The sequence below is a fragment of the Bradyrhizobium genosp. A genome, from assembly GCF_049949275.1.
In the GTDB taxonomy this organism is placed as follows: Bacteria; Pseudomonadota; Alphaproteobacteria; order Rhizobiales; family Xanthobacteraceae; genus Bradyrhizobium.
This window is the reverse complement of record NZ_CP188196.1, coordinates 2182362-2407014: the sequence shown is the minus strand read 5'-3', so window position 1 is coordinate 2407014 and position 224653 is coordinate 2182362. Positions and strand designations below refer to the sequence as shown.

General features: G+C 61.7%; 216 protein-coding genes, 3 tRNA genes, 6 pseudogenes and 1 riboswitch (2 of these 226 only partly in view). Of the genes and pseudogenes, 104 read left to right on the top strand and 121 right to left on the bottom strand.

Annotation, left to right across the window (positions count from 1 at the left end):
• On the top strand, positions 1 to 2957 hold the 3' portion of the coding sequence (locus ACP2YP_RS11305; protein ID WP_426424197.1) for a SpvB/TcaC N-terminal domain-containing protein. It extends 3160 nt beyond the left edge of the window; the window shows 2957 of its 6117 coding nt (coding positions 3161-6117); the start codon falls outside the window, past its left edge; it ends in the stop codon at positions 2955 to 2957.
• A 100-nt stretch (positions 2958 to 3057) separates the two neighbouring features.
• On the opposite strand, the gene ACP2YP_RS11300 is transcribed toward ACP2YP_RS11305, so the two are convergent.
• The 3 genes from ACP2YP_RS11300 to ACP2YP_RS11290 form a co-directional block, all read right to left on the bottom strand.
• Positions 3058 to 5019, bottom strand: a complete 1962-nt coding sequence (locus ACP2YP_RS11300) for a DUF6538 domain-containing protein (protein ID WP_426424196.1) — start codon at positions 5017 to 5019, stop codon at positions 3058 to 3060.
• A gap of 129 nt (positions 5020 to 5148) precedes the next feature.
• Positions 5149 to 5223 (bottom strand) — tRNA-Gln (locus tag ACP2YP_RS11295).
• A gap of 127 nt (positions 5224 to 5350) precedes the next feature.
• Positions 5351 to 6562 (bottom strand): tyrosine-type recombinase/integrase, encoded by a 1212-nt coding sequence (locus ACP2YP_RS11290; protein WP_426424195.1) that lies wholly within the window; start codon positions 6560 to 6562, stop codon positions 5351 to 5353.
• 381 nt (positions 6563 to 6943) lie between these two features.
• Between ACP2YP_RS11290 and ACP2YP_RS11285 the strand changes: the two genes are divergently transcribed.
• A complete protein-coding gene (locus tag ACP2YP_RS11285; RefSeq protein WP_426424194.1) occupies positions 6944 to 7360 on the top strand; it encodes a hypothetical protein in 417 nt (138 codons plus the stop codon).
• A gap of 19 nt (positions 7361 to 7379) precedes the next feature.
• Here ACP2YP_RS11285 and ACP2YP_RS11280 read toward each other — a convergent pair whose 3' ends face one another.
• From ACP2YP_RS11280 to ACP2YP_RS11255, 6 genes and pseudogenes are all read right to left on the bottom strand, one after another.
• The gene (locus tag ACP2YP_RS11280) at positions 7380 to 7616 is read right to left on the bottom strand and encodes a hypothetical protein (protein WP_426424193.1); all 237 of its coding nucleotides are present in this window, start codon (positions 7614 to 7616) and stop codon (positions 7380 to 7382) included.
• A 127-nt stretch (positions 7617 to 7743) separates the two neighbouring features.
• Complete coding sequence (locus ACP2YP_RS11275; protein ID WP_426424192.1) at positions 7744 to 9165, bottom strand: relaxase/mobilization nuclease domain-containing protein; 1422 nt, start codon at positions 9163 to 9165, stop codon at positions 7744 to 7746.
• Positions 9162 to 9503 carry a plasmid mobilization protein gene (locus ACP2YP_RS11270; protein ID WP_426424191.1) on the bottom strand — a complete coding sequence of 114 codons (342 nt, stop codon included), beginning with the start codon at positions 9501 to 9503 and terminating at the stop codon, positions 9162 to 9164. The genes ACP2YP_RS11275 and ACP2YP_RS11270 overlap by 4 nt, the downstream gene beginning before the upstream one ends.
• 694 nt (positions 9504 to 10197) lie before the next feature.
• The gene (locus ACP2YP_RS11265; RefSeq protein WP_426424190.1) at positions 10198 to 10401 is read right to left on the bottom strand and encodes a hypothetical protein; all 204 of its coding nucleotides are present in this window, start codon (positions 10399 to 10401) and stop codon (positions 10198 to 10200) included.
• 470 nt (positions 10402 to 10871) lie between these two features.
• Positions 10872 to 12392 (bottom strand): ParB/RepB/Spo0J family partition protein, encoded by a 1521-nt coding sequence (locus ACP2YP_RS11260; protein ID WP_426426487.1) that lies wholly within the window; start codon positions 12390 to 12392, stop codon positions 10872 to 10874.
• Between the two features lie 175 nt (positions 12393 to 12567).
• Positions 12568 to 12663, bottom strand: a pseudogene (locus tag ACP2YP_RS11255) (hypothetical protein); the annotation flags it as partial.
• A 465-nt stretch (positions 12664 to 13128) separates the two neighbouring features.
• Between ACP2YP_RS11255 and ACP2YP_RS11250 the strand changes: the two are divergent.
• The 10 genes from ACP2YP_RS11250 to ACP2YP_RS11205 all read left to right on the top strand — a co-directional run bounded on the left by ACP2YP_RS11250 (position 13129) and on the right by ACP2YP_RS11205 (position 23087).
• Entirely contained in the window at positions 13129 to 13416 is a 288-nt protein-coding gene (locus tag ACP2YP_RS11250) for a DNA -binding domain-containing protein (RefSeq protein ID WP_426424189.1), read from the top strand.
• 476 nt (positions 13417 to 13892) lie between these two features.
• Positions 13893 to 14591, top strand: coding sequence for a hypothetical protein (locus tag ACP2YP_RS11245; RefSeq protein ID WP_426424188.1), 699 nt, complete (start codon positions 13893 to 13895; stop codon positions 14589 to 14591).
• 29 nt (positions 14592 to 14620) lie between these two features.
• Entirely contained in the window at positions 14621 to 16018 is a 1398-nt protein-coding gene (locus ACP2YP_RS11240) for a sodium:solute symporter family transporter (RefSeq protein ID WP_426424187.1), read from the top strand.
• A gap of 13 nt (positions 16019 to 16031) precedes the next feature.
• Positions 16032 to 16799 (top strand): hypothetical protein, encoded by a 768-nt coding sequence (locus ACP2YP_RS11235; protein WP_426424186.1) that lies wholly within the window; start codon positions 16032 to 16034, stop codon positions 16797 to 16799.
• A gap of 417 nt (positions 16800 to 17216) precedes the next feature.
• Positions 17217 to 18896: an iron-containing redox enzyme family protein gene (locus ACP2YP_RS11230; protein ID WP_426424185.1), complete on the top strand. Its 1680-nt coding sequence runs from the start codon at positions 17217 to 17219 to the stop codon at positions 18894 to 18896.
• Between the two features lie 382 nt (positions 18897 to 19278).
• Positions 19279 to 19419 (top strand): hypothetical protein, encoded by a 141-nt coding sequence (locus ACP2YP_RS11225; RefSeq protein ID WP_426424184.1) that lies wholly within the window; start codon positions 19279 to 19281, stop codon positions 19417 to 19419.
• Between the two features lie 483 nt (positions 19420 to 19902).
• On the top strand, positions 19903 to 20349 hold the full coding sequence (gene rplQ / locus ACP2YP_RS11220) for a 50S ribosomal protein L17 (RefSeq protein WP_426424183.1): 447 nt from the start codon (positions 19903 to 19905) through the stop codon (positions 20347 to 20349).
• 4 nt (positions 20350 to 20353) lie between these two features.
• Positions 20354 to 20644, top strand: a complete 291-nt coding sequence (locus ACP2YP_RS11215; RefSeq protein WP_426424182.1) for a hypothetical protein — start codon at positions 20354 to 20356, stop codon at positions 20642 to 20644.
• Positions 20641 to 21471, top strand: a complete 831-nt coding sequence (locus tag ACP2YP_RS11210; protein WP_426424181.1) for a hypothetical protein — start codon at positions 20641 to 20643, stop codon at positions 21469 to 21471. The genes ACP2YP_RS11215 and ACP2YP_RS11210 overlap by 4 nt, the downstream gene beginning before the upstream one ends.
• Positions 21468 to 23087 carry a hypothetical protein gene (locus ACP2YP_RS11205; RefSeq protein ID WP_426424180.1) on the top strand — a complete coding sequence of 540 codons (1620 nt, stop codon included), beginning with the start codon at positions 21468 to 21470 and terminating at the stop codon, positions 23085 to 23087. Before ACP2YP_RS11210 ends, ACP2YP_RS11205 begins: the two co-directional genes overlap by 4 nt.
• Here the strand turns inward: ACP2YP_RS11205 and ACP2YP_RS11200 are convergent.
• The 6 genes from ACP2YP_RS11200 to ACP2YP_RS11175 all read right to left on the bottom strand — a co-directional run bounded on the left by ACP2YP_RS11200 (position 23080) and on the right by ACP2YP_RS11175 (position 28740).
• Positions 23080 to 23280: a hypothetical protein gene (locus tag ACP2YP_RS11200; RefSeq protein ID WP_426424179.1), complete on the bottom strand. Its 201-nt coding sequence runs from the start codon at positions 23278 to 23280 to the stop codon at positions 23080 to 23082. The genes ACP2YP_RS11205 and ACP2YP_RS11200 overlap by 8 nt on opposite strands.
• Before the next feature lie 881 nt (positions 23281 to 24161).
• Complete coding sequence (locus ACP2YP_RS11195) at positions 24162 to 24479, bottom strand: hypothetical protein (RefSeq protein WP_426424178.1); 318 nt, start codon at positions 24477 to 24479, stop codon at positions 24162 to 24164.
• 45 nt (positions 24480 to 24524) lie between these two features.
• Positions 24525 to 25256, bottom strand: coding sequence for a hypothetical protein (locus tag ACP2YP_RS11190; protein WP_426424177.1), 732 nt, complete (start codon positions 25254 to 25256; stop codon positions 24525 to 24527).
• 44 nt (positions 25257 to 25300) lie between these two features.
• Positions 25301 to 26269 carry a S1/P1 nuclease gene (locus tag ACP2YP_RS11185; protein WP_426424176.1) on the bottom strand — a complete coding sequence of 323 codons (969 nt, stop codon included), beginning with the start codon at positions 26267 to 26269 and terminating at the stop codon, positions 25301 to 25303.
• Between the two features lie 58 nt (positions 26270 to 26327).
• On the bottom strand, positions 26328 to 28187 hold the full coding sequence (locus tag ACP2YP_RS11180; protein ID WP_426424175.1) for a phospholipase D-like domain-containing protein: 1860 nt from the start codon (positions 28185 to 28187) through the stop codon (positions 26328 to 26330).
• An 82-nt stretch (positions 28188 to 28269) separates the two neighbouring features.
• Positions 28270 to 28740: a hypothetical protein gene (locus tag ACP2YP_RS11175; protein WP_426424174.1), complete on the bottom strand. Its 471-nt coding sequence runs from the start codon at positions 28738 to 28740 to the stop codon at positions 28270 to 28272.
• A 441-nt stretch (positions 28741 to 29181) separates the two neighbouring features.
• Here ACP2YP_RS11175 and ACP2YP_RS11170 point away from each other — a divergent pair, with 441 nt between their 5' ends.
• Together ACP2YP_RS11170 and ACP2YP_RS11165 are read left to right on the top strand one after the other, a co-directional pair.
• Entirely contained in the window at positions 29182 to 29610 is a 429-nt protein-coding gene (locus tag ACP2YP_RS11170; RefSeq protein ID WP_426424173.1) for a hypothetical protein, read from the top strand.
• A 21-nt stretch (positions 29611 to 29631) separates the two neighbouring features.
• The gene (locus ACP2YP_RS11165) at positions 29632 to 30612 is read left to right on the top strand and encodes a hypothetical protein (protein ID WP_426424172.1); all 981 of its coding nucleotides are present in this window, start codon (positions 29632 to 29634) and stop codon (positions 30610 to 30612) included.
• 252 nt (positions 30613 to 30864) lie between these two features.
• On the opposite strand, the gene ACP2YP_RS11160 is transcribed toward ACP2YP_RS11165, so the two are convergent.
• Positions 30865 to 31314, bottom strand: coding sequence for a hypothetical protein (locus ACP2YP_RS11160; protein WP_426424171.1), 450 nt, complete (start codon positions 31312 to 31314; stop codon positions 30865 to 30867).
• Positions 31315 to 31399: 85 nt separating this feature from the next.
• Between ACP2YP_RS11160 and ACP2YP_RS11155 the strand changes: the two genes are divergently transcribed.
• Positions 31400 to 31624, top strand: coding sequence for a DUF6894 family protein (locus ACP2YP_RS11155; protein ID WP_426424170.1), 225 nt, complete (start codon positions 31400 to 31402; stop codon positions 31622 to 31624).
• Positions 31625 to 32035: 411 nt separating this feature from the next.
• On the opposite strand, the gene ACP2YP_RS11150 is transcribed toward ACP2YP_RS11155, so the two are convergent.
• Both ACP2YP_RS11150 and ACP2YP_RS11145 read right to left on the bottom strand, forming a co-directional pair.
• Positions 32036 to 32890, bottom strand: coding sequence for an SPASM domain-containing protein (locus ACP2YP_RS11150; protein WP_426424169.1), 855 nt, complete (start codon positions 32888 to 32890; stop codon positions 32036 to 32038).
• An 82-nt stretch (positions 32891 to 32972) separates the two neighbouring features.
• Complete coding sequence (locus ACP2YP_RS11145; RefSeq protein ID WP_426424168.1) at positions 32973 to 34445, bottom strand: hypothetical protein; 1473 nt, start codon at positions 34443 to 34445, stop codon at positions 32973 to 32975.
• Positions 34446 to 35003: 558 nt separating this feature from the next.
• On the opposite strand from ACP2YP_RS11145, the gene ACP2YP_RS11140 reads away from it, so the two are divergent.
• The 4 genes from ACP2YP_RS11140 (at position 35004) to ACP2YP_RS11125 (ending at position 41076) form a co-directional block, all read left to right on the top strand.
• The gene (locus ACP2YP_RS11140) at positions 35004 to 35927 is read left to right on the top strand and encodes a glycosyltransferase family 2 protein (RefSeq protein WP_426424167.1); all 924 of its coding nucleotides are present in this window, start codon (positions 35004 to 35006) and stop codon (positions 35925 to 35927) included.
• Positions 35928 to 36123: 196 nt separating this feature from the next.
• Complete coding sequence (locus ACP2YP_RS11135; RefSeq protein ID WP_426424166.1) at positions 36124 to 37320, top strand: MFS transporter; 1197 nt, start codon at positions 36124 to 36126, stop codon at positions 37318 to 37320.
• 397 nt (positions 37321 to 37717) lie between these two features.
• Positions 37718 to 40387, top strand: a complete 2670-nt coding sequence (locus tag ACP2YP_RS11130; RefSeq protein WP_426424165.1) for a valine--tRNA ligase — start codon at positions 37718 to 37720, stop codon at positions 40385 to 40387.
• A 506-nt stretch (positions 40388 to 40893) separates the two neighbouring features.
• Positions 40894 to 41076 carry a hypothetical protein gene (locus ACP2YP_RS11125; protein ID WP_426424164.1) on the top strand — a complete coding sequence of 61 codons (183 nt, stop codon included), beginning with the start codon at positions 40894 to 40896 and terminating at the stop codon, positions 41074 to 41076.
• A 31-nt stretch (positions 41077 to 41107) separates the two neighbouring features.
• Here the strand turns inward: ACP2YP_RS11125 and ACP2YP_RS11120 are convergent, their stop codons facing one another.
• The gene (locus tag ACP2YP_RS11120) at positions 41108 to 42010 is read right to left on the bottom strand and encodes an ArdC family protein (protein ID WP_426424163.1); all 903 of its coding nucleotides are present in this window, start codon (positions 42008 to 42010) and stop codon (positions 41108 to 41110) included.
• Positions 42011 to 42359: 349 nt separating this feature from the next.
• Between ACP2YP_RS11120 and ACP2YP_RS11115 the strand changes: the two genes are divergently transcribed.
• From ACP2YP_RS11115 to ACP2YP_RS11100, 4 genes are all read left to right on the top strand, one after another.
• The gene (locus tag ACP2YP_RS11115; protein WP_426424162.1) at positions 42360 to 42638 is read left to right on the top strand and encodes a DUF2285 domain-containing protein; all 279 of its coding nucleotides are present in this window, start codon (positions 42360 to 42362) and stop codon (positions 42636 to 42638) included.
• A gap of 276 nt (positions 42639 to 42914) precedes the next feature.
• Complete coding sequence (locus tag ACP2YP_RS11110) at positions 42915 to 43208, top strand: transposase (protein ID WP_426424161.1); 294 nt, start codon at positions 42915 to 42917, stop codon at positions 43206 to 43208.
• Between the two features lie 502 nt (positions 43209 to 43710).
• Positions 43711 to 44631, top strand: coding sequence for a hypothetical protein (locus ACP2YP_RS11105; RefSeq protein ID WP_426424160.1), 921 nt, complete (start codon positions 43711 to 43713; stop codon positions 44629 to 44631).
• Between the two features lie 464 nt (positions 44632 to 45095).
• Positions 45096 to 45809, top strand: coding sequence for a hypothetical protein (locus ACP2YP_RS11100; RefSeq protein ID WP_426424159.1), 714 nt, complete (start codon positions 45096 to 45098; stop codon positions 45807 to 45809).
• A gap of 731 nt (positions 45810 to 46540) precedes the next feature.
• On the opposite strand, the gene ACP2YP_RS11095 is transcribed toward ACP2YP_RS11100, so the two are convergent.
• Together ACP2YP_RS11095 and ACP2YP_RS11090 are read right to left on the bottom strand one after the other, a co-directional pair.
• Positions 46541 to 47686 (bottom strand): DUF2235 domain-containing protein, encoded by a 1146-nt coding sequence (locus tag ACP2YP_RS11095; RefSeq protein WP_426424158.1) that lies wholly within the window; start codon positions 47684 to 47686, stop codon positions 46541 to 46543.
• A gap of 281 nt (positions 47687 to 47967) precedes the next feature.
• On the bottom strand, positions 47968 to 48579 hold the full coding sequence (locus tag ACP2YP_RS11090) for a hypothetical protein (RefSeq protein WP_426424157.1): 612 nt from the start codon (positions 48577 to 48579) through the stop codon (positions 47968 to 47970).
• Between the two features lie 402 nt (positions 48580 to 48981).
• Between ACP2YP_RS11090 and ACP2YP_RS11085 the strand changes: the two genes are divergently transcribed.
• Together ACP2YP_RS11085 and ACP2YP_RS11080 are read left to right on the top strand one after the other, a co-directional pair.
• A complete protein-coding gene (locus ACP2YP_RS11085) occupies positions 48982 to 49914 on the top strand; it encodes a hypothetical protein (protein WP_426424156.1) in 933 nt (310 codons plus the stop codon).
• A 98-nt stretch (positions 49915 to 50012) separates the two neighbouring features.
• The gene (locus tag ACP2YP_RS11080; RefSeq protein WP_426424155.1) at positions 50013 to 51560 is read left to right on the top strand and encodes a type IV secretory system conjugative DNA transfer family protein; all 1548 of its coding nucleotides are present in this window, start codon (positions 50013 to 50015) and stop codon (positions 51558 to 51560) included.
• Positions 51561 to 51562: 2 nt separating this feature from the next.
• On the opposite strand, the gene ACP2YP_RS11075 is transcribed toward ACP2YP_RS11080, so the two are convergent.
• Entirely contained in the window at positions 51563 to 52207 is a 645-nt protein-coding gene (locus ACP2YP_RS11075; RefSeq protein ID WP_426424154.1) for a hypothetical protein, read from the bottom strand.
• 165 nt (positions 52208 to 52372) lie between these two features.
• Positions 52373 to 52603 carry a hypothetical protein gene (locus ACP2YP_RS11070; RefSeq protein WP_426424153.1) on the bottom strand — a complete coding sequence of 77 codons (231 nt, stop codon included), beginning with the start codon at positions 52601 to 52603 and terminating at the stop codon, positions 52373 to 52375.
• 629 nt (positions 52604 to 53232) lie between these two features.
• Between ACP2YP_RS11070 and ACP2YP_RS11065 the strand changes: the two genes are divergently transcribed.
• The 7 genes from ACP2YP_RS11065 to ACP2YP_RS11035 all read left to right on the top strand — a co-directional run bounded on the left by ACP2YP_RS11065 (position 53233) and on the right by ACP2YP_RS11035 (position 57646).
• Positions 53233 to 53997 (top strand): hypothetical protein, encoded by a 765-nt coding sequence (locus ACP2YP_RS11065; RefSeq protein WP_426424152.1) that lies wholly within the window; start codon positions 53233 to 53235, stop codon positions 53995 to 53997.
• A gap of 164 nt (positions 53998 to 54161) precedes the next feature.
• Positions 54162 to 54395, top strand: coding sequence for a hypothetical protein (locus ACP2YP_RS11060; protein ID WP_426424151.1), 234 nt, complete (start codon positions 54162 to 54164; stop codon positions 54393 to 54395).
• A gap of 140 nt (positions 54396 to 54535) precedes the next feature.
• Complete coding sequence (locus ACP2YP_RS11055) at positions 54536 to 55939, top strand: DUF4407 domain-containing protein (RefSeq protein ID WP_426424150.1); 1404 nt, start codon at positions 54536 to 54538, stop codon at positions 55937 to 55939.
• Positions 55932 to 56384 (top strand): hypothetical protein, encoded by a 453-nt coding sequence (locus ACP2YP_RS11050; protein WP_426424149.1) that lies wholly within the window; start codon positions 55932 to 55934, stop codon positions 56382 to 56384. Before ACP2YP_RS11055 ends, ACP2YP_RS11050 begins: the two co-directional genes overlap by 8 nt.
• A 66-nt stretch (positions 56385 to 56450) precedes the next feature.
• The gene (locus tag ACP2YP_RS11045; RefSeq protein ID WP_426424148.1) at positions 56451 to 56735 is read left to right on the top strand and encodes a hypothetical protein; all 285 of its coding nucleotides are present in this window, start codon (positions 56451 to 56453) and stop codon (positions 56733 to 56735) included.
• A 465-nt stretch (positions 56736 to 57200) separates the two neighbouring features.
• Complete coding sequence (locus ACP2YP_RS11040; RefSeq protein WP_426424147.1) at positions 57201 to 57383, top strand: hypothetical protein; 183 nt, start codon at positions 57201 to 57203, stop codon at positions 57381 to 57383.
• A 14-nt stretch (positions 57384 to 57397) separates the two neighbouring features.
• On the top strand, positions 57398 to 57646 hold the full coding sequence (locus ACP2YP_RS11035; protein ID WP_426424146.1) for a hypothetical protein: 249 nt from the start codon (positions 57398 to 57400) through the stop codon (positions 57644 to 57646).
• 145 nt (positions 57647 to 57791) lie between these two features.
• Here ACP2YP_RS11035 and ACP2YP_RS11030 read toward each other — a convergent pair whose 3' ends face one another.
• Together ACP2YP_RS11030 and ACP2YP_RS11025 are read right to left on the bottom strand one after the other, a co-directional pair.
• Positions 57792 to 58259, bottom strand: a complete 468-nt coding sequence (locus ACP2YP_RS11030; protein WP_426424145.1) for a hypothetical protein — start codon at positions 58257 to 58259, stop codon at positions 57792 to 57794.
• Positions 58260 to 58297: 38 nt separating this feature from the next.
• On the bottom strand, positions 58298 to 59377 hold the full coding sequence (locus ACP2YP_RS11025; RefSeq protein ID WP_426424144.1) for a tetratricopeptide repeat protein: 1080 nt from the start codon (positions 59375 to 59377) through the stop codon (positions 58298 to 58300).
• A 408-nt stretch (positions 59378 to 59785) separates the two neighbouring features.
• Here ACP2YP_RS11025 and ACP2YP_RS11020 point away from each other — a divergent pair, with 408 nt between their 5' ends.
• Entirely contained in the window at positions 59786 to 60412 is a 627-nt protein-coding gene (locus tag ACP2YP_RS11020) for a tyrosine-type recombinase/integrase (protein WP_426424143.1), read from the top strand.
• Positions 60413 to 60525: 113 nt separating this feature from the next.
• Here the strand turns inward: ACP2YP_RS11020 and ACP2YP_RS11015 are convergent, their stop codons facing one another.
• The gene (locus tag ACP2YP_RS11015) at positions 60526 to 61002 is read right to left on the bottom strand and encodes a hypothetical protein (RefSeq protein WP_426424142.1); all 477 of its coding nucleotides are present in this window, start codon (positions 61000 to 61002) and stop codon (positions 60526 to 60528) included.
• A gap of 471 nt (positions 61003 to 61473) precedes the next feature.
• On the opposite strand from ACP2YP_RS11015, the gene ACP2YP_RS11010 reads away from it, so the two are divergent.
• Entirely contained in the window at positions 61474 to 61734 is a 261-nt protein-coding gene (locus tag ACP2YP_RS11010) for a DNA-binding protein (RefSeq protein ID WP_426424141.1), read from the top strand.
• 544 nt (positions 61735 to 62278) lie between these two features.
• Here the strand turns inward: ACP2YP_RS11010 and ACP2YP_RS11005 are convergent.
• Complete coding sequence (locus tag ACP2YP_RS11005; protein WP_426424140.1) at positions 62279 to 63298, bottom strand: hypothetical protein; 1020 nt, start codon at positions 63296 to 63298, stop codon at positions 62279 to 62281.
• A gap of 163 nt (positions 63299 to 63461) precedes the next feature.
• Here ACP2YP_RS11005 and ACP2YP_RS11000 point away from each other — a divergent pair.
• A pseudogene (locus tag ACP2YP_RS11000) lies at positions 63462 to 63758 on the top strand (MFS transporter); the annotation flags it as partial.
• Positions 63759 to 63850: 92 nt separating this feature from the next.
• On the opposite strand, the gene ACP2YP_RS10995 reads toward ACP2YP_RS11000, so the two are convergent.
• Positions 63851 to 64447, bottom strand: coding sequence for a hypothetical protein (locus ACP2YP_RS10995; RefSeq protein WP_426424139.1), 597 nt, complete (start codon positions 64445 to 64447; stop codon positions 63851 to 63853).
• A gap of 14 nt (positions 64448 to 64461) precedes the next feature.
• The gene (locus tag ACP2YP_RS10990; RefSeq protein ID WP_426424138.1) at positions 64462 to 66864 is read right to left on the bottom strand and encodes a DUF2235 domain-containing protein; all 2403 of its coding nucleotides are present in this window, start codon (positions 66862 to 66864) and stop codon (positions 64462 to 64464) included.
• A gap of 635 nt (positions 66865 to 67499) precedes the next feature.
• Between ACP2YP_RS10990 and ACP2YP_RS10985 the strand changes: the two genes are divergently transcribed.
• On the top strand, positions 67500 to 67679 hold the full coding sequence (locus tag ACP2YP_RS10985) for a hypothetical protein (RefSeq protein ID WP_426424137.1): 180 nt from the start codon (positions 67500 to 67502) through the stop codon (positions 67677 to 67679).
• Between the two features lie 369 nt (positions 67680 to 68048).
• Here the strand turns inward: ACP2YP_RS10985 and ACP2YP_RS10980 are convergent, their stop codons facing one another.
• Positions 68049 to 68957, bottom strand: a complete 909-nt coding sequence (locus ACP2YP_RS10980; RefSeq protein WP_426424136.1) for a nucleotidyl transferase AbiEii/AbiGii toxin family protein — start codon at positions 68955 to 68957, stop codon at positions 68049 to 68051.
• The gene (locus tag ACP2YP_RS10975) at positions 68944 to 69777 is read right to left on the bottom strand and encodes a type IV toxin-antitoxin system AbiEi family antitoxin domain-containing protein (RefSeq protein WP_426426107.1); all 834 of its coding nucleotides are present in this window, start codon (positions 69775 to 69777) and stop codon (positions 68944 to 68946) included. Before ACP2YP_RS10975 ends, ACP2YP_RS10980 begins: the two co-directional genes overlap by 14 nt.
• A gap of 298 nt (positions 69778 to 70075) precedes the next feature.
• On the opposite strand from ACP2YP_RS10975, the gene ACP2YP_RS10970 reads away from it, so the two are divergent.
• Genes ACP2YP_RS10970 through ACP2YP_RS10935 form a run of 8 tightly spaced genes read left to right on the top strand, consistent with a single transcriptional unit; the run spans position 70076 to position 76090 of the window.
• The gene (locus ACP2YP_RS10970) at positions 70076 to 70249 is read left to right on the top strand and encodes a hypothetical protein (protein ID WP_426424135.1); all 174 of its coding nucleotides are present in this window, start codon (positions 70076 to 70078) and stop codon (positions 70247 to 70249) included.
• A gap of 8 nt (positions 70250 to 70257) precedes the next feature.
• The gene (locus tag ACP2YP_RS10965) at positions 70258 to 70638 is read left to right on the top strand and encodes a ubiquitin-conjugating enzyme E2 variant (protein WP_426424134.1); all 381 of its coding nucleotides are present in this window, start codon (positions 70258 to 70260) and stop codon (positions 70636 to 70638) included.
• Between the two features lie 9 nt (positions 70639 to 70647).
• Positions 70648 to 71178 (top strand): type II toxin-antitoxin system Phd/YefM family antitoxin, encoded by a 531-nt coding sequence (locus tag ACP2YP_RS10960; protein WP_426424133.1) that lies wholly within the window; start codon positions 70648 to 70650, stop codon positions 71176 to 71178.
• A complete protein-coding gene (locus ACP2YP_RS10955; protein WP_426424132.1) occupies positions 71175 to 72029 on the top strand; it encodes a HesA/MoeB/ThiF family protein in 855 nt (284 codons plus the stop codon). Before ACP2YP_RS10960 ends, ACP2YP_RS10955 begins: the two co-directional genes overlap by 4 nt.
• The gene (locus tag ACP2YP_RS10950) at positions 72019 to 72936 is read left to right on the top strand and encodes a hypothetical protein (RefSeq protein ID WP_426424131.1); all 918 of its coding nucleotides are present in this window, start codon (positions 72019 to 72021) and stop codon (positions 72934 to 72936) included. Before ACP2YP_RS10955 ends, ACP2YP_RS10950 begins: the two co-directional genes overlap by 11 nt.
• Positions 72937 to 72942: 6 nt before the next feature.
• Complete coding sequence (locus ACP2YP_RS10945; RefSeq protein ID WP_426424130.1) at positions 72943 to 73797, top strand: ComEC/Rec2 family competence protein; 855 nt, start codon at positions 72943 to 72945, stop codon at positions 73795 to 73797.
• A gap of 18 nt (positions 73798 to 73815) precedes the next feature.
• Positions 73816 to 75030 (top strand): patatin-like phospholipase family protein, encoded by a 1215-nt coding sequence (locus ACP2YP_RS10940; protein ID WP_426424129.1) that lies wholly within the window; start codon positions 73816 to 73818, stop codon positions 75028 to 75030.
• Entirely contained in the window at positions 75002 to 76090 is a 1089-nt protein-coding gene (locus ACP2YP_RS10935) for a ComEC/Rec2 family competence protein (protein WP_426424128.1), read from the top strand. The genes ACP2YP_RS10940 and ACP2YP_RS10935 overlap by 29 nt, the downstream gene beginning before the upstream one ends.
• A 123-nt stretch (positions 76091 to 76213) precedes the next feature.
• On the opposite strand, the gene ACP2YP_RS10930 is transcribed toward ACP2YP_RS10935, so the two are convergent.
• The 6 genes from ACP2YP_RS10930 to ACP2YP_RS10905 all read right to left on the bottom strand — a co-directional run bounded on the left by ACP2YP_RS10930 (position 76214) and on the right by ACP2YP_RS10905 (position 82299).
• Positions 76214 to 77542, bottom strand: coding sequence for a hypothetical protein (locus tag ACP2YP_RS10930; protein ID WP_426424127.1), 1329 nt, complete (start codon positions 77540 to 77542; stop codon positions 76214 to 76216).
• A 477-nt stretch (positions 77543 to 78019) separates the two neighbouring features.
• Entirely contained in the window at positions 78020 to 79510 is a 1491-nt protein-coding gene (locus ACP2YP_RS10925) for a hypothetical protein (RefSeq protein ID WP_426424126.1), read from the bottom strand.
• A gap of 842 nt (positions 79511 to 80352) precedes the next feature.
• On the bottom strand, positions 80353 to 80637 hold the full coding sequence (locus ACP2YP_RS10920) for a helix-turn-helix domain-containing protein (RefSeq protein WP_426424125.1): 285 nt from the start codon (positions 80635 to 80637) through the stop codon (positions 80353 to 80355).
• Positions 80634 to 80969, bottom strand: a complete 336-nt coding sequence (locus ACP2YP_RS10915) for a type II toxin-antitoxin system RelE/ParE family toxin (protein ID WP_426424124.1) — start codon at positions 80967 to 80969, stop codon at positions 80634 to 80636. Before ACP2YP_RS10915 ends, ACP2YP_RS10920 begins: the two co-directional genes overlap by 4 nt.
• A gap of 557 nt (positions 80970 to 81526) precedes the next feature.
• Positions 81527 to 81985: a hypothetical protein gene (locus ACP2YP_RS10910; RefSeq protein WP_426424123.1), complete on the bottom strand. Its 459-nt coding sequence runs from the start codon at positions 81983 to 81985 to the stop codon at positions 81527 to 81529.
• 239 nt (positions 81986 to 82224) lie between these two features.
• Positions 82225 to 82299: transfer RNA gene (locus tag ACP2YP_RS10905), tRNA-Gln, on the bottom strand.
• 237 nt (positions 82300 to 82536) lie between these two features.
• Here ACP2YP_RS10905 and ACP2YP_RS10900 point away from each other — a divergent pair.
• Entirely contained in the window at positions 82537 to 84315 is a 1779-nt protein-coding gene (locus ACP2YP_RS10900) for an acyl-CoA dehydrogenase (RefSeq protein WP_426424122.1), read from the top strand.
• Positions 84316 to 84439: 124 nt separating this feature from the next.
• Here ACP2YP_RS10900 and ACP2YP_RS10895 read toward each other — a convergent pair whose 3' ends face one another.
• Complete coding sequence (locus ACP2YP_RS10895) at positions 84440 to 85669, bottom strand: MFS transporter (protein WP_426424121.1); 1230 nt, start codon at positions 85667 to 85669, stop codon at positions 84440 to 84442.
• Positions 85670 to 86003: 334 nt separating this feature from the next.
• Here ACP2YP_RS10895 and ACP2YP_RS10890 point away from each other — a divergent pair, with 334 nt between their 5' ends.
• The 7 genes from ACP2YP_RS10890 to ACP2YP_RS10860 all read left to right on the top strand — a co-directional run bounded on the left by ACP2YP_RS10890 (position 86004) and on the right by ACP2YP_RS10860 (position 94297).
• On the top strand, positions 86004 to 87662 hold the full coding sequence (locus ACP2YP_RS10890; RefSeq protein WP_426424120.1) for a bifunctional metallophosphatase/5'-nucleotidase: 1659 nt from the start codon (positions 86004 to 86006) through the stop codon (positions 87660 to 87662).
• Between the two features lie 135 nt (positions 87663 to 87797).
• Positions 87798 to 88727: a histone deacetylase family protein gene (locus ACP2YP_RS10885; protein WP_426424119.1), complete on the top strand. Its 930-nt coding sequence runs from the start codon at positions 87798 to 87800 to the stop codon at positions 88725 to 88727.
• A gap of 73 nt (positions 88728 to 88800) precedes the next feature.
• Positions 88801 to 89052, top strand: coding sequence for an exodeoxyribonuclease VII small subunit (locus ACP2YP_RS10880; protein ID WP_008132970.1), 252 nt, complete (start codon positions 88801 to 88803; stop codon positions 89050 to 89052).
• 583 nt (positions 89053 to 89635) lie between these two features.
• Complete coding sequence (gene dxs / locus ACP2YP_RS10875) at positions 89636 to 91564, top strand: 1-deoxy-D-xylulose-5-phosphate synthase (RefSeq protein ID WP_426424118.1); 1929 nt, start codon at positions 89636 to 89638, stop codon at positions 91562 to 91564.
• Positions 91565 to 91744: 180 nt separating this feature from the next.
• Positions 91745 to 92299 (top strand): nucleoside 2-deoxyribosyltransferase, encoded by a 555-nt coding sequence (locus tag ACP2YP_RS10870; RefSeq protein ID WP_426424117.1) that lies wholly within the window; start codon positions 91745 to 91747, stop codon positions 92297 to 92299.
• A 26-nt stretch (positions 92300 to 92325) separates the two neighbouring features.
• Entirely contained in the window at positions 92326 to 93060 is a 735-nt protein-coding gene (locus ACP2YP_RS10865) for a TlyA family RNA methyltransferase (protein WP_426424116.1), read from the top strand.
• Positions 93053 to 94297 (top strand): class I SAM-dependent RNA methyltransferase, encoded by a 1245-nt coding sequence (locus tag ACP2YP_RS10860; RefSeq protein WP_426424115.1) that lies wholly within the window; start codon positions 93053 to 93055, stop codon positions 94295 to 94297. Before ACP2YP_RS10865 ends, ACP2YP_RS10860 begins: the two co-directional genes overlap by 8 nt.
• On the opposite strand, the gene ACP2YP_RS10855 is transcribed toward ACP2YP_RS10860, so the two are convergent.
• The 3 genes from ACP2YP_RS10855 to ACP2YP_RS10845 form a co-directional block, all read right to left on the bottom strand.
• Entirely contained in the window at positions 94298 to 94876 is a 579-nt protein-coding gene (locus tag ACP2YP_RS10855; protein WP_426424114.1) for a hypothetical protein, read from the bottom strand.
• 122 nt (positions 94877 to 94998) lie between these two features.
• Positions 94999 to 95634, bottom strand: coding sequence for a hypothetical protein (locus ACP2YP_RS10850; protein ID WP_426424113.1), 636 nt, complete (start codon positions 95632 to 95634; stop codon positions 94999 to 95001).
• Between the two features lie 126 nt (positions 95635 to 95760).
• Positions 95761 to 96612: a DUF1194 domain-containing protein gene (locus ACP2YP_RS10845; RefSeq protein WP_426424112.1), complete on the bottom strand. Its 852-nt coding sequence runs from the start codon at positions 96610 to 96612 to the stop codon at positions 95761 to 95763.
• A 284-nt stretch (positions 96613 to 96896) separates the two neighbouring features.
• A riboswitch (Fluoride riboswitch) is annotated at positions 96897 to 96975 on the top strand.
• Between the two features lie 32 nt (positions 96976 to 97007).
• Here ACP2YP_RS10845 and ACP2YP_RS10840 point away from each other — a divergent pair.
• The 5 genes from ACP2YP_RS10840 to clpS are packed head-to-tail and all read left to right on the top strand — an operon-like array spanning position 97008 to position 99822.
• Positions 97008 to 98273, top strand: a complete 1266-nt coding sequence (locus ACP2YP_RS10840; protein WP_426424111.1) for an MFS transporter — start codon at positions 97008 to 97010, stop codon at positions 98271 to 98273.
• Positions 98274 to 98280: 7 nt separating this feature from the next.
• On the top strand, positions 98281 to 98679 hold the full coding sequence (gene crcB, locus ACP2YP_RS10835; RefSeq protein ID WP_426426106.1) for a fluoride efflux transporter CrcB: 399 nt from the start codon (positions 98281 to 98283) through the stop codon (positions 98677 to 98679).
• A gap of 6 nt (positions 98680 to 98685) precedes the next feature.
• Positions 98686 to 99111, top strand: a complete 426-nt coding sequence (gene crcB / locus ACP2YP_RS10830) for a fluoride efflux transporter CrcB (RefSeq protein WP_426424110.1) — start codon at positions 98686 to 98688, stop codon at positions 99109 to 99111.
• Between the two features lie 2 nt (positions 99112 to 99113).
• Entirely contained in the window at positions 99114 to 99455 is a 342-nt protein-coding gene (locus tag ACP2YP_RS10825) for a DUF190 domain-containing protein (RefSeq protein WP_426424109.1), read from the top strand.
• Between the two features lie 43 nt (positions 99456 to 99498).
• A complete protein-coding gene (clpS, locus tag ACP2YP_RS10820; RefSeq protein ID WP_426424108.1) occupies positions 99499 to 99822 on the top strand; it encodes an ATP-dependent Clp protease adapter ClpS in 324 nt (107 codons plus the stop codon).
• A 17-nt stretch (positions 99823 to 99839) separates the two neighbouring features.
• Here clpS and ACP2YP_RS10815 read toward each other — a convergent pair whose 3' ends face one another.
• The 5 genes from ACP2YP_RS10815 to fabI form a co-directional block, all read right to left on the bottom strand.
• The gene (locus tag ACP2YP_RS10815) at positions 99840 to 100334 is read right to left on the bottom strand and encodes an N-acetyltransferase family protein (RefSeq protein ID WP_426424107.1); all 495 of its coding nucleotides are present in this window, start codon (positions 100332 to 100334) and stop codon (positions 99840 to 99842) included.
• A 16-nt stretch (positions 100335 to 100350) separates the two neighbouring features.
• On the bottom strand, positions 100351 to 101541 hold the full coding sequence (locus ACP2YP_RS10810) for an adenylate/guanylate cyclase domain-containing protein (RefSeq protein WP_426424106.1): 1191 nt from the start codon (positions 101539 to 101541) through the stop codon (positions 100351 to 100353).
• A gap of 232 nt (positions 101542 to 101773) precedes the next feature.
• Positions 101774 to 102862 (bottom strand): chorismate synthase, encoded by a 1089-nt coding sequence (gene aroC, locus ACP2YP_RS10805; RefSeq protein WP_426424105.1) that lies wholly within the window; start codon positions 102860 to 102862, stop codon positions 101774 to 101776.
• 85 nt (positions 102863 to 102947) lie between these two features.
• Positions 102948 to 103547, bottom strand: coding sequence for a histidine phosphatase family protein (locus ACP2YP_RS10800; RefSeq protein WP_426424104.1), 600 nt, complete (start codon positions 103545 to 103547; stop codon positions 102948 to 102950).
• A 12-nt stretch (positions 103548 to 103559) separates the two neighbouring features.
• On the bottom strand, positions 103560 to 104393 hold the full coding sequence (gene fabI, locus ACP2YP_RS10795; protein ID WP_426424103.1) for an enoyl-ACP reductase FabI: 834 nt from the start codon (positions 104391 to 104393) through the stop codon (positions 103560 to 103562).
• Between the two features lie 170 nt (positions 104394 to 104563).
• Between fabI and ACP2YP_RS10790 the strand changes: the two genes are divergently transcribed.
• Both ACP2YP_RS10790 and ACP2YP_RS10785 read left to right on the top strand, forming a co-directional pair.
• Complete coding sequence (locus ACP2YP_RS10790) at positions 104564 to 105052, top strand: sigma-70 family RNA polymerase sigma factor (RefSeq protein ID WP_426424102.1); 489 nt, start codon at positions 104564 to 104566, stop codon at positions 105050 to 105052.
• A gap of 76 nt (positions 105053 to 105128) precedes the next feature.
• Positions 105129 to 105902, top strand: a complete 774-nt coding sequence (locus tag ACP2YP_RS10785; RefSeq protein ID WP_426424101.1) for an anti-sigma factor family protein — start codon at positions 105129 to 105131, stop codon at positions 105900 to 105902.
• Positions 105903 to 106227: 325 nt separating this feature from the next.
• On the opposite strand, the gene ACP2YP_RS10780 is transcribed toward ACP2YP_RS10785, so the two are convergent.
• Positions 106228 to 107199, bottom strand: coding sequence for a DnaJ C-terminal domain-containing protein (locus tag ACP2YP_RS10780; protein ID WP_426424100.1), 972 nt, complete (start codon positions 107197 to 107199; stop codon positions 106228 to 106230).
• 125 nt (positions 107200 to 107324) lie between these two features.
• Positions 107325 to 107732, bottom strand: a complete 408-nt coding sequence (locus tag ACP2YP_RS10775) for an RT0821/Lpp0805 family surface protein (RefSeq protein WP_309144843.1) — start codon at positions 107730 to 107732, stop codon at positions 107325 to 107327.
• Between the two features lie 113 nt (positions 107733 to 107845).
• On the opposite strand from ACP2YP_RS10775, the gene pdxH reads away from it, so the two are divergent.
• From pdxH to ACP2YP_RS10760, 3 genes are read left to right on the top strand one after another with little or no spacing between them, the layout of a single operon-like run.
• Positions 107846 to 108487: a pyridoxamine 5'-phosphate oxidase gene (gene pdxH / locus ACP2YP_RS10770; protein ID WP_426424099.1), complete on the top strand. Its 642-nt coding sequence runs from the start codon at positions 107846 to 107848 to the stop codon at positions 108485 to 108487.
• 38 nt (positions 108488 to 108525) lie between these two features.
• Positions 108526 to 109278, top strand: coding sequence for an SDR family NAD(P)-dependent oxidoreductase (locus tag ACP2YP_RS10765; RefSeq protein ID WP_426424098.1), 753 nt, complete (start codon positions 108526 to 108528; stop codon positions 109276 to 109278).
• A gap of 16 nt (positions 109279 to 109294) precedes the next feature.
• On the top strand, positions 109295 to 110065 hold the full coding sequence (locus tag ACP2YP_RS10760; RefSeq protein WP_426424097.1) for a class I SAM-dependent methyltransferase: 771 nt from the start codon (positions 109295 to 109297) through the stop codon (positions 110063 to 110065).
• Between the two features lie 83 nt (positions 110066 to 110148).
• On the opposite strand, the gene ACP2YP_RS10755 is transcribed toward ACP2YP_RS10760, so the two are convergent.
• Entirely contained in the window at positions 110149 to 110379 is a 231-nt protein-coding gene (locus tag ACP2YP_RS10755; RefSeq protein ID WP_426424096.1) for a hypothetical protein, read from the bottom strand.
• A 186-nt stretch (positions 110380 to 110565) separates the two neighbouring features.
• Positions 110566 to 111543 (bottom strand): magnesium transporter CorA family protein, encoded by a 978-nt coding sequence (locus tag ACP2YP_RS10750; protein WP_426424095.1) that lies wholly within the window; start codon positions 111541 to 111543, stop codon positions 110566 to 110568.
• 338 nt (positions 111544 to 111881) lie between these two features.
• On the opposite strand from ACP2YP_RS10750, the gene ACP2YP_RS10745 reads away from it, so the two are divergent.
• Positions 111882 to 112565: a L,D-transpeptidase gene (locus ACP2YP_RS10745; protein ID WP_426424094.1), complete on the top strand. Its 684-nt coding sequence runs from the start codon at positions 111882 to 111884 to the stop codon at positions 112563 to 112565.
• A gap of 55 nt (positions 112566 to 112620) precedes the next feature.
• Here the strand turns inward: ACP2YP_RS10745 and ACP2YP_RS10740 are convergent, their stop codons facing one another.
• Entirely contained in the window at positions 112621 to 113706 is a 1086-nt protein-coding gene (locus ACP2YP_RS10740; RefSeq protein ID WP_426424093.1) for an extensin family protein, read from the bottom strand.
• A 65-nt stretch (positions 113707 to 113771) separates the two neighbouring features.
• Here ACP2YP_RS10740 and ACP2YP_RS10735 point away from each other — a divergent pair, with 65 nt between their 5' ends.
• Both ACP2YP_RS10735 and ACP2YP_RS10730 read left to right on the top strand, forming a co-directional pair.
• Entirely contained in the window at positions 113772 to 115400 is a 1629-nt protein-coding gene (locus tag ACP2YP_RS10735) for a fatty-acid--CoA ligase (RefSeq protein ID WP_426424092.1), read from the top strand.
• Between the two features lie 165 nt (positions 115401 to 115565).
• A complete protein-coding gene (locus ACP2YP_RS10730; protein WP_426424091.1) occupies positions 115566 to 116420 on the top strand; it encodes a DUF1499 domain-containing protein in 855 nt (284 codons plus the stop codon).
• A 113-nt stretch (positions 116421 to 116533) separates the two neighbouring features.
• Here the strand turns inward: ACP2YP_RS10730 and ACP2YP_RS10725 are convergent, their stop codons facing one another.
• The 3 genes from ACP2YP_RS10725 to ribB all read right to left on the bottom strand — a co-directional run bounded on the left by ACP2YP_RS10725 (position 116534) and on the right by ribB (position 120041).
• A complete protein-coding gene (locus ACP2YP_RS10725; protein ID WP_426424090.1) occupies positions 116534 to 117451 on the bottom strand; it encodes an MBL fold metallo-hydrolase in 918 nt (305 codons plus the stop codon).
• A 136-nt stretch (positions 117452 to 117587) separates the two neighbouring features.
• A complete protein-coding gene (locus ACP2YP_RS10720; RefSeq protein ID WP_028148218.1) occupies positions 117588 to 118802 on the bottom strand; it encodes an acyl-CoA dehydrogenase in 1215 nt (404 codons plus the stop codon).
• Between the two features lie 162 nt (positions 118803 to 118964).
• Positions 118965 to 120041 (bottom strand): 3,4-dihydroxy-2-butanone-4-phosphate synthase, encoded by a 1077-nt coding sequence (gene ribB, locus ACP2YP_RS10715; RefSeq protein WP_426424089.1) that lies wholly within the window; start codon positions 120039 to 120041, stop codon positions 118965 to 118967.
• 484 nt (positions 120042 to 120525) lie between these two features.
• Here ribB and ACP2YP_RS10710 point away from each other — a divergent pair, with 484 nt between their 5' ends.
• Together ACP2YP_RS10710 and ACP2YP_RS10705 are read left to right on the top strand one after the other, a co-directional pair.
• Entirely contained in the window at positions 120526 to 121032 is a 507-nt protein-coding gene (locus ACP2YP_RS10710) for a DUF3124 domain-containing protein (RefSeq protein WP_426424088.1), read from the top strand.
• A gap of 273 nt (positions 121033 to 121305) precedes the next feature.
• The gene (locus tag ACP2YP_RS10705; protein ID WP_426424087.1) at positions 121306 to 122538 is read left to right on the top strand and encodes a PLP-dependent aminotransferase family protein; all 1233 of its coding nucleotides are present in this window, start codon (positions 121306 to 121308) and stop codon (positions 122536 to 122538) included.
• A 54-nt stretch (positions 122539 to 122592) separates the two neighbouring features.
• Here ACP2YP_RS10705 and ACP2YP_RS10700 read toward each other — a convergent pair whose 3' ends face one another.
• On the bottom strand, positions 122593 to 122871 hold the full coding sequence (locus tag ACP2YP_RS10700; RefSeq protein WP_426424086.1) for a helix-turn-helix domain-containing protein: 279 nt from the start codon (positions 122869 to 122871) through the stop codon (positions 122593 to 122595).
• A 183-nt stretch (positions 122872 to 123054) separates the two neighbouring features.
• Between ACP2YP_RS10700 and ACP2YP_RS10695 the strand changes: the two genes are divergently transcribed.
• Both ACP2YP_RS10695 and ACP2YP_RS10690 read left to right on the top strand, forming a co-directional pair.
• Positions 123055 to 123483 carry a hypothetical protein gene (locus ACP2YP_RS10695; protein WP_426424085.1) on the top strand — a complete coding sequence of 143 codons (429 nt, stop codon included), beginning with the start codon at positions 123055 to 123057 and terminating at the stop codon, positions 123481 to 123483.
• A gap of 105 nt (positions 123484 to 123588) precedes the next feature.
• On the top strand, positions 123589 to 123807 hold the full coding sequence (locus ACP2YP_RS10690) for a hypothetical protein (RefSeq protein ID WP_426424084.1): 219 nt from the start codon (positions 123589 to 123591) through the stop codon (positions 123805 to 123807).
• A 70-nt stretch (positions 123808 to 123877) separates the two neighbouring features.
• Here ACP2YP_RS10690 and ACP2YP_RS10685 read toward each other — a convergent pair whose 3' ends face one another.
• Entirely contained in the window at positions 123878 to 124696 is an 819-nt protein-coding gene (locus ACP2YP_RS10685; protein WP_426424083.1) for an aldo/keto reductase, read from the bottom strand.
• A 186-nt stretch (positions 124697 to 124882) separates the two neighbouring features.
• Here ACP2YP_RS10685 and ACP2YP_RS10680 point away from each other — a divergent pair, with 186 nt between their 5' ends.
• The gene (locus ACP2YP_RS10680; protein ID WP_426424082.1) at positions 124883 to 125173 is read left to right on the top strand and encodes a hypothetical protein; all 291 of its coding nucleotides are present in this window, start codon (positions 124883 to 124885) and stop codon (positions 125171 to 125173) included.
• On the opposite strand, the gene ACP2YP_RS10675 is transcribed toward ACP2YP_RS10680, so the two are convergent.
• From ACP2YP_RS10675 to ACP2YP_RS10660, 4 genes are all read right to left on the bottom strand, one after another.
• The gene (locus ACP2YP_RS10675; protein ID WP_426424081.1) at positions 125170 to 126735 is read right to left on the bottom strand and encodes an alkaline phosphatase D family protein; all 1566 of its coding nucleotides are present in this window, start codon (positions 126733 to 126735) and stop codon (positions 125170 to 125172) included. The two genes, ACP2YP_RS10680 and ACP2YP_RS10675, sit on opposite strands and share 4 nt — an antisense overlap.
• Positions 126736 to 127031: 296 nt before the next feature.
• Positions 127032 to 127451, bottom strand: coding sequence for a hypothetical protein (locus tag ACP2YP_RS10670; protein ID WP_426424080.1), 420 nt, complete (start codon positions 127449 to 127451; stop codon positions 127032 to 127034).
• A gap of 108 nt (positions 127452 to 127559) precedes the next feature.
• A complete protein-coding gene (locus ACP2YP_RS10665; protein ID WP_426424079.1) occupies positions 127560 to 128561 on the bottom strand; it encodes an NAD(P)H-dependent flavin oxidoreductase in 1002 nt (333 codons plus the stop codon).
• A gap of 64 nt (positions 128562 to 128625) precedes the next feature.
• Positions 128626 to 129363, bottom strand: a complete 738-nt coding sequence (locus ACP2YP_RS10660) for an SDR family oxidoreductase (RefSeq protein WP_426424078.1) — start codon at positions 129361 to 129363, stop codon at positions 128626 to 128628.
• Positions 129364 to 129518: 155 nt separating this feature from the next.
• Here ACP2YP_RS10660 and ACP2YP_RS10655 point away from each other — a divergent pair.
• Positions 129519 to 129988, top strand: a pseudogene (locus ACP2YP_RS10655) (winged helix-turn-helix transcriptional regulator).
• Positions 129989 to 130006: 18 nt separating this feature from the next.
• Here the strand turns inward: ACP2YP_RS10655 and ACP2YP_RS10650 are convergent.
• Positions 130007 to 130138, bottom strand: a pseudogene (locus ACP2YP_RS10650) (hypothetical protein); the annotation flags it as partial.
• On the opposite strand from ACP2YP_RS10650, the pseudogene ACP2YP_RS10645 reads away from it, so the two are divergent.
• Both ACP2YP_RS10645 and ACP2YP_RS10640 read left to right on the top strand, forming a co-directional pair.
• Positions 130137 to 130453: pseudogene (locus ACP2YP_RS10645) on the top strand (SDR family oxidoreductase); the annotation flags it as partial. The pseudogenes ACP2YP_RS10650 and ACP2YP_RS10645 overlap by 2 nt on opposite strands.
• A gap of 69 nt (positions 130454 to 130522) precedes the next feature.
• Positions 130523 to 131086, top strand: coding sequence for a phosphatase PAP2 family protein (locus ACP2YP_RS10640; protein WP_426424077.1), 564 nt, complete (start codon positions 130523 to 130525; stop codon positions 131084 to 131086).
• Between the two features lie 188 nt (positions 131087 to 131274).
• Here ACP2YP_RS10640 and ACP2YP_RS10635 read toward each other — a convergent pair whose 3' ends face one another.
• Complete coding sequence (locus tag ACP2YP_RS10635) at positions 131275 to 131433, bottom strand: hypothetical protein (RefSeq protein ID WP_426424076.1); 159 nt, start codon at positions 131431 to 131433, stop codon at positions 131275 to 131277.
• Positions 131434 to 131607: 174 nt separating this feature from the next.
• Between ACP2YP_RS10635 and ACP2YP_RS10630 the strand changes: the two genes are divergently transcribed.
• A complete protein-coding gene (locus ACP2YP_RS10630) occupies positions 131608 to 131856 on the top strand; it encodes a hypothetical protein (protein WP_426424075.1) in 249 nt (82 codons plus the stop codon).
• A 159-nt stretch (positions 131857 to 132015) separates the two neighbouring features.
• Here the strand turns inward: ACP2YP_RS10630 and ACP2YP_RS10625 are convergent, their stop codons facing one another.
• The 3 genes from ACP2YP_RS10625 to ACP2YP_RS10615 all read right to left on the bottom strand — a co-directional run bounded on the left by ACP2YP_RS10625 (position 132016) and on the right by ACP2YP_RS10615 (position 132750).
• A complete protein-coding gene (locus ACP2YP_RS10625) occupies positions 132016 to 132222 on the bottom strand; it encodes a hypothetical protein (protein WP_426424074.1) in 207 nt (68 codons plus the stop codon).
• Between the two features lie 84 nt (positions 132223 to 132306).
• A complete protein-coding gene (locus ACP2YP_RS10620) occupies positions 132307 to 132438 on the bottom strand; it encodes a hypothetical protein (protein ID WP_426424073.1) in 132 nt (43 codons plus the stop codon).
• A 117-nt stretch (positions 132439 to 132555) separates the two neighbouring features.
• Positions 132556 to 132750 (bottom strand): hypothetical protein, encoded by a 195-nt coding sequence (locus ACP2YP_RS10615; protein WP_426424072.1) that lies wholly within the window; start codon positions 132748 to 132750, stop codon positions 132556 to 132558.
• A 95-nt stretch (positions 132751 to 132845) separates the two neighbouring features.
• On the opposite strand from ACP2YP_RS10615, the gene ACP2YP_RS10610 reads away from it, so the two are divergent.
• Positions 132846 to 133358 carry a DUF4142 domain-containing protein gene (locus tag ACP2YP_RS10610; protein ID WP_426424071.1) on the top strand — a complete coding sequence of 171 codons (513 nt, stop codon included), beginning with the start codon at positions 132846 to 132848 and terminating at the stop codon, positions 133356 to 133358.
• A gap of 5 nt (positions 133359 to 133363) precedes the next feature.
• On the opposite strand, the gene ACP2YP_RS10605 is transcribed toward ACP2YP_RS10610, so the two are convergent.
• The gene (locus ACP2YP_RS10605; RefSeq protein WP_426424070.1) at positions 133364 to 133660 is read right to left on the bottom strand and encodes a hypothetical protein; all 297 of its coding nucleotides are present in this window, start codon (positions 133658 to 133660) and stop codon (positions 133364 to 133366) included.
• Positions 133661 to 133973: 313 nt separating this feature from the next.
• On the opposite strand from ACP2YP_RS10605, the gene ACP2YP_RS10600 reads away from it, so the two are divergent.
• A complete protein-coding gene (locus ACP2YP_RS10600) occupies positions 133974 to 140267 on the top strand; it encodes a HAMP domain-containing protein (RefSeq protein ID WP_426424069.1) in 6294 nt (2097 codons plus the stop codon).
• 14 nt (positions 140268 to 140281) lie between these two features.
• Positions 140282 to 141775, top strand: coding sequence for an HWE histidine kinase domain-containing protein (locus ACP2YP_RS10595; RefSeq protein ID WP_426424068.1), 1494 nt, complete (start codon positions 140282 to 140284; stop codon positions 141773 to 141775).
• Here the strand turns inward: ACP2YP_RS10595 and ACP2YP_RS10590 are convergent.
• The gene (locus tag ACP2YP_RS10590) at positions 141772 to 141993 is read right to left on the bottom strand and encodes a hypothetical protein (protein WP_234681724.1); all 222 of its coding nucleotides are present in this window, start codon (positions 141991 to 141993) and stop codon (positions 141772 to 141774) included. The two genes, ACP2YP_RS10595 and ACP2YP_RS10590, sit on opposite strands and share 4 nt — an antisense overlap.
• Positions 141994 to 142136: 143 nt before the next feature.
• On the opposite strand from ACP2YP_RS10590, the gene ACP2YP_RS10585 reads away from it, so the two are divergent.
• Entirely contained in the window at positions 142137 to 142406 is a 270-nt protein-coding gene (locus ACP2YP_RS10585) for a hypothetical protein (protein WP_426424067.1), read from the top strand.
• 96 nt (positions 142407 to 142502) lie between these two features.
• On the top strand, positions 142503 to 142745 hold the full coding sequence (locus tag ACP2YP_RS10580; RefSeq protein WP_426424066.1) for a hypothetical protein: 243 nt from the start codon (positions 142503 to 142505) through the stop codon (positions 142743 to 142745).
• Positions 142746 to 143041: 296 nt separating this feature from the next.
• On the opposite strand, the gene ACP2YP_RS10575 is transcribed toward ACP2YP_RS10580, so the two are convergent.
• On the bottom strand, positions 143042 to 143251 hold the full coding sequence (locus ACP2YP_RS10575; protein WP_426424065.1) for a hypothetical protein: 210 nt from the start codon (positions 143249 to 143251) through the stop codon (positions 143042 to 143044).
• Between the two features lie 34 nt (positions 143252 to 143285).
• Entirely contained in the window at positions 143286 to 143495 is a 210-nt protein-coding gene (locus ACP2YP_RS10570; protein WP_426426105.1) for a hypothetical protein, read from the bottom strand.
• Between the two features lie 115 nt (positions 143496 to 143610).
• On the opposite strand from ACP2YP_RS10570, the gene ACP2YP_RS10565 reads away from it, so the two are divergent.
• Together ACP2YP_RS10565 and ACP2YP_RS10560 are read left to right on the top strand one after the other, a co-directional pair.
• On the top strand, positions 143611 to 143805 hold the full coding sequence (locus ACP2YP_RS10565) for a DUF3072 domain-containing protein (RefSeq protein ID WP_426424064.1): 195 nt from the start codon (positions 143611 to 143613) through the stop codon (positions 143803 to 143805).
• Positions 143806 to 143877: 72 nt separating this feature from the next.
• On the top strand, positions 143878 to 144135 hold the full coding sequence (locus ACP2YP_RS10560) for a DUF6496 domain-containing protein (RefSeq protein ID WP_426424063.1): 258 nt from the start codon (positions 143878 to 143880) through the stop codon (positions 144133 to 144135).
• A gap of 12 nt (positions 144136 to 144147) precedes the next feature.
• On the opposite strand, the gene ACP2YP_RS10555 is transcribed toward ACP2YP_RS10560, so the two are convergent.
• The 11 genes from ACP2YP_RS10555 to ACP2YP_RS10505 all read right to left on the bottom strand — a co-directional run bounded on the left by ACP2YP_RS10555 (position 144148) and on the right by ACP2YP_RS10505 (position 155778).
• Positions 144148 to 144510, bottom strand: a complete 363-nt coding sequence (locus tag ACP2YP_RS10555) for a hypothetical protein (RefSeq protein ID WP_426424062.1) — start codon at positions 144508 to 144510, stop codon at positions 144148 to 144150.
• A 295-nt stretch (positions 144511 to 144805) separates the two neighbouring features.
• On the bottom strand, positions 144806 to 146353 hold the full coding sequence (locus ACP2YP_RS10550; RefSeq protein WP_426424061.1) for a Do family serine endopeptidase: 1548 nt from the start codon (positions 146351 to 146353) through the stop codon (positions 144806 to 144808).
• Positions 146354 to 146536: 183 nt separating this feature from the next.
• On the bottom strand, positions 146537 to 146749 hold the full coding sequence (locus ACP2YP_RS10545) for a hypothetical protein (RefSeq protein ID WP_254129531.1): 213 nt from the start codon (positions 146747 to 146749) through the stop codon (positions 146537 to 146539).
• A gap of 274 nt (positions 146750 to 147023) precedes the next feature.
• Positions 147024 to 147761, bottom strand: a complete 738-nt coding sequence (gene rpe, locus ACP2YP_RS10540) for a ribulose-phosphate 3-epimerase (RefSeq protein WP_426424060.1) — start codon at positions 147759 to 147761, stop codon at positions 147024 to 147026.
• Positions 147758 to 148690: a CbbX protein gene (gene cbbX, locus ACP2YP_RS10535; protein ID WP_426424059.1), complete on the bottom strand. Its 933-nt coding sequence runs from the start codon at positions 148688 to 148690 to the stop codon at positions 147758 to 147760. The genes rpe and cbbX overlap by 4 nt, the downstream gene beginning before the upstream one ends.
• A gap of 100 nt (positions 148691 to 148790) precedes the next feature.
• Positions 148791 to 149198 (bottom strand): ribulose bisphosphate carboxylase small subunit, encoded by a 408-nt coding sequence (locus tag ACP2YP_RS10530; protein WP_426424058.1) that lies wholly within the window; start codon positions 149196 to 149198, stop codon positions 148791 to 148793.
• Positions 149199 to 149209: 11 nt separating this feature from the next.
• Positions 149210 to 150670: a form I ribulose bisphosphate carboxylase large subunit gene (locus tag ACP2YP_RS10525; RefSeq protein ID WP_426424057.1), complete on the bottom strand. Its 1461-nt coding sequence runs from the start codon at positions 150668 to 150670 to the stop codon at positions 149210 to 149212.
• 29 nt (positions 150671 to 150699) lie between these two features.
• Complete coding sequence (gene fba, locus ACP2YP_RS10520; protein WP_426424056.1) at positions 150700 to 151785, bottom strand: class II fructose-bisphosphate aldolase; 1086 nt, start codon at positions 151783 to 151785, stop codon at positions 150700 to 150702.
• A 14-nt stretch (positions 151786 to 151799) separates the two neighbouring features.
• On the bottom strand, positions 151800 to 153821 hold the full coding sequence (gene tkt / locus ACP2YP_RS10515; protein ID WP_426424055.1) for a transketolase: 2022 nt from the start codon (positions 153819 to 153821) through the stop codon (positions 151800 to 151802).
• A gap of 31 nt (positions 153822 to 153852) precedes the next feature.
• Positions 153853 to 154728, bottom strand: coding sequence for a phosphoribulokinase (locus ACP2YP_RS10510; protein ID WP_426424054.1), 876 nt, complete (start codon positions 154726 to 154728; stop codon positions 153853 to 153855).
• A 12-nt stretch (positions 154729 to 154740) separates the two neighbouring features.
• The gene (locus tag ACP2YP_RS10505; protein WP_426424053.1) at positions 154741 to 155778 is read right to left on the bottom strand and encodes a class 1 fructose-bisphosphatase; all 1038 of its coding nucleotides are present in this window, start codon (positions 155776 to 155778) and stop codon (positions 154741 to 154743) included.
• Positions 155779 to 155896: 118 nt separating this feature from the next.
• On the opposite strand from ACP2YP_RS10505, the gene ACP2YP_RS10500 reads away from it, so the two are divergent.
• Positions 155897 to 156874 carry a LysR family transcriptional regulator gene (locus ACP2YP_RS10500; protein WP_426424052.1) on the top strand — a complete coding sequence of 326 codons (978 nt, stop codon included), beginning with the start codon at positions 155897 to 155899 and terminating at the stop codon, positions 156872 to 156874.
• 218 nt (positions 156875 to 157092) lie between these two features.
• On the opposite strand, the gene ACP2YP_RS10495 is transcribed toward ACP2YP_RS10500, so the two are convergent.
• From ACP2YP_RS10495 to ACP2YP_RS10465, 7 genes are all read right to left on the bottom strand, one after another.
• Complete coding sequence (locus ACP2YP_RS10495; RefSeq protein ID WP_426424051.1) at positions 157093 to 157290, bottom strand: hypothetical protein; 198 nt, start codon at positions 157288 to 157290, stop codon at positions 157093 to 157095.
• 137 nt (positions 157291 to 157427) lie between these two features.
• Positions 157428 to 157847 carry a DUF4118 domain-containing protein gene (locus ACP2YP_RS10490; RefSeq protein WP_426424050.1) on the bottom strand — a complete coding sequence of 140 codons (420 nt, stop codon included), beginning with the start codon at positions 157845 to 157847 and terminating at the stop codon, positions 157428 to 157430.
• A gap of 139 nt (positions 157848 to 157986) precedes the next feature.
• Positions 157987 to 159180 (bottom strand): MFS transporter, encoded by a 1194-nt coding sequence (locus ACP2YP_RS10485; protein WP_426424049.1) that lies wholly within the window; start codon positions 159178 to 159180, stop codon positions 157987 to 157989.
• A 67-nt stretch (positions 159181 to 159247) separates the two neighbouring features.
• Positions 159248 to 159868: a TetR/AcrR family transcriptional regulator gene (locus ACP2YP_RS10480; protein WP_426424048.1), complete on the bottom strand. Its 621-nt coding sequence runs from the start codon at positions 159866 to 159868 to the stop codon at positions 159248 to 159250.
• Positions 159869 to 161001: 1133 nt separating this feature from the next.
• Positions 161002 to 161619: a YfbR-like 5'-deoxynucleotidase gene (locus tag ACP2YP_RS10475; RefSeq protein ID WP_426424047.1), complete on the bottom strand. Its 618-nt coding sequence runs from the start codon at positions 161617 to 161619 to the stop codon at positions 161002 to 161004.
• Positions 161616 to 162242 (bottom strand): DNA-3-methyladenine glycosylase I, encoded by a 627-nt coding sequence (locus ACP2YP_RS10470; RefSeq protein WP_426424046.1) that lies wholly within the window; start codon positions 162240 to 162242, stop codon positions 161616 to 161618. Before ACP2YP_RS10470 ends, ACP2YP_RS10475 begins: the two co-directional genes overlap by 4 nt.
• On the bottom strand, positions 162239 to 163120 hold the full coding sequence (locus ACP2YP_RS10465; protein WP_426424045.1) for a YgfZ/GcvT domain-containing protein: 882 nt from the start codon (positions 163118 to 163120) through the stop codon (positions 162239 to 162241). Before ACP2YP_RS10465 ends, ACP2YP_RS10470 begins: the two co-directional genes overlap by 4 nt.
• A gap of 101 nt (positions 163121 to 163221) precedes the next feature.
• On the opposite strand from ACP2YP_RS10465, the gene ACP2YP_RS10460 reads away from it, so the two are divergent.
• Entirely contained in the window at positions 163222 to 164556 is a 1335-nt protein-coding gene (locus ACP2YP_RS10460; protein WP_426424044.1) for a dihydroorotase, read from the top strand.
• Positions 164557 to 164695: 139 nt separating this feature from the next.
• Positions 164696 to 165565, top strand: a complete 870-nt coding sequence (locus tag ACP2YP_RS10455; RefSeq protein ID WP_426424043.1) for a sulfurtransferase — start codon at positions 164696 to 164698, stop codon at positions 165563 to 165565.
• Positions 165566 to 165577: 12 nt separating this feature from the next.
• On the opposite strand, the gene ACP2YP_RS10450 is transcribed toward ACP2YP_RS10455, so the two are convergent.
• From ACP2YP_RS10450 to ACP2YP_RS10435, 4 genes are all read right to left on the bottom strand, one after another.
• Positions 165578 to 165844, bottom strand: a complete 267-nt coding sequence (locus tag ACP2YP_RS10450; protein ID WP_426424042.1) for a hypothetical protein — start codon at positions 165842 to 165844, stop codon at positions 165578 to 165580.
• Positions 165845 to 165985: 141 nt separating this feature from the next.
• On the bottom strand, positions 165986 to 166363 hold the full coding sequence (locus ACP2YP_RS10445) for a TIGR02301 family protein (RefSeq protein WP_426424041.1): 378 nt from the start codon (positions 166361 to 166363) through the stop codon (positions 165986 to 165988).
• A 58-nt stretch (positions 166364 to 166421) separates the two neighbouring features.
• Positions 166422 to 166853: an NUDIX hydrolase gene (locus ACP2YP_RS10440; protein ID WP_426424040.1), complete on the bottom strand. Its 432-nt coding sequence runs from the start codon at positions 166851 to 166853 to the stop codon at positions 166422 to 166424.
• Between the two features lie 19 nt (positions 166854 to 166872).
• The gene (locus ACP2YP_RS10435) at positions 166873 to 167370 is read right to left on the bottom strand and encodes a hypothetical protein (RefSeq protein WP_426424039.1); all 498 of its coding nucleotides are present in this window, start codon (positions 167368 to 167370) and stop codon (positions 166873 to 166875) included.
• Positions 167371 to 167431: 61 nt separating this feature from the next.
• Between ACP2YP_RS10435 and ACP2YP_RS10430 the strand changes: the two genes are divergently transcribed.
• A complete protein-coding gene (locus ACP2YP_RS10430; RefSeq protein WP_426424038.1) occupies positions 167432 to 168190 on the top strand; it encodes an SOS response-associated peptidase in 759 nt (252 codons plus the stop codon).
• A 115-nt stretch (positions 168191 to 168305) separates the two neighbouring features.
• Here the strand turns inward: ACP2YP_RS10430 and ACP2YP_RS10425 are convergent, their stop codons facing one another.
• The 6 genes from ACP2YP_RS10425 to ACP2YP_RS10400 form a co-directional block, all read right to left on the bottom strand.
• The gene (locus tag ACP2YP_RS10425) at positions 168306 to 169499 is read right to left on the bottom strand and encodes a CaiB/BaiF CoA transferase family protein (RefSeq protein WP_426424037.1); all 1194 of its coding nucleotides are present in this window, start codon (positions 169497 to 169499) and stop codon (positions 168306 to 168308) included.
• 36 nt (positions 169500 to 169535) lie between these two features.
• A complete protein-coding gene (locus tag ACP2YP_RS10420; protein WP_426424036.1) occupies positions 169536 to 170465 on the bottom strand; it encodes a glycine reductase in 930 nt (309 codons plus the stop codon).
• A gap of 298 nt (positions 170466 to 170763) precedes the next feature.
• On the bottom strand, positions 170764 to 171345 hold the full coding sequence (locus tag ACP2YP_RS10415; protein WP_426424035.1) for an NUDIX domain-containing protein: 582 nt from the start codon (positions 171343 to 171345) through the stop codon (positions 170764 to 170766).
• Between the two features lie 9 nt (positions 171346 to 171354).
• Complete coding sequence (locus ACP2YP_RS10410; protein ID WP_426424034.1) at positions 171355 to 171798, bottom strand: GNAT family acetyltransferase; 444 nt, start codon at positions 171796 to 171798, stop codon at positions 171355 to 171357.
• Positions 171795 to 173222, bottom strand: coding sequence for an FAD-binding oxidoreductase (locus tag ACP2YP_RS10405; protein WP_426424033.1), 1428 nt, complete (start codon positions 173220 to 173222; stop codon positions 171795 to 171797). The genes ACP2YP_RS10410 and ACP2YP_RS10405 overlap by 4 nt, the downstream gene beginning before the upstream one ends.
• Before the next feature lie 21 nt (positions 173223 to 173243).
• Positions 173244 to 174233 (bottom strand): L-threonylcarbamoyladenylate synthase, encoded by a 990-nt coding sequence (locus ACP2YP_RS10400; protein WP_426424032.1) that lies wholly within the window; start codon positions 174231 to 174233, stop codon positions 173244 to 173246.
• 68 nt (positions 174234 to 174301) lie between these two features.
• On the opposite strand from ACP2YP_RS10400, the gene ACP2YP_RS10395 reads away from it, so the two are divergent.
• Positions 174302 to 174378, top strand: a tRNA-Pro gene (locus ACP2YP_RS10395).
• Between the two features lie 190 nt (positions 174379 to 174568).
• Here ACP2YP_RS10395 and ACP2YP_RS10390 read toward each other — a convergent pair.
• Complete coding sequence (locus ACP2YP_RS10390) at positions 174569 to 174895, bottom strand: hypothetical protein (protein WP_426424031.1); 327 nt, start codon at positions 174893 to 174895, stop codon at positions 174569 to 174571.
• A gap of 201 nt (positions 174896 to 175096) precedes the next feature.
• Positions 175097 to 175321 (bottom strand): hypothetical protein, encoded by a 225-nt coding sequence (locus tag ACP2YP_RS10385; RefSeq protein WP_128953248.1) that lies wholly within the window; start codon positions 175319 to 175321, stop codon positions 175097 to 175099.
• Between the two features lie 251 nt (positions 175322 to 175572).
• On the opposite strand from ACP2YP_RS10385, the gene ACP2YP_RS10380 reads away from it, so the two are divergent.
• From ACP2YP_RS10380 to ACP2YP_RS10365, 4 genes are all read left to right on the top strand, one after another.
• A complete protein-coding gene (locus ACP2YP_RS10380; protein WP_426424030.1) occupies positions 175573 to 176532 on the top strand; it encodes an N-carbamoyl-D-amino-acid hydrolase in 960 nt (319 codons plus the stop codon).
• Between the two features lie 148 nt (positions 176533 to 176680).
• On the top strand, positions 176681 to 177187 hold the full coding sequence (locus ACP2YP_RS10375; RefSeq protein ID WP_426424029.1) for a tyrosine phosphatase family protein: 507 nt from the start codon (positions 176681 to 176683) through the stop codon (positions 177185 to 177187).
• Between the two features lie 229 nt (positions 177188 to 177416).
• The gene (locus tag ACP2YP_RS10370) at positions 177417 to 178379 is read left to right on the top strand and encodes an NUDIX hydrolase (protein WP_426424028.1); all 963 of its coding nucleotides are present in this window, start codon (positions 177417 to 177419) and stop codon (positions 178377 to 178379) included.
• A 47-nt stretch (positions 178380 to 178426) separates the two neighbouring features.
• Complete coding sequence (locus ACP2YP_RS10365; protein ID WP_426424027.1) at positions 178427 to 181117, top strand: DUF2339 domain-containing protein; 2691 nt, start codon at positions 178427 to 178429, stop codon at positions 181115 to 181117.
• A 3-nt stretch (positions 181118 to 181120) separates the two neighbouring features.
• Here ACP2YP_RS10365 and ACP2YP_RS10360 read toward each other — a convergent pair whose 3' ends face one another.
• The 5 genes from ACP2YP_RS10360 to ACP2YP_RS10340 form a co-directional block, all read right to left on the bottom strand.
• Complete coding sequence (locus ACP2YP_RS10360; protein WP_426424026.1) at positions 181121 to 182809, bottom strand: methyl-accepting chemotaxis protein; 1689 nt, start codon at positions 182807 to 182809, stop codon at positions 181121 to 181123.
• A 231-nt stretch (positions 182810 to 183040) separates the two neighbouring features.
• Positions 183041 to 183307 carry a DUF6894 family protein gene (locus ACP2YP_RS10355; protein ID WP_426426104.1) on the bottom strand — a complete coding sequence of 89 codons (267 nt, stop codon included), beginning with the start codon at positions 183305 to 183307 and terminating at the stop codon, positions 183041 to 183043.
• Between the two features lie 164 nt (positions 183308 to 183471).
• A complete protein-coding gene (locus ACP2YP_RS10350) occupies positions 183472 to 184074 on the bottom strand; it encodes a hypothetical protein (protein WP_426424025.1) in 603 nt (200 codons plus the stop codon).
• Between the two features lie 113 nt (positions 184075 to 184187).
• The gene (locus ACP2YP_RS10345; protein WP_426424024.1) at positions 184188 to 185174 is read right to left on the bottom strand and encodes an MDR family oxidoreductase; all 987 of its coding nucleotides are present in this window, start codon (positions 185172 to 185174) and stop codon (positions 184188 to 184190) included.
• A gap of 41 nt (positions 185175 to 185215) precedes the next feature.
• Complete coding sequence (locus ACP2YP_RS10340) at positions 185216 to 186466, bottom strand: MFS transporter (protein ID WP_426424023.1); 1251 nt, start codon at positions 186464 to 186466, stop codon at positions 185216 to 185218.
• Between the two features lie 341 nt (positions 186467 to 186807).
• Between ACP2YP_RS10340 and nadA the strand changes: the two genes are divergently transcribed.
• The 3 genes from nadA to nadC are packed head-to-tail and all read left to right on the top strand — an operon-like array spanning position 186808 to position 190418.
• The gene (gene nadA, locus ACP2YP_RS10335) at positions 186808 to 187911 is read left to right on the top strand and encodes a quinolinate synthase NadA (protein ID WP_426424022.1); all 1104 of its coding nucleotides are present in this window, start codon (positions 186808 to 186810) and stop codon (positions 187909 to 187911) included.
• Between the two features lie 9 nt (positions 187912 to 187920).
• The gene (locus ACP2YP_RS10330; RefSeq protein ID WP_426424021.1) at positions 187921 to 189528 is read left to right on the top strand and encodes an L-aspartate oxidase; all 1608 of its coding nucleotides are present in this window, start codon (positions 187921 to 187923) and stop codon (positions 189526 to 189528) included.
• Positions 189529 to 189539: 11 nt separating this feature from the next.
• Positions 189540 to 190418 (top strand): carboxylating nicotinate-nucleotide diphosphorylase, encoded by an 879-nt coding sequence (nadC, locus tag ACP2YP_RS10325; protein WP_426424020.1) that lies wholly within the window; start codon positions 189540 to 189542, stop codon positions 190416 to 190418.
• A 155-nt stretch (positions 190419 to 190573) separates the two neighbouring features.
• Here the strand turns inward: nadC and ACP2YP_RS10320 are convergent, their stop codons facing one another.
• From ACP2YP_RS10320 to ACP2YP_RS10310, 3 genes are all read right to left on the bottom strand, one after another.
• The gene (locus tag ACP2YP_RS10320; protein ID WP_426424019.1) at positions 190574 to 192055 is read right to left on the bottom strand and encodes a cell wall hydrolase; all 1482 of its coding nucleotides are present in this window, start codon (positions 192053 to 192055) and stop codon (positions 190574 to 190576) included.
• 441 nt (positions 192056 to 192496) lie between these two features.
• Positions 192497 to 195457 (bottom strand): pyruvate, phosphate dikinase, encoded by a 2961-nt coding sequence (ppdK, locus tag ACP2YP_RS10315; RefSeq protein ID WP_426424018.1) that lies wholly within the window; start codon positions 195455 to 195457, stop codon positions 192497 to 192499.
• Positions 195458 to 195553: 96 nt separating this feature from the next.
• Positions 195554 to 195709 (bottom strand): DUF3096 domain-containing protein, encoded by a 156-nt coding sequence (locus ACP2YP_RS10310; RefSeq protein WP_084291949.1) that lies wholly within the window; start codon positions 195707 to 195709, stop codon positions 195554 to 195556.
• A 230-nt stretch (positions 195710 to 195939) separates the two neighbouring features.
• Here ACP2YP_RS10310 and ACP2YP_RS10305 point away from each other — a divergent pair, with 230 nt between their 5' ends.
• Positions 195940 to 196293, top strand: coding sequence for a DUF1236 domain-containing protein (locus ACP2YP_RS10305; protein WP_426424017.1), 354 nt, complete (start codon positions 195940 to 195942; stop codon positions 196291 to 196293).
• Positions 196294 to 196413: 120 nt separating this feature from the next.
• Here the strand turns inward: ACP2YP_RS10305 and glyS are convergent, their stop codons facing one another.
• The 6 genes from glyS to ACP2YP_RS10275 all read right to left on the bottom strand — a co-directional run bounded on the left by glyS (position 196414) and on the right by ACP2YP_RS10275 (position 202092).
• Positions 196414 to 198513, bottom strand: coding sequence for a glycine--tRNA ligase subunit beta (glyS, locus tag ACP2YP_RS10300; protein ID WP_426424016.1), 2100 nt, complete (start codon positions 198511 to 198513; stop codon positions 196414 to 196416).
• The gene (locus tag ACP2YP_RS10295) at positions 198513 to 199448 is read right to left on the bottom strand and encodes a glycine--tRNA ligase subunit alpha (RefSeq protein ID WP_426424015.1); all 936 of its coding nucleotides are present in this window, start codon (positions 199446 to 199448) and stop codon (positions 198513 to 198515) included. Before ACP2YP_RS10295 ends, glyS begins: the two co-directional genes overlap by 1 nt.
• Before the next feature lie 235 nt (positions 199449 to 199683).
• A complete protein-coding gene (locus ACP2YP_RS10290) occupies positions 199684 to 199875 on the bottom strand; it encodes a hypothetical protein (RefSeq protein WP_426424014.1) in 192 nt (63 codons plus the stop codon).
• A 104-nt stretch (positions 199876 to 199979) separates the two neighbouring features.
• Positions 199980 to 200888, bottom strand: coding sequence for a S49 family peptidase (locus tag ACP2YP_RS10285; protein WP_426424013.1), 909 nt, complete (start codon positions 200886 to 200888; stop codon positions 199980 to 199982).
• A gap of 216 nt (positions 200889 to 201104) precedes the next feature.
• Complete coding sequence (locus tag ACP2YP_RS10280; RefSeq protein ID WP_426424012.1) at positions 201105 to 201872, bottom strand: tRNA1(Val) (adenine(37)-N6)-methyltransferase; 768 nt, start codon at positions 201870 to 201872, stop codon at positions 201105 to 201107.
• On the bottom strand, positions 201865 to 202092 hold the full coding sequence (locus ACP2YP_RS10275) for a DUF2007 domain-containing protein (protein WP_027529147.1): 228 nt from the start codon (positions 202090 to 202092) through the stop codon (positions 201865 to 201867). The genes ACP2YP_RS10280 and ACP2YP_RS10275 overlap by 8 nt, the downstream gene beginning before the upstream one ends.
• A 128-nt stretch (positions 202093 to 202220) precedes the next feature.
• On the opposite strand from ACP2YP_RS10275, the gene ACP2YP_RS10270 reads away from it, so the two are divergent.
• From ACP2YP_RS10270 to ACP2YP_RS10250, 5 genes are all read left to right on the top strand, one after another.
• Positions 202221 to 203228 (top strand): polyprenyl synthetase family protein, encoded by a 1008-nt coding sequence (locus ACP2YP_RS10270; protein ID WP_426424011.1) that lies wholly within the window; start codon positions 202221 to 202223, stop codon positions 203226 to 203228.
• A gap of 254 nt (positions 203229 to 203482) precedes the next feature.
• Positions 203483 to 203998: a winged helix-turn-helix transcriptional regulator gene (locus ACP2YP_RS10265; protein WP_426424010.1), complete on the top strand. Its 516-nt coding sequence runs from the start codon at positions 203483 to 203485 to the stop codon at positions 203996 to 203998.
• 1 nt (position 203999) lies between these two features.
• The gene (fabF, locus tag ACP2YP_RS10260; protein WP_426424009.1) at positions 204000 to 205262 is read left to right on the top strand and encodes a beta-ketoacyl-ACP synthase II; all 1263 of its coding nucleotides are present in this window, start codon (positions 204000 to 204002) and stop codon (positions 205260 to 205262) included.
• Positions 205263 to 205306: 44 nt separating this feature from the next.
• Positions 205307 to 205939, top strand: coding sequence for a LysE family translocator (locus ACP2YP_RS10255; RefSeq protein WP_426424008.1), 633 nt, complete (start codon positions 205307 to 205309; stop codon positions 205937 to 205939).
• A 6-nt stretch (positions 205940 to 205945) separates the two neighbouring features.
• Positions 205946 to 206821, top strand: coding sequence for an alpha/beta fold hydrolase (locus ACP2YP_RS10250; protein WP_426424007.1), 876 nt, complete (start codon positions 205946 to 205948; stop codon positions 206819 to 206821).
• A 114-nt stretch (positions 206822 to 206935) separates the two neighbouring features.
• Here ACP2YP_RS10250 and ACP2YP_RS10245 read toward each other — a convergent pair whose 3' ends face one another.
• The 3 genes from ACP2YP_RS10245 to ACP2YP_RS10235 all read right to left on the bottom strand — a co-directional run bounded on the left by ACP2YP_RS10245 (position 206936) and on the right by ACP2YP_RS10235 (position 211634).
• Complete coding sequence (locus tag ACP2YP_RS10245) at positions 206936 to 207820, bottom strand: 4-(cytidine 5'-diphospho)-2-C-methyl-D-erythritol kinase (protein ID WP_426424006.1); 885 nt, start codon at positions 207818 to 207820, stop codon at positions 206936 to 206938.
• Positions 207821 to 207846: 26 nt separating this feature from the next.
• Positions 207847 to 209652: a tetratricopeptide repeat protein gene (locus ACP2YP_RS10240; protein WP_426424005.1), complete on the bottom strand. Its 1806-nt coding sequence runs from the start codon at positions 209650 to 209652 to the stop codon at positions 207847 to 207849.
• 320 nt (positions 209653 to 209972) lie between these two features.
• A complete protein-coding gene (locus ACP2YP_RS10235; protein WP_426424004.1) occupies positions 209973 to 211634 on the bottom strand; it encodes an electron transfer flavoprotein-ubiquinone oxidoreductase in 1662 nt (553 codons plus the stop codon).
• A 136-nt stretch (positions 211635 to 211770) separates the two neighbouring features.
• On the opposite strand from ACP2YP_RS10235, the gene ACP2YP_RS10230 reads away from it, so the two are divergent.
• Entirely contained in the window at positions 211771 to 212574 is an 804-nt protein-coding gene (locus ACP2YP_RS10230; protein ID WP_426424003.1) for a uracil-DNA glycosylase, read from the top strand.
• 116 nt (positions 212575 to 212690) lie between these two features.
• Here ACP2YP_RS10230 and ACP2YP_RS10225 read toward each other — a convergent pair whose 3' ends face one another.
• The 4 genes from ACP2YP_RS10225 to ACP2YP_RS10210 all read right to left on the bottom strand — a co-directional run bounded on the left by ACP2YP_RS10225 (position 212691) and on the right by ACP2YP_RS10210 (position 216804).
• Positions 212691 to 214199: a glycosyltransferase family 39 protein gene (locus tag ACP2YP_RS10225; protein WP_426424002.1), complete on the bottom strand. Its 1509-nt coding sequence runs from the start codon at positions 214197 to 214199 to the stop codon at positions 212691 to 212693.
• A gap of 99 nt (positions 214200 to 214298) precedes the next feature.
• Entirely contained in the window at positions 214299 to 215087 is a 789-nt protein-coding gene (locus ACP2YP_RS10220) for a ribonuclease HII (RefSeq protein WP_426424001.1), read from the bottom strand.
• Between the two features lie 73 nt (positions 215088 to 215160).
• Positions 215161 to 215616 (bottom strand): VOC family protein, encoded by a 456-nt coding sequence (locus ACP2YP_RS10215; RefSeq protein ID WP_426424000.1) that lies wholly within the window; start codon positions 215614 to 215616, stop codon positions 215161 to 215163.
• A 24-nt stretch (positions 215617 to 215640) separates the two neighbouring features.
• Positions 215641 to 216804: a PA0069 family radical SAM protein gene (locus ACP2YP_RS10210; protein ID WP_426423999.1), complete on the bottom strand. Its 1164-nt coding sequence runs from the start codon at positions 216802 to 216804 to the stop codon at positions 215641 to 215643.
• A gap of 210 nt (positions 216805 to 217014) precedes the next feature.
• Here ACP2YP_RS10210 and ACP2YP_RS10205 point away from each other — a divergent pair, with 210 nt between their 5' ends.
• From ACP2YP_RS10205 to ACP2YP_RS10190, 4 genes and pseudogenes are all read left to right on the top strand, one after another.
• Positions 217015 to 219402 carry a phosphoketolase family protein gene (locus ACP2YP_RS10205; RefSeq protein ID WP_426423998.1) on the top strand — a complete coding sequence of 796 codons (2388 nt, stop codon included), beginning with the start codon at positions 217015 to 217017 and terminating at the stop codon, positions 219400 to 219402.
• Positions 219403 to 219406: 4 nt separating this feature from the next.
• Positions 219407 to 220597 carry an acetate/propionate family kinase gene (locus ACP2YP_RS10200; protein WP_426423997.1) on the top strand — a complete coding sequence of 397 codons (1191 nt, stop codon included), beginning with the start codon at positions 219407 to 219409 and terminating at the stop codon, positions 220595 to 220597.
• Positions 220598 to 220677: 80 nt separating this feature from the next.
• Positions 220678 to 222605 (top strand): annotated as a pseudogene (locus ACP2YP_RS10195) (hypothetical protein).
• A 10-nt stretch (positions 222606 to 222615) separates the two neighbouring features.
• Complete coding sequence (locus tag ACP2YP_RS10190; RefSeq protein ID WP_426423996.1) at positions 222616 to 224256, top strand: PEP/pyruvate-binding domain-containing protein; 1641 nt, start codon at positions 222616 to 222618, stop codon at positions 224254 to 224256.
• On the opposite strand, the gene ACP2YP_RS10185 is transcribed toward ACP2YP_RS10190, so the two are convergent.
• Positions 224238 to 224653, bottom strand: the end of a protein-coding gene (locus tag ACP2YP_RS10185; protein WP_426423995.1) for an RMD1 family protein. Its footprint extends 421 nt past the window's final position; the window shows 416 of its 837 coding nt (coding positions 422-837); its start codon lies beyond the right edge, outside the window; it ends in the stop codon at positions 224238 to 224240. The two genes, ACP2YP_RS10190 and ACP2YP_RS10185, sit on opposite strands and share 19 nt — an antisense overlap.

Genomic DNA, 224653 nt, shown 5'->3' with positions numbered 1-224653 from the left:
CGGATGTTAACGGAAATACGATTCTGAATGAATACGATAACATTGGTCGGAAAATTCGCGAGACATTGCCTACTGGAGGCTGGACGAACTGGGACTATGCCCAAGAAGGTAACATCCAACTGGTGCACAGCTTGGATGCAACAGGTGAGGAAACCTATGAGCGACGCGATGGCATGGATCGCATTGTATCCATATTGTCTCGTGGGCCAGGCCAGCGCTGGTTCGAGATGCGACAGACTTACAACGAAGCGGGCCGACCGGCCACACGCTCCGGTCCAGTTGCCGCCGGCAAGGCGCTAAATCCAACAATATTCAAATACGATGTTTGGGGCCGACTCTTCGAAATTATTGACCCTGATGAAAATTCGCAAAAATTTTGTTATTGGGAGGGTGAGACAGTGGGAATCTCACCTGTAGGGGAGATTTCGGGAAAACGAATTGGAGTTCATGGATCTACTTCGGAAGTTTATGTTCTGGCCCGCGACTCAAGATATAAGACGTCTAACTGCAAAGGTCTGAGAGGCGCAAGTAAGCTTGCGAAAGCTACCTTCGAATATGACGCCGCAGGACGTCTGATTTCTCTAGCGCGCAACGATCGCATCGATACTGAAATATTGTATAATGATCTTGGTCTGCCCGGCACAATCAAAGATACAAACAATGGCACTACGACGATGGAATATGACGGCAACGGCCGCATCGTCTCATCGCGGACTGTTGGAGGGGTAGCCAAATTCACGGCATATGATTTGTTGGGAAGACCGGTACAAGTCGATTACGGCAACCCGAAGCCAGTGGGGCAAGGGGACGTCAGATACGAATATGACGAGGGAATATCTAATGGGCGCGGACAGCTGACGCGCGTCGTTTCAGCGCAGTTTGCTCGCGCAGCTGAGTATGACTCCCTGGGTAATATAACCAGTGATGAATACGTAGTTGGTGCCGAGCGGATCAAGCTTCGTCGCTCGTTTGACATGAAAGGGCGCCTCGTCAGCCTCAATGGCTTTGGCCTCAACTATACTTTTGAATACGAGGGCGGTCTCTTGCGAAGTGTGCGAGAGGGCGACGAACAAGTTCTGGCGGTCGGGGGCGTTAGCACCGGAGGGCAGCCGACATCGTATAAAGTTAAGGACTTTGGATCTGTTAGTTTGAAGTACCACGATCCCGTCGACTCTGAGTGCGGACATCAACTTTCGCGTCTGTGTAAAGTAGCGGTTCAAAACGAGCAAGGCCAGCCGCTGTTCCTCGAGTCATATGGCTACGACGCTGATGGAAGAATTAGTGAGATTCAGCAACTTCAGCAGATAACGAAAGTTGTACGAGACGACTTTGGACGAGTCTCGGCGATTGAGAATTCGTCAACAGGCAGCGACGCATCTTTTGAGATGACCCCGTCGCGAGAAGATGAATCGTTTTCCTATGACTCATTCGGACGAATCGTGCGCTCGAGTAGCGGCGGTACCTATCAGTATGACGCCGGCGCCTCTCCCGCCGACGGCCCAACAAAAGTCGGAGAAAACGAGATCAATTACCGCGCCGACGGCAAAGTTTTGAAGATAGGGCAAAGAACCTTCACCTATAGCGAACGCGGACTCCTTGAAAAAATAGCTACGAATGGGAAGACTACGGAATTCAAATATGACTCGGAAGGAAAAGTCGTCTCCATCTTGTCCGAAGGAAAGGACGAGATGCAATTCCTCGGCAACGAGGTAATCTGCACTCACGGGAAATGTCGACTTCGTCTCAAGATCGGGCCGATATTCATTGACAAAGGGGATCGTGAGAACAAGAAAATTTCTGTTTCAGATGCCTTGGGAACTATGCGCTTGATAGGGAGACCCGGACAGCTCAAGGCAGACTCATTGGAGACGTTCGCGACATTCGGACGTCCGATCTCTCGGTCAGGCGTCACCAAAGAAACGCGTGTTGGAATGTCAGGCGCCGACTACAGTCCCGAAGAATCAATTTACCTGCTTCGGGAGCGCGCCTTCGATCCCGTGACAAGTATGTTTCTTGCCCCAGATCCTATTCAGTCGTTCAAGGCCGGAAGCGCCTTATCCGGTAAGTATGTTTATGCGAACGGGGATCCATTCACCTACCACGACCCCAATGGACAATTTGCTTGGTTTGTTCCGATAATTATAGGTGTAATTCTTGGTGCCGGAACGGCTGCCGCAAATGGAGGAACGATCGAAGATGTTCTTCGGGGCGCGGCAATGGGTGCCATAGGAGGGGCATTTTATTGGGTAGGCGTAGGCCTGGGCGGTAACGCGCTTGCCTTTGCATTCTCTGGAGCCGCAGCTGGTTCAACGAACGCCGCGCTGTTCGGCGGCGACATCGGACAAGCTGCTACAGCAGGGTTTTTGATGGGAGGCTTGTCGTCGTTGATGTTTTCGAGCTCGGTTGAAATCTTCGGCAAGGATACTGGCCTAGGGGGGAGCCTCGATTACACCGTCAACTCCAGTCTAAGAGGAGCGGCGACTGGAGGCGCCTACGCTGCCTTTACTGGGCGAGATCTGGGAGAAGGAATCCGGAGAGGGGCAAGTTCAGGAGCATTCGGTGCCTTGTTCAATATGGCTTTTGGGCACGTTGCCGGATTCGCGATCACAGGATCAATTCCGAAGTGGGACCAGGGTGCGTGGATCTACAAAGGCAATCAAGAAAGTGTCTTTACTATCGGCAACGTTGTCACCGGCAATAAAGGCATCTACACAGAACTCTCTCCAGATGGAGGTGGTTACAATCCATCTAGAGGTACAGAGTTAATGCATGAGCTAGGTCATATTTCGCAGAGCGCCACGCTTGGGGTTTGGTTTGTCCCGACGGCGCTCATCACATATGGCGTAGGAGGTGCTTGGGCGAGTTACAAGCACCAAGACTTCATGGGAGGCACACACAAGTATGGTTTTATTGACAACGACTCGGGCTATATCGATGTTCCTTCCTATCGGAACTAGGCCAGGAGCAGTTGGCAAGTGAAAGCCGCCATAGGCATCAAGTTTGAAATGTTTCACGCGCGCGATGAAGACGCGCATAGTCCGCACCGTCCGACAAAATTTACGAAAACATTGTTCTCTTTGCCCGACTGGGATGTGAAAATGGCGCCGTTTTCTTTTCGCTTATCCAATGAAACAAATTGATCGGGTGAGCGATCAAATGGCCGGTCACTATCGGCATCGTGCACACCAATTTGTACATAGCCTCGATCTCGGTCGCTTCGCAGTACCGTTCGGAAGTTTCCGACTTTCCACTATGACCCAAAAGGTCAGCCCGATGCTCTTCTCTCACGTCACGCTTCTTCAAAATGGCTCCGAACGCATGCCGAAGGGCGTGAGAGCCTAAACCCTCTTCAGTAATTCCTGCTGCAACCAGAACCGGTTTAAACAGCTTGTAGTAACGATTTCCCAATGGCGATTTAGTTGTTGGTGAAAACAGATCAGGGAAAACGAGTTCATATCCCAAGGAACGTATGAGCGAGACATACTTCAGGAATCCCAGCCTAATAAGCTCCGGATGGATGACGATGTTTCGCTTGGACTGCGCATTCTTGATGCGACGAAACTTGTTTTTGGCGATGTGCAGGTAGGGGTGTTCGCCGTTAGTCTCGATAACGTCGTCCGTCATCAGCCCGCAGTACTCTTCGCGCCGTCCGCCGCCATAGAACATCAGCATTGGGATGAAATAAAGCGCACCGTGAAAAACCAGGGATTCGTTAGGGACGCCTTCTTCCGAAAGCCGATTCCAGCCGGCGCAGTTTACGAACGGCGGCTGATTGAACAGATTCTTGATCTTCGGAAGCGGCAACTTCAGACGTTCGTCGCGCTCGCGTTCGTCTGTATTGTTGATAACACGCAGCTTTGTGATCTTGAGCTTGGAGTCGAGCTCAACACCCTCGGCTTCGGCGAGATCAAATAACTGATCGATGAAGGTCAGATGGCGGTTGAGCGTGCCCGGCTCCAGGCCGCGAAGCTCTTCCGGTTTCGACAGCGCGATGATGCGCATTTCCGCAATCGATCGATCTTTGTCGTTCTTACCCTTGCCGTGGTGCTTGTAGATTTCAGTTTCCAGAAAATTAGCCAGAGCGGCCAGATCTTTCTGCCTCACCGCGCTCATATTCTCGATGCCGCGCTCTTCCTTCATAAACCTCGCCAGCAAGTCGAAGATCTGCGTCGCCTGCTGTTTACTCTTCGCACTCCAACGCTCTGCCTTGCTTCGCTTCCTAGCCAGCAGGTCCGCCATTGGCTTGAACCGGTCGTCAACAGCAGCAGCATCCTGCTCCTGAACATGGTCGGCACTGTCATTCGGCTCTGGTACGTATGCCGGTTGAACTAAATCGAGGGGCCTCGCAGCTACCTGATTTGCTGGCTGCACCCTGTCCTTGAGGATCCGGTCGACAAAGTCCTCGGCCTCGACGATCTTGCCACCGTAGCGCCGCTCAGATTGCGCAAGCGCCATCCACATCCCGCGAAAATAGACGTCCTGCGCCATCGCCAAATTGCTTGCGTTGGCAGGCGCACCGTTGGCGGCGAGTAAATTTTGCAGAATTCCGTGCCGGGTGGGCACGAGGTCATTGACGCGTAGCATCGCCAAATGGTCTTGGACGGCAGCAATGTCAGCCGCGGTCAGACCTTCCGCAGACATCTGTGTTTCGTCGGTCGGGCGAACGACAGCGTTGGATCCTTGCGTATGAAGCAAGCGATACGCCCAAGCGGCGCGGCGATCGTCGCGCTCGGCCTGAGCTGCGTCGAACCCGGCGAACGATTTCGCGGCAGCGGACAAGCGCTCGAGCTTATTCAAATGCTTTGTCACGACATCGCGCAGGAGGCCGTCTACTTGGGGCGGTGTCAGATGCATTTCCGAATGCTCGAAGGCCGTCACGACCTCCTCCAGTTTGGCATCGAGCAGCACTACCAAACGTCTTGCGAAATTTGGATCGGGTGTCTGCAAGCTTAAGAACAGATGCCGTCTATGAAACCAGTTGGCGAGCGCATTCGGAAGACGCCGTCGCCAGTAGTACATGGCTTTTCTTCGATAGAGATGAGTTGCGGCTGACACGATCGCTCCGTGAAGCAGTCATGTGTTGCACGCTGTGGTTCAGCGCCCCACCTAGGTCGAATAATTGAGCGTTTTCAGTGATTTACGATTTTCTGGCTGGGGCGGGAGGGATCGAACCTCCGAATGGCGGAATCAAAATCCACTGCCTTACCGCTTGGCTACGCCCCATCATTCAAAGTTCAAATGAAAAACATCAGTCTTTTTCGCTAGTTACACTATAGTATCGGAAATTCAACTTTGCAATTCAGATCGAAAATCGTCGCCATGTCGCGTCTATGTTGCGTCCAGCTCGCGCTCAGCCGAGCAACGTACGCTCGGCGGCCGCCAATTCCGCACCGTCGTCGTCGCGGGGGAACAGGTGTCCGTAAACGTCTAACGTCATCGCAATCGTCGAATGACCGAGGCGTTCCTGCACGACCTTTGGTGGAAGCTCGAGCCCGCCATCAACCCTCCGATTGATGCACCAACTCGCATAGAAATGCCGGAGGGCATGAAGACCCGGATATTTTGCCTGTTCGACGGGCCCACCTGGGGTTTTAGACACTTGCCGCGACACACCGGCCGCAATCTGGGCGGGCATCAGACCACGCTTGGCGATGTAATCTCGCGTGACGATCCCGCCGCCCCGGGGACTGGGAAACACGAGATCAAGATCACTCTTGGGACATATGAGCTTCCATTCCCGAAGCGTGTTCACGACAATCGGCGGTAACGGGACGGAGCGCTCGCCTGCGCCTGACTTCGGGCGACCGAGAACGCTATATTCGTCTGCGCGCTCGCGGACGTGTATCTCGCGCTTCAGGATATCGACGTTCGGCCAGCGCAGCCCCCTCAGTTCCGACGCCCGCAGCCCCGCAAAAATAGCGGTAAGCAGGACAGGCCTCCATTCATCCTTCAGCGCTCCGACGATGGCTCTGATTTCCTGCGGCGTCGGGATATCTACCCCAACCTGCAACTTGGGCTTCGCGCGGCGCTCGGCCTGGCGCTCCTTCCCTCGCCTGCGGTTCGCGCGCATTTCGCGCACAACGTTGCGGGCGACAAGCCCATCTTCCTGCGCGTTCGCGAGGAGCGCGCCAAGATCGCTGCGCACGCGCTTCACCATGGCCGGCGACCGCGGCTCTTGGGTGTCGGTACCGTTTCTGAGGTTCCGTTCGAAATCGCTGACCATGGGAATGGTCAATTGCGACAGCTTAGTTCTGCCGAGGAACGGTTTAATATGCAGATCTACATGCGAGCGATAACTATCGATTGTCGTCCGCTCTAGTCCCTCACTCGTACATTTTGCAATCCACCGATCTCCGGCCTCGCCAACGGTGATGCTGTCACTGTCCGCGGTATGGATGCCTGCCCTGATCTCATTCTTGGCTATGGTCTCGAAAGCGTCAGCGCGCTTTTTTAGAGCAAACGTCTTGAGGCGGCGCTTTCCCTTTTGATCGACATAGTCGACGACCCAGCCTTCCTTTTGGATGCCAGCGGCATTAGTCCAAGTACGTTTGCGGATCGACATGACGCTTCATCCCTTCCGCAAGCGTAACATTCGATTCTGCGGTACCGAATCGAAAAAGGTCGTAGAACTGTTCCGTTACGAGACGTTCCCATCTATTCCCTATTGGATTCTATCCGAAAGGACCTAGAGTCTCAATCAGATTTTTTCCGAAAGAGAGTTCCTCGCAAAATGCCAACTCCACCCGACCTTGTGAAAGCTGTAACCAGCGCGACGGGGCTTCCGCTGGCCACTGTCACTGACCTGGATCGGCGGCTGGCGATAGAAGGGTTGCGTTCGAAAGGAGGACGAGGGCTGCACGCCGCAATAATTAACGAGCTCGATGCGGCGCGGCTCCTTACGGCAGTGCTTTCGAGCCCACAGTCTGTGAAGGCGGCCGAAGCCGTGAAGCGCTATGGCAAAACCCGACCGGACAAGGCGCTATCGAGCGATGGGCTGTTCAAGGGGATTGGAATCGAGAATCTAGCCGCGCTTGCGCCGAAGCACAGCTTTATCGAAGCGCTGGCCGCACTTATCACGTCCGCCGCCAGTGGATTATTGGCGAATCCTGCAGCGAAAGCGCGGGATGGCTCCCCACAGCTCGAAGTGCTCGCCTTCACGCGCGCAACGCATGGACGCATACGGATTTCCGGTCTGCCGCGAGGCGTCACAACCGTTGTGGAATACACTCCACCCAGCGGGGAACGCTCCAGTGAGACGAATGGCGATCTTGAGCAGTCGCGCCGCATTACCGAGCACACCATACTGGCCGTTGCAAAGCTGCTTGAAGGCCAGAGACAACATGGTCCGCAACGGACATGATTGCGGCGGTCCTTCTTTATCAGCCTGGTGTCGGACGCTGAAGACGCCGCTGCTGACGCAACATACGAAGCCCATGTCGTCTGTAAGCGCGCTTTTCCCGCAGACCGGCCATCTCCGACGACAGCCAGTCACAGGCAATACGGAACGCCAGCGCCCTCTCATGGCGCGACAGGTTGCGTAGCCCAGCGATCTTTCGTTTGAATATCTTCAAAATGCTCGCAATCGCTTCGCTGTCGTCCTCGTTGGACGACGGCATTGTAGCGCTATCGGCCGCCCCACTATCGTCACCCTCACCTTTCGCTGGGGCTCGCAATTCGGTGGTCGGGCCATTTTCTTTTGCCGAGGTAGATGGGGACGCGGACGTGGCTGGCCCGATCCCTGTATCAGTCTCGACCATACAGGGACTTCTCTCGGGCCCTCCATTCGTCGTCGTGGGAACGATATTCGACCGGCGTTTTTTGCTTTGCAGCTTCCTCGGCCGCCGCGCGGAACCCATCTGGGTCTGGTTCCGACGGTCGCGGGTCTGCGCCGACCAGGTCGATAAAGAGAGCGTCAAAAAATGCCCCCACACTCCTGGTCACGCTGCGCTCGCCGCGGCTCAACTCATCGCCAAACTCCACCGTCTCAATCACAAATTCACGTGGTACGGCACGTTGGAGCATGACCGGTTTTTCCGGTCGTAAATCCTGCGTCAGCTCAAGCGTAGCCTCACGGAAACCATGCTTTGTCTCGGCCCGTGACTCGTTCCGGGTTTCGACAGCCGTTACCAATTCGTGGAAGAATTCGGCATTGTCGAGACCCAGTTTCACGCGCTCCGTGAATTCAGCACGCGTAATCGCCTGCTTATCAAGGAGCTCGCGGTATTCGAGATTCCGCGTCTCTTTCAGCTCCGCGCAAGCGGCATCGCGCCTTGGATCAAGGACAGCCCTCTGATCGGCTATGATCTGCGATTTTATTGCCGCCAGGAGTTCGCGATTTTCATCTCTGACATTTTTCGCGAGCTTGTAATAATCAGACCAGATTTCGCGAAATTCTTCCTTTACCTCTCGATAAATCGAGGCGCGCAACTCCTGGAATTGCGCTCTGCCGTCAACATAGAATGCATCTCGTTCAGCGGCCTGAATATCTTTGAATATTTCCCATTCTGCGCCGATCCGTTTTTCCGGCGAATATTCCAGAACTTCGGCATTTTGCCGGAACTGCTCTTCTGACCTGAGAAATTCCCGCTCATTTTGCTGAAAAGCGATCCACATATTTCGTGGCATCGACTTTTCACGGTCTTCGGGATTTAGAGTACGCTGCTCGCAACGAATAACCCCTTGCTCGCGCTCGTACGCAGCCGCCCATTTCTGGACGCGCCGCTTTTCAAAGTCATCGTTGAGCCGCAGGCCGGTTTCTGGATGCACTTCGTTGATGACGAGGTGGACATGTTTATAAGTTTTGTCGCTATGCGCGATGAAAATAGTCTGATGCTCACTCCATCCCATGCTGCGCAAAAAATGCTCACCGATGGCGATCATGTGCTGCTGTGATGGGTTATCTCGCGGGTCCCAATTCAGGCTAATATGCCGGGCCGGATTTTCTGTCTGACGTCCCCCACCCCGAACGCCGGCTTCCTGTTTGAGCAGCTCGGCATTTTCGGCCGTCAGATACATCTCATTGACGGCTGAGGACACGTCATCGCTGGCGAGGCCGTGTGTGTGCGTCCAGGCCACGCGCTCTACTGTTCTCGCTTTCGGGTCATGCGTCAAATATTCGGAAAGTCCCTTGAAAGATTTTCCAGAGCCGGAGATTTTGACGATCATTTTCCCGCTCCACGCGCGATGACGCTGCGAATATCATTGAGCAGGGGTTCGAGATCGGCAGGCACCGGGTCACCGGTCTGATGCAGATGGCGCATCATCTGGTTCAATAGATTCCCGAGGCGTGAAAGCTGATGAATATAGAGCCGCACGACATTATTGCCGTGGTGCTCGGTCTTTGGATCGACAGTGCGCGTCTTATCAATCAGCAGAGATCGGCCGAAATGGACAGGGCGCATACCGACGGCCTGGGCGCGCCTTACGAGGCTTTCGTATTCCGTCGCTGTAAGGCTCACGTTAAGCTGCCTATCGCGAAGTTCAGTTTGCTTGGGGCGACCCATGTTTCTTTCTTCCTTGGCAGAGCGCATGCGTCCTAGGGTTTGGGGGCCATATAGGGCCGGCCCCCAACGAGACCTTTTGCCCTAGGCAAAAGGACATCTCGCTACCTCTCCGCCAACTTAAAACTTCAAATTCATCACCTCCATTGCAACGTTTGGTAATTCGCAAACATTCCTACGCCTACCGAGTAATTCGTAAGTTACTCGGTGCCAGCAACTCACGAACTATTCAGTGCAGCTAAATTGTCTTAGTCGCTTCCTCTGAGATAATCGTCGAGTAACGAGCAGAACATCACGCATCCAATCAAAAACACGACGATGAGATTTGCGACCACTAATAATGCGACAGCGGTTGGCGAGAGATCGGCTAGAGCGATATTGAGATTTGATGCGAACGTTTCCATGACGGTGTCCTCCTGTATGAGTTGAGTGGATCGTAGGGGTGTTGGACGGACGCGGGCGGCCAGCGTCAAGGCCGCTTGGCAGGGACCCGGAACGCAGGAAAATTGACGCGCCCTTCGCGGACATTTTCTTGCGTTATGGGTGTCAAGCGCGCCTTGATGCACTAAGGCCGCGCGTGGCCGCACAATGCCCCTACGATCATTCATCATTCTGGGCCGGCGGATCTCGACGATTCCCGATCCCTGCAAAACAAAGACGGCCCCGCCTCGAAGAGGCGGAGCCGTTCCCGTGAACGTTAGGCTTGAGCGGAATTCGCGCTCTTGGCCGCGCGGATCACGAGCTTGCCCGAGACCATGATGCCGGGCGGGACGATGAAGTTCATCCCGTCGCCGCTCCTGTGTTCCCACGCCGCTGCGATCTGCGTCCAGTTGGCGTCGTCGCCGTCGCCCGTGACGACATAGACGAAGTGCGTGGGGCGGTTGGTGTTGGTCTTGGTCATGTTACTCTCCTTCGGTTTTTGTTTTGCCGTCCGCAACCTTGCGGCCGGTCGGGAGTGAAGAGCCGAGGGGGGTCTAAGGCGACCGTCAAACGCCTTTAGCCGCGCTTGCGCGGGCCGCAGCTGCACAAGCCGGATTCTTCATCCGGCGCGGAAGCGAGGCGCGTTGATGGGCGCCGCCCCGTCGGCATGGTCTCCCGATCCTTCCGGCTGCAAGTTGCTGACGCGGCGAACGCGAAGGAGAGTCTGAGCAAGAACCATCGTCCCGTCGCCTTTGTAAAATTCGGGAGGGCAGATGGAATGCGCCAGCGAAAGTAGGCTGCGGCGGCTGGCAACGCGCCAGGGCTGAACGTCATTCCTGCAAGGTGTGAGTTCGGGCGGCGATCCGGCGGCAGGCGCAAGCTCCGACACCGGTAAGCGCACGGAAAAGGGCCGCGCGAGGCGCGGCCCCCCTTCACCTGCTTTTGCCAATCTCAAGCCGCGAGTTGGACGTCTCCCTTGGCAGACACCATGAGCACCGCCGGTAGCCAGCCCTTGCCGACCAAGAGTTCCTCGGCCCGAAGGGCCATGGCCTGCTTCTTCAAGCTGGATATCTGCCGGGCGGCGTCCTCGCCTGCGCCTTCCCGCACGGCCTCCATGATCAGCTCCTTGCTCACGCGGCCCAGATAGTTGGCGGCGGTCGGCTGCCAGTAGCGGCTCATGGCGTGCGGCATGGCATGCGCCAATTGGTCGGCATGAGATAGTGCGCGTCCGTCTGACCCCGGACGTTTGACGGCGTCGAGCGACAGCGAGGCGCAATGGGCCAAGAGATCAAGAAGAGCCTCCATCGGAAGCGAAGCGACAAACAGCCAGAGGTCGGCACCCTCGTTTGGCAATCGCGCGGCCCAAGCCTGATGTCGTTCTGCGATGGCTTTCCCGGCTGTACTCTCTTCTATATGCGAGGCGCATGACACGAGGGAGTTGTGTTTGGCGATGATCTCCAGACAGGAAAGCGCCTCCCCCCGGTAGAAAGTTGCGGCTACAAGCGCGTGGGTCACCGCGATCAGGGCCAGTTCTGGCGACTGGGCGAGGTCGTTGCGCAGCGCCATGGTGCGGTGGGCGGTAAGCTCGGCGACCAAGGCTGCCGACAGACTGGCCTTGCCATCGCCCGCCGTCTTGTCTGCCGGGCGTCCCCCGTCGCCCGCCTCTCCCTTATCTTCGGGCCGGAGATAGCCACGCATGATACGGACGTCTCCGTCTGGGCCGAGCGACACAAACGCTCCGGCGCGGGCGATATCCGCGGTGGCGAACACTTCTTCGGTGAGCGGGGCTGCCTCGGCCTCAAGGCGTTCGATCTCGGCGTAGGTCTCCGCTGACGGTTCGTCCTGTTCGGCCTCGTCGTAAAGCGCCTGCAATTGCTCTTGCAGGCTGTCGAGCGTTTTCTGATCATCATCGCTCAGCTCTCTCGGAGCGGTGTTGAGGGCGCTCAGCGAGGCGACGCGTTGGTAGTCGAATTCCGGGTCGACCACGCCCCATTTCCAGCCCTCGGCCATCACGGCCTCGGCGGCCTTCTGAAGCTTCTCGCGGACGAGGCGATTGAGCAGGGCCGTATCGGCAAGATAGCCGCCATCCTCTTCGAACAGGTCATGGATGACCTTCCCGCCTGCCGCCTCATAGACATCAACGCCGACGAAAGTAACCCTGCGGTCATCGGCGGATATTTGACCTTCGGTAAGGGCTCTGAGGATCGCACGACGGCTAGGATCGTAACCGAGACCGGCCCAAACCTGTTCCTGCCGTGCGTGATCGTCGGTGATGGTGAAGGCGGTCAGTTGCTCGAGATTCATCTCGCCTTCCCGGTAGAGTTTGAGAAGCGCCGGGCTGACGGCCCCGAGCTTGAGACGTTGCCGCACGACGGAGGCGGTGACGCCGAACCGCGCCCCGATGTCCTCGGCGCTCATGCCTTGCTCGTTGTGCAGCTCGGCAAAGGCCTCGTACTCGTCGGCGGGATGCATATTCGTGCGTATCGCGTTCTCGGCGAGGCTGATTTCGGTCGCGTTGTGCTCGACGTCCAGAATGCAGGGGATCGGATCGTCCTTTTTTGATCTCCTTGCGCTTAACCCGCAGCAACTGCGCAAGCCGGCGTCCCTCACCTGCATTTACGAGATAATTGCCCGTCGGCTCGCCCTTCGCGCCGGTTTCGGGTTCGACAATCGGATATTGCAGCATGCCGAGTGCGGTGATGCTGGCGGCGAACGCCTCGATCTCCGCTTTCGAATGCGGCATCTTGCGTACATTCTTCGGCGACTTCTTCAGTTTGCCGACCGGCACCATTACGATGTTGCGGGCATCAGCGGTTTTCTTGGTCCTATTGCTCATGGGTTTCCTCCTTTTGCAGGGTTTCTGCACGGCAAACGCCGCGCATAAACCCCTGCCTCGCGGCGAGCAGCGGGTGTGCAAGCGGAGCGAGTGCCTTCGCGGGGACCCGGCTGCAGGGAGCTTTCGCGACCGAAGCTGGGCGGAAGGCCACTTCGAAGCGCGCCGAGGGCGGAGCCCTAAGCGGCTGCCGCAGCAGCGGCAAGACACGCCTACGAGAAGAAAAGGCGCGCGCAGCGCACGATAGGAGCAATATTTTCCACGGCCGCGGCGAGCGTGATGCGCATCGCGCACCACGCGGTACGTATAAGGGCACTATGCGTCACCGCCTCAGCGCGACAGAATGCGGGAAACCCATCAGCCCCTGGACCATGAATGCGCAAGATTCCCCTCGATCCCGATAATGCGGATACGGCACCGTCAGATCCGGCTGCCCTCACCCCTTACGACCATGTGCACGCCGTCACCTATTTGCGCATGCTGGATGCGGACACCGAAGGCGCCGACTGGCGGGAGGTGACGCAGATCGTGTTGCATATCGATCCCGAGCGTGAGCCAGCCCGCGCCCGGCAGGCTTATCAAAGCCATCTCGCCCGCGCCCGATGGATGACCGACTTTGGTTACAAGCTGCTGCTAAGGCACGGCTGGCCAGCATCGAACTGAGCAACAGCGGTTCTGAACCGGCGTGCGCGAAGCGCATCGCCCCGCTGACATGGCACCCGGGAAGCGTGAGCATAGAGCCCCCTTCGCGAAAGCGGGGGACACGCGAGACGAGTGTAGCGACGAGACCGGTCTTTTAGTGGCACTCGGGAACGGGGGAGTGATAGCGGTCGCGAAGCGAGCCCCTTTCCTGCGTGGCCCCGGCGAGGAGCGCATAATTCCTGCGCGACGGGACCGTCACCGAAGGCCGAGACAGCATGGCTCGGTGACACCCGCGAACGCGGGTGGAATAGAGCCTGGTCCGCGTAGCGGACGCGCCATTTCGCGCACCGCGCACCGTCCGCTCGCTGACTGCTACGCCGGACCGCCCATCAGCGTACTCCCTCGAGTAAACATCCCTCGGCATGGTGGGGCAAGGATATAGACTTGGGAACAGGTAGATTGTATCGTACTCGGGGATGCAACCTTGGGGAGGGGCAATGACGACGAATTCGAGTGCCAGGAGAACGCTGCACGACAAAGCGAGGGCAACACGCTACACCGCCCGCCTCTCGGGCAGGATAAACAGGGCCGATCTTGAAGTAGTCGGAAACGGCTCTCTTGACGCAAGATCCGGACGCGTCAATGGAAATTACCAGCTAACTCGATTTCCTGCACGGCTTCACTCACGGATACTCAATAGCGTAATGGTGACGGGCTATCCTTCAGTATGCGAAGAAGGGCCTTGTGCAGAGAATCCATTTGCCTCCGGGTCCTACAGTTACATCCGCAAGCTGAATTTCGGCGCGCGCGGCGAGCTGACATACAGCGCCGACTGCAAGGAGGTGCAGGAGCGCGACGGCGGCCTACGGCTCGACAGCTATTTCGAGATTGAAGGGGCGATAGACATTCCAACGCTGAGCGGAACGGCGCCAATCGTTGAGACCTGGACCTCCCTTGGCGACGAGCGGGTTAGCGGATGCTTCCAGATTACATGGTTGAGCGATGCCGGCCCAGTCACCGCAATCGCAACGACGAACTACGCGTTGCCGAAGGATGCAAAATTTCCTGACGTAGTCCTTTATCGTTTTATCGAGCTGCAGAACAACTGTGACCTTCCTGGCCTTCTGGAGATACGCCAGCGGTCGCGGCTTCTCTCAGATCAGGAAATCAGAGATTTGATCCAGCAGCATCATTGACATAACTTTTACATTTTAAAGGCGCTGCGATGAACGTCTCCGTAGTGACTATTGTTGTGGTGGTCTTTTATCTTGCGGCCACGTTCTTTGTCGGTTGGCGCGGAAAGCGTCTCGCTTCTTCCGACGATATGTTCAACGTGTTCGGCCGCCGCGCCGGCACCATCCGCGCCGCAAGCGGCTATTTGAGCCTCATTGGCGGCGGCGAGCTCATCACGATTTGCCAGATGGGCTACGATAACGGGTTGGAGGTCTATTTTTTCCTTGGTGGTATTGCCGCTGGCTTTCTTTTTCTCGCGCTTTTCTCGGAACGTCTGCGAAGGATCGCCAGTGAGCGAGGCGTCACAACTTTCTCCGGACTATTCGGGGACCTCTTTGGCCCTTCGGCAAGCACGGCACTAACCGGCGTCTTCGTCCTCTCGCTTGGTTCGCTTCTCTCGATCCAATTCATCGTGGGAGCTCAACTGATAGATAGTATAACCGGAGTTCCTGCCACCGTTGCTGCGCTTGTCATGGCTGCGATTATAGTGGCGTACCTGCTTGCAGCCGGCTACGTCGCAGTTCTGAGTACGGACATATTACGTGCCGTCTTCATGTCGCTCGTGCTGATCATCGTGGTCGGCTTTCTATTCGTGTATTCGCGCCACATACCGCCGTCAAATTCGTTCGCGCCGCTTGGCAATCTGGATCGCTCGACATTCTTTGCCTTGGGCATGTTTGCCGTCATTTGCGCGGGTGACGTTTGGCAAACCGTCTTCGCATCAAAAGATCGGTCCACGGCATCGCGATCATTGGTGATTGGCGCCGTCTGCTTTCTTGTGTTCGGCGGACTGATCGCTCTCATTGGCGTATCGACAAAGGCCGTCGTTCCAGAAATTGCCGCCGGATCGTCCGCGTTGATTGAGGCGATTAGGCAGGTCATCCCCGGCGCCCTGTCACCGCTGATGGGACTATTGATCGTCGGTTCGGTAATGGCCACCGCCGATACCGAGATTTGGGTCCTTTCTACAAGCTTGCTTAGCTCAAAACTCCCTTCGGAGGCGAGATATGCCTCGAAGTCCAGTCCACATGCGGCTTTCCATGCGGAGCTAGCGCGAAAGACGCGGCTCATGCTTCCGGTGGTGACCCTGGTGGCATTAGTTCTGGCATATCTGACGCAGAACGCCCAAGCCCTCTACCAAGGAATGTTGGTCTTGCTCACGTCCATCGCTCCCGTCGTTTTCATCACCATGTTTGTCGTTTTGCGAAAAGCGGCCGTCGTTCTCAGCTTGTGGGGAGGCTTGATCTCATTTCTCGTGCTGTTCGGCTTCTTCCGGGCGGAGGTTCCTCTTGAGTATACGTTTCTCCCCGCACTGATTTCACTGCTTTTGCTTGGGGTCGGCATGCTTGTACCGACTTCTCGCAGTGACGAAGATTTCGCTTCTAAATGAATTGGAACGTACGATGCACAATCGGCTCTTCGTAACCATTCTGCGTGGAAAGGCCTGGTTTTGGCTCGCATCAGGCATAGTGCTGCTTATCGTCTACTGTCTTGTCTGGAGCCATACCCACAGTTTGTTTCCTGAGGGACAATTCGAAATAAAGAACGGTACTATCCCGGTACTTATATTGTTATGGGCCATTGTATCGACAACAATTTATAGTTGGTTTTTCCTGCTACCGCCTGTGATGGAAAATCGTAAGGAGATTTTTCCACGATCCGCAACAAGGGCGGGAACGTGGTTCTATTTGATTTACTGGACAGCCGTGGCGGTATCGATCGCGATAGCCGGCGGATATTTCATCGAACTTTTCTCGCTGACCAGAGCCATACCAGATAAGAATCATACCTTGGCCAGCCAATCCAATTTCCTCTTTTTCTTATACGAGACGGTCAAGGAGAGCCATCTGCTTGTGTTTGTCTTTCTGTGGTCCTCGCTCGATCTCTTGATCTACGTGAAGGGTAAATTGAAGCGCGAAAAGGAGTTCTACGGCGAGATACTCTTGGTCGTAGATTTCCCGGTTTTGATCTCGATGGTCTTCATCGAGGCCTTGGTACACTTCTTACGTCAGGACCTCGGGGATGCTGGCACGGTGCTCCTCGAGTTCTTGCAGGCGGGTGTCGTCTCGTTTCAGCTATTGGCTGGCGGACTGGCCATCTGTGTTATGGAAGCCATTCGTGACGCGAAATCCGGCGGTATCGACGCCTCACACGTAATTGAGCAAACTTGAGCTTTCCTTGTCATGACTGGGCCACACTAGCCCCGGCAACGATGAAGTACCTGCTTGTCCTTGCCTCGGACGATGGGACTTAACGAGACGGCTCGGCTCATGCAAACGAGGAAGAATGATCTAGTCCTGAGACTAAACTATCATCGCGTAATGCTGAGTTCGCCCGACACGTTCACTTTGGGGGAACCATCCGCGATGTGCCGAAATCTCGTCGAGATCCTCCGCTCTTCAGACAGTGCCACGTGCGATGCGCCCCTCTTAAGTGGCCGGCTTCGGCGGCTTCGCGATGCCGGGAAACTCCACGAGACTGATATCGTGAGAGCGACCGCGCCACTACGCTTCTATGAGCATGTACTGCTTTGCGAGACGTTCAGGCCACGGTGCTATCTTCGGAAAGAGTTCTATTCGCATTACCGTATGTTTGTCGATCATGGACCGTTCGGGCACGTGCAGGCCGAATTTCGACGACACTGTGCTCACATCGACATGAATATTGAGGCCGTGGACTGTCCGATCCTCGACTGCGACAGCTCGTTTCCCGGCGCCTCGATTGGAATGGTCCTTGGGCTGCTTTTCCGAGCGATTTCCCCAGCAGGCGCGCGCGTGCCGCGACTTCTGTACAGGATCTTCGTGAACTACCTGGCGCATCGGGAGCGCCTGTTCGCCTCACCTGATGGTCTCGAAAATCCATCGATCAGAGCTGACGCAAGGCTCTACCCGCCCTACGACGATCTTATCCGGCAGCTTCTAAATCTACTGTGCGCGTGCCTGTGCGACGCTCGCGAATACCCACGGCCCGCGAAATACGCGGTGATGGAGCTGCTCGAGAAGAAAGCCGCCTACGCGATTATCCATCATCGACATGTGACCATCGGAGGTCTGAATTTAGCCGAAGAATTTGCGCGGGAACGAATGGATTCGGAGAGGCTGCTCGCCAGATTGCGCAGTTCTCAATGGTTCGATTTGCAAAACCCATCCCAGAGTCTTTTCTTTACCCAGCTGACCGCACCCGGCAAGGCGATGGACAGTGTCTTTAACGATAACGAGCTTGCGCAGATCACTGCGTGGCTCCAGGAGCCCGATCAATCCGACACAGGCTCGTTGAGTTCAAGCCTTCATACTTGTGCCGAGCTCGAACAACTCCTCGAAAATCTGCTTTTGCGGGCCAGCTTCAATCGGCCAGGTTCTGCAGCGAAGCCGGCGCGAACCAAGAAGGAACTGTATTTCCGCCTTCTCGATGGCCGCGACTACTCTGCGGGCCTTGATGCCAAGTCGATGTTAGAAGAGAAGCTTGCCCTTTCCAGGACAGAAGTGCCGGCTCTCCAAGAGAGCCAATATTCTTACTTTCGATACACCTCGTCCGCCTTCGCACTGCGGATTGACGATATTTACACCACGCAGCATCAAGCTTGGGAAGAGCGGCTCAGGAACGCTGAACAGTTGTCATTGGAAACACTAAAAAAGTACCTCACCTTGTTTAGTCCAGTAGCACTTATCGATGGTGCGTGGCTGGAAGGGATTCCCAAGTACTTTCCCCTCGAAGGAGGTTTGACGGATTTCCTATTCAAGATTTATCATGAGGAGATGGGATATGGCGAGTTCGTCACCAATCACGCGCGGATTTATGGCGACCTACTGAGGTCAGTGTGGCCTGACTTCGCGAAACTCGACGATCTGCGGTCATTAAACAATCATGAGCTTCCCGCTTCCGCCTACGAATTGGCTAATATCAGTCTTTGCTTTAGTCGTTTCGCTCCTGAATTTTTTCCCGAGCTTTTAGGTTGGACCTTGGCAAGCGAATTGGTCGGCCTTGCCGGCGGCTTCCAGCACTTGGCAAATACATTAAAGCGGCACGGGCTTAATCCGGGCTTCTACCACGTGCACATCTCAGCGGATAACCTCTCTTCCGGCCACACCCGCTTCGCCCAGGACGCGATCATTCGATTTGTGGAGAAGAGCCGGTTGTCGGAACGCTGGCCAGATCATCCCCAAGGCGTCTGGCATCGCATCTGGACAGGTTTTCGCATGTACAGATGGTTGGATATGTCTGGACCGTGGACTCAATTCGAGGTGGGCGCGCCGGTGAGCGCGGAGTAAGCAAGCGGCAAGTGATAAGGCTGACCTTCGGGAATGGATCGTCACCAACGAAAAAACGAGGCCGCGCAGCGGACGCGCCGGTCTTTGACGGTCTATTCATCGCCATCCTGATCCGGTATGTCCTTCGAAACCTGCCACCAACTGCCTCACTTCCGATGCACCGACGCGGCAGATAGCATTTCCATGTCGTCGAAATCTGTCACCTGATCGGGCGGAGGCGCTTGCTGCTTGCTAAACTCCTTCAGACGCTTGACGCAAGATGCGCGAAGCGGGTCGCGTAGACCCTATGTTCGCGGTCATTCCAGCCTAACGCTAGCCTGATCTAGAGTGAAGACAGCTCAGTCCGGCGTGGGCGGGGCAATCCTCAGGCGGGAGATATCTCATGACTGCATGCGATTTGTATATTGGTTTGGATGTTCACAAAGACACCATTGCGATGGCTGTTGCCGAGCGCAAGCGCGACGCTCGGACAGCGCAAGCAGCCGTAGTTCAGTTCGAGACCGCGCGCGATGCACTAGACTAATTGCAGAAGGGCCACCTTCTGCAGGCGCCTTCGAAGCACTAAGAAGGATCGCTCGATCCGTCGCCGAGCAGCTGAAAAGGCGGTGATGCGGCCAGTCAATGGGGTCGCTTCTTGCCGGCAAGCCTTCCGACCCAGATGATTTTCTCTATGCGCGAACAAGCGATTTCTTGGTCGATTTGCCCAACTCACGTCGTCCGGAATTGGCCATCACGGCCGCCGACTGCTCACCGAGGAAGGTCCGCTTCTGAGGTAGTATCCGGCCTAGGCGGCCCCGCCGTCCCGCGGGTCACGCTCTACTCGCGGGCATACGCGACGCACCGGCGGCCCAATCCGAGTTACTGACATTATATCTTACAAATTCAACGATCTAAGACGACTGTGAAGCCCGCTGCTACTTGACATTGAATTCGCCCTGCTTCATCAAATTTATCAGATTCCATTAGAGAATTCATTGCTCTGCCGCAGACGGCACTGGTCGCCTTTATGAGACACGGAAAAGGACATCGAAAATTAGGCCGCACCGCGGCCCATCGGCGTGCACTTTTTCGGAACATGGCCACCGACCTACTTCTTCACGAGCAGATCACTACAACGGTGCCAAAAGCCAAGGAGCTACGTCCTTACGTCGAAAAGCTGATTACGAAGGCCAAGGACAATACCTTGCATAACAAGCGACAAGCCGCCGCAATTTTGCGGCGATTGGACGTGCTTAGGAAGCTTTTTGAGGATATCGGACCTCGCTACGCCAAGCGTCCCGGGGGCTATCTGCGCATCGTACGTGCTGGGTTTCGGTACGGCGACAACGCGCCGATGGCCGTGATCGAACTGGTCGAGCGGGATGAGCGCGCAAAAGGCGCCTCAGTCTACGAAGGTCCGGGCAAATATCGTTACGGAACCAAGGAAGATGATCCTGACGACATAGGGGGCTGACATCATGGAAGCGCTTATAGCCAAACTATCGGATTCAACAATCCTCATCGCAATACTTGTAATTTTTGCCATCGTTGCTGTCGTTGTACTGAGGAAGACACTTAAGAAGATTGGTATCGGTCCAAGCGGCGCGACCGTTGAAACGCATTCTGCATCTGATCTTGCGAGCGTACGCAAGATCGATGCAGCCGGTACCGACATCAAAGTCTCCGCCAGAGGAAGGGGTTCGAGCGTCGAAGATGTCAAGATCGATCGCGCCAGCAAGAACATCGACATTAATTCTTCCACACAATGACTCCTTCGTCCCTCATCAATCACAAACAGGGCCGCGAGCGGTTGTGGGAATTCCTCGACGACGACGCCGTGAAGCTATGCGTCATCACCGCACCGGCTGACTATGGCAAGTCGACCCTGTGCGAGTGGCTATATCGAAACATCGCAGCCGGTAGGCGCCCCGCTTCGTTCGTGCAGCTCAACAGCGTGCTGAAACCGCCGGAGATCTTGAAGGCCATACTGACCGACCTGAGCGTTGCGCCCGAGCGCCGCAACAATATGCGCGCATGCCGTCCTCCGGCGCCCGTCTCTCAGAGCCTTATTCAGAACGTGAACATCATCAACTCCCAAGATATTCGGCTCGACGCCACGAGCAAAGTCGCCTCGGAGAACGACCACGCGGCCTATCACGTCGATCTTTTCGACGCATTTGTTCAAGACCTCGTCGCATGCGTTGCGGTGCCAAGCTTTGTTTTGGTTATCGACAATTACGAGAAATGTGACCTTCCTGTTAGGGAGTGGACCTATAAGTGCCTTTTAAAACTCGCCAAGCTCATTCCCACGATCAAGATCGTCTTCTTTTGCCAGGAATTCAAAAAAGAGAATCTTGAACTCGCCGTTGTCACGCTCTCGCGGGAGTACAGCTTAGGCCCGATCGTCAATCCGGAAGAAGTATATGAATGGCTGCGCGAGCATGGCCAGAGCATCAACGACCATGTCGTGAACGCTGTTGCAAATGCATTCGACAACTTTTCCGCCAAGCCTTTTGTGATGACCAACGCACTGAAAATACTACTTCCCCGCCGACACGCGGCGCGGCTGCCGCTTCATGAGGTTCCTCCGACATGAGCAACGGCAACCTCTTCGACAAATTGAAATCAAAGGAGTACGAAGAGAGGCTAGACAAGAATCTGGTCGAGCTTCTAAGCAAATATGCACCGGATGACATTGTACCTCTTTCGGTCTTAGGCTTTCCGCGCTTCTTCTTTCGCGATACATACAGCCAGCTTTGCAAGCGTCACAATATCGAGAGTAGCTCTATAGAGTCATTTTTTCAGAGCTACGATCGCGACGAGGAGCTTTACATCCCTGAGCCTATTCGAAAGGTTCTGCGCAATTTCTTTGCGCGCAAGCTCGATGCGTCCGTCCAGTCAGAGGACTTCCGTTTCGTCCTCTCATCTTTTGCTAAGCGAGCTGAGACTGAAGATCATGATGCGAGAAGCAAATATCAGATTGAAATAATCTATCTCGAATACTTTCTGCGACCGTCCTGGGCTTTGTCGCAGTATGTAAATGTATATACGCTCGCCGCCCGTCACTCCACCATACTTCCATCTTTACGGAGGCTTGTGCGAGGTCTGGACGACTTCAGAAAGGATGACCTTTTTGGTTCCGAGAGGGACTTGGCGGTCCATCAGGCCATTCGCTCTACGACGGACCCATGGCGCCCCGGGCTCTCTGACCGCATAACCGCCATTTCTGCGGTCCTGGAAAAGCTATCGCCGGAGCCCTTTCATTTGCACCTGAGTGAAGAGCTGCTGAAGGCGCTTATCAAGAAACGCGACATCGATGAATGTCTAAGAGTTGCGGCTCAGCTAGAGAAGACAGCACAGACCGCAAATCGTTTCGATTGGCAGGCGCTCGCGGTCCGCTATCAAGCACGCGCAAATCTTCTCAAGGACGACTACCAAGCCTGCGAGCAGTTGTTGAAGAAGGCTCGTGACATCATTGTCGCGCATGATCCCGGCAACGAGGCGGGCGAAATCAAGGTCCAGGAAATTTCAGCTGATATGTTCCGCCTCATCTTTGAATTCGACAAAGCTGACGAGGCCATCAACTCGTGCATCTCTTACTATAAAGAGCACGAATATCTATATGAATACGCCAATGCGGTTTTCAAAAGAGCCAAAATCCTCAGCGAGCGCAATGATAGCGATAGCCAATCAATAATAGATCAACTCCGCTCGGTTGAGCCCATTTTCGAGAAGATGGGGGACCCGACGGGCCGCGGAAACCTGCGCAATTTTTACGTGTCATGCCTCCTCTCGCAGAGCGATTTTGACGACGAAGAGGTTACGCGCCTTCTTGATGCTGCCCAATTCGATCATCAACGCGGACACAGCGAAAGCGGCGCCGCCAACTCGCTAATTCTTCGCGCCAAGCGTGAATGGCGACGTGAGACAAATGACTTCGACAAGGGCTTAGGCTACGCAAGCGACGCGATTTCGAAGATCTTGAAGATCGGGGGGACAGATATTCACGGCCTATTCTACGCCCACGATATTAAAGCAAAACTTCTGCTGAAAGCCGCGCGCTTCGAAGATTTGGCGCAAGAAATGCGAGAACTCGAAGCGCTGAATCTCAGACTGTCGAAAAATTCCGGCGACAACCAAATCGCTTCGGAAAATCGTTCACGTCAAATCGCGGAACTGGAAGCCGGCGCCCGACCGGTTTCATCTATGTGATATCGAACTTATCGAAGTGGCTAAGCGGGATTTCGTCGCCGTCCCGTTCGATGAAATAGAGGGTCGAGTCTATTTGCGGCCGGCGCTTGGGCTGCATGGGCCGCTTAGGCTCGTCAACGGCGGTCGAAGCGGCCGCGCTTTTGCCTGGCGCTTCTGAACTGCGAGTGGCTTTTGACTTGGTTTTCACGTCCAATGCTCCCTCCGGTCGTTCAGGTGGCTCATGATGACCACAGAAGCCGATTCGGATGAAGAGAAATCTGCTCCTATCTAGCGGCGAATGGTTAATTTTGACTTTCCTTCTGTGGATTGTTCCGATCACACCAATCCAGATGGCGAAGAATCTCGCCTGGAGACGTGAGCTCTGCTGGCCGCCGCTTTCCCCGGATGGGGACTTGCCTTGACGGCCTAGAGGCCACGGGGCGTTGTTCGCGACAGCTACGGCAAGAGGTCACGATAGCCCGAACCTGCCTACCCCTGACTGCCTGACTGATGTCCCAATCCCTCTAAGTGCGCGTTCTATGGGATTGCTCTCAGCGCGAGATCGCGGCCTTCCTCTTCCGCAATCAACTACAGGCTGTGGATATGTTGTGCATATCGTCAAACCCTTATTGCCCGACGCATCTCAACCTAAAATAGTTCCTAAATTGCGTTGACTTACTCTTATTCGCGTTGGGGGCGCGTGTGAGATGCCTCGCCGGCGTTGACGACCCTAATTTTGGCTCCCGGAAAGCGATTCGTCAGTGCAGCGTTGAGCTGGCTTGGATAGGACGTTGCACTGCTGCTTGCGCCATCGCCTTCGGTCGATGAATCCCGATTGCAACAACCGTTATCTCGCCAGTCCCTTTCTGGCACGTGCAAAGTTGGGGAGCTCGCATCCAAGCGATCTCAGTTCAGCAGGAGTGTCGCAAGCACCAGACGGCATTTGTTGTGATCCACCTCGTTAGTGTCGCTGACTAGTAATGGATTGGATCCATTTCGCCTCCTCGGGAGCGACAGCGAACACACCTTCCGCTCTGCTCCACGAAGATGGATGTGCCAGTTAAGATCATTGCGCACGGCGTACCGCCCGCGCATTCACAGTCCAAAAAAGGCAATCCTGATCTGCTTCTCATTGCGCAAAATCGAGAGCAGGGTATCAAGAAGCGCCGGTTTGAGTGACATGACGATGTATGTCTTTTCTGCGCTCAGATGTGGCGGCAACTGTGGATCTTCAAGGTAGACGTATCCCGCATCGCTTTTTCCGTTCAGCAATTCAACCCAGCCAAGAAACTTACCATCCTGGCTGGGGTCGAGCGTGATATTGTACCCTGTGACGGGGATGGTGAGTTGTTCAGTGGCAAACGTTTGGGACGACGGCCAGCCAGAGAAGAGACCTGCAAGAAGGCCACACACCGCTACTGCAGCCGCGCATGCGTCGCGACCACCGCGCTGATCGCGCTAATCGCTCTTTCGCTGCGGCGTCCGCTGTTGCATTTCGTCGGCGAGTAATTTGCGAAAGAGTTGAAAAGCGTTATCTTGGCACGTAAACGGGGTGTTTTCATGAACCACAGATCCGTCGGCGTTGACCCCGCGTATCCACACCTTGCACTCTGCTTCTCGGTAAAGGGGACGCTCAACATCTCCTCCGAGTGAGGGCAAATCGTTTTTGGCCATTGGTGGTGTCCAGTAGGTCCGTGCGTTGGCAAAGAAGAACTCGGCGCCCACTGTTTGCCCTGGCGCAATGAATATTGCGGCGTCATCTCTGGTGGTCGGATAGATAGATAATTCCTTGCGCTCGTAGAGAAACACGATGTTGATTCTATTTATCGCACCGGTTCGCCGGCCTCCGTTGCTGAAAAGCATGCTGACGGTTTCACCGCTTGTGCTGATCCCGGCGAACACACCGGACAGTTGAGAATTTTCTGGTGTCAGAAACAGGCGAATGGCTGGCACCGAGGCGGCGAGCACCGCGATGAGAGCGGTGATCAGTGCCAGCGTCGTGTTGCCGAACGACAGGTAAGCGCGCCAGGTGAAGTCTGTATCACAATGCGTACATTTTCTTGCGTTTACCCAGATCGCTTCGCCGCATACGGGGCATCGCTTCGTGTCGTCCGCAATGAAGGTCGGCCCGGGCTGAACGTTCCCTGGCCCTGAGCTTTCCTCTCTTGGCGCTGGAGGTTGATCCAACATTCCCTGCCCGCCCACAACATTCAGACTGACGATCGACGACAGAGCTAGCGGCTGGATCGCTTGGATCGGGAGCCTGACACGGCGGCCGGCACTGATTTCAGGCAGCTATTCCAGTCCAGGGCTTCGGATCCGAGCTTCTGGTTCAAAACAAAGGCAAGACGAATGCCAGCTCGCTTCAGCTGCAACGCTATATCCTGCTCGGCCTTCCCGACGTAAGCCGAGCTGATATGTTGCGGACTATCTTTTGAGAGCGGCGGGTTGCCGTAGGCATCGTCTTTGCTGATCATGAAGGCTTCCATGGCCCAATCATCAGGCTTGCCCTGGGCCCATGTCGCCGCTTCCGTCGGCGTGATCTCAGACAACAACTGTTTGGCGAGCGCCGTTGGCGGCTTTGCGATGCCGTCCACAAATTGCACGTCCCAGAAGCCATGAAGCTCGTCTCTCTTGGTGTGCTTGAAGCCGTCGACAGTCACTTGAACCTTATTACCTCCGTAGTCTCCGTGGTCGGACGAGTGCAATGGTTGATGCAGATCGCCGACAAAATGCAGCACAAACTTGAGAGCCATGACACGCTCCTCTGCGTCCGTGGAGCGGTCTGCGAGTTCTGCGGAAAATTGCTCGATCTTGTCAACAGCGCAAGCTTGCGGTGAGCCATTGGAGGCCAGCGTCCCGGCCGGAAGCGACTGACGTCCAAAACAGGCGCTAGTCAGGTCGGGATGATCGATTTCAATGTCGGTAAAATGCCAGTTCTGGGTTTCTTGATAGTGGTCCCGGCGATTGTTTTCGTCCCGATATTTGTCAACCCATGTTGCGGCATTCGCAATATCGTGCGGGGTCAGGGAATCAGTGTCCGCCGCTAGGAGCGCGTCGACCGCTTTCCTTGCGCTCGGTGTAAGGCATTGCTGGGCGATCAAGGCCACTGCCTTGTGCCCATCATCACCCCAAGCGAAAGCTGAGTTGGGCGTAAGGACAAGCATCGGGAGCGCAAGCAATGTGGCAAGAGATGATCTCATATTCGATGTCCCGTTCTGGAGTCATTTCCACAAGCACGTTCAAAAGGCTGAACGTGCTTCACGTCCAAAACTTCAGCTCTTTGGCTTTATCGTCCTTGAAATACGAGCCCTGGTACGTCCACGGCGCGGTGAGGCCGTTGAACTGATTGAGCGGTTGATGCTTCTCGGCCGCGAGTACCTGTTGGAAGCGCCATCGATACTGATCGTACACGGTGGTGATGTTGACGGCATACGCCGTAGCGGCGGCCGTATCATTCTCGATAATGACGAGGTTGTCGTCATTGACCGCACTGGCTTTGGGGCCAAGGTTGTGCGAGCCCGTTATAATTGCGGGATGCTTTCCCAATGGGTCGACCACAATGACCTTGCTGTGGACCCGCACCATGCCGAGGCCACTCGGCTCTTCCTGCCAGTAGTCGCTAACCAACTTCACCCAATCCTGCAGCGCCGCGGCCGCTTTCTTGTCCTTGGCTGTCGCTGCGCTAGGCGCCCTTACAGCAGCAGGTAGAACGATATCGACTTCAGCATCCGTCTTGCTGCGTTCGACCTTGTTGCGGTGGACAAAAATCAACGGCGCCTTATCGCGCCCGCCGGTTGGGTCCTGATTGGCCACACCATGAATGTAGAGCTTCTTGTTTTTGGTAGGATTATTTAGCAGATCGAGGACATCATTGAGAAGCGTCCCCTCATAGCCGGGGTTGAAGACGAGGAAGAGAACCCCTTCTTGCGCATTCTTGATCAGCTGTCGTGCATATTTGAGGTCGGGATGATCACCGTATTTGTTGCCCTTGCCCTTCGCCGGCTTAGCGCCGATCATCGGATTGGGAGCGAACCAGGCGGTGACTTTCGCCCCTGCAACAACGCTGGTCTTCGGCTTCTGGTCGAATTCCGCGAGCGTTTCATCGTAGTCATCACCCATACTTACCAGCTTCTTCCATTGCTGAAAGAACCGCGTCGCGATCGTCTCATCCTTGATGAGGATGCCGTTGTTGGCCTGGGTGCAGACGCCGCCATAAGTCAGGTTCGTGCTTCCGGTCCATACCGCCGCCGGCTTGGTCGTATCTAACGAATTGGTGAAAACGATGAACTTGTGATGCGAAAAATGCTCACCTGTCACCATCCGATCGTGGACCTCGCAATGCGCCGCTCTCAGCGTGGCTCGGGCGTCCGCATTTTCATCGAAAGTTGCCGCGGACCCTCGCTTTTTCGCGACCTTCGCTTTCTTTTTCTGAGCCCCTTTCCCCTTTGCGGCCGGCACCTTGTGCGTGCCGTCGGACAGTATGATATGCGCGCGCTGCCCAAATCTTTCGATGGCTGGCAGTACTTCCGGATCATTCAGCTCAAAGAGGGACGCATAGATGTGCGCACCCGCCTTGCACTGCATGTCGAGAAGGTCGAGCAGGGCCTGTTTGAGTACGCCGCCCAGAAAATCACGCACTTTATTGGTCTGGCCGTCAGCCGGATCGACAAGCTGCTTGAGCGACTTTTTGGTGGTTTCAAGCTGTCTGGCCACCCATTGGGTCGATACGACACCGCGATTAAAGTAGGGCTGAATGGCTGTGCCAGCGGGTGTTGTGAGCGAAACAGAATTGCTCCAATCGCTTTTTTGGCCCGGCTTCATCGACGAGAAGCCCGGGCCGCACATGGCAACGACCTGGTACTTCACTTCGGTTTGGCTGCCGACGAGATAGTCGGACCACGTGAATTTTTGAATGGGCCACTCAGTGCTGGGCCGTTTCGTACCGGCCGGCACCTTCGTTTGGGTGGACGGTCCAACGAACGTCTCGGCAATCTCGGGCGACGTCTGTCCTGCTGGCAACCGGTAGAGCGCAAATCCAAGGCAATCCTCGATTGGCTGATCGGCTGTCCAGACAACAAAGCTGTGATCGCAGTTCGCGTAGGCGTTAACTTTGATCATGCAAGATTGGCTCCCCAATATGGCTTCGACAATTCAACACTAGAAAATGCTCGATCGCGGGAAGTCGAAGCTCGTCGCTGTCTTAGAACGGCTCCGTGATCTCCTTGACCTTCGGTATCCCATCAGCAAAATCAAATCTGAGGATCAGATTGAAAACGTCATCCTGCCACGGATCGGGATAGTCGCCGTGCTGGGCCCTGAGGGCGTGAGCAAGCTCGCGGATTTTCTCGTGATGCCAGCAGACCACGGTCAGGCAGCCCTCGTATTGTTGCCCGTTGAGTAGCTTTACGGCGAGTTGTTCATAGTCCTTGTCACCTATTGATGCGTCAACCGCAACGCTGAGGGCATTCGACAAGGGCTGGATCGTTTGTAGAGGCCGGCGGCTCTTTGCGGACGTTGCCGCAGCGAAGAGGAATGATGGCTTTCCAAACTTTTCCTGGACGTAGGGAACGAGATTTTCAGCGCGCTGAAAGCCGGCCGGCGAGAGGTTCGGATCGCCGGCGTCGTCTGGTTTTTCAGCATGGCGCATCACGAGAACCTGACCGACGCGCAAAGTTCTGGTCCTTGTAAAATTGGATTTTCAATACCTAAAGTAGACATAACCTTAGCGTGGATTGCAGAACCCGCGCAACCCCATATTGGGCACTATCAAGGAATTCGGCGCTTTGGGGCCTTCTGCCGGACCGGATATTGCGCCCCACTCACCTTTGTCTTGCCGTCAACGCCAGGAAGCCGACCGACGCGCGGGATCCGCGAAGCGGCAATGCGCATCCGCCTGGATCACTTCTACCCAGAATTGACGGCGTCACGTTTTTGCCTTTAGATTGCTGTCCTGAAATCATGCATCCACCAATTGTTTCTGGAAATTACTAACACTTGGCGGTCGATGCGTCATCTGAACGTCAGGCGTTTGGTTCGTTTGTATTGGGACTAACTTCAGGAGCGGCACTTGGGGAAGAAGCCCGGACGCCCGAATCCCACACGAAAGAGAGCTGTGAAACGGCGTTTGCCATGGAAGCAGCCGGAGAAACAAGGTCCCATCGCCAAGAGGAGACCGGGACGAGCGACGCCAACACAGCGTCTCGCCTCGCTATCGACATCGCCGCAACTCTTGGCGACGCTGCGCCATGTCAGTCTCCACGACAAACTGCAAAGTTGGATGATCGATTTTTTTAGAGCGCAGGCCGACGCCAGCAAGATTCGACTCGAGCAACCTCTCCCGACACCGCTCGATACCACCCGTGAAATGGATGCGATGGTGAGCTATCTGCGGACAACCATTCGCAAGGATGACTCATGGGGTATCGACGTGCGGAGGTTCGTCCTGAATGGTCAAGAGTTGGAGGATGCAATGCATGGTCAAAAGCTGAGTAATTTTATTCAGTTTGTTTTCGCAAGAATGAGCGCGGCGGTGAGCCATTAAACTTAGATTGGGAGCAGGACAATGCGGGGCACATTTTTCGCATGCTTAGCTGCGGCGTCCGCCCTCTGTCTGATATCGAACCACGCAAGGGCGGACGACAAGGGGATAGCTGCCGACGCCATCGGATGCGGACCAGGCAAGGGCGGGTTTGATTTTTCTTTACGGGCAGGCTTCAGCGACCTGGGGCCAGAAACCTGCGTTCACAGCCTTGTCTCATCGAGAGGCGCAGCGGTCTCCGCGACCTTTAACCAGCAGACGGGTCAATACTCGTCCGGAATCGACGGTCTCGCCGCCTTCGTCTACCGCTACTATGGCGACGGTGATTTTGGCTATTCGATGGGCGCGTATGTCCAGGGTAACGACACATACCAGTTCGATCCCACAAGGACGCAGGCCATCAATGGCGATAGTGTCACTCCGGGTGCCTTTGGCGAGGTTTTCTTCACGGACCCTTCGGGGCTGTTGATACATGACCTACGCGTGCGTGGCGGCGAGATCGTCTCCAGCACAGGCACCCGATCAGACACTGTCGTGGCGGAATGGTTTCCTACCTATCACTCCGACAACTTCCGCTACGGCAACATCGGTCTTCCGGTGGAAATCGGTTCGTCCGCTCTCTGGTACACATTTTCCCCCGAGATCATGGTGCAGTACGACCGTTACGAGACAGGTCCAAATGGGGCCGCCATTTTCTCTAGCCGGGATGACGCTGCAAGGATCGGTCCTCAGCTCGTCTTTCTCTTTAGTATCGATAAGAATTCGCTGCCGAAGGGAGCAGAATTTATTGGAAACATGTCGCTGCAGGTGACCACTCACGAATCTTGGGACACCTTATCGCATCGGGGCTACACGTGGTCGTCGCTCGCTCTGAACTACACCATTCCAGGCACGAACAAACAGCCTTCCCATTTCGGCCTCTCCGCAACGTACGGGCTTGGCAATGCCGAGGGCAGCGGCAATAAGACAAGCCAAATCAAGCTTGGTTTGACCGCAAAATACTGACCCGCCGGATTGCCTCCAAATTCGCCTTGGGAGAAATGGCACCCGGGAGCGTGAGCATAGCGACCCCGAAGGGGACACGCGAGACGGATGCAGCGACGAAACCGGCTTAACAGCGGCACCTGGGGCGAGGCTAGTGATAGCGATCGCCGCGAGGCGAGCCCCTTTCCCGAATGCTCCGGCGAGGAGCACATCAGACCTGCGCGATGGGATCGTTAACCGAATGCCCGCGACCTGCGGGCGCGATGAGCGCGCTCACAGAGCCCGGTCCGCAGGGAGGCCCTTCTGGAGGTTGTAGAGCTGAACTCCGGGCAAAGCGCAGGCCTGAAAGAAACTGAGAAGCCTCTGGGCCCGTCGATGGTTCTTGCCGAACGTAACACTGCCGGACCAGACGATACCTATTTTCAAGCGATCTCCGGCCGCGCCAAGCAAAGGCGCTAACTTGCCGGCTCGGTTCTTCGGGGCCGTCAGGTACCGCAGGTTTGGAATGGAGCCGTAATCCTTGGTGAACAGTCCCGGCAGGCTGCAAATGTAGCAATGGAAGTTGGCAGCTGGCAGCGGAAGCCGGCGCGGCACGATCTGATCGGCGATCTGCATGTTTTCGATCAGCGGGAACAATTCAGGCCGGCATTCCTCGATCAGCTCGCCGCCGAGCGCCTTCACCGCGACCCAGAGTACATCAGGCCGGCTGATCTGCGCCCCCACTCATTGTGACAGGCGATAATGTGGGGCTGGTCATCCCACGGGGTATTGCTTATCCAGAATGCCTTGCCCGTGCGGGAGGCGAACGATGCCCAGGCTATATTTTTTTCACGTCCATTTTCGCGAACGCGTCTCGGTGGATGACGAGGGCGCTGAATTCGCCGGGCCGCTGGAAGCGGATGACTACGGTGCACAGATCGCGAGCGAGATCAGCATGGATGATTGGGACTATCGCGACGCCGAGGTATTGGTCATGGATGAGGACGGCCGGGTGATTGCGCGCCATCCTGTTCATCGCAAGCTGCAAAGCTAAGGCGCAAGCAGTTCGTTCCTCCTTGAACCTACGCCCACATCTGGCGGCTGCTAGGACCTCATCAACACTTCTTGCTGGAGGCTGCTATTGGAACTATAGAACGCCGTTTAGCAAAATCGACCATCCATGCAGCAACGGCCCGGCGGGTATTGCTGCGAGGAGCGCGAGGGTCTTACTCCAGCTCGTCGATGTCGTTCATCGGCAGCTGACGCTGCGAATAGCGAGCAATGGATTATTTTGTCGCCTTCAACGACGAATTGGTCCATTGGGTCGGTGACATCGGTTGATACGTGCCCTTTAGGCGCTCCGAGCCCATTAAGGCTTGATGCATCCGATCCATTGGCATTCAGCACAGAAAAGGAATTGAACACGAGATACAGGCCTTGTATGGGGCGGGGTCCTTCCCGAGGCTTAGGGATCGTGCAATTTTGGTGTGGCCTGTTCACACATCCTACAAAGCAGAAAGCCACTCGCTCCGTTCATGCGATTGACGATCTGGCGAAAGCTTGGCCCTTCGAAGAGATCTTCGTATTCGTCGCGCAGAAGATTCCCTAGAACATGGCGTCTCTCGAAATCCATACAGCAGAGTGTCACATCGCCGTTCGGCAGAAGGACATTGCGATAGTGTCGTTTCTCAGTACATGCCAGAGCCCCTGGGATCGGCAGCCGTGGCTTAGCGATCTTAGGATCCACGCTTCCAGCCCTGCTAATCAATGATCGCATGCGAACAAGCGCCTCGGCGGGGATTATAGCGGCGAGATCGGGGTGGACCTGGCCTACGACCAGGAACTGAATCGAGGGAATGTCGGCGTCAACCAGCTGACGGACCAACTCGAGATACCGCTTCCGGACAAAGCGGCTATTCATATATTCTCCACTATCGAAAACATGGACAACAAACGCTCTAAAACGCAGTGCTTGTAAGCGTAGCAGGTCACGCGCGTTCATTCCAATGAGTGTCGTGTAAATCCGAATGCGATGGCCATTCGCGTAAGCGTGCTCGACCATTTCGGTGCATTCCCGATTGAGCCACGGCTCGGAATAGCCGGAAAAGTGTACGTCGACGTCTTTTGGTACACGCGACAGACATTGCTTGAACTCATCAAGTCCGAGATGGCTCACGTCAGAGACGGTTCTTTGGCGCTCGGCGAACTTGTGCTGCGGACAATAAGAGCACCCGATGGTGCAGTTCGTTGCTGTCGTTATCTCCAAAGCCCTGCCACTTGGAATATACGAACTTGTCGAGAATGACGTGTCCATTTTCATGATTCTCTTTTGAAGCCGCGCAATCGAAAGCTTGGCAGTTTAGGGGCAAAGCGCGCTTGCGCTCTTGTGCCCGTCCGATCGCTTACCGATACGCAGCGAACTGCATCGCTCGATCATCGTGGATGACTGCGTTAGATAGGTGCGTTATTGGCGGCCAGTCGGGTTCGGCGAAATCGAAATCGATTTCAATTGTTTCCCCGTTGCTATGGATCATGCGCGCCAACGCGGCAGTCACTGCGGCCGTTGGCAAGTGGGATTCTAGGTTGCTGTAGGTCTTTCTGCCATCGATCCAATCGCGAAACAGCGTGGATTCAGCCGCATACGAGAAGGAGTTTCCATAAGGGCGCGTAATGCGTTCTTCGGTCATGAATTCTTGGGTCCCGGTCACCAGCGCGTTGGACCGTGACGTCACGATCCCAATGTTTTTTCCCCTTAGGTCTGATTGGTCCTTCCGAGACGAAATAGGCGTTTTCGCCACATGCCCGTTCATGGCGAAAAGAGTTCCTAAGCGGACATCGATATCCGTGCAGTGAAGCCGACCATTGATGTTGTAGGGTACCTCCGGGAAGGTTCCCCATGATCGCATACCCGGCGTGGTCTGCTCCAGAGCAAGGGTTCCCAGGCAAAGCGCAGCCTCGCTGCGCCGAAAGCAGAGCGCAAATGATGCCACGATGTCCGTCTCACCATAAGGCAATCTCGAATCAAAGCTCGCCATGTGTTCGAAGTAGTTGTCGAGCCTGTTCATTATGCCGGGAGGTAACCGCTTCTCTTGATCCTTTGGAAAGGCGGCAAAGCCCGTGATACGCAGACAGAATTCATCGTCCGAGTATATCCGACGGTTCATTTGTAGAAGCCGGGTTACGAGATCAACGTAGTGATAGGCGCCATGCATGAGCATGCCGTAGCCATATTTGTACGGATGATCCTCTCTGAGTGCGTATTCATAAGGAAGATTCCAAACGCCGGAAGCAGTTTTCAAGTTGATGGAAGTGATCGGAACGTTCAACTTCTCCATCATCACCGCGAGTTGGGAACGAATTCGCTTTTCATATATCTCGTGGTGGCGATCCAGCACGATCAAGCTATGTTGGCCCTTGGTTCCTTCTGCCCACTTGAGTAGGTCCTTGGTGCGTTGACAGATCGAGCCGCCATCGAACACGCCGTCCCGCATCGGTACCAATAAGGGCTTCGTCGTCAGCGTGTCGTAACCCTCCAACATGCAGTGACGCAAATAGCTCTCGTGCGCCTGAGGCTCAGTTGCGATCACAACCTTCAGAGAACCGTTGCTCTCTTTCGCACGGCTCTTAAGGAATGGAGCGACAAAGAGCAAAGACGCCTCGGGGTCGTCAAGCTGGAGCCGATCAGGGATGAACACGGTATGGATTGGCTGCGCTGGCAAGCCGGCCAGTCTACGCTGGACGGTATCTCGTTGAGATTCGAGATCGACAACTGAGTACCCCTCGATGGCGCCTGATTGCATCGCGGCACGGATGCATCTCGAATACTTGTAGCCCGAGACTGGTCCAAAGCCCACGATTACAAGATGGCGCGACATCAACAACGGTCCGTTGAATCGATCAACATGAGATCTGTCGTCGTCATTCGCGTTTCAGAACGCGCCGTGCCACGAGCTTTTTCACGAATACGAGGCCGAAGAAGTGCTTCGGCAGGTGGTTGGAGTGGCTCCACGATTGCCGAAATCCATGGAACGGCGGAACGCCGTTGGTCGTGCTTCTCGATACTCGCCATGCCCTCAACAACCTCGTTCTCATCCGCGAGCCCTTGGCTAGAAGGAAACGAGTTCGACTGAAGTTACGAAGAGGAGCCGCAACTGGTCGAACAAGCACCCGGTGCGGAGTTGATGCTCATCTGGCTCCGTGTCGCATCCTCGAACATCACAAACCGGCCGCCCTCATGCTCGGGCTCTTCGCGCATTGATAGATCGCGCGCAAGAGGAGTGTCTTTGGGCCCTCTTGTCTAGCTACCAAAAGCAGCAGCTTGTGCACGCCGATTGGCCGCCCGACAATTGAAGCGGAACATCGGATAAGAACTCGAACGTTCCCTCACGTTGGGCTCACTCGTCGATCCCATCGCAACCAATCTTGGAGCTGCTGTGCCCGAGCTATCTCATGACGGCTTTACAATAGCGGTCGCGTGTTACAACGCCGGTTCCTATTTGGCCGAATGCCTCGCGTCCATTCTCGACCAACCATTCCACTTGCCGCATGAAGTGATTATCATAAACGACGGCAGCAACGATCCAACGACCCTGCGTGCCCTCCAGCGTTTCGGAACCGACAAAGCAATCCGCGTAATTCATCACGACCAAAACAAGGGTCTACCGGCGGCACGTAACTCCGGGCTGTTTGCCGCGCGCTATGCTTATGCGATGTTTGTCGATGCGGATGACTGCCTGAGAAATGCGGCTATGCTAAAAGAGGGCTCTTACTTGGATCGCGCGGTGACGGCATTGCAATCCGACCCCGAGCTCGCCTTCACTCATTGTGCAACGCTCATGATTGGAGATTGTTCTGGCTTTACGAGTTCGGCCTATCCCCTAACTGAGGAACTCGTGGCAGCGAAGCATCATGTCCCGGCGTCGATCGTTTTTCGAACCGAGGACGCTGTTGAACTGGGTGGTTTCAACCCGAGAATAATCAAATGGACTGATTGGAGCTTCGGTGCCTCGCTCCTTTCTCACCGACTAAGCAAGGGCGTGGCCAACAAAATCGCCTACTTTTCCACTCCGTACTACTTGTACCGCACCTACGTGGCCGCCCATAGGGTATCTCAGCAATCTGTATCGGAACTGGAGATGATACGGAGGACGGTCGAGAGCTGCCGACCGCTGTTTAACAAATACTACCCCAATTTGGATGAGAAAGAGATGAGTCAACGAATCTTCGCAGCGAAGCCGACATTGCTTGAGTGCCTCGCTCATATGGCACAATCAGACTTGCCTCGCGCGACGCAGTTCATCCGTGAACGCGATCTCGATCGTCTGACCGGCGACCGTAGTATCGCGCTTGCCCCGTAAATTTAGCAGACAGACGTGCGGCGATTGTCGCGGCGGCAGCATATTGGCTCAAATATCGCATTCTATTTGGCTCGCAATGAACGGTGTCGCCTCACTCGCCAGGCAAGTTCTGGCATAGAGGAGCAGCTCGCTCTTCGCAATTACATCTGCTATGCATGCGTGCCTGTGAGTGGGGCTGACTCTTACGCGTTGCACGATGGCTGAACCAACGTTCATGAAGACCTCGGGTGTCAGACTGGCGCTCCTGCTATATTTGTACGTCTCCTTCATGCTTGTCGGAGCTGGCATCGTCCTTTCGTCCTGGGTTGCCTTTCATTACGGCGGAACTCAGCTCGTTGGATGGGTTTTGATCTTTACCAGTGGTTCAACTTTCGTTCTGGCACCCGTCGCTGGCCATATCGTGGACAAGCACAATAAACGTGTTGCTGCGACCGCCGGGCAAACGTTGCGTGCGGTTGGGTTCATAGGTCTCGCTTTACCGGAGCTAGTCTCCCATGGAATTTCTCCGCGTGTCGCCTTGATGGCTTCGGGCGCCCTCGGAACATTCGGGTTCTCACTGCAGATGGGCGCCATTAGTGCGCTAACGAGAATGAATGTTGCTGTGAATGACAGAGCGAGAGTGTCGTTTCAGATGTCGCTTGCAAAGCAGATTGGGATCGCGGCCGGCACCGGCCTGGCCGGTTTATCGATTGACAAATTCGGCTCGTCAACAACCGCCTTGTTCTTATCAGTGCTGGCGTTGTTCACAGTCTTGTGCCTAGAATTGATACGCCCCCCAGTGTCTCACGCTCCTGCGATCACAAGCACGTTTGGATTGTTCGGCGCCTCTCGGCGGGCACTCGAATATCTCCGTCGAGATGTCGATGCACTCACTGCAACGATTGCGGTCGGCTTGGCATTCGCGCTCATTCAGACGACAAATCTTTTGCTCCCCGGGTTCGTGGTGAATAAGCTGGAGGGCAGCACCAGGCTTTTTGGAGCCTTGGAGATGATCGCTGCAACCGCGGGATTTGTGGCCGTCGCCATTACTGCAAGTCCCTCCTTGGCCGAAAAACTAAGGCAAGTGGTTGTCCCTTTGCTTGTTGCCGCCGGATTGTCATTTCTCCTCTTCTCATTTGCGGAGCAGCAGACGACAGCAATTGCAATTTATGCCTTGGTCGGAGTTCTCTGGAGCCTTTCTCGCGCGGCCGCAGACGCCGCGCTGCTGACACTCGTAGAAACAGCCTTTATTGGCAGGGTGCAAGCGCTAACAACATTGGTTACGGCTACCGCCGGCATTGTAATATACTGCCTGCCAACAATATTCGCGGAGTTTACTGAGGCACAGCTCTACGCGCTGTGCGGCAGTGTGATAGCGGCGAGCGCCGCTAGCCTTTTGCTGTTCAGGCGCTAGCCGAGCGAAAGCTGGTCTTCCGAAGCGAGGCTCGGAGCGTATGACAAGCGCGGCGTCGAAGGTCGAAAACACATCCGGAATTCTCCTGAAAGGAAGACGAGATTCAATGGTTAACAGGCTTGTCAACGACGCACATATAGAGTGAGCGTGGGTCGGTCGATCACCATGATGACCATCATGCGCGCGGTGCATCGCGATCATGCAAGTGCGGCAGATGCGGCTTGTGCATGAGGCGAAGATGCGCTAGTCGAGAAACATGGATATTCGTACGTCACGTAACGAGGTTGTAGGCCGTCCTCTGTTGGGGACGTGAATCGCGGTCGCCGAACGCCGCCTTCCGATCCCCCATTTGCGGATGGATCGGAATTCTCCATCTGCAGTATCGATGGAGAAAACCATGCTTGAAAAGATCTTCGATCCCAAGAGCGTCGAGCCGCGCTTATACGCCAGTTGGGAAGCTTCGGGCGTCTTTGCGCCAACGGGCGATCCGGGAGCGGAACCGTTCTCGATCGTCATGCCGCCGCCGAACGTGACGGGATCCCTGCACATTGGCCATGCGCTAAACAGCACTCTGCAAGATGTGTTGATCCGCTTTGAGCGGATGCGCGGTAAGGCAGCGCTCTGGCTACCGGGTACTGATCACGCTGGCATCGCGACGCAGATGGTGGTCGAGCGCCAACTCACGCAGGATGGGGACATCAACCGCCGCGACATGGGCCGGGAGGAGTTTCTCGCTAAGGTCTGGGCGTGGAAAGCCAAGTCCGGCGGCAACATTGTTCACCAGCTGCGCCGGCTAGGCGCTTCCTGTGACTGGAGCCGAGAGCGCTTCACCCTCGATGAGGGCTTTTCGCGCGGGGTGCGCAAGGCGTTCGTCGACCTCTACAAGGAGGGTTTGATTTACCGTGACAAGCGCCTGGTGAATTGGGATCCTCAGTTTCAGACCGCGATCTCCGACCTTGAGGTTGAGCAGCGTGAGGTTGACGGTCAGTTTTGGCATTTCGCCTACCCGCTGGCGGACGGTTCCGGCGAGATCGCTGTAGCCACCACGCGTCCTGAGACCATGCTGGGTGACACTGCAGTCGCGGTGCACCCGGATGACCAGCGCTACAAGCATCTCGTCGGTAAACAGGTCATCCTACCGATCGTCGAGAGGCTGATTCCGATCGTGGCCGACGAGTATGCGGATCCCGAAAAGGGATCCGGAGCGGTAAAAATCACACCCGCTCATCACTTCGACGACTTCCAAGTCGCCAAGCGCCATGGCCTGCCGATGATCAATATTCTAGACGAGTTTGCACGCATTAACGAGAATGCTCCGCAGGCTTTCCGCGGGCTCGACAGGTACGCCGCACGTAAGAAGGTGGTCGAAACCTGTCAGGCCCTGGGTCTGCTGCGCGGAATCGAGAAAGCTCGCCACATGGTGCCCCACGGCGACCGCTCGGGCGTGGTGGTCGAGCCCTTTCTGACTGACCAGTGGTTCGTGGACGCCGCAGTTCTGGCGCAGCCCGCGATCAAGGCCGTTGTTGAGAGCGATACGGTCTTCATGCCCAAGCACTGGGAAAAGACGTACCTTGAGTGGATGCGCAACATCCAACCTTGGACCATCTCGCGCCAGCTCTGGTGGGGTCATCGCATCCCGGCTTGGTTCGGCCCGGACGGCGCTATCTTCGTCGAGGAGACCGAAGAGAAAGCCAAGGCTCATGCCGCCGCGCACTATGGCCATGACGAGCCGCTCACTCAAGACGAGGACGTGCTCGACACTTGGTTTTCCTCGGCGCTGTGGCCATTCTCGACCCTTGGCTGGCCCGAGAAGACAAGCGATCTCGAGCGCTTCTATCCGACGAACACCCTCATTACAGGTTTCGATATCATACCTTTCTGGGTCGCACGGATGATGATGCAGGGGCTGCAGCTAACAGGGAAAGCTCCGTTCAAGCGGGTGTTTATCAACGCCCTGGTGCGAGATGCAAGCGGCGCCAAGATGTCGAAGTCCAAGGGGAACGTTATGGACCCTCTGGAACTGGTGGACGAGTTTGGAGCCGACGCCTTGCGCTTCACGCTGACGGCCATGTCCGGAGCTGCACGCGATATCAAGCTCTCGCGGCAGCGCATCGAAGGCTATCGCAATCTTGGCACCAAGCTGTGGAATGCCACGCGCTTCGCCCAGTTGAACTGCTGCGCGCGCGAAGCGGGATTTTCGCCGGATCGGGCGACGACGCCACTGAACCGCTGGATTGTTGGCGAGACGGTCCGTACGGCGATAGCTGTGACCGGGGCGTTGGCGGAGTGTGGCTTCGGCGAGGCTGCGGACACGCTCTACCGATTCATTTGGAATGTCTTCTGCGACTGGTACGTCGAGCTGATCAAGCCCACGCTGAGCGGTGAAGACATTGCGGCTCGCGACGAGACCCGTGCTGTCACCGCTTGGGTGTTGGACGTCATCTTTAAACTGCTGCATCCGGTCATGCCATTTTTGACCGAGGAGCTTTGGGCCCAGACGACCGACCTCGGCGCGGCGCGTGAGCACCAGGGCTTCCTGATGACTGCGGCCTGGCCGCGGCTTGCTGAGAACCTGATCGATCCGGCCGCCGATACCGAAATCCGGCTGATCATCGACGCCATCTCCGAAGGTCGATCGGTGCGCCAGGAGCTGAACGTCCCTCCTTCCGCACGTCCCCCGCTTCTGGTGGTCGAGGCCTCCGAGACGCAACGCAAGACGCTGAAGGCCAGCGCGCCGCTCGTCGCGCAGCTCCTCCGCGTCTCCGAAGTGCGGTTCGTCAACGCCGTGCCTGCGGGAGCGATCTCCTATGTGATCGACGGCGCCACGCTGGCGCTCCCGGTCGCGGAATTCATAGAGCTGACCGCAGAGCGCTCGCGCCTCGCTAAGGAGGTGGCCAACCTGGGCGCAGAGGCTGACGCACTATCCAAGAAGTTCAACAATGCGGACTTTGTCGCTCGCGCCCCGGAACAGGTCGTCGAGAATACTCGCGAGCGTCTCGCTGAGACCAAGGCCGCGAAAAGCAAGCTGGAAGCCGCGCTGGCTCGGCTGCTGGCCGTCCTCCACTGATCGAGCTGTCGTCACGGGCACGCGAGTAACGACATGGCTCGGCAAATGATGATTGATCCGGCTCTTGCCGGCAGACAACGGCGCCTCATGGAGGAATAGTTCGGAAGTCGCGACTCTTGCCTCCTTTGTTTCGTGCCCGGGAGGATGGGTGGCCGTATGGGGGAAGCCGGGTCTGTGTTGCCGGCCGAAGAAATTTCCTTATAGCGGCCGCCGGCTGACCGAATATCTGCAGGCCAAGGCCGGCCGGCTACCGGGCGTGCCGCGTGGGACGGGACACCAAGCTCGATCCATCCGAACAGATGGAAGGCGCAGAGCAACCGCCTCAATGCGTCGCGGACGACATCGAACAGAAGTGGCAGAATCGCGGTAATGTCGGCCGCCTGCGACTGCCAGAGTGGTGACCCGTTAGACTAACCGCTTTAGGCCGACGGCACTGTTGTTCGCGCGAACGATTGACGCTCATGCGGGCCGTGCTACAAGCGCGCTCCCGACAAACTGGAACTGCAATGACAAAGAAAGCGAAGAAGATCGTTCGTCGCGAATATACAAGCGCCGACGTGAAGGAATTGCGCGCTCACTCCAAGGCGCGAACGCCGGTCGTAAAAATCGCAAAACTGACAAAGCGGAGCGAAGGCTCGCTTCGGCAAAAGGCGCAGAAACTCGGCATCAGCCTCGGCCATCGTCGCTGAGAGTGCGACGAAGCCACGTGGCATCAGGCCCCTATACCTCGCCACGCTGTGTTTCGGCAGCCGGCTGCAAGCTGTTCAGGTAGTCGGCTGCCCGTTGTGCATGCGATGCGGCCGAGAAGATCGCGCGTTTATCGTTCTTCAGGACCTTGATCCAGGACGCTATATAGGCCGCGTGGTCATCCCGGATATCGGGCGTGAGGTCGAGATCGGCACAGACGAAAGCCGCTCCAAGCTCCGCGACCAGTTCCTCCATGGCGTAGCCTTCATCGCCAAACCGCTTGCGGCCAAAATCCCGATTGAGGCGTGAGGGGTGCCCGGTCCAGTGCGTGGCCTCATGGGCGCGCGTTGCGTAGTAACTTTCGGCATCGCGGAAGAAATCGATGCACGGCAAATGGACATTGTCGGTCGAGGGAACGTAGCAGGCGCGGCTGCCGCCATGCACGACATTGGCACCCGTCGCGTTGAGAAACGCTTCCGCGTGCTCGATGCGTCGCACCGGGTCCGGTCGAGCCTCCGGCTTGCCATAAAAATGGTCGGGCAATCCATCGATCTGCTCGACGTTGAAAACAGTATAGCCCTTCATGAAGGGAACAGTTCGCTGGGCCTCTTCGCCGGTGGCGGCGTCGGTTTCGGTGCTGATGATTTTGTCGGCGTAGACGACAAGGCTGCCACGTTCGCCTTTGCGAACATTGGCCTTGTGTTCCAGCGCTTGCTTGAAGGTCATCCAGGTGGACGCGGCGTAGCCTTGTTCGATGGCTGCCGACCAGAGCATCAGAACATTGATACCTCGATAGGCGACGCCATTGGCGCGCAAGGGCCGCGTGATACGACCGGCGGAATGCGATGCGTTCCACGGCTTTTGCCAGGGCCGAACACCCTTCTCCAACTCGGCCACGATCTGATTGGTGACCTTCTCATAGACATCCGTTCTCATTGCCTGCTTCCTTTTTGGCTTACGGGTTCGCATGAACCCGACTAGCCACGCGGCAATGAGCGGGGGTTGGTCGTCACAGGTCGGAAAACGAGCAGGGTGGTGCGGGCCGGAGGTCGAGCGCAGCGAGGCCGACTACACGGCCTGCCGTTTTCCGCACCCATACTTCATGGGGGCTTGACCTTGACGGCCTGGGGGCCGCAGGCCCTCTTCGTCGCGTCCGGTACCTCGTCGCAACAGAGCGGTGCTTGCAGAGCACCACGTGGTGCGCTTTCAGGCTCTTCCGTCGCGGTTGACGGTTTGATAATCGGTGATCGGGCGACGCTCGTTATTGCCCTCCGCGGGGACATTCATGCCGAAGCTGCCGCTCGATCCCGATATCGCCGATACCGCACCTTCCGATCCGATGCCGACGCCCTACGATCATGAGCACGTCATCATCTATCTGCGTCTGCTCGCGGCCGATTCCGAGGGCGCAGAATGGCAGGAGGTCGCGCGCATCGTGCTGCGTATCGATCCCGAGTTTGAACCTGAGCGCGCCCGGCGAGCCTTCGATAGCCACCTCGCCCGCGCCAAATGGATGACCGAAGAGGGTCGTCTCTTGCGCGGCCACATGCCGACTTTGAACTGACAGCTGGTGTGGTTTGGTCCTGAAGAGGCACCCGGAGAGCGTGAGCATAGCGACGCCGGAGGCGGCACGCGGGTCCGAGTGCAACGCCGAGACCGGTTAAAAGGGTACCCGTCTGACGGGGCAGTGATAGCGACGCCGGCTTGCCGGCGGGCGCCTTCAGCGAGTGCCCCCGGCGAGGTGTTCATAAGATCTTGCGCGAGCTGGGGTAATCCGATCCCCAGCCCTTCGCTAGGCGATCCCACGCGCTTTAAAGATTCGAGGGCCGTTGCGGCACACTTGGGGCTGACACCGCGTGTTTATCAGTCTGGTGAGATCGACCGGTCTGGAAATATCAGCAAGTGCGGTGACAAGATGATGCGCCACGCTCTATACGAGGCGGCAAATTCGCATCTTCGGATCGCGAAGAAATGGTCGGTCCTGCGAGCATGGGGCGTGAAGCTCGCCAAACGCATAGCTGCGAAGAAGGCATGCGTGGCAGTAGCCAGAAAGCTGGCTATCATCATGCCCCGTATGTGGGTGGCGGATGCAGACTTCCGCTTCGGCCAGCCTCCGGCGGCGCGGACGACATAAGGATCGTTCCGGCGTAGCTATCTGCTCTGCCGAGGACGTGGGGAAGGTCAGTCCGTTTCGATCCCTGTGCGTTCCAGCACGTGCTGTGAGCTTGGACGACCTCGCCTCGCCGGACCCCATCATGGAGCGAGCCATCTCTAGCCGACTCCGAACAGAAGCGCGGACCCGGCAGACGCAGTATGCGGCAACGATCGTGACCCAAGGGGCGGAGACGCTTCGCGGCTTCGGTCGCAGGCGTATGCCTGCGAGTAGAGCGTGACCCGCCAGACGGGGGGGGGGGCCGCCTGGGCCGAACACTTCGTCTCCTAACTCGGAAGCGGACATTCCTTGGTGAGCGGTCGACGGCCGTGATGGGCCAATAAGAGACATGGTGGCCCCTTTTTTGCGGCGCGTATTCGTTCAAGAGGCGCTTGCTCCGAAACGTCAAAAATCAAGGGATTTGAATAGCAGGTAGCCGCTACTATGTTTTCTGATGTACCGTGGATCCAAGGGAGCTAGGCCATTGCGCAATGCCCTACCGACACCGCGAACCGGCGACCTGATTTTCATCAGAGATCAGGGCTTGAAAGATAAGCTGTCGACTGGGCTCGCTCAACGAATTGTTGATTCAAACGCGCGTGCGGCTATCGATAGCTACGGCCACGTCGTCGTTGTTTTGAATGAAAGTCTCGGGATCGAGGCTATGCCCGATACGGACGAGGGCGAGGGGCGGTCTTGGAGCGGTATCCCTTATGGATCAGGCGTGCGCATCGTGGCATTGCCAGATGTTTTGGTTCCAAGTTGGCAAGAGCGAATATCAATAACGGTTCTGCGCCCCCCGAAGGCGGCCGATTTTCCCACTGATTGCTACGACCTATTTTCGATCGATGTGCTGATGATCCACGGGAGCGAATATTCTATTGACGCCTTAAAAAGGAGGGCTGTCGATATTTTTGGTAAGGGCTTTACCGAGTGGGTTGCTTCTGGCCAACGCCAATCATCGGAACCGAATGATATCGTGAGCAGGATGGGCTTTGGAGAGGTACGCATTCGACAGGCCTTTGGCGAGGTAGGATACGTTCCTCCGAACGAGCCAAGGTCATTTTTTTGTTCTGAACTCGCAATTCATTTCTTGAAGAGAGCGCAACTTGTTGAGGCGGATTTTCCAATGGAAACGACTCCGACAGGGCTGTTCGAATTGTTGAAGGTACGGCAATGGGAAAACGTTACAGAAAAAGACTACGGGAGTCGGATGATCGAGGAAATCGCCACCTCTCCACGTGGCATGGTACTTGCCGATTGCGCCGGAGATATTGAGCTATTCCTACATCGGTGGGTGGCCTTCGATATTGGGGAACAAATAAAAGCGATTAAGGCGGCGCTCGACGATGCAAACTCGTATTTAGAGAAATTACTTGCTGAACGGCGAACGCCCAATCAATAGCATTGAGGGCGCGTTGCAACACTGCCGACGCGGCGCTTTCAGGGAGCGCCGTCAATCACTTCATGTGGTCTCCCAAATCGATGATGCCGTGCGCAAATATTTGGTTCGCTGAATTTCCGGAATGGGTCAAAGTGAGACCTCAGCGCTCGATCTGGGGGTGGCGGCTTTCACCCTAAAACCGGACATCCCAGTTCCCTGGAAAGATGGGCTTGACCTTGCAACTCGGATTACAGAAGGGATCGTTACCGGATGGCCGAGACCCGGCATCCCGCCTTCGGGATCTCCGGGGCTTGGTGACGGACGCGAGGCGGACGGCATAGAGCCCGGCCGGTACAGCCGGGCGCGCCAAGCTCGATATTCCGGCCTCCGGCGGCATCAAAAATTGGGACGAGAGCAAGTCCAATTGCCGCGACACCTATCAGCTCCGGTGGTAAGTTACTAGGATACTATCTTTGGGGGAGCACATGCCTGACCAGAGCAATTCATTGGCAAACGACGATCCGCTTCGCGTTAACTCGAACGTTGAACGAATACTCGTCGGTGGACTTGGCGGGTTTGCTGCCATCCTGGTAAAGTACATCAGCCAGGATCACGCTGCGGTCGTTACTTTCATCTCAACACATACCAAGGCGGGAATTCCGTTCTCATATATTTTCGATATCGTTGGCGGGTACTTCATTCTCGCGCCGCTCATTGTGATCCTCGGCGCGATAATCGGTTGGGTCTCCGCTGAAAATCAACGCATTAAGCTCTTCGCCCTCGGTGTGTCGGCGCCAGCTCTTGTGACGACATTCTCAACCGGCAGCGCAGCCAAGGTAGCCTTCCTTGAAATAACGAGCGCATACGCCCAAGGCGTTCAGGAGGGAAGTGTTGCGGCTGGGCTCAATTCGTTTTTTGGTGGTTCCGATAAAGCCTACGCAATCTACGTGGGCAGTTTCGCTACACAAGAAAAGATCGACCGTATCGTTCATGCGATCAATGAGCAAACAAAGACCCTTCATGCCGTTACCGTCGATGTAACTGATACCGCCGGGAACAAGCTCAAGCGCATCTATATTTTGCAGATGTTCGGCCTCAAGGAAGCGTTGGACGTACGGGACAAGTTGCTTCAAACGGGTTTGGTCGACGAGGCCACAATAACGAGAGGTACGAAAGGCACGAGTCCGAACAGCAACTGACCGATCGGCGCGTGGTAAGTTGGATTGAGGCTATGTCGACTGAATTGAGCAAACGAGCCGTCAGAGTCTTGACGAGCTTATTCTGCGAGCAAGGACTGACTCCGCATGCTGTTGCAGACTTCACCTTTCGAGAGGTGCTTCTTCAATCCGCCTACTGGCGGATAACGCTCGACAAAATTCAGAAATGGCTCGCCGTCCATGGAAAGAAGCTACGCGATGGATACGACGTGCGCCGGGCAGTGGCGAAGGCTGTCTTTGAGGCTGCACGCCCCCAAATATGCCGGCTAGGATCAGACGTGACAGTGCTCTTGCCGGAGGACGAAACGCGGAAGCTGGAACGTCATCGAAGCGGCGCCGCAGGCAAGATGCTCGCACGAATATCTTTGCTTGACGGCTCGCTCTTTCTTGCGCGTGGGATAGTTACCCGGAGGTCCTAGACCCGGCATCCTACCTTCGGGATCTCCGGAGCTCGCTGCCGCACGTGAAGCGGACGGAGTAGAGCCCAACCCGCGAAGCCGGGCGCGCGCCTCACTCTAGATTAATTGGGCAAAATGCAGAACGACGAAATGCATCGAACGAAGCTGGAAGCCATGCATCCTCGCTGGTGAGCAGGAATGCACGGCTCGTCGTAGCAAATCGGTATCTGGCGGGACGCGAGCGGATCACGCGTAGTACCCGTCGGGACACACCTGGGTGAGCCCGTATATATGCGACTACAATCATGTGACTAGCTAATCGGCCACGGGCAATCCGGCGAAATTTTTGCCGCTGAAGAACGGCGCGAGATTCTCAGGAGTATAGGCCGCAAGGCTGCAGACGCCCTTGTCGTCGTCCGAGCAAATCTGAGCCTGTCCCGCGTACCGCGTCAGCACACTGCGATGAATGGCCTCATTGATGGTGGCGACAGGTTGGCCATTCTCGTCTAAGGCTCGATACAAACTCTCGTTGAACTTCACGGAGCCATTCTTCGTCCCGATTTGCCGTATGGTTGGATGGTAGCGGTCGAGCGCGAAAAGACCCGACGAAGAGTCGTGCGAGGCTGAAGTTGGAGAAAGCATCGTCGGGTCCGGAAGGCAGGTCCAATCGAGCGAAAGTCCGGCCTTCTCTGCCTGCTTGGCCATCCACACCAGCGGGATATCCGCCAAGCTGCGCGTGTTGTAGCCGCCGCCCACGTCGGAGTGAGCGCCGGCGAACCAGACCTGGTCAATAATCGCGCCTTGCGGCAATGCGCCGGTCCAGAACGTTGGCGTGAAATCATGTCGATGCTCATCGATCGCGAGCGCGTGAGCGCCTCGCTTTACTAGCGGCGACGGACTAGTGTCGTGGAAGGCGAATTGCTCTTTGTTCTTGGCGGCGAGCAGGCCACCCGGAATCCCCAAGCTGCCAACCGTGTCCCAAACGCCCAGGAACGTCACTTCCGGTTGAAGATGGCATTGCGCCGAGCATTGCTTCGCAAAAGCGGCAGGCGAGTGAGGTTTGGGGGTGCGATAATACTTCCACGCCTCTGGAAGCGCATCCAGAGACTGTCGAAAGAGGATCCCGCAGGCCGTGATTAGGCCTGCGAGGCTACGCGCAGTGAACGCGCCACGAGAAAACCCAAAGAGATAGATCTCGTCACCGGGCAGGTAGTTCTGGCAGATGAACTGGTACGCTGATCGGATATTATCATCGACGCCAACGCCAGTGGCCCCCTCAATAAAACTCTCAAGCTTTAATCCCGAAGTGCCCACGCCCCGCAGGTAAAGGACGATCTGCAAAATGCCTCCGGTCTCCTGCGAGCCGTGGACCGATCGAGCAATGAGCGCAACATTGGTGTCATCAGTTTGGGTGTCGTCCGAATTCCAAGTACCGTCACAGCAAACCACAATCCGTTTCATTTCAAATTTCCTCCAAAAGGCCACGAATGATGCAACCCTAAGTCGCTAATCGACTCTGCACAACACGGTGGTGAGCTGATGTGCTCGAAGACGTCGACGTTATCCGAAGGGCCGAGACCCGGCATCCCACCTTCGGGATCTCCGGGGCTTGGTGACGCCCGCCTACGGGCGGCATAGAGCCCGCTCCCTAGGACGCGCTCAGTTCAGGATTCGCTACCGGTGAACCGTGAGGCTTTCGGAGAAGAACTACTCACAGGCGATAAGAGCACAACAGGCCTTGATCAACTTTGCTTATTCAAATGGGCCACTCGCGTCATACCATAGGTCGATTTTATCGTAGCGATGGCGGCCTTAGAACCCACAAGGACGATCCTGATTTTAGGATGGTCGCATTGTAATTCAGTCTGGGTCTCTATAACGCACAGCAGTTCCTCGGCTTCCATGGGGCGGCTCGGATTCTCACGAATACTGTAGTGAGCAGAGATGCGATAGCCGTCGTTCCACGAGAAAGTACCTACTTTTCCAAAGTAGAACTCCGCATCGTAGATCTCATCCCATTTGCCTACCCAGTTTCCGATCAGGGCTCTACCCATATCCGCCTGCAGCTCGGGCGCTTGATCCGCTGGGCTCACGGAGGGAGCCGGCATTATGAACGCACAGGCTGTCCGGAGAAACTCGTTTGAGGAATTCAGGCGCTGAGACTCGCAAACCGTTACGACACCCGAAATCGCTGAAAGGCTAGCGAGGATCGGCTTGAACATTAGGGACGCCACGACCGCGGCGATGGTCGTCAATGCGCCACGAAAGAAGAGTTTCGATTTCAGCGGACTGGAGCTATTGGGGTTTGCTTTTGGAGAATTCTCGGAGCCGTCTTCCGGCGCTTCTAATGACATCAGCCCGCTCAATCTGTGGTAGACACATATTAACTATCACAGCCGCGGCCGTGCAGAAAGCGGTGCCGATCGGCGAAAACGGAGACAGCGAACTCACCGTTATTCCAATCACAGTGCCTTGCACGATGCCAGAAGTTATCGGAAATCTCTCTTCAATCGTCGTCATGATAATCAGGCTCCTTGGCCAGCTGCCGAAGCACTTATTGTTTAACTTATTCAGTATAGCCGTTCCGATATACACGCTTCAACTTACAAATATACTTTCCTATGCATTTCAATTACTTGCGCCACACGAAACCATCGATAGGCAGCGCTATTAGCGAGGCACGCTGAAAACGGCGCCTCCTCAGTTCACCGTCCTCAGTTGATTTCGAGCAACGCTAATCGAGGGAGCAATAAGCCATGGCGACCGCACTGTTCACAGATGGGAATGACTGCGGACTGGGCTATCGCAATATTCGAGATGCCGAGGATGGGATCCTCCAGTCATCGCGTTGGCGCTGCGAATATCTCTGGCGGTTCTACGAACCTTACGCCGATAGAGATTTCAAGAGCGAACTTCGAACGGAGTTCGATGCCCGCTACTGGGAAATGTATCTCACGACCACACTCATTCTAGCGGAATACGAGGTCACATGCCCAAAGCCTGCAGGTCCGGACGTAGGCATTCGATACAAGGGCAAGCGCATCTGGTTTGAGGCGACCTCGCCAAACCGTGGGACGCCCGGCAAGCCGGACTATATCGAGGACACCGGAGGTGACGGTGTTCCGGAGGAGAAGATCATCCTCCGCTACCTCAACAGCATCTCGAACAAATACAATGAGCAGTATGCGAATTGGTTGAAGAAGGGCGTTGTTTCCGCTGACGACGCGTTCGTCATCGCAATCAATCCCTGGTCGATTCCGTTCGATCAAGTCGATGGCAGCCCACCACGGATCTTGCAGGCCGCTTACACGGCCGGTCCGCCCTACACGGTCGAGGTCGACCCAAAGACCATGAAAATGGTGCGGGCGAGCTATCCGCTGCGCGACGCCATCAAAAAAGGAAAGAACGCACTCGGCGAAGACATCGAGGTTACGACCGGCGTGTTCCAGAGCAAGGACTATGCCGGGCTCAGCGGGTTGCTCTGCTGTCGCGTCGATGCCGTCAATAACTATGGCGAATTGGGAGGCAACTTCCAGCTCGCGCCCAACCCGTATGCGATTGCTCTACTGCCGGAAGACTTCCGGCTCATTGGTACATACTACGGTGTCAAGGAGACAGGGTCTGGTCATCAGATCACACCCACGCAATGGCCGCGCTGCATCTTAGGCCGTCAAACGATCGAGCCGTGATGCGGTCACCCTCCATGTAAAGTTTGCGATTGCGAGGCTTTCCGAGAGCATCAGCTATCGGCTCAATATACACACCTGTCCATTCAACGGAGGTTCGAATGGACTGGTTCAAGAGCGAACGAGAAAAGTGGGCGACGAAGATCAACACATCGCAGGCGCAAGGTTTGCCAAACCTACCGGGCTTCGATGCACGTAGCCGCGAACTTTACGAGACGGCACTGCCACGCGGGGTGCTGCTGCCGCGCCTTGCGCGTGACCGTGAGCGCATCAATTTCTGGATGTCGCCAAAGGAGCTGATCAAGTTTCAATTCCAGTTTGGTCAAATCATCATCGGCAAGCTTGCCGGCACTATTCTGGGTCATCTCGATGATCGTCCGATGGTGACTATCGCCGGCGCACGTGCCGGCAAGACCTCAACGGTGCTGGAGCCAAACTTATATCTTTATTCCGGCTCGATGTTGGTCCTCGATCCGAAGGGAGAGTTAGCCAAGTCGGCCCGCTTCCGTCGAGCGATGGGGCACGATGTCTATGTGCTCGATCCTTTCGGCCAGTCGGAGGAGCCAAGCGCCAGCTTCAATCCCTTGGCGGAGCTCGATCCGGATAATCCGAGCCTGGTCGACGATATCGCCTCGATTGCTAACGCGCTGGTGCCTGATAGTGGTGATGCGCGCTCCAAACATTGGGACGAAAGCGCACGCACGCTGCTGACCGGGCTAATCCTGCTGACCTTGACGCTGCGTGAGAGCGAACGGCATCTTGTCACGGTGCGCGAGTTGCTATGCCTGACCTACAAACCGCTGGCGTTGGCCGCCAAAGAGTTCGCAGCCCAGGCGCTCGCGGACGCATCGCCCGAAGAGAAGACGACTTACTTCGATGCGAACAGTCTTGCCGTTAAGGCGCTGTTGAACAGGCTCGCGGCCATGGGCGACCGGTTCGGTGGCATTCCGGCGGGGATCGGCAACCGGTTTCTTCAGACCGGTCACACGGAGAGGAGCGCGATCTTCTCGACGGCGTCGGCCCAAACGGACTTCCTCGATAGCTTGCCGTTACGGGCGACCTTGCGGCACTCGGATTTTCGCCTCTCGACCTTGCGCGGTGACCGGCCGGCGACGATTTTCTTGTGCCTCCCCGTTGGCCGCATGGAGCGGCATTCCCGCTGGATGCGCATGATCGTGCAGTTGGCGTGCCTGGCACTCGAAAATATGGGTCCCTATCCACGCGACCAGCCTCCGATCCTTTTCATGATGGAGGAGTTCGCCACGCTTGGTCACATGGAGATCATGGAGCGGGCCGCAGCTTACTTTCCGGGCTTCGGCGTCAAGCTGTGGGTCATCCTTCAGGACATCACGCAGCTACAGCGCAACTATAAAGCGTCGTGGGAAACGTTCCTTGGCAATGCCGGTCTTGTGCAGCTGTTCGCCAACGGCGACGAAGAAACGCTGCGCTACGTCGCAGGCCGGCTCGAAAAACTGATCGCGCCTTTCGAATTGCGGACGGCGTTTTCGCGGCAGCGCGGGAGTCAGTTGCTGCTGATTGAAGGATGGCCCGCCGCGGCGGCTCTTCGGCTGGATCATCAGGACGTCGCGAATATCCGTAGGCGCGCGCAAGCCGCCATGCGGGTGCCGACCATTCCCAAACTTGACTAACGTCACTCGGCCGTCGCGAAAGTCACTTCGCGGCGGCCCCATAGCTGCTCCATGGCGGCCTCAAGATCCTGCGCCAGAACTTCGGGTGTGCGATCGTTCTTGTCGAGACGATTGGCCGTCGCGTACTCGATGAAGCGGGTTCCGCAGATGCCACCGACGAACATGCGGTCGCGGTCTTCATCATCCTTCATCTGCAATTCGGGCCAGTTCTCGCCGAGATCCTCGGCGTAGAAGACGTCCACACCATCGATGATTATGGCGTCGGGCCGGATTTCGACGCTATGGGCGACGATGATCTTCTGTCGCGCGAGACGCGTGATGATGACCGTCAGGAAGACAAACAACAGCAGACCGTGCAGGACTGACAGGTCGCTAACAAAAAGGACCTGCCATCCGCTGAGACCGGTCGCGACCAGCCAGGCGAAGACCCGTAGTGTCGTCAGGAACGGATGCTTGTTCTGATCCCTGTAGCGAATCAAGACGCCGCCTTCCGGCGTCAGTGTCCGCGTATAGCCGTTCAACGGGCTCCGCCGCTGCGCAGCAAGCGACTCCGCCCCCTCGTCCGCTGAGGGGACCGCAACCTGCCGCCGGGCGAGTTCGTTCGCCAGCCGCGGATCGAAATCCACACCGGGCGGCATAAAGCGCAAGCGCTCTTCCATACCCGCACTATAGCATCACGAAATCGACAGCGCTTCAGCGGCTGAGCCGGATTCCCAAACATTCCCAAACAAGCACACGCGCTATGCGGCGGCACAGCAAAGACAATGCCGCGCCCCAGCGGAGCGCGGCATCTTCTCATTACTCGATGTTTCCTACTGCCCACGTTTTGCGATGGCGCCTCTTTCCTCTGCCTCCGCCTTCTCACGAGCGCGCTTTGCCTCTTCCTCCGCAGGCTTATCGAGGGTGCGCTTCTCCTGATACTCGATGAATGCGTCGTAGGTCTTTTTGCGCACGGCAAGTGTCGCGCCCAAACGCCAGATCGGAATCTTGCTGCATTCGGCCAGGTAGTAGACCTTCCGGCGATGCTGGCGATCTCCGAACATGTGTATTCGGCAATGGCCTCCGCTCCGAGAAGTGTGTCTTCGTCCACTTCGTCGAACGGCTTCGTGTTTGGTACCGTGTGCTGGCCATAATGATCCCCCCAAGTCTGCTGTTGATTCGCCTCCTTCCGAGAGGCATTCCTGCGGCGGCAGATGATGGGAGTGCTTAGCCTGGAACCCGGCGTGGGGCTGGCCTGGGGGCGTCAGCCTGCTCTATTGAGTAGCGTGCGATCGATGTTGCTAGTCCAAGGGAATATGTTCCTATTTTGTTCTCAGTATCAAGGAAAGTCAAGACTTGGCTTCAGCCATTCTAAACGTTACCGGATGTTTCCGTTAGCTGGTTAGACTTTGTGCCCAGACATCGCTCGGGCCCCGAGTGGATTTAGGCCAAGTCTTTATCCATACGGCCTCGATCACATATAGTCGCAGGCCTGCCCAACGAACGAAACGCAGATGCAGTGAAGCAACCAAGATCACCTATACGAAGGCCGCAGGCGAGTCTGCCAGGAAAGCCGGCAAAGCGCACACGGACGCGCGAGCGACTGGGGTCAATCCGCTATGTGCAGCCTGACGACTTGACTGAGGTTTGCGCAAGCTTCGGATCAAACCACTCCGAGGTGGACGAGTCGCAAGTGAAGCAGACTCATGCAATCGCCACTGCCAGCAAAACCCCTCCCGATATGGACCAGCCCCGAGACACACTTGAAGAAATCGAAGTTGGAAAAGCACCTACACGAAAAGCTGTTCCAATACGTCGCCGTTTAAGCGACGCTCTTATCGCCGGCCTAAAATCCCTAATAAAATCCAACGAGAAGTACCGAGCTGAAGAAAAGCTTGATATACAGCTTATAGTTGAAAAAAATCTAGTATACTATTATAAATTGCAAAGACAAGATGGTAACCCGAGCGCTGGCTATGACGTGCCCAAAAGCGTTATCACACAAAAAGAGCTTCGCGCGCTGATCGCCGAAACCGCGGCCGCGCTTGTAGACCGTCTCAGTACAAGCCAGGAATTGCCGTTCCCAATCCTGTCCGAAGCCGAGGTCAAGGAAATCATCGCGTACGCGAAAATGTATCAATGGGACGCGCGCAAAGAACAGGGCTGGCCCTATCACGTCAATGCGTTCCTCTACCTCCACATCATCTACCGCAAATGGGTCAATCGCGGTTTAACGCGCGAAATTCTCGCGTGGGCTGATCCTTCGCTTCACGCCCACTTAAAAACAAAAATCAGTCGTCAGGGTTTGCCCGTCTGGCTCGATTTGCCGAGCGGGCCGGAAGGGCGTGCTCGAGCAATTACTGATCCAGCGAAGCGGGCCGAACTGGAAATAGTGCGCAAGGTCTTGCGCGATAGAACACGCAAGCATCGCGCAAAGCGCGCATCAGCCGGCGACTGATCCTCGTAATTACGGGTTGACATTGAAGAGGGTTCGGTTACTTAGTGATCGAGACCGGGATTTCTTTTTGCCTGACGCATCCCCGGACTGAACTTCGGAAACTGCACATCCCATTTCGGGCGTCGCGGACCTATCGGTTCGGACGAAGGCAGGAGGCTGCGTAAATGAATGAGCCTGTGGACTGTCGTTGCGATTACTTCGAATGTCTGAGCGCCGGACAAACCCCGGAAGATTTTAGCTCGCCTCTCGATGGCAGCCGTTGTGCTGCGTTAGTGCGCCTACTGGTTCGCGAGGAACTGAAACAAGAGCGCGATCGGGTGGCCAAAGAGGAAGCCGCCCAATGGGAACGCGCCTTCGGAGACGGCAAGAGCATGAGCTTTCCTCACAAACGTGAGTAAATCGACCGCGGCTTGAGCAGCGCTGCGCGCGTATAGTCTCAACCAATCTGACCACCAGCATTCCATCGAAACCGACCGGCAACTCATCCGAGCCGCCGGCTGAGCCTCTTCGTCCAATTTTCATCACCAGGAGAACGCCGATGAAGTGCGTCCTAGAGCGGCGTTTCGAACGAATCATCTTCTTCCATGACGTGCATCAAACACCGGCAAATAAGGAGATCCCTATGGCTAATTCTTATTTCGATCTGAACGGTCCCGAGAAAGTGCCGCGGCCACCACGCCCGAGCCCCGCATCACTCCTCATCGGGTTCGCTAGTTATGACGAGGACATTCTGCGCAAGTATTGTCCGCGGTTCGAGTACGGCGTCGCGATCGCAATCGGATGCGTTGCCGTGATAAGCATGATTCTGAATGCCGGGCTGTTCAGCGTCGCAGGCCATGCTCTCTTTGGTCTCACTCACTTCAATCTCGGTCTCGCACTCGCAGGCCTCGTTTTTGCGTTGCTGATTGCGACCATCGAAAGCTATGGCGGGAGATCGTCGCAGGTATCCGATGGTGCCAAGAGTCTGCGAAGCGGCGGCTTGGTGTTCCCACACCTGCGACGCTACATGGGGTCTCTAAACTCATTCGGCGCTTATCGGATCACGATCGCCTTTCTCACCGCTATCGTCACAACGACCGGCGTGTGCCTGTGGTGGTATGCGGCAGATATTGCGACATGGCAGAGCCAACACGAGAGCTCCGACAACCACGCGATCTTCCAGCAAGCCGATCAGGCATATGATCGGGAATTACGGCGCACCAGCGACGCCGGGGCGAGCCAGTCCGCGCTCGTCTCGGATCTCGAGCGCGAGGATAAGCGGCTTAGACAGGAGGCCGTAAGACGGTCGGTGGCCGCAACGCGGCGCGGTGCGGCGGCACCATCTCCCGTCGACAACGCTCAGCTCGAAAAGTTCGAGAAGCGGCTCGCCGACGAGAAGGCGAAGCTGGCAAGCCTTCGGGAGCAATCCCTCAAGCAGGTTGAGGGCCGCAATGCGGCTGTCGCCCAGATGATCGCGACGTCGCCCGAGCGGGTGCAGCACCAGGACGGCTTGATTGGCCGCCTTTCGGCTCTGCATTCCATCATGTGGGAAAATCCGAGCGTCCTGCCCATCGTCATTGCGATCGATCTACTTCTGATCCTGCTCGATTGCGCGGGTTTCATCGTGCGGCTCTGCGCGCCGACATCCGTCTATGCGGGCTATGTCGCGAAGGCGCATATCCTCGAATCCGTGGCTCAGGCGAAGGATTGTGCTGACCAACTGGCCGCCTATCAGCCGCAGGACGGCAAGCCGGCGCAAGCTGCCAAGACGGCTGAGCAGGGGAACGGAACGGCGATTCAATTGGACGATCCGATAACTGATCCCCCGCCGCCATCGAACGACAATCATCTACCAAGCTCAGGTATGAACGGCGCAACACCGCCGAAGCGAAAGCGCGGCCCCTACCTCACGCGACGGATCAGACAGTTGAACGGCGAAGGTAAGGAGCCCAGCCATGACTGAGGTCAAAATATCTCCCCTTCTCGAAGAGGAAGCAGCGAAGCACAGAGCGAAGGATGCATTTCATCACATTGATCGGCCGCTCGCGCCTGACTTTTTGAGAACCGCTTCAGGCATTGCGATGTTTGTCTACGGGAGGGACGATAAGCCCGCAATTCGAAGCATCCACCACCTAACCGAGCACACCGCTTTTCCATCCTTTAAATTCGGTGGCTTGACCTGTGCGTTAAAGTCCACCATTCGCGCTCACATCTGGAACCAGCAGGTAAGACGCGCCGAGTGGTGGGAGCCGGAGGAGAGCCTCATGCGTCTCCACATTCTCCTAACAAGCATCCTTCATCTCGCGACCTCGCGAAGCAGCGCGAGCCAGACTTACGATCCCGCGCAGGCGCTTTTGGCGGAGGCCGCAGAAACGATTCAGCGCGTGCTTCACCCCGAGGCACGCTAAATCAGACAAGAGACCGAGCGTCGGCGTAAGGCTGACGCTCAATCGCTTCACTCAGGGATCCATCTTATGAAGATGCTCTATCGTGCCGCCCAAACTGGTGTGTGGACAGCGCAACTCGTGGCGGCTGCGTTCTATTTCACGGTCGCGATCTTGTTACTGGTTTTCGCGCTGTGGCTTGTTCTGCCATTCGGGGGGCGGAACTGGCTGCCGACGATGATCGCAGCTTTTCTGGCGTTATCGGGCCTTGCGACGATGACGAAGGCAGCGGAGATATTTCTCACCACGAAGCCTCCGGAGAAAAAGCCCCAGCCCGAACGAAAGAGGCAACAGGAAGAACCCAACCGGCGTTAGCGTTCTCGTTCAGCGTTTTTCATGTGTGTGTAGCCGTCAAAGTATGACGGGTCGCCACCACCTCCATTGAGGTAGTAGGCCCAAGCGCGTGCCCGTTCCATGTCCTGTCTTTCGGTCAGGGACATTGTGTGAAGCTCTACACCAAATGGATTCCAAACTTCGTCCAGTTTGTTCTCTGACATAGCGTCGCTCCAACGATAGCGGAGGCACGATAACTCGCAGATTGCGCCTGCGTGGTCAGAAAGGTTCGTAGTCAGACCTTTAACCGCCAGAAACTTGCGATGCCGTTGGCGTCCTTCACAAGGTAAGTCTCTTCATTGGCCCGCTCGACCGTCCAGGGCGGCGGAAATCGACGCTTTTGGCCGGTTGACTCCGTGAGAACATAATGAGAACATCATTCCCATCCGGTCAAGACGGAACTACCGATGCCGCCAAGCTCCACGCCCAATCCACAGCCGGACGCGGATGAACTGGAGGCCGGCCGACCAGGCGATCGCCGCGTGTGGTGGCGACCTACGCGCAGCGATCAAGGCGCTTCTTGTCGCCAATGAATTTCTGGAAAGGCAGAACCGCGAGCTGACGGCGGCGGTATCACCGGGCTATGTGCGCGGCACACTGCCGGTAGATCGCAAGGATTGGTACGACTAAGTCGGGATCAGACCATGAGCGAAGTAACCTACTACGTGGCCCTGCCGTTCGTAGCGGCGGATGATGGGATCGCAGCGGGTGAGCCGATCGAATGCTTCAATCCCAATGCTGTCGTCATGAAAGCCGAAGCGCTGTCGCGCAAGGAGGGCCATGTCGGCGCAGTTGCCTTCAGCCGCACCGGTGATCCCGCGACGGGCGATTTTAGCGACGCCAAAGTTATCTGGAAGTTCGGCGACGTGCCGGAAGATCTAAGCACATTGTGAGAACAACCGGGACGCTCAGGGTATTGCGCCTCTGTACGGCAAGACCTTGCAGGTTCCTGCACCGCCCTCTCCCCTCAAAATGCCGGTCAGTCTGACGATTGTTGTCTGCGCATTCTGCGAGAACTTCCAAACGCAGGATGATCCATTACTGGCATTCGGCATGAGAGCGCCTCTCATCCAGATCACTCTTGATCGCCCACCCCTCATATCCCGCTATCTGCACCTTTTGCCATGTCACGTTCCTGGCGGTCACAACGTCAGATGCCGCCGTCAGGCTTTTCGCATTGAGCGATAAGCGTCTTGCCTCCGATCCGTCGCTGTTGAACTGCACCAGCGCCACGGCGCAGCGCGGATCGACTGGCGGAGCCTTGTCGGCGGCGGGGCTGAACGCGTTCGCCACGACCGTTTTCGTAATCTTCCAAACGACGCCGTAGACGGTTTCGAGCGGGTCCAGCCAGTCGGGCCTCGGCGCACCTGCAAAGGTGAGATAGATTTCCGAGCCGATAACAACCATCACTCCAAACCAGAAGCACCACCAAGCCATTTGGATGAAGAAGAATATCTCGGTGAAAGACAACCATGACCGACGGCGCGGTGTATCGTGGTCCGACATTTCTCGGCTCCGGAAAAGGGCTGGGCTGTCAGCGTTGGCTAAAATGGCAACCGCCTGGCTCCGCATTCCGTCGCAAGCTTTGCGAGCGCCCGCACAATCAGGTCGTCGGGCGTTCCAACGGAAAGAAGCTTGAGAGACGTTTGGAGGGGGGCCAACTGACCACCCACATGGCCCTCAGCTTTGAACTGCTTTCCTGAAGCGGCCGTAAGCAGGAGGCCGGCCCAACCATTGCCCTCCTGAGATGAGATAGCCTTGATCGACTCCGGTTGGATATCGGCGGCGTTGAAATCGTATTTCAGATTGAGATTGGCGGCGCCAGGAAACGCATAGCGCAGGTGACAAATGTCGCCGTCGGATGTGGTGATCCTGTAGCTCACCAACTTAGTGCCGACGAAATGCCGTTGAAGATAATCGTAGGCGGCTTGAGCCGCGGATGTCGCCGCCGGATTGGCTTGACCCCAGGCGCTTGAGTCTTCGCCAAGTTCGGCAAGCTTGGCCTTTGCGTCCTCGTTGCCTTGCCTGGCCGATTTGCGCAGCCATTCCTTCGCCAGCGTTGCGTTTTTTGGTACGCCGTAGCCCGTCAGATATGCGATTCCGATCGAGAGTTGCCCGTTGGCGTCTCCCTGAATGGCCGCCTTTCGCAGCCACATTAATGCCTTCGCCTGATCTTCGGCGACACCATAGCCGTTGAGATACATGATGCCGAGTTTCGCCTGTGCGAGCGCAAATCCTTGATCGGCGGACTTATGAAACCAAACCAAAGCTTGCGCTTGGTCGCGCTGGACGCCTCTCCCTTTCAAAAGCATCGTGGCAAGATTTGATTGCGCCGGGGCGTCGCCCTGTTCGGCGGCTTTGCGAAGCCAGAAGACCGCTTGCGCGTCATCCTGCTTAACGCCATCACCTTTGGAATACGCCAGGCCGATCTCGCCCTGAACAATCTTGTTGTTGAGGAGATTTTGAGCTTGCGCAAAATCCTGATTGGCGGCCTTTTGCCACCACTCGACCGCCTTGCCGATGTCTGTCGGGCCGCCCAATCCCTCGAAATATAGGCCGCCAAGTACAAGTTGCGCAGCCGCACTGCCTTGCTCCGCGGCCGTTCGACACCACTGCAAGGCCATTGCATAGTCTTTTTGGTCGTGAGCTTCCCCACACCTTCGTCCCGCTTCTTCCGGCGTAACCTGTGCCGATGGCGCTGACTGGGCGAAAGCCTTGCCCGCAAGCCAATCCTGGATGGATGCTGCTGTTGAAGCGGTCGCGACTGCCAGTACGATGGCGGCACGCTTCGCAAAATCTTCAATACGGCACTCCTGCCGAGTGCGGCGGGAATGTTCGTTTCGGTCAACTTCTCTTTTGATGCAACAGAATGGCCGATAGTGTTTCGCCTATCGAAAAAGCCTTGAAATTGGCTATATCCCGCCGCTAGACTTTAAGACGAACTTTCTGCCGACTGCACGCCTTAGCGCTGAACCAATGGGGTTTTCCCGTGCTGAAACACTATCGGCCAAATTGTTTCAGCCGAGGCCACGATGCGCAGGCATGCCTATCCCGCGATCAGCCTTTACGGACCGACCGGTAGCCGTAAGTACCTCAATGCCGCCGAGCGGCGGCGGTTTATCGCTGCGGCGCGCCGCGCCGTTCTGGAAGTCCGGCTCTTCTGCCTCATCCTGTATTTCAGTGGCGCGCGGATTTCCGAAATCCTGGCCCTCACCCCGGCGGCCATCGATCTCGACAGCGGTGTTGCGAACATCGTGACGCTGAAGCGCCGTAAGCGCGGCATCGTCCGGCAGGTGCCTTTACCCCCCAGTCTGATCGAAAAGCTCGACCGGGCTTTTCGTCTCCGCGAGCGTCAACGTGATCCGGCTTTGGCCCACCGGCGCCTCTGGAAATGGAGCCGGACCACTGCCTGGCGGCGCGTCAAGGAAGTCATGGCGAGCGCCCATATAAGCGGCATGCCCGCGATGCCTAAAGGGCTGCGCCATGGGTTCGGCGTGCATGCGTTTCAATCCTTTGTACCACCGCACCTCGTGCAGCGATGGCTCGGGCATGCATCGCTCAAGACCACAGCGATTTACGCTGATGTCATCGGCCCCGAAGAACGCGCATTTGCTGCGCGGATGTGGAAAACGGGACGAGTGCGGCGCCCCTCGATCTAGGTGCAGATCGGCCCTACGCGACGAACGCGGCTTTCGCTATTGACCGCGAGTCACAAAAAACCCCTGCCGGCGGCGTGCCGACAGGGGCCTTCACTTCGACGTCGCCTCCGCTGCTAGCCGCGGAATGCTTCCATTCTGCGGGAGCCGCTACGGCCCCTCGGAGGACGCCGCCCAGGACGTTTTGCCGTTGGACGCGTCTCGACCTTGCTCTTCAGGATTTCCGAGATGACCGTCTCAGGCTCTGTCACGAGAAGCTTGCTCTGTTCGTTACCGGCGAGGTCACGCCATTTGAGCCGGGTCTTGTAAGGCTTCGTTGGATTGAACCCTTCCGTCGGCTCAAAGGTTTCGACCCGGAATACGATGGCCTGGTTCACGGCGACCGAATCCTCGGCAAGGAAGTGGAGTCCGTGCTCAGTCGCGAACTCTTCCGGCAACTGCTCCGTGAGAACGATATCGCGATTGAGCAGGATCAGCCTCGACTTGAAATCCTTCTCAGGTTTGAATTCCGGATTGCTGGCGGGATCGAAGGGTTCGACAAACGCGACTTGATCGAGAGGCACAAGCCTTTTTCCGATCGTGAGGACTTTCATGGGGTATCTCCTTTGCTGGTTTGAGGAGATACGGTTTTACCGAACACCAGGAGTTTCTCTTATAGGAAGGGTTGGGAATCGGCGCGGAAGCAATGGGAAGGTTTGGTACGTCGAGCGGGACGCGAGAGATTTTTTTGGCGAAGCGCATCTGCCGAACTGGAGCGTCTGCCCCCTCGCGCGTAGCGTTCGGAGTGCGATGGTATGCAAGTGAGCGTTTTGCAACGGAGCCGTTGCGAATGTTTTGCGTTGCAGCATTTTGAAATTGATTTGGGACTACCAAAAAAAGACAATCGGCTCATTCCGTCGCCCTCTCTGTCGAAGCGAGAGTGGCACAGCGATTGTTGGGTTACCCATTTTTGGCAGCCTGTCGAAAACGGCTGCCAGAGACAGGTTCATCGAAGACGCTCCCACGCTCGCAAGAGGATGTCCTTCGTATTCGCGAAGGGCTCATCAACAGTATAGGGAGGATACATGCCGCCAGACGCCGCCGCGCAAAAAGAACACCTTCACCTCGCCGACGACATCCTCGAAGGTGCGGACGCAATCGCCGAATTTCTTTTTCGCGGTACAAGTGACGATCAACGCGGTCGAAATCGTCGCAAGATCTACCACCTCGCGGAGAACTCCAGGCTACCAGTCTTCAGACTTGGGTCGTTGCTTTGTGCACGAAAATCTGTGCTGCTGGATTTCATTGCGGGGCAGGAGATCAAGGCCTTGTTGCCCGAACAATAGGGCCGGCGATGTCTTATCACGTACACGCCGAAACGGACGCGACTGCCTGCTCTCAAGTCGCGCAATCGCAGAAACAGACATAGTGTGTTGTCGTACCGGTGTAGGCGAGCGCGCCTTCACGCGAAGCCGTCGCAGGTTACAGAAGTTGGCGCATTGATCTTGAGCTTGGCGTACGCACCCAAAAAGCCGCCAATGGAGAAGCGATCGGGCAAATGTTCCTTGACGAGCGTTGACCTTACAAATGCAGCGGCGCTCGACTAATGCGAACACAAGCAAACGACTTTTCTTCGAGATCGCTAACCGTTGCTTGGCTTGGGTGGAGATTTCGTTCTTGAAGGCGTCTCTTCGCGACGAGCGCGTTGTTTTTCTCGGAAGGCCTCCGCTACTCCGGCGACGTAAGTCTGAAAGCCTTGCTGAGCGCTGCGATCAGTTACCGTAAGAGCTATGGTTGGCTCTGCCGCTTTTGTTGATTTTTGACCAGCCATGATTGCTCCTTCAAACGTGATTCTGACCTACGTAACCTAAACGGACGTGATTAACTTTCCTACCGCCGACGCTGAGTTTCAACAGATAGGCCCTTCCTACGCGCCAAGTCATATATGGCTTGGACAAGCCGAAAGGCACCAAACGCATATGAGGTCAGCTGCTTCATTATGTCGGCATCTGAGCCTGCATTAAAGGATTTTCTTTTTCCCGAATCGACGCACATGAGACCAAAGACGTTTTTCTTCTTATATTGCATGTAGTTACTGAGCGGAACCGAGGGCGCATTGGCGTCCGATTCCATGAGCCCAAAGATCGGGAAAATTATGAACGATTGGTAAAATTCGGTTGAGCGTTCATTTGGCTCTTCCGTGATCTCTCTGGATCGAGTGATCTCTTTCAGAAGCTGCGCAAGATCACCATGAACGAAGAAGTCATCCTGATAGCGCGGATCGAAGATTCTTCGATAGACAAAGTTGGATTGGACCGCGACAGGATCGGCTTCCAAGCCCTCGTCGTATTCAATGCGATGCTGGTCGTATTTGGACGATCGGACCAACGGACGATATACAAAGCTCGCGGCACCAGACATCCCACTTTCTTCGATGCGCTTGATGTTAGCAGTGATCGGCCCTTTACGCGGTCTCTTCGCCTCAAATACTCCAACGGCCGTGTTGCAGATCGCTTCAAGATAATCCGCGTGCAGGGCTTCGAGGTTCGTCACGTCGATTGAACCGGTCGTGTTCAGAGCAACCTGATAAAGAAGCCGAACTGCTTCTCGCTCAAACGGGAGATAAACGTTCTCAAGACGAAGAAATTCCGCCGCCACTTCGGTGTCGCGTCTGCGAAAGATTTCGGTGGCAATAATCCACGTTACCAGCACCGCCGTTAAAAGGGCGAAGACCGCAACGAAGCAGAGGACGTAAGTCTGGTACAGGACATAGAGCGAATAATAATAGGCGACAAAGCCGCTGATACCACCAACAGCGGAAAGGAGCGCGAGAATACCTGAGAATCGCTCAAAGGCCTCCTTTACGAGGCCAGCGATCTTGACCAGCGTCCAGCCGTTCGACTCAGGCATGATTTACGGATAAATCGATGGAGAAATAAGGAAGGTGCCCACGGTAATTTTTTTGCAACTTAGACGATTTCTTTTTATTAGGGAATGGGCGCTTCTAATAAAATCACCCGGATAAACACCCTTTCCAGCGCGAAGGATCGTCCCCGAAGGCCCGAGACCGGCGGGGGGCGCCGCGGCGGCGTTCGCGCTGCTGCACGGTGCCGACAACGGCATCCTGACCATTGCACGGGGAACGCATCCCTTGGCAATTTTCGGCTTCGAGAATTATGCGTACCGGCTTGGCCTCATCGGGGCGCCGTCGCGCATCATCTGCAAAACGCTGGTGGCTTGGGTTTGGACTGCTCATCGACAGCCTCGGCCGGTCGAGCGTGCTGGTTTCGCCAGGACTAAGCCTCTCGGCCTTGTGGCTCTGATGCTCCTTGCGCAATCTTCGGCAACCGCTAAGGCGCCGGCTCGCTAAGCGCTCCACTCTCCCTCTAGCCGGTTGTTGAGGCTATCAACCCCCACCGGATCGGACCACCGTTCAAGCATTGTCGAACTTGGAACGCAACATCAGCTGCCCTTCGCGGGCATCTGATCTCCTGCTGTGGGTTTGGAGAAGGTCGCGTCTAGAGCCTTAAAGAGTAAACCACCAACGACAGACACTGAAATCGTCACAATCTTCGTTTCGGTAAGCGCACAAGCGGCAAAGCCCTCAATCTTCGTCACCTGGTGATCCTGCGAAAAGAGTTTGACCAGCCATAAATCTTCCGCAACATCCGTGATGCCATAGACTACAGACATCGCGATCAAAAATGCCATCAGATGATTCACGACGGGAAGATGGTTGGGCAGTACGTTGGCGATCCCAAGCCAAAACAGAGCCGCAAAGGAAGCGCAGAAGATCGCAAAGCCGACATCAATCCAAAGTAGGGTAGGGCGAATATAGAGCGCCATAGCGCTTACGCCCAGCGCCTGCTCCTGATTTGCCGTTTTAATGAATTCATTCAGATAATCAGCATCGTAGTAGGGCCACATCCGCTCAGGTGTCAGAAGCCCTTTCTTGACCATAGCCGCATTGATGGCATTCCTGTTAGGCTCGTTCGCCTTGAAGCACAGGATGGTCGCCACCAGGCAGATACATGCGGCTATCAAATAGATCCTACTCATCCTGCCCCCTTTGGTCACTTCGAAGGCCGCACGAAGAACATCGCACAACCCGCGTTATCTCCGTAGAACCAGCTCGAGCTTACAAGTCCCGGAAACACGGCATCATTGAAGTAGAAGAAAAGCTGGCCAGGTACTTTGGGACTGACGTTTTCAGAGATTTTCTCAATCTTAGGATTGGGGTCCGCCTCCAGGAAATCGAGTTCGGCGCCGATAAAGCCGTATCGGGCGACCGGTTGAAACCAGGGCTGGCCGTAATGCCGCTTGAGCGGCAGCAAGAAGGCATTCCAGAGCATTTGGCGGAACGTCAACTGCGGCCCTTGCTCGTTGCGAAACGTATCGTATCCACGCCCATCGGCAGACACGCCGCCATTCTTCAGCTGCCCGTCGTAAGACGATGAGCAGTTCTGTTCAGGGACAGTCTCTATCGGGGTATTCGGATTCTTTTTCAGATGGTCGGCCTTCAGCTCAGCGAGTTCCGCGGGATTCGGCATTGTCCAGATCAGATGCCTATCTAGCCGACCGACCTTGTATTGCGTCGCAAAGCACGGCTCCTTGATATCGAAGGCGAACACCATGCCCTGTTCAGGGATCTCCGGCATGTTCTTTGTATTTGTGCTGGCGCAAACCAAGCCGGCTTCATCGACCGCCGTGAATACCCAATGGCTACCGATGGTCACGACAGCATAGACGATCACCAGTGCGGATAACGCTGGCCCGACATAGTCTCTCCAGCTCGATCGCAGTCCGAAAGCAATCCATTCGCCGAACCCGAGCTCGTTCGAGGGCGGCTCGGCTGGCGCCGGATTGGCATGAGAAAGGGAGGCGCGCCATAGGACGCTCATCCGATCCGTTATGCCTGCAGCAACTCTCGAACTCGCCCACAGCAGGAAGCCCAGAAGCAGCACGAGAACGATGAACACCGCCGGATACTGGACATAGGCCGTGAACCAAGGTGAAGCCCAATCGGGCAGGAAGCCTCCCGCAGTCTCAATGAGCTCCGAGATTGGATGCAGCCGATTTTGATCCTGCTCAATCACATTGCTGCGTCCCGTCAACGGGAACACGACAAAGAACGCGGTGACCAGGAGCGTAAGGAAGTAGAGTCCGGCCCGCAGGTAAACCCGCGGCCAGATCGCGTCGCGTTCCGCCAGGACGCGCGCTGCGGCATCTTTCTTCAATTCGTAGCAATCGGGAGAACCATCGAGCTGTTCTGGCAGCGGGTCGATCCGGAAATCGGCATCGAAGCTATTCGCTCGCGGCACAGTCACGACAAGTTCGTAGTTGTGAGGGATGCCGATAGGCCCGTAGACATGCGCATTGTTCTTGATGCGCTTCAAGACGCTGGCGTGGATCTTGGGCTTCTTGATCGAGACCTGGTCCTCGAGCGTCCGCGAGAAGAGCTCACTGCAGAGCCTCGATATCCGTCGCGGACCATAGCGGTAATAGGCGCCGAGGCCGCTGCGCGAGTCATAAACACGGCCGTCCTTGTCCTGAGCTTCCTTGATTTCGGCGATGGCGGCCGGGTTCGCCTCCTTGAATATCAGGCCGCAGGCCTTTGCTTCCTGGGCAATCCAGTAGAGCGGAATTTGCGCGAGGGAGTCGTCCGGGTAGCCGCCACCGACATTGGCGTGGACCCCGGCAAACCAGACCTGAGAAAGTCGCTCGCCGCTCGTGTAACGTGGCGTATTCGCAGGTTCGGCCTCCTTGCTTTCGTCCCAAAGTACCGGGTGGAAGGTCGTCCGCTCATCGTCAAGCGAGAGGGCATGGCAAGCGCGTTGTACGCTCGGATGCAGGGTATGCGATGGCAAGCCCAGAGGCCAAAGCCACTGGCTTACGCCCCGGGTCATCTCCTCAACGGGCAAGCCATAGGCCGCCACCGTATCCCAGAGCCCGAGAAAGCGGATCACCGGGACTTTTCGCCCATCAGGTGGCGCCGTCGGTTGCGCAGTCTCCGAACCAAACCACCTCATGACTTGCTTGACCATCAGCCCCCAGTTCGTGTGGTAGTGGTGGCGGTGGTAGGCCCGGTAAGCTTGGTGCGCCAGTTGGTCGAGTTCGGACTCCGACATACCGGCGGCGGGAATGAGGCCCTGATCGATGATCAAGCCGATGACCACGCGGATCGTAAAGGCGCCACGGCTGAAACCGAACCCATAGATTTGATCGCCCTCGTCACGGAAATTGCGACAAGCGAACTTGTACAGAGAAATCACGTTTCGCTTCAGGCCGACGCCGAAGGCGCCGCCGAGGATCGCCAGCGGCTTGAAAGACGACGTACCGACACCATCGTCATAGCAAGCGACCTGATCATCGTTAAACAGGTCAAGTGCCGAGAACATGCGCCAGACATTGGTCCGCCAAAAGCTAGCCGACGAGTTTCCGGTCCCGTCCGACAGCAATACAATTCGTCGGGTCATATATGAACTTCCCATCGAGGGGACAAAGCGGATCGCCTGAGTAAAATTAGTTCAATAAACGATAAGAATCCGGGGCCTTAAGTCGCACCGCAATACGGAGCGCTCCGAGCGCTCTAATCTCGGCAAACGTTATTTTACATCAGCAAGGGGTTGCAACAATAATCTTCGACAACCTACCATTTTTGTGGCTCCGCCGGACAATTGGCGAAGCTTGGTCCGGTTATCTGGCGAGCCGGTCACCTGCCGCCTGATCTCGCGCCACGGCAACTAGATGACGGCTTCACGATCCTGGCGCGGGCTGCACAACCACCGAGCCCATAGACCGGATGTCCCGCGACCAAGGCTTCATGGCCGGTATCGTCAGCGAACACAGCCAGACAATCGTTCGGCAACTTTAATTCGATCGGCGTGATCCTGGGGCGCAGGGTTTCCCATCCTATCAGGCAGCATCAACTCCATCCACCTCACCTATCACGGCACTTCTCCGGCCTTATCGCACCGTCATCGGCTGATGGATGCAAGTGCCGTCGGCACTCCTCCACTTCGTTCCGGTCGCAAACGATGCATCCGCCTCCTCCGGCGCAACGGCCTCCCGCAAAGGCCGCGATCGGCGCGGTCAAGCGATGGAGGAAGCAATGCAGACCTGGACGATCAACGAACTCATGCAACTGACGCGGGACGAACTTTGCGGTCTCGCCGGCAGGATCGAAAGTGCCCTCTGCGGGTTCGAACCGGGAACGGTCGACCGGCTGAACACCCTGACCAGCCTCGGCAACATCCGGCGCGTGATGGTGAGGCGGGGCCTACACTATTGATCGCAGATCGTTTATTCCAGACGAACAGATTGCCAGCAAGGGCATCGGCGTTGCCTTCGCATTGCGAAATGCATCGGACTACTTTCGCGCCGTTCCCTTCGAAAGCCTGAATAAGAGAATCCTGAGCCTCTACTACTGCTGCTTGGCACTGGCCTTTGCCGAGATGCTGGCTTCGCCAACTGGGCCTTCTGACCTCGATGAGGTTGAAGGATACACGACGCGTGGGCACGGTTTCTATGCGTTCGGCACGGGACAAAGAGGATTCAGCGAACTCCTCGTCTGTATCGAAACGGTCGGATTCCTGCCGCGCTGGGCAGACTTTCTGGGTCATGACATACGAGGTTAAAAACGAATGGCTCCGTGAGAATCCTATTGAGCTAATACTTTCTCAAGAGCCGCAACCTCGGCTGCACGCTTTTCCTTCGTAAGCTTATCGAGATTGAGCTGCCGAAATTTCACCGCAGGTAGATTGGCAGCCTCCGGCAAACCGATTGATGCCCAGTCCGGTTCGCCGCGAACGAAAGAAATCAGAAATTTGCGGTGAGCGTCCGGCATCTTGCCTACGATCTCCGCAATAAACGTCTCCCGAGCGGCGTTAAGCTCCTCAAGCGTCACCTCCTCTTCGGTCATGCCATCAAAGGCCCGCTCGAACTCCGCGGTCATGTCCCTGCGTCGTGCGGCCAGAATTTCATGCATCGGTCTCGAAGCGCTGATTAGATAGACAAGAAAGGAACGACGAAGAGAATCATCGATGCCTTCATTGGCGAGCAACTCCCGCGTGTCGAAGAAGTCGCGAGGATGCTGACGATCAAGAGCGGCCACAAATTTTCCTGCGTAGAGATCGGCAAACGACAACACCTGTATTTCGGCGAAGCCAAATGTATCTTCCACGGTCTCGGTAACCGCCTTTAGCTCGGAATCGTAGACGCAGCCGCGCAGGACTGGTGTGACCTCGATCTCGGTCGTGACGCCGTCGGCGCGTACAAGCAAGTGGGTATTAGCCTCTTTGCCACCCACGGCTGTGGTTGAACCAGGAATGCCGGCCTTGATGCTGGCCTCGATGAGACCCATGGCGGCATTGATCGCCGCGAGCGACTCCGGATAAGTTTGTATTGGAAGATAAGTCAAATCGATATCCACCGACAGTCGCGGCATGTCGCGGACAAAAAGATTGATGGCGGTACCACCCTTCAGGGCAAAGCACTTCTCCGCGGCAACGAATGGCAGCAGCCGGATCAGAAGCGTCACTTGCCGGCGATAGATATCAGCGAACGGCATCGAGATCCTCGGGTACTGTGATCTGGTAGGCCTTGTCGAGCTTGCCGCCCTTCACCAGCATGCGTTTGCCCTTGCCAAGATCGATCGTGTTTTTGTCGAGGCGCTTAAGCCAGGCGTGAGTATGCTGATCGGCGAAGAAGAAGAACAGCCTTTTGACTTTGACGCTGCGACAATCGGCGAGGAGCTTTTGGAGACGACGCGGGCTGAGATTGAACAGGCTTTGTATCAACACATGGGCTTGATGAAAACTCTCGCGTTTCGGCAACTCGTCGAGAAGCTCAAGCGCAGCGCGCTCAGGCGTCGATAGAGCCAAAGGCCAATTCCATTGTCCCCAGCTCTGGATCGTCCAGCTATCTTGCGCCGTACCGGTATCGGTTTTTCCTCCCTCAAGCCGCGTGAGTCCCTTCATAGGCAACGCGCTGCGAAACAGCTTTCGGTCGTTGTGATAGACGAAGCGCGCCTGAAGCGGCAGCTTGTAAAGCCATGTCGGCGGCGGCTTGGGTCCGTAAAGATGGACCTCCTTTTGCTCATGCGGAAGGTAATGAGCGTGGCCTTGTAATTCGAGCGCAGTGCGGCCGCCGACGAGCAGGGGATAGTCCAGCACAGCTTGAAGCGAGATCACGACCTGCTGCCAGGACAGCGAGCCCCGCGGCCGACAGTAGACACCACGCGTTGGCTGGGTAAGCCAGCCAGCACTTACATAGTGGCTGAGGAGCTGTCGCGAATAGCCGCGCTTCTTAAGCCACGCCGCATCGACCAGGATTCCCTCCGGGACCTCCCGCTCCAGTCGGTTTAGTGGTCTGTCATTTGGTCTAACCATATTTGACAATATAGCATATTTTCGAACCCATATCTAGTTTATAGATATAGCTAAAAGTCAAACCAAAATAGACAAAGTAAGCAATAGATAAACTCGGTAAGAGGGCCAAAAATCCTCTCAAGTTCCTGTTGCGGAACAGATTTTCCAGCTCATCTGGTATTCACCGTCTGTTGGCGCCCCATATAGTGGTCGTACGCCCTAAGGGACACGAGACCTAGAAATCTCGATTGACTCCCGCACGATCATCATAGACTGTGCAATTGTATTAATCGACGAGTCGTACCCTCGGAGGGAGACAATGAGCCAACAGTCCAAAATCGACGAGCTGGAACGGCTCCTCAACAGCGAGGAGGACACCCCGATTCAGATCCTTCCGAACGGAGAGATCCGGCCGCTAGGCCAGGCCACGGCAGCCGACATCGGCAACAAAAAGCCGCTGACCATGAAAGAGAATCTCGGCGGCGAATATTGAGGTCAACGATGGATATCAGCCGCATCCAACGCGAATTCATCGACGCGCAAAAATCCTTCGCGCTGGTCGAGCTGCGTCCGACAACCGACGGCAAGGTTTACGCGCGCACCGCATTGCAGACCTCGACCGGCCACAACTATGTCCTCTCGGTCAAATTTCCTGACACCTACCCGTACGAGATGCCGCGTGTCTTCATCGATGCGCCGGCGATCACCTCCACCGCTCCGCACCGCTATCAGGCCGGAAACATCTGTTACCTGCACCCTTCGATGTGGAATCCCGGCACGCATAACCTGGCTTTCGTTATCTGGCGCGCGGCGAAATGGCTCAACAAATACGAAGTCTGGCGTAACAACGGCAGTTGGCCGGGCGCCGAAATCAGGCACTGAGGGACGAATTTGAAAGTCGATTTCAAGACCTTAAAGATGATGGAGCTGCGAAGCACGCCGGGCGAGGTTCTCGACCGCGTCGCGCGCGATGGCGAGGTGTTCATCGTCGAAAGGAATGGCCAGCCCAAAGCCTGCCTCGTCCCCGTGTCCTTCTTGCTCCCAGACATACCGCCTGATCGCATCGCTAAGGAGCTAACTAAGCTCGACGCCAAGAACGAGAACTATAAGCTCACCATCAACGACAACAAGGAGCTGGAGATCAGTTGCCTTGAGACTGCCGACGGCGAGAACGTCGTTGTCAGCATCGTTCTGCCCCACGGCTATCCGAACGCAGCGCCGCGGATTTATGCCGCACAGGTCGCGTCCAATGCGCCGCACCGATGGCCGGACGGCTCGCTGTCGATCTTCGGCGCGACGGCGGCATGGAACGTCAAGACGCATGACGCGTCGCACGCACTGAGCTTGGCGAGGGTTTGGCTCAAGCATTACGCCAAATGGCGCAAGAGCGGCGAATGGCCGGAAAGGACGAATGCGCCATGAATGATCGCACCTTCGAGCGCATCGAATCGCTCTTCGACATCGCATCGTTTGCCAATATCAGGGTTCTCGTGGCCGGATGCGGCTCCGGCGGCGCGAGCGTCGCCCTTCAGCTCGTCATGTCCGGAATCCGCAACTTCACGCTCATCGACAACGACGTCCTCGGACCAGAGAACGTGATCCGGCATGTCTGCGGCCGACGCTACATTGGGCAACAGAAGGTCGAAGCCGTCGCCGACGTTCTTCTCGATCGCAATCCCAAGGCGAACATCACAAAGATCGATGCCGACATCATGAGCTATCCGGCGCTCGCGTCGGAGATCGCCACGGCCGACGTCGTGGTACTCGCCACTGACAACGAGCCCTCGCGCTACGCCATCAACGATATGTGCGTTCGCAGCCGAGTCCCCTTTGTCGTCGGTCGCGTCTTCACACGAGGCATCGGCGGCGAAGTGTTCGCCTACCGGCCGCCCGACGGCGCTTGCCTCGCCTGTCTGGAAGCCAAATTGGAGCGCACGCAGTTTCGCGAGGGAATCCGCGAGATTGATCTCGTCTCCGAGGAAGAGCGCGAAAAAGTCTATGGGATGGAGATCGCGGAGATCAAGGATTCGCCCGGCCTCACCGTCGACATCACCTTCATCACGTCGTTCCATACCCGCTTCGTACTTGACGCCATCGCCCGACGGCTACCCGAGCGCCCCAAATTCCTGGACCCCATCAGCGAGAACTACATCGTCTGGGGTAACCGGCCTGTCCATCCCTTCAACAAGCACTTTCAGTTGCAGCGGATCGAACTCAGCTCGCAGGAAGAATGCGCGGTCTGTGCCACGAGGAGCGTTGCCCATGCTGTTTAGGTCGAAAAAGTCAACCTCAAAGCCCACCTTTTCGATTACGCTCACGCGCGGCGCGGTCGAATCCATCTTCGACGAGTGCGACAATTACGCCGTCGATGAGACCGGCGGTCGATTGCTTGGCACCTATCGCCTTCAGGGCAATCACCTCGACATCGAGGTTAAAGGCGTTCTGGAGCCGGGACCGAACGCCGAGCGGTCGCCGACCTATTTCCTGCAAGACGGCGATTACCAAGAACGGTTGTTTCGCGCGATCGAGGCGAGTCATCCCGAGATCGAACATCTCGGTAACTGGCACACGCACCACGTCAACGGCCTTGCGACCTTGAGTGGCGGAGACAAGACGACCTATTTCAAGACCGTCAACCACGCCAAGCATAACACGGATTTCTTCTACGCGCTGCTCGTCGTCAGCAAGAACCGCAGCGGGAACCCGCGCTACACGATCAAGCATTTCATCTTCCGTCGCGGCGACGAGGCAATTTACGAGATTCCCGCAAACGCCGTGCGGCTCGTCGATACCCCGCCGCTTCGGCCCGGCAATGTCGCCGAACCACGCGACCCACCGCGGCCGAAAGACAGCCCGATCGCGGCAAATCTCGAGCGGGCCAAGGATCACGAGTTCTTTGTCGAGTTCTATCCCGACTTCAAAGCGCTACTCGCGAAAAACATCGGTGCTCCCTACTGGAAGGGACCGCTGTTGCTGGTCGACGGTTCGCGCGCCGACGTCGTTGTCATGGAAGATCCCGACGATGCGCGATCTTATTCGATCGCCAGTTCCTGCAAGAATTCGGCGATTACCGACGTTCTCGAAAAGTACAAACAACGCAAATTCCGTTCGGCGCGGCACGCCGTACTGCACCTCGAACGCGATCTCAATCAAGCGCTTTACCGGGGCAAGAAGGGGTAAGGAGTCATGAATGTCGTCACCGTGAATGTCGGCCAGGGCGCCCTCGCAATCGTGCGGCATCAGAGAGAGGCCATCATCGTCGATTGCCGCGTCCCGCCGTCAGATAACCGCACGGTGGCCTACGTCAAGGAAATGCTCGCGCTGTCTCTCAAAGATCATTGCGTCAAGGGCCTGGTCCTGACCGGCTTCGACAGCGATCACAGCGAGGTCGCCGGAGCATCGATCGTGCTGCGCAAATACCGACCCGACTGGATCATGTATCCCAAATATTACAAGGACACCGACGAGGCCAAACAGGTCTTTGCACTCATCAACGACGAAGTGAAGACGCGGTCCACGTCGAACAACCCGCTCGAAAAAATATCGGTGCGCGTCGATCAGCTTGCGAACCGCAAGCTTAGCGGGCTCTCGGACAAGTTCGATTTCGAGTTGTTTTCGCCGCATATCGAGGACATGGATTCCTCGAACAATTGTAGCATCGTGCTCAAATTGACGGGCCGTGGGCCTGGCGGCTTCTCGTACTTGATCACTGGCGACACCGAAAATCCGCGCTGGGAGAAAATTAGTAAGTTATACGGCACCGCACTGAAATCGCACGTGCTCGCCGCGCCCCACCACGGATCGAAGAATGCGACGCACCCAGCGTCACTGCTTAACATCGACCCACATACGGTGCTGATCAGCGCTGGAGTAGACAGCCAATACGGGCATCCGCATCCGCAGGCCCGCCGGGTCTATGAAAAGGTAGCGCGGCACGTTTTTTCGACCAACGATGACGGCGGTGTTTCACTCCTCACACAGCCCGGCACAGCGGAAATCACGACGACCCTGATCCGCCCGCGCAATGTCCAAGCGGCCTGAGTAGGGTTCGGGGCACGCATGAGCGAGACCGCTGTCCCCCAAATTGGCCTAGCTTTGTCGGGCGGAGGTTCCCGCGCCATCGCGTTCCATCTCGGCTGCCTGCGGGCGCTTGACCGGCTCGGACTTCTCGATCGCATTGCCGTCCTTTCGACTGTGTCCGGCGGCAGCGTGATCGGCGCCTATTTCCACGCGCACCGGGGAGACTTCGCCTCGTTCGAGGCGAGTGTCCGCGCATTCCTGGCGCAAGGACTCGCTGTTCCGATGCGGCGCAAGCTGTTCAGCCCGCTCGGCATCAAGGTCACCGCCTCTTTCGCCGTGGTCGGAATCGCAGCTCTCGCCGCTGCCGTGATCATAACGGCGGTGAAGATCGTCGGCATGGTGACGCCGCGATTGCTCGCCGCTCATTTCGAGCATTTCGACATAAGGTCGCCCCTTCATCGCTTCGCAAGCCGGACAACTCTTCTCGAAGCGGCTCTTGACGATCTTCTCTTCAAACACATGTCGCTCAATGACTTGCCGGCGCGACCGCATCTCGTTATCAACGCCACAGAACTGAGGACTGGCTCGGCGTTCCGCTTCGGGACGATGGAGTCCGGCTCGTGGCGGTGGGGCAAGTTGCACCGCAACGAGGTCTCGGTCGCGCACGCCGTCGCCGCGTCGGCGGCCTATCCACTCTTCCTCCCGGCGTTCGACGAGACGCTGACCTTCGACAAGAACGGCGCGCTCAGCGACGCCCGCGTTCTTCTGACCGATGGCGGCATCTACGACAATCTCGGTCTCGGCTGTCTCTGGCCAGATCGTTCGCCCGATGTCAGCCTCAACGTGATTGCCATCGACACAATCATTTGCTGCTCGGCGGGTTACGGCTTGAGGCAGGAGCCGCCAAGCCAGTTTCTTTTTGCACGGATGTTGAGCGTTTTCAGCGCGATTTTTGATCGCGCGCAGAACGCCTCTATTCACCGACTGCACGAAGCGCAACGCACCGGCAAAATCAAAACTTTCATTTTTCCCTATCTCGGCCAGCTTGACGGGAAACTGCCAAACCCGCCCGCGAATCTTGTGCGCCGGGAGGAGGCTCACGCTTACCCGACCAATTTCAGCGCCATGCCGGAGGATTGGATTGAGCGCTTAAGCTTGCGTGGGGAGCAACTCACCCTGTGTCTCGCGCGGGCGTATATTCCCGATTTGGTCAGAGAAGATTCGTTTGGAAAAGATGGTCACCATGCAAATTGAGATCTTTGATGTCGGCCACGGCCAATGCGCCGTGATCACCGCGCCAAACGGCCGGCGAATGATGCTCGACTGCGGCGACCGCTGGAGCGAAAAGTCATTCTGGACTCCGTCGTTGCACTATTTCAGGGAAACCATCGACCTCCTTGCGCTGACGAATCTCGACGAGGATCACCTCAGCGATTTCAAGGGAATGATCGAGACCTGCAACGTGCCTTGGATTCTCACTAATCCGACCATAGGCGCTCGGGAATTTGCGGTCCTTAAGCAAAACGGCATGGGATCGGGAGCCAATGCTCTGGCGGCATGGCTTGCCCGTCCGAGAGGAATGCCAGGCGGAAGGCAGCCGGACTTCGGACCGGTGCAAATCCGGTGGTACTACGGGTTCTTCACCCCCGGCGCCGTGAACAAGACTAACGATCTTAGCCTTGCCGTGATTGTTCAGTTCGGCGCCTTCAAGATCGTATTCACTGGCGACCTCGAAGTGGTGGGCTGGCGGCGGCTGCTGGCCTTGCCGGAGTTCCGTGATGACTTGGTTGGCACGACGGTGTTCGTCGCCTCCCATCATGGCAGGGAAAGTGGATGCTGCACAGAATTGTTCGATCTGATCCGGCCGCAGCTCGTGATCATCTCGGATGACGAGCACCAATATGATAGCCAGGATACCAACGCTTGGTATCGTAGTCGTTGCACTGGCGCAGTCTTCGCAAATAACGCTCTGGAACGACGTTATGTGGCGACGACGCGCAAGGACGGTTCCATGCGCGTCGATGTTGACGCCACTGGCCGATGGTGGATTCAACGCATACCTGTTCGCGATTGGTCGCGGAAGCCGATTCCGGCACCGCCGCCGGAACCTGGCCTTGGCGCCCTCGCGGCGCTCGGTTTGGGCCACAGCTTGTCGCCCCCAGGCGTCAGTGCTCTGCTGTCAGCGCTTTCATCGCCGCCGATGCCTTCAAAATCTGAGCTGAACCTTGGCACGTTGCTCAACGTTGGCGACGATCCGTTATCGCGGGCGATCGGGCTTGGAGCTGCGCGTTCACCTACGTCGAGAAAGTACTGAGACCACGCGGCAAATTCGCCTAACTGCTTGCCACGAAAAGCGGCGATGCGGGTGACGATGGCGCTCAAAGTCCAAGTGCCCCGCAGCCGGTGACATCGATGTGGAACACCTGTTACTCACCTTCTATTCGACGACCGGGTTACGGAGAGCCATCGCTCCAAAATCAGGCTCCATGTCAAAAACAAGGTGGTCATCGTCCTCGTCCAAGCCGCCTTTTTCCAGTCGGGCGGATTGGATTGTCATCCCCATCTTGAACCAGTGATCAAAGAGGTTCCTGTCGTTGCGGAAGGCGAAATACTGGAACTGCTCTTGGGTTATCCGACCGGCGATGAATTCGAGGATCATTCGCGCTGAAATCTTGATCGAGATCTTGTTGTCACGGTTGCTGGTCATTTCACACCCCAGATAAATTCCTCTTCCTTGTGGATCGAACATCCCCTGTTGATGCCAGGACCGCGCTTGGTACCCTTCGAGTTGGGGTTTCGGCATTGCCGCCGCCATTTTGGACAGACCATCGACCTCCGCCGCAGCAGTTTGTTCGCGAGGGTAAATACTAACCTTCCATTGGGGCGCCCGCGAACCACCGCTGTATAATTGCTGGAGGGCACGGTAAGGCGAAAAAACACAAACGATGTCCACGGTCAATTTGGCGAGAAAGTAGCTTATGACCTGTTCGCCATTCACCTGCATCGCACCCATAGGCCGCAACTCACGCAGCATCCGACATCCAGCGTCACCCAAAAAAATGCATTTGAGAGTGCCGCTTGGTACTTTCGATAACTGACGCTCTTTCTTTTCTAAGGCCTTGAATACGGGGTTGTCCTCGACGTGATCCGCAACAGGTGGCATCGAACTGAAAGTCCGCCCATGGGGGTGAACATATTTTTTCCACCGAATGACAACATCTATTTCTGGGTCAGTGAGGCGGATTGCTTCCGGATTGGGCCAATCGTTTGCTTTGAGCCAATTACTTAAGATCAATTCATGGTCGGGCGTAAGCTTGTAGGCTGGCGTTATTCGGCGAATGCGTTTTCGGCGACCTTTCTCCTGTCGACTTCCTTCCATGAACTGAAAATGCAAATTTTGCGCGGCCCCTTTTCGGATGCGGTTGGCAAACTGCGAAATGATATTAGCGGCCCGGTCCATGTCAGCCTGGCCCGAAAACGTGTCATCTGATATCGCCGTGATTTCTATGACGGCTGGTTTTCCAGCAAAGAGATCGCGCGAGAAAGCGTCGGGCCGTGCAGGCGTGTCAACGAGAACGGGTTCGATCTCCAAATGGGCTACTTGGTTGATGCTCCACAGAAGACCGAGTTCGACCTCCGCCGCGAGCGCGTCCTTGGCATTCTTATGTTCGAGCCGGGAAAGAATGTCGTTCGCTTTAGCTGGAGACAACAGGGGCGCAAGGCCGTCCAACATCGATTGCAAGCGCCGACGCGCGAATACTGGCATCTCACGCCTCCTTGCGCGAGCATGTCAGCGGCAATCGCATCCATCGACTTTCGTGATCGTCCGATTTGAAAAGATGCCCATACCGATCCACCGTAACCTGCAAGCTTCCTTGGCCCGCGAACGTCTGCACTGCTTTAGGCTTCGGATCCGCTTCGATCCAGCCGGCTTGGCGAAGTCGATGTGAACTCAACTCGAAGCGCTAAGGGCTCAGTGGCGCGGACACCGGGTCCAACTGGCTCCATGCTGCATCCATGCTGCATGGAGCCGCCGACAGTCTTTGGTAACCATTGATAACAAAGGGAAATTTCTACGAAACGCGATGCCGCAAAATTCGTGGCACGGAATCGCAATTTTTGCTGTGTTTTGTTGATGTTTGGTAGAAAATCGTAGAGCCAAAACACGCTTTTGTAGGCCTTTTCGACGGAATCAAAATCCGCCGTGCACCCCACCGCGCTAGCACCGGTAAAAGCTGCCAAGCTATCGCGGTCCCGCTTCTGTCTTAAAGTCGATCGCCCCCCTATTTGGAGCAACGATCTCCGCAGGCGAACGGTCAATTCTTACCAATCGCCGAAAACGGTCCACTCTCCACCAGACCGTTACGATCTCGTTCGCCACTTGGGTCGCAAGAAGAATCCAGTAAGCTTCGAAATCGAGGTTCTCGTTCCTGAGCCAGCCTAAGACCGCAATCCCGAATGCAACGGCGGAGCCGATGATCGAGAAGGCCTCCTTCGCAGAAGTCCATGTAAGAAAGCGGGACTGTCTAGGGTTATTGTCTTCCAGGTACCAGCGGGCGACGTCTCTGCGCTCTTCTATTTTCTTGCCACTCGATGTGCTCTTGTCGGGCATAAAATCCCGCAACGAGAACGTCTTGAGCATATCCGATGAAACGTTAAACCGGGTATGCATGTCGTTGCAAGCTATCCCGGTCAGTAGCAAAGACGCGATGAGGATGTGGTCGTAAGTCACTCCGAGTATCCAATAGAAGACGAGAAAGCCGAACACGAGAAGCGTTATCTCGATGCGACTCTTGGGTTTCAGAACATCCGGGACCTTTCCCGGCGGGAAAAGCGCCTTCGCGATTTCGAGTTCTTGCTTAACGCTGGTGCGGCTCAAGAAGTACTTGATTGCAATCATCAGAAAGAGGCCGAGTTGCAGACCGCTTGTTCCATTCTCAAGTTTCGAAAAGAACAGTTTGATAAAATACGTTGTGGCGATCGTGAGGTCGCACACTCTGTTCAAGAGCTTTAAATAGCCCTCTGACGTAGTCGGATCCTCCATGGTGAGAAACACGTAGGTCAGGATCAGAGCCTCTCGACCGACGCAGCGAAAAAACAGGATGGTCCCGACGCTCAGGACGACGGCCCAGCCTTCATGGCTTCGAAGCGGTTCGGCGGGATACCAGGCGATCGGGTGAATGAACGTAAAGAGTCCGAGTATTATGTGAGTGCCGAGAAGCACATGGAAAATCAACGCGATACTGCTGGCCGACAAGACGGGCTTCGGCACGTGTCGTGTGAAAATGAAGAACTGTACAAAGATCGCCAGCGCAAGGGCCATATAAACTTGATGCACCCATCCAGCCGGCGTGAGTTGATGACTTTGAACATGGGCTTCGGGCAGACCCGCAGACAGGTAAGACCAACCCATGAGCACGGAAAGCGCTACTCCCACGATGAGAGAGGTAACGACCCACCGTGATCGCCACGAATTCGAAAAGCGTCCGACAATAAATGCCGCAAGTGGTGAGACGATAAAAACGTCTCCCCACATTCCAAGGTGAGCCAGGAAAGGAAGGCCGTTAGAAACTCCGCTATCCAGCATTTGGGAGGGTGTTAGAAAATGGTCGCGGTACGCGAGCCATCCTTGAACAGCGACGAGAAATTCGAACAAAGCAAGCGTCAGTACCGCCGTGATTGGCAGGATCGGCTTGCTAACCTTGAGTGGCCCAACGTCACCGCGATCGGCCATCGCCAGCCCATTACACCAGTAGCTGATGCGCCGGCAGTTTGACTGCGGCGCTCAGTTAGTTTGGAGAAGCTTGATCCCATGGCATTGGCGCTCCGGGCTTTCGGCAGAAAAACGCGCTTAGATTGTATTGTCAAGTTTAAATCAGCGGAGAACGAGCAAGATCGTCGGGGCTTGGGAGTGGGACCGACGGAAGCATCGGAAGCTTAAGCATCCTCCTTCTTCCTCGACGGGCGCACGCACGACGATCTTTAGTGGATGCATGACCCTCCTCGCGTCTGGATGTTCAACCTACCTCCTCGGTCAGCAAAAAATGCCTGGCTTGCAAATTCTCAAATACTTCACGGGCTTCGGGCGTCGGGTCGATGCAAAGAGTTCGATACGTATCCAGGAAGGGCCACCATTTTCTGTAAATCAGAATTTACCGGATTTTCTATTTGCCAGTTCAATAGCTTGCTCAACTAAACCACAGTTCAGCGACTGGTTTTATCAGTGAAAATGTTCGTTTGTTTTCAAAGGGCCAAAATTTGGACCCGACAGGACTCGAACTGAATCCATACAGAAGGCCGCCTTTTGCGTTTGCTACGCGCTGTTGTAGGTGGTTGATCTTGTTTCAGGGATGAGCGTCGCGCTCTGTCTTCGCGCTTCCATTCCATAAGCACCTGGAAGAAGCCCACCATATTTGCGGTTATTTCGCGCGCATCTTCGCGTGTGAGTACACGCTTGGAATGCGGTTGCCAAACCTGAATGGTGTGATCGAGGAATTCTTCGGAAGGAGACGATTCACTAATCGATTTTTGTGAGGGACGTTTTTTGACCATGAACTAACGCGCAGGAAAATTTTGCTAAACCAACTCCATCCTCAAATGGCGGCCCACGGCCTGCGCCGCACGCGTAAGTGTCGCGAGCGTTACGGACTCATTGTCAGGATCCAGGAGTCGGTCGAGTTGTGCTCGGCTGGTTTGCATGCGTTTGGCGAGGGCGGATTTGGTGAGCCCCTCGTCATGCATAAGCGCATCGAGCTGACGTGCAATGACGCGCTTGATGGCTTTTGCTGTTACTTCGGTATAGACGCCCTCATCTTTCAGAAAATCGTCGAAGGACGATCCGATGCGACCTTTCTTCTTCATATGATCTCCTTTCGGCGTTTCTGCGCCAATTCAAGTTCGGTCTGGGGTGTCTTCTGCGTCTTCTTAATAAAGGCGTGCAGCAAAACCATCCGACCTTCGTGAACACAAAACAGTATCCGCGCGATACGATTGCCCTCGAGCTCGCTCCGGACTTCCCACAGACCTTTTCCTAGAGCCCGGCAAAGTGGCATGCCAATCGGCCAGGAGAACTCCACATCCTTGATGTCTTCACCGACAATCTTGCGATCCGCTTCCGGCAAAAGCTTCAGCCACTCACGAACTGGTTCGCGACCAGAAGCTAACTGATAGAAGGCGGCGGGCAGTCGTTTCACAAGTTCTCCTGTTAAGATTGTACCAAAAATGGTACACAAAAGGCAAGGGAAAAATACGCCACTCGGATCAAGGCCCTAGAACAAATCTACAAGCTAAATCCAATTGAGCCGCCAGCTCACTCTTGGACTACTGGAAATGTTCGTAATCTCTCGAAAAGTTCGCGAACTTCTGGGGTCGGCGCAATGCACAAAGTTCGATACGTATCGAGAAAGGCCCCGCCGAACGGGACGGGAAAGATCACTTCGTCTGTCGCATGCGGCGGCATGGAAGACGGCCTGGCTCAAATCAATCTGCACTTGCACCAGTCTGATTACCACCACCCCTGCGCCTTACCCCATGCATTAAGTAGCCGCGCCACGATCGTGAAGAATCTCACAACGTCTCGTGTGAGACATAGTAGCTCGCGCCATGTGATCGGCTTCGGCTTTCGGCCGTGTTTTGTCGGCATCGGATTGTCTCCATTCGTCTAGTTCCGTCGATGCAGCGGAATATCGAATGGGGATTTCCCAGCAACGCACCGGACTTGGCCGTCACGACCGAGCCGGAGCCAGAGCTATCAGCCCTCCGGGGAGCGCGTCTGGGATATAAATTCGCGGGCAAGACGATCGGCTTCGTCCGCGAGCGCGCGTGCTCCTTCGCGAATGGCGGCGCCCTGCGCGCCACTAACTTTTGGCTTCTTAGCGCGTCGGCCTTTGATAGACAGACGGGACACCCATTTTGGAAAGCCATATTTTGTGGGGCTTGCGGCTACGGCAGCGTGGAGCCGCTTCAAGCGATTTGGTAAAGTCGTGCGATCTCCGGCTCTTTGCGAGGGGCGGATCATTTCTGCCCAATGCACCAACTCGTCGAAGGATTTCGTTCGATATTGTGGCCAGGTCATCCAGATGTAGACCTGCCACAGGATTTCGAAATCCTCCGGATACGGCTTCACGCCCAGCGGCCGCCCCCGTTTTTTTGCTGTTGGCTTTCGTTTCTTGAGCACGATCGGACCATAGCACAGCGGCGGCGCCGGCATCCTTGGCTCGCCGCTCAACATCAGCGACCGTGAAGTGCCGAGCCGACCTCACTTGCGCAAAGCGTCGATTTTTCTCACTTCATGTCGCGTCCATGTTGCGTCCATGTTGCGTGGAGCCGCCGGCAACGTTTGGGAAGCCTTGAAAACAAACGGAAATTTTTGCGAACGAAATCCACTCGTAAGCAGTGGAAATTCCTCGTAGTTTTAAGGCTATTCGATTGTTTTGCTGAGGAAATTTTTGGCTGGGGCGGGAGGGATCGAACCTCCGAATGGCGGAATCAAAATCCGCTGCCTTACCGCTTGGCTACGCCCCATCAGGCGACGAAGGGAACGGGGGAAGAATTGGCACCCGCAGATTCCCCTTGGTCGCAGCCGGTCTATAGGGAGCGGCGCGGCATTTCAACCGCCTGGAGGGGCAAAATACCACAGGCCGGGGGCCGGCCGGGCCACACTCTATTATAATTATAGGCCCGATCCTCGTCCCTCCCGCCCATTGAGACCTCCCGCGTTTCATGGGAAGACGGCGCCAAACCTGTCCTCGGGAGTGAGCCATGACCTACCGCGCACCGATCTCTGACATGCTGCTGTCGCTCAACCATGGCGCCGGCCTCAAGGCCGCCGTGGAAGCCGGCCATTACGGCGATTTCGACGGCGACATCGCAGCCGCCGTGCTGGAGGAAGCCGGCAAATTCGCGACCGACGTGCTGGCGCCGCTCAACAAGGTCGGCGACGAGCACGGCATCAAGCTTGACGACGGCAAGGTCACGACCGCACCGGGCTGGCCGGATGCCTACAAGCGCTGGACCGAAGGCGGCTGGAACGCGGTCTCGGGCCCTGAGGATTTCGGCGGCCAGGGCCTGCCGCTGGCGATCAACGCCGCCTGCACCGAGATCTGGAGCGCGTCCAACGTCGCCTTCGGCCTCTGCCCGCTGCTGACGGCCTCAGCAATGGAGGCGCTGGAGGCGCATGGCAGCGACGAGCTGAAGACGATCTATCTCGAAAAGCTCGTCTCCGGCGAATGGACCGGCACGATGCAACTCACCGAGCCGCAGGCCGGTTCCGATGTCGGCGCGCTGCGCACCCGCGCCGAAAAGCAGTCCGACGGCACCTATCGCATCAAGGGGACGAAGATCTTCATCACCTATGGCGAGCACGACATGACCGACAACATCGTGCATTTCGTGCTGGCACGGCTGCCGGACGCGCCGGCCGGCACCAAGGGAATCTCGCTCTTCCTCGTGCCGAAATTCATGGTCAATGCCGACGGCTCGCTCGGCGCGCGCAACGACATCTTTGCCTCCGGCGTCGAGCACAAGCTCGGCATGCATGCTTCGCCGACCTGCACCATGACCATGGGCGACCATGGCGGCGCTATCGGTTTCCTGATCGGAGAAGAGAACGAGGGCATGCGCTGCATGTTCACGATGATGAACCAGGCCCGGCTCGGCGTCGGCCTGGAGGGCGTCGGCGTCGCCGATCGCGCCTATCAGCAGGCGCTGGCCTATGCGCAGGAGCGCAAACAGGGCCGCGCAATCGGCAAGACGGGCGACGGGCCGGATGCGATCTTCGTGCATCCCGACGTCAAGCGCATGCTGATGCGGATGCGGGCGCAGACCGCGGCCGCGCGCACCATCTGCTATGCGACCGCGGTCGCACTCGACGTTTCCCTGCGCGCCAAGGACCCGAAGGTGCGCGCCGATGCCGCCGCGCGCGCGGCACTGCTGACGCCGATGGCAAAAGGCTATTCCACCGATATCGGCAACGAGGTTGCCTATCTCGGCGTGCAGGTACATGGCGGCATGGGCTTCATCGAGGAGACCGGCGCCGCGCAGCATTATCGCGACGCGCGCATCACCGCGATCTACGAGGGCACCAACGGCATCCAGGCGATCGACCTCGTCACGCGCAAGCTTGCGGCCAATGGCGGCGCGTCGGTGTGGGCGCTGCTCGACGAGCTTTCCGCCACCGTCAAGCAGGTCGAAGCCTCGAACGATCCAGCCTTCGGCACCACCGGCGTGAAACTGCGCGAGGCGCTGGAGGCGCTGACGCGCACCAGCAAGTGGCTGTTGGAGCGCGTCGCATCCGCGCCGAACGAGGCGCTCGCCGGCGCCACGCCGTATTTGCAGCAGTTCGGCGCCACGCTCGGCGGCTGCCTGCTCGCCTCCGAGGCGCTCGCCGCGAAGGCCGACGGCAACACGGACGCCGCGCGCTACGTTTCGCTCGCGCGCTTCTTCGCCGAGAACATCACCGTGCAGGCCGGCGCGCTCGAGCGCACCGTGACGGAGAGCGCTGAGTCGGTCGCGGCGGCGGATGCGGTGCTGTTGGGGTAAGCGCCAAGAGCGTAGACGCGTAGGGTGGGTTAGCCTTACTGAGTCAGCCATAGGCGTAACCCACCGGTTCTGCCGCCGCGTGAACAGAAGAGGTGGATTACGCTTCGCTAATCCACCCTACGGGCTACGAAGCTGCGACCTCAGCCCTTCTCCCCGGCCGCCACAGCACGATGCCGGCCGCGACGACATCGAGCACCACACATATCGCAAACGCCATGGTGTAATCGCCGCTCACGCTGCGCACGAGGCCGACGATGCCGGGGCCGAACGCGCTGACGATGCCGCTGATCGACGTCCCCAGCCCCATCGCGGCCGCGAAGCCCGTGCTGCCGATCTCGCGCTGGATGATCAAAGGCGGAAACGTGATCATGTTGCCGATCGAGAAGCCATAGACGGCGCAGCACAGGAGCAGCACGGTCGGGCTCTGGCTTTGCAGGAGAACGAGCAGCGCCGCCGCCTGGCTCATCATCGACGCCGCGCAGGCAAGCCGCGGATCGAGCCGGTCGACGAACAGGCCGAGCGACAGCCGGCCGACCACCGCCATCGCCGCCATGATGGTGACCGCGAGGCCTGCACTGGCGCGGCCGATCAGCGGCTCAAGAAACGTCACCTGGTGGATGATGAATCCCATCTGCGCCAACAGCGCGATCGCGATCGGCAGCACCATGGTCCAGAATGACGCATTGGCGAGCAGCTCCTTCCGCGAATGATGGGCGGCCTTGCCGCCAGAGACCCCTGCGGCGTTCGGCGACGCCTCGACCGGCCAACTGGTGAAGACAACGACCACCGGCAGCACCAGCACCACCATCACGATGGTGGCTGCCAGCATGGCTGAGCGGAAACCGATGCTGCTGCTCAGCGCCAACAAGACCGGAACGAGGATGATGCCGCCGAAGGTGGCGCCGTTGAAGGCGAGGCTGAGCGCGAGCCCTCGGCGCCGCGCGAACCAGGCGTTCAGCACGGTCGCGATCACCACCGAGCCCATGCCGGTCCAGCCGACCGACATCAGCGCATAGGCAAGATAGAGCTGCCAGGGCGCCTGCATCAGTCCCAGCAGCGCGGTCGATGCACCAAGCGCCGTCAGCCCGCACAGGATCAGCGCCCGCAGCCCGATGCGGGCGAGCAGATCGTCGGTGAAGATGACGAGGACGGAGGTCAGCAGGAACGAGAATGTGCTGGCCGCGGACACCAGCGTACCGGTCCAGCCATGGGCGCGCTGGAGCTCGGAGAGATAGACGCCCTGGCCGTAGAGACCAAAGCCGAACATGAAGAAGGCCATCAGGAAACAGGCCGACACCACGCGCCAGCCGCGGTAGCGAAGCGAGGATTCGTCAACGTCCGTTGCGGCAATCATCGATCAGGTATTGACCTCATGGAACGAGACGGCTGATCGTGACGCACAACCGCCGGTTTTTCAAATGAAACATTGTAGCCGATTGTTGCATTGCGCAAAACGCTGCGGGACATGTGATGCAGCTTCCGCAAGGTTCCCGGCGGAATGCAATCATCGGACGGGTGTCAGGCAACCGCTCACGAGCGTCACCGCCGAAATGGTTGAACCGAGCCCGGAATCTATCGGGCCGCACAGTTGGTGGATGAATGGATTCCGGGCTCGCGACTTCGTCGCGCCCCGGAATGACAATAAGAAGCTTCGTGAAATCTTCGCGCGGAACGACTAATCTTGCTCCATGCGACATCTTCTCCGCCTGACCAGCTTCGCCCTCGCGCTCGCCGCCCTGCCCGCCGCGGCCCAGACCGCGGCCCCCGTCGAGCTGCGCATTCTCGCGATCAACGATTTCCACGGCAATCTCCGTCCGCCGCCGGGCGGCATCCGCATCAATGATCCCGAGGACAAGAGCAAGAAGGTGATGGTCGCCGCCGGCGGCGCCGAATACATGGCGACGCTGGTCAAGCAATTGCGCGAGGGGCACAAGAACACCATCTTCGTCGCCGCCGGCGATCTAATCGGGGCGAGCCCGTTTTTGTCGGCGATGTTTCACGACGAGCCGTCGGTCGAGGCGCTCTCGATGATGGGACTTGCGATCACCTCCGTCGGCAACCACGAATTCGACGAGGGCAAGACCGAGCTGCTCAGGATGCAGAACGGCGGCTGCCATCCCGAGGATGGATGCCAGGGACCGCATCCCTTCGCCGGCGCGAAATTCCACTATCTCGCCGCCTCCACCATCGAGACCGCGACCGGAAAGAGCGTGTTGCCGCCCTACGAGATCAGGGAGTTCGAGGGCATCCCGGTCGCCTTCATCGGGCTGACCTTGAAGGAGACCGCCGGCATCGTGTCTCCGTCAGGCATTGCCGGGCTCGAATTCCGCGACGAGGCCGAGACGGTGAACGCGCTGGTGCCGCAGCTGAAGGCACAGGGCGTCGAAGCGATCGTGGTGCTGATCCACCAGGGCGGCGAGCCCTCGGGCGACTACAACGAATGCCCCGCGATCACAGGCCCGATCGTCGACATCGTGAAAAAGTTCGACCACGCCGTCGACGTCGTGATCAGCGGCCACACCCATCGCGCCTATGTCTGCGACATCGACGGCAGGCTGGTCACCAGCGGCGACAAATACGGCACGCTGGTCACCGCGATCGACCTCAAGCTCGATCCCGCAACACGCGACATCGTCAGCGCCAGGGCCGAGAACGTCATCGTCGCCAACGCCTCGCTGGCCAAGGATCCCGAGCAGACCGCGCTGATCGACGCCTATGACAAGCTCTCCGCGCCGATCGCCAACCGGCCGGCCGGGTCGGCGACGCAGACGCTGTCGCGCGCACCCAACGACGCCGGCGAAAGCGCACTGGGCGACGTCATCGCGGATGCGCAGCTTGCCGCAACCAGGGACGCCAAGGATGGCAGCGCTGTCATCGCGCTCACCAATCCCGGCGGCATCCGCACCGACATCATCCCGAAAGAGAACGGCGCGGTGTCCTACGGCGAACTGTTCGCGAGCCAGCCATTCCGCAACCGCCTCGTCACCATGACGCTCACCGGCAGCCAGCTCAAGGACATGCTGGAGCAGCAATGGCTCGATCCGAAGCGGCCGCGGATCCTCCAGGTGTCGAACGGGTTCAGCTACAGCTGGGACGCATCAAAGCCGCTCGGCGAGCGCGTGATAACCGACAAGATGACGCTCAATGGCAAGCCGATCGAGCCGGGCACGGGCTACCGCGTGACCGTCAACGATTATCTGGCGGTGGGTGGCGACGGTTTTACGGTCGCGAAACAGGGCGCTTCGCCGCAATATGGCGGCTATGACGCCGATGCGCTGTTCGCGTTTTTCAAGGCGCATGGTCCGATCGGCCCGCTGCCACCGACCCGCATCCTGCGGGTGAATTGATCCGGATCAAACCTGGGCGGAACGGGACAGCCCTTTGCCATTCGCGGTGGAACGCATAGATTGGGTTTTGCATTGCATTTTGGCGCCGGATGCGCCAAGCGACGTCGAGAGTTCGTTCCCCGTGAGGCCGACCTGATGAGCACGCTTCTCCTTTCCCACAAGGCCTGCCTCGACCACGTCACGCCACCGGGACACCCTGAAAGACCCGACCGCCTGCGCGCGGTGGAGGAAGCGCTGTCGGTTGAGCGCTTCCAGTTCCTGGCGCGCGACCTGGCGCCGGAGGGCGATCTCGATCTCGTCACGCTGTGCCACAATGAGGATTACGTCACCGAGCTTCGTCACATCGCGCCGACCAGCGGCCAGGTCTATGTCGACGGCGACACTTCGATGTCCCCAGGCACGTGGGAGGCGGTGATGCGCGGCGTCGGCGGCGCGGTGGCGGCGACCGACGCGGTGATGAACGGCGAGCATCGCAACGCCTTCGTCGCGGTGCGCCCGCCCGGCCACCACGCCGAGATCGGCAAGCCGATGGGCTTCTGCTTCTTCGACAATGTCGCGATCGCCGCGCGCCATGCGCAGCGCAAATACGGCATCAAGCGCGCCGCCATCGTCGATTTCGACGTGCATCACGGCAACGGCACCCAGGACATCTTCTGGTCGGACGCGACCGTGATGTACTGCTCGACGCATCAAATGCCGCTGTTTCCGGGCACCGGCGCCAAGGGCGAGCGCGGTGATCACGACACCATCGTCAACGCACCGCTCGCCTCGGAAGACGGCGGGCCCGAATTCCGCATCGCGTTCGAGAATTTGATCCTGCCGCAACTCGAAAAATTCAGCCCCGAGTTGCTCATCGTCTCCGCTGGCTTCGACGCGCATTACCGCGATCCGTTGGCCTCGCTGAATTTGCGTGCGGAGGACTATGCCTGGGTCACGCGCAGGCTGATGGACCTCGCCGACAAATCCGCAGAGGGCCGCGTTGTTTCCGTGCTCGAAGGCGGCTACGACCTGCAAGGACTGAAAGAATCTGTTACGGCGCATGTCGGCGCCCTGATGGGTGCTTGACCCACCCGCCACATTAAGCCCGTAAAACTCTGCTGTTTTACACGAGAAGCGAATCGGGCAATCGGAAACGGATATGGCCGAAAATACCCAAGTCGACGTCTCCCGGCTCACCTTCGAGCGCGCGATCGAGGAACTCGAAACGATCGTGAAGCGGCTCGAGGACGGCAAGGTGCCGCTCGAGGAATCCGTGACGATCTACGAGCGCGGCGAAGCCCTGAAGCGGCGCTGCGAGGAGCTTTTGCGCCAGGCCGAGGCGCGCGTCGACAAGATCACCACCGATGCCAGCGGTCAGGCCACCGGCACCGCACCGCTCGACGTGCAGTAAGGGCCGGCGCCCCAAAGCTGCCCGTCTCAAGCATCGGCCGCCTGCATTTTTTCAAGTTCGCACGCTGCTGTTTCCGCTCACGGGCCGGGTGGCCGGGCATCAGAGTTCCTCGCCGACCCGTTTTGGCCCAGCGAATCCCGCCAAAATGGCTGTTCTTTCGCCCAGAATCCTGCCAAGGAACCGGGCAGAATTGGAACCTCCCCTCCGGCGCCGCGATTAACCAAATTGGCCCGCCGGTTGCACCTGCATACCCGTAATCGGTCGGGCGGGTTGGCTTTGGCCCAAGCTTTGGTGTAAAGCTGCGCGGAGTGTGGCTTTTTGTTAGCTTTGACGTGGGGACCGATTTCCGACGACAAGCGCTTCAAATTGCTAATGAATTGGCTGGGACGGACGAAGCCGATCTACGTGACAGGGATCACAGAAACTGAACCGGAGCGCACTTAAGCTCACCTAAGCTTGAAGAAGGGGCGTCCGCCCCTCGCAGGTGGCTCCGACGGTTTAAGGACTCGCGCTGCGCCGATATTGTGCAAACCCATCGCGCACCGGAATGAGACTTTCCGGCGCTGACAAATTGGAAATCGCCGTGAACGCATACAGTAAAACGCCGCTTCTCGACACCATCCGGACGCCGGACGACCTGCGCAAGCTCAAGATCGAGCAGGTTCGCCAGGTCGCCGACGAGCTGCGTCAGGAGACCATCGATGCCGTCTCGGTGACCGGCGGTCACTTCGGCGCGGGCCTCGGCGTGGTCGAGCTCACCACCGCGATCCACTATGTCTTCGACACGCCGCGCGACCGGCTGATCTGGGACGTCGGCCATCAGGCCTATCCGCACAAGATCCTTACCGGCCGCCGCGACCGCATCCGCACGCTGCGCACCGGCGGCGGCCTGTCCGGCTTCACCAAGCGCAGCGAGAGCGATTACGATCCGTTCGGCGCCGCGCATTCCTCGACCTCGATCTCCGCCGGTCTCGGCATGGCCGTCGCGCGCGACCTCTCCGGCGGCAAGAACAACGTTATCGCAGTGATCGGTGACGGTGCGATGTCGGCGGGCATGGCCTACGAGGCCATGAACAACGCGGGCGCCATGAACTCGCGCCTGATTGTCATCCTCAACGACAACGACATGTCGATCGCGCCGCCGGTCGGCGCCATGAGCGCCTATCTGTCGCGCCTCTACTCCGGCAAGACCTATCGCACGCTGCGCGATGCGGCCAAGCAGATCAACAAGCGCCTGCCGAAGATCCTCGCCAACCGCGCCAACCGCGTCGAGGAATATTCCCGCGGCTTCATGATGGACGGCGGCACGCTGTTCGAGGAGCTCGGCTTCTATTACGTCGGCCCGATCGACGGCCATAACCTCGACCATCTGCTGCCCGTGCTGAGGAACGTGCGCGACATGGAGACCGGCCCGATCCTGGTCCACGTCGTGACGCAGAAGGGCAAGGGCTACGGCCCGGCGGAAGCGTCCGCCGACAAGTATCACGCCGTCGTCAAGTTCGACGTCGCGACCGGCACCCAGGCCAAGGCAAAGCCGAACGCGCCGGCCTACCAGAACGTGTTCGGCCAGAGCCTGGTCAAGGAAGCCGAGAAGGACGACAAGATCGTCGCCATCACCGCGGCGATGCCGTCGGGCACCGGCGTCGACATCTTCAACAAGGCCTTCCCCGACCGCACCTTCGACGTCGGTATCGCCGAGCAGCACGCGGTGACCTTCGCCGCCGGTCTTGCGACCGAAGGCTATAAGCCGTTCTGCGCGATCTACTCGACCTTCCTGCAACGCGGCTACGACCAGATTGTGCACGACGTCGCGATCCAGAACCTGCCCGTGCGCTTCGCCATCGACCGCGCCGGCCTCGTCGGCGCCGACGGCGCGACCCATGCCGGCTCGTTCGACAACGCCTATCTTGGCTGTCTGCCGAACATGGTGATCATGGCAGCGGCCGACGAAGCCGAGCTTGTCCACATGGTGGCGACCCAGGTTGCGATCAACGACCGTCCGAGCTCGCTGCGCTATCCGCGCGGCGAAGGCCGCGGCATCGAGATGCCCGACGTCGGCGTTCCCCTCGAAATCGGCAAGGGCCGCATGATCCGCCAGGGCAGCAAGATCGCCCTGCTCTCCTTCGGCACGCGTCTGGCCGAATGCGAGAAGGCGGCCGACGAGCTCGCCGCCCATGGCCTCTCGACCTCGATTGCCGACGCGCGCTTCATGAAGCCGCTCGACACCGAGCTGGTGCTCAAGCTCGCCCGCGACCACGATGTCCTGATCACGGTCGAGGAAGGCTCGGTCGGCGGCTTCGGCTCGCATGTCGCGCAGTTCCTGACCGATCAGGGCGTGCTCGACACCGGTATGGTCAGGTTCCGCACGATGGTGCTGCCCGACGTGTTCCAGGACCACGACACGCCGAACGCGATGTACGCCCGCGCCGGTCTCGACGCCAAGGGCATCGTCGCCAAGGTGTTCGAAGCGCTCGGCAAGGACGTCAAGACCGAGACGGTCAAGCTGGCCTGAGGCTGGTTCACCTCTCCCGCTTGCGGGAGAGGTCGCGCCGAAGGCGCGGGTGAGGGCTCTATCCTCTAGGGGATTCCCGTTGCGGAGACACCCTCTCCCCAACCCTCCCCCGCAGGCGGGGGAGGGAGCGCAGTTTTCGCCGCGGTTCGCAACTCGCCTGATTTCTCCTGAGCAGCCCTCATGAAAATCTATCTGGCAGGTCCCGACGTGTTCCTGTCGGATGCTGTCGAGATCGGCCGCCGCAAGGTCGCGATCTGCGCGGCTCACGGGCTCACTGGCCTCTATCCCCTCGATAACGCGATTGACCTCACAGCACACGACGCCTCGCGGCAGATCTTTTGCGGCAACGAGGCGATGATGGACGAGGCCGACGCCATCATCGCCAATCTCACCCCATTCCGCGGTGCCGGTGCCGATCCCGGCACCGTCTACGAACTCGGCTACATGGCCGGGCGCCGCAAGTTTTGCCTGGCCTATTCCAACGATGGCGCCACCTATGCCGACCGTGTCGGCCGCTTCATGCACGTCGCCTCTAAGGACGGCCGGCTGGTCGATGCGCAGGGACTGACGGTCGAGGATTTCGGTCTCGTCGACAATCTCATGATGATCCACGCGTTGGAGCTGCACGGCTGCCCGCTGGTGACGCCGGCAGAACCGCCGGCCGACGTCTGGCACGATCTCGCCGCGTTCGAGACTTGCGTCCGGATGGCAGCCGCGCGATTGGTCGTTACATAGACGTTTCAATCGTCTCCGGAGAGATCATGCCCCCTGCCCGCAAGCGCGCGGATGTTTTGCTGGTCGAGCGCGGCCTGTTCGAGAGCCGGGCGCGGGCGCGCGCGGCCATCGAGGCCGGGCTCGTCACGGCCGACGACAAGCGGGTCGCAAAGCCATCGGAGACGATCGCCGAGGACGCGGTGATCCAGGCCGAGCCTGCCCACCCTTACGTGTCGCGCGGCGGCGTCAAGCTCGCGGGCGCCCTCGAGCGCTACCCGATCGACATCGAGGACCATGTCTGCCTCGACGTCGGTGCATCCACCGGCGGCTTCACCGAGGTGCTGCTGGCGAATGGCGCGAGCCTTGTGTTCGCCATCGATGTCGGCACCGGCCAGCTGCATTCCTCGCTGCGCGATCATCCCAAGATCGTGTCGATGGAGGAGACCGACATTCGCAGCTATGAGGGCAAGCGCCTGCCGGCGCGGCCCGATGTCGTCGTCATCGACGTCAGCTTCATTTCGCTCAAGACCGTGTTGCCGGTGGCGCTGTCGCTGGCAGCCGCCCCGATGAGCCTGCTGGCGCTGATCAAGCCGCAGTTCGAGGCTGATCGGAAGCACAACAAGAAAGGCATCATCCGCGACGCCGCCGTGCATCAGGAGATCTGTGACGACATCGCAGCCTTTGCCGCATCGCTCGGCTGCACCGCCATCGAGGTGTTTCCCTCCTCGATCGCGGGCGGCGACGGCAATATCGAATTCTTCCTGGGCGCGCGCCGTGGTTGAACGCGTCACGATCGATCATGTCGGCCATCGCGGCGATGGCGTCTCGCTCACCGCGGGCGATGCGGTCTACGTGCCCTATACCCTCGGCGGCGAGAGTGTCGAGGTCGACCATGTCGCCGGCCATCCCGACCGGCGCAAGCTGTTGGCGGTCGACGTCGCAAGCCCCGAACGCGTTGAGCCGTTCTGTCCGCATTTCGGGGTCTGTGGCGGCTGCGCGATCCAGCATTGGGCGGCAGAGCCGTATCATGGCTGGAAACGCAACATCGTGGTCGAGACGCTGGCCCAGGCCGGCATCGATTGCGACGTGGCGCCGCTGGTCGATGCCCACGGCGCCGGCCGCCGGCGCGTGACGCTGCATGGAAGGTTCGGCACCCATGACGTGCTCAAGGTCGGCTTCTCGGCGGCGAGCTCGCACGACGTGATCCCGATCCATCGCTGCCCGATCCTCGATCCCGCGCTCGAGGGCGCGCTCGATGCCGCCTGGGCGCTCGCCGAGCCACTGACATCGAAGATGCCGGTGACGAAGCCACTGGATATCCAGGTGACCGCGACGGCCAACGGTCTCGATGTCGACGTGCGCGGCTCCGGGCCGCTGCCGACGCTGCTGGTCACGGCGCTGTCGCGCGTTGCCGAGCAGCATCGCCTGGCGCGGCTGACGCGGCATGGCGAGCTGGTGCTGCAACGCCTGCCGCCAACGATAAAGATGGGCCGTGCTGAAGTGACGCTGCCGCCGGGCTCGTTCCTGCAGGCAACGATGACGGGAGAAGAGACGCTCGCTGCACGCGTTGCCGAGCGCGTCGGCAAGGCAAAGGAGGTTCTCGATCTCTTCTGCGGCGTCGGCCCGTTTGCATTGCGGCTGGCCGAGAAGGCCCGCGTCACCGCCTATGACAACGACGCCGGCGCGATCGCCGCACTCGCGAAGGCCGCGCGCACGCCGGGCCTGAAGCCGATCAAGGCCGAGCCGCGCGACCTGTTCCGCCGTCCGCTGGTCCCGCCGGAGCTGCGCGATTTCGATGCCGTGGTGTTCGATCCGCCGCGCCAGGGCGCGCAGGCGCAGGCGCTGAAACTCGCGGCGAGCAAGGTGCCGGTCGTGGTCGCGGTCTCCTGCAACGTCGCAACCTTCGCCCGCGACGCGCGGCTGCTGATCAACGGCGGCTACAGGATCGAGACCGTGGTGCCGGTCGATCAATTCCGACACACGCCGCATGTCGAATTGGTGGCGCGGTTCACGCGCTAATCAGCGCCGAAGCCCACTCAACGCCGGCGACTCGCCGGGCAGCATGTTCGACCTGATGTCGCTGTCCATGCGGCCCGAGTCCCGCTGGGTGAATCCGGCCCCGAACGACAGGCTGAGGTTCGACGTTGGCTTGAACTCGATACCCGCGAATCCGCCATAGCCGGGTGCAGCGCCGGAGGTCAGCGGCGCGACCGAACTGCCGATGCCGTTGCCATATTTCAGCGTGTCGAAGCCGGCAAAGAACGTCACGGGCGAGCCGCCGGTGGTCTTCATGTTGTAGCCGAACTGCGTGCTGTCGTAGGACAGCGCACTGAAATTGCCGGCCAGACCTGCCTGGCCCAAGCCGCCCCAATTGAGGTTGGCGCGTTGGCTTCCGACAAAAAAACCATTCGCAAAATTGGTGCGCGCGCCTGCATCGAAGTTCGAAAAATTGCCGTAGGTATCGCTGCCGCCAAAGCCGAAAGGGCCACCCGGTATAAAATACTGTAGCGGCGCCACTTGCGCGTGAACCGGCGCTCCGCCGAGGCACAACACGGCGAAGAGAACTGCGAAACCGCAAGAAGCTGTGAGGCGTGACATTCAGGCTACCGTCCAAAACGTCTCCAATTATACCCTTCGGGCAACGCGAATGCCAGCAAGGCAACGCCTCGCGAGTTCCCGGATCACGCCTGCCTGACAATCCAGCGGGAAACAGTGGGCGGCTACGCGGTCCTGTCGACCGAGGACGACGAGTCGGCCGGCGGATATTTCGTCACGGGCACCATGAAGGACTTCATGCCGACCTGGTAGATGATCTTGCCGTTCTGCCCGTCATCCGTCGCGATCTGGGATTGCCCGAACATGATGACGTTCTTGTAGACGATTCCGGTGCCCTGGCGGGTGATGCCGTCGGTGGTGACGCTGACCTGGGCTTCATTGCCGTTGACGGCGAGCACGCGAAAGCTCGCGCTCTTGCCGTTGTCGCTGGAATAGCCGCCCCAGCTTCCCATCAGGCGGCTGTCGGAGGCCGGCGGCGCCTGCTTCGCCAGCGTTGCGGTCTGCTTGCCGGCGCCGCCCGCGGAGAACAACAGCACCAGGTTCTTGCCGTCCTTGGTGCCGACCGTCACCGAGCCGAAGGTGATGAGCGAACCGTTGATCTGGGCAAAACCACGCTCGGTGTGCCCGTTGTGGGTGTACTCGACCTGTGCGCGGCTGCCGCGAATGTTCACGACCTTGAAGCCGACGGGCTGATTGTTGCCCGCCCAATTGCCCTTCCATTCGCCGAGCAGGGCGCTCAGGTGATACATCCGCTCGTTGGCGGGCGAAATCTGACTGGTGCTCTGCGCGACGATGGACATGAATCTGCTCGGAAGCAGCGTCTGACATATTCAGAAACAATTGGATTAGGACCACGCCACAGTTAACGAGCGGTTAATTTCAACCACCCGACGCGACGAGGCAAACGGTCTCATCGGGATCGACCTTCAGCGGCCCCAGCGATCCGACCAGATCTTCTCGCCGATCATGCAGTTCACGCGCGGCTCTTTCTCCTTGTCCGCAACGTGCACCACCGGTGGCATGCGACCGGCGACTTCCATCAGCAGCTTGGTGCGGATCGCTTCCTTGAACTTCTCGCGATCCTTGATCGCGATGACGAAGGAGCCGGGACCGCCGACGACGCAGTCTTCGTAGTAGTAATCGAGATTGTCGATATCCATGGTCGAATAGGACGGCTCCTTCACCATGATCGGCAGGCCGTTGATGATGATGCCTTTCTCGAGCGCGGCATCGCGTGCCACGGTGACCGGGCCGCCATTGTTGTTCGGGCCGTCGCCCGAGATATCGATGACGCGGCGAATTCCGTGATAGGGATCCTCATCGAACAGCGGCATCGCAAATCCGATCGCGCCGGAGATCGAGGTGCGCGAGGCGCGCCGGATCGGCGTCTTCATGATCTCCCCCGCGACCGCGTCCGCCGTCTCCGGTCCGTCGATGATGCGCCACGGGATGATGATCTTCTGATCGGAGGATGCAGCCCACTCGAAATAGGTCACCGCGATCCTGCCATTTGGGCCGACCTTCAGCGCCTGCAAAAACTCTTTGGACTGGATCGCCTGCGCATAACCCTCGCGCTGGATCGCGAGCTCGTCCATGTCCATGGAATAGGAGACGTCAACCGCGAGGATCAGCTCGATATCGACCGACTGCGCATCACCGTCGGCTGCCTGCCGCTGCGGTTGATGTAATTTCGGCCCCGGTGCCGCGATGCCCGCGACGTCCCCTCCGGCAAGCACGCCGGCCACCAGCACAGCCCCGATCGAGAACAGCAATCGCATCGCAGTCTCCCGTCGTATGACGCGATGGTGACATGCAAACGCCTTGCCGCAAAGCGCGAAGATCGCTTGCGCTTCACATTCAGGTTAGAGATTTGCGCGCTTGCGCAAGAATGCCGCCGCGTCGCCACGGTCGTGCCGCAGCAAGACGCGTGACAACACACAAGTCATTCCGGGGCTCGCGAAGCGAGAACCCGGAATCTCGAGATTCCGGGTTCGATGCTGCGCATCGCCGCGGAATGACGGGGGACATCTCTTGTTCCGCGCCATTTCCATGCTAGGCTCACTGCACAGATGGGGATGGAGTCCCCCGGCAACCGCCCGCCGGTCGAATGACCGTACTGGGCTGATGACTCCTGCTCGAGGTGAGGCAATGAGCCTCTGCCTTTGGCGGGAGCATGGACAAACCCGCCGCTGGCGGGTTTTTTGTTGCCTGGAACGAAGGTCAGGACGTGACGACGACCACACCGAATACTGCGAGCACCAAGCTACCCAGGGGAATCTGGGTGCTCGGCTTCGTCTCGATGCTGATGGACATCTCCTCCGAGATGATCCACGCGCTGCTGCCCCTCTATCTCGTCACCGTGCTCGGCGCCTCCACGCTCACCGTCGGCTTCATCGAGGGCATCGCAGAGGCGACCGCCTCGATCACAAAGATCTTTTCCGGCGCATTGTCGGACTGGCTCGGCCGGCGCAAGCTCCTCGCCGCCCTCGGCTATGGCCTGGCCGCCCTGACCAAGCCGCTGTTCCCGCTCGCCCCCAGCGTCGGCTGGCTGGTAGCGGCGCGCTTCATCGACCGCGTCGGCAAGGGCATCCGCGGCGCGCCGCGCGACGCGCTGATCGCCGATATCTCGCCCGCCGGCCTGCGCGGCGCGAGCTTCGGCCTGCGGCAGTCGCTCGACACGGTCGGCGCCTTCATCGGCCCGCTCGCCGCGATCGTCCTGATGTGGTGGACGGCGGACCATTTTGCCGCCGTGTTCTGGGTCGCCGTGGTGCCTGCGTTTTTGTCCTTTGGCCTGATTGCATTCGCGGTGAATGAGCCGGAGCCGGACGCGAGCAGGGAACCTGCGAAAAATCCGCTCAACACCGCCGCCATGCGACAGCTTGGACCGGTGTACTGGCGCGTCGTCGCGGTCGGCGTCGTATTCACGCTCGCCCGTTTCAGCGAAGCCTTTCTCATCCTGCGCGCCCAGAACATCGGCCTCAATGCGATGTGGGTGCCGGCGGTGCTGGTGCTCATGAATGTCACTTACGCGCTCTCGGCCTATCCGGCCGGCGTGCTGTCGGACCGGATCAACCGGACCGCCCTGCTCGCGCTCGGCCTCGTGCTTCTCGCCGGCGCCGACCTCGCACTGGCGCTGCTGCCGAGTCTGTCCGGCCTCGCGCTCGGCGTCGTGCTGTGGGGGCTGCATATGGGATTGACGCAAGGCTTGCTCTCGGCGCTCGTCGCCGATACTGCACCCCCGAGCTTGCGCGGCACCGCATTCGGCTATTTCAACCTGTTCACAGGCCTTGCCTTGCTGGCTGCGAGCGTGATCGCCGGCGCGCTGTGGGACGTTTACGGCCCGGCCGGCACGTTCCTCGCAGGGCTCGGCTTTGCCCTGGCCGCCCTGGCCGGACTGCTTGCCGTCGGCAACGGCCTGAGGACGGAGACCAAGGGATGACGGGGGACTGTTCATCGTGCTGAGCGGAGTGATCGCAATCGTGGTCGGCAGCGTGCTGGGCGGCTGCGCGCGCTATTTCGTCTCCGGCGTGATCGCGCGGCGGCTGGGCGAGACCTTTCCCTGGGGCACCATGACGATCAACGTCACCGGCGCCTTCCTGATCGGCATCTTCGGCGCGCTCGCGACCCATCCCGGCTCGGTGTTTGCCGCGCCCCATCCGTGGCTGTTCGCGGTGACGGGCTTCCTCGGCTGCTATACCACGGTGTCCTCGTTCAGCCTGCAAACGCTGACACTCGCCCGTAACGGTGAGCCGGTGCACGCACTCGGCCATGTCGCGTTCTCGGTCGGACTGTGCCTCGCGGCTGTGAGCTGCGGCTTCCTCCTTGCGGACAGCCTGGGAGGCTAGAGGCAGATGAATTCCTCCTCTGCCGACCGCTGGCGCACGGCGATGCTCTATGCCTGGGTTTCTGCCGGCAGCATCGTCGGTGGGCTGACCCGCTATCTGGTCGGACTCACCCTCGACACCGGCCCCGGCTTTCCCTTCGCGACGCTGTTCATCAACGCGACGGGCTCGCTCATCATCGGCTTCTACGCGACGCTGACCGGGCCCGACGGCCGCATGCTGGCGCGGCCTGAGCACCGGCAGTTCGTCATGACCGGCTTCTGCGGCGGCTACACCACCTTCTCGACTTTCAGCCTGGAGACTTTCCGCCTGTTTCACGGCGGCATGAAATACACGGCACTCGCCTATGTCGCGGCGTCCGTCGGCTGCTGGCTGGTGTCGGTATGGACTGGGCATATGATGGCGAGCCGCTACAACCGCTTGACCAGGAGTTGACCATGCAGATCCCCAATCAGGCTGTTTCACTCCGCATCTTCATTGGCGAGAGCGACCATTTCGACGGCAAGCCGCTCCATGGAGCGATCGTGATGACGGCGCGCGAGCGCCACCTCGCGGGTGCCACCGTGCTGCGCGGCCCGATGGGGTTCGGCAAGTCGAGCCGGCTGCACACCTCGAAAATCCTGCGGCTTTCGGAAGACCTGCCGCTGTTGATCGAGATCGTCGACAGCGAGGACAACATCAACGCATTCCTGCCCATCCTGGACGGCATGATGTCGAGCGGCCTGATCACCTTGGAGAAGGTGCAGGTCCTGCAATATGGTGCGAAAGCCGCGAGCTGATCGCTCGGGCTGGAACCCGAGCCCGCCGTGTCCAGGAGGCGGAATGAACGACACCGTCACTACGCCGAAAACCAAGACCAAGACCAAGACCAAGACCAGGACCAAGGTCGAGCGGCCGAAGCTGCACAAGGTCATCCTGATCAACGACGACTACACGCCGCGTGAGTTCGTCACGATGATCCTCAAGGCCGAATTCCGCATGACCGAGGATCAGGCCTACAAGGTCATGATCACCGCGCACAAGCTCGGCGCCTGCGTCGTCGCGGTCTTCACCAAGGACGTCGCGGAGACCAAGGCCACCCGCGCCACCGACGCCGGCCGCGCCAAGGGCTATCCGCTGCTGTTCACGACCGAGCCGGAGGAGTAGGACGCACCGCCTCAAGCTCATCCCTTGAGGCGCGCCATGATGATTTCATCGTGATAGGTGCCGTCGACCAGAATCGCCATCCGCTTGGTGCCCTCCTCGACGAACCCGACCTTGCGATAAAGGGTGGCGGCGGCGGTGTTGGTCGCGAACACGCCGAGCTCGATGCGCCGGAAACCGAACACATCTGCCGCCTGAACGGCCTGCCGCAACAGCCGCTCGCCAAGGCCTTTGCCACGGAACTCCGGCACAAGCCCCATGAAGAGATCGCCGGCATGCGCCGAGACGGCGCGGCTCGCCGGCGGCACGTTGCACCATCCGATCACAGCGCCGTCGACGACAGCGACGATCTGAGGATAACCGCGCTCGACATTGCGCGCGACGAAGGCGCGGACCTGCTCGATCGGCGGCGCCTCCACCAGCGCAATGTATTTGCGTTCGCGGGCGACAATATCGACGGCGGCACGAAACGCGTCAGTGTCAGCGATCTCTATCTGTCGGAATTCGACGGTCATGGGCGACCCGCCTGCTTCACGCCATCACCGCGGGCGTCTCCTCGGCGAGCCCGTAGACGCGCTGCGCCTTGGAAAATCCGGCGATCGGAAAATCGCCGAGATCGCGCCAGTCATGCTGGCAGGCATTTGCGAAAACCTCCGAGGCCACGACGGTCCGCCCCAACCTCCCGGCGATCTTCTCCATCCGGGCCGCGAGATTGACGGCCGGCCCGATGCAGGTGAAGTCGAGCCGGTTGCCGCCGCCGATATTGCCGTAGAGGATGTTGCCGACATGCAGCGCAACACCGAAGCGGAAGCGCTCGACCACGTCGCCGACCGGGTGGGCGAGCGCGTCGACGCTGATGCGGGCTTCGCGTGCCGCGTCCAGCACACGCGTGCAGACATGGGTGGCATCGCCGACATATTCGTCGATCGGAAATACCGCGAGCAAACCGTCGCCCATGAATTTCAGGACCTCGCCGCCATAGGCGCGGATTGCGGTCACCTGGCAGTCGAAATAGCGATTGAGGATCTCGACCACCGTTTCAGCCGGCAGCCGGTCCGACAGCGCCGTGAAGCCGCGCAAATCCGACAGCCAGATCGCGGCCTGCATGGTGTCGTTGTGGCCGCGGCGGATCTGGCCGCCGAGGATGCGCTCGCCGGCGCGATTTCCCACATAGGTGTCGAGCAACGTCGCGGCGGTACGGCGCAGCGTGACGATCTCACTCACGCGTGCGAGCGGCGCCACGATGGAGCGGATCGTCGCGATGTCGTCATCGCTGAAGCCACCGGGATGCCGCGTGGTCCAGCTTAACGCGTGAATCGAGCCGTCGAGAAAACGCATCGGCGTCGCGATGTAATCCGTGACGCCCTCGGCGCGCATGTCTTCCAGGAACGGAAAGCGCTTGGTGTCGATGTCGTCGATGCGTCCCCTGACCTCCAGCCCCTCCTCGAACACGATGCGAAGCGGGCTCCGGGCGAATTCGGGCGTGTCCAGGATCTCGAAATCGACAGTGCCGATCTCGACCTCCCGGCCTTCCCGCCAGATGAAGTTACGGCCGAAGATTTCGGGATGCAGCGTACGGATGAAGACGCCGAACCGCCACAATGGCAGCCCGGCCGCGACTAGCTGCTCGCAGGCGTCCGCAATCATCTCGGCCGACCCGCGCGACGACCTGGCGCCGTCGATCAGCCAGTTGATGATGCGCTGGAGCCGGAAGCTATCCATGCCCGCATTTGCCGACGAAGTTGTTGAATCGTCAAGCTGCGCGGTGGGCTAGTACCGCGACATGAAGGCCCGGCTAGCGACGTCTCCACCTCTCCCCAGCGGGGAGAGGTCGGATTGCAGAGCAATCCGGGTGAGGGGCCGCAGCGCACAGTGAGCGTGTAACCCCTCACCCGGATCGCATCTTCGATGCGATCCGACCTCTCCCTACGGGAGAGGTGAAGAGTCTGCTGCGCTACCGGCCGACCTGCCCGCGGTCGCGCAGGAAATGATCCGCCAGCACGCAGGCCATCATGGCTTCGCCGACCGGGACGGCGCGGATGCCGACGCAGGGGTCGTGGCGGCCCTTGGTCATGATCTCGGTGTCCGCGCCCTGGCGATCGACCGTCAGGCGCGGCTGCAGGATCGACGAGGTCGGCTTCACCGCGAAACGCACCACCACCGGCTGTCCCGTGGAGATGCCGCCCAGAACGCCGCCGGCATGATTGGACAGGAAGCGCGTGCCGTCATTGCCGGTGCGCATCTCGTCGGCGTTCTCCTCGCCGGTCAATTCGGCGGCGCCAAAGCCGGCGCCGATCTCGACGCCCTTCACGGCGTTGATGGTCATCATGGCGCCCGCCAGATCGGAATCGAGTTTTGCGTAGATCGGCGCGCCCAAACCGGCCGGCACGCCTTCGGCGACGATTTCGAGCACGGCGCCAATCGAAGAGCCGCTCTTGCGGATGCCGTCGAGATAGGTCTCGAAGAATGCGGCCTTGTCCTTGTCCGGACAGAAGAACGGATTTTTCGCGATCTCGTCCCAGTCCCACTTCGCGCGGTCGATCTTGTGCGGCCCCATCTGCACCAGCGCGCCACGCACCTTGACGTGGGGCAGCACTTTTCGCGCAATCGCACCGGCGGCGACGCGCATCGCGGTCTCACGGGCGGAAGAACGGCCACCGCCGCGATAGTCGCGCAGGCCGTACTTCGCCTCATAGGTGAAGTCGGCGTGACCGGGGCGAAACTTGTCCTTAATCTCCGAATAGTCCTTGGAGCGCTGGTCGGTGTTCTCGATCAGGAGCCCGATCGGCGTGCCCGTGGTGACTTGCACCCCGGTCTCCGGATGCGCCATTACGCCGGACAGGATCTTGACCTGGTCCGGCTCCTGGCGCTGGGTCGTGAAGCGCGACTGGCCCGGCTTGCGGCGATCGAGATCCTGCTGGATGTCGGCCTCGGTCAGCGGGATCATCGGCGGGCAGCCGTCGACCACGCAGCCGATCGCCACCCCATGGCTCTCGCCGAAGGTGGTGACGCGGAACATGTGGCCGAAGGTGTTGAAGGACATCGCTGCTCGCTGGCTCGGTTCCGGCGTGTGGTAACGCGCAGGGGGCCGGGGGTCAAACCCCGCTGCCCCGGAAGGACCTCGAGGCTTAACTATACTTGTCCAGCCGTCCGTCGCGGAACGCGTAGACGGCGCCCTGCTCGATATAGAGCTCGGCGGCGCTGGCCGGCGTCTCCAGGCCCAGCGAAACCATCAGGGCCCGGCAGGTGCCGCCATGGGCGACCGCGACAGTGTCGGTCCGGAGTTCGTCATACCAAGCGCGCACGCGGACCTGCACATCGGCGTAGGTCTCCCCGCCCGCGGGCCCCACGGTCCATTTGTCGGCGAGGCGCCTGGCATAGATGTCGGGATCTTTCGCCTCGCTCTCGGCCAGCGTCAGCCCTTCCCAGGCGCCGTAGCCGATCTCGCGCAGGCGATCGTCAAGCGCATAATCCGTAACAGGCAATTCGAGCTTGCCGCGCGCCAGTTCCATGGTCTGGCGCGCGCGACCGAGCGGGCTCGACACATAGGAAAGCGCGGCCTTGTCCTTGCCATCGCGCCCGAGGAGGTCAGCCAGGATACCGCCGGCCTGAACCGCCTGGCCGTGCCCGCGCGCATTGAGCGGAATGTCCTTGGTGCCCTGAAGCCGCCCGAGCGCATTCCACTCGGTCTCGCCGTGGCGAAGATAATAGATCGTGGGCACGGGCATTCCGAGTGGTGGTTAGTCCTTGCCGCCGAGCGATACGTCCGGCGCGTCGGGGCGCTTCATGCCGAGCACGTGGTAGCCGGCATCGACGTGATGCACCTCGCCGGTGACGCCGCGCGACAGGTCGGACAGGAAATACAGCGAACTGTCACCGACCTCCTCGATCGTCACGTTGCGACGCAGCGGTGCGTTGACCTCGTTGTATTTCAGGAGGAGGCGTGAATCGGCGATGCCGGCGAACGCCAGGGTCTTGATCGGCCCCGCCGAGATCGCGTTGACGCGGATCGCCTTCTCGCCGAGATCGGCGGCGAGATAACGCACGCTCGCCTCCAGCGCCGCCTTGGCGACGCCCATGACGTTGTAGTTCGGCATCCACTTCTCGGAGCCGTAATAGCTCAGCGTGATGATCGAACCGCCGTCGGTCATCAGCTTCTCGGCGCGCTGTGCGACCGCAGTCAGCGAGTAGCAGGAGATCAGCATCGACTTGGAGAAATTGTCGGCGGTGGTGTCGACGTAGCGGCCCTCGAGCTGATCCTTGTCGGCAAACGCGATCGCGTGCACAACGAAATCGATCTTGCCCCACTTCTCCTTCAGCACGTCGAACACTGCATCGATGGTCGCGGCATCCGTGACGTCGCAATGGCCGAGCGTGAGCGCGCCGAGCTCGGCGGCGAGTGGCTCGACCCGCTTCTTCAGCGCGTCGCCCTGATACGTGAGTGCGATCTCGGCGCCAGCCGCCTGGCATGCCTTGGCGATGCCCCAGGCGATCGAGCGGTTGTTGGCAACGCCGAGGATCACCCCGCGCTTGCCTTGCATCAGTCCCTGCATCAGACCTGAATTCTGCGCCATTTGCTAACGTCCTGTAGCTCCCGGTAAGGTCTGGAGGTACACCAGCCCTCCCCTGCGGTACAGTCCTAATACGCGGCGTTAACGCTGTTTCCGGCGCCGGAATAGCCGTTCCGTTCGGGTGTTATGATCGTTGAGGCGCTCGCGCCAAACGTGAAGGACGTCCAGACGGCATGAGTGCGTTTCGCCAGAGCGTGGAAGCCATGATCCCGGCGTTGCGCCGCTACGCCCGCGCGCTCACGCGCGATGCGGATTCGGCCGACGATCTGGTGCAAGACACGCTGGTGCGTGCGTTGCGTTCGGAGCGATTGTTTCTCGGAGGCGACGTCAGGAGCTGGCTCTACACGATCCTGACCAACCTCAACAAGAACCGGCGGCGGTCGCTGGCAAGGCGGCCGCAATTCATGCAGCTGACGGAGAACAACCCGGATGCCAGTGGGACGGAGGCCGAAGGACGCGACATCGAACGCGCGCTCTCGACGCTGGTCGAGGAGCAACGCTCGGTGCTGCTGCTGGTGATGCTGGAGGGCATGAGCTACCGCGAGGTCGCCGACATCCAGGGCGTGCCGATCGGCACCGTCATGTCCCGCCTGGCGCGCGCCCGCGCACACGTTAAAGCGTCGCTGGAGGGTGAGCGCCCGGCGCTCAGGCGGGTGAAATGATGGCAGGATTGATGCATCGCGCAGGCCGCGTCCGTTGCACGAGATATTTTGGGCCGCAGAGCCAGAGACGATCGATATGAACGACCGCAATATTCCAGTGACCGAAGACGAATTGCACGCCTTTGTCGATGGCGAGCTGCCGCCCGAGCGCCGCGCCGACGTCGAGGCCTGGCTTGCCGCGCACCCCGAGGATGCCGAACGGGTGGAGTCCTGGCGCGCCATGGCCGAGATGCTGCACGCCCGCTACGACAGCGTCGCCCAGGAGCCGGTGCCGGCTCGGCTGGAGCTCGAGCGGCTGGAGCGGCGTCCGCGGCAATGGCTCTACGGCGCTGTTGCGGCCACACTGGTTGCCTTCGTCGCCGGTGGCGCGGTCGGCTGGATCGCGCATGGCGCCGCCAACGCGCCCTCGACCTTCCAGAGCTTTACGACGGACGCGCTCGATGCCCACCGCCTCTATGTCGTCGAGGTCCGCCATCCCGTCGAGGTCGGCGGTAACGAGCGCGACCACCTCCAGGCTTGGCTGACCCGGCGCTGCGGCTGGACCGTGTTCGCCCCCAATCTGGAGGCGAGCGGGCTGAAGCTCGTTGGCGGCCGGCTGCTGCCGGGGCCGAACGGGCCGGCCTCGTTCCTGATGTATGAGGGCGCTTCGGGCGAGCGCTACACGATCTACACCGCCAAGACCGAGAGCGGCGCAACACAAATGCGCTACGCCAAGGAGGACAAGGACGGGGCACTGTTCTGGGCCGACCGTGGCGTCGGCTACGTCGTCAGCGGCGGCGGCGCCGACCGTGATCGACTGACCAAGGTGGCGCAGACGGTCTACGACCAGGCTGAGAAAAACGGCGGCTAAGCAACCACACAACCGTGGTGCCTCGATTCCGTCATCGAAAATTTGGAATCAGGACATGTGTGCGTCTCATTATCGCACCGGGTGCTCACGCGAATATGAGCGGCGTTCGATCCGCCGATCGACGCGGGCGGCCTCGATTGGGGTTTTTGGTACCGCGCTGGTCCCCCTCTCGAGGCCGCACCTTTTTATCGGCCGCCCCGCCGGACATCCGACACGTCGAGCATACGAGCCGAGAAGCGCTACCACGCCTCGGGCATATGACGAGCATCATCTGCTGGAAGACGCCCTAGACCTTTAGGAGAACCCCTTCAGTTCCGATCTCGCCCTAACCAAGCCCGCTACGCGGATTGTAGGGGTGTTGGTCCCGCCACTTCTCCATCAATGCCTCAAGCTCGGCGTCGTTCCCGTCCGGTAGCATAATCCTGATGGTGACGAAGAGATCCCCGGTTCCGCCAGATTTCTGCAAGCCCTTGCCTTTGAGGCGGAAGGTGCGGCCGCTGGAGGTGTTTTTCGGGACCGACAGTTCCACGGCATTGCCGAGCGTGGGCACGCGGACCTTGCCACCGAGCACAGCCTCGTAGAGCGTGACTGGCAGGTCGATCCTGAGGTCAGCACCCTCGATCTTGAAGAACGGGTGCGGAGCGATGCTGATGGTGATCAGGAGATCGCCGGGCGGATGGCCCTGGGCGGTCTCGCCCTGGCCCCGCAACCGGATCTGCTGACCCTCGACGACCCCCGCCGGAATCTTGACGTTGAGTTCCTTGCCATTCGGCAGCCGCACGCGCTTCTCGCCACCCTTGACCGATTCTTCCAGCGAGACGGACATGGCGACGTTGACGTCGAGATCGAGCCCGATCCCGCCGGTGTCGAATTCGAACTGGGCACCGCCGCCGGCCCCAGGGCGCGCACCGCGCACCCCGCCGCCGAACATGCTGTTGAGAATGTCCTCGAACGCGCCCGCGCCCTGACCGGGGCCTGCCCCGCCGCCTCGGAACGTATAGCTCTCGAAGCCGCCGGGACCTGCGCCTGCGCGACCGCGCGGCCCGCCGCCGCCCGGAAAGCCCTGGAAGCGTGGCTTGCCCTCGGCATCGATCTCACCGCGGTCGAACTGCTTGCGCTTGTCCTCGTCGCCGATGATCTCGTTGGCCGAATTGATCTCGGAGAAGCGCTCGGCGGCCTTGGGATCATCCTTGTTGCTGTCGGGATGATGCTTCTTGGCCAGCTTGCGATAGGCGCTCTTGATCGCGGCAGCGCTAGCGCTCCGCGGCACCCCCAAGACCTCATAGGGGTCGCGCATCCGTCACGTCTCCTCTTGGGAAATCCAATCCTGGGAAATCCAAATGTTCAAAGGGCTCCCCGCCCCACCTGAGCCTCATGTGGGGGGCGAGTGGTATTTTTGCAACTAGTCGGCCAGCCTGATTCCTAGCTCCGCCACGGCTTTAGCGTATGAATCTCCCAACGGCCACGGCTGCTTTGGCAGCCGGCGCCCTGGAGCCAGCTTTCGGTCGTCCCGTTGACGTAGCTCGCCAGGAAATCGCGGCACTTGCGGCCATCCTCGGCGGCGTAGGATTGCGCGATCGGCGTCACCGAGCCGCGCGCGCCGGTTTCCGGATTTTCCCAGTGCTGGCTGGCATCCTTGTCGCCCTTGCTCAACACGTCGGAGGCGGCATTGCGGGCGAAGGCGAGATCGGTCTCGGTCGGAGGGGCGTCTTTCGCCGGCCGCGCGATCGAACCGGTGAGGTCGTTGTCGTCAGCCTTGGCATAGGCGTTGGTGTCAGTGCGCGACAGACTGCAGCCGCCGGCGCCAAGCCCGATCAAAATCATCGTCATGGCAAGGCTCGACGGCCGCATCGCCGATAGGCCAACGCGTCCCCATGCCCTATATAGGGCAGTAGCAGACAACAGCGCGCTTTGGGCCGCGGGACGCAATTCGGACTCCAGACATGACCGACACGACCTCGATGAAACACCAGACACCCTTAACATCCGGTGATTTCACCGCCGCCGACGAGCCTTTTGCGCTGTTCGAGGCCTGGCTGAACGAGGCGATCAAGAGTGAGCCGAACGATCCCAACGCCATGGCGCTCGCAACCGTCGATCCCGACGGCCTGCCAGACGTGCGCATGGTGCTGATGAAGGGCTTCGATACCGAAGGTTTCGTGTTCTACAGCCACATCGCCAGCCAGAAGGGCCGCGAACTCGCCGCAAATCCTAAGGCGGCTTTACTGTTTCACTGGAAATCGCTGCGCCGGCAGGTCCGCATCCGCGGCAACGTGACGCCGGTGACCGACGCCGAGGCCGACGCCTATTTCGCGACGCGACCGAAGCAGGCGCAGATCGGCGCCTGGGCAAGCAAGCAGTCGCAAGAGCTCGAGAGCCGCTTCGCCTTCGAGCAGGCGATCGCCAAGGTCGCCGCCAAACATGTCATCGGCGAAGTGCCGCGGCCGCCGGGCTGGAGCGGCTGGCGCATCACGCCGGTCCGCATCGAGTTCTGGCACGACCGCCCATTCCGTCTGCACGACCGCATCGAATTTCGTCGTGACGCGGCCGGCCAGCCGTGGTCCAAGACACGGATGTATCCTTGAGCCTTGTCTCGAATCTTGGGCCGACCTGAAAGATGTCCATGCCGCATTCGTCCAATGCGCCGCGCCGCACGCTGCTCCTGACCGGAGCGAGCCGCGGTATCGGCCACGCCACCGTGATCCGCTTCTCGTCGGCGGGCTGGCGCGTCATCACCTGCTCGCGGCATCCCTTCCCGGAGGATTGTCCGTGGGATGCGGGTCCCGAGGATCACATCCAGGTCGACCTCGGCAATCCCCAGGACACCACGCGCGCGATCTCCGACATCCGCGACCGCCTCGAAGGCGGCATGCTGCACGCGCTGGTCAACAACGCCGCGATCTCGCCGAAAGGTCCCGGCGGCTCTAGGCTCGGCTCGGTCGACACCGATCTCGACACCTGGACGCACGTCTTCCATGTCAACTTCTTCGCGCCGATCATGATCGCGCGCGGCTTGATCGAGGAGCTGAAGGCAGCCAGGGGCTCGGTCGTGAACGTCACCTCGATCGCGGGCTCGCGCGTGCATCCCTTCGCGGGCGCGGCGTACGCAACCTCCAAGGCCGCACTCGCGTCCCTGACGCGCGAGATGGCCTCGGACTTCGGCCGCGTCGGCATCCGCGTCAACGCGATCGCGCCGGGCGAGATCGACACCTCGATCCTGTCGCCAGGCACCGAGAAGATCGTCGAGCAGCAGATTCCGATGCATCGCCTCGGCACGCCGGACGAGGTCGCCAAGATCATCTACGTGCTGTGCACGGACACCAGCTCTTACGTCAACGGCGCCGAGATCCACATCAACGGCGGCCAGCACGTCTAGGTCAGACAGGTGACGCATGGGCCGGTTTGCCAGCACGGCGTCAACCTACGAGCATTTGCGGCCGCCCTACCCGGGCGAGTTCTTTCGCAGCGTCGCCCAAAAGCTCGGCCTCTCCGAACGATGCGCCTTGATCGATCTGGGCACCGGCCCCGGGCTGCTCGCGCTCGGCTTCGCGCCCTATGTCGGCCGCATCGTCGGCGTCGACCCTGAACCCGCAATGCTCCAGGCCGCGCGACAGGCGGCGGCGCGCGCGGGGCATGAGCTCACGCTGATCGCAGGCAAGGCCGAGGCGCTCGCCTCCGAGATCGGCACGTTCGACATCGTCACGATCGGCCGCGCGCTGCACTGGATGGATCGCGACGCGACGCTCGCGCAGCTCGATGGGCTGGTCGCGCGCGAGGGCGCGATCCTGATCTGCGCCTCGTTCTCGGTCACCGACGGCCGCAACCCATGGCTTGATGGCTACAACGAGATCCGCCGCCGCTGGTCACCCGCGAAGCTCTGGGAGGAAGCCGGCAAAGGCACGCGCACCCATCGCGACTTGCCGGCGTTCTTCCGCGGCAGCGCCTTTGCGCCCGCCGAGCTCGTCACGGTCGAAACCAGCCACACGGTCAGTATGCAGGACCTGGCGCAACGCACCCTCACCTACTCGTCATCCTCACCGGACGCGTTGGGCGACAATTTCGAGGCGATGTTGCGCGACGTCGAGCGCCATCTGGCGTCGTTCAGCCGCGACGGCTTGATCGCCGAGACCTTCGTCTCGACGGCGCAGATCGTGAAGCGCTAGATGATTTGCCGCGAAAGGCGGGAAGCCAGGCGATCCAGACAACGCCGCCGCAAGACTGGATCGCCCGCCCTTCCTTCCACTCCTCAATCGACGCGAATCCGACGCGACCGTCGCAATTTCAAAGCTGCAGCCTTTGGAGCGGCAGCGTCGAATGCAGTCGAGCAGTCGTCATCGTTCTCGCCGTCGAGCAGTGGAGCACCACAGTGCCGGCACATGCGCGCCGACAACGACGGCGCCTTGCCGCTCGCCACGATCTGACGATAGCTGGTCAGGTCGATGACGTTACGGGGCGTCGTTATGTGTTTTTCAACCATGGCTGTTCCTCGCGGCTAACCCACTGCTTATCGCAGACAAGTTTCGCGCAAACGTTCAGCCCACTGCTCAAATTTTACCGGAGGAATTGGGGCACAGCACACGCATCACCGGGTAGCCGCAATGACGCTCTATTCTGCGACACCATCAGCCCTGTCTCTGCGACCGGCGTAAGGTCTCGGTAGCTATTAGAGCCACTTCTTCCACTTGAAGATCCAGTACGGGACGATCGCCGCCATCACCATCAACACCAGCGCATAGGGGTAACCGTGCGTCCATTCGAGCTCCGGCATCGCCTTGAAGTTCATGCCGTAGATAGAGGCGATCAGCGTCGGCGGCATCAGGACAACGGCCATGACCGAAAACAGCTTGATGATGTTGTTCTGCTCGAGATTGACGACGCCGAGCATGGCGTCGAGCACGAAGGTGATCTTGCTGGAGAGATAGGAGGCGTGGTCGGTCAGCGAGGCGACGTCGCGCTGCATGGTCTTGAGCTGCTCGCGCATGTCCTTCGACCATTTCACGCCCTCCACCACCGCGGACAGGAACGTGACGACGCGGCCAATCGAGACAAGGCTCTCGCGAACCTTGGAGGTCAAATCACCCTTGCGGCCGATCGAGATCAGGATCTGCGAATATTGCTTGGCGTGGCCGTGACGCTCGCTCTCGGGCTCGAAGATGTCGTGCGAAACCTGGTCGATCTCCATGCCGCAGCGTTCCAGAATGTCGGCGCAGCGGTCGATCACGGCGTCCAGCAGTTCCATCAGCACCATCTCGCCGGTGATGGCCGGGGCGCAGGAGCGGGCGAGCTTGGCCTCGACCAGGGCGAACGGCTTGGGTTGGTCGTAGCGCACCGTGACCAGGCGGTGGTCGCCGAGGATGAAGGTCACCGCCGTGGTCCGGGGCATGTCGGTGTCGGATTGGCACATCAGCGTCGCGGTCATGTAGCGCGCGCTGTTCTCAATATAGAGCCGGCTGGAGATCTCGATCTCCTGCATGTCCTCCCGGGTCGGGATCGCGATCCCCGACAGCCGCTCCACCGCCTTGTCCTCGGCCGCAGTCGGGTTGAACAGGTCGACCCACACCGCGTGCTCCGGCACCGCCGCGAGATCGTCAACAATGGCCTTCTTCAGGGAGGAGTCGGTGGGAACGAACACAGAAAACATGAACAACTCCAGCGGACGGCCTGCGACAGAATGACAGGCCCTTAGCGCGATTCTGACAAGTTCATGATGACAAGCACATTAACGGAGCGTTTGTATTTGTGGCAGAGCCGTGGCTCAACTGTGGCACGGAATCGACAGGCCGGCATTCCCCGCCCAAAAACCGGCCCAAAGCCGCAAAACTTGCGGCAAAAAAGCCACAGGTTGGGTCTCGCAGCGCGGGAAAAGTCCCTAAACGCTGGAATTGTGGCAGATTTCAACGATAATGAAATCAACGGAGTCGAAGGCCTTGGGTGTTACGCTCAAGACCTGCGCGGTATTGTTCTGATTGGAACCAAACCATGTCGTCGCTGAAAGTTATGTTGGGAATTTTGGCTGCCGGCTTCATGCTGTCGGGCTGCATGCAGGCCACGCATTTCGAAGCCACCAACACCCAGAATTTCAAGCCGAAGGACAAGGAACTCCTTGCCAAGATCCGGTACGAGAATACGCCGGTGGCAGAGCCGTTCCGTCGCGCTATCGTCGACTATCACCGCAAGGAGTCGCCAGGCACGATCGTGGTCGATTCCGACAACCACTACCTCTATTACGTGATGGATGGCGGCAAGGCGATCCGCTACGGCATCACCGTTGGCGAAGAGGCCATGGCCTGGTCCGGCATCGCCAAGGTCGGCAGCATGACCGAATGGCCCGCCTGGCACCCGACCCCTGGCGAGATCTCGCGCCTCGGCGTTCCGACCTATGTCGCCCCCGGCCCGGACAATCCGATGGGCTCGCGCGCGATGTATCTGTATTCGGGCGGCAAGGACACGCTGTTCCGCATTCACGGCACCAACCAGCCTGAATATATCGGCGCTTCGATTTCGTCGGGCTGTATCCGCCTGACCAACGAGGACGCAATCGACCTCTACAGCCGCGTCAAGGTCGGCACCATCGTCGTGGTGCTCGAGCCGAAGCACGGCGACTCGCCCTACAATTCGCGCCTCGCGCTCCAAGGCGGCGGTAACAGTTACAGTTCTTACTAAACGGGCCAAATCTTACAGAGCAAGCCTTGCCTGAGGCTTTTGAAAAGCGCCGGTCTCACCGGCGCTTTTTTGTTGCCGGCTTGCTCTTGCCGGAACTCGCTGCCGGCTTGTCCGGCAGCGCGGCAGGTTTCGCGCTGTCCTGATCGTCAGCCCCATCCTTGGCTCCGTCCTTGGCGCCCTCCGACTTCGCCGCGACCTCGCGGGGCGGTGCCTCCTCTGGACGCTCGGCCGGCAGCAGCGGAGCGACCTGGGGCAAGGGGTCCCAGACGTTCCACTGGCAGATCCGGTAGTCGTTGCGCCGCTGCGCCAGATCAAGGTGGATGTGGTCCTCGTGGTACCAGTCCGAGCCCGGACCGAGCACCGTGGAAAAGCGCGAACAGACCGAATGCAGCACACGCTCGCGCACGTCGCGCGACAGCGTGCGGTCGGTCAGGCCGATTGACTGCCCGTTGGCAAGCGTGAGCGAGCGCACGTCGAGCGCGTTGGCCTTGCCGTGCTCGGACAGCATCGCGCCGACGAGGCGGTTGCGGCCGCGGCACTCAAAACTGTCGAAATTGTCGAGGTCGGTGATGGTCGAGCCGAGGCTCGCGGCCAGCGGTACCATGTCGGTGCGCACCCAATCCGCGATCGCTGAGGCCATCGTGCAGCGGAGGATTGCCGCCGGCTTGACCGCGACCTTGCGCTTGTCCGGCAGCACGATCGCTTCCAGCCGCACCAGATCCTCGCCGCCGCAGGCGCCGGGGCCATGGATATCGGGAATGGACGGCGCGACCGCGATCTCCTCGGTCAGCGCGAGACGGCAGGCCGAGGGCTGCTTCTCGGGCGGCGGCGCGGCCTCGGCCGGTTTGATGGGTTTATCCGGGGCAGCCTTGCCGTCGACCTCCGGCGCAGCCTCGTCCGTTGCTTTGGGGGCCTCCTCGGGGCGAGGCTTTGGTAGCGGTATCTTGGCGGAATGAGCGCTCCCGCGCTGCCGTGGTGTACCAAGCCCAAAGATATCGAGCGGCGCAGCATAGTTTCGCGCCTCCGCCCGATCCGCGAGCACAAGCGCTAGCCCGAGCGCAGCGGTAACCATTGCCGCGCGGGCGGACATATTGCCGCGACAAGACCATTTGCGGCGAAAGTCCGGCAGGCTAAAACTCATGACAATTCTTTGGCCCTGTGCTGAGAGCGATAACTCGCCCAGCGACTTCTCGGAGGAACGTCTGAATGCTCGGTTTGATGCAAGATTGGCCCCTGCTCTGCCACCGGATCATCGAACACGCCGCCAAGATTCATGGCAAGCAGGAGGTCGTGACGCGATCGGTCGAGGGACCGATCCATCGCACCACCTACGCCGAAATCCACAAGCGCGCGCTCAAGGTCTCGCAAATGCTGGAGCGCGACGGCATCAAGCTCGGCGACCGCGTCGCCACGATCGCCTGGAACACCTGGCGCCATCTCGAGGTCTGGTACGGCATCATGGGCATCGGCGCCATCTGCCATACCGTCAATCCCCGGCTTTTCCCGGAGCAGATCGCCTGGATCATCAACCATGCGCAAGACCGCATCGTGATGGTCGACCTCACCTTCGTCCCCGTGCTGGAAAAGCTCGCCGACAAGCTGCCGAGCGTCGAACGGTACGTCATCCTCACGGACAGGGCGCATATGCCCGAGACCAATTTGAAGAACGTCGTGGCCTACGAGGACTGGATCGCCGAGGCCGACGGCAAATTCAAGTGGAAGGACTTTGACGAGAACACGGCGGCCGCGATGTGCTACACGTCAGGCACGACCGGCGACCCGAAGGGCGTGCTGTATTCGCATCGCTCCAACGTGCTGCACGCGCTGATGGCCAACAATGTCGACGCGCTCGGCACCAGTGCCTCGGAGACGATGCTGCCGGTGGTTCCGCTGTTCCATGCCAACAGCTGGGGCATCGCCTTCTCCGCGCCCTCGCAAGGTACCAAGCTGGTGATGCCCGGGGCGAAGCTCGACGGCGCCTCGGTCTACGAACTGCTCTCCACCGAGAAGGTGACGCACACCGCCGGCGTGCCGACGGTGTGGCTGATGCTGCTCCAGCACATGACCGCCAATAATCTGAAGCTGCCGGACCTGAAGATGGTGATCTGCGGCGGCTCGGCGATGCCGCGCTCGATGATCAAGGCCTTCCTCGACATGGGCTCAAACGTCCGTCACGCCTGGGGCATGACCGAAATGAGCCCGATCGGCAGTGTCTCGGCGCTGAAGCCACCGTTCCAGAACGCGACCGGTGATGCGCGGCTCGACGTGCTGCAGATGCAGGGCTATGCGCCCTTTGCGGTCGAGATGAAGATCACCGACGATGCCGGCAAGGAACTGGCCTGGGACGGCAAGACCTTTGGCCGCCTCAAAGTCTCCGGCCCCGCGGTGGCCAAGGCCTACTTCCATCTCGATGCCAACATCCTCGATGAGGAAGGCTTCTTCGACACCGGCGACGTCGCGACCATCGACGAGGACGGCTATATGCACATCACCGACCGCTCGAAGGACGTGATCAAGTCCGGCGGCGAGTGGATCTCCTCGATCGACCTCGAAAACCTCGCGGTCGGCCATCCGGCCGTGGCGGAGGCCGCCGTGATCGGCGTCTTCCACCCCAAATGGGACGAGCGGCCGCTGCTGATCGTGCAGCTCAAGGCGGGCCAGCAGGCCACGCGCGACGACATCCTGAAATACATGGACGGCAAGATCGCCAAATGGTGGATGCCCGACGATGTCGCCTTCGTCGACGGCATCCCGCATACCGCGACCGGCAAGATCCTGAAGACCGCGCTGCGCGACCAGTTCAAGGAGTATCGCTTCCCGAACGCGCCAGCGTAACTGCCTCGCAAATCGCTCGGGGGCGATGCCAGCCGCATCGCCCCCGGAATGATCGGCAGTAACAACCCGGACCTTGAATTTGCCCCCGGGCCGTGTTCTCAACGGCGCATCGTCGCGCCAAATCGGCCGGCACCGCCCCAACATCCCCCCGGCAGAGCTCACCCGATGGCCCGCAGGTTTTCCGCTCCCTATCAATCGGAGCCCGTGTCCAGCCTCGCGACCTGGGCGCGCAATCTGGCCGTGTTTGCGGTGGTGGCGGTAGTGGTGTCGATCATCATCGTCCGCTTCGACTTCCTGGAGATGAAGCCTGCGCTGGCCACCTTCTTCGGCGGGCTCGCGATCGCCGCGCTTTCGATTCTGTTCGGCCTCGCCGGCTTTGCCGCGATCTGGCAGAACGGCTCGCGCGGCATGGCGCGTATCCTGCTCGCCTTCCTGATCGATGGGGCGATCCTCGCCTATCCCGCTTATCAAGCCTTGCTATATCGCAAGCTGCCGGCGATCCACGACATCACCACCGACCCGATCGACCCGCCGCGCTTCGACGCGCTGTCGCGCCTGCGCACCGGCGACGGCACCAACACCGCCGTCTATGCCGGTCTGTATTCGGCCGAGCAGCAGCGCCAGTTCTATCCCGACATTGAGCCGATCGAGCTCGAGATCCCCGTCGACCGCGCCTATGCGATCGCGCGCCAACTCGTCATCAAGCGCAAATGGACCGTCATCGACGAACGCGAGCCGCAGCCGCCGCGCCGCATGGGCCGCATCGAGGCGGTGGCGCGCACGCCGATCATGGGCTTTCGCGAGGACATCTCGATCAGGGTCGTGCCTGACGGCGACGATTCCCGCGTCGATATCCGTTCCGCCTCGCGCTATTTCGAGAGCGATCTCGGCAGCAACGCCGCACGCGTGACTAAATTCATCGACGATCTCAACACCGCAGCCGACGCCGACGCGCTGAAGCCGGTGAAGAAGACCCCGGTCGCGCCGCCGAAGGCGCCGGCGAAGACGGTGAAGAAATAGCACTCTGGCATTCCGGGGCGCACGTCAGCGCGAGCCCGGAATCCATCGAGCCACAGAGTTGGTGGATGAATGGATTCCGGGTTCGCCGCTTCGCGGCGCCCCGGAATGACGAGCTACGCCATCCGATACGTCCCGCCGATCACGGGATCGCCGTCCGTCGCGACAACGCCGCGCGTGACGAGGTCCTCCAGATGCGCCAGCACGGAATAGCCGGCGGCCGTCGTCAGCCGCGGATCGATGCCGATATAGATGGCGCGCACCATGGTCGGGATATCCGCCTCGCCTTTGGCGAGACGGTGCAGGATCGAGGCCTCGCGCGCCTTGCGGTGGCGGATCAGGAAACGCACGAAGCGCTGACCCTCCGGGATCTCCGGACCATGGCCGGAGAAATACAGATCCTCCTCGCGCGCAGCGAGCCGGTCGAGCGACTCCATGTAGTCGATCATCGAGCCGTCGGGCGGCGCCACGATCGAGGTCGACCAGCCCATGACGTGATCGCCGACGAAGTTGAACTTTCGCTCGGGCCAGGCAAAGGCAAGATGGTTGGCGGTGTGGCCGGGCGTGGCCACGGCCTCGAGCCGCCAGCCGGTGCCTTCGACGACGTCCCCATGGGCAATCCGCACGTCGGGCGCAAAGTCGCGGTCGGCGCCTGATTCCGGATTGTGCTTCTCGCTCTCGAAGCGCGGGCGCGAGGCGCGGTGCGGGCCCTCGGCATAAACCGGGGCGCCGGTCGCCTGCTTGATGCGCGGGGTATTGGGCGAGTGGTCGCGGTGGGTGTGAGTGACGAAGATATGGCTCACCGTCTCGCCGCGCACGGCGTCGAGAAGTGCTGCCGCATGAGCCTCATCGTCGGGACCGGGATCGATGATCGCGACGCTGCCGGTGCCCACGATGTAGCTGACGGTACCGGTGAAGGTGAACGGGCTCGGATTGTTACAGAGCACCCGCCGCACGCCTGGGCGGATTTCCTCGACGACACCAGCTTTCAGCGGAAAGTTGCGGTTGAAGGGGACGTCGTCGTTGTCGGACATGGCTTCTTCTTTGTTCTTTGACATCATTCCGGGACGGCCCGTCAGGGCCAGACCCGGAATCTCGATGGAACAGGAATCATGCGGCCCGAGATTCCGGATTCGCGCTTCGCGCGCCCCGGAATGACGGATGACCCAATCAGAAAAACGCCTGAATGCCGGTGATCGCGCGGCCCAGGATCAGAGCGTGGACGTCGTGGGTGCCCTCGTAGGTGTTGACCGTCTCGAGGTTATGGACGTGGCGCATGACGTGGTATTCGGCCGAGATGCCGTTGCCGCCGTGCATGTCGCGGGCGACGCGGGCGATGTCGAGCGCCTTGCCGCAATTGTTGCGCTTCATGATCGAGATCATCTCGGGCGCGAACTTGCCCTCGTCCATCAGGCGGCCGACGCGCAACGAGCCCTGCAGGCCGAGCGCAATCTCGGTCTCCATGTCGGCGAGCTTCTTCTGCACGAGTTGGGTCGCGGCGAGCGGCTTGCCGAACTGCTTGCGGTCGAGCGTGTACTGGCGGGCACGATGCATGCAGTCCTCGGCGGCGCCGAGCGCGCCCCAGGAAATGCCGTAACGAGCACGGTTGAGGCAGCCGAACGGGCCCTTAAGGCCGGAGACGTTGGGCAACAGTGCGTCTTCCGGAACCACGACGCCGTCCATCACGACCTCGCCGGTGATCGAGGCACGAAGCGAGAGCTTGCCGCCGATCTTCGGCGCGGAGAGGCCCTTCATGCCCTTCTCCAGCACGAAGCCGCGGATCTGGTTGTCGTGCTCGGCCGACTTCGCCCAGACCACAAACACGTCTGCGATCGGCGCGTTCGAGATCCACATCTTGCTGCCGGTCAGGCGATAGCCGTCGGAGACCTTCTCGGCGCGGGTCTTCATGCCGGCCGGGTCGGAGCCGGCGTCGGGCTCGGTCAGGCCGAAGCAGCCGACCCACTCGCCGCTGGCGAGCTTCGGCAGATACTTCTTGCGCTGGTTCTCGTCGCCATAGGCGTAGATCGGGTACATCACCAGGGAGGACTGCACCGAGTTCATCGAACGATAGCCGGAATCGACCCGCTCGATCTCGCGCGCGACCAGGCCATAAGCCACGTAGCTCGCGTTGGCGCAGCCATATTCCTCCGGCAGCGTGATGCCGATCAGGCCGAGCTCGCCCATCTCGTTGAAGATCTCGCGGTCGGTCTTCTCTTCCAGATAGGCCTTGGTGACGCGCGGCAGCAGCTTGTCCTGGGCGTAGGCGCGCGCCGTGTCGCGCACCATGCGCTCGTCTTCGGTCAGTTGCTCATCGAGCAGGAACGGATCGTCCCACTGGAAGGAAGCCGCAGCCGGCTTGTCCTTGGTCTGAGGGCGCACGCTCATGAAACGTCCTTTCGGTCTGGTTCCGTCTAAAAATTGCCCGACAAATTAATGCGCCGCGGCAACAAGTGCAATTGCGTTGCAGACGTACCGATCTGCGTGAATCCCGGGGATGCGCATCGCGCGTCCTGGGGGATGCGCTTCGCGCACCCCGGAATGACAGCGCTAGCTTTCGAGCTGCTCGTTGGCGACGATCTCGATGCCGAAGCCCGAGAGGCCCTTGTAGTCGTGCACTGACGAGGTGAGGTGGCGGATCGAGGTGACGCCGAGATCGCGCAAGATTTGCGCTCCGACGCCGACTTCGCGCCACTGGCGGTTGCGATCGGCTTCCGTCGCGCTCTCATCAGGCAGCGGGGCGACGGGGACGCCGGCGGCGCCATCACGCAGATAGACCAGCACGCCGCGACCGGACTTCTTGAAGTGCTCGAGCACGGCCGCCATGCGCTTGTGGCCGGTAAAGGTGTCCTTGACGATGTTCGGCTTGTGGAAGCGCGTCAGCACGTTCTTGCCGTCGCCGACGCCATTGTAGACGAAGGCGACATGGGCGATGGAATCGAACGGCGAGCGGTAGGCATAGCCCTGGAGCGGCCCGATCGGGCTTTCGGTGGTGAAGGTCGAGACCCGCTCGATCAGCTTTTCGCGCGCCTGGCGATAGGCGATCATGTCGGCGATGGTGACGTGCTTCAACTTGTGCTTGGCGGCGAACTGGGCGACCTGCTCGCCCTTCATCACGCTGCCGTCGTCGTTCATCAATTCGCTGATGACGCCGACCGGCGGCAGGCCCGAGAGCTTGCAGAGATCGACCGCGGCCTCGGTGTGGCCGGAGCGCAGGAGCACGCCGCCGTCCTTGGCGATCAGCGGGAAGATGTGGCCCGGACGGGCGAAGTCGTTGGCGCCGGCATTGGGATTGGACAGCGCACGGCAGCAGGAGGCGCGCTCCTCGGCCGAGATGCCGGTGCCGCCGTCGGGCTTGTAGTCGATCGAGACCGTGAAGGCCGTGGTGTGGGCGGAATCGTTGTGGGCGACCATCGGATCGAGCCGCAGCCGCCGCGCGTCGTCGGCGGTAACAGGCGCGCAGACGATGCCGGAGGTGTGGCGGATGATGAAGGCCATCTTTTCCGCCGTGCAGAACGAGGCGGCGACGATCAAATCGCCCTCGCCCTCGCGATCCTCGTCGTCGGTCACGACAACGAGCTCGCCCCGGGCAAAGGCCTGCAAAACTTCCTGAACGGTATCGGGCATTTCCCAATCTCTATTGGTTATGGGCCGGAGGCTTAACGGACGCCTTAGCCGGACGCCTTAGCTGGACTTGGGCCCAAGCGCTAGTGTCCTGGATGCAACCGCATATGCCCGGAGACGCCCTTTCGGAAAGGCTTTCCGGCTTGCACCGATGATATCAGCGATATAGGCGCCGATCTCTCAGGCGGAAGGCAGCTCGAGACCGATCATGCATCTGGCCGCGCTCGGAGAGGACGTTGGTTGAGTCCTGCGACCTGACCGCGGTCCCGCGACGAATGGACCTATGCAGACGCCGGCGATAAGGTAAGGCCAGGATCCGCGGTTGCGGGGTGGGCGACCAGGTCCCAACATCCCGCCAAACAGAATACAGAGGGTGATCTCGCGAATGAGTCCATACGTGCCAGATTGGTCCCTTTTGTCGCCCCGTGAAGACCGGTTGCGATGCGGCAAGCGAGCAGCTCATCACGTACGGAGCGTGCTCTGGCTGATGGTCCTGCTAGGTCCGCTCGAGTCGGCTCTGCCGGCGGTCGCGCAGCCCAAAGTGAACCTTGAACAGACCTTCGCCGATTCGCTCACGACGTTGCCGAAGGAGGAACTCGCCGTCTCCGGCGGCTTCTACGTGCCTGCCTACTCCAGCGTGGCGATGAGCCAGGGCAAGCTGCGGGTCGATTTTTCGGTGACGCTGAGCGTCCACAATGCCTCGGAGACGCAAGCACTGGTAGTCCGGCGCATCGCCTATTTCGACACCGCAGGCAAGCAGGTCGAGAGCTATCTGAAGGCACCGGTCGCCGTGAAGCCGCTCGCCACAATCTCGATCTTCATTCCGACCGACGATGTGCGCGGCGGGACCGGGGCGAATTTCATCGTCGACTGGGCCGCCACCGGCGAGATCGCCGAGCCGGTGGTCGAGGCCTTGATGGTTGGCGGCGTCGCCAATGCGCATTACGCTTTCATCAGCCAGGGACGTCCGACCAAGACTGTCAGCAAGAAATAACGCAGGTCGAAGCGGCCGGGATCGAGGACGTCGATCAGCCGCTGCTTTGAGCGAGCGCTGTCGCGACCGCAGATCGAAAAGGCGAAAACAACCCCATGCACAGTAGCCCGTGCCAGCAAAATCAATGGCTTGTTGATATGCGCGACACGGATACGGATTTTACGAATTTTGTTTGACGCGTCGGGCAAAACACTGGCATCATGACATCATCGAAATCGCGGTGCCCCGTCGGTACCAAGCTGGCCGCTCAATAAAACAACGAGGAACGCTCCCATGACGTCCAGCTTCGATTTCGCACCCCTGTTTCCCGCAGGGCTGCCGGCCCCCTCTGCACGCTGGACGGGCCTCGCCAAATACAGCTTTGTCGGCGGCAACAATGATTCCGAGCAGGTGCCGGTCGACGAGCTGATCGAGGCCGCCACTCAGGCCCTGCGACGCGAGGGCCGCTCGCTCGCGACCTACGGGCTGGCGCATGGCCCCCAGGGTTACGTGCCGCTGCGAGAATTCCTGGTGACAAAACTGAAGCGCGATGGCGGCATCAGCTGCACGGCCGACGATCTCATGATCGTGTCCGGCTCGTTGCAGGCGCTCGACCTCGTCAACAACACGCTGCTGACGCGCGGCGACACCGTGATCGTCGAGCAGGAAACCTACCAGGGAGCGCTGCAACGACTGACGCGGCTCGGCATCAACACCATCGGCATTCCGCTCGACGACGACGGCATGCGCATGAACGTGCTGGCCTCGACGCTGGCCGACCTGAAGAGCCGCGGCATCCGGCCCAAATACATCTACACCATTCCGACCGTGCAGAATCCGACCGGCAGCATCATGCCGGAGACACGCCGCGTGGAGTTGCTGCGGCTTTCGGCCGAATATGGCGTACCTGTCTTCGAGGACGATTGCTATGCTGACCTGGTCTGGTCGGGACAACGGCCGCCCGCGATCCACGCGTTGAGCAAAAATGGCGGCGTGATCCATATCGGCTCGTTCTCTAAGTCGATCGCACCGGCGCTGCGCGTCGGCTTCATCGTGGCGCCCTGGGATATGATGTCGCGGATGCTGGCGCTGAAGACGGATGCGGGCTCCGGCGCACTGGAGCAGATGGTGCTCGCCACCTATTGCAAGCCGCATTTCGCGAGCCATGTGCCGACGCTGACCAAGACGCTGCGCACCAAGCTCGACACGCTGATGGAGGCCCTCAACGAGCAGTTCGGGACCGCGGCCGAATTCGAGGAGCCCAAGGGCGGCATCTTCCTGTGGGTGAAGCTGCCCGACCAGGTCGATACACTGAAGCTCTATCAGGCTGCGCTCGCCGCCGGTGTCTCGATCAATCCCGGACCGGATTGGTCGACCAACAAGGGCCACTCAGGCTCGCGCCTGCGGCTGTGCTTTGCGAGCCCTTCGCATCAGCAGATCCGTGAAGGCGTCGCCGTGCTAGCCGAGGTCTGCCGCAAGGAGTTCGGCGTGCCCTCTCGCAGCGCCAATGTGGAGAAGCGCGCCTGACGGCTTATTGTTTAAGCATGATCTTTTCGGAAAACCGCTTCGCACTTTTTCGGATCATGCTTGAGCAGCCTGGGGCCGGCTGCCGTGGATCGCGGAGGCCAGACGCAGCAACAGGACGATCGAGACGTTGCCCTTGCCGGCCTCGATCTGGGCGATGTAGCGCTCTGAAATCCCGGAGCGGCGAGCGAGCTCCCGGCGCGACAGTTCGCAACGCATGCGCGAGGACCGCAGTCGCTCGCCAAGCTCGGCCAGAAACGCGGTCTCGGAATAAGGCGGCACGGCGCAGCTCCCCGGCAGCACCTCGCCCGCGAAATCCATCACTTGATTCAGCATCGCTCTCACCACGTTCGCCTTCGGGAGCGCCATCTTACCCCCGACACGTACGGCCTCATTGACGCGGATCAAATTCGCGCGCGATTGGGGACGAGCGTGGACGACCGCGCGCCGGATGGTACACTTTGGAATTGAGTTCGAGGCGGGGCTTTTCGAGACATGAGGCGTTGTTTGAGCCACTGGATGACAGCGGCAGTGCTTTGGATTGCATTCTGTTCGTTGGCGCGCGCCGAAACGCTCGCGGCGACGATCGAGCAATGGGGCCTGCTTGGATCATGGGCGGTCGATTGCTCTGTCAGGCCCGACCGCGACAAGAGCGCGCTGCTGACTTACGAAATCCGGAAGGATGGCCGGGTGATGTACCGGCGCAATTTCGGCGACGCCAAGGACGAGAACGAAGTGGTGTCCGCCACTGTCAACGCCGAGGGCTTGCTCAATGTGATGGTGTACTTCCCTTCGCTGCAGCAGACGCGGGAGTTCGGATTGCTGCTCTCGAAGGAAGGTCACCTGCGCGCCATCTACAATCGAAGTGAGCGCGGCGAATACACAATCAGGGACGGCAAATACGTCAAGACCGGCGCGCCGACGCCTCCACAACAACGCTGCGATTAACGATCGTTCTGATCCTGAATATCCATTCAGAATTCTCTGCCCGTTCCTCCGGAACGTTCGCGCGTATGCGCCGTTCTCAATTGCATTACGCTGGAGGAGGACATCATGAAGAAGCTTGGTTATGTCGTTGCCGCTCTGGGTGCGCTCGCAGTTGCGGCGCCGACGCTGGCAAGCGCTGAGACGGTGGTCGTCAAGCACGGTGATCACGGTCCGTACGGCGCCCGCGCCGAATTCCGCGAGCATCGCGACAATGGCTGGCATCGTGGCTGGCACCATCACGACCGTGTCGTCATGGTTAAGCACAGTCACCGCCACTGGGACTAATGCGCAACGCAATATGGAAATGGCCCCTCGCGGGGCCATTTCTCTGCGTTCGAAAACCTGGCCGATAAAACTAATCCCAAGCCGGCGCGAAGCCCGGATTGACGCAACGCCTGTCCTTCGGCAGCGCTGCGATCTTCTTGCGGTCGGCATCATCCAACTTGATCTTCAGCGCGTCGAGATTGGCCTGCTGGCTCTCGCGGCGTGATGCCTTCGGAATCGCGGCGACACCATTCTGGTCGAGCAGCCATTTCAGCGCCACTTGCGCGGCGCTCGCGTTGTGCTTGGCGCCGATTTCGGCCAACACCGGATCCGAGGCAGTGCGTCCCTGCGCGAGTGGGCAATAGGCGACGAGCGGGATCGACTTGGCGTTGAGATAGGCCAGCACCTTCGATTGATCCAGCATCGCATGATATTCGATCTGGTTGCAGGCGATCGGTGCCTTGACATCCTCGACCGCGACCTTGAGGAGTGCCGTGGTGAAATTGGCGACGCCGATCGCGCGCGTGCACCCTTCCTCCTTCAGCTTCATCAGGGCCTCGAACACCGCGCCCCAGTTCGCCGACTGCGACGGCCAGTGCACGAGATAGAGATCGACATGGTCGAGCCTCAGTTTCTTCAGGCTGGCATCGAAGGCGCGACGGATCGCATCCGGCGCCAGATTCTCGTGCCAGACCTTTGTCGTGACGTGCAGCTCGCCGCGTGGCACGGAGCCCGCCGCCAGCGCGGCGCCGATAGCCTCCTCGTTGGCATACATTTCGGCAGTGTCGATGTGGCGATAGCCGATCGACAGCGCGCTCTCGACCGCGGCGCGGCAGGCATCGCCCTGCATGCGGAAGGTGCCGAGGCCGAGCTTGGGCACGCTGATGCCCTGTGTTTTCAGATTGTCCATTGAACAGGCTCCTGACGCATTCATCCCGCCAGATTCGCGGGCGATGCCGCGTGAGCAGACTCTTCGGTGATGGAAAAGAGGTGGCGGGAGGAGGCACTATAGCGTGGCCGGCGTCTCGGGGCCAATCAAGATCGGGTTAGCAAAATAGCCTGCGGGCATCGCCGTGACAGCCAAACGGCATTTCAGATGATCGCCCTCTCCTGTCAGCATGCTGCCATCGCGGTCGTTCCGGCCGCGCGCGATACGGAGACAATCATGAAGACGACTTTGACGATGGCCATCCTAGCGGCCGCCCTTGCGGGAACCGTTCCGGCGCATGCGGACGGCTTCACCTATACGGGCTCACCCAAGCAGGGCGAATTTTTTGTCCGGCAACCTACCGCGCCGCAGGTGCCGGCCTGGATGAATGCGCGCGCAGAAGCGCCGCAGCCTGTGGCCCGGTCCGCGCGCGGCGGCATCGGCCTGCGCATGCCTTAGGAACGCTGCGACACCACGGCCGGTCGCGTCTGTGGCTGCGGCACGATGTCGACCGACCAGAGGTCGCGGTTGTCGACGTCCTTCAGGGTCACGGTCATCACTCCGCTGCGACCGTCGATGTCGACCTTGCCGAAGAACTGCAGGCCGAAGCATGGCGCCAAATTCTCGCCCTGGGCTTCGCTACACCCGTTCCGGTACATCGCTACAGGGCCAAACGTGTTGTCGAGCTCGCCGGGGCCCCAGGTGCCGGCATGCAGGGGGCCGGAGACGAACTCCCAGAACGGCTCGAAATCGCTGAACTGCGCCTTGTTCGGATCGTAGTAGTGCGCGGCCGTGTAGTGCATGTCGGCGGTGAGCCAGACGATGTTGCGGACCCCCGCACGCTTGATCGATGCGAGCAGATCGGCGATTTCGTGCTCGCGTCTATCCGGCGGGCCGTCGCCGAGCGCGACGGCATCGAGGCTGATCAGCCCGATCGGCAAATCTGCCGCGATCACCTTCCAGGTCGCGCGCGAGGCAGCGAGCTCCCGCTTCAACCAGGCAAGCTGCTCGGCGCCAAGAATCCAGCCGCGATGATCGTTGCCCTTGTTCCAGGTCTCGTCGCGGTAACTGCGCATGTCGATCATGAAGACGTCGAGCAGCGGGCCGTAGGCGATCTTGCGATAGACCCGTCCCTGTCGCGCGCCAATGTCCCGGATCGGCATGAAATCGAAGAAGGCGCGGCGAGCACGCGCAACCAGCCGCGGCGTGCCGTCGCCCTCGTAGCCGGCGTCGTCATAGCTGCCGGTCGGCGACCAGTCGTTGGTGACCTCGTGATCGTCCCATTGCGCGAACATCGGCACTTGTGCATGGAACGCGCGGAAGTTCTCATCGAGGTGGTTGTATTTGTAGTTGCCGCGGAATTGCGTCAGCGTGTGCGCGACTTGCGCTTTCTCCTCGGTCACGACGTTACGCCAGATCTCGCCATTCGACAGCTTCTGCTCGGACGGAATCGTGCAGTCGGCATAGATGTGATCGCCGGAGTGGATGAAGAAATCCGGACGGTTGTCGAGCATGGTGCGGTAGCTGCGATAGCCGCCGCGCGAGATGTCGATGCCCCACCCCTGCCCCGCAACATCGCCTGACCACAAGAACGAGATCGACTGGCCGGCGGCAGGCGCGGTGCGGAAATGGCCGACGCGGCTTTCGCCGGCGATACCGGTCGCGATGTCGTCGAAGCGCACGCGATAGAAGATGTCCTGCCCGGGCGGCAGATCGTCGAGCTGCAGCTTTGCGGTGAAGTCTGCGTCGGGCAGTGCGTCACGCGACGCCGACGCGACGATGGTCTTAAAACTCTCGACGGTCGAGCATTCCACCTGCATCCGCGCAGGCCGATCCGCGCGCGCCCAGATCATGGCGGAGCCATCCGAGACGTCGCCGGACTGGATCCCGCCCGCGATCTCCGGGCGATCGGCAGCACGGCTGATGCGGGGTTTTGCGAACGAGGCGATGGCGAGAGAGGACGTGGAGCGGACCAAAAACTGCCGCCGGGTCCATGCGCGCGAGGCGCGGAGCGTTGCCATTCAGGAAACCTTCGTCGAATCGCGACGGAAGGTGCCTGCGCCGTTTGACTCCCGGCTTACGGTTTCTTGACTCCACGCCTACAGTTTTGCAACGCGGGAGTGACGGGCCAAGCTGTGGCTGCGGCGGTCCACTCCCTCGCCCTGCTTGCGGGGAGAGGGTTGGGGTGAGGGGGAGTCTCCACAAGGACGGTAAGAGTTAGACTCGCGGAGAGTCCCCTCACCCGGAATCCACGCTTCGCGCGGATTCCGACCTCTCCCCGCAAGCGGGGCGAGGTGAAGCGGCCGCGGCGCTGCTCCTAGTGCTTCCAGTTGCAGATGCCGCCGGAACGACACGGCCAGGTCTGGATGCGGGTGTCCATCGCCTGCGCGTCCAGCGGATTGCCGTGGCGATGCGCAAGCTTGGTGCGCGCTGCGCCGCGCGGCTGGGCACTCTTCGTATGAGCAACCTTCGGCTCCGGAACGTGCACGCGTTCGGCCGCGACCTTCTTCGGCACATCGATGGGCTGAGCGCGGGCCTGCGCCTCGTTGCCGCCCTTCGCCTCCAGCGCGACCGGCGCGAACTTCGTCTCGGGCCCGAGCCGCTTCGGCGACAGGACGGCCTTGGAGAGATCGAGACCGAGATATTCGTCAGGCTTGTAGTCGTCAGCGCGTGCGAATCCGCCCCATGCAAGCACTAGGGCAATTGCAACAGCAAAAGGAACGCTTTTCAGGACCACGGACGCCTCCTGAAATTGATGAGTTAAGGAGTAATTTACTCCTATTTGGGAGGCGTCGCGCGCAATTCCAGCCGCCAGATGCAGCCGTGGTTAAGAAGTTTGGCGGTGTCAGGCGACCTTTCGCGTCGCACCCGTCCCATCCAGGAACCCCATCAGCCGGCTGCGGATGATTTGTTCCGCCTCGGTCATGATGCGATCGACGAGTTCCTTGCAAGTGGGGATGTCGTGGATGAGGCCTGCGACCATGCCACAGCTCCAGGCGCCGGCATCCATCTGCCCGTCCAGCATGATCTTGGGATAGACACCCGCGACCTGGTCGTGAATGTCGTCGATCGTGAGCTTGGCGCCCTTCTCGCGCTCGATCTCCAGCAGGCGGTCGACATTTGCGTTCTTCAGGACGCGCTCGGTGTTGCGCAACGCGCGCATGATCAGACGGGTGTCGAGCTCGGTCGCCGCGACCAGCGCGTTCTTCACGTTCTGATGGACAGGTGCTTCCTTGGTCGCGATGAAACGCGTGCCCATGTTCATGCCGGCCGCACCCAGCGACAGGGCTGCGACAAGGCTGCGCCCGTCGGCCATGCCGCCGGAGGCCACGAACGGGATCCTCAACTCCTCCGCCGCGCGCGGCAGCAGGATCATGTTCGGAATGTCGTCCTCGCCGGGATGGCCGCCGCACTCAAAACCGTCGACGCTGACGGCGTCGCAGCCGATCCGCTCGGCCTTCAGCGAGTGGCGCACCGAGGTGCATTTGTGGATCACCTTGATGCCGGCCGCCTTCAGCGCCGGCATGTATGCTTCCGGGCTGCGACCCGCGGTCTCCACCGCCTTGATGCCGCCCTCGACGATGGCTGCGATGTATTCCGGATAGGGCGGCGCCGAGAAGGCCGGCAGGAAGGTGAGGTTCACACCGAACGGCTTGTCGGTCATGTCGCGGCAACGCGCGATCTCCTTGGCGAGCAGCTCCGGCGTTTTCTGCGTGAGGCCGGTGATGATGCCGAGCCCGCCGGCATTGGAGACGGCGGCGGCAAGCTCGGCAAAGCCGACGAAATGCATGCCGCCCTGGATGATGGGGTGCTCGATGCCGAACAGTTCGGTGATCGCGGTCTTCACTCAAGTACCTCCCGGAATTTTTGCCTGGTGTCGGATTCAGTCTAGCCGGACTTTTGCGCGGCGGTCACCATTTCTCGCCGAACGGGCGGATCTCCATCTCGAAGGTCCAGGCGCTCTTCGGCTGCTGGTAGAGCTGCCAGTAGGAATCCGCGACAGCCGACGGCGGCATCAGCAGATCGGGATTATCAAGCGCATTCGGCCCGAGCGACTCGAGCCGGCGCTGCCGCACCCATTCGGTGTCGACGCCGGAATCGATGATGAGATGGGCGATGTGGATGTTCTTCGGCCCGAGCTCGCGCGCCATCGCCTGCGCCACCGCACGTAGCCCGAACTTGGCGCTGGCAAAAGCCGCAAAGCCGCTGCCGCCGCGCAAGGACGCCGTCGCGCCAGTGAAGAAGATCTTGCCGCCGCCACGCGGCAGCATCAGCCGCGCCGCCTCGCGCCCTGCAAGAAAGCCGGAATAGCAGGCCATCTCCCAGACCTTGCGGAACACCCGCTCGGTGGTGTCGAGGATCGGGAAATTGACATTGGCGCCGACATTGAAGATGCAAACCTCCAGCGGCGCATGCTGGTCGGCATCATTGAGGAAGGAGATGACCTCCTCCTCCTTGCGCGCGTCGAGCGAGCGCGCGTGGATCTCGCCGCCGGCCGCTTCGATGTCCTTCACCAGCGGCGCGAGCTTGTCGCCGTTGCGACGGCCCGCATAGATCGAAAAGCCTTCGGCGGCGAATTTCCTGGCAATCTCGGAGCCGATGAAATCGCCGGCCCCGATCACGGCCGCGGTCGCGTTTCGTTTGGGCAAGGTCGCCTCCTCCGGTGAGAGCATATGTTGGAACGACGCTATAGTTCTAAAATAGAACTGTCAAATTGAGAGGGCGACTGCTAGTCTTCGCTGTAAATTGCGCTGATCATTCAAGTCAGTTCCTTTTTCTGACTGACTGAGCCGGAGACCAGTCCATGAAGTGGGATACGCTGGACGAGGAGCCCTGCTCGCTCTCCCGCACCGTCGCCGTCGTCGGCGACCGCTGGAGCTCTTGATCCTGCGCGAATGTTTTCTGCGCGTGCGCCGCTTCGAGGCGTTTCAGTCCTCGCTCCAGATCACGCGACATCTGCTCTCGGAGCGTCTGAAGAAGCTGGTGCGCTTCGGCATCCTGCGCCGCGTCCCCTATTCCGAGGCGCCGAAGCGCTACGAATACATCCTGACGCAGAAGGGGCTCGACCTCTATCCGATCATCATGGCGATGGTGCATTGGGGCGACACCCACATGGGCGACGAGCGGGGCCGCCCGCTGCTGCACGAGCACAAGACGTGCGGCAAGCTGTTCGATCCGGTGATGGTGTGCTCTGAATGCGGCGAGCCGCTGCAGGCGAAACAGGTGCATGTGCATGCGGGCCCGGGACGGCCCAAGGCGATAGCTGTGGGGTGAGCGACGAAGGCCGCACCCTCAATGCCCCCGCGCCGGCGCGCCGAGATCAATCGGCCGCAGCACCGCAGCCGTGGGAATCATCAGCACGGCAATGATCGCAAGCGTCCAGAACACGTCGATATAGGCGAGGAAGTCGACCTGGTGCTGCAAGGATGAAGCCTTCTGCAAGAAGCTGGTCGAACAGGCTGTGCAAGGCCTCGGCCGGCTCGACATCATCGTCAACAACGCTGCCCGTCAGCAGACGCGCGCCTCCATCCTGTTGCGCCGGGACCGATCTGGACGCCGCTCCAGGTCTCCGGCGGCGCCACCATGGAGAAGCTCGAAAAGTTCGGTGGCATGACGCCGCTTGGCCGCCCCGGCCAGCCCGCCGAGCTCGCCTCGATCTACGTGCAGCTCGCTGCAGCCGATGCGAGCTATGCGACCGGCCAAGTCTATGGCTCCGCGGGCGGATCGGGACAGCCGTAACGCAGGAACCATCGTCCACCTTCGGCTTTACAAAACTGTCATGGAGAATTTTTCGCCAATCCTGGATCAATGGCGCTCGTAACAGTCAAACCCACACGGATCGATATCGCGATCGCGAATGAGATCGCAGATCACACCAACCCGGAGCTCGAGGAGACTGCCGAAGCCCTGACCTGGGGCGCCGACGAACATGTGCTGCTCGCCCTCGCGGCTGCGGGTTGGCTCTACGCCAGGCGTCGCCCCGCCGAGGAGCGCCTGGCGGCCAACCACATCCTCGCGGTGTCGCTGGTGACGGCGATCCTCCCCCACATCCTGAAATCCGCGTTCAATCAGGTCAGGCCGGACCGGCTGACGGTACGAGGCCATCGCCGCGGCATCCCACTCTCGGGACGGGCGCGCGATGCCTTTCCGTCCGGCCATGCCGTGCACATGGGCGCGCTGGCATCCGCCGCCGGCCTGCTGCCCCCGGCCCGGCGACGTCTCGTGCGCACCATCACGACAGCCCTGTCGTTGACACGCATCGCGCTGCTCGCGCATTGGGCCAGTGATGTGGTCGCGGGCTTCACCTTGGGCATCGTCGTCGAGCGGATGCTGAGGCCATGGACGCTCGCACGGACTGAACGCCAAGGGTGACCAAGGGTGATCGGCGAGAAGCCGCAGCGTCTTCCCCGATCATCAGAAAATCGTACATCTCGGCTGCAGTCTGCAGCTGATCGATGCGCGCCACGAGGGTGTCGCGCTGGTGACCATCCGGCACGCGCGACAACTCGTGCTCGAGCCGCAGCCTCTGCGCGTCGAGACGTTGTTCGAATGTGTGGGGTTCAGACCGTCTTCGCATCGTCCGTCCTCGGTGGTTGCAGGCCCGGGCTGTTGGCCCAGCGCTCGACTTGCTCGATCACCTTCTGATGGCTCGGCCGCACCGACTTTGGTGCTTCGGGCTCTTCGGAAAGCTTGCGGGGTAATCTGACTTCGTCCGTCATGGCCCATCTCCCTCTTCAGTAAAATGCGCTTCGACGAGAGTCGTTTCAAGGTTTAACACATTGATTTTGCTATATTTTCTGGCTAATTTGGGGGTTTTATCGACTCTTGTGGAACTCGCGCCAAGTTCGGCTGTTGAGCAAATTGCTCAAACTACTCAATTTATGTGATCGACCATGAATGACCTTCGCGCCGAGCGCCTTCAGGTCATGCTCTCGCCGGAAGAGCTGGCCGCAGTTGATGACTTCCGGTTCAAACATCGCATGCCGACACGCGCCGCAGCGGTCCGCGAACTTCTCAAGTTCGGACTGGCCGCCGCAGACATTGATGCAGCAGCTGGTGTGAAGTCGAGCAGCTTCGGCGTGTTCGGCCGCGGGCCCGATGGGCACACGCAGGGCGACCCCGAGCCCGGGAACGAAGACTGATCACAGGGCGAAGACTGATTACAGGGCCTCGCAAAGCAAAACGACCCCAGCACAGCGGGGTGCCAGGGCCGTCCTTGGAGATTGCTTCCGGAGCACCGGGGGCATGACAACCGGAAGCAATCAGTCGACTCATCGCGCGGGGATTCGTTCCTCGCTTAGTTAGCCACTCGGTGCCGCGCCCGAATCGTCCGGCGTCATGCCGGAGCCGGGCGTCTTGCTGTCGTCATTGAGCTTGGGATCGCGCGTCGCCTCACGCGACGGCGAAATCTTTTGGTCCGTCTTGTGCACGGTTTGCGCGCGCTGCTTGTCGCGTGGCTGATCCTCCGCGCGCTTGTCCTTGACGATGCCGTGGTCGGAATGTGCCATGATGTCCTCTCGCATGTTCCGATGCCTCGAAGCGCTTACGCTCCGGTGCGTCGAATGTTTCGAACGTGCGAAAGGTAAGCGACGCTAGCTATGCGCGGCATGCACCGCTACGGATGCATTTTCCTGATGCACCCGCCGGACCGTCGTCACCGTCGCGAACGCGACCGAAACGCCAAAGGCGAGAATGAGCGAGAGAAGTGCCAGACGTGGGGCCATCGCAAAACCTCCTTCTGGAATCAGAAATAAACGCGATCGACTATCCCGTATGATTGTTGATTGGTCCCGCTCATACCGTGAGCGGTCTCACACGCGGAGTCACGAAAAAGAGAGCGGTCAGGCATCCTGGCGTTGCAGAGCACGGACCTTAACGGGCGGGACTTCACCATCCAGCCAATCCTGCTCTTTCGCCAAGGCCGTCCAGGCATCCGCCATGCGTGAATAGCGATTATAGGCGGGTTGCCCTTGCGCGCGCTCGGCCAATTGCAGGCAGTTCTCGGCGTTGTCCCTGAAGATGTCAGACTGTTTCATGGAGAAGACGTGGGCATGGAACCCCTGCCCCGCAACCGCCCTTACCGCATCGTAACGTCGCCGGAACTTCACACGCCACCAGTCATTGAATATTCATGCGGATATTCGTCGCGATCCTCCTGGGCTTCATCAGCACCGCAGCGCTTGCCGACAGCACCGGCGAGCAGCTGCATGGCGATCGCACGCCGAAGGCCCCGGACGTCATCAGCGGCCTCTATGCCTTCAGCCGCTTTCAGCAGGGCCTTCTGGAGAGCACCGACCTGAAGGGCAATGCGGAGGTCAAGAACCTCGCCGCGTTGCGCGCCGAAGAGGCGGCCAAGCGCGACAAGGCGCTAAAGGAGATTCAGGCCGCGATCGGCACCGAGCCGCACGCGAGCAAGACAACGTCGGCTAGCATCAGCCTCGCCAACCCCGATGATACGGACGGGCCGGCCTATGTCAGAAGCTTCTATGCCGCGCAGATTCGCGAATATGAATCCACGATCACCCTGCTCGAGCGCTATCTGAGGACACCCGACAATCCCGCGCTCGCCGCGTTCGCGCGCGAGCACCTGCCGGTGCTGCGCGCGCAGTTGAAGGACGCCGAGCGCACCATGGCCGACAAGTAGCAGCCCTACTTGTCCTCCGGATGATGCTGTTGGTTCATCGGCCGCACGGTGCGATCGCTGTCGGGCATCTTGTCCCGGCCGGCATCGCCATTGGCATCCTTGCCGCCTGAACTCGAGGTGCCGCTGCCGCTGGGGTTGGACTTGGTGGCGGTCCCCGTGGTCTGTGAGCCCGCATGCGGGGTGGCGGAGCTCGCGGCCGGATCGCCGGCCACGGCCCCGCGCCCACTAGGCGCACCGGCCTGCGCCAGCACCGATTCTGCGGCGAATAATGCGGCGGCAAAGACGGCCAATCCGGCTCTCATATGGGTTCTCCCTGGCTTTGAGGGATAACCTCGGGGTCCCATCTGGCGTTCCAAAGCCGATGGCGCGGGAGTTTCGGAATTGGAACCACCCGTGCTCTCCCAAGGGGTAAGAACTTAAGAACCAAGGGCAGAATTTTTAGGCAATCCGATGGAACTCTCGACAACCGTCACCGTTATCGCGGTTGGGCTGAGCACGGCAGGTTCCAATTCCTCGCGTCGCAACCTTGACGCTTGATTTCGAATTTGGCTGACGCTCTATTTCGACCAGACGCGTCACGCCTAAGATTCGGCCGACGCCTGCGGGGGAATCAGTATGAGCGACCTCGATCCCGGAACAGCATCACGCTCCGGTCGTCGCGTCCCAAAGCCCAAACCTAACGGTACATCGGAGCCGGATTCCCGGCCGGAATTGCTGCTCGCGCTCCAAGCGATGCGCAGCGGCGATTTTTCGGTGCGGATGAGCGGTGACTATCTCGGCATCGACGGCAAGATAGCCGACACCTTTAATGAAATCATCGCCGCCAACCAGCGCATGGCGCAGCAGCTCGAGCTGGTCGGCCAGGTCGTGGGACGCGAGGGCAAGACTCGCCAGCGCGTGAAGTTCGGCCTCGCCTCCGGCTCCTGGGCCGATATGGAAGGCTCGGTCAATACGCTGATCGACGACCTGCTGTGGCCGACGCGCGAGGTGACGCGCGCGGTCGCAGCCGTGGCCCAGGGCGACTTGCTCGATACCGTCAAGCTCGACGTCGAGGGCCGCCCGCTGCGCGGCGAATTCCTGCAATCGGCGACCATCGTCAACACGATGATCAAGCAGCTCGGCGTCTTCACCTCCGAGGTGACGCGCGTCGCGCGTGAGGTCGGCACCGAGGGCAAACTCGGCGGTCAGGCCCAGGTGCCTGAGGTGACCGGTGTCTGGAAAGACCTGACCGAGAGCGTCAACTCGATGGCGAACAACCTGACCAACCAGGTTCGCAACATCGCCGAGGTGACGATCGCGGTCGCCAACGGCGACTTGTCCAAGAAGATCACGGTCGACGTGCGGGGTGAAATCCTTCAGCTCAAGGAAGCCATCAACACGATGGTGGACCAGCTCCGCTCCTTCGCCTCCGAAGTGACGCGCGTAGCCCGCGAGGTCGGCACCGACGGCAAGCTCGGCGGCCAGGCCATCGTGCCCGGCGTCGCCGGGACCTGGAAGGATCTGACGGACTCCGTCAACGCGATGTGCGGCAATCTCACCGCACAGGTTCGCAACATCGCCAACGTGACCACCGCCGTGGCACGCGGCGACTTGTCCCGCAAGATCACAGTGGACGTGCGCGGCGAAATTCTGGAGCTGAAGGACACCATCAACACCATGGTGGACCAGCTGAACTCCTTTGCCTCCGAAGTGACGCGCGTCGCACGCGAGGTCGGCACCGAAGGCAAGCTCGGCGGCCAGGCCCAGGTGCCCGGCGTGGCCGGCACCTGGAAGGACCTCACCGACAACGTCAACTTCATGGCGTCGAACCTGACCGCCCAGGTCCGCAACATCGCCGACGTCGCCACCGCCATCGCGGGCGGAGACCTCTCCAAGAAGATCACCGTGAACGTGTCGGGCGAAATCCTTCAGCTGAAGGAAACGCTCAACACCATGGTCGATCAGCTCAACGCCTTCGCCGGCGAAGTCACGCGCGTCGCACGCGAGGTCGGCACCGAGGGACGACTTGGCGGTCAGGCCAACGTGCTCGGCGTCGCCGGCACCTGGAAGGACCTCACCGAAAGCGTCAACTCGATGGCGTCGAACCTGACCGCGCAGGTCCGCAACATCGCCGAGGTGACGACGGCGGTCGCCGGCGGCGACTTGTCGAAGAAGATCACGGTGGACGTCCGCGGCGAGATCCTGGAGCTGAAGGACACCATCAACACCATGGTGGACCAGCTCAACGCCTTCGCCGGCGAAGTCACGCGCGTCGCGCGCGAGGTCGGAACCGAAGGCAAGCTCGGCGGCCAGGCCCAGGTGCGCGGCGTCGCCGGCACCTGGAAGGACTTGACCGACTCGGTCAACTCGATGGCCTCGAACTTGACCGGTCAGGTCCGTAACATCGCCGAGGTCGCCACAGCCGTCGCCAAGGGCGACCTGTCGAAGAAGATCACCGTGAACGTGTCGGGCGAAATCCTTCAGTTGAAGGAAACGCTCAACACCATGGTGGACCAGCTCAACGCCTTCGCCGGCGAAGTCACGCGCGTCGCGCGCGAGGTCGGCACCGAAGGCAAGCTCGGCGGCCAGGCGCAGGTGACGGGCGTCGCCGGTACCTGGAAGGACCTTACCGACAACGTGAACTCGATGGCGGGCAACCTCACCGCCCAGGTCCGCAACATCGCCGAGGTCGCGACCGCCATCGCCGGCGGCGACCTGTCGCGCAAGATCACGGTGGACGTCCGCGGCGAGATCCTTCAGCTCAAGGATACGCTGAACACGATGGTCGACCAGCTCAACCGCTTCGCGGGCGAGGTGACGCGCGTCGCCCGCGAGGTCGGCACCGAAGGCCGCCTCGGCGGTCAGGCCAACGTGCCCGGCGTCGCCGGCACCTGGAAGGACTTGACCGATAGCGTCAACTCGATGGCCGGCAACCTCACCGCACAGGTCCGCAACATCGCCGAAGTGACGACCGCCGTGGCGCGCGGCGACCTGTCGCGCAAGATCACCGTGGACGTGAAGGGCGAAATTCTCGAGCTCAAGAACACCATCAACACCATGGTGGACCAGCTCAACGGCTTTGCCGGCGAAGTGACGCGCGTCGCCCGCGAGGTCGGCACCGAAGGCAAGCTCGGCGGCCAGGCCGAAGTGCCCGGCGTTGCCGGCACCTGGAAGGACCTCACCGACAACGTCAACTTCATGGCCTCGAACCTGACGGCCCAGGTCCGCAACATCGCCGAGGTTGCGACCGCCATCGCCGGCGGCGACCTATCCAAGAAGATCACGGTGGACGTGCGCGGCGAGATCCTGCTGCTCAAGGACACCTTGAACACCATGGTCGAGCAGCTCCGCTCCTTCGCCGCCGAAGTCACGCGCGTGGCGCGCGAGGTCGGCACCGAAGGCCGGCTTGGCGGTCAGGCCGTCGTGCCCGGCGTCGGCGGCACCTGGAAGGACCTCACCGACAACGTCAACCTGCTCGCCGCGAACCTCACAACGCAAGTCCGGAACATCGCCGAAGTGACCACAGCCGTGGCGCGCGGCGACTTGTCCCGCAAGATCACCGTGGATGTGAAGGGCGAAATCCTCGAGCTCAAGAATACCATCAACACCATGGTGGACCAGCTCAATGCGTTCGCCGGCGAAGTCACCCGCGTTGCGCGCGAAGTCGGCACCGAAGGCGAGCTCGGCGGTCAGGCCCAGGTGCCCGGTGTGGCCGGCACCTGGAAGGACCTCACCGACACCGTCAACTTCATGGCGGCAAACCTCACCGAGCAGGTCCGCGGCATCGTCAAGGTGGTGACCGCGGTCGCCAACGGCGATCTCAAGCAGAACCTCACGGTGAAGTCGAAGGGCGAGGTCGCAGCACTTGCCGATACCATCAACAACATGACGGAGACGCTCGCGACCTTCGCCGACCAGGTGACGTCGGTGGCGCGCGAGGTCGGCGTCGAGGGGCGGCTGGGTGGTCAGGCCGACGTGCCCGGTGCGGCCGGCACCTGGAAGGACCTCACCGGCAACGTCAACCTGCTCGCGGCCAACCTCACCTCGCAGGTCCGCGCGATTGCGGAGGTCGCGACCGCCGTGACCAAGGGCGATTTGACGCGGTCGATCCAGGTCGACGCCCGCGGTGAAGTGGCCGAGCTGAAAGACAACATCAACACGATGATCACGAACCTCCGTCTGACGACGGACGTGAACACCGAGCAGGACTGGCTGAAGACCAACCTCGCCAAATTCACCAACATGCTTCAGGGCCAGCGCGATCTCACGACCGTCGGCCGGCTGCTGCTGACCGAGCTGTCGCCGCTTGTCAACGCGCATACCGGCGTGATCTACCAGGTCGAGAACGAGGACAATCCGCAGCTCCTGCTGCTTGCCTCCTATGCCGGCGACGGTGTCTATCCCTATCAGCGCGTACTGCAATTCGGCGACGGCCTGATCGGCCAGTGCGCGCTCGACAGGCGCCCGCGCGTGGTCGCCGACATTCCCGCCGATGTGGTGCCGATCAACTCGGCGCTGCTTCGCGTCGCACCGAAGAACCTCGTGGTGCTGCCTGTGCTGTTCGAGGGCCAGGTCAAGGCGGTGATCGAGCTCGCCTCGCTCACCTCGTTCACGACCTCGCAGATGACGTTCCTGGAGCAACTCACCGACTCCATCGGCATCGTGCTCAATTCGATCGAAGCGACGATGCAGACCGAAGGCCTGTTGAAGCAGTCGCAGCAGCTTGCCGGCGAGCTCCAGACCCAACAACGCGAATTGCAGCAGACCAACGACCAGCTCGAGCAGAAGGCACAACAGCTCGCCGAACGTAACGTCGAGGTCGAGCGCAAAAACCAGGAGATCGAGCAGGCCCGCCGCGCGCTCGAGGAAAAGGCAACCGAGCTCGCGCTGACCTCGAAGTACAAGTCCGAATTCCTGGCCAATATGAGCCACGAGCTGCGCACGCCGCTGAACTCGATCCTGATCCTCGGCCAGCAGCTCACCGACAATCCGGACGGCAACCTCACGGGCAAGCAGGTCGAATTCGCCCGTACCATCCACGGCGCCGGCACCGATCTCTTGAACCTCATCAGCGACATTCTCGATCTCTCCAAGATCGAGTCCGGCACGGTGACGGTTGACGCCGAGGAAATCCTCACCGCCAACCTGCTCGAGACGGTCGGACGGCCGTTCCGGCATGAGGCGGAGAACCGCAATCTGTCGTTCAAGATCGACGTCGATCCGAGCCTCGCGCGCAGCATCGTCACCGACTCCAAGCGCCTGCAGCAGGTCCTGAAGAACCTGCTCTCCAACGCGTTCAAGTTCACCGGCGAAGGCGAAGTGCGACTGAAGGTCGCCGGCGCGCTCGGCGGCTGGGGCACGGATCATCCAGTGCTGAACTCCGCGCCGGCCGTGATCGCCTTCGAGGTCTCCGATACCGGTATCGGCATTCCCCTGGAGAAGCAGAAGCTGATCTTCGAGGCGTTCCAGCAGGCGGATGCCGGCACCAGCCGCAAATACGGCGGCACCGGCCTTGGCCTCGCCATCAGCCGCGAGCTCGCGAGCCTGCTCGGCGGCGAAATCCACCTGCGCAGCGCGCCCGGCAAGGGCTCGACCTTCACGTTGTATCTGCCGCTGAAATACTCCGGCCCGACGCTGGCGCCGCGCGCGCCGGCCCCGCAACAGTACAGCCAGCCACCGGCGCTTCAGCCGGCAGCTACGGCGCCCGAACGCGTCATCGAGCAGCTTCCCGACGACCGCCTCAATCTCGAGCCTGGCGACAGCATCCTGCTCATCGTCGAGGACGACCCGCATTACGCGCGCGTCCTGGTCGATCTCGCACGCGACAAGGGCTTCAAGGTTCTGGTCGCCGCGCGCGGTGCAGAGGCACTCGAGCTTGCGAAACAGTATCAGCCGCGAGCGGTCTCGCTCGACGTGTTCCTGCCGGATATGCTCGGCTGGACGGTGCTGAGCCAGCTCAAACACAACCCGCTCACCCGCCACATCCCGGTGCAGATCATTACGCTCGACGAGGACCGCCAGCATGCGCTGGCCCGGGGCGCCTTCTCCTTTGTCAACAAGCCGACGACGACCGAGGGCGTCGCGGCTGCGCTGACGCAGATCAAGGAATATGCGCGGCCGCGGCGCAAGCGGCTCCTGATCGTCGAGGACAACGAGGCCGAGCAACTCTCGATCCGCGAGCTGCTGTATCACGACGACATCGAGATCGTGACGACCGACACCGGCGCGGGTGCGCTGTCGACGCTGCGCGAAGCGCCCTGCGATTGCGTGGTGCTCGACCTCAGGCTGCCCGACATGAGCGGCTTCGAGGTGCTGGAGCAGATCCGCCGCGACGACACGCTGTCGAACGTTCCCGTGGTGGTGTTCACCGGCCGCGAGCTCTCTGCGGAAGAGGATGCGGAGCTCCACACCATGGCGCGCAGCATCGTGGTCAAGGGCGTGGAGTCGCCCGAACGGCTGCTTGACGAAACTGCATTGTTCCTGCATCGCGTCATCACGGAACTTCCGGTTGAGAAGCAACGCATGCTGGAGAAGCTGAACAGTTCCGACGAGGATTTGATCGGCAAGACCGCGCTGCTCGTCGACGACGACGCCCGCAACATCTTCGCGCTGTCGAGCGTGCTGGAACGGCGCGGCATGAAGGTGCTGACGGCGACCACCGGCCGCGAGGCCGTGACGCTGGTCGAATCCAACCCGGAAATCGCCATCGTGCTGATGGACATCATGATGCCGCAGATGGATGGCTATCAGACCATTGGTGTGATCCGGGAAAATCCGGCCTTCTTGCGCCTGCCGATCATCGCGCTGACGGCGAAAGCGATGAAGGGCGACCGCGAGAAGTGCCTGGAGGCAGGCGCGTCCGACTATCTGGCCAAGCCCGTCAATACCGATCAATTGCTGCTTGCGATCCGCATGTGGCTGCACCGCTGAGTTTGGATCCGAGAATGGACCACGAAAAGGTCAACATCCTCCTCGTCGACGACCAGCCGGCCAAGCTGCTCGCCTACGAGGTGATCTTGAAGGACCTCGGCGAGGACCTCGTGATCGCGTCGTCCGGCCGCGAGGCGCTGGAAGTGCTGCTCAAGACCGAGATCGCGGTGATCCTGGTCGACGTCTGCATGCCCGAGCTCGACGGCTTCGAGCTCGCCGCGATGATCCGGGAGCATCCGCGCTTCCAGAAGACGGCGATGATCTTCATCTCGGCCATTCAGGTCAGCGATATCGATCGCTTGCGCGGCTACGAAATGGGCGCAGTCGACTACGTGCCAGTCCCCGTCGTGCCGGAGGTGCTGCGCGCCAAGATCAAGGTGTTTGCCGAGCTCTATCGCAAGACCCGCGAGCTCGAACGGTGGAACCAGGAGCTCGAGGATCGCGTTCGCGCGCGGACGGCTGAACTGGAGAACTCCACGGCGAAGCTGCGCGAAAGCGAGCAGCGGCGCAGCATGGCGATTGCTGCCGGCAAGATGGGGTCGTGGGACTGGGATTGGGTCAACGGCGACTGGATGTGGGACGAGGGCCAGTATCGCATTTTCGGCGTGACGCCTGAGACGTTCGACGTCACCCCGGCGACCGTTCAGGCGCTGCTCCATCCCGACGACATGGATCAGCTCCGCAAGGCGATCGCCGAGTTCAACCAGGGTACGCGCGCCTACGAAACCGAGTTCCGCGTGGTCCGGCCCGATGGCGAGGTGCGCTGGTGCGTCGGCACGGCCGCCGCAACGGTGGACGAGAGCGGCCGCGTGGTACGGGTCAGCGGCGTCACGGTCGACATCACGGAGCGCAAGCGCGCGGAGGAGCGGCAGAACCTGCTGGCGCGCGAAGTCGATCACCGCGCCAAGAATGCGCTGGCGCTGGCGCAATCGATCGTGCGCCTCACCCGCGCCGACGAGGTCAAGGCTTACGTCAACGCCGTCGAGGGGCGCATCAATGCGCTGGCGCGTGTGCACACCATCCTGTCGCTGTCGAGCTGGCAGGGCGCTGAGCTCTCCAAGCTGATCGAGGAGGAGCTTGCGCCCTATTCGCTCGGCGGACAGATCAAGCTCGCCGGTCCTGAGGTGCAGCTGCTGCCGGCGACCGCCCAGACGCTGGCGCTGGCACTGCACGAGCTCTTCACCAATTCGGCGAAGTATGGCGCGCTGTCGACCCGGTCGGGACGGCTCGCGATCGGCTGGCAGGCCGAGAACGATCTCCTCATCTTGACCTGGGAGGAGACCGGAGGGCCGCTGGTCAGGACGCCGAAATCGCGTGGCTTCGGCACAAGAAGCCTGCTGGCCAGTATTGAATCCCAGCTCGGCGGACAGGTCCAATTCGATTGGCGCGCAGAGGGCCTGTTGTGCCGTCTCGACGTACCATTGACGCGCAAGAACTCGGCGACATCGGGGGCGCAGGACAAGATCGAGGCCAGCACCTCTCCGGAACTTCAGCGCGCGTCGGGTTAGCGCGACGCAGCGACCTTCAGCCGTAACATCGGCCGCGGTTCATCAGCGACACGCCCCTCGAGCCAGGCTTCCGTTTGCGCGAGATCGCGCAACGCCGTGGCGTAGCGGCGGGCGGCGCTGCGCTCCGCACCGCGCGGCAGCTTGCGTGCCTTGCGCAACATGTCAGCCGCCGCGTTACGGTAGGCCAGCGAGCGATAGAGAAAGACCACCTTGCCCATATCGAATGTTCCCGTGTTGATGGCGTTTCATTCTCGCAAGATCGGCATGAACGCCGGATGAAGCGGCTGATAACAATTCCTTTATGAGGGATGGAACCCGCGATCACCGCGCGCGTTTGCATGCAAGATCAATCGGCAGTTCCATGCGCGCAAAAAAGTCGCCCAATAGGTCGCCAAGTCTGATCTCTCCTACTGGCGTCATCAAACTGACGACGCATGCGATGATGGGCGCGGCACTCGGCCTGACCTTCACGCTTGCGCTGATCCTGGCCAATCCTGCGGTCGCCGAATTGCTGAACCACGGCGGCCGTGCGGTAGCCTTCGTCTTTGTCGGCACGATGGTGACCACGTTTGCCATCGGCGCCGCGCTGACGGGCCTCGTGTTTATCCTCGACGAGGACAAGGAATCTTGAAGCACGCGTGAAGCGCAATGCGACGTAATTGTTCGGAACTCTCGCGGCGAATGGCGGTTGGCAGCCTGCGTCAATTCAACTCAGGAGTTCCCGCGCATGAAGACGACCAAGCTCGCTCTCGCCGTAATGTTGGCCACCGGTCTGGCCGCCGCGCCGTTCGCCGCACAGGCCAAGTCGCACAAGGCCAAGCATGATTCATCGACCTCATCCTCGCAAACGACAGGCGCCAACACGAAGTCCAAGGGCAGCGACGCCTCCGGTCAGGGCGGCTCTGGCCCCGGCTCCGACCAGGGCGGCGCCATGACGAACAACAAGAGCGCCCCGAGCAACACCAAGTAGGCTCGCGAAAGAAAGGCCCCGCGAGAGCGGGGCCTTTTGCCTTGATGCTCGAACATCCTCTCAGGGCCACATGGTCGGTGCACGGGTTAGAGCATCCCGGCCGGCCCGCCTCAAATCGTCGACCGCACATTGCCCCGATCGAACAAGATCACTCAGTCGTGCGGCAACGCGTTCACGCGTCGCCGTATCCCACGGAGGAATTTCAGCACAGACTTCATCAAGCACCACCCGCAGCAGGGCGGCCATTTCGGCATCCGGCATTGACGAGCTCTGGCATGTCGCGTTGCGCGACCGCTTTAGCTGCGTCGGATGTCAGTGATGTTAAGGCGGCGACTTGCGGAGTCCAGCTTCATGAGGTGGTCAAGCTGCGCCCGCTTGCGCGCGATCAGGAGCTGGGCCGCGGCATCGTCGAGGCCCTCACGCTGCAATTGCCGGATCGCAGAGCCGAGTTCGAGGATCTCGGCGCGTAGTTTCAGAATCCGGTAGGTGTCCGGGTCCTCCTCCACCGCCTGCCTCCATCCACCACCTGCGTGGCATGTCTCAACGGCGCGCGGGCCCGGTCTCGTTCTTCAGCGGACGAAGGCGCACCCGGTTGCGGATGTCGGGTAACACTTCGCCGCCACCAGCAGCCTTCCACTCGCCGATCAGCAGATTGATTTTCCGGCGCAGATCCATCTGCGCCTGGGCCTGCTCGGTGCAGTCGCGATCGCGATTGACGAGATCGCGCACGGACGCCTCGACATTGACCATTTCTAGCCTCAAGGCGCTGATTTTACGTCGAATTTCATTAATTCTGTTGTCCATGGCTTGTTAGAACAAAATAAGAACATATAGTCAAGCCATGAATTCGGAACGGAGAGCGGACATGCAGGTTCAGGGTAAATACGACGCCAAGGCTTTTCTCATGGAGCAGATGACTCGGGCGCAGGGGCTGCGGCTGAAGCGGCTGAGTGAAGAAGCCTACCAGCCCGCGCAATACGATCGAGATCTGTCCTTTGTCGAAGCCGCGCACCGCATCCAGGTGCTGGAGGCGGAGATCGAACTCGCGAACTCCTTCTGAAGCGCGCGGCGGGCGTCTTTGGAACGTTGCGTCAGCACTCCTGTTCTCTTCCGAGGCCAAGGGAGAGAGTTGATGGCACGCAAGGCAAAGAAGCGCCGCTACTCACGCAGCGCCGGCAGTGACGTCGAGCGCGAGATGCGGCGTTACAAGAAGGGCACGGCGAAGAGCGGACCCGGCGGTCGCGGCGGGCGCGTGAAGAGTCGCAAGCAGGCGATTGCGATCGGCCTCTCCGAGGCGCGCAAGAAGGGCAAGAAGGTGCCGAAGAAGGCCTCGAAACGGAAGACGTCCAAGAAGAAGAAGAGCTCGAAGCGCAAATCCGCCAAGCGGTGACGCTGACCAGCGTCAGGTCATGCTGCCGGGCATGAAGCAGCGGATCGAAATGCCGAACGCCGTCTTGACCGGCCAGACCATGGTGCGGCCGGCGCGGTTCGGCTCGGTGATCACGGCTTCGTCGGGGACCTCGACCCACTGCCCATCAAGGCGGACCCGGTAGTGCCCGTTGTGCGAGTCCCAATCAGGATCGGCCACGGCAACGCCGTCGGCATCCGAACAGCACGGACCGAGATGGCTGCGCAGGCTGTCGAACCAGGGCTTTAGCGGCGAGTCGACGAAGCGGCCGTCATCGCGCCCCATGGCACTTCCGGTCGACAGCACCAAAGGCGCCGCGAGCAGCACAAGCTTTAGCGAGAGCTTCAATCGATCCATGTCGGCACCGATTAAATGCGAACCACCGCCGGTTCCACAAAGCCGCCGGACGTCCGAAGTTCCACTCCTGCAATTTGCCTCGGCGCCGTCATTGCCGCCAAAGCACAGCACGCGATTTCAAAGTCTGACGAGCGAACGCGGCTTTTTCGGACGAACCCGTCATCATTGCTGCCGTTAACGAGAATGTTATCGGCGACCTGTGGGTATCTCGAACGGTGCGCGCGAAAAAGGCGGCCCGCAGGCCGCCTTTTGAATTTGCCGTCGAGACCAAGAGAAGCAAGCAGAGGCAAGCAGATCAGGCGAGCGGCACCGCCACGAAACGGGTCGCCTCCGCGCTCTTCACCTGCAACAGCACGCTGTTCTTTCCGGACGATTTGGCCTGCGCCAGCTCGGAGCGGACGTCACCGACATTGGCGACCGCCTTGCCACCGACATTGAGGATGACATCGCCGGTCTGGATGCCGCGCTGCGCCGCCGGTCCCTGCGGATCGACCTCGGTCACCACGACGCCCTTCTGGCCCGCGCCCTGGACGTCGCTGGCCGGCGCCAGGCTGAGGCCGAGGCGCGGCGTGCCGGGGGCCTGCTGCGTCTTGCCGTCGTCAGTGTTGCCGCTTCCTTTGGCCTGCTGCTCGTTCGGCAGTTCGCCGAGCGCCAGCGTCACCGTCTTGGTGTCGCCCTTGTGGACGACATCGAGCTTCACGGACGTGCCCGGCGCCAGCGTGGCGATGGTGCGGGCGAGATCGCGGGAGTCCTTGATCGCGGTGCCGTTGACGGCGGTGATGACGTCGCCCGCCTCGATGCCGGCCTTCGCCGCCGGGCTGCCATCCTGCGGGTTGTCGACGATCGCGCCGCGCGCCGCCTTGAGGCCGAGGCTGTCGGCGATCTCCGCGGTCACCGGCTGCACCTGCACGCCGAGCCAGCCGCGGGTGACGGCGCCCTTGTCCTTCAGCTGCGCGACCACCAGCTTGGCGGTCGAGGACGGAATATCGAAGCCGATGCCGACCGAGCCGCCCGAGGGCGAGAAGATCGCGGTGTTCACGCCGATCACGTTGCCATTCATGTCGAAGGCCGGGCCGCCGGAATTGCCCTTATTGATCGGCGCATCGATCTGGATGTAGTCGTCATAGGGACCGTTGCCGATGTCGCGGCCGCTGGCCGAGACGATACCGGCCGTCACGGTGCCACCAAGGCCGAAGGGATTGCCGACCGCAACCACCCAGTCGCCGATCCGCGGCTTCTGGTCGGAGAACTTCACGAACGGGAAGTCCTTCTTGCCGTCGACCTTGATCAGCGCGAGGTCGGTCTTCGGATCGGTGCCGACCACCTTCGCGGTGTAGATCGTGCCATCATCCATCGTCACCTGCACGGACTCGGCGTGGTCGACGACATGGTTGTTGGTCACGGCATAGCCGTCAGCCGAGATGAAGAAGCCGGAGCCCTCGCCCGTGATCACCTGGTGGCGCTGGCGCGGCACGCCATTCATGCCACCCGGGCCGCGGAAGCCGAACTGCTGCGAGAACTGGTCGAATGGAGAACCCTCGTCCTGATCCATCCGGTTCTGTTGCAGCATCGCGCTCTTGTCGTTGTCCTGGTCGATCTTCACCCGCACCGAGATGACGGCGGGCTTGACCTTGCTGACGAGGTCGCCGAAGCCCGGTGGTGTCGCGGCGCTTTCAGCGGCCTGCGCAGGCGAAATCAGGGAGTTCACGCCGAACGGCGTCGAAGCGGGAGACGCAGCCAGCACAGCCGCGCCAAGCGCGGCCACGGTGCCGAGCAGCGCGAGCCGGCGCGGCTTCAGAATTGTACGGGTCCTGGTGGTGTCGGAATTGACGCGATCGATCATGTCGAAATGTCCATGTTGGGTAAGTCGCCTTGCACCCAACATGGACATCGTCACCTTACGGCGTCCCGTCCACGCGATTAAATCTTGGCAAAGTAACTGCGGCCGGCGGCCGCAGTCGTTATTCTCTCAAGAGACGTCGGAGCCTCAGCAAGCAATCCCGTGAAGAATTGCAGACAGGCCCTCTCACGCCGCGGCGGGTCGCTCCCATGCCGCGGCTGCGATGGCGTCGTCTTCGCGTTGTGCATTGCACGCGTCGAAATGCGCCTTCAACGCAATCTCGGCGAGATATTCGAAATGTTCGGCCTGGCCGAGCAGCTGCCAGTTCTGGAGCGGCCGATAGGCCGCCTGCTGGCGACAGAGGGACGCCAGCGCGCGGTAGCGACGTACGTTCTCCATGAGACCCTCCCTCGCATTCACACAGGGCTTATTGCCCTGATTTGCGTCAGGCCGATGGCGATTGTGCAAAACATTTTTTGCGCGCACCGCACAACTGATCGCCGTTAACTTTTTAGAAATGCACGCGCGGACTTTAGTTCCTACGGCGCCGATTTGCACGTAAAACTCGCTAGGTGGCTGCTGGTCTAGGCGTAGCGGCGGTGTTCGACATTGATGCCGATCAAATCGCAAGACCCCGGAGAACCGTGGCGTGCGCGCGCAACGCCTCCGCCGTCTACCGGATGCGCCCGCCCTCTCCCGCACGCGTTGGTCGCACGGAATCATCCTGCAGTTTCGGAACCCGACCGGCCTCCGCAGCAGCGCGAATGGCCGCGATGTTGGCGGCATAATCGGCCCTGCTCTTGCCGCGAAACACCGCGGAACCCGCCACAAGTGTATCGGTGCCCGCGGCGGCAACCGCAGTGGCATTGTCGCGCGTGACGCCACCATCGACCTCGAGGCGGATCGGCCGCTCGCCGATCATGCTTCGAATGCGCGCGATCTTTTCGAGCTGGGAGTCGAGGAAGGACTGGCCGCCGAAGCCGGGGTTGACCGTCATCACCAGCACCAGATCCAGACGATCGAGCACATATTGGATCGCGCTCTCGGGCGTTGCCGGACACAGGCTGACGCCGGCCTTCTTGCCGAGTGCGCGGATCGCCTGGAGCGAACGGTCGAGATGCGGGCCCGCCTCGGCATGGACGGTGATGACATCGGCCCCCGCCTTTGCGAATGCCTCCAGATAAGGATCGACAGGCGCGATCATCAGATGCACGTCAAAGACCTTCTTCGTCACCGGCCGGATCGCCTTGATGACATCTGCGCCAAAACTGATGTTCGGCACGAAGTGGCCGTCCATGACGTCGCAATGGATCCAGTCGGCGCCAGCCGCATCGGTCGCTGCGATTTCCTCGCCGAGGCGCGCGAAATCTGCCGCCAGGATCGAGGGGGCGATAATGATCTCCCTGGTCATGTCTTTGCACCCCGCGCATCCGCCCCACCGCCGAAGACACGGCTCGCCAGGACGTCGATGGGATCGATCGTCTCGAGATCGGCGACGTCGAGCATGCGGTCGAGGTCCGATACCAGGCGATCGGCCTGCCGCAGCCGGATACGGTCGACGGCGTTGCGGATCGAGCGCGCGTTGGAGAAGAACGGTTGGGTCCGGCGCAGCCCGATGTACTTCTCGAACGCCTCGCGCGCCGCCGCCGAAAAGCGATAGCCGCGCTCCCGCAGCATCAGCTCGGCGATAACCAGTAGCTCGGCTTCCGCATAATCCGGAAATTCGATGTGATGGGCGATGCGCGAGCGGAAGCCGGGATTGGAGGCGAAGAAGCTCGTCATGCGCTCGCCATAGCCGGCGAGGATCACCACGAGGTCCTCGCGCTGGTTCTCCATCACCTGGAGCAGGATCTCGATCGCTTCCTGGCCGTAGTCGCGCTCATTGTCGGGCCGGTGCAGATAATAGGCCTCGTCGATAAACAGCACGCCGCCCATCGCTTTCTTCAGAATCTCCTTCGTCTTCGGCGCGGTGTGGCCGATATATTGTCCGACAAGATCGTCGCGCGTCACCGAGATCACCTGCCCCCGTCGTACGAATCCAAGGCCGTGCAGGATCTTTGCCATGCGCAACGCCACCGTGGTCTTGCCGGTGCCGGGATTGCCAGTGAACGACATGTGCAACGTCGGTGGTGTTGATGCGAGCCCGGCACGCTGGCGGATGCGCTCGATCAGCAGCAGCGAGGCGATCTGGCGCACGCGGTTCTTGACTGGCTTCAGCCCGATCAGCTCCTGCTCGAGCTGTTGTAGCGTGTCGGTGATCCCGGCCGCTTCGGTCTCCTTACGGAGATCGAAACTGGTCTCACCGCCTTCGGCGGCCGTTGCATGGGGAACGTCGAGCATGGGCAACCTCGAAGAAAAGAGCTTCGCCGCGGGGGGAAGCGGCGAAGCAGTGGTCCGCCAAGGATACGGAGCAGGGAGTGCTCCGCGCGGAAGAGAGTGGCTATTGCGAGACGTGGGCGGCTGGCTTGCGCACAGTCGTGTAGCGGATCGCGCGGCCGCCAATCTCCTGCCGCACCAGCTCGAACTCGGCCTCCTGCGGCGGGCGGTTGACCAGGAAGGAGATCCGCACCGATTCCCAGCCGTCGCTGGAATCGAAACCGCTCACGCGGATGTAACGGTCGCCATACACCCGGCGGCATTCGGCGAGCTCCATCATCACGCCGGCGGCGTCCTGGAGATCGAACATCGGCAGGCCCCACATCTCCCAATAGGTGTTGCGGGGATGCGGGTCGTCGGTGAACTCGATGTTCACGGCCCAGCCGTTGGCGAGGCAGTATTGCACCTGCTTGGTGATCTGCTCGTCGGTGAGATCGGGCAGGAACGAGAAGCAGCCCTGAGTGAGCTTCATGTCGCATCTCCTCAAACGGTTTCGAGCGCGGTCGGCACGAAGTCCGGCGTGTCGGTGGATTGATAGTTGAAGGTGACGTCCTTCCAGACTTCAAGCGCGGCCTTCAGCGGCGTGCAGGTCTCGGCCGCCCTCGCCAGGATCTCCGGCCCTTCATGGATGTAGTCGCGGCCCTCGTTGCGGGCGAGGATCATCGCTTCCAGCGCCACGCGGTTGGCGATCGCGCCCGCCGCGATGCCCATGGGATGGCCGATGGTTCCACCGCCGAACTGAAGCACGACGTCCTCGCCGAGCAGATCGAGCAACTGGTGCATCTGGCCGGCATGGATGCCGCCGGATGCGACCGGCATCATCTTGTTCAGGCTCGCCCAGGACTGGTCGAAGAACAGGCCATGCTCGAGCTTGGTCGGATTGAAGTCCTCGCGGCAGACGTCGTAATAGCCACGCGTGGTGTTGGGATCGCCTTCGAGCTTGCCGACTACCGTACCCGCATGGATGTGGTCGACACCGGCCAGCCGCATCCATTTGGCGATGACGCGGAACGACACGCCGTGGCTCTTCTGCCGTGTATAGGTCGAGTGCCCCGCGCGGTGCAGATGCAGGATCATGTCGTTGCGGCGCGCCCATTTGGCCATCGACTGGATCGCGGTGTAGCCGATCACGAGGTCGATCATGACGATGCACGATCCGAGCTCTTTCGCGAATTCCGCACGCTCGTACATGTCCTCCATCGTCCCGGCAGTGATGTTCAGGTAGGTGCCCTTGACCTCGCCGGATGCGGCCTGCGCGCGGTTCACCGCCTCCATGCAATAGAGGAAGCGGTCGCGCCAATGCATGAAGGGCTGCGAGTTGATGTTCTCGTCGTCCTTGGCGAAGTCGAGCCCGCCCTTCAACGCCTCGTAGACCACGCGGCCATAATTGCGCCCCGAAAGCCCGAGCTTCGGTTTGACCGTTGCGCCTAGCAGCGGGCGGCCGAACTTATCGAGCCGCTCGCGCTCGACCACGATGCCGGTCGCAGGCCCCTGGAACGTCTTCACATAGGCAACCGGGAAGCGCATGTCCTCCAGACGCAGCGCCTTCAGCGGCTTGAAGCCGAACACGTTGCCGATGATCGACGCCGAGAGGTTGGCGATCGAGCCGGGCTCGAACAGATCGAGATCATAGGCGATATAAGCAAAATAGGAGCCCGGCGAACTCGGGACCGGATCGACGCGATAACACTTGGCGCGATATTTCTCCGCGGCAGTCAGGCGGTCGGTCCACACCACCGTCCAGGTCGCGGTGGAGGATTCACCGGCGACGGCGGCCGACGCCTCGATCGGATCCACACCCTCCTGCGGCGTGACGCGGAACAGCGCGATGATATCGGTGTCCTTCGGCGTGTAGTCGGGCTCCCAATAGCCCATGCGCTTGTATTCCATCACGCCCGATCGATAGCGTTCCTTGCCGCGAACAGTTCCTGCATGTGCATTCATGGCTCTCTCCTGCTCTTCTCTCTGAATGATTAGGCGGCAACCGGCTCGCGGGAGCCGATGCGCGGGTCGAGCTCGCCAGTGCGGTAGCGCCGCGCCATCTCGCTCAAGGGAACGACCTTGATCCTGCTGGCGTGGCCCGCGGTGCCGAACTGCTCGAAACGATCGCGGCAGAGCTCGCGCATCGCATCCATCGCAGGCTTGAGGAATTTGCGCGGGTCGAACTCATGGCGGCTTTGCACGGCCACTTTCCGGAACACGGCGGTCATTGCGAGCCGGCAATCCGTGTCGATATTGACCTTGCGCACTCCGCTCTTGATGCCGCGGACGATCTCCTCGACCGGCACGCCCCAGGTCTGTGGCATCTCGCCGCCGAACTGGTTGAACATATCTTGCAGAGGCTGCGGCACCGACGAGGAACCGTGCATCACCAGATGCGTGTTTGGCAGCCGGCGGTGGATCTCCTCGACCACTCGCATCGCCAGGATGTCGCCATCCGGCTTGCGGCTGAACTTGTAGGCGCCGTGCGAGGTGCCCATTGCAATGGCGAGCGCATCGACCTTGGTGGCGCGGACGAAGTCGACGGCCTGGTCGGGATCGGTCAGCAACTGGTCGTGGCTGACCTTGCCGCCGACGCCGTGGCCATCCTCCTGCTCGCCGCCTCCATGCTCGAGCGAGCCGAGCACGCCGAGCTCGCCTTCGACGGAGGCGCCCACCCAATGGGCGAGATCGACGACGCGGCGGGTGATCGCGACGTTGTAGTCGTAGTCGGCGGCCGTCTTGGCATCGGCCTTGAGCGAGCCGTCCATCATCACCGAGGTGAAGCCATGAGCGATGGCGGAGGCGCAGGTCGCCTCGTCATTGCCGTGGTCCTGGTGCATGCAGAGCGGAATGTCCGGATAGGTCCGCTCCAGCGCGTCGATCATGTGCGAAAGCATGAGATCGCCGGCATAGCTGCGTGCACCGCGCGAGGCCTGGATGATGACGGGCGCATCGACCTCGGCCGCCGCCTGCATGATCGCAATGCCCTGCTCCATATTGTTGATGTTGAATGCCGGCACCGCGTAGCCGTGGCTGGCGGCGTGATCGAGCAATTGGCGAAGCGTGATACGGGCCACGAAGAGTCCTCCTGTTATTGCTTGCGAGCCCGGGCGATCGCCCGGCGAGCGGCTTCGGCCACGCTTTGCGGCGTGATGCCGAATTCGCGGTAGAGCACCGGAGCCGGTGCCGAGGCACCGAAACCGCGCATGCCGACGAATTCGCCGTCCGTACCGATCCAGCGATGCCAATCGCCTGCGACAGCCGCCTCCACGCCGACGCGCGGCGCCGTGCCGAGAATGGCCGCGCGATAATCGTCCGGCTGCTCCTCGAACAGGGCGAAGCAAGGCGCCGACACGACAGCGGCGCGGACATGCTCGGTCGCAAGCAGGCGGGCGGCTTCCAGCGCGATCGAGACTTCCGAACCGGTCGCGATCAATGTCACGTCGCGGCCACCATCGGGCGAGACGATCAGATAGGCGCCTCGCGCGACGCGGTTTCTGCCGCGCGCATCGCTGCGGAACGTGGGCAGAGCCTGCCGTGACAGGCACAGCACGGAGGGACGGTCCTCCGCTTCGAGCGCACAGTCCCAGGCTTCCAACGTCTCGACCGCGTCGGCGGGGCGGAACACGAGCAGGTTCGGAATGACGCGGAGCGCGGCCAGATGCTCGACCGGTTGATGCGTCGGACCATCCTCGCCAAGGCCGATGGAGTCATGGGTCAGCACATGGATGACACGCAGCCGCATCAGGGCCGCAAGGCGAATCGCCGGACGGCTGTAGTCCGAGAAGGCGAGGAATGTGCCGCCATAGGGAATGAATCCGCCATGCAGCGCGAGGCCGTTCATTGCGGCCGCCATGCCGTGCTCGCGAATGCCATAATGGATGTAATCGCCGGCGAACGCGCCACGGTTGACCGGAGCCTGCACCTTGGCACGCGTGAGGTTCGAATGCGTCAGGTCCGCCGAGCCGCCGACAAATCCGGGAATGGCCCCGGCGATCCCGTCGAGCACCTGTTGCGAGGCCTGCCGCGTCGCGAGCTTTGGACGTTCGGTGGCAAAGCGCTCACGCAATTTCGCCGAGGCTTGGGCATAGGCGTTCGGCAGGGCAACCGCTTTGCCCTCGATGAACAGGTCGCGCACCTGGGGCGTCGCATCCTCGTAGCGATCGAGCCAGGCGAGACGATCCACTTGTCCGCGCTGGCCAATCATCCGCCACGCCTTCATGATCGTGACAGGCACGACGAACGGCTGATAATCCCAGCCAAGCGTCCGCCGCGCTGCCGTGGTCTGCTCGGTGCCGAGCGGCGCGCCATGCGCCTTCTCGGTACCCTGCCGGCCCGGCGCGCCGTAGCCGATGATGGTGCGGCAAGCAATCAGCGACGGTTTTGCGCTAGCACGTTCCTCTGCGATCGCCTGCGCGATTGCCTCGGGATCGTGGCCGTCGACGCGGCGCACCGACCAGCCGGATGCCGCGAAGCGCGCCAGCTGGTCGTCCGAGGTCGCGAGCGACGTCGGTCCGTCGATGGAGATGCCGTTGTCGTCGAACAGCACGATCAGGCGGCTGAGCTGGAGATGACCGGCAAGCGAGATCGCCTCCTGGCTGATGCCTTCCATCAGGCAGCCGTCGCCGGCGATCACATAGGTGAAGTGATCGACCAGGCCGTCGCCGTGCCGTGCATTGGCCATGCGCTCGGCGAGCGCCATACCGACCGCCGTGGCAATCCCCTGCCCGAGCGGACCCGTCGTGGTCTCGACGCCCGGCGTATGGCCATATTCAGGATGCCCCGGCGTCTTCGAGCCCCATTGCCGGAACGCCTTGATGTCGTCGAGGCTGACATCGCCGCCGGTAAGATGCAGCAGCGCATAGAGCAGCATCGAGCCGTGGCCGGCCGACAGCACGAAGCGGTCGCGGTCCGGCCAGTTCGGATGCGCCGAGTCGAATTTGAGGAAGCGCGAGAACAGCACGGTCGCGACGTCGGCCATACCCATGGGCAGGCCGGGATGACCGGACTGGGAGTTCTCGATGGCGTCGACCGCAAGAAAGCGGACGGCATTGGCGAGATCGCTGTGCGCGACTGCGGTGAGGTCGGCGTCGGCATGAACCGAGATGTTCATCAAACCCTCCCGTTGTTGTCGTTGCTGTGGATCATTTCAGGCCCCGCTTGCGCTCGATCAGCTGCATGATCAGCGGCGTCAGGATGAGCTGCATGGCGAGGTCAAGCTTCGCGCCCGGACACACGATCGAGTTCGCGCGGGACATCCAGCTGTGCGGCAGCATCGAGAGCAGATAGGGGAAGTCGATGCCGCGCGGATTCTTGAAGCGGATCACCACCATCGATTCATCGGGTGTCGGAATCCAGCGCGCGATGAACGGATTGGACGTGTCAACCGTCGGCACGCGCTGGAAGTTGATGTCGGTCTCGCTGAATTGCGGGCAGATGTAGTGGATGTAATCCGGCATCCGCCGCAGGATGGTGTCGGTGACGGCCTCGGTCGAATAGCCGCGCGCGCTGCGGTCGCGATGCAGCTTCTGGATCCATTCGAGATTGATCACGGGCACGACGCCGATCTTGAGGTCGGCATAGCGCGCGACATTCACCCTGTCGGTCACGACGGCGCCATGCAGGCCTTCGTAGAACAGCAGGTCGGAATTCTCCGGCAGCCGCTCCCATTCGGAGAAAGTGCCGGGCGCGGCACCATGCAGTGCGGATTCCTCGGCGTCGTGCACATAGTGCCGTGTCGTCGCCGTGCCGGTCTCGCCATAGTCGCGGAAGGCCCGCTCCAGCTCTTCGAACAGATTGGTCTCGGGGCTGAAATGGCTGAAATGCTTATTGCCGCGCTCGGCCTCCGTGGCCATCTGCGCGCGCATCTCGGCGCGGTCGTAACGATGGAAGGCATCGCCTTCGATGTAAGCGGCATTGACCTTCTCGCGGAAGAATATCTGCTCAAACGTCTTCTTGACCGACGTCGTACCCGCGCCGGAGGAGCCGGTGATGGAGATGATCGGATGCTTCCTGGACATGTGTCACCTCGCTCACAACCGGAAGAATCCGCGCCGCGCGAACAGCGGCGCGGAGACACTCGCAACCAGCAGCGGATCGCAGTGCAGTTCGGCGACACGCCGCACCTCGTTGCTGGAGCCCATGACCAGCGGTACGCGCTGATGCAGGTTCTGCGCTGAGAGATCGAGGATGCGCTCGCGTCCGGTCGAGGCCGATCCGCCGGCTTGCTCGATGATCATCGCCATCGGGTGTGCCTCGTAGACGAGACGCAGGCGGCCGTCGCCATAGCCGGGCCGCGCGTCGGAGGGATAGAGGAACACGCCGCCGCGAGTCAGGATGCGATAGGCCTCGGCGACCAGCGAGCCGATCCAGCGCATGTTGAAATTATGGTTGGCGGGCCCATCGACGCCGGCGAGACATTCGTCGATGAAGGAGCGGACCGGCGAATCCCAATGGCGGCGATTGGAGACGTTGATCGCGAACTCCTCACACGCCTCGGAGATCTGCACGGCGCTACGCGCGAGACGGAAGCAGCCGGCCTTGCGGTCGAGGGTGAAGATGTCGACACCGTCGCCGAGCGTCAGCACCAGCGCGGTCTGGGGACCGTAGGTGACGAAGCCCGCCGCCAGTTGCGCCGAGCCGCGCTGATGGAAGGCGAGACCGAGATCGTCCGGCGCGGGCAGAATCGAGAAGATCGTGCCGACGGTCATGTTGAGATCGATGTTCGAGGAGCCGTCCAGCGGATCGATCGCGACGCAGATCTTTGCTTCGCGGTCGCCTATCTGCTGCTCGCGCATTTCTTCGGACGCCAGCGCTGCGATCGGCAGTTTGCCGAGGCAGCGGCGCAGGATCGCATCCGCCTGCACGTCGAGATCGCGCTGGATGTCGCCGTCGCTGTTGCGGCCAGTCGCGAGGCCCGAGGCGTCCGCAAAATCACCTGTCGCGATGAGGTCGGCGATCTCGACGGCGGCGGTCGCGACGGCATCGACCGCGGCCGCGACGGTCAGCGCATGCGGCGCCGTCTCGGAATAGCGTTGGAGGTGGTCGTCCAACCTGAGTTGCCCGGTCATCTGCGTCCATCCCTTGCTGGCGCCGCATCCAGTTCCCTCCCCGGCGGAGGCAGGCGCGGTCGTTCCCAGCACGATGAGATTGACAGGGCTGGCTTAATAAGGAAAATTTCTATTCATAATGAGTGCCAAAGAATTTTCTTATAATGGCCCCGGCCACGCGGCGACCCAGCTCCGGCATCTGACAATCCGGCAGTTGCGCTCGCTTGCGGCGCTTTCGGCCAAGGGCAGCGTCACGGCGGCCTCGACCCAACTCGGGCTGACCCAGCCGGCCGTGACCCAGCAGCTGCGCCAGCTTCAGGACCTCGCCGGCCTGCCGCTGGTGCAGCGGACCGGCGACGGCATGCTGCTGACGGAGGCAGGCAGAGAGGTGCTGGCGCTCGCCGAGCGCGTCGAAGCCGCGATCACGGACTGCCAGGGCTCGCTTGATCTGCTTGCGGGCAGGACCGGCGGCACGGTGCATCTCGGCGCGGTCTCGACCGCGAAATATTTCGTGCCGCATGCGATCGCGGCATTCTCGAAGCGCTCGCCGAAGATCGAGATCAAGCTGACCATCGGCAACCGCGAGGAAATCCGCGAGGCCATGCACGGCTACGAGCTCGATTTCGCCGTGATGGGTCGGCCACCGGCCGACGTCAGCGTCGATGTCCGCCAGCTCGGGCGCAATCCGCACATCATCGTCGCGCGCAAGGGGCACTGGCTGGAGAAGGATTCCGGCCTCAGCCTGACCGACCTCGTGCACGAGACCTTCCTCACCCGCGAGCCGGGATCAGGCACGCGCACGCTGATGGAGGGAATGTTCCAGAAGTCCGACCTCGAGCCGATCATTGGCATGGAGATGAGCAGCAACGAGACCATCAAGCAGGCGGTGATCGCAGGTCTCGGCATCGCCTTCATCTCGGCGCATACGGTGGCGCATGAGCTTGCCGAAGGCCGCCTCGTCGTGCTCGACGTCGCCGGCCTTCCCATCGTCCGGCAGTGGTACGTGATCCGCCGCAGCGACAAGGTGCTGCTGCCGCCGGCGCAGGCGATGTTCGACTTCCTGGGGTCGGAGGGAGCGAATTATCTGCCCGAGGTGCCCAAGCTCGGCGGGCGATAGCGCGCCCGCGCTCACCCCATCAGCTTCATCGCGATTGTCGCCGCCAGGATGACGATGATCTGAAGCAGACGCTCTGTCGTGAAGATGCGGTTGAAAATGGTCATCGCTCGCCTCGGCCGTCGTGAAGGAGAAGGAGATCCGGGCGCGTTGCTAGCACGCGGCGGCGCCGGGGTAACTCCGTGTCGTCACGGGTTCTGCTCGCGTCGGATGGTCATCAATCAGGCAGCGCGCTGCGCGGCGTAATCGGCGCGCGCGGCGAAATAGGCTTCCAGCTCCGACAGCGCGCGGGCCTCCCACTCGCTGGCCTGCTCCAAGAGCGACCAGCGCTGGCCCGGCCGAAACGCCGCGGTCTGGCGATAGAGCGATGCGATGCCGCGGTAGCGGCGCACGTTCTCGAAAATGGCGTGTCCGTTCATGTCGAAAACTCCCTCGTAGTCCCACGGGGGAAATTGCGGCCAAATCTTTTTTGAAAAGTTAGCGGCGCGATCCAACTGCGCGGATGGTTGCCGGACTGTTGCGCGAGTGCAACGCGCGCGCTCCGTGCAGCACCTGATTATTGCGAATTCGTTGCCGGGCTCTCGCCCGACGACTTCAACCCGCCGCGGCTGATGATCGTCATGCTCGCGCGGCAGAGATCGGCAAGGCCGATCAGAAGCACGGCGAACAGGCAGAACAAATTGATGGAATCAGCGCTCGCGCTGGACAACGCCGTGAACTCGAAGAAGGGCGGGATGAACGCCCACCACACCACCGGAATGGCGAGCAGCGCGGCGAACATCGCCGCCGGCGCGCCTGCGACAACGCCGAGCACGAACAGGCTCGGCAGGAACGCCGCGAAATAGAGCTTTGCGCCGAGCGCGACGCAAGCGCCTTGAATCGCAGCCGACACTGCGACGACGACAAATCCGAGCAGAAATGCCTGCCACGACCATGGCCGTACTCGCGGTACGCCAACCAGTCCCGCACGCCTCATAGGCCCTCCCCTGCCGCCGTTAACCAGGCCGCTTGCGACCAAAGTACTACAGCTGCAGGGAATCCGCGAGGTGGAAATTACATCGACCAAGCCGCCGTATAGGCGGCTTGGTAAACGCCCGCGCCGCATAATCGTACCACTATTCGGTTGCGGCATAGAGCAGGCTGGCGACCGGCAACGCAAGGCCAATGGCCGAGGCCAGCGTCCAGCCGCCTTGCGCAAACGCCCAGGTGCCGAGCGCGGATCCGGCGGCGCCGGCGGCGAAGAACGTCGCCATGTAGAGCCCGTTGAGGCGGCTGCGGTGCTCATGCCCTAGCGCGAAGATGGCGCGGAAGCCCAGCACGACATTGCCCTGAACGCCGAAATCGATCGCGATCGCGGCCACGACGAGGCAGGCGAGGTTGAGCATCGATCCGGCCGCGCCGAGATGCGTCACCAGGAAGCCGAGGGCGACGAACAGCATCGCGGCGAGCGTGGCGATGCGGCTGTGGCCGCGATCGGCGAGTCGTCCTGCGATCGGCGCCGCGAACACGCCGGACACGCCGGCGAGCGCGAACAGCGCGATGCCGCGCTGGGTGAAGCCGAATTGGCTCGCAAGCTGGAGCGGCACCACCGTCCAGAACAGGGTGAAGGCGCCGAACAGGCCGGCCTGGTAGAGCGCGCGCCGCCGCAACAGCGGAGTGGCGCGCACCAGATGCGGCATCGACAGCAGCAGCGCGCCGTAGTGCATCCGTACCACCGGCTTGCGCTTCGGCAGCGTGAGACGCAGCACGATGGCGAGTGCGATCATCAGCGCCGCCGAGCAGAAGAACACCGCATGCCACGACAGCGCCGCGGTGACGAAGCTCGACACCGGCCGCGCCAGCATGATGCCGAGCATCAATCCGGTCGAGACGTTACCGACGACGCGGCCGCGAATGGCCTCCGGCGCGAGATGGGCCGCATAGGGTATGATGATCTGCACCGCGACCGAGCCGAGGCCGATGAACAGCGCGGCGATCAGGAACGGCAGCGCGTGGGTGGCAAACGCAGCGGCGAGCAGCGACGCCGCGCCGAGCGTGATCACGGTGCAGATCAGCATGCGGTTCTCGACGAGATCGCCGAGCGGTACGATGAACAGCAATCCCGTGCCGTAGCCGATCTGCGTCATGGTCACGATCAGGCCGGCCGCCGCGTGCGACAGGCCGAGCGCGGCGCTGATCGGGGCGATCAGCGGCTGGGCATAATAGATGTTGGCGGCGACCATGCCACAGGCCGCGGCAAGCACGAAGGTCAATCGTTGCGACACCGCATCTGTCTCCGGCGCGGTCTCGATGGTGGCATTCATCGTCATTCCAAACTCTCCGACACGTCAAAGTCTCCAGATATCGGAAACGATCGTTTCCTAATTTGACAAGATTTCAGGCAAGCAGCTTCATCGCGACGCCGACCAGGCGGTCGGCATCGAGCGGCAGGCGCGCCTTGCCGACGACGCGCAGGCCCTGCGTCATGCAGATCATCAGCCGCGCGGTGTCGTCGGCATCGATATGGTCCGGGATCGAGCCGTCGGCCTGCCCCTCGCGAATGAGGCTGGCGATAAAACTTTCGTTGGTCTTGAGCTGTGCCGTGACGCGCGCCCGGATCACCGGATCGACCGCCGACAGCTCAACCGCGCTGCCGACCACGATGCAGCCGCGGCGCCCCTCGCTGCCCTGGGAGCGCTCGACATAAGACAGCAGCACATTGCGCAATTTTTCGCGGCCATTCGCACCCCGCTCCGCCGCGTCGCGGGTCTGCCCCCGGCGCACCGTGGCGTAGCGCTCGAAAGCCGCGACAAATACGGCATGCTTGTCGCGAAATGCCTTGTAGACGCTGCCGGTGGCAAGCCGCATCGCGGCGGTGAGGTCTCCGATCGAGGTGGCATGATAGCCACGCTCGCAAAACACCCGGATCGCACCGTCCAGGGCCGTGTCCATATCGAACTCCCGGGGACGGCCGGGTGGCTGAGGCGAGGGTTCAGACTGGCGGGCGGCTTTTTGCATTGCGGGGTAATAGGGAATGATCGTTTCCGAATAAAGACAATTGGTTGTGATGCTGGGGGCCCTCTTGTCCCGGACGCGCTGCAGCCTACGCGATGCGCAGCATCGTCCGGCAACGCTGCTGCGCAGAGCCGGGACCCACACCACACGCGTGCTCTCGGAGACATGGGCCCCGGCTCTGCAGCGCACCGCTGAAGGAGCGCTGCGCTGCGTCCGGGGCACGAGAGGGAGGTGTGCCGCACCGGCCTCCGCACCGTCATTGCGAGCGCAGCGAAGCAATCCAGACTCCCTCCGTGGAAAGACTCTGGATTGCTTCGCTGCGCTCGCAATGACGGAGTTTGAGGCAACAGCTTCGTTCATTCGGCTCGCATGTCATTTGCAGACACACCTTCGCAACCTCGCGACGCCTTTCGCCCGAGCTTTGCTTGATCTCTCCACCCTCTTATCTATCCAAGAGGGCGCAGGGAAGGCCGGGTGCTGACGGCGCACCCGCGGTCCGCTGCGCGAATGTGGTGCGCAGAGAAAACCGCACAGCAGCATACAGGTGGTGCCAATCACTCGGCCTTCCCTGCGCGATGGGTTGACGGCTTATGCCGTGCTCTCCCGGGAGCCGAATTCCTTCTGGCCTCCCTCGCTTCGCGAATTGACGATGTGGTTGACCCGGTTGGGCGCTCCACACCTCCGCGAAAGCTTGACCGTAGCAACGACGGCCAGGACCACACGGTTTTGCCGTACGCGCGTTCGCCTAGTGCCACAGGGTCTTGCAGCCGTGTGCACACGCGCCGCAAGAATATTGGCGAGACGAACTCAACAGCGCCGCTCATCCGCACGCGGTTTCGGGCTCACAGGGACTACCCGCCCTGCCCGCACCTCTCGTGCCGACGCTGCCGCGTCCACCGCAAGCCCAGCTCGCAATCAGTGACGACGTACGATCGCCCCTCAAGGATGAGCCGGGATACCGCGACACATACGCTATTTCCGAATTTCGGTAAAGCGGAATATTTTTACAAGACGCGATTGACAGGGGTTCTGTGTGTTTCGTCGGGCCCTCGTGAGCCCGGAGCCATAAACTCAGCTGTCCCGGCCTAGGCTGGGACGACGGCGGGGCTAGGGGCGTCACCACCCCACGGCAACGGTCACGCAAACACGGCGCCAAACCGCTCCAGAAACTGCTTCTCGGCCCGCGCCGCCGTCCAGGGCGTCAGATAGTCGCGCCGGACGCTGACGGAGAGGCCGGGATCCCTCCCGAACAGGCGCTTGGCCTCGCTCTCGCTGAAGCCGGCGAGCTCGATTGCCTCGAGATACGCCGCGCCGCGATCGGCGGCCTTGATCGCCAGCGTGATCTCGTCGGGCAGTACCGGCGGCAGGCCGAAGCGGATATGGATGGCGCCCAGCAGGCGCTTCTCCACGGCCTTGTAATGGCCGTCGAGCACCGCCTTGAACGGCGAGATCATGTCGCCGATCACATATTCAGGCGCATCGTGCAATAGCGCGGCGAGCCGCATGCGCTCATCGACGCGCGGCATCTCGTGCCGTAGCACGGTCTCGACCAGCAGCGTGTGTTGCGCGACCGAGAAGATATGTGCGCCGATGGTCTGCCCGTTCCAGCGGGCGACGCGCGCGAGCCCATGCGCGATATCGGCGATCTCGACGTCGAGCGGGGAAGGATCGAGCAGATCGAGCCGCCGGCCCGACAGCATGCGCTGCCAGGCGCGCATTTGCACGCTGCGCGGCGCCGTCTTCTTCGTCGTCATTTGGCCTTGAGGCGCGGCTTGCGCTGCATCTTGCTGCAGGTCGCGTGGCAGTGGCAGTCGACGAGATGGTCGTTGACCATGCCGGTCGCCTGCATGAAGGCGTAGACGATGGTCGGGCCGACGAATTTGAAGCCGCGCGAGGACAGCTCCTTGGAGATCTGCACCGACAACGGCGTCGAGGCCGGCACGCTCGCCGTGGTTTTGAAATCGTTGACCTTGGGCCGTCCGCCCATGAAGTCCCATAACAGCTTCGAGAAGCCCGGGCCCTTCTCCATGATATCGAGATACGATTTCGCGCTGAGGATGGTGCCGTCGATCTTGGCGCGGTTACGCACGATGCCGACGTCGTTCATCAGCGCGTGCACCTTCTTGTCGTTGTAGCGCGCGATTTTTTCCGGCTGGAAATCGTCGAACGCTTTGCGGAAATTGTCGCGCTTGCGCAAAATCGTGATCCAGGACAGGCCGGCCTGAAAACCGTCGAGGATCAACTTCTCATAAAGCGCGCGGTCGTCATACTCGGGCACGCCCCATTCGGTGTCGTGATAGGCGACATAGAGCGGATCTTCACCCGGCCAGGGGCAGCGGGTCTTTCCGTCGGGATGCAGGCGGGGAGCACGGCTCATGCGATGGGCTGCTTTGCGGGAATGCGCACGATTTCGGGTTCTGCCAGCTTCAACGCGAGACCGCCAGCGGTGAGCGGCTGGCCGGCGTCGAGCGCGTCCGCAACGCGGTCGATGCGCACCAGCGCAATACCCTTGCCTTGCGCCGACGAGCCCATGGTGCCGACGGATTTGTCGCCGGCCATGACACTGACACCGGCCTCAGGCGAGGAGTCCTCGAGCAGTACCTTCACGCTGCGGGTGCGCGCGGTGCCGCGATGCTGCATGCGCGAGACGACCTCCTGGCCGACATAGCAGCCCTTGTCGAAATCGACGCCGGCCAGACGGTCCATGTTGGTCTCGTGCGGGAATGCATCGCTGTACATGAAGTCGAGCCCGCCGCGCGGCACGCCGAGCGCAATACGATGCGCCTCATAGTCGGCCGCATCGACCAGCTCGGCGCCGATCAGGTCGGAGAGTTTTTGCTTGAGATCTTCGGGGATCAGGATGCGAGTGCCGAGCTCAGCATTGCGCGGATCGGCGAAGGCGAGGTCCGGCTGCGCGGCCAATTGGCCGTCCCAGGCCGCGAGCACGCCGAGATCGTCGGAGAGGTTGTCCACCGTCACCTTGGCGCGCAGCTTGTAGAATTTCAGCTTGGTGGCGAGGCCGTCGGCCAGCGCTTTCGGACAGTCGATCAGGAAACCGCCGCCGTGGCCGGCGGGCGCTTCGGTGATCAGGAAATCCACGATGATCTTGCCCTGCGGCGTCAGCAGCGCACCGAATCGCCCCAGGCCTGGTTTCAGCCTGTCGACATCGGTCGTGATGAGGCCATTGAGGAAGTTGCGCGCATCCTCACCCGCGACCTTGATCACGCTCCGGTCGGGAAGAAACGCTGATTTCATGTGAAAATCTCTTGCGACATGTTGCTCCTGAACGTAAGCCCGCAAGGCAAAAACGACAAGACCTCGAGCCCTGCGCTTGGGGATGAGAGAGGCCTCCAGCCATGACCCAGCGCTTCGATGTGATCCTCAAAGGCGGCACCGTCGTCAACCAGGATGGCGAGGGTGTTCGCGATATCGGCATCACCAATGGTCGCATCGCCGAGCTGGGCCCGCTGTCGCAAAGCTCCGCTGCCGAGGTGATCGACTGCAAGGGTCTGCACATCCTGCCCGGTGTGATGGACACGCAGGTGCATTTCCGCGAGCCCGGGCTGGAGCAGAAGGAAGACCTCGAGACCGGCTCGCGCAGCGCCGTGATGGGCGGTGTCACTGCCGTGTTCGAGATGCCGAACACGTCGCCATTGACCGTGACGGAAGCCACCTTCACCGACAAGGTCAAGCGCGCCCATCACCGCATGCATTGCGATTTCGCCTTCTTCATCGGCGGCACCCGCGAGAACGTGCAGGACCTTCCGGTGCTGGAGCGCGCGCCGGGCTGTGCCGGCGTGAAAGTGTTCATCGGCTCCTCGACCGGCGCGCTGCTGGTGGAGGACGACGAGAGCTTGCGCCGCATCTTCCAGGTGATCCGCCGCCGCGCGGCATTCCATGCCGAGGATGAGTACCGCCTCAACGACCGCAAGTCGCTCCGCATCGAGGGTGACCCGCGTTCGCATCCGGTCTGGCGCGATGAGACCGCGGCGCTGATGGCGACGCAACGGCTGGTCAAGCTCGCGCACGAGACCGGCAAGCGCATCCACGTGCTGCACATCTCGACCAAGGAAGAGATCGAATTCTTGCGTGACCACAAGGATGTCGCCTCCTGCGAGGCGACGCCGCATCATCTCACGCTGGTCGCACCCGAATGCTACGAGCGGCTCGGCACGCTGGCGCAGATGAACCCGCCGGTGCGCAGCGCCGATCACCGCGCCGGCATCTGGCGCGGCATCGAGCAGGGTATCATCGACGTGCTTGGCTCCGACCACGCCCCGCATACGCTCGAAGAGAAGCAGAAGACCTATCCCGCCTCGCCTTCCGGCATGACCGGCGTGCAGACGCTGGTGCCGCTGATGCTCGATCACGTCAACGCCGGCCGGTTGTCGCTCGCAAGGTTCGTCGATCTCACCAGCGCCGGCCCGGCGCGTCTCTACAACATGGCCTGCAAGGGCCGTATCGCCGCCGGTTACGATGCCGATTTCACGGTGGTCGATCTGAAGCGCAGCGAGACCATCACCAACAAATGGGTGGCCTCCAAGGCCGGCTGGACACCGTATGACGGCGTCCGCGTCACGGGCTGGCCCGTCGGCACTTTCATCCGCGGCCGCCGCGTGATGTGGCAGGGCGAACTCGTGACGCCGTCGCAGGGCGAGCCGGTGCGGTTTCTGGAGACGCTGAAGCAGTAGCGGGCTCCTGTCTCGTCATTGCGAGGAGCGCAGCGACGAAGCAATCCAGACTGCCGCCGCGGAGACGCTGGATTGCTTCGCTACGCTCGCAATGACGGGGGGAGAGGTCTACACTTTCTCTCGAACGGGAGTGCAGCCAATGTCCGAGTCCACCGCCCTCATCACCACCGAGCAGCTCGCAGCCCACCTCGGCGATCCCAACCTCCGCCTCTACGATTGCACGACCTACAACGAGCCGGTCCCACCCGGCAGCGACGTGCCGTATCGCGCCGTGCCCGGCGACAAGACGTTCGCGGCCGCCCACATCCCGGGCGCCGACTTCCTCGACCTTCAAGGCGAGTTCTCCGACACCTCTGCGCAGCAATTCTTCATGATGCCGGGCGTCGCCCAGCTCGAGGCCGCTTTCGGTCGCCATGGTGCGGATGCAAGCAAGACCATCGTGCTCTACAGCATCGGCACCATGATGTGGTCGACGCGGTTCTGGTGGATGCTGCGCTCGCTCGGCGTCGATGCGCAGGTGCTCGACGGTGGCTTCGACAAATGGAAGCAAGAGGGGCGGCCGATCGAGACCGGCGCATCGAAGGGCTATCCGGCGACGACCTTCAAGGCCACGCCGCGCGCGGGCTTCTTCGTGGACAAGACCGCCGTGAAAGCGCGGATCGGCGATCCCTCGACGGTGATCGTCAACGCGCTCGGGCCGCAATTTCATCGCGGTCTCGAGCCGAGCCGCTACGGCCGGCCGGGCCGCGTGCCCGGCAGCGTCAACGTGTCGGCTGCGACGCTCGTGAACGCCGACAAGACGCTGACCTCACTGGCGGATGCCGAAGCGAAATTCGCCGCGGCAGGCGTCACACGCAACAAGACCGTGATCTGCTATTGCGGCGGCGGCATCTCGGCGACGATCGATTTGCTGATGCTGACGCAGCTCGGCTACGACAAGCTGACGCTCTACGATGCCTCGATGGGTGAGTGGGCGAGAGATCCAACGCTGCCAGTCGAGACAGACTGAGGCTCGAAGTGCCTACTGCCTGGAGAGGTCGATCGAGAATTCGCCGTTGCGGATGCGCGCCGGAAAACCCTCGACGAATTTCGCCACCGCATCCTCGCCATAGGTGCTCACGAGCTCGGCGAGCGCCGCAAACAGGCTTGCCTGCGCCAGGCAATCGCCGTCGACACCGTCATGGCGCGCCTCGGCCCAGGCCTCGTTGAGATAGCTCAGCGCAGCCTGTTTCTGCTCGTGATCGGGCAGCGGCGCGCGGGCGGGAGCGTAGGACACTGGATGGCTCATGAAACTCGATCAGGGCTGGGGCGCGATCCACGGCGATGCGCTGCACGAGAGGTGTAGCACGCGCATTAACGACCGCTAGGCCACATCTTTAGGAACGGTTAACGGCTGTGAACAAAGACGATGACGGAGTTCCCGAGAAGCTCAGTTCGCGTAGCGCGCCGTGAGATCGCGCGAGATCTTCGCGCCTTCCTCGATGTAACGGCGGATCGCCACTGTCGCCGCCGGCGTGCAGCTTCGATAGGTCTGCTGAAAACCGTTATAGCCGCGGTTGAAGCCGGCGATCATGCGGGTGCGGCGCTCGCCGGCGGGGGTTTCGGCATCGATCAGCGCCTGCATCTCGCTGCGCCATTTGTTGCCCTCGTTGGAGCCGCAGATGCCGCGCAGATAGTGCAGGCCGCCGAGGATCTCGGCCAGCCGCTGCAAATCGGCGTCGAACGGCGCCGCCACGTCCTGGGCCCGGGCGGGCGCGGAAGCGCAGGCGAGTATCAGGGCAAAAATGGCCAGAATTCGCGTCGACATCGGCGGGCTGTATGCCCCCTCGGGGCGGAGGACGCAAGGCGGGGCGATCAGGAGCCGATCAGCCGGTAAGCCGGTGAGCCGATAGGATGATCTCCTCCAGCCCCGCGGTCAGCTTGAGGTCGCCGAGGCTGCCCAGAGCGTTCGGGTCGATCCAGCGGTAATCGTCGAGCTCATCGTTCAAGGCCGGTTCCTTGGCCACCCAGCGGGCGGCAAAGGACATGATCAAATAATGGCCGGAACCGGGTGCGGCCGGCAGCACCTCGCGCCAGCCGGCAAGGCTGATGATCTCGATTACGAGCCCGGTCTCCTCGTCGACCTCGCGGCTCAGCGCTTGGTGCAGCGATTCGCCGAATTCGACCCGGCCGCCGGGCAGCGAATAGAAGCCTTTCGCGGGCGAGCGGGCGCGGCGGGTCAGCAGCACCTTGCCGTCGCGAAAGATCGCGGCGCTGACCGCGATCTGGGGGTGGCTGGGCTGGATGACCGTGGCCATGTCTCGTCAGCTACCTGGCTCAGTTCGCCATGATGGTATCGACGTCGGCTTCCGCGCCGCCATTGATGATGCCGCCGCAAGCCGCGATCAGCGGCTTGACCCAGAGGGTGGCCTGCTCGGCCAGGCGAACGCGGGTCGTGTCCTTGTCGACCTCGCGCATGGCCGAGCCGACCGCGGTCAGGATCGAGGTCATGGTGTCGGTGATGTGGTCGAACTGGGTCCGCACGCTCGGCTCGGCCTTCTCATAGGCTTCGATCGCCAGATCCCGTGCCTTGAAGTTCGACGCCGTAAAATGTTCCGCATAGGACAGTGGCGACCAGGTCAAAAAGTCCTCGGCGCATTCCGGCATGTCCGGGACCATTTCCAGAAGCATCACGGCTTCATTGAAATGGTTGAGATAGTCGGTGGCAAGCCCGGTCCGCGGATTGATGTTGGCCGCCCGCAGCCGTTCGGCCCAGGCCGCGGCCTCGGGGCCCGTCTGTGCGCGCGTCGCGGGTTGGGAGGCCGTTGAGCTCATCGGCGGCAGTGTTAACGTTCGGGGTTAAAAGGACCTGAACGGACCCTATATTGGCGCAACGATGTGTGGACGCTTTGTCATAACTTCGGCCCCCGCGGCTTTACGGCAACTGTTCGGCTATATCGAGCAACCGAATTTCCCGCCCCGGTACAATGTCGCGCCGACGCAACCGATTCCGGTCGTCCTGGTCGAGAATGGTGCGCGCCATTTCCGCTTGATGCGCTGGGGATTGTTGCCGGGCTGGGTCAAGGACCCCAAAGGATTTACGTTGCTGATCAACGCCCGCTCCGAGACGGTGCTGGAGAAGCCCGCCTTCAAGAGAGCTATACGCCGGCGGCGCGGGCTGATCCCGGCCGATGGCTATTACGAATGGAAGGCGGTCGACGGCCGCAAGCAACCGTTCTTCATCCATCGCGCCGATGGCGCGCCGCTCGGCTTTGCCGCGGTGTTCGAAACCTGGATCGGGCCGAACGGCGAGGAACTCGATACGGTCGCGATCGTCACGGCGGCCGCGGGCGAGGATCTGGCTGCGCTGCATGACCGCGTGCCCGTCACCATCAGCCCGCGCGATTTCGAGCGCTGGCTCGATGCTCGCAGCGACGAGATCGATTCGATCCTGCCGCTGATGACCGCCCCGCGCATCGGCGAATTCGCCTGGCACCCGGTCTCCACCCGCGTCAACCGCGTCGCCAACGACGATGAGCAGCTGCTCTTGCCGATCAGCGCGGAGGAGATGGAGGCGGAAGCCGTGAAGCCGAAGAAGGTGGTGCGGAAGGCGGCAGGTGCGGCGGCGGATGATGGGCAAGGGTCGTTGTTCTGATCACCGCTGCCGTAGGGTGGGCAAAGCGAAGCGTGCCCACCATCGTGTATCGAGCAAGCAGATGAATGGTGGGCACGGCGCGTTGCGCCTTTGCCCACCCTACGGCAGCGGAGTTTCAAACAATCTCCCGCGCCCTCAGCGCCGCGATCTCCGCCGCATCGAACCCGAGCTCGCCCAGCACTGCATCCGTATCCGCGCCCAATTCCGGCGCCATCCGGTCCAGTCTGCCGCCGCCATGGGCGAGCTTGAAGCCGCTGCCGGCAAAGCGCAGGCGGCCGTATTGCGTGTCGAGCTCCTGGATCGCGCCGCGGGCCTTGATCTGCGGATGATCGATGATCTCCTCGATCTTCCAGATGCTGGCGCAGGGCGCGCCGGCGTCCTCCAAAATCGTCTCCCATTCGCGCGCAGGCCTGGCCGCGAGCGCCTCCTCGATGATGGCGCGGAGCGCGGGCTCGTTCTCGTTGCGGGAAAACCAGTCGGCGAAGCGCGGATCCGACAGCGTGTCCTCGCGGCCGAGCGCGGCCATCAGCGCGCGGTATTGTTTTTCGTTGTTGACGGCGAGCAGGATGTGGCCGTCGCCGCATTTGAACAGGTTCGCCGTGGTCCTGCGGCTCACCGCCTGGTTGCCTGAGAGCTGCTGGCGATGGCCGGCGACCGACCAATCCGCGATCTGGCCGGAGAGAAACGCCATCGTCGCCTCCAGCATGGAGACGTCGATGAGTTGCCCCTTGCCGGTGCGGTCGCGCTGGTAGAGCGCGCTCGACACGCCGAACGCGGCGGTCGCGCCGGAGAGCACGTCGCACACCGCAAAGCCCGCGCGCGTCGGTCCCGTCTGGGGATGGCCGGTGATCGCCATGATGCCCGACAGCGCCTGCATCTTGCCGTCATAGCCGGGCCGCAGGCGATCCGGGCCGGTCTGGCCAAAACCTGACACCGCGCAGTAGATCAGCTTTGGATTGATCGCCGACAGCGCTTCATAGCCGATGCCAAGCTTGTCCATGACGCCCGGGCGGAAATTCTCCATGACGACGTCGACGGTCGCGGCGAGCTTCTTCACGATCGCGATGGCGTCGGGCTTTTGCAAATCGAGCGTCAGGCTGCGCTTGTTGCCGTTGATGGCCTGGAACGCCGGCGCCAGCCCGCGCTCGGCCCATTCGCGCGACAGCGGCGTGCGGCGCATGTCTTCGCCCTCGCGCCGCTCGACCTTGATGACGTCGGCGCCGAGCAGCGCGAGCTGATAGCTCGCATAAGGGCCGGCCAGCACTTGGGTGAAGTCCAGGATCTTCACGCCCTCGAACGGTCGCGTCACGTCGCTCTCCCCATTATTTATTGTTGTCGGAAGACGTCAGGCGGCGCGATTGCCGCGCGCGATCTCCTTCTGCTTGTCGAATTCGGCGCGGCGGCGTGCCAGCTCTTCGGGGCTCAGTTGCGCGACGTTGTTATAGTCGAGCTTCCAGGAGGCATCCTCGCTCCAGCGCAGCGGCGATTGCATCGTCGTCTGCGGCCCGCTCGCGCTCTCCAGCACTTTCAGCGCCAATTCCAGCGTCTGTGCTTGCGAAGCAACGTCGTGCGGCTTGCCGGCGGAATTGCCGAGCGGAAAGTCCGAGAACAGGAATCGCGGCACGGCGGCGTGCTCGATGATGTCCTTGGCGCAGCCCATGATCACGGTCGGAATGCCGTTGGCCTCGAGATGCCGCGCCACCAGCGCCGTGGTCTGATGGCAGACCGGGCAGTTCGGCACCAGCACGGCGACGTCGACCTTGTCCGCAATGCAGCGCGCCAGAATCTCCGGCGCGTCGGTTTCGAGCGTGACGCGATGGCTGCGGTTGGTCGGCGCGCCGAAGAAGCGCTGGCTCACTTCACCGATCCGGCCTGCGGCGCTTGCCTTCAGCAGCTGCGGCAGCGGAAACCAGGTGCCGTTGTCGGTGGCCGTCGTGTGCTTGCGGTCGTAGCCGATATGCGAGATGCGCAAATCGTGTGGCTGCGACGTGTCGCCGTCGTACACCTGATAGAACTTCGCGCCGCCATTATACGCCGCGCCCGGCCCCTGATCGCCCTTGCCCGGATCGTACGGCGCAGCGGTCGTGATGATGGTGACGCGCGATTGCGCCAGCGGCTGCTTCAGTGCCTGAAACGGCGCCTCGGTGTAATGCGCCCAGCGATACGGCGTGGTGTAGCCGATCGCGGTGTAATAGTCCCGCGTGCGCTGCATATAGGGAATGGGGGCATCATAGTCGGGCGCAAAGCCGAATTCATCGTCGCGCGGAGCGGACATGGGCGCGTCTCCTGGTTCTTGGTTGGAGACCAGACTAGAGATAGTCGGCGGGTAGCTCAACAGGCGCCACGACTGCGCAGGCCTGAATTGCAGGGTTGATAGAGCGAGCCGCGCTCTTTCCCCTCTCCCCTTGTGGGCCTTGTGGGAGAGGGTGGCTCGCCGCGATAGCGGCGAGACGGGTGAGGGGTATCTCTCCACGCGTCCAACTCTCGCAGGGGTTCGCGGAGACATACCCCTCATCCGGCGCTTCGCGCCACCTTCTCCCACAAGGGGAGAAGGGAAGAACCCAGCGGCAGGGCTACCGGAAAATATGCAGCGCGGCGTATTGCAGCAGCATGATCGCCTTGGCGTCGATGATCCGGCCGTCGGCGATCATCGCCAGCGCCTCGTCGATGGAAAGCTCCAGCACCTCGATGTCCTCGCCCTCATGTTCGAGGCCACCGCCGTCGCTGACGCGCATCGAAGGCTCGTATTCGGCGACGAAGAAGTGCAGTTTTTCGGTCACGGAGCCCGGGCTCATGAAGGCCTCGAACACCTTGTGGACGTCGTGCAGGCGATAGCCGGTCTCCTCCTCGGCTTCGGCGCGGATGCGCACCTCGGGCGCGGCATCGTCCAGCACGCCGGCGGCCGCCTCGATCAGCAGATCGTCGTAGCCGCGGATGAAGGCCGGCAGGCGGAACTGGCGCACCAGGATCACGCTGCGCCCGGCGCGATTGTAAGGCAGCACGGCGGCGGCGTTGTCGCGCTCATAGGTCTCGCGGTGCTGCGTCTGCCACTCGCCATTGGCGCGCCGGTACTCGAACGTGGTGGCCTTCAGCGTGGTCCAGCCGTCCGAGAGCACGCGGACGTCCTTGATGCGGACGCGGTCGGAAATGGTCATGGCTTGATCTCAGTTGCTTGCAGGGGTCGCGCGGCCGTCGAGCCACTTCTGGAACATCACCGACGTCGATTCCTCGAAGCCGAGCGACTGATAGAACGCATTGGCCTGCGCATTCTCGCGGCGCACGAGGAGTTGGAGCTTTGCAATGCCGGCACTCCGCAGCCAGTCTTCGGCGGCCGCCATGATCACCCGGCCAAGACCGCGTTTGCGGCAGTCCGGATCGACCGCGACGTAATAGACCCAGCCGCGATGGCCGTCATGGCCGAGCATGGCGGTTGCGACGATCGCGCCACCATCGCGGCCGATCAGCACGGTCGAATTATCCCGCCGCCGCGCCAGCGCGATGTCGGCATGCGGATCGTTCCAGGGCCGCGTCAGGCCGCAGCGCTGCCACAGCGCGACCGCCGGCTCGACATCGGCATCGGTGATGGCGTCGATCGCAAGAACACTCACAGCACCTTCCCCGGGTTCATGATGCCCTGAGGATCGAGCATCGCCTTGATTGCGCGCATCAGCTCGATCGCGGTCTTGTCCTTCACCTCAGGCAATTCGTCGCGCTTGAGCACGCCGATGCCGTGCTCGGCCGAGATCGAGCCGCCCATGCGCAGCACGATCTCGAACACGACCGCGTTCATCTCGTGCCAGCGCGCGAGATAATCCGCGGTGTTGGCGCCGATCGGCTGGCTGACATTGTAATGCAGATTGCCGTCGCCGAGATGGCCGAACGGCACCGGCCGCGCGCCGGGGATCAGCTTCACCACGGCAGCATTGGCTTCCTCGATGAAGGCGGGCACGGCGGCGATCGGCACCGAGATATCGTGCTTGATCGAGCCGCCCTCCGGCTTCTGCGCCGCCGACATTTCTTCGCGCAGCTTCCAGAAATTGCCGCGCTGGGTGAGGTTGGCCGCGATCACGGCGTCGTCGACGATCTCCTCCTCCATGGCGCGGGCGAGGATCGTCTCCAGCGGCGTGCGGGCGTCGTCGCTCGGCGAGGACAGTTCCATCAGCACGTACCAGGGATGCTTCTCTGCGAGCGGATCGCGCACGTCGACGCCGTGGCGGATCGAGAAGTCCACCGCCATCTCCGATAGCAGCTCAAAACTCGTCAGCGCATTCGCAGCTTCGCTCTGCGCGATCGTGAGCAGCTTCAGTGCCGCGGCCGGCGACTTCAGCCCGACATAGGCTGTCTCGATCGCCCGCGGCTTCGGAAACAGTTTGAGCGTCGCCGCGGTGATGATGCCGAGCGTGCCTTCCGCGCCGATGAAGAGGTTGTGGAGATTGTAGCCGGTGTTGTCCTTCTTCAGCTTCGACAGCACGTTGAGCACGCGCCCGTCGGCGAGCACCACTTCCAGCCCCAGTGCCATCTCGCGCGCGACACCATAGGCGAGCGCGGCGGTGCCGCCGGCATTGGTCGAGAGATTGCCGCCGATGGTGCAGCTCCCCTCCGCACCCAGCGACAACGGAAACAGCCGGTCGACATCGGACGCCTTCTGCTGCGCGATCTGCAGCACCACGCCGGCCTCGCAGGTCATGGTGTTGGAGGCGGTGTCGACCTCACGGATCTTGTCGAGCCGGCGCAACGACACCACCACCTCGCCATTGTGCGGCGTCTGCCCGCCGACCAGCCCGGTGTTGCCGCCCTGCGGCACCAGCGCAATTTTATGCGCGGAGGCGAGCTTGCAGATATCAGCCACTTCCGCGGTCGAGCCCGGGCGCAGCACCAGCGGCGAACGGCCGTGGAACAGATTGCGCTCCTCGGTGACATAGGCCTCGATGTCGGCCGCATCGGTGATCGCGTGCTTGTCGCCAACGATCTTGCGGAATTGGTCGATCAGCTCGGGCGCAAGCGGAGGGGTGGCGGATTTGTTGATGTTCATGGTCTCGTCTCTACTTCGCTCTCATCTCGCAACAGCCGCCCGCCGCAGCCGGTCGTTGATCGCTTCGCCCAAATCCTCTTCGGGGATCGCCATCACGGCGATCGCCCGCGGTCCCTTCGCATCGAGCGCGCGAAGATAACCGAACAGATTGGCGGCGGCTTCATCGAGATCAGCCGCGGGCGACAAATTCATGACAGCGGCGGCGCCCTCCAGGCCCGGCAGACGCGCAGGACCGAACGCCAGCAGCGCCTCGCCTGGCGCGACATCCTGCGCATTGAGCCGCACATTCGCGCGCGGCGCGTAATGCGAGGCGAGCATGCCCGGCGCCAGCGGCTGGCTGTCGTCGCTCTCGGCCTCTACCGGCGGTCGCGCCAAGGCCATGCCGAGCACGGCCTCGATCCGCTCGCGCGACAGCCCACCGGGCCGCAGCAGCATCGGCGCCTCGAAGCAGCCGACGATGGTCGATTCGACGCCGACCGCGACCGGCCCGCCGTCGACAATCAGGTCGATCCGCCCCGCAAGATCGCTCTCGACATGGGCGGCAAGCGTCGGCGAGACGTGGCCGGAGATATTTGCCGACGGCGCCACCACGGCCCGGCCGAAGGCGCGCAAAATGGCCTCCGCCACCGGATGAGCGGGAATGCGGATCGCGACGGTGTCGAGGCCGGCGGTGGCGAGATCAGCCACCGGGCAGTCCTCCGTCTTCGGCACCACCAGCGTCAGCGGCCCCGGCCAGAACGCCTCGGCAAGCCTCAAGGCCCGCGCATCGAACCGCCCGATCCGCCGTGCAGCGGCGAGGTCGGCGACATGGGCGATCAGCGGATTGAAGGCCGGCCGCCCCTTGGCGGCATAGAGATGGGCGATCGCGGTGGCATTGGCGGCGTCCGCGCCGAGCCCGTAAACCGTCTCGGTCGGAAACGCGACCAGCCCGCCGGCGGCCAAAATCCGGGCGGCGGCTTCCGCGCCGGCCTCGCCGGCCGGCAAAATCGACGTTTCAAGACCCGTTTTCACAGGGACAAAATTCCTCAGCTCGGCCGCTTGCGGTGCGTCACACCCGACGCTATAAGCCGGCCTCTTGTCGGAGTGTGGCTCAGCCCGGTAGAGCACTGCGTTCGGGACGCAGGGGTCGCAGGTTCGAATCCTGCCACTCCGACCATTCTTCCAAAAGTTGACGTTTTCCTAAAGACTTGGCGGACCGGCCGCCAGTTGCCTCGGGACGCCTTATTGCAACGATTTTCGGGGCGGGTCCACGGCCGATTTGGCTGGGCAGGGGCGCCTGTCCCGGTGGCATGCCTTGTCATTCGCCGTAAAACCGACGCTCCGGCGTCGCGAGCTGGGTCAGAGGGCTACCGCCTTGCCACCAGCACGCCCACCAGAAACGCCACCAGCAGCGACGGCAGCGGGGCCTCGCGGACCATGCCGCGAACGATGTCCGGCCAATGCTGCTCTGGGACCAGTCTTGGAGATCTGACTTCGGCCATCGGCGTCATGCCCCAATCCGATGCGAGTTCGCCGATCTCGCTCGATGCGAGCCGCGAGCCGTCGCGCACCCGGAAGATCGCGGCTTCGGATCGCTCACGCGGCGCGAGCGCCATCACCGTCGCGATGGCCGTGCGCAACGTCATCTCGCCAAAGCCTTGCAGTCGCACCGACTCCTCGGGGTCGGACGTCATGCGAAAACCCTCACAGCGCGAAGTGGTGCGCGATGGTGAATGCTGCCGTCGCGCACAGGACCAGCGTGGAAACCGCGCCGGTCACACCGCGCGCGAAATGGGCTCGCGTCAGGTGCCTGGTCATGATTTTGCTCCATGCTCTCCAGGGCAATGACGGGCGCAGGCGTTGGTTCCCTCGCCACGCCGAATCGTCAGGCCGCGCTATTTCCGCAAGAGCTCCCGCAACGCGGCTGTCGCCTCGGCGCAGCGGATGTCGTCGATCTCCCGCGACAGGCTAAGCGCGCTCGATTTCAGCTCTTCCACCTTCCAGCTCTCGGGATGCTGGCTCTCGAGCTGGCTCAGTCGCTTGTTCAAATCGTCCAATCTGGATTGAAGCTGCCCGATGCTGGCCGCTCCATTCACGTTCCAAACGCGTTGTGCACGCATCGTCATTCCCCTGACTTGTCTCACGGCGTTGTGAGCAGGGTTCGTGGCCGCAATGGGCGTTTCTTTTGTCCGGTCTTAGATCGCCGGGAACCGTTGCAGATTGGCAACGAAAGTTCCTGGAATTCCTGGGCGCCCTGGCTCATCCTGAACCCCGCCAGCTCCGACAGGCGCGGAATCTGCATATGCGCGACCATCGTATGCGCGTGCACGATGATGGGCCCGCCATCCGGGAAACGAACGAGGGAAGATTCGTGGCGAGATTTGTGACTGTCGCAGCTGGCCAGCTGGGCCCGATTGCGAGGACCGAAACGAGGACAGAGGTCGTGGCGCGGCTGATGGCATTGATGCGCCAGGCCAAGGCCAATCGCTGCGATCTGATCGTCTATCCCGAGCTCGCACTCACCACGTTCTTTCCGCGCTGGTACTTCGAGGACCAGGCCGAGATCGACGGCTTTTTCGAGCGCGAGATGCCCGGGGCCGAGACGCAGGCTCTATTTGATCTGGCGCGCGAGAGCGGCATCGGATTTTGCCTCGGCTATGCCGAGCTTACGGTCGAGGCCGGAATCGCTCACCGCTACAACACGTCGATCCTGGTCGACAAAAGCGGCGCGACCGTTGCGAAATACCGCAAGGTCCATCTGCCGGGCCACGCCGAGCACGAGCCTTGGCGCAAGTTTCAGCATCTGGAGAAGCGATATTTCGAGCCCGGCAGCGGCTTTGGCGTGACCGAGACTTTCGGTGGCGTGATGGGGATGGCGATCTGCAATGACCGCCGCTGGAGCGAGACCTATCGGGTCATGGGCCTGCAGGGCGTCGAGATGGTGATGATCGGCTACAACACGCCGGTGCACAATCCGCCCGCGCCCGAGCATGATGACCTCTCGCTGTTCCACAATCATCTGGTGATGCAGTCGGGCGCCTACCAGAACGGCACCTTCGTCGTGGGCGTTGCCAAGGCGGGCGTTGAAGAGGGCGTCGACCATATCGGCGGTAGCTGCATCATCGCGCCCTCCGGCGAGATCATTGCGAGATGCACGACCAAGGGCGACGAGCTCGCATTCGCCCGCTGCGATCTTGATCTCTGCAATTCCTACAAGCGTACGACGTTCAATTTCGATGTTCATCGCCAGCCGCAGGCCTACAGGATGATCGTCGAGCGGAAGGGCGTGGCGACGATGGCGGACGGGACGCCGGTGCGGCCGAAGGGGTGAGCGGCTCTGCGCGTTGTTTTGCGACGCAATCTCCCCAAGGTCGTCCCGGCCCGGTGCGCAATTGCGCACGGGGGGCCGGAACGACAGCGAGGTTGCGCCTTTGCCCACCCGACAGCCGCGGTTATAATCAGCGCCAAAAAGGTCCGTCATGATCCACGTCTGTTCGCTCGCCGCCCTTCCCGAAACCGTCCGCCGCACCGGGGCCAGCCATGTGCTGACCGTGATGGCCAATGTCGAGCAGGTGGTGCGGCCGGCGTCGGTGCTCCCTGCCAATCATCTCAAGGTGTCGATGGACGACATCACCGAGGAGATGGATGGCTTTGTCGCGCCGTCCGAGGCGCATATCGACCAGGTGCTGAATTTCGTCCGCGGCTGGGACCGCGGCGCGCCGCTGGTGGTGCATTGTTATGCCGGCATCAGCCGCTCCACGGCGAGCGCATTCGCCGCCGTCTGCGCGCTCAATCCGGATCGTGACGAGGTCGAGATCGCGAAGAAGATCCGCACGGCCTCCCCGATCGCCTCGCCGAACCGGCGCATCGTCGGTCTCGCCGACCGCGCGCTGGGGCGCAACGGCCGCATGCTGCGCGCGCTCGACGAGATGGGCCCGGGCGAGATGATGGTCGAGGGCCGCCCCTTCGTGATCGAGCTCGAATGAGGCGGGAGTCGAATAGCAGCCGCGACGGGACTGCGCCCCCTCTCCCGCTTGCGGGAGAGGGTCGGGGAGACGGTGTCTCCGCAACGGGACAATCCCCTAGAGGAGAAAGCCCTCACCCGGCGTTACGCGCCGACCTCTCCCGCAAGCGGGAGAGGTTACAGCGAGCCCGCGGCGAGGTTGCCTCCATCAACCGGCAAGTCTTTCTGCCAACGTCCGCGGCGTCAGCCGCATGAGTGACAAGCTGCTGACGCCGATCGAGATCGGCCTGACTGCCGCGATCGTCGCGATCGAGGATCATGAGCCGCTGGTGCTGACCGCGCGCGGCAGCGACGGCTTGACCGGCCTGCCGTTCGGTCCGTTCGATGCGCCGAGCCATCGCACCTTCGAGATCGGCCTGCGCGCCTGGGTCGAGCAACAGGCGAGCTTGCGGCTCGGCTATGTCGAGCAGCTCTACACCTTTGGCGACCGCGGCCGCCATGCGGAAGCCGGTGACACCGGCGCGCATATGGTGTCGATCGGCTATCTCGCGCTGACGCGCGCCGCCGAGGGCGCTGCGAATGCGGCGAGCTTCGAGCCCTGGTATCGTTTTTTCCCCTGGGAAGACTGGCGCGAGGCGCCGCCCGCGATCATCGCCCGTGACATCATCCCGGAGCTCAACAAATGGGCCGAGGAGGAGACGCCGGAGACGACACGCGCATTGCCGCGAAAAGATCGCGTGCGGTTCTATTTCGGCCTCGAGGGTGCGGCCTGGGACGAGGAGCGCGTGCTCGACCGCTATGAACTGCTGTACGAGGCCGGCCTCGTCGAGGAGGCGCGGCGCGACGGCCGGCCTGCGGCATTGGCACGCAAGACGCTGCCCGCGCTCGGCACCTCGATGCGGTTCGATCACCGCAGAATCCTCGCCACAGGAATCGCGCGGCTGCGCGCAAAACTGAAGTATCGCCCTGTGGTATTTGAACTTTTGCCCGCCGAGTTCACACTCACTGAGTTGCAGTACACGGTGGAGGCGATCTCCGGCCGCCACCTGCACAAGCAGAATTTCCGCCGTCTGGTCGAAACCGAAGCCCTGGTCGAACCGACCGGCGTGATGTCGACACAGACCGGCGGGCGGCCGGCGGCGCTCTATCGCTTCCGCCGCGACGTGCTCCAGGAGCGGCCCGCGCCGGGCTTGCGCGTACGCTCCCGGCGCTAGATCAAGATTGCGATCGGCCCCTGCCCGCCGATTCGCCAGGAGGCCCCATGTTCGACGCTGCCTTCGACCTCTTTGCAGTGATGTTTGCGATCGTCGCGTTCCTGATCGCGCTGAAGGCCTCCAGCCAGGCGGCCGAGCTGCGCCGGCGGCTGAACACGCTCGAAGGGATGTTGTACGCGCAGCGACAGGTCCAGCCTCCGCCGCTGATGCCGTCGCAGAACCAGGCCCCCGCGCCTCCGACGACCGCGGAGGGACCACCGCCGCTTGCACCCGAGTCCGAGCCGACGTCGCCCCTCGTCGCGGATCAAGTGGCACCGCCTCCCCTCGAACCGAGCGCTGATGCACCGCCTCCTCTGCCGGCAGCTGAGCCCGGCTTCGAGGAACGGCTCGGCACGCGCTGGGTGGTGTGGATCGGCGGGCTTGCGCTCGCACTCGGCGGCTTCTTCATGGTGCGCTATTCGATCGAGGCCGGCCTGGTCGGCCCCGGCGTGCGTGTGTTCCTCGGCGGCCTGTTCGCGCTGGCTTTGCTGGGCGCCGGCGAATGGACGCGGCGCAAGGAGAGCATCTCCACGATCCAGGCGCTGCCGATCGCCAATATCCCCGCGATCCTCACCGCGGCCGGCACCGCGGTCGCGTTCGCAACCGTATATGCGGCCTACGCGCTCTATGACTTCCTGGTGCCCGCCACAGCCTTCGTGCTGCTCGGCCTCGTCGCGCTCGGCACGCTCGCCGCAGCACTGCTGCACGGGCCGGCGCTCGCCGGCCTCGGCGTGGCCGGCGCCTTCGCGACGCCGGTGCTCGTCTCCAGCGCCAAGCCGGACTATTGGGCGCTCTATATCTATCTCGCCATCGTCACCGCCGCGAGCTTTGGCCTCGCCCGTATCAAGCTGTGGCGCTGGCTGGCCGTGACGACGATCGTCTTCGCCGTGCTCTGGACTTTTCCGGGACTCGATACTGGCGAACTGCAGATCGCGGCGCATGCCTTCCATGTGATCGCCGGCTTCGTGCTGGCCGCACTTCTCGTCGTCTGCGGCTTCATGTTCGGCCCGACCATCGATGACGGACAGATCGAGCCGGTGTCGTCGAGCGCGCTCGGCGCCTATCTGTTCGGCGCGATGCTGATCGTGCTGTCGAGCGCGCATGCCGATCTGGCGCTGATCGCCTTCACGCTGCTCGTTGCGGCGACGCTGTTCGTCGCCTGGCGCGCGGAGGCCGCAGCCGGCGCGCTGGGCGCGGCCGCCGCGACCGTGTTCATCGTGTTCGCCGAATGGGCCGTGCGCGCCAATCCGGACATGCTGGTGCTGCCGGGCAGCGCCATGCCCGGCATCACGCCGACCGCCACCGACAGCGCGGTGACGCTGCATCTGATGATGGCAGCGATCTTCGCCGCCGGCTTCGGCATCGCCGGCTTCTTCGCGCAGGGCCGTTCGAATTCGGCGATCATTCCCGTGGTGTGGTCGGCGGCGGGTGTCGCCACGCCGATCGCGATCCTGGTCGCGCTCTACGCCCGCATCGCCCATCTCGACCACTCGATCCCGTTCGCGATCCTCGCGGTGCTGCTCGCTGCCGCCTTTGGCGCCGCGACGGAAACGCTGACCCGCCGCGACACCCGGCCGGGCCTTGCGATCTCGACGGCGCTGTTTGCGACCGGCACGCTCGGCGCATTGGCGCTGGCGCTGACCTTCGCGCTGCAGAAGGGCTGGCTGACCATCGCGCTGGCGTTGATGTCGCTCGGCACCGCCTGGATTGCGATGCAGCGGCCGATCCCGTTCCTGCGCTGGCTTGCCGCCATCTTCGCCGGCATCGTCACCGCGCGCATCCTCTATGATCCGCGCATCGTCGGGGACGCCGTCGGCTCCACGCCGATCTTCAACTGGCTGCTGTGGGGCTATGGCCTGCCGGCCGCCTCGTTCTGGGCGGCGAGCCTGTTCCTGCGCCGACGCGCTGACGACGCGCCGCTGCGCATGGTGGAGGCGGCCGCGATCCTGTTCACCGCGCTGCTCGCCTTCATGGAGGTTCGCCATCTCGCGACCGGCGGCGACATGATCGCAGCGCCGTCACTGCTCGAAGCAGGCCTCCAGGTCTGCGTGTCATTGGCGATGGCGATTGGGCTGGAGCGATTGCGGCTGCGCAGCCATAGCATCGTGCACAATGTCGGCGCGGTCGTGCTCACGGCGATCGCCGGCTTCGTCAGCGTGTTCGGCCTGCTGTTCCTGGAGAACCCACTGCTGTGGCACATCGACGTCGGCGGCGCCGTGTTCAACCTGCTGCTGCTCGGCTACGCGCTGCCGGCGGCGCTGATGCTGCTGCTCGCCTATGCGGTGGTCGGTGCACGCGGTAAAGTCTATGCGAATACGATTGCGGGCGCGGCCCTCGTGTTTGCGCTGTCGTACCTGACGCTGGAGATCCGCCGTTTCTACCACGGCCCGTTCCTCACCAGCGGCGAGACCACGGGCGCGGAGCAATACACCTATTCGATCGGCTGGCTCGCCTTCGGCGTCGTGCTGCTCGGCATCGGCATAACAGTCAATTCCGAGCGGGCGCGGCTGGCGTCTGCCGCCGTCATCGCGCTGACGATCCTGAAGGCCTTCGTGATCGACATGTCGACGCTGACCGGCGTCTACCGGGCGCTGTCGTTCATGTGCCTCGGCATCGTGCTGGTCGCGATCGGCTGGCTCTATCAGCGCATCCTGTTCCGGCGGCAGGTCCCGCCGCCGGCTCCGCAGACAGGCAGTTGAGGATCAGGCCGCGCGGACCGATTCCAGGAACTGCGCGACCTCGACCTTGAGGCGTGTGCTGTCGATCGCCAGCGACTTCGCCGCCGACAGAACCTGCGTCGAAGCCGAGCCGGTCTCGATCGCACCGCGCTGCACGTCGGTGATGTTCATCGAGACTTGCTGCGTGCCGAGCGAGGCCTGCTGCACATTGCGCGAGATTTCCTGCGTGGCGGCGCCCTGCTCCTCGACGGCGGCGGCGATCGCTGAGGACACTTCCGACAGCCGCTCGATGGTGCCGCCGATCTCCTGGATCGCGCTGACCGATTCCTGCGTCGCCGACTGGATGCCAGCGACCTGCGCGCCGATCTCGCCGGTCGCCTTCGCGGTCTGCTCCGCCAGCGCCTTCACCTCGGAGGCGACGACCGCGAAGCCGCGGCCAGCTTCGCCCGCGCGCGCCGCCTCGATGGTGGCGTTCAGCGCCAGCAGGTTGGTCTGGCCCGCGATGGTGTTGATGAGCTCGACGACGTCGCCGATGCGGGAGGCCGCCTGCGACAGCTCGTTGACGCGCGCATTGGTCCGCGCCGCCTGATCGACCGCTTCCGCGGCCATGCGCGCCGAATCCTGCACGCGGCGGCTGATCTCGGTGACGGAGGACGACAGCTCTTCGGACGCCGAGGCGACCGACTGCACGTTGGTCGACGCTTCCTCGGAGGCAGCCGCAACCGCCGTTGAGAGCTCCTGACCGCGACGCGCGGTGTTGGTCAACGTCGTTGCAGACGCCTCGAGCTCGGTCGAGGCCGAGGAGACGGTGCCGACGACTTCGCCGATCATGGCCTCGAACTTGCGGGTGATGGCATCGACGCGGCGGCCGCGCTCGATCTTGGCCTCGGCGTCGCGTGCGGCCGCTTCATCAGCGGCCCTCTTGGCAATCAGCGCTTCCTTGAAGATCTGCAGCGCATCGGCCATCGAGCCGATCTCGGTCTTCTCGCCGTGATGCGGCACCTCGGCCGAAAGATCGCCCTCGCCGAGCGACTGCATCGGCTTGATGATCGAGGCGATGCCCCGCGAAACGTCGCGCACGAGATAATAGGCGGCGCCGATCGCGATCGCCACCGAGGCGATGATGATGCCGACCAGCACACGGAAGATCGTGGCGTAGCTGTCGGCCGCCTGCTTCGTTTCCAGCTCGGCGCCGTGGTTGTTCATCTCGATGCCCTTTTGGAGCAAAGGATCCGCCGCCTGGGCCATCTTCGCGACCTTGGTCTGCAGCATCTCGTTGGCGTCGGCCGGGAACTTGCCGGGGCTCTTGCGCGACAGCGCCATGACGTCCTGCACGCCGTTCAGATATTCGGCCCACGCCCTGGTCCATTGCTCATAGAGCGAGCGTTCCTCGGCGGAGGTGATCAGCGGCTCGTAGACCTTGCGGGTCTGGTCGATGCGCGCCTGCAGCGAGGCGAGGCGCTTCTCCGCAGCCGCCTTGCCCTCAGCGGTGTCCTGCATCAGGTGAAGGCGCAGCGCAACGCGCAGCTCGTTGATGTCGGCGCGCATCGAGCCGAGCGCACGCACGCTCGGCAGCCAGCTCTGTGCGATCTCGACGGTATGGGAATTGATGTTCTGCATGGTGCCGATCGCCACCACACCGACGCCGGCGAGCGAGAGCACGAGCACCGACAGCACGGTCAGAAGCTTGAAGACGATCGACAATTTCGACATCACGACAAATCCCGATGATAGCTAAACGCACAAGCCACCCGCGCCGCGACCGTCACGGTGGACGGCTGGGCGGAAGTCATTCCAACAATGCTGGCTGGTTCTTATCCGGTAAGATTGTGCCCATAGTCGCAAACAGGCGTTAACAAGAACCTAGGGGAATTACGGAATTCGCTGTCGTGAGTGTGATCCGCTCCGCAACGATGCTTTGCAGCGCAACAAACGCGACTTCCGTTAACGTCCGTCCGCTTTGGCAGGCGTGTCAGCCAAGTGCGCGGCCTCGCCGACCAGGCTGATGCGGAACACCGGCTGCTTGTTCTCGTCGAGCAGCTCCATGCTCCATTTCGCGTTCGGCTTCAGATTGCGCGAGATGCTGCCGAGCAGATTGGCGCAGACCTCGGTCATCTCTTTCCAGGCGGCGTCGCGATCCTCGAATTCGTACGGTTGATCGGCGGCGCCGGAATAGCGGCCGGTGCTGATGCGGAAGAAATACAGCGACATTTTTGAACCTTGCATAGGGCCGCCCCCCGGCCGTTACCCAAGGCTGGGGCGCCAGTCGCTACCAAGGCATAAAAACCGCGGGCCGTATGACTACGGCGCCGCGGTTTCGCGTGCGAGCATTCGTCAAAGGCGGGTAAATTGCGCGCGCAGTTTTGCGCCAGATATCACTCGGTCGAGCGGCGCAGCTCGAGCGGACCTTCGTTCTTCGGCTCGGATTTAACTTCCGACTTCACGGGCTCGATCCGGCCGCTCTCGACCCGCGGAGTCTCGACGCGCGCGGCGACCTCGGTGCTCGATGTGTTGACCGAACCGGTCTGCTCCGACGCACGCAGCGCGCGCGGCCGCGCAACGGCGCGCGCCATCAGCATCTGGTTGCCGCCCTGGTGATGGAAGTCGCAATAGGCGAAGCCCATGCCCGAGACCGAGCCGCGGAAGCTACGGTCGTCGGTCTTTTCCAGGTTGAAACAAGGCTCGAACGGAATGCCCTTGATCGAGGCGCACACGTTCTGGCCGCGGATCTGGAGCGTGTTGCCTGGCAGGCGGAGATGGCGCACCGGGCCTGAGCCCGAGAACTGCACCGCGCCGGCAGCGCCGAGATCGTCGAGGATACGGCCTGCGCCACGGGTGCCGTCGAAACAGGTGAAGGCGAACACCTTGCCGGCGACGAAGCGGCGTGCCTCATCCGCGTTCATACTCCCGGCCAAGGCGATGGCCGGCGCAAACGTCACGACTGCCGTGACAGCCCCCAACACGATACGCGCAAGCATGCTCAACTCCGAACTAACCCCCGCAGCGGGCGATGCCTTATCTCTTTACCCGGTGCTTACCATACCAACCATGGCGACATTGAAGCAGCTTGGTTGGTAAAGTCTGAACGCCGTTAGACAATTTTTACCACGATACGACCGCGAACCTGGCCGGCCAGGATTTTCGCGCCCCATTCCGGAACTTCGTAAAGCGGAATTTCCGTAGTGATTTCAGATAGTTTAGACCGATCCAGATCGGAAGCGAGACGCTGCCAGGCGGCCTTTCGCGGCGGAAGCGGGCACATCACGGAATCGATGCCGAGAAGGCACACCCCGCGCAAAATGAAGGGTGCGACAGAAGACGGCAGGTCCATGCCGGCGGCGAGACCACAGGCAGCGATCGCGCCACCATATTTCGTCATCGACAGCAGATTGGCGAGCGTGGTCGAGCCGACACTGTCGATGCCACCCGCCCAGCGCTCCTTGGCCAGTGGCTTTGCCGGCGCCGACAATTCATTGCGGTCGATCACCTCGGCAGCGCCGAGGCTCTTCAGATAATCCGCCTCCGAGGCGCGGCCGGTCGAGGCGATGACGTGGTAGCCGAGCCAGGACAGCACGGCGGTCGCGACCGAGCCGACGCCGCCGGCAGCGCCCGTGACCACCACCGGACCGCTCTTCGGCGAGACGCCGTGCTTCTCCAGCGCAAGCACGGAAAGCATCGCGGTGAAGCCTGCGGTGCCGATCGCCATGGCATCGCGCGCCGACAGGCCCTGCGGCAGAGCGACCAGCCAGTCGCCCTTCACCCGCGCCTTCTCGGCATAGGCGCCGAGATGGGTCTCGCCCATGCCCCAGCCGGTGCAGACGACCTTGTCGCCCGCTTTCCATTGCGGATGCGATGAGGCTTCGACCGTGCCGGCGAAATCGATACCGGCAATCATCGGGAAGCGGCGCACCACCGGCGCCTTGCCTGTCAGCGCGAGGCCGTCCTTGTAGTTCAGCGTCGACCATTCGACGCGGACCGTGACGTCGCCCTCCATCAGCTCGGCTTCGTCGAACTGGGTGAGCGCGGCAGTGGTGCCCTTGTCGGCCTTGTCGATCCGGATCGCCTTGAATGTGGCCACAGCTGAACTCCCTGACTTGTTTGACCGGGATGTTTAGCCGATCAGGCAGGCTGTGCAACCGCTCGTGCGACCGGTTTCTCTACGATCGGAAGATTGATCAGCGCCGAGAGCACGCCGAACAGGATCGAGAGCCACCAGATCGGCGTGTAGGAACCGTACTTTTCGAACACGATGCCCCCTAACCAGACGCCGAGGAAGCCGCCGACCTGATGGCTGACAAAGGCGAAGCCATAGAGCGTGGCGAGCCAGCGCGTGCCGAACATCAGCGCCACCAGCGCCGAGGTCGGCGGCACCGTCGACAGCCAGGTCAGGCCGGAGACCGCACCGAACGCGATCGCCGAGAACGGCGTGATCGGGAACGAGATGAAGGCGAGCGTCGCGAGCGCTCGGGTGAAATAGATCGTCGAGAGGATGTAGCGCTTCGGCAGCGAATTCTGGAGATAGCCGACGCTAAGCGAGCCCATGATGTTGAACAGGCCGATCGCCGCAATCACCCAGCCGCCGGTTTGCGTCGAGATGCCGCGGTCGACCAGGAACGCCGGCAGATGCACGGTGATGAAGGCGAGCTGGAAGCCGCAGGTGAAGAAGCCCAGCACCAGCAGCACATAGGAGCGATGGCCGAAGGCCTCTGCAAGCGCCTTGGTGATGGTTTGCTCATCCGCAGGCGCTGCATTGGCCGTGCTTGCGACCGGTGGCGTCGAGATCGCCAACGCCAGCGGAATGATCAGCAGCATCAGGAAGCCGAACACGGTGAGCGCCTGCTGCCAGCCGAAATTGTCGATCAGCGCGACACCAATGGGCGCGAACAGGAACTGGCCAAGCGAGCCCGCCGCGGTGCCGGCGCCGAGCGCAAGGCCGCGCTTCTCGGCCGGCAGCAGCTTGGTGAAAGCAGACAGCACCAGGTTGAACGAGCAGCCGGCGAGGCCGAAGCCGACCATGACGCCTGCCCCGATGTTGAGGGACATCGGCGTCGAGGAATAGCGCATCAGCAGCAGGCCGCCGGCATAGAGCAGCGCGCCGACGCACATCACGCGGAACAGGCCGAAGCGATCGGCGATCGCGCCCGCGAACGGCTGGCCCAATCCCCACAGCAGATTCTGGAAGGCGATGGCGAGGCCGAACACGTCGCGGCCCCAGGCGAATTCGTGGCTCATCGGCTGCACGAAGAAGCCCAGCGCCGAGCGCGGACCGAAGCCCAGCATGCCGATCGCGCAGCCGCAGAGGATGATGACAGCCGGCGTGCGCCAGTTGGAGGAACGGGTCGGACCCAGCTCGCCTGCTTGTATCGACATGGTGTTCCTCCTCGGGCCCCAGGCGGATCTGCAAATCGGCAGCCGCGTGTCAGGCGTTTAATGCAAATGCATGAAAGTCCCAAGTCAAAAGTGATTGCGTTCCACGAGGGGCTGTCGCGCGAGCATTGCGTTTCATCGCGGTCTTGCCGGGCGCGACGAGACTGGACTTGACGAGAATGTGTGCGGCGAGACCTAGCGGCCCCCTGATCAGCGTGTTATCTTTGATTTACTCAGATTGAGTATATGCAAGCTCTGAAGAAACCCACCGGCCCTTTCGGCCGGATTTCTCAGGCGCAATATATACTCATATTGAGCATAAATATCATGCACGGGAGGCTTCGATGCCGATCACTGGAATTTACGGCCCCGACGATCTTGCAGGTAGGTCGCAGAGCCAAACTACCGCTCCCCGCACCGCACCAGTGCGAACCGGACCCGCGTTGCCGCGGCCCTCACTGGAATGGACCAGCGAGATCGAACGCGCCACCGCGCCGATCTACGAGCGCGTCAAGCATGTGATCCCGCCGATCGAGTGGCCGCTGATGGCGCCCACGATTCACGCGATCAATGAACTGAAGCGCGCGCGCAACGCGGTGATCCTCGCCCACAACTACCAGGCGCCGGAGATCTTTCATGGCGTCGCCGACATCGGCGGCGATTCGCTTCAGCTCGCCGTCGAGGCCACCAAGGTGAGGGCCGATGTCATCGTGCAGTGCGGCGTGCACTTCATGGCGGAGACCTCAAAGCTGCTCAATCCGGACAAGACGGTGCTGATCCCGGATTCGCGCGCCGGCTGCTCGCTCGCCGCCAGCATCACCGGCGCGGACGTGCGGCTGCTGCGCGAGAAATTTCCCGGCGTGCCTGTGGTCGCCTATGTCAACACATCGGCCGAAGTGAAAGCCGAGGTCGATATCTGCTGCACTTCGTCGAACGCGGTGCAGGTGGTGGAGAGCCTGAACGCGCCAAGCGTGATCTTCCTGCCAGACCGTTATCTCGCGACTTACGTCGCCTCGAAGACCGATGTGAAAATCATCGCCTGGAAGGGCGCCTGTGAAGTGCATGAGCGCTTCACCGGCGACGAGCTGCGCGCCTTCCGCGATGCCGATCCCTCCGTGCAGATCATCGCGCATCCCGAATGCCCGCCGGACGTGCTGGCGGAAGCCGATTTCACCGGCTCGACCGCGCACATGATCAACTGGGTGCGCGAGCGGCGGCCGAAGCGGCTGGTGATGATCACGGAATGCTCGATGGCCGACAATGTCCGCGCCGAGCTGCCCGATGTGGAAATGCTGCGTCCCTGCAATCTCTGCCCGCACATGAAGCGCATCACGCTGTCCAACATTTTGGAGAGCCTGCTGACACTCGGCGAGGAGGTGACGATCGACCCCGCACTTGCGATACGCGCGCGGCGCTCGGTCGAGCGGATGATCAATCTGAAGAATTGAGGGCGTGACATGACAGACAACATCCATAACCTCACCCGCTCCACTGACGACGTCGTCATCGTCGGCGGCGGTCTCGCTGGTCTGTTCTGCGCACTAAAGCTCGCGCCGCGGCCGGTAACGCTGATCTCGGCGGCGCCGCTCGGACAGGGCGCATCCTCCGCATGGGCGCAAGGCGGCATCGCGGCCGCTGTCGCCGAGGGCGACAGTCCTGAAGCGCATGCAGCTGACACCATCGCGGTCGGCGGCGGCATCGTCGATGAAGCGGTCGCGCTCGGCATCGCACGCGACGCCGCGCCGCGGATTCAGGATTTGCTCGCCTACGGCGTGCCGTTCGATCGCGATCTCGAAGGCCGGCTCGCCGTGGGGCGCGAGGCCGCGCATTCGGCACGGCGGATCGTTCATGTCCGCGGCGACGGCGCGGGCGCGGCGATCATCGCGGCGCTGAGCGAGGCGGTACGCCGCACACCGTCAATCCGCCTGATCGAAGGCTTTGTCGCCGAAGCGCTGTTGACCGAGGACGGCGCCGTCACCGGCCTTCAATTGCGTGAGGCCGACAATTTCGCAGCGAGGCCCCTGATGATCGCTTCGCGCGCGATCGTGCTGGCGACTGGCGGCATCGGCCATCTCTATGCCGTCACCACCAACCCGGCCGAGGCCAATGGATCCGGCTTTGCGATTGCCGCGCGCGCCGGTGCTGTGATCGCCGATCCTGAATTCGTGCAATTCCATCCGACCGCCATCATGGTCGGCCGCGATCCCGCGCCGCTTGCGACCGAGGCGCTGCGCGGTGAAGGCGCGACGCTGATCAACGGCCATGACGAGCGCTTTATGGCGGCACTCCATCCGCTCGCCGAGCTTGCGCCGCGCGACATCGTGGCCCGTGGCGTATTCGCCGAGATCGCAGGCGGTCGCGGGGCTTTCCTCGATGCGCGAGAAGCACTGGGCGCACGCTTCGCCGACAAATTCCCGACCGTGCATGCAAGCTGCATCGCGGCCGGCATCGATCCAGCGACGCGGGCCATCCCGATCGCGCCGGCTGTGCACTATCACATGGGCGGCATCGCGGTCGACGCACGCGGCCGCAGCTCGATCGATGGGCTCTGGGCTGGCGGCGAAGTATCGTCCACCGGTGCGCACGGTGCCAACCGGCTCGCCTCGAATTCGCTGCTGGAGGCCGTGGTCTACGCCGCCCGCATCGCCGACGACATCGCCGGCCACGCGATCGCCTCACCTGCCCGCCTCCCCGAGGCGCTGGTGACGCCGCGCGGCGGTGCGCCGGACGCAGTTAGCGTGAAGCAGTTGCGCGCGATGATGAGCACGCATGTCGGCGTGATCCGCGCGCGCGACGGGCTCGCAGAGGCCGTGCGCAGCTTTGCAGCACTCGAGCACACGGCCACGAGCGTCACTATCCGCAACATGGCGACAGCAGCCCTGCTCGTCGCCACTGCGGCCTGGAGCCGGCGCGAGAGCCGCGGCGCGCATTTCCGTGCGGACCATCCTGCCGACGTCCCCGCGCTGGCGCAGAGAACGATGACCACGCTCGCTGCGGCACGCGCGGTCGCGGACGGCCTCGCCGAACATCCAATGCCGCGCATCGCGCAATCCATGATCGCCTGACGGAGTTTTTCATGATCACCCCGACCTCCCTGCTCTATCCCGACGCCTTCCTCTCTCCGCTCGCCATCGAAGAGGCCGTGCACCGCGCGCTCGACGAGGATCTCGGCCGGGCCGGCGACGTCACCTCGCTCGCGACGATCCCGGAAGCGACCAAAGCGCAGGCTGTCCTTGTCGCGCGGCAATCCGGCGTGATCGCTGGCTTGCCGCTGGCGCTGGCGACACTGCAAAAGCTCTCCCCCGACCTCGAGGTGCGTGCGCATGTCCGCGACGCCGCGCGCGTTGCCCGCGGGCAGCACGTGCTGACGATCTCCGGCCCGGCGCGCGCCATTCTCACCGCGGAGCGAACCGCGCTGAATTTCGTCGGCCGGCTGTCCGGCGTCGCCACGCTTACGGCTGATTACGTCGCGCGCACCGAGGGCACCAAAATGCGCATCTGCTGCACGCGAAAAACCACGCCGGGATTGCGGGCGCTGGAGAAATACGCGGTGCGTTGCGGCGGCGGCTTCAACCACCGTTTTGGTCTCGACGATGCGATCCTGATCAAGGATAATCACATCGCGGTCGCCGGCGGCATCCGCCCCGTGCTGGAGCGTGCCCGCAGCTATGCCGGCCATCTCGTCAAGATCGAGATCGAGGTGGATACGCTCGCCCAGCTGCGCGAGGTACTCAACACCGGCCTCGCCGAAGCCGTGCTGCTCGACAACATGGACATCGCGACGCTGCGCGAGGCGGTGCGGATGACGGAAGGCCGCCTCGCACTGGAAGCGTCCGGCGGCGTCACGCTGGACTCGATCCCAGCGATCGCAGCCACCGGCGTCGACTACGCCTCAGCCGGCGCGCTGACGCATTCGGCCCCGAATTTCGACTGCGCGCTGGATATCGAGGCGTGAGCTGCTCTTCTCCCTCGCCCCGCTTGCGGGGAGAGGGTCGGGGTGAGGGGGAGTCTCCGCGAGGACGGTGACAGTTAGCCTCGTGGAGAGTCCCCCTCACCCGGATCTGCGATGCAATCCGACCTCTCCCCGCAAGCGGGGCGAGGCAAGAAAGGCTACCGCCGCTCGACCACACCCATCTCGGCGGAGCTCTTGGCTTCCTGCGCGAGCTCAGCGGAAAGCGCAGCAGTCTGCGCCGGCGTGCCCCAGCTCGGCTCTTCGCTGCCGTCGCCCCAGTTGCGCGGCCGGTAGAAGGTGTGCACGCCGAATTTGTACATCTTCTTCATCTCGGCGACCCAGGACGGGCGCACCCAATAGGCATGGTAGTGCGTCGACTTGCCGACCTCGGGCAGCCAGATCTGGCCGTCGAGCATCGCCTTCGAGATCTTCTTCGCGCGCTCCCACATCTCCGGCTCGCGGATCACGTCGGGATTGTTGTCGCAGGCGAAGGTGAACTGGCAGGCGAAGTGGCGGTACTTGTTCTGATAGACCACGCCGCACACGGTGTCCGGATATTTGCCGGAGAACACGCGATTCATCACGACTTGCGCGACCGCGATCTGGCCGCGCACGGCTTCGCCGCGGGATTCGAAATAGACGGCTTCGGCGAGACACTTTTCCGACTTGGCGCGTGACTTGTCGTCGAGCGCCAGCCGCTCGGCCGGCGATTTGGCGCGCTGGTTGTCGACGTTGACCTCGCCCTTCGGCGCGACGCTCTCGCCGCTCTCGGTCACGCTTGCGATGTCCTCGTTCGGCGGCGACAGCGAGGCGAGCTTCATGTCGGGATCTGGCATCACGATCAGCGGCTCGGCGCCGGGCTGCCAGCTTTCGATGCTGTCAACGGAGCCGCCGAGCGAGGAGCTGCCGAAGAACAGGTTCGAGGTCTTGATGCTGAAGGGATCGCGCGGCGGGGCAACGACCGTCGCCTGCTTGAGCGCGTTGAGCGGCTGCGCCGCAAACGACAGCGCATTGTCGTCGGCCTTCGGCGGATTGGCATATTGCGGCAAGGGCGGCGCGCGCATCGCCTCCTGGAGCTCGGGATCGAGCGCTGCCGCGGACTCCGGCGACATCGCTTGCGGCTGCGCGACCGGCAACTGGACAGGCATCTGAACAGGCATCTGAACAGTCTTGGCGCCGAACACGGAGCTATTGGAGGTCGCCGGATCTTGCTGCGCGGGCGCGGCGGCCGGTGCAACCGTCTCGGGCGCAGGCGTCGCGGTGGCGAGACGGTCGCCCTTCAGAGCGCGATCGACCTTGGGGAAATCGGAGGCCTGGTAGCGCGTCGGCGCCTGGAGCGTCGGATTGCCGCGGGAGATGGTGCCGGTGATGTCGCGGCCATCGAGGCTTGCGAGACGAACCATCGCGCTCTGCGGCGCAGACGTCCCGATCGGGCGCGAAAAGCTGTAAGTGGCAAGCTGAATGGACGAGGCTGCAGAGAACACCTGCTTCTGCCAACGCTCGGCGACGCCGGGCTGGCGCGCCAGCAGCGAGCCTATGTCCTGATAGCCGGTCTCTCTCGGCATCAATGCGAAGATGCAGAGACCGATTCCGAAGGATGCGAACCGCGCACCCTTCGGATGGTTACGCAACACTGACATCGATACGCTCACGCTACGCTTACACCAGAGAGATCGAGCCGCAGTACATCCGTGCAATTCGATCTTTATCGTGAGTATCTAATTTAGGTTGCCGGGGCGTTAATCGACGTTGCGCAACCGACACACTCAAGCGATGTCAGGTGTTTTCACGGGGCGATGCTGCGCGTTGGTAAATGCCGCCTCATTTGAAGCGGTAAACATTGGGTCAACGCGAATGGTGAAGGAACTCTTGCTGATATTTCTTGCGCGCACGTATCGTTACGGGACGCGTGCGGTTCCCGCTCCGCCGTCATTGCGAGCGCAGCGAAGCAATCCAGACTGTCTCCGCGGAGGGACACTGGATTGCTTCGCTGCGCTCGCAATGACGTGGGGAGATGATTGCTCAAAATAAAAAGAGGCGGGGACCAGCCCCGCCTCTCTCAACTCAATCGTGCTCTTCGCTTACGCCTGGCTCGCAACCGCCTTGCCGAGCGCGGCCTGGGCCGCAGCAAGCCGCGCGATCGGCACGCGGTAGGGTGAGCACGAGACGTAGTCGAGGCCGACATTGTGGCAGAACGCGACGGACGCGGGATCGCCGCCGTGCTCGCCGCAGATGCCCATCTTGAGCGAGGGGCGCGTCTTGCGGCCGCGCGTGACGCCGATCTTGACGAGCTCGCCGACGCCTTCCTGGTCGAGCGAGATGAAGGGGTCGATCGTAAGGATGCCCTTCGCCACGTAGGGACCGAGGAAGCTCGCGGCATCGTCGCGGCTGATGCCGTAGGTCGTCTGCGTCAGGTCGTTGGTTCCGAACGAGAAGAACTCGGCGCTCTCGGCGATCTGCTCGGCGAGCAGGCAGGCGCGCGGCAGCTCGATCATGGTGCCGACCTGATAGGCGAGTTTTGTATTCGTGTCCCGCATCACGGCTTTCGCGGTGGCGTCGATGCGCGCTTTGACAAGATCAAGTTCCGCCTTGGTCGCGATCAGCGGCACCATCACCTCGAGGCCGACGGCCTTGCCGGTGCGCTTCTCGGCTTCGACCGCAGCCTCGAAGATCGCGCGTGCCTGCATCTCGGCGATTTCAGGATAGGCGATCGCGATACGGCAGCCGCGGAAGCCGAGCATCGGATTGAACTCCGACAGCTCGCGCGCACGGTCGGCCAGACGCCGCGGATCGGTGTTCATGGCGCGCGCCACTTCCTCGACCTCGGCATGGGTGTGCGGCAGGAACTCGTGCAGCGGCGGGTCGAGCAGACGGATCGTGACGGGCAGGCCCTTCATGATCTCGAACAGCTCGACGAAGTCGGCACGCTGCATCGGCAGCAGTTTTGCAAGCGCAGCACGGCGCGACTGCTCGTCCTCGGAGAGGATCATCTCGCGCACCGTGCGGATGCGCGTCTCCTCGAAGAACATGTGCTCGGTGCGGCAGAGACCGATGCCCTCGGCGCCGAACTTGATCGCGGTGCGGGCATCATCCGGCGTGTCGCCATTGACGCGGACGCCGATCTTGCGGACCTGGTCGGCCCAGTTCATCAGCGTGCCGAACTCGCCGGAGAGCTCCGGCTCGATCATCGGCATGCGGCCGGCCAGCACCTGGCCGAGCGAACCGTCGATGGTGATGACATCACCGGCCTTGAAGGTGCGCGAGCCGATGCTCATGGTGCCGCGGCCGTAGTCGACGCGGATGGTGCCGCAGCCGGAGACACAGGGCTTGCCCATGCCGCGCGCGACCACGGCGGCGTGCGAGGTCATGCCGCCGCGGGTGGTCAAGATGCCTTCGGCAGCGTGCATGCCGTGGATGTCTTCGGGGCTGGTCTCGATGCGGACCAGAATGACCTTGCGTCCGTCACCCTGGAGCTTGGCCGCTTCGTCCGACGAGAACACGATCTCGCCGGACGCCGCACCGGGCGACGCCGGCAGGCCGGTCGCGATCACGTCGCGCTTGGCCTCGGGATCGATGGTCGGATGCAGAAGCTGGTCGAGCGAGGCGGGATCGATCCGCATCACCGCTTCTTTCTTGTTGATCAGGCCCTCATTGGCGAGCTCGACCGCGATGCGGAGCGCCGCCTTCGCGGTGCGCTTGCCGCCGCGGGTCTGCAGCATCCACAGCTTGCCCTGCTCGACCGTGAATTCCATGTCCTGCATGTCACGGTAGTGCTTCTCGAGCAGCGTGTAGATCCGCGTCAGCTCCTTGAAGGCCTCCGGCATCGCCGATTCCATCGACGCCTTGTCGGAGCCCGACTCCTTGCGCGCGTCCTCGGTGATGTCCTGCGGCGTGCGAATGCCCGCCACCACGTCCTCGCCCTGCGCGTTGATCAGGAATTCGCCGTAGAGCTTGCTCTCGCCGGTCGAGGGGTTGCGCGTGAACGCAACGCCGGTCGCCGAGGTCTCGCCCATGTTGCCGAACACCATGGCCTGCACGTTGACCGCGGTGCCCCAGGATTCCGGAATGTCGTGCAGCTTGCGGTAGGTCACCGCCCGCGCGTTCATCCAGGATGAAAACACCGCGCCAACCGCGCCCCAGAGCTGGTCGTGCGGATCCTGCGGAAAATCCTTGCCGGTTTCGCGCGCGACCGCGTCCTTGTACTTGCCGACCAGATCGACCCAGTCCTCGGCGGTGAGGTCGGTGTCGAGCGTGTAGCCCTGGCTGTCCTTGAAAGTGTCGAGGATTTCCTCGAAGTGATGATGCTCGAAGCCGAGCACCACGTCGGAATACATGGTGATGAAGCGGCGATAGCTGTCATAGGCGAAGCGGCGGTCGCCGGAGAGCTCCGACAGCGCTTCCACCGTCTCGTCGTTGAGGCCGAGATTGAGCACGGTGTCCATCATGCCCGGCATCGAGGCACGCGCGCCGGAGCGCACGGAGACGAGTAGCGGGTTCTTGGTGTCGCCAAACACCTTCCCGGTCAACTTGCCGACATAGTCGAGCGCCTTCTCAACCTGCGACTGCAATTCCTTCGGATAGGATTTGTCGTGCGCGTAGAAATAGGTGCAGACCGAGGTCGGGATGGTGAAGCCCGGAGGCACCGGCAGGCCGAGATTGGCCATTTCGGCGAGGTTGGCACCCTTACCGCCGAGCAGGTCGCGCATCTCCGAGCGGCCCTCGGCCTTGCCGTCACCGAACGTGTAGACCCACTTGCCGGCCTTGACCGCGGCTGGCGCCGCTTTGGCAGGCGCAGCCTTCACAGCGACCTTGGCGGCAACCTTCGGCGCAGCCGGCTTGGTCGCAGCCTTCGCTGCGGGCTTGGCCGCAGGTTTCGCAACCGGCTTGGCAGCGGCCTTCGCCGCAGGCTTTGCTGCGGCCTTGGCGACCGGCTTGGGAGCGCTCTTGGGAAGCGCCTTGCGGGCCGCCGGCATGGTCTTCGCCTTGGCGGATGGCTTTGATTTCGCTGCAGTTTTAGAAGGCTTCGAGGCGGCTTTGGCCATAGCTTGCACACAACCTGCGAGAGGAATGGGAAATCGCGCGCCTTACACCACTTTGGGCAGGCCCGCGCAAGTCGAAGAGTTCCGGAAAATGAAGGCCTAGAGATGGAGCCACTTCAACAAACCGAGCCCGATCGCACCATTGATGATGAGAAAGATCGCAACGATCAGGTTGAGAAGGCGCGGCATGATCAGGATGAGCACCCCCGCAATCAGCGACAGGATCGGCGAAATGTGGGCGATGGTGAGGTGCATGAACTATCTTTCCAGGCTCGGGTAGCTTGAGGCGAATCGCGGGCGGATCATAGCGGACCGGGTTCCGCGGGTAGAGACGCACAAGGGACGAATGAGTTCCCCGCTTCGCGAAAACGGCCTGAAATTGCCGCGTATGCGGCAGCTCTTTTCCGGAACATCGCGCGCGTCGCAGCATTGGCAACCGGTCGCGCCACTGGCGCTTCCCGAAAAACTTGTCGAAGGAGTTTTCCATGCGGAACAGGATTCTTGCCCTTGCAGCGCTCGCGGCCGCGATCGGCTCGCCCGTCGCAGCGCAGGCGCAAACCGGGATCACGGTGGGACGCGCGCCCGTCGTGGTCGATAGCGGCCCAACCATTGCGGTCGAGCAGCGGCCGGCTTTCCGCGACTATGTCGTCGAGCAACGTGTCCCGGCCTTCAGCATTCCGGATCGCGTGGTGGTCGGCAGCACATTACCTGAGACCGGCATCACCTATTATGACGTGCCGCAGCGTTTCGGCGCCACGACCTATCGCTACACCGTCGTGAACGGTGAGACCGTGCTGGTCGAGCCGCGCTCGCGGCGCATCGTCGAGGTGATGGAGTAGCACTTTTAGAGATCAACTAGATGTCCGGCGCGTCACATCAATCAGGCTGACGCGCATCGCGTAGTCGGACATCAGGCCCTGCCCGGTCTTCCCCCCACCGGGCGGGGCTTTTTTGCGAGATCAATCCTGGATCTTCGAGAAATCCGCCACCGCACGCGTGGCGCTGCGGATTTCGTTGAGCAGCTTCAGACGATTCTCGCGCACCTTCGCATCGTCGTCGTTGACGCGAACCTTCTCGAAGAATGCATCGACCGGCGGCCGCAGCTTTGCCATCGCGCTCATCGCAGCGGCAAAGTCTTCCCTGGCGACGGCAGCGCTGGCTTCCGCCTTCACCTCGCCGATCGCCTTGGCCAGCGCCTTCTCCTCGCCAAGGCTGTAGAGCGCAGCATCCGGTGCACCGTCGAAGCTGCGCTTGTCCTTCTTCTCCTCGATGCCAAGGATGTTGCTCGCGCGCTTGATGCCGGCGAGCAGGTTCTTGCCGTCGTCGGACTCGAGGAATTTGCCGAGCGCCTCGACGCGGCGAACGATCATCAGGAGATCGTCCTGGCCGCCGAGTGCGAACACGGCGTCAACGAGATCGTGCCGCGCGCCCTGCTCGCGGAGCTGGACTTTCAGGCGATCGGCGAAGAAGGCAAGCAGATCGCTCGGAAGCTTCTGCGCATCCGCAGGCTTCACCGACAAGCCGGCAAGTGCCGACGCTGCCACCTTCATGAGCGACAAACGCAGCGCGTTCTCGGCGATCAAGCGAATGACGCCCAGCGCCGCACGGCGCAGCGCATATGGGTCCTTCGATCCCGTCGGCTTCTCGTCGATGGCCCAGAATCCAACGAGCGTATCGATCTTGTCAGCGAGCGCGACCGCGACGCTGACTGGATCCGTCGGCACGCGATCGGCAGGCCCTTGCGGCTTGTAATGCTCCTCGCAGGCGGCGGCGACGGACGCGTCCTCGCCCTGCGCCAGTGCGTAGTACTTGCCCATCAGACCCTGCACCTCGGGGAATTCGCCGACGACTTCGGTCAGCAGATCCGCCTTCGCCAGATGCGCGGCACGCGTCGCCTTGGCGACATCGGCGCCAACTAGCGGTGCGATCTCGGCGGCGAGCCGCTCGATGCGCTTGATGCGCGCGGCTTGCGTACCGAGCTTCTCGTGGAACACGATCTGCTCGAACTTCGGCAGCCGATCCTCGAGCCTGGTCTTGAGGTCGGTCTCGTAGAAGAACTTTGCATCCGACAGGCGCGGACGGATCACGCGCTCATTGCCGGCAACGATGACCTTGCCGCCGTCGGCCGCCTCGATATTGGCGGTGAGAACGAATTTGTTGGTCAGCTTCCCGGTCTTGGTATCCCTGACCACAAAGCACTTCTGGTTGTTGCGGATGGTGGCGCGGATCACCTCGTCCGGGATCGCGAGATACTCTTCTTCGAACGATCCCATCATCACGACGGGCCATTCGACGAGGCCCGACACCTCGTCGAGCAGCGCCTGATCCTCGACCAGCTCAAAACCTTGCGCGAACGTCAGCTCCTTGGCGTCGGCAAAGATGATGTCCTTGCGCGCCTGCGCATCGAGGATGACTTTGGCGGCCTTCAGCTTCGCTTCGTAGTCCTCGAACCGGCGCACCGGAATCGCAGCCGGCGCCATGAAGCGATGGCCGTAGGTGGTCTGGCCCGTCTGGATGCCGTCGACAGAGAACTTCACGACATCGGGCTCTTCGGTCTCAAGGCCGAAGGTTGCGGTGATCGCGTGCAGCGGGCGCACCCAGCTCAGCGATCCCGGTTTTCCGGAGCGCGCGCCCCAGCGCATCGATTTCGGCCAGGGGAAGGTGCGGATGATGACGGGCAGGATTTCCGCGAGCACGTCGATCGCGTCGCGCCCGGCCTTCTCGATCAGCGCGATGTAGAAGTCACCCTTCGGGTCGCGCTGGATCTTGGCCTCATCCAGCGACTTCAAGCCCGTCGCTTTCAAAAAGCCCTGCACGGCTGCATCGGGGCCGCCGACTTTAGGTCCACGGCGTTCGGTCTTCAAATCAGGCTGGCGCGCAGGGATGCCGTGCACGGTGAGCGCAAGACGGCGCGGTGTCGCGAAGGCTTTTGCGCCATCGTAGACCAGCCCCTCGGCGACGAGCTTGTCGGTGACCAGGCGGCGCAGATCGTCGGCCGCCTTGGCCTGCATGCGCGCGGGAATTTCTTCCGAAAACAGTTCAAGCAAAAGATCGGGCATCAGGCCGCTCCGCCCGCATCAGTATGGATCCAGGCCTCGCCGCAGGCCTTGGCCAGCTCGCGCACGCGAAGAATGTAGCTCTGACGCTCGGTCACGGAGATCACGCCGCGCGCATCGAGCAGGTTGAAGACATGGCTTGCCTTGATGCACTGGTCATAGGCGGGCAGTGCCATCAGGTGCTCTTTGCGATTGCCTTCGCGCCAGCCTGACTCAAGATATTTCCGGCAAGCGGCTTCCGCCATCTTGAACTGCTCGAACAGCATCGCGGTATCGGCAATTTCAAAATTATGCCGCGAATATTCCCGCTCGGCCTGCAGGAAGACGTCGCCATAGGTGACCTTGGCATCGCCTTCGCGGCCGTTGAAGTTGAGATCGTAGACGCGATCGACGCCCTGCACATACATCGCAAGCCGCTCGAGCCCGTAGGTGAGCTCGCCCGCGACCGGCGCGCATTCGAAGCCTGCGACCTGCTGGAAATAGGTGAACTGGCTGACTTCCATGCCGTCGCACCAGCATTCCCATCCGAGGCCCCAGGCGCCGAGCGTCGGGCTTTCCCAGTCGTCCTCGACGAAGCGGATGTCGTGCACGGCGGAATCGATGCCGATCGCGGCGAGCGATTTCAGGTACAGCTCCTGAAGGTTCGGCGGCGACGGCTTCATGATCACCTGGAACTGGTAGTAGTGCTGCATCCGGTTCGGATTCTCGCCGTAGCGGCCGTCCTTGGGCCGGCGCGAGGGCTGCACATAGGCCGCGTTCCAGGGCTTTGGCCCGAGCGCGCGCAGCGTGGTCGCCGGATGGAAGGTACCCGCACCCATCTCCATGTCGTAGGGCTGCAGGATCACGCAGCCCTGCTCGGCCCAGAACCGCTGGAGCGCGAGGATAAAACCCTGGAACGAGCGTTCCGGGCGCATATGGGCGGGCAATGAGGCGTCCATCGTCAGATCAGGCTCTCGCGGGGGGTTTTGAATCGCGCGGGACCGTATCGACGGCGGGGGTGGGAATCAAGGCGAAGGGGCTTCTTACCTCTCCCGCTTGCGGGAGAGGTCGGCGCTCGACAGAGCGCCGGGTGAGGGCTCTACCCTCTTGGGCGGTCTTGCTAGAGGAGAGACCCCCGCCCCAGCCCTCCCCCGCAAGCGGGAGAGGGAGCACACCGAGCGTGCGGAGAGAGTGCTAACCCGGCCGATACGCCCCGGTAATCGGGTCACGCTTCAGCGTCTGGATATTCCCCATATGGGCGGCCTCGGCGACGCGTGACAGGCGCATCTCCTCCAACTCCTGGTTGATCCGGACAGCGGTCTTGTAGGCCCAGCGGACCACGGCAAGCCCGCCCAGGACGCCCGCGAAAGCGACGAACGGCGGCATCTGACGATCCTTGTCTAGTGCTCAGCCCCGCGCACATTCTTGCGCAGACCGGGCCGCGCCGCAATTGGCTCGGCCCGGACCAAATGGCGCGGGAGCGGCTCCGGCTAGAACCCGAATTTCGCCCAAATCGCCCGCGTCTCGACCGCCGAGATCAGCTCGTCCGGCAGGCCGGCCATTGATTCCATGGCCGAAAGCTGCCCGGCGCCGGGCGATTTCCGCCCCAACAGGCCGGAGAGCAGCCCGCTCGGCTGAGCAATCACAGGGGTGAGAACCTTCTCGCCATAGCGGGCACGAAGAGTTGAGCGGAGATCGCCGATGCCGTCGGCGAGGCCCAGCGCGATCGAACTCTCGCCGGCCCAGTACTCGCCGGTGAACAGGGTGTCGTCGGCGCCCTTGAGCCGCGCGCCACGGCTTTCCTTCACCAGCGCGATGAAGATCTGGTGGATCTCGCGCTGAAGCGCCTTCAGCTTGGCGACGTCGTCGGGGTTTTCGGGCAGGAACGGATCGAGCATCGCCTTGTGAGCGCCGGCGGTGTAGAGCCGCCGCTCGATGCCGAGCCGCTTGATCGCCTCCTGGAAACCAAAACTGCCTCCGACCACGCCGATCGAGCCGAGGATCGAGGACGGATCGCAAAAAATCTCGTCGCCGGCGCAGGCGATCATGTAGCCGCCGGAGGCTGCGACGTCCTCGACGAACACCAGCACCGGCAGCTTCTTCTCTGCCGCCAGCTGCTTGATGCGCAGATAGATCTGGCGCGACTGCACCGGCGAGCCGCCGGGCGAATTGATCACCAGCGCCACCGCCTTGGCGTTGCGGACCGAAAAGGCCCGCTCCAGCACGCGGGCGACGCCGGCGAGCGTCATGCCTGGACGCAGCGGCGTCACTGCGCCGATGACGCCGGACAGCCGCACCACGGGCACCACCGCCGTGCCCGGGCGGAAGCGCGCCGGCAGATATTGCAGCAGCTTGTCGGCCAGGCCGGAATCTGCGCGATCGTTCAATTGTTCGGCCATGCCGTTACCTCTGATTAACCATTTCTTATCACGCGACTGTCATTGGAAGTGCCTGGAACGTGTTTTGCAGATTCCTCGTTGGGAAGCTGCAATGAAGCAGCGGAGGAAATGCCATGAAGATCTATCTGCTGTTGATGCTGATCGGCGCGCTTTTCACGGCTATCCGCTTTACATCCCCGCAGGAACAGCAGTCGGAATCGCTTCCCCAGTAAGCTGTCATGGCTCCGCCAGCGACAAGACCGCCCTCCCTTCCAGAACATTCCGCACCTCTTTTTTAGGCACGCGTGACTCATCGTTGAGCATGAGTCCCGGCAGCAATCGCGTCGGGGCCCGGCTGCCCTTGACGGCGCGCACCAGCACCCGGATCGCAGGCCGTGTCTCTTCGCCATGAACCGGCAGGACCGACAGGCTGCCGAAGCCGCGTGACAGCGCTGCTAAGACCTCGGCAATCCCATCCGCGCGCCAGATCAGGGTCAGCACACCGTTCGATCGGAGGATGCGCCGTGCTGCATGCACCCAGGCATGCAGCGTCTCCTCGGTCGCGACATGCGCAGTGTGACGCGCCTGGTCCGGCGAGCCGCGGTGCCGCGTGGAATCGTTGAAGGGCGGGTTCATCATCACGCAGTCGGCGCTCTCGGGCATCAGCCCATGTGCTGCAAAAGCCTGTGCATCCGTCGTGACGTCGAGCACAATCACCTCCGCGGTAATCGCATTCGCGGCCGCATTGGTGCGCGCGAGCCCGGCCAGCTCCGGATCGATCTCGACGAGGCAAAGATCGACCCCGGCCACGCGGCGGGCCAGCGCCAGCCCGGCCGTGCCGATGCCGGCGCCGAGATCGACCACACGGTCGCCAGCGCGCGCCTCGGTCGCCGCTGCAAGCAGGATCGCGTCGTGCCCGGCGCGATGGCCGGAGCGCTTCTGCTTGAGCAGCAGCTGCCCGCCGAGAAAGGCGTCCTCGGTGAGATCTGTGACGACGTCAATCATCGCCGCGCAGTTCGTGGCTAAGCCCGGCCTCGGTCAGCAATTGCCGGGCCTCGATGGCATCGTCCTCATGGACCAGGATCCGCCGCGGCAGGACGCCGAGCGAGCCCTCGATGATGCTCATGTTCTGGTCCAGCACCAGATGATGGATGTTCGCGCCGTCGAGCAGCGCGCCGATCGCCGACACCAGCACGATATCGTTGGTCCGAACCAGTTCACGCAAACGAGCCTCCTGCCTGAACGGGGTGAGCAGCAAATGTCAATGGTTGCACAGGCCTTGCCGCATCCCCGTCCAGTTTCTATTGTCTTTCCATCAGAATAGCCCTTCCGGGGCAAATATTGGAGACCGGCGTGGCCGTCATCGTACCTTTCGAAACTCCCGGCGCGTCGATCGAAGAGCTGGTTGCCCTTGTCGCCCCTGATATGGAGCGCGTCAATGCCACGATCCTGTCGCGGACCGGGTCGGACGTGACCATGATCCCGGAGGTCGCCAACCACCTCATCTCCTCCGGAGGCAAGCGGCTGCGGCCGATGCTGACGCTCGCCATGGCCAACCTCGCCGGCTACAGCGGCGACGGCCACATCAAGTTAGCTGCCTCCGTCGAGTTCATGCACACCGCCACGCTCCTCCACGACGACGTCGTCGACGAGAGCGAGATGCGCCGCGGCAAGCTCTCCGCGCGCATGCTCTGGGGCAATGAGGCGAGCGTGTTGGTCGGCGACTTCCTGCTGGGACAAGCCTTCCGCATGATGGTCGAGGTCGGCTCGCTGCGCGCGCTCGACATCCTGTCTGCTGCCGCCGCCACTATCGCCGAGGGCGAGGTGATGCAGCTCGCCGCCGCCAAGAACACCGCGACCACCGAGGACGAATATCTCGCCGTGATCCGCGGCAAGACCGCCGAGCTGTTCGCCGCCGCCTGCGAGGTCGGCCCCGTGATCGCCAACCGCCCCAAGGCGGAGCAGACCGCCTGCCGCTCGGTCGGCATGAACCTCGGCATCGCCTTCCAGCTCGTCGATGACGTACTCGACTATGGCGGCAAGAGCGCAAAGCTCGGCAAGAACACCGGCGACGACTTTCGCGAGGGCAAGATCACGCTGCCCGTCGTGTTCGCCTTCCGCCGCGGCAACGACACCGAGCGGGCCTTCTGGATCAAGGCGCTCGAGCGCGGCGAGATCGGCGACAGCGACCTCGATCATGCCATCGGCCTGATGAACAAGCACCGCGCCCTCGAGGACACGCTGAGCCGTGCCCAGCACTACGGTGCCATGGCCGTTGATGCACTGGCGCTGTTCCCGTCCTCGCCGATGAAAAGCGCGCTGGAGCAGGTGGTGGCGTTCTGCCTGGCAAGGTCGCATTAGGCGACGCGGCCTCTGCTCTCTTAAGGATTCCGCACCGGTGTTTGCCCCGTCATCCTGAGGTGCGCGTCATGCGCAGCATGGCGAGCCTCGAAGGATGCACGGCCGAGATGCATCCGGGCCGTCGCCCTTCGAGGCTCGCTGCGCTCGCGCCTCAGGATGACGGCGATAGATGTGTGCGCGCTGCCCACCTCGTGTGCCGCACGGCCGTCGCCCTGTGACTTGCATTTCACAAGTCACTCACCTACCTTCCCGCCATGCAGCCCAAATCCCCTTCGATCCTGGAATGTCCGGTCGGCCGCGCCGTGGAGACGGTTGGCGAGTGGTGGAGCATTTTGATCCTGCGGGATGCGTTTCAGGGCTCGAGGCGGTTTGACGAGTTCGAGCGCAATCTCGGCATCGCGCCGAACATCCTGTCGCGGCGTCTTGCCCATCTCACCAAGAGCGGCATGTTCGTCCGCCGCCGCTATCACGAGCGGCCGCCGCGTTACGAATATGTGCTGACGGACAAGGCGCGGGATTTCTTCCCCGTGATCGCCACGCTGCTCGCCTGGGGCAACAAGCATCTCGCCCCGAAAGGCGAAGCCATCCTGCTGGCGAACCGGGACGATCGCCGGCCGCTCGATCCGGTCGTGGTCGATGCCGCCGACATGCAGCCAATCACGCTCACCAATGCGGTGGTGATCGCAGGCCCGGGCGCGAGCCGCCTGATGCGGCGGCGGCTCACCTCGCTCAAAGCCATGAACCCGGCGGTCGCGCTGGTTGGAGACTGACATGCGTCGTATCGTCGTGACGGGAATGGGCGCGGTGTCGCCGCTCGGCTGTGGTGTCGAATTGTCCTGGCGCCGGCTGCTCGCCGGTCAAAGCGGGTTGCGCCCGCTGCCCCAATGGTCGCAGGCGCTGCCCGCACGCATTGCCGGTCTCGTGCCCGACAAGGCCGACGATGCAGACGGCGGTTTCGATCCCGCAGCGGCGGCTGCGCCGAAAGATCAGCGCAAGATGGACCGCTTCATCCTGTTTGCGCTGCTCGCCACGGCGGAGGCGGTCGCGCAGGCCAAATGGACGCCGCAGGATGCTGCATCGCTGGAGCGGACCGTGACCATCATCGGCTCCGGCGTCGGCGGCTTCCCGGCGATGGCGGAGGCCGTGCGCATCACCGAGCAGCGCGGCCCGCGCCGGCTGTCGCCGTTCACGATCCCCTCGTTTCTCGCCAATCTCGCCGCCGGCCACGTCTCGATCAAATACGGCTACAAGGGCGCACTGGGCACGCCGGTCACGGCGTGCGCTGCCGGCGTGCAGGCGATCGGCGATGCCGCGCGCATGATCCGCGCGGGCGAGGCCGATGTCGCGATCTGCGGCGGTGCGGAAGCCTGCATCGATATCGTCAGCCTCGGCGGCTTTGCGGCGGCACGCGCGCTATCGAGCGGGTTCAACGACGAGCCGGCCCGCGCCTCGCGCCCGTTCGATCGCGACCGCGACGGTTTTGTCATGGGCGAAGGTGCCGGCATTCTGGTGATCGAGGATATGGAACATGCGCTCGCGCGCGGCGCCACGCCGATCGCCGAGATTGTCGGATATGGCACCACCGCGGACGCCTATCACATGACATCAGGCCCGCCCGATGGCGACGGCGCCCGCCGTGCGATGGAGATCGCGCTCCGGCAGGCGAACCTTGCGCCGGCGGACCTGCAGCACCTCAACGCGCATGCGACGTCGACGCCGGCCGGCGACGAGAGCGAGCTCGGCGCGATCGCTGCGCTGTTTGGCCGCAACAAGACAATCGCGGTCAGTGCGACCAAATCGGCCACCGGCCATCTGCTTGGCGCGGCCGGCGGTCTGGAAGCGATCTTCACCGTGCTCGCCTTGCGCGACCAGATCGCACCGCCGACGCTCAATTTCGAAAACGCCGATCCGGGCGCGGAAGGTATCGACATCGTCTCAGGCAGCGCACGGCCGATGCCGATGCTCAACGCCATCTCCAACGGCTTCGGCTTCGGCGGGGTGAACGCCAGCGCGATCTTCCGCCGCATGGGCTAAACGACAGGTCTTGCAATCGCGGCGCACTGCGCTACGAAAATGGGATGGTTCATACGAATTTCTGGCTGTTCCTCGCCGCCGCCCTCGTCATTGCCGCCATTCCCGGCCCCGGCATCTTCTACGTCGCGGCGCGAACCCTGTCGGAAGGGCGCGCCAGTGGCTTTGCCTCGACCGCGGGCACGGCGCTGGGCGGATTGGTCCATGTCGTCGCGGGTGGTCTTGGCATCTCCGCGATCATCCTGGCGAGCGCCGAGCTGTTTGCGGTCGTGAAGTTCGTTGGCGCGCTGTATCTGGTCTGGCTCGGCATCAAGACTTTTCGCAGTGCCGGCCAAGCGCTGTCGCTCGAGGGCGAGCCTGTCGGGGACAAGCGCGCGTTCCGCGACGGCGTGCTGGTCGAGGCGTTGAACCCGAAGACCGCAGCGTTCTTCCTCGCCTTCATTCCGCAATTCCTCGATCCCGCGGGAGCGAGCCCCACGCTGCAATTCATTATGCTCGGCGCCATCTCGGTGACACTGAACACACTCGCCGATGTCGTCGTGGTGCTGATGGCATCGGCGACACGCGCGCAACTGATCGGACGGCCGCGTCTGATGCGTCGCCTCACCCAAGGCTCCGGCGTCTTCATTGCCGGCCTCGGCCTGTCGCTCGCGCTGGCGCGCCGGCCGGTGAACGGGTAGCCCACGATGACCGCCCCGCAAAGTCGCCACTACGAGTCCCATGGCTTGCGGCTGCATTATGCCGACTGGGGCAACGAGCACGCACCACCGCTTGTCCTGGTCCATGGCGGCCGCGATCACTGCCGGAGCTGGGATGCCATCGCCCGCTCGTTGCAGCCGTACTTCCATGTGATCGCGCCCGATCTGCGCGGCCACGGCGATTCCGACTGGACCAAGGGCGGCAGCTACGCGCTGACGGAGTATGTCTACGATCTCGCCCAGCTCGTCCGCAGCATTGCAGCGCCTCAAGTGACGCTCATCGGCCATTCGATGGGCGGCATGGTGAGCCTGATCTTTTCGGGATCGTTCCCTGAGCTGGTCTCCAGGCTCGTCGTGCTCGACGGTGTGACGATGTTGCCGGATTCACCAAAACCGCCGACGCATGAGCGCATCAGCAAATGGGTCGCACAGCTCGACAGATTGCACGACCGCACGCCGCGCCGCTATGCGACCCTCGAGGACGCGGCCGCGCAGATGGTGCTTCACAACAAGCGCCTGGCCCCTGACCTCGCGCTGCATCTTGCCACGCACGGCGCGCGCCGGAACGAGGATGGCACCTACAGCTGGAAGTTCGATCCGTACCAGCGCGCCTCCGCGCCGCACCGGCTCTGGCCGGACGACCACGTCGCGCTGTGGTCGCGCATCGCTTGCCCCACGCTGCTGCTCAATGCCAGCGAAAGCTTTCTCGCCGGCGCCAGGGCCGCAGGACTGGAGCGCTATTTCCAACAGGCGCGCATCGAGACCATTGCCGGTGCCGGGCACTGGCTGCAGCACGACAAGCCGGAAGAGGTGCTGGGTGAGATCCGGCAGTTTCTCGGGCTTGCCGAAGATGGCGCCGATTAGCTCCGCTGCCGTAGGGTGGGCAAAGGCGCGATAGCGCCGTGCCCACCATGCATCCAGATCACGCCAACGAGGAGGTGGGCACGCTGCGCTTTGCCCACCCTACGGCAGTCCCGTTTAGCTCAACGTTCCCGCATGCACCCACCAGCCGGAGTGGGCGCGCCGAATTTCCTCGGCAGCGGCATGTGCCTCCACGGCCGTGCCGTAGATCGCAAAGCACGTCGCGCCCGAGCCGGACATCCGCGCCAGCTTGACGCCGGCGGAAGAGCGCAAGGCCTCCAGCACGTCACCGATGACAGGCTCGATGCGCAGCGCAGGGGCCTCGAGATCATTGGCAACGGTTTCGAGAACATCGACCCAATCGTCAATCGACCCGCCCTGCTCCGGCCAGGCCGGAGCTTCGAGGACATCAGTGGCGCCGACCAGAAGCTCGCCGTTGCGCAGGCCCAACTCCCTAAACACGTCCTTGGTCGCAACCGGCACGCGCGGATTGATCATCACGCAGGGCATGCTTGGCAACGCCAGCGGCAGCAACTGCTCGCCGACCCCGGTCATGTCGCAGGCGCGCGAGAACAGGCACACCGGCACGTCGGCGCCGGTCGCGAGCGCGACCTCTTTCAGCCGGGGATCATCGAGCGACAAATTGTTGAGGCGCGCGAGCAGCCGCAGCGCCGCCGCGGCGTCGGCCGAACCGCCGCCGATACCGGCTGCGACCGGCAAGACCTTGTCGAGCGCGAAAGCGCCGAGCTTCAAATTCGGCACCGCGTCGGCCAGCAGTTTTGCGGCCTTGAACACGAGATTGTCCGAGGTCTCGCCGCAGGCCGCGGCAAGCGGCCCGGTGGTCGCAAGCCTGAGCTCGCCACCCGGCTCCAGCGTGAGCCGGTCGGCACAATCGGCAAACGCAACCACGCTTTCGAGATCATGATAGCCGTCGGCACGACGGCCGACCACGCGAAGGCTCAAATTGACCTTCGCGCGTCCCTCTTCAACCAACGCCGGCATCGGCGATATGCCCCCAGTTACTTGGATCAACCGCCCTTGCCGTCGTCCTTCTTCTTGTCCGCCTGCGCGGCCGAAGAGTTCGAAGCGTTCGAATTGTCATCCGTCATGCCGTTGGCGATCTTGGCCTCGATCTTCGGCAGCTCGTCCGGCTCGGGCTTGAGATCGCGCGCATGCGCCCACTGGAATTTGGCCTCCAGCGTGCGGCCGACGCGCCAGTAGGCGTCGCCGAGATGGTCGTTGATGGTGGGGTCCTCGGGCTTGAGGTCGATCGCGCGCTCGAGGTTCTTCACCGCCTCTTCGTAATTGCCGATGCGGTAATAGGCCCAGCCGAGGGAATCGACGATGTAGCCGTCGTCGGGACGCTGCTCGACGGCACGCTTGATCATTTTCATGCCTTCGTCGAGGTTCACGCCCTGATCGATCCAGGAATAGCCGAGATAGTTGAGGACATGCGGCTGGTCGGGCTGCAGCTCGAGCGCCTTCTTCATGTCGGCTTCGGCCTTGCCCCATTCCTTGGAGCGCTCCTCGCAGATGCCGCGATAGTAATACCAGACGCTGTTGGCCTTGTCGTTGCCGGCCGGCAGTACGTCGATGCCCCGCGAATAGGTCGCGCCGCAGTCGCCGAACTTCTTGCGGCCGCGCTCAAGATTGCCGAGCGCCATGATGGCTTCGAGATCCTTGGAATCCTCGGCGGTCACGCCCTTGAGGATCTTGATCGCATCGTCGGTGCGGTCGGCGGAATCCAGGTCAATGGCGAGCTGGATCTGCGCGTTGCGCTTGAGGGGCGAGCCCGACGGGACCCGCTCATAGATCTTGATCGCCATCTGCGGTCGCTTCACTGATTCATAGAGGTCGGCGAGCGAGAGCAAGGCCAGCGGATGAGTGGGCTGAAGGTAGAGCGCGAGCTGGAGATAGACCAGCGCCAGATCCTCACCGCCGCGGCGGGTCAGCGTGGCGCCGATGCCGTAGAGCGCCTCGGCCGCACCGGCCTGCGCGGAATCGACCAGCGACGGCAGCTTCTTGCCGGCCTTGGTTTCGCGCAGCCCTTCCACGATCAGCGGATGGCGGGCGAGCTTCTTGTCGAAGGCTTCATAGATCGCGGTCGCCGAGGCGGCGTCCTTGTTGCGCGACAGCCAGCGCGCATAGGCCTCGCTAACGCGCAGCATGGAATCGTCGAGCTTGTAGGCGCGCTCGAAGCGGGCGCCCGCCTCCTTCTCCTTGCCGGCGTTCTCGAGGATCATGCCGGCGTGCAGGTCCTTGAACAGCGGATACCATTCCGGGCCCGCCAGCTTGTCGATGGTCGCGACCGCTCCCTTGGCATCGCCCGCACCATAGGCGGCCCACCCGGACAGCAGCGTCGCGACGAGATCGGTAATCGGTCCGCGAACCGACTGGTTGATGTTGCTCTGTGCGCTCGGATATTTCTTCAGCTTCAAATCATGCACGCCAACCACGAGACGCGCGACCCGGTTGGTCTTGTCGATGGCGAGGATGCGCTCGGCGAGCTTGACCGCTTCTTCAATGTCGCCATCGCCGACCGAGGAGATGAAGGCGCGGTCGAGCAGCTCGTTGTTCTTGGGATCGGTCCGCAGCGCGGAGCGGTAGAAGGCGGCGGCGGAGGTCGCGTCGCGCTCGACGCTGGCGTGACGGGCGGCGAGATAGCTGCCGGCGGTGGTGAGCGACTTCAGATCGTTTCGGCTCGGAAACTGCGCCGCCGTGTCGGCCGGATGATCCGGCGTCTGCGCCAGCACCCCGCCAGGGACCGCCACGATCGCAGAGCCGGCAAGGGCGATGGCAGCAGCAGTCCAGCGGTTGAAACGATTTGAAAACATCAGGGCTCGCCTTGAGTTGGTAGTGCCTGGGTTTGAAGCAAAAGGCCGTCTCGCACGCGAACGCGGCCGGCGACATCGGGACCCGGAACCGTCGGGTCGGGACAATGCCGCTTTTGGCGCTTCACCGCAAGGATTCGGACCGGGCGGTCCCCTCCGCACGCCCCAAATCGGCCAAGTGCTCAGTCAAGTGACCGGTCAAGAGCGCCTCAAGACGCCGCTACTATGGCCTTATCGTGGCCGGGAGCATCCGTCGCAGCCCGGTCCTCACGCGAACGTGCGCTGCATCACCCTTCGGACCTATTTGGTGGCCAGGTGCGCCCTTACATCGCCTCGTAGTTCGGTCCGCCGCCGCCCTCCGGGGGAACCCAGGTGATGTTGCCGTTGGGGTCCTTCACGTCACAGGTTTTGCAGTGGACGCAGTTCTGGGCGTTGATCTGGTAGCGCGGGCTCGCGCCCTCCTCGACCCACTCATAGACGCCGGCCGGGCAATAGCGGTTCGAGGGACCGGCGAACACGTCATGCTCGGACATCTTCTGCAGGTTCATGTCGGCCACGCGAAGATGGACCGGCTGATCCTCCTCATGGTTGGTGTTGGACAGGAACACCGAGGACAGCTTGTCGAAGGTGATCTTGCCGTCCGGCTTCGGATAGCTCCTCGGCGCGTGTTGCTTGGCCGGATCGAGCGTCGAACGGTCGGGCTTGGCATGCGACTGCGTGCCGAACAGCGAGGTGCCGAACAGCGTATTGAACCACATGTCGAAGCCGCCGAGCGCCACGCCGAGCACGGTGCCGAACTTCGACCACAGCGGCTTGACGTTGCGGACCAGGAATAGATCCTTGCCGACCGACGAGGACCGCCACGCGTTCTCGAAGTCGACGATCTCGTCGTTGGCCCGATCGGCCGCGAGTGCGGCGGCGACATGCTCGGCAGCCAACATGCCGGTGCCCATCGCATTGTGCACGCCCTTGATGCGCGGCACGTTGACGAAGCCGGCCGCACAGCCGACCAGCGCGCCGCCGGGGAAAGTCAGCTTTGGCACCGACTGGTAACCGCCTTCGGTGATGGCGCGCGCGCCATAAGCAAGGCGCTTGGCACCTTCGAAGGTACCGCGGATCGAGGGATGGGTCTTGAAGCGCTGGAATTCGTCGAACGGCGACAGGTACGGATCCTCGTAGTTCAGATGCACGACGAAGCCGACGGCGACGAGATTGTCGTCGTAATGATAGAGGAACGAGCCACCGCCGGTCTTCAGGTCGAGCGGCCAGCCGAACGAATGCTGGATCATGCCCTTCTGGTGCTTGGCGGGATCGATCTGCCAGACTTCCTTCAGGCCGATGCCGAACTTCGCCGGCTCGCTTTTGGCATCCAGTGCGAATTTGTTGATGAGCTGCTTGGTCAGGCTGCCGCGTGCGCCTTCGGCGAACAGCGTGTACTTGCCGAGCAACTCCATGCCGCGGGTGAAGGAGTCCTTCGGCTTGCCGTCGCGGCCAATGCCCATGTCGCCGGTGGCGATGCCCTTCACCGCGCCCGTCTCGTCATAGAGCACTTCGGTGGCGGCAAAGCCCGGATAGATCTCGACGCCGAGCGCCTCGGCCTTGCGCGCCAGCCAGCGGCAGACATTGCCGAGCGAGCCGATATAGCAGTGATGGTTGTCCATCAGCGGCGGCATCATGAAGTTCGGCAGCTTGATCGCGCCGCCGGCCGTCATCCAGTAGAAGCGGTCGTCCTTGACTTGCGTCTTCAATGTGCAATCGGAATCTTCGCGCCAGTCCGGGATCAGCTTGTCGAGCCCGGCCGGATCGATCACGGCGCCGGAGAGAATGTGCGCACCGACCTCGGAGCCCTTCTCCACCACGACGACGTTGAGATCGGCATTGATGTGCTTCAGCCGGATCGCCGCAGCCAGGCCCGAGGGGCCGGCGCCGACGATGACGACGTCGAATTCCATGGATTCGCGCGGGGGAAGTTCTTCGGTGCTCATCTGATCTCAGCCCTTGAGACGGTTCCTCGTCATTTGCGCTCCCTTGTTTCCGATTTTTCCGGGTAGGACAACCACGGAAATGCGTTCCGCTGGGATGCAAGGCGCCTTAAGATGATCTAATAGTCTGACTTTCCAAATGATCCCCGAGCCCGCACCCACCGTCCGAGAGCTTCTCGCCTTCTATCTGGAGGCCGGTGTCGATTGCGCGCTCGCCGAGGAACCGGTCGACCGCCTGACGGAATTAGACGCCCCGCCGCCGGCCCCGCGCGCGGCGCCGATCGAAGCACCGCGGCCTGTCGCCGCGCCTGCGGTGATCCGCGGCGCGGCCGCACCGGCGCCCGACGTCGCCCTTGCCTCGGCCCGCGAGGCCGCGCGCACCGCGCCAACGCTCGAGGCCTTGCGCGAGCTCATGCAGAACTTCGAGGGCTGCGCGCTCAAGCACACTGCGACGCGGCTGGTGTTTGCCGACGGCAATCCGCAGGCGCGCATCATGTTCGTCGGCGAGGCGCCGGGCCGCGACGAGGATATCGAGGGACTGCCGTTCGTAGGACGCAGCGGCAAGCTGCTCGATTTGATGATAGGTGCCATAGGCCTCAACCGGACCACGGCCTACATCACCAACGTCATTCCCTGGCGGCCGCCCGGCAACCGCACGCCGACGCCGCAGGAGACGCAAGTGTGCCTGCCCTTCATCCAGCGCCATATCGAGCTGGTGAACCCCGATGTGCTGGTGACGCTCGGCAATCCCTCGACGCAGACGCTGCTGTCGACGCGGGAAGGCATCATGCGCACGCGCGGACGCTGGTTCGACTACGACACGGGCCAACGCACCATCCGCGCGCTGCCGACCTTCCACCCGGCGTATCTGCTGCGCTCGCCGTCCTACAAGCGCCTGGCCTGGCAGGATCTGCGGGCGATCGCGAAGGTGCTGGCGGGCTAGCAAGCTCTCGTAGGGTGGGCAAAGCGGAGCGTGCCCACCACTATCGCGACGACGGATAGACTCGACGGTGTGCACGGCGCTTTGCGCCTTTGCCTACCCGATTTCTATGTTTGTCGCTAAACCCCCTTCGGCCGCACGATCGCCCAGCCGATGCGCAACAATCCTTGACGGCCATTGACCAGCCATTCGAAGGCACGCGGCACTTCCGGCACGATGCCGGGGAAGCGCGCCAGGATTTCGGGCGGCGGCGTGCCGGCGGTATCGGAGGCGCGCCAGACCACGACGCCGCCGCTCTCGCTGAATTTGGCTTGCGATATCCACGGCGTGCGCGCGGGATCAGCATCGATAAAGAGATGCGGCCGGCCGGAATGCAGCGTGATCAGGCTTGCAAGCTGGGTTTCACCTGCGACCGCGCGCAGGCGATGGTTGGTGCGGCGGGCGAAGCTGTCGTCGAAAAAGTCCGAGATCGCGCGCGCCGGCATCGATGTCCCGATCTCGCCGGTGCCGCTCCAGGGCAGGAACAGCACGGCCAGCACGACGCCGGCGGCGGGCGCCACGATGGCCGCGATCCACACCGTGCGCAGCATGCGGGCGCCGCGCATCGCGATGAGATCGCCGGCCACCACGACCATAGCGAGGCCCGACATGACCAGCACGACCCCGGCGCCGCCGACGACGGCATCGAGCCCGAACAGTCCGGAGATCAGGACCGCACCGAGCGCCGGCGCGAGCGCGAAGAAATAGACGAAGTTGCGTGCAAGCGGCTCGACCGGCGGCCGGTAGATGATCGGCGCCTCCTCGCTCTTGCCGGCAAACAGAGGCGTGTTGAGGAAGGTCAGCACCGGGACCGCCACCGCACCGAGCACGAGCCCGCCGAGCAGCCAGACGGCGTGGATCGCGCGGGCGCCGAGGTCGGCAATTTGCGGCAGGGCCGGCAGCACAAGGGTCTCGGCGCGAGTCAGCCAGACGGCGTAGGGCAGCGCCAGCACGGCGACGACCACGAGCGCGAACAGCGGATCGAACGCGCGCAATGTCCGGCGGCCCCCGGCGGTCGTGAACGCGAAGATGACGAGCAATGCGAGCAGGAAGATCGCAGCCGGCGTCGTCAGCAGCAACAGGCCGGCCTCGATCGACCAGGCGAACCAGGCATTGCCGCGGCGCTGGCCGATGATCTGCCAGGAATGCAGCAGCAGCAGCGCCCAGAGCGGCCGTGCGAGGACCAGGGGGCTGAAATCGAGTGCGGAGGACGAGAAGGCCAGCACCGTCATGGTCAGGAGCACGGCGAGCACCGCCTGCTGGGAGCCGACCACGGCGCGCGCCAGGTGATAGAGCGTGATGAAGGTTGCGATCTCGCAGAGCTCGGCGAGCAGGTAGACGCCCAACATGTGGCCGCCGGCGGTGCGATAGGCGATGTCGGCGAGCCAGACCGACAGAGGCGGGCCAAGATCAGTACCGACCTGGTATTCCCTGCCGAAGGCCAGCAGGGTCGCGAGGCTGCCGGGTGGGCTGCGGTAGAACAGCAGCGCCACCAGCAGCCACATCATGGCCTGCAGCAACACGGCAATCCAGACGATCAGCCGCGGCCGGGCGCGGATGAGCTCGATGACCAGAGAGGTAAACCGCATGCAACGCCCGCAAGATGCAGCCAACCCGTCCAGCCGGCCCTATTCGCTCACGCCTGTTTTGATAAAGGGCGCTGCGCGTCGTGGCAACGACAGTCTGCTCTAGAGGCTCGCTGACGTATCGATGTCCACGGTCGCGTCCATTTGCACCTCGACCTCGGTGACCTCGAACAGGTCCTGCGCGGGCTCGACGGTCCAGGGCATGTGCTTGGCGCGGGCGGCCGCGACCGGGGCGAAGAAGCTGCGGTGGTGGATTGTGGGGCCGAGGCGATTGAGCGCGTCGAGATGCTCAGGCACGCCATAGCCCTTGTGCTGCTCGAAACCGTAGCCCGGGCAATCCTGCGCCAGCGCGCACATCAGCCGGTCGCGCGTCACCTTGGCGACGATCGAGGCCGCAGCGATCGAGAGCACGATGCCGTCGCCGCCGATCACGGCCTCGCAGTCGCACGCCGTATCGAGCCGGTCGCGGCCGTCGACGAAGACATGCTTCGGCGGCTCGGGCAACGCAATCACCGCACGCTTCAGCGCCCAGAGCGAGGCGCGCAAAATGTTGTCGCGGTCGATCCGGGCGCGTGAGGCGACGACGACAGAGACCTGCGCGGTCGCGCAGATCTTGTCGAACAGCTTTTCACGCTCCTCCGCCGTCAGCCGCTTGGAATCGTCGATGCCGCGCGGAATGCGGTCGGGATCGAGAATCACCGCGGCCGCCACCACCGGGCCCGCCAGCGGCCCACGGCCGGCCTCGTCGCAGCCAGCGACCGGCCAGACGCCGCGCTTGATCAGCGCGCGCTCGCGGCGAAAGCTTGGCGGCTTCGCAGGCACAGCCTTCTTGGCAACGTCCTTCTCTGGCCCGTCCTTGGCCGGCTTCTTGGCAGACTTGTCCCGAATCATGGCCGGGATCGTGCGCAAGCAACCCGGCCAGCGCAACCGGGAACCCCCCGCAATTCCCGCTATTCAGACAGGCCTACTGCGCCAGATGCACCCGCCGGTCGTCGCCGACCTCGATGCCGGGCGCGACGACGACCTCCCAGGGATGACCGTCGGGATCGGCAAAATAACCGGAATAGCCGCCGTAATCGGTCTCGTGCGCGGCCTTCAGTAGCTTCGCGCCCTTGCCGATGGCAAAGGCCAGCACGGTGTCGACCTCCTCGCGTGTCCGGCAGTTCCACGCCAGCGTCACCCCGCGGAACGTTGCCGGCCTCGGCTGATCCGGCAGCTCGGCGTCGGCTGCGAGCTGGTCCCAGGGAAACAGGCCGAGCACCGGGCCGCCGGTGTCGAAGAACGCAACGGCTTCGCCGGTCGCCTTCAGCCGGCGCGAAAAGCCGAGCGCGTCGTAAAAGGCGATGCTGGCGCGGATATCACTCACACCCAACGTGATCACCGTGAGTCGCGGCACCGGAGCCGGAAGTTCCTTACTCATCACACACCTCGTTCGCTCCGCGTCTCAGAACAGGCTGAGCTGCTCGCCGTTCTGCTTCGGCCTGGCAAAATGATCCGTGGTCAGCTTCGAGCGGCGCTTGTTGAGGCCGAGCCTGTCGCAGGTGATCTCGAAGCGGCGGCCGATGGTCCAGGCCATTGGTCCCGTGCCCTTCATCCGCTCGCCCCATTTCGCATCGTAGTCGCGGCCGCCGCGCATGTCGCGGATCAGGGTGAAGACGTGGCGATAGCGGTCCGGATGGTTCGCCATCAGCCATTCGCGGAAGAGATCGCGCACCTCGAGCGGCAGCCGCAGCAGCACGTAGGAGGCTTCCTTGACGCCGACATGGGCTGCGGCATCCAGAATGCGCTCGATCTCGGAATCGTTCAGCGCGGGGATCACGGGCGCGACCATCACGGTGGTGGGAATGCCGGCGTCCGAGAGCTGTTTCAGCGCCTCAAGCCGCTTCGGCGGCGTCGAGGCGCGCGGCTCCATGGTGCGCGCGAGTTTTGGGTCCAGCGACGTCACCGAGATCGCGACCTTGGCGAGGTTGCGCTTGGCCATGCGCGCGAGAATGTCGATGTCGCGCACCACCAGCGCGGACTTGGTGACGATGCCGACGGGATGGCCGGTGCGCTCCAGCACTTCCAGAATGCCGCGCATGATTTTGCGCTCGCGCTCGATCGGCTGATAGGGATCGGTGTTGGTGCCGATCGCGATCATCCGCGGCTCGTAGCCGGCGGCCGCAAGCTCCTTTCCGAGCAGCGCCGGCGCCTCCGGCTTCACGAACAGCTTTGACTCGAAGTCGAGCCCCGGCGACAGGCCGAGATAGGCATGCGTCGGCCGCGCGAAGCAATAGACGCAGCCATGCTCGCAGCCCCGATAGGGATTGATCGAACGATCGAAGCCGATGTCGGGAGAGTCGTTGCGGGTGATCACCTTGCGCGAGGTGTCGACCGCGACCGAGGTCTTGAATGGCGGCAGCTCTTCGAGGCTCTGCCAGCCATCGTCGAAGGCGACGCGCGCCTCGGCCTCAAAGCGGCCGCTGGCGTTGGACTGTGCGCCGCGCCCCCGCCTGCGCGCGCGGTCGATCGCGACGCCAAGCTCGGGGAAATCAGCAGGCGCACCCGCCGGCTCGGAGGGCGCCGTGACCGGCGGGTGCTTGAGAGCAGAAGAAGATGCTGGACTCATGAAGCCAAGATAGCACGCAAACGGAACAAATCAAGAACAAGAATGAAAAACGCGAAAACAACCCCATGCACAGTAGCGCTGCCCAAACTTCGCGCGCCGACCTTTGACCTCACGCAACATCGCGTGAGCCCGATCCCGTTTGATATCCGCAACGGATCGATCTCGCCGGAACTCGGTTGGTGGCGATCCCCGGTGAAGGTCGGCAGGAATATGACAAATCAACAACAATCGCGTGCGGCGAGCACTGACCTCGATCTGCTCGATCGCTACTGGCGCGCCGCCAACTATCTCTCCGTCGGCCAGATCTATCTGCTCGATAACCCGCTGCTGCGCGAGCCCTTGCGGCCCGAGCACATCAAGCCGCGTTTGCTCGGCCATTGGGGCACGACGCCGGGGCTGAACTTCATCTACGCCCATCTCAACCGCGTCATCCACGCGCTGGACCTCGACGTGATCTATGTCTGCGGCCCCGGCCATGGCGGCCCGGGCATGGTCGCCAACACCTATCTGGAAGGCAGCTACAGCGAGATCTATCCTGATATCGCGCGCGATGCGGACGGATTGCGAAAGCTTTTCCGGCAGTTCTCCTTCCCCGGCGGGATTCCGAGCCACGCGGCGCCGGAAACGCCGGGCTCGATCCATGAAGGCGGCGAGCTCGGCTACGCGCTGGTGCACGCCTACGGCGCGGCGTTCGACAATCCCGACCTGATCGTCGCCTGCGTCGTCGGCGACGGCGAGGCCGAGACCGGCCCGCTCGCAGCATCCTGGCATTCGAACAAGTTCCTGAACCCGGCCCATGACGGTGCGGTGCTGCCGATCCTGCACCTCAACGGCTACAAGATCGCCAACCCGACCGTGCTCGGCCGGATGCGTGATGACGAGATCCGCGATCTCTTCCGCGGGTTCGGCCATGAGCCGCTGTTCGTCGAGGGCGACGATCCCAAGCTGATGCACCGGGCGATGGCGGATGCGCTCGACGTCGCGCTCGCCAGCATCCGCTCGATCCAGCAGCACGCCAGGGACGGAGGAAAGAGCCTCGCGCGGCCGCGCTGGCCGATGATCGTGCTGCGCAGCCCCAAGGGCTGGACCGGGCCGAAGGAGGTCGATGGCAAGAAGGTCGAAGGGTTTTGGCGCGCGCATCAGGTGCCCGTTGCGAACTGCCGCGAGAACCCGGCGCATCTGAAGATTCTCGAAGACTGGATGAAGAGCTACGAGCCGGAAAAGCTGTTCGACGCCAACGGCGCGCTCATTGCCGAGCTTCAGGCGCTGGCGCCTGAAGGCATCCGCCGCATGGGCGCCAATCCGCATGCCAATGGCGGGCTGTTGAAGAAGGAGCTGAAGCTGCCGGACTTCCGCAGCTTCGCTGTGGAGGTGCCACAGCCCGGCAGCGTGACGGGAGAAGCGACGCGCGAGCTCGGCAAATTCCTGCGCGACGTCATCCGTCTCAACGCCGAGGAGCGGAACTTCCGCATCATGGGCCCGGACGAGACCGCGTCAAACCGGTTGGACGCGGTGTTCGAGGCAACCGAACGGGTCTGGATGGAGCCGATCGAATCTTACGACGTGCATCTCGCGCAGGACGGCCGCGTGATGGAGGTGCTGAGCGAGCATCTCTGCCAGGGCTGGCTGGAGGGCTATCTGCTCACCGGACGTCACGGCTTCTTCTCCTGCTACGAGGCCTTCATCCACATCGTGGATTCCATGTTCAACCAGCACGCCAAATGGCTGAAGGTGACGCGCGATCTGCCCTGGCGGCGGCCGATCGCCTCGCTCAATTATCTCCTGACCTCGCATGTCTGGCGCCAGGACCATAACGGCTTCAGCCATCAGGATCCCGGTTTCGTCGATCTCGTCGCCAACAAGAAGGCCGATATCGTCCGCATCTATTTTCCGCCGGATGCCAACACGCTGTTGTGGATCGCCGATCACTGCCTGCGCACTTACAATCGCATCAACGTCATCGTTGCCGGCAAGCAGCCGGCGCCGCAATGGCTCTCGATGCAGGAGGCGGCCACGCATTGCGATGCCGGCATCGGCATCTGGACCTGGGCCGGCAACGAGGACGCTGGCGGCGAGCCTGACGTGGTGATGGCCTGTGCCGGCGACGTGCCGACACTGGAGACGCTGGCGGCCGTCGACCTGTTGCGCAAGGCGCTGCCGGATCTCAAGATCCGCGTCGTCAACGTCGTCGACCTCATGACGCTGCAGCCGAAGGAGCAGCATCCGCATGGTCTCTCCGATCGTGACTTCGACAGCCTGTTCACATCGGACAAGCCTGTCATCTTCGCCTATCACGGCTATCCCTATCTGATCCACCGTCTGACCTATAACCGCACCAATCATGCCGGCATGCATGTGCGCGGCTTTGCCGAAGAAGGCACCACGACAACGCCGTTCGACATGGTCGTGCTCAATGAGCTCGACCGTTATCATCTCGCGATCGAGGCGATCGAGCGCGTGCCGGGGCTTGCGACCAAGGCAGCACAGGTGAAGCAGCAGTTCCGCGACGCGCTGATCGAGCATTCGCGTTACGTGCGCGAGCACGGCGAGGACATGCCCGTGATCCGCGACTGGGTCTGGCCAGGCAAGGCGGGTTGACGTCATGACGGGGTCGGTCCTCGTCCTCAATTCGGGCTCGTCGAGCATCAAGTTCGGCGTGTTCGATATTTCGGCGAGCGAGCCTGTCCTGCTCTGCAAGGGCCTGTTCGACGAGCACGAGGACAAGCCCCGGCTCGTCGTCAGGGGCTCTGCGGGCGAAGATTTGTTCGAGAAACGGAGGGAAGGGACGGACGCCGACGGCAGCCATCTGTTCGCCGACGTGCTCGCCTTTATCGAGGACCGGTACGGCGCAGACAGCTTGGGCGCGGTCGGCCACCGCATCGTCCATGGCGGGCCGGATTTTTCGAGCCCAGTCGAGCTGACGGACGACGTCTACGCCAAGCTCGAGCGGCTTACGCCGCTGGCACCGCTCCACCAGCCACGCTGCCTGGCTCCGGTCCGCGCCGTCTCGGCGATCCGACCTGCGCTGACACAGATCGCCTGCTTCGATACCGCCTTCCATCACGGCTTGATGCCGCCTGCGAGCCGCTTCGCGATTCCGAGGCGCTATGAAGAGCGCGGTGTCCGCCGCTACGGCTTTCACGGCCTCTCGTTCGAATATGTCGCGGGGCGCATCGCCGGAATCGCGCCGCAGCTCATCGCGAAGCGCACCGTCATCGCACATCTCGGCAATGGCGCGAGCCTCTGCGCGCTTCGCAATGGCCGCAGCATCGACACCACGATGGGCCTGACGCCGCTCGACGGCCTGGTGATGGGCACGCGCTGCGGCACCATCGATCCCGGCGTCCTGCTCTATCTGCAACAGCACGAGAGGATGTCCGTCGAGGACGTCCAGCACCTACTCTATCACGAGTCGGGCCTGCTCGGCGTCTCCGGGATCGCCTCGGACATGCGCACCCTGCTCGCGAGCGGCGAGGCTGCGGCGCGGGAAGCGGTCGATCTCTTTGTCTTCCGCGCGGCGCAGGAAGTGACGGTGATGGCGAACACGCTTGGCGGGCTCGACGGCCTGGTCTTCACCGGCGGCATCGGCGAGCATAGCAAGGAGATCCGGAGAGCCATCGGTGAGCGCCTCGTCTGGCTCGGCTTGCGCATCGACGCCGTTGCAAACGATGAGGCGCGCGAGCGCATCGACGCCATGGACAGCACGATAGAGGCGTTCGTCATTCGCACCGGCGAAGAGATGACGATCGCGCGTCATTGCGCGGCGATGCTGCGCGAACGACGGGCCATATGACAGTTGGATGAATGATCTGGCGCAACAGCCGCGCCGCCGTTTCGCGGCATAAAGCCGGCATCCAACGGTGCGGACAGGTCATGAAAACTCACATCATCGAAGAGCTCGGACAAGGCGACATCCTGCTGCCGGCACTGGTGGCGGAGGGGCTCGCCGCCAACGACCGCATCAAGGTACGGATGAGCGCGCTCCAGGCGGCAGCCCAGCACGCGCAGGAACCCGATCGGCCGGCCAGCGAGCTTGCCATCGAGAGCCACGCGGCCGGCATCGCGCCCGCAGCGATCGCAACGCTGATCAGCGGCGCCCATTTGACCGGCCCGTCCCGGCTCGCCGCACCGAACCTCGCGAAGCTGATGAAGGAGATCCAGGACGACGCTGCAGCCATGATCCGCGCGATCAGCGCCGGCACGCCGTCCGAGGGCGAGAAAGCCGAGGCACGGCTGATTGCGGTCCGCAGCGCGGGACTGCTCGACGCCACCAACGAAATCGATCTCGCCCGCATTGCCCGCCTGACCGGCATCGCTGAAGCGGCCGGCGACAGCCTGCATCGCCTGGTGATGGATCTGCACAAGGCGCTGAACAAGCTTGCGGCGACTTGCTCGGAGGAAACGCTCGGTGGCGCCCATGTGTTCGGGCTGCATGGCGAAGACCGCAGCGCGGTCGAAGCCTTCACGAGCGGCCTGAACGAGACGCGCGGGCTGAAATTCAACCATCCCGGTCTCGACACGATGGCGACCCGCTCGGGCGGCCGGCTTCTGATCCAGAACGACATCGGCACCACCGACGCCCACGTCGTGGTGATAGCGGTCAAGAAGAACGCAGTGACCGTCACCTACACCGATGTGCATCTGGCGCGCGCAAAGTTCTTCATCTCGTTGTTCGACAAGTTCGACGCGACCTGGAGCGGGCTCGACCGCCACACGGCCGCAGGACTTGGCGAAGACAATTCGTTCTATCTCGTGACGGGCCAGTACCAGCCGGCTCACGCCGCCGATCGCGATGAATTCCTGGCAGCGGTCGGCGCCGCGCTGGTTTTCCTGATTGACTGGAACAAGGCCCGCAAGCTGCTCCGGACGTGGGTCGCCAAGGACGATGCGGCGCGCATCCTGGATGGGCAGCGCGGCACCGGATCGGCCATCGCGGCTTCCTGGAGCTCGGCGGCAACGAGTTGCTGGGCTCTGCAGTGCGGAACGCCGCACCGGCGCGGATCGGCTTCGGCGAGCGGCTCGACCAGGCGCTCGGCCGCAGCGCCGCGATCGATTTCCTGAAGGCGGCGCTGCGCGTCTCCACCGAGGCGCTGCTCGCAGGCCGCTCCGTGAGGATGGTGCGCGACCAGATCGAGGCCGACCTGGTGCGGCACCTGGAGCGCGTCGACGGTGCCCTTCTTGCAGCCGTGCTGCGCCAGATCGGGCTTGCCCATGATCTCGTGGCGGCGATTTCGCGCCATATCTCCGCGCTTCGGGCCGGCCAGCCGGCCGACCGCAAGCTGCTGGCGCGGCGCTGCGCCGCGATCGAGCAGAAGGCCGACCGCATCGCGCTGGAAACCCGAAAGGAGATCGACCGGCTCAATGCGCGGCCGACGATCGGACAGTTGATCGATCGCGCCGAAGAGGCCATCGACGAGCTGGAACAGGCGGCCTTCATTGCCTCCCTCATGCCCGAACGCACCGATCCGTCATTGCTGGCCGCGCTCGCCGAACTCTGCGCGGTCGCGATGACCGCGACCGAGGTCGCGGCGTGCGGTGTCGCCGCGGCGACAGACGTGCCGGAAGGTCGGCGCGCGGATTCCGAGGATGCGCTATCCGCCGTGACCCGCCTGATCGATGCCGAACATGCCGCTGACGGCCAGGAGCGCGCAACGACCGCGCTTGTATTCGGCGGCGGCTTCGACGTCGCCACCTCGCTCTCGGTGCTCGAGCTCGCGCGGGCGATCGAGCGCGCCACCGACCGTTTCGCCGGCTTCGGCCATTTGTTGCGCCGTCACATCATGATTGATCTCGCGGCATAGGGAGACCACGATGCATATCGCACGTATCGGCGCCGACGCGACCGAATTGTGCTGCGCCGAGGACATCGGCGCCAAAGCGGCCAACCTCGCCCGGATGGCGGCGCTCGGCCTGCCGGTGCCGCCCGCTTTCGTGCTGCCGGTCAAACTCTGCGCGGACATCGTCGCCGGGCATGCTCATGCGGAGCATCATCTCCGCGATGGCCTCAAGGAAGGCATCGCGTTCCTGGAACAAGCGACGGGCAAACGCTTCGGCGACCGGCGCGAGCCGCTGCTGGTCTCGGTGCGCTCGGGCGCTCCGCGATCGATGCCGGGCATGCTCGACACCGTCCTCAATGTCGGCTGCACGCAGGATGCGGTGCACGGCCTGATCCGCGCGACCGGCCGCCCGCGGCTCGCCTGGGACTGCCGGCGCCGTTTCCTGGAGAGCTTCGGCGAGACTGTGCTCGGGCTCGACGCGGCCGGGTTCGCAGCCCGCATCTCGGACCTGGTCGGAATCGAAGGCGCAGACAACGATCGCGAGCTCGACAGCGAAGCGCTGGAGCGGCTCGCCGGCGACGAACAGCTGCTGGTCGAGGATCATGCCGAAGGCCTGCTCGACGACGCCGTCGCGCAGCTCGAAGCAGCGGCGCGGGCCGTCTACTGGTCATGGAAGAGCGAGCGGGCGCAGACCTATCGGAAACTCCAGCAGCTCGAAGATCTCCAGGGCACCGCCGTCACCGTGCAGGCAATGGTGTTCGGCAATGGCGGACTGGCATCCGGCGCCGGCGTGGCCTTCTCGCGCGACCCTTCGACGGGAGCACCACGCCCGATGATCGACCTCGTGCTCGACGCGCAGGGCGAAGACGTCGTGTCCGGGCGGCGGACGCCAGACACCGCGGACGCGATCAGGCGCGCACTGCCGCGGACCGAGGCCGAACTTGGCGATATCCTGAAGCGCCTCGAGCGCGAATTTGGCGACGTGCAGGATGTCGAGTTCACGGTCGAGGACGGCAAGCTCTGGATTCTCCAGACCCGCTCGGCTAAGCGTACCCCGCGCGCCGCAGTCAGGATCGCGATCGATCTCATGCATGAAGGTCTGATCGAGCAGGACGAAGCGCTGCACCGGATCGCCGGGATCGACCTAGCTTCGCTCACCGTGACCTCGCTGGTCTCTGCCGGCCAGCCCGTGGCGACAGGCGTTGGCGCGTCCGGCGGCATCGGTGTCGGCCGTGTCGCCTTCTCGTCCGAGAGCGCCCAGCGCCTGTCGGCCACTGGCGAGCCGGTCATCCTGCTGCGCCCGGACACCAGCACCGCCGACGTCGCCGGCTTCGCCGTGGCAGCCGGCATCGTCACGGCGGTCGGCGCGCGCACCTCGCACGCGGCGCTGGTGGCACGGCAGATGGGCAAGCCCTGCGTGGTCGGCTGCCACGCGCTCAAGATCGACCCCGTCGCGGGGCAGGCCCAGCTCGCGGACGCAACATTGTCGGAAGGCGACTGGATCACGATCGAGGGCGACGCGGGCCAGCTCTACCTCGGACGCTGCCGCACGGTCGAGACGCGGCCCGAAGCCGAGCTCGGCGAGATCGCGACATGGCAATCATCATGGCAATCATCGCAGGCTGGCGGCCTCGGCACACCGGTCCGCGCCGCGGCTCAGTGTACGCCGCTATAGATCTGAATACACCCGATCACGACCTCGATCACGATCAGCACCACCACGGCGATCTCGAGCCGCAGCGAACGCTGGGTGTCGATGATGTCGGTCAGCGCATCGGCTGTTTCCGCGACGACCGTGAGCTTGCGCTCGAGCGTGTCGAGACGCTCCTTCAGCTCGTACTCGTCTTCGAGACGCGCGTAGAGGCGGTCGAGCTGCGGCTTTTCCCAGAGCGCGTCGGGCTTTTCGGCAACCGCGACACGGCCGGCGACGCGCTGCTGGACCAGCAGCGCATTGCCGATGAGCTGCAGGATGCCCCTGCGCCGCCGCGACGTCCGGCCTTTCTCGGCGAGCTCGCGCGCAAAGGGCTCGATGACATCGAAGACCGCGGCGACGCGCCGCTCGTCGCGCGCCA

Excerpts from the sequence above, each read along its gene's own strand:
- ACP2YP_RS10385 (WP_128953248.1), bottom strand. The coding sequence starts at position 175,321 with ATGCGTGCACAACGCGTTTGGAACGTGAATGGAGCGGCCAGCATCGGG.
- ACP2YP_RS10780 (WP_426424100.1), bottom strand. The coding sequence starts at position 107,199 with ATGCGCGACCCCTATGAGGTCTTGGGGGTGCCGCGGAGCGCTAGCGCT.
- ACP2YP_RS10705 (WP_426424087.1), top strand. The coding sequence starts at position 121,306 with ATGACGTCCAGCTTCGATTTCGCACCCCTGTTTCCCGCAGGGCTGCCG.
- ACP2YP_RS10450 (WP_426424042.1), bottom strand. The coding sequence starts at position 165,844 with ATGAGCCATCCAGTGTCCTACGCTCCCGCCCGCGCGCCGCTGCCCGAT.
- ACP2YP_RS10890 (WP_426424120.1), top strand. The coding sequence starts at position 86,004 with ATGCGACATCTTCTCCGCCTGACCAGCTTCGCCCTCGCGCTCGCCGCC.
- ACP2YP_RS10980 (WP_426424136.1), bottom strand. The coding sequence starts at position 68,957 with ATGCCGTTCGCTGATATCTATCGCCGGCAAGTGACGCTTCTGATCCGG.
- ACP2YP_RS10700 (WP_426424086.1), bottom strand. The coding sequence starts at position 122,871 with ATGCTGAATCAAGTGATGGATTTCGCGGGCGAGGTGCTGCCGGGGAGC.
- rpe (WP_426424060.1), bottom strand. The coding sequence starts at position 147,761 with ATGACCAGGGAGATCATTATCGCCCCCTCGATCCTGGCGGCAGATTTC.
- ACP2YP_RS10785 (WP_426424101.1), top strand. The coding sequence starts at position 105,129 with ATGAACGACCGCAATATTCCAGTGACCGAAGACGAATTGCACGCCTTT.
- ACP2YP_RS10775 (WP_309144843.1), bottom strand. The coding sequence starts at position 107,732 with ATGACGATGATTTTGATCGGGCTTGGCGCCGGCGGCTGCAGTCTGTCG.
- ACP2YP_RS10570 (WP_426426105.1), bottom strand. The coding sequence starts at position 143,495 with ATGGTCAATGTCGAGGCGTCCGTGCGCGATCTCGTCAATCGCGATCGC.
- ACP2YP_RS10740 (WP_426424093.1), bottom strand. The coding sequence starts at position 113,706 with ATGAGTTTTAGCCTGCCGGACTTTCGCCGCAAATGGTCTTGTCGCGGC.
- ACP2YP_RS10760 (WP_426424097.1), top strand. The coding sequence starts at position 109,295 with ATGGGCCGGTTTGCCAGCACGGCGTCAACCTACGAGCATTTGCGGCCG.
- ACP2YP_RS11265 (WP_426424190.1), bottom strand. The coding sequence starts at position 10,401 with ATGACCAAGACCAACACCAACCGCCCCACGCACTTCGTCTATGTCGTC.
- ACP2YP_RS10610 (WP_426424071.1), top strand. The coding sequence starts at position 132,846 with ATGCGGATATTCGTCGCGATCCTCCTGGGCTTCATCAGCACCGCAGCG.
- fabF (WP_426424009.1), top strand. The coding sequence starts at position 204,000 with ATGCGTCGTATCGTCGTGACGGGAATGGGCGCGGTGTCGCCGCTCGGC.
- cbbX (WP_426424059.1), bottom strand. The coding sequence starts at position 148,690 with ATGCTCGACGTTCCCCATGCAACGGCCGCCGAAGGCGGTGAGACCAGT.
- ACP2YP_RS10750 (WP_426424095.1), bottom strand. The coding sequence starts at position 111,543 with ATGTTTTCTGTGTTCGTTCCCACCGACTCCTCCCTGAAGAAGGCCATT.
- ACP2YP_RS10615 (WP_426424072.1), bottom strand. The coding sequence starts at position 132,750 with ATGAAACAGTCTGACATCTTCAGGGACAACGCCGAGAACTGCCTGCAA.
- ACP2YP_RS11240 (WP_426424187.1), top strand. The coding sequence starts at position 14,621 with ATGAACGTCTCCGTAGTGACTATTGTTGTGGTGGTCTTTTATCTTGCG.
- ACP2YP_RS11045 (WP_426424148.1), top strand. The coding sequence starts at position 56,451 with ATGAAGATGCTCTATCGTGCCGCCCAAACTGGTGTGTGGACAGCGCAA.
- ACP2YP_RS10355 (WP_426426104.1), bottom strand. The coding sequence starts at position 183,307 with ATGTCGCTGTATTTCTTCCGCATCAGCACCGGCCGCTATTCCGGCGCC.
- nadC (WP_426424020.1), top strand. The coding sequence starts at position 189,540 with ATGATCACCCCGACCTCCCTGCTCTATCCCGACGCCTTCCTCTCTCCG.
- ACP2YP_RS10675 (WP_426424081.1), bottom strand. The coding sequence starts at position 126,735 with ATGGCAACGCTCCGCGCCTCGCGCGCATGGACCCGGCGGCAGTTTTTG.
- ACP2YP_RS11245 (WP_426424188.1), top strand. The coding sequence starts at position 13,893 with ATGACGACGAATTCGAGTGCCAGGAGAACGCTGCACGACAAAGCGAGG.
- ACP2YP_RS11050 (WP_426424149.1), top strand. The coding sequence starts at position 55,932 with ATGACTGAGGTCAAAATATCTCCCCTTCTCGAAGAGGAAGCAGCGAAG.
- ACP2YP_RS10870 (WP_426424117.1), top strand. The coding sequence starts at position 91,745 with ATGAAAATCTATCTGGCAGGTCCCGACGTGTTCCTGTCGGATGCTGTC.
- ACP2YP_RS10880 (WP_008132970.1), top strand. The coding sequence starts at position 88,801 with ATGGCCGAAAATACCCAAGTCGACGTCTCCCGGCTCACCTTCGAGCGC.
- ACP2YP_RS10600 (WP_426424069.1), top strand. The coding sequence starts at position 133,974 with ATGAGCGACCTCGATCCCGGAACAGCATCACGCTCCGGTCGTCGCGTC.
- ACP2YP_RS10725 (WP_426424090.1), bottom strand. The coding sequence starts at position 117,451 with ATGTCCGACAACGACGACGTCCCCTTCAACCGCAACTTTCCGCTGAAA.
- ACP2YP_RS10225 (WP_426424002.1), bottom strand. The coding sequence starts at position 214,199 with ATGCGGTTTACCTCTCTGGTCATCGAGCTCATCCGCGCCCGGCCGCGG.
- ACP2YP_RS10435 (WP_426424039.1), bottom strand. The coding sequence starts at position 167,370 with ATGAGCTCAACGGCCTCCCAACCCGCGACGCGCGCACAGACGGGCCCC.
- ACP2YP_RS11235 (WP_426424186.1), top strand. The coding sequence starts at position 16,032 with ATGCACAATCGGCTCTTCGTAACCATTCTGCGTGGAAAGGCCTGGTTT.
- ACP2YP_RS11230 (WP_426424185.1), top strand. The coding sequence starts at position 17,217 with ATGTTTGTCGATCATGGACCGTTCGGGCACGTGCAGGCCGAATTTCGA.
- ACP2YP_RS10285 (WP_426424013.1), bottom strand. The coding sequence starts at position 200,888 with ATGGCCGAACAATTGAACGATCGCGCAGATTCCGGCCTGGCCGACAAG.
- ACP2YP_RS10500 (WP_426424052.1), top strand. The coding sequence starts at position 155,897 with ATGAGTGCCAAAGAATTTTCTTATAATGGCCCCGGCCACGCGGCGACC.
- ACP2YP_RS10205 (WP_426423998.1), top strand. The coding sequence starts at position 217,015 with ATGACAAATCAACAACAATCGCGTGCGGCGAGCACTGACCTCGATCTG.
- ACP2YP_RS10945 (WP_426424130.1), top strand. The coding sequence starts at position 72,943 with ATGAATGTCGTCACCGTGAATGTCGGCCAGGGCGCCCTCGCAATCGTG.
- ACP2YP_RS11250 (WP_426424189.1), top strand. The coding sequence starts at position 13,129 with ATGCGCAAGATTCCCCTCGATCCCGATAATGCGGATACGGCACCGTCA.
- ACP2YP_RS11165 (WP_426424172.1), top strand. The coding sequence starts at position 29,632 with ATGCGGGGCACATTTTTCGCATGCTTAGCTGCGGCGTCCGCCCTCTGT.
- ACP2YP_RS11185 (WP_426424176.1), bottom strand. The coding sequence starts at position 26,269 with ATGAGATCATCTCTTGCCACATTGCTTGCGCTCCCGATGCTTGTCCTT.
- ACP2YP_RS10330 (WP_426424021.1), top strand. The coding sequence starts at position 187,921 with ATGACAGACAACATCCATAACCTCACCCGCTCCACTGACGACGTCGTC.
- ACP2YP_RS10405 (WP_426424033.1), bottom strand. The coding sequence starts at position 173,222 with ATGAACATCAACAAATCCGCCACCCCTCCGCTTGCGCCCGAGCTGATC.
- ACP2YP_RS11150 (WP_426424169.1), bottom strand. The coding sequence starts at position 32,890 with ATGAAAATGGACACGTCATTCTCGACAAGTTCGTATATTCCAAGTGGC.
- ACP2YP_RS10940 (WP_426424129.1), top strand. The coding sequence starts at position 73,816 with ATGAGCGAGACCGCTGTCCCCCAAATTGGCCTAGCTTTGTCGGGCGGA.
- ACP2YP_RS10485 (WP_426424049.1), bottom strand. The coding sequence starts at position 159,180 with ATGACGATGAATGCCACCATCGAGACCGCGCCGGAGACAGATGCGGTG.
- glyS (WP_426424016.1), bottom strand. The coding sequence starts at position 198,513 with ATGCCCGATCTTTTGCTTGAACTGTTTTCGGAAGAAATTCCCGCGCGC.
- ACP2YP_RS10595 (WP_426424068.1), top strand. The coding sequence starts at position 140,282 with ATGGACCACGAAAAGGTCAACATCCTCCTCGTCGACGACCAGCCGGCC.
- ACP2YP_RS10695 (WP_426424085.1), top strand. The coding sequence starts at position 123,055 with ATGACAGCGGCAGTGCTTTGGATTGCATTCTGTTCGTTGGCGCGCGCC.
- ACP2YP_RS10415 (WP_426424035.1), bottom strand. The coding sequence starts at position 171,345 with ATGACCATTTCCGACCGCGTCCGCATCAAGGACGTCCGCGTGCTCTCG.
- ACP2YP_RS10745 (WP_426424094.1), top strand. The coding sequence starts at position 111,882 with ATGTCGTCGCTGAAAGTTATGTTGGGAATTTTGGCTGCCGGCTTCATG.
- ACP2YP_RS10565 (WP_426424064.1), top strand. The coding sequence starts at position 143,611 with ATGCAGGTTCAGGGTAAATACGACGCCAAGGCTTTTCTCATGGAGCAG.
- clpS (WP_426424108.1), top strand. The coding sequence starts at position 99,499 with ATGAACGACACCGTCACTACGCCGAAAACCAAGACCAAGACCAAGACC.
- ACP2YP_RS10735 (WP_426424092.1), top strand. The coding sequence starts at position 113,772 with ATGCTCGGTTTGATGCAAGATTGGCCCCTGCTCTGCCACCGGATCATC.
- ACP2YP_RS10920 (WP_426424125.1), bottom strand. The coding sequence starts at position 80,637 with ATGAAGAAGAAAGGTCGCATCGGATCGTCCTTCGACGATTTTCTGAAA.
- ACP2YP_RS10200 (WP_426423997.1), top strand. The coding sequence starts at position 219,407 with ATGACGGGGTCGGTCCTCGTCCTCAATTCGGGCTCGTCGAGCATCAAG.
- ACP2YP_RS10230 (WP_426424003.1), top strand. The coding sequence starts at position 211,771 with ATGATCCCCGAGCCCGCACCCACCGTCCGAGAGCTTCTCGCCTTCTAT.
- ACP2YP_RS10430 (WP_426424038.1), top strand. The coding sequence starts at position 167,432 with ATGTGTGGACGCTTTGTCATAACTTCGGCCCCCGCGGCTTTACGGCAA.
- rplQ (WP_426424183.1), top strand. The coding sequence starts at position 19,903 with ATGAGACACGGAAAAGGACATCGAAAATTAGGCCGCACCGCGGCCCAT.
- ACP2YP_RS10580 (WP_426424066.1), top strand. The coding sequence starts at position 142,503 with ATGAAGACGACCAAGCTCGCTCTCGCCGTAATGTTGGCCACCGGTCTG.
- ACP2YP_RS11280 (WP_426424193.1), bottom strand. The coding sequence starts at position 7,616 with ATGCCGTCGTCCAACGAGGACGACAGCGAAGCGATTGCGAGCATTTTG.
- ACP2YP_RS10680 (WP_426424082.1), top strand. The coding sequence starts at position 124,883 with ATGATCGCCCTCTCCTGTCAGCATGCTGCCATCGCGGTCGTTCCGGCC.
- ACP2YP_RS11040 (WP_426424147.1), top strand. The coding sequence starts at position 57,201 with ATGAACTGGAGGCCGGCCGACCAGGCGATCGCCGCGTGTGGTGGCGAC.
- ACP2YP_RS11010 (WP_426424141.1), top strand. The coding sequence starts at position 61,474 with ATGCCGCCAGACGCCGCCGCGCAAAAAGAACACCTTCACCTCGCCGAC.
- ACP2YP_RS10965 (WP_426424134.1), top strand. The coding sequence starts at position 70,258 with ATGGATATCAGCCGCATCCAACGCGAATTCATCGACGCGCAAAAATCC.
- ppdK (WP_426424018.1), bottom strand. The coding sequence starts at position 195,457 with ATGGCCAAAGCCGCCTCGAAGCCTTCTAAAACTGCAGCGAAATCAAAG.
- ACP2YP_RS10220 (WP_426424001.1), bottom strand. The coding sequence starts at position 215,087 with ATGATTCGGGACAAGTCTGCCAAGAAGCCGGCCAAGGACGGGCCAGAG.
- ACP2YP_RS10590 (WP_234681724.1), bottom strand. The coding sequence starts at position 141,993 with ATGGGCAAGGTGGTCTTTCTCTATCGCTCGCTGGCCTACCGTAACGCG.
- ACP2YP_RS10895 (WP_426424121.1), bottom strand. The coding sequence starts at position 85,669 with ATGATTGCCGCAACGGACGTTGACGAATCCTCGCTTCGCTACCGCGGC.
- ACP2YP_RS10730 (WP_426424091.1), top strand. The coding sequence starts at position 115,566 with ATGGCCCGCAGGTTTTCCGCTCCCTATCAATCGGAGCCCGTGTCCAGC.
- ACP2YP_RS10190 (WP_426423996.1), top strand. The coding sequence starts at position 222,616 with ATGCATATCGCACGTATCGGCGCCGACGCGACCGAATTGTGCTGCGCC.
- ACP2YP_RS11155 (WP_426424170.1), top strand. The coding sequence starts at position 31,400 with ATGCCCAGGCTATATTTTTTTCACGTCCATTTTCGCGAACGCGTCTCG.
- ACP2YP_RS10970 (WP_426424135.1), top strand. The coding sequence starts at position 70,076 with ATGAGCCAACAGTCCAAAATCGACGAGCTGGAACGGCTCCTCAACAGC.
- ACP2YP_RS10465 (WP_426424045.1), bottom strand. The coding sequence starts at position 163,120 with ATGAAATCAGCGTTTCTTCCCGACCGGAGCGTGATCAAGGTCGCGGGT.
- ACP2YP_RS10460 (WP_426424044.1), top strand. The coding sequence starts at position 163,222 with ATGACCCAGCGCTTCGATGTGATCCTCAAAGGCGGCACCGTCGTCAAC.
- ACP2YP_RS10510 (WP_426424054.1), bottom strand. The coding sequence starts at position 154,728 with ATGTCCAGGAAGCATCCGATCATCTCCATCACCGGCTCCTCCGGCGCG.
- ACP2YP_RS10635 (WP_426424076.1), bottom strand. The coding sequence starts at position 131,433 with ATGACGGACGAAGTCAGATTACCCCGCAAGCTTTCCGAAGAGCCCGAA.
- ACP2YP_RS10390 (WP_426424031.1), bottom strand. The coding sequence starts at position 174,895 with ATGACGTCCGACCCCGAGGAGTCGGTGCGACTGCAAGGCTTTGGCGAG.
- ACP2YP_RS10975 (WP_426426107.1), bottom strand. The coding sequence starts at position 69,777 with ATGGTTAGACCAAATGACAGACCACTAAACCGACTGGAGCGGGAGGTC.
- ACP2YP_RS10990 (WP_426424138.1), bottom strand. The coding sequence starts at position 66,864 with ATGACCCGACGAATTGTATTGCTGTCGGACGGGACCGGAAACTCGTCG.
- ACP2YP_RS10215 (WP_426424000.1), bottom strand. The coding sequence starts at position 215,616 with ATGAGTAAGGAACTTCCGGCTCCGGTGCCGCGACTCACGGTGATCACG.
- ACP2YP_RS11275 (WP_426424192.1), bottom strand. The coding sequence starts at position 9,165 with ATGATCGTCAAAATCTCCGGCTCTGGAAAATCTTTCAAGGGACTTTCC.
- ACP2YP_RS10815 (WP_426424107.1), bottom strand. The coding sequence starts at position 100,334 with ATGACCGTCGAATTCCGACAGATAGAGATCGCTGACACTGACGCGTTT.
- ACP2YP_RS10995 (WP_426424139.1), bottom strand. The coding sequence starts at position 64,447 with ATGAGTAGGATCTATTTGATAGCCGCATGTATCTGCCTGGTGGCGACC.
- ACP2YP_RS10445 (WP_426424041.1), bottom strand. The coding sequence starts at position 166,363 with ATGTCGACGCGAATTCTGGCCATTTTTGCCCTGATACTCGCCTGCGCT.
- ACP2YP_RS10930 (WP_426424127.1), bottom strand. The coding sequence starts at position 77,542 with ATGCCAGTATTCGCGCGTCGGCGCTTGCAATCGATGTTGGACGGCCTT.
- ACP2YP_RS10255 (WP_426424008.1), top strand. The coding sequence starts at position 205,307 with ATGGTTCATACGAATTTCTGGCTGTTCCTCGCCGCCGCCCTCGTCATT.
- ACP2YP_RS10310 (WP_084291949.1), bottom strand. The coding sequence starts at position 195,709 with ATGCACCTCACCATCGCCCACATTTCGCCGATCCTGTCGCTGATTGCG.
- ACP2YP_RS10790 (WP_426424102.1), top strand. The coding sequence starts at position 104,564 with ATGAGTGCGTTTCGCCAGAGCGTGGAAGCCATGATCCCGGCGTTGCGC.
- crcB (WP_426424110.1), top strand. The coding sequence starts at position 98,686 with ATGAATTCCTCCTCTGCCGACCGCTGGCGCACGGCGATGCTCTATGCC.
- ACP2YP_RS10710 (WP_426424088.1), top strand. The coding sequence starts at position 120,526 with ATGGTCCTGCTAGGTCCGCTCGAGTCGGCTCTGCCGGCGGTCGCGCAG.
- ACP2YP_RS10360 (WP_426424026.1), bottom strand. The coding sequence starts at position 182,809 with ATGTCGAAATTGTCGATCGTCTTCAAGCTTCTGACCGTGCTGTCGGTG.
- ACP2YP_RS10625 (WP_426424074.1), bottom strand. The coding sequence starts at position 132,222 with ATGGCACATTCCGACCACGGCATCGTCAAGGACAAGCGCGCGGAGGAT.
- ACP2YP_RS11080 (WP_426424155.1), top strand. The coding sequence starts at position 50,013 with ATGGACTGGTTCAAGAGCGAACGAGAAAAGTGGGCGACGAAGATCAAC.
- ACP2YP_RS10370 (WP_426424028.1), top strand. The coding sequence starts at position 177,417 with ATGAGTGACAAGCTGCTGACGCCGATCGAGATCGGCCTGACTGCCGCG.
- ACP2YP_RS10765 (WP_426424098.1), top strand. The coding sequence starts at position 108,526 with ATGCCGCATTCGTCCAATGCGCCGCGCCGCACGCTGCTCCTGACCGGA.
- ACP2YP_RS10525 (WP_426424057.1), bottom strand. The coding sequence starts at position 150,670 with ATGAATGCACATGCAGGAACTGTTCGCGGCAAGGAACGCTATCGATCG.
- ACP2YP_RS11055 (WP_426424150.1), top strand. The coding sequence starts at position 54,536 with ATGAAGTGCGTCCTAGAGCGGCGTTTCGAACGAATCATCTTCTTCCAT.
- ACP2YP_RS11135 (WP_426424166.1), top strand. The coding sequence starts at position 36,124 with ATGGCTGAACCAACGTTCATGAAGACCTCGGGTGTCAGACTGGCGCTC.
- ACP2YP_RS10955 (WP_426424132.1), top strand. The coding sequence starts at position 71,175 with ATGAATGATCGCACCTTCGAGCGCATCGAATCGCTCTTCGACATCGCA.
- ACP2YP_RS10900 (WP_426424122.1), top strand. The coding sequence starts at position 82,537 with ATGACCTACCGCGCACCGATCTCTGACATGCTGCTGTCGCTCAACCAT.
- ACP2YP_RS11205 (WP_426424180.1), top strand. The coding sequence starts at position 21,468 with ATGAGCAACGGCAACCTCTTCGACAAATTGAAATCAAAGGAGTACGAA.
- ACP2YP_RS10560 (WP_426424063.1), top strand. The coding sequence starts at position 143,878 with ATGGCACGCAAGGCAAAGAAGCGCCGCTACTCACGCAGCGCCGGCAGT.
- ACP2YP_RS10925 (WP_426424126.1), bottom strand. The coding sequence starts at position 79,510 with ATGGCCGATCGCGGTGACGTTGGGCCACTCAAGGTTAGCAAGCCGATC.
- ACP2YP_RS10350 (WP_426424025.1), bottom strand. The coding sequence starts at position 184,074 with ATGCTTGCGCGTATCGTGTTGGGGGCTGTCACGGCAGTCGTGACGTTT.
- ACP2YP_RS10685 (WP_426424083.1), bottom strand. The coding sequence starts at position 124,696 with ATGGACAATCTGAAAACACAGGGCATCAGCGTGCCCAAGCTCGGCCTC.
- ACP2YP_RS10530 (WP_426424058.1), bottom strand. The coding sequence starts at position 149,198 with ATGAAGCTCACTCAGGGCTGCTTCTCGTTCCTGCCCGATCTCACCGAC.
- ACP2YP_RS10235 (WP_426424004.1), bottom strand. The coding sequence starts at position 211,634 with ATGAGCACCGAAGAACTTCCCCCGCGCGAATCCATGGAATTCGACGTC.
- ACP2YP_RS10620 (WP_426424073.1), bottom strand. The coding sequence starts at position 132,438 with ATGGCCCCACGTCTGGCACTTCTCTCGCTCATTCTCGCCTTTGGCGTT.
- ACP2YP_RS11025 (WP_426424144.1), bottom strand. The coding sequence starts at position 59,377 with ATGGCCTTGCAGTGGTGTCGAACGGCCGCGGAGCAAGGCAGTGCGGCT.
- ACP2YP_RS10555 (WP_426424062.1), bottom strand. The coding sequence starts at position 144,510 with ATGGATCGATTGAAGCTCTCGCTAAAGCTTGTGCTGCTCGCGGCGCCT.
- ACP2YP_RS10690 (WP_426424084.1), top strand. The coding sequence starts at position 123,589 with ATGAAGAAGCTTGGTTATGTCGTTGCCGCTCTGGGTGCGCTCGCAGTT.
- ACP2YP_RS10480 (WP_426424048.1), bottom strand. The coding sequence starts at position 159,868 with ATGCAAAAAGCCGCCCGCCAGTCTGAACCCTCGCCTCAGCCACCCGGC.
- ACP2YP_RS10245 (WP_426424006.1), bottom strand. The coding sequence starts at position 207,820 with ATGCCGGCGTTGGTTGAAGAGGGACGCGCGAAGGTCAATTTGAGCCTT.
- ACP2YP_RS11260 (WP_426426487.1), bottom strand. The coding sequence starts at position 12,392 with ATGCATCCCGCCGACGAGTACGAGGCCTTTGCCGAGCTGCACAACGAG.
- ACP2YP_RS11300 (WP_426424196.1), bottom strand. The coding sequence starts at position 5,019 with ATGTACTACTGGCGACGGCGTCTTCCGAATGCGCTCGCCAACTGGTTT.
- ACP2YP_RS10280 (WP_426424012.1), bottom strand. The coding sequence starts at position 201,872 with ATGATTGACGTCGTCACAGATCTCACCGAGGACGCCTTTCTCGGCGGG.
- ACP2YP_RS10910 (WP_426424123.1), bottom strand. The coding sequence starts at position 81,985 with ATGCCGGCGCCGCCGCTGTGCTATGGTCCGATCGTGCTCAAGAAACGA.
- ACP2YP_RS10545 (WP_254129531.1), bottom strand. The coding sequence starts at position 146,749 with ATGGAGAACGTACGTCGCTACCGCGCGCTGGCGTCCCTCTGTCGCCAG.
- ACP2YP_RS11210 (WP_426424181.1), top strand. The coding sequence starts at position 20,641 with ATGACTCCTTCGTCCCTCATCAATCACAAACAGGGCCGCGAGCGGTTG.
- ACP2YP_RS10845 (WP_426424112.1), bottom strand. The coding sequence starts at position 96,612 with ATGCGATTGCTGTTCTCGATCGGGGCTGTGCTGGTGGCCGGCGTGCTT.
- ACP2YP_RS11180 (WP_426424175.1), bottom strand. The coding sequence starts at position 28,187 with ATGATCAAAGTTAACGCCTACGCGAACTGCGATCACAGCTTTGTTGTC.
- ACP2YP_RS10885 (WP_426424119.1), top strand. The coding sequence starts at position 87,798 with ATGAGCACGCTTCTCCTTTCCCACAAGGCCTGCCTCGACCACGTCACG.
- nadA (WP_426424022.1), top strand. The coding sequence starts at position 186,808 with ATGCCGATCACTGGAATTTACGGCCCCGACGATCTTGCAGGTAGGTCG.
- ACP2YP_RS10365 (WP_426424027.1), top strand. The coding sequence starts at position 178,427 with ATGTTCGACGCTGCCTTCGACCTCTTTGCAGTGATGTTTGCGATCGTC.
- ACP2YP_RS10855 (WP_426424114.1), bottom strand. The coding sequence starts at position 94,876 with ATGTCACGCCTCACAGCTTCTTGCGGTTTCGCAGTTCTCTTCGCCGTG.
- ACP2YP_RS10865 (WP_426424116.1), top strand. The coding sequence starts at position 92,326 with ATGCCCCCTGCCCGCAAGCGCGCGGATGTTTTGCTGGTCGAGCGCGGC.
- ACP2YP_RS11145 (WP_426424168.1), bottom strand. The coding sequence starts at position 34,445 with ATGTCGCGCCATCTTGTAATCGTGGGCTTTGGACCAGTCTCGGGCTAC.
- ACP2YP_RS11190 (WP_426424177.1), bottom strand. The coding sequence starts at position 25,256 with ATGTTGGATCAACCTCCAGCGCCAAGAGAGGAAAGCTCAGGGCCAGGG.
- ACP2YP_RS10950 (WP_426424131.1), top strand. The coding sequence starts at position 72,019 with ATGCTGTTTAGGTCGAAAAAGTCAACCTCAAAGCCCACCTTTTCGATT.
- ACP2YP_RS10295 (WP_426424015.1), bottom strand. The coding sequence starts at position 199,448 with ATGGACGCCTCATTGCCCGCCCATATGCGCCCGGAACGCTCGTTCCAG.
- ACP2YP_RS10475 (WP_426424047.1), bottom strand. The coding sequence starts at position 161,619 with ATGACGACGAAGAAGACGGCGCCGCGCAGCGTGCAAATGCGCGCCTGG.
- ribB (WP_426424089.1), bottom strand. The coding sequence starts at position 120,041 with ATGCCCGATACCGTTCAGGAAGTTTTGCAGGCCTTTGCCCGGGGCGAG.
- ACP2YP_RS11115 (WP_426424162.1), top strand. The coding sequence starts at position 42,360 with ATGCCGAAGCTGCCGCTCGATCCCGATATCGCCGATACCGCACCTTCC.
- tkt (WP_426424055.1), bottom strand. The coding sequence starts at position 153,821 with ATGAACATCTCGGTTCATGCCGACGCCGACCTCACCGCAGTCGCGCAC.
- ACP2YP_RS10850 (WP_426424113.1), bottom strand. The coding sequence starts at position 95,634 with ATGTCCATCGTCGCGCAGAGCACCAGTCAGATTTCGCCCGCCAACGAG.
- ACP2YP_RS10810 (WP_426424106.1), bottom strand. The coding sequence starts at position 101,541 with ATGGATAGCTTCCGGCTCCAGCGCATCATCAACTGGCTGATCGACGGC.
- ACP2YP_RS10240 (WP_426424005.1), bottom strand. The coding sequence starts at position 209,652 with ATGTTTTCAAATCGTTTCAACCGCTGGACTGCTGCTGCCATCGCCCTT.
- ACP2YP_RS11060 (WP_426424151.1), top strand. The coding sequence starts at position 54,162 with ATGAATGAGCCTGTGGACTGTCGTTGCGATTACTTCGAATGTCTGAGC.
- ACP2YP_RS11225 (WP_426424184.1), top strand. The coding sequence starts at position 19,279 with ATGACTGCATGCGATTTGTATATTGGTTTGGATGTTCACAAAGACACC.
- ACP2YP_RS10755 (WP_426424096.1), bottom strand. The coding sequence starts at position 110,379 with ATGGTTGAAAAACACATAACGACGCCCCGTAACGTCATCGACCTGACC.
- fabI (WP_426424103.1), bottom strand. The coding sequence starts at position 104,393 with ATGGCGCAGAATTCAGGTCTGATGCAGGGACTGATGCAAGGCAAGCGC.
- ACP2YP_RS10585 (WP_426424067.1), top strand. The coding sequence starts at position 142,137 with ATGCGCGCAAAAAAGTCGCCCAATAGGTCGCCAAGTCTGATCTCTCCT.
- ACP2YP_RS10440 (WP_426424040.1), bottom strand. The coding sequence starts at position 166,853 with ATGGCCACGGTCATCCAGCCCAGCCACCCCCAGATCGCGGTCAGCGCC.
- aroC (WP_426424105.1), bottom strand. The coding sequence starts at position 102,862 with ATGTCCTTCAACACCTTCGGCCACATGTTCCGCGTCACCACCTTCGGC.
- ACP2YP_RS10630 (WP_426424075.1), top strand. The coding sequence starts at position 131,608 with ATGAATGACCTTCGCGCCGAGCGCCTTCAGGTCATGCTCTCGCCGGAA.
- ACP2YP_RS10985 (WP_426424137.1), top strand. The coding sequence starts at position 67,500 with ATGCAGACCTGGACGATCAACGAACTCATGCAACTGACGCGGGACGAA.
- ACP2YP_RS10605 (WP_426424070.1), bottom strand. The coding sequence starts at position 133,660 with ATGAGAGCCGGATTGGCCGTCTTTGCCGCCGCATTATTCGCCGCAGAA.
- ACP2YP_RS11130 (WP_426424165.1), top strand. The coding sequence starts at position 37,718 with ATGCTTGAAAAGATCTTCGATCCCAAGAGCGTCGAGCCGCGCTTATAC.
- ACP2YP_RS10305 (WP_426424017.1), top strand. The coding sequence starts at position 195,940 with ATGCGGAACAGGATTCTTGCCCTTGCAGCGCTCGCGGCCGCGATCGGC.
- pdxH (WP_426424099.1), top strand. The coding sequence starts at position 107,846 with ATGACCGACACGACCTCGATGAAACACCAGACACCCTTAACATCCGGT.
- ACP2YP_RS10455 (WP_426424043.1), top strand. The coding sequence starts at position 164,696 with ATGTCCGAGTCCACCGCCCTCATCACCACCGAGCAGCTCGCAGCCCAC.
- ACP2YP_RS10800 (WP_426424104.1), bottom strand. The coding sequence starts at position 103,547 with ATGCCCGTGCCCACGATCTATTATCTTCGCCACGGCGAGACCGAGTGG.
- ACP2YP_RS10505 (WP_426424053.1), bottom strand. The coding sequence starts at position 155,778 with ATGACCGGGCAACTCAGGTTGGACGACCACCTCCAACGCTATTCCGAG.
- ACP2YP_RS10550 (WP_426424061.1), bottom strand. The coding sequence starts at position 146,353 with ATGATCGATCGCGTCAATTCCGACACCACCAGGACCCGTACAATTCTG.
- ACP2YP_RS11270 (WP_426424191.1), bottom strand. The coding sequence starts at position 9,503 with ATGGGTCGCCCCAAGCAAACTGAACTTCGCGATAGGCAGCTTAACGTG.
- ACP2YP_RS11015 (WP_426424142.1), bottom strand. The coding sequence starts at position 61,002 with ATGAAAGTCCTCACGATCGGAAAAAGGCTTGTGCCTCTCGATCAAGTC.
- ACP2YP_RS11030 (WP_426424145.1), bottom strand. The coding sequence starts at position 58,259 with ATGTCGGACCACGATACACCGCGCCGTCGGTCATGGTTGTCTTTCACC.
- ACP2YP_RS11125 (WP_426424164.1), top strand. The coding sequence starts at position 40,894 with ATGACAAAGAAAGCGAAGAAGATCGTTCGTCGCGAATATACAAGCGCC.
- ACP2YP_RS10840 (WP_426424111.1), top strand. The coding sequence starts at position 97,008 with ATGGACAAACCCGCCGCTGGCGGGTTTTTTGTTGCCTGGAACGAAGGT.
- ACP2YP_RS10320 (WP_426424019.1), bottom strand. The coding sequence starts at position 192,055 with ATGTCAGTGTTGCGTAACCATCCGAAGGGTGCGCGGTTCGCATCCTTC.
- ACP2YP_RS10420 (WP_426424036.1), bottom strand. The coding sequence starts at position 170,465 with ATGTCCGCTCCGCGCGACGATGAATTCGGCTTTGCGCCCGACTATGAT.
- ACP2YP_RS11120 (WP_426424163.1), bottom strand. The coding sequence starts at position 42,010 with ATGAGAACGGATGTCTATGAGAAGGTCACCAATCAGATCGTGGCCGAG.
- ACP2YP_RS11290 (WP_426424195.1), bottom strand. The coding sequence starts at position 6,562 with ATGTCGATCCGCAAACGTACTTGGACTAATGCCGCTGGCATCCAAAAG.
- ACP2YP_RS10720 (WP_028148218.1), bottom strand. The coding sequence starts at position 118,802 with ATGAGCGTGCGCCCTCAGACCAAGGACAAGCCGGCTGCGGCTTCCTTC.
- ACP2YP_RS10290 (WP_426424014.1), bottom strand. The coding sequence starts at position 199,875 with ATGCCGCCGTTCGTCGCTTTCGCGGGCGTCCTGGGCGGGCTTGCCGTG.
- ACP2YP_RS11070 (WP_426424153.1), bottom strand. The coding sequence starts at position 52,603 with ATGTTCGGAGATCGCCAGCATCGCCGGAAGGTCTACTACCTGGCCGAA.
- ACP2YP_RS11100 (WP_426424159.1), top strand. The coding sequence starts at position 45,096 with ATGCCTGACCAGAGCAATTCATTGGCAAACGACGATCCGCTTCGCGTT.
- ACP2YP_RS11085 (WP_426424156.1), top strand. The coding sequence starts at position 48,982 with ATGGCGACCGCACTGTTCACAGATGGGAATGACTGCGGACTGGGCTAT.
- ACP2YP_RS10375 (WP_426424029.1), top strand. The coding sequence starts at position 176,681 with ATGATCCACGTCTGTTCGCTCGCCGCCCTTCCCGAAACCGTCCGCCGC.
- ACP2YP_RS11020 (WP_426424143.1), top strand. The coding sequence starts at position 59,786 with ATGCGCAGGCATGCCTATCCCGCGATCAGCCTTTACGGACCGACCGGT.
- ACP2YP_RS10470 (WP_426424046.1), bottom strand. The coding sequence starts at position 162,242 with ATGAGCCGTGCTCCCCGCCTGCATCCCGACGGAAAGACCCGCTGCCCC.
- ACP2YP_RS11215 (WP_426424182.1), top strand. The coding sequence starts at position 20,354 with ATGGAAGCGCTTATAGCCAAACTATCGGATTCAACAATCCTCATCGCA.
- ACP2YP_RS10210 (WP_426423999.1), bottom strand. The coding sequence starts at position 216,804 with ATGAGTCCAGCATCTTCTTCTGCTCTCAAGCACCCGCCGGTCACGGCG.
- ACP2YP_RS10495 (WP_426424051.1), bottom strand. The coding sequence starts at position 157,290 with ATGAACGGACACGCCATTTTCGAGAACGTGCGCCGCTACCGCGGCATC.
- ACP2YP_RS11095 (WP_426424158.1), bottom strand. The coding sequence starts at position 47,686 with ATGAAACGGATTGTGGTTTGCTGTGACGGTACTTGGAATTCGGACGAC.
- ACP2YP_RS10340 (WP_426424023.1), bottom strand. The coding sequence starts at position 186,466 with ATGTCGATACAAGCAGGCGAGCTGGGTCCGACCCGTTCCTCCAACTGG.
- ACP2YP_RS10640 (WP_426424077.1), top strand. The coding sequence starts at position 130,523 with ATGGCGCTCGTAACAGTCAAACCCACACGGATCGATATCGCGATCGCG.
- ACP2YP_RS10825 (WP_426424109.1), top strand. The coding sequence starts at position 99,114 with ATGCAGATCCCCAATCAGGCTGTTTCACTCCGCATCTTCATTGGCGAG.
- ACP2YP_RS11035 (WP_426424146.1), top strand. The coding sequence starts at position 57,398 with ATGAGCGAAGTAACCTACTACGTGGCCCTGCCGTTCGTAGCGGCGGAT.
- ACP2YP_RS10490 (WP_426424050.1), bottom strand. The coding sequence starts at position 157,847 with ATGAGGCGTGCGGGACTGGTTGGCGTACCGCGAGTACGGCCATGGTCG.
- ACP2YP_RS11005 (WP_426424140.1), bottom strand. The coding sequence starts at position 63,298 with ATGCCTGAGTCGAACGGCTGGACGCTGGTCAAGATCGCTGGCCTCGTA.
- ACP2YP_RS11090 (WP_426424157.1), bottom strand. The coding sequence starts at position 48,579 with ATGTCATTAGAAGCGCCGGAAGACGGCTCCGAGAATTCTCCAAAAGCA.
- ACP2YP_RS10250 (WP_426424007.1), top strand. The coding sequence starts at position 205,946 with ATGACCGCCCCGCAAAGTCGCCACTACGAGTCCCATGGCTTGCGGCTG.
- ACP2YP_RS10265 (WP_426424010.1), top strand. The coding sequence starts at position 203,483 with ATGCAGCCCAAATCCCCTTCGATCCTGGAATGTCCGGTCGGCCGCGCC.